The sequence below is a fragment of the Enterobacter cloacae complex sp. AR_0002 genome, assembly GCF_001922365.1.
In the GTDB taxonomy this organism is placed as follows: domain Bacteria; phylum Pseudomonadota; class Gammaproteobacteria; order Enterobacterales; family Enterobacteriaceae; genus Enterobacter; species Enterobacter hormaechei_C.
Genome location: NZ_CP018814.1, coordinates 4,245,991 through 4,474,469, shown reverse-complemented (window position 1 = coordinate 4,474,469; position 228,479 = coordinate 4,245,991). Strand labels below are relative to the sequence as shown.

Sequence of the window (228,479 nt, the reverse complement as noted above, 5' to 3'; positions counted from 1 at the left end):
GTTTCTGCAGACTCAATACGAAACCTTCATCATTCTTTTCTCTGAGTGAAACAGCATAACTCTGATTCAGCATTTGCACTGCGACTTTGAGTTGCGGTTCGGCGAGAGCCTGACACTTCTCATCCATCCGGCTATAAGAAACCAGCCAGTCTCGCATCTGAATATGTGGTGCCACTCGCTGCCATGCTTCAGCGAAACCCCACAAGGCCGTCAGTTCTTCAAGCCGTGGGATATTTATAGCACCAATCGCGTCTTTAAGAGGCGTATCAAGCAACTCGCTCCTGGCAAGCTCCACCGTGGACTGATAGTGGATGCTCATCAGAAATTCGCTCCATCTTTCTGTATCGTTATTAAAAATTCGGGATATTTGTTGATAAGTTAGCGAGAGCATCTCGTCAAAATCATCCGGAGCAATACCGGGTTCGGTCTGACTAGCTTTGGGATCGCGAAGTAATACTTTAATATCTCGCTCCCCGTATCTGACCACCAGTAAGTAGAGAGCAATAAGAATATGGCGATGATCTTCTGTTGCAGGAACGGTAAGGTTCAGAATATGAATATCATTAACAAACTTCTTCATTAATCGCGGTGTGATACGAGGATACTCAGAGGGTTTCCAGCGCTCAAGCAACACCGTTGCTTCCCGGCACGCTATCCCTGCATCCTCATTTACTGTTTCTTTCCAGTACTGCCTTAACGCTTCCTGCCATCCTGCCGAAATAAGAGGAGGAACCTGAAAACTTACAGGAATCCGCTTTGCAATAAACTCACGCCCGCTGAAACCCGCCACAGAAAGTGAGGCTGAAACCTGTCTTGCCGAATAGGGCACCACTATCCTGAAGTGTTCATGAGTGGCTCCGGCAATAAGCTCCATATCACTCCAGAGCTCTTTCACTTTGTCTGCACTGATTCGGTCCAGATTATCAATGATAAGGATGAAGCGATCTCCATGGGAAATGACCTCTTTGGAGGTAAATCCCTGCAGAGCTTCAGCCAGCTCAATAGCTCCGACCTCCTTATTAACTAGCCAAGTCTCTTCAATCCTGTCAGTACTGTTGCGTTTGAACAAATCACCAATACTCGAATACCCTTTCTTTCTGTACCATTCCATGTTCTGCAGGCATGCCAGTCCTGCGACCATAATGGCAGGAGAAAGAAACGCGGCCACCTCAACATAAAAAAGCCACCCTAATAATGACTCCTTGTGATCCTACCCACGTAATGTGGACACGGCCCTAAGCGAGGTTCTGGTTTTCAAATTGTTCGGGACTGAGTCCGCCACAGGCACTGTGTCGGCGCCACCGATTGTAATCACACTCGATATAATTAAACACCGTCATCCGCATGATTTCCCGGCTGATAAGGCGTTCCCCGTGGATACATTCCACCTTCAGCGAGTGGAAGAAGCTTTCCGCGCAGGCATTGTCGTAACAACATCCTTTGGCACTCATGCTACCGTGCAGATTATGCCGCTTCAGTAACGCCAGATAGTCTGCCGAACAGTACTGCCCGCCTCTGTCCGTATGCACGATGACATTTTCCGGGCGCTTACGTCGCCAGAGTGCCATCTGTAGCGCATCGCAGGCCAGCTGCGCTGTCATCCGCGACGACATCGACCAGCCGATGACAGCACGGGACCACAGGTCAATGACCACCGCCAGGTACAACCAGCCTTCGTCCGTGCGCAAGTACGTGATGTCACCCGCCCACTTCTGATTCGGGCCACTCGCGTAAAAATCCTGTTTCAGCAGATTTTCAGACACCGGCAGGCCATGTTCGCGGTATCGGACCGGGCTGAACTTCCGGGCCGCTTTTGCGCGAAGCCCCTGACGCCGCAGGCTGGCGGCAATGGTTTTGACGTTGTACTCAGGCAGTTCGTCAGCGAGACGAGGCGCACCATAACGCTGTTTTGCCTCAGTGAATGCCTGACGGACAGCAGTATCACAGACGAGCCGGAACTGCTGACGTGGTGTTATCTGCTGACGACGCAGACGCCACGCATACCAGCCGCTACGGGCGACCCGCAGTACCCGGCATATGGCTTTGACGCTGAACTCAGCCCGATGTTTTTCAATAAAGACATACTTCATTTCAGGCGCTTCGCGAAGTATGTCGCGGCCTTTTGGAGAATGGCCAGCTCCTCTGCCTGTTCCGCCAGTTGGCGCTTAAGACGGGCAATTTCAACGGACATTTCCTGCTCACGTTCGGAAGAGCTGCGGGCATTGTTAATCTTACTGCGCCATGCGTAGAGCTGGGATTCGTACAGGCTGAGTTCCCGGGCAGCGGCAGCAACACCGATACGTTCCGCAAGCTTCAGGGCTTCGTTGCGGAATTCAGGCGTGTACTGTTTGCGGGGCTTCTTACTGGTTGATGCTGGTTTTGTCATGAGTCACCTCTGGTTAAGAGTTTACTCACTTAGTCGTGTGTCCACTATTCGTGGGTAAGATCATTGTTAGTAAAATATTGATTAAGGTCTGTTAGCACATAACGAAGCATCTGCACGGAAAGCAATGACAGTAAAATAAAAACGACGGTCAACCAGCTTAGCCTGCTGCTGACCCTCTTGTCGTATTCAACGATGTTACCCAGAGCCAGATTTTTATACTTATCCAACACATCCCGGGAGCCCGGACATTGTAGGCTGACCCCGTGGTGGATGACATCGATAAGCGCTTTTTTAGTTGAGCCATGATGGTAACGTTCTGCATCAAAGTTAATGAACGTAAAATCATCTTTAAGCTTTTTCTGCAGGAACTTCAATATTGTTGACTTACCTGAACCCAGCTCACCTTCCAGACCAATAATATTGACATCAGGTGTCCTGATGATCTGAGCCACATTCTCTGCAACTTTTTCATGACTGCTGCCTCTAAACATATCCTGGTCAGCGGGTGATTCCGTCTGCAATCGTAGAGTCATTCAGCAATTTCCTTCGTTATAACGTAAGATTCTTTCACTATTAGACACAGTACAGAGCCCACAGCAACCAAATGACTGCAGCCGGGGCAGTTTAGTTTTAAGCATGCATAAGCCGATTTCGATGGAATCCCTTTCACACAATAATATTGAATTGAAGCAATGAAAACATTAATGTGTTTGTTGTGACTAGCTGCAGGGGCCTGGAAGAAATTCCAAAGCCTGACAAACCGGAACAGGGCTTGCTCTGCTCCGGTTTTATCCAGTTCATCTTGAAGCCCTTGTTTTTGTTACATATCCCTGCTCACTCTTTCAGCCATTGTTAAGCTTCTTGTGTGTAATCTGCGAATAATACGGATGCAAAATTGATGCAATGGATTATACATACCTACAGCGCACGTTACGCTGAGCTGAATCGAATTTCAGAGAACGTTCTTCGCTATTACCCTGCCCAGCCAGTTGAACACATTTTATCATCCGGCCCCGAGAGTGACATGTTCTCTGCCTGGTACAGCCTTCATCAGAGTCAAACTAGACGTTATTTACAGGCAAAAGAAGACAGCTACAGAGTTTAAGTCTGACATTATTCGTGGCTGTGTCTGCCTTCGGAGTTTTCAGCTTATCCCGATAACAGCGGTTTTGAAAAATTGACGTTTTTTACACCGGTACATTGCCCGAACGCAATCTCCCCCGTAGCGAAATACCGCCCCGCAGAAAATCGTCCATGCTCGGCATGCCCCTGGAACATCAGCATCTTTTCAATAAAGGTTTTACAGCCTATAGTCTGTATAACACAAAATACACCTTACCTGCTGTATTACAGGGCGGTACTCCCTACTCAGTCTGCGAGGCAGGTCACTTATGAATAATCAGTTCCCGATAAAAACGCTGAACCAGCTCAGACCTGTGCTAATCGGGTTTCGCAAAATCAAGGGCTTCACGCAAAAAGATGTGTCTGAGAGGCTTGGCGTAACGCAGCAAACCTATGCCCGCCTGGAAGCAAACCCTGCTAGCGCCAGTATTGATCGTCTGTACAAGGTATTCAGTATTCTGGGCGTAGAAATAACGCTGTCATCTATTTCCCCTTCACCCTTCATTTCCCACACAGAGATGAGGGGGGCATTTGACAGCACTCCCGCCAGACGGGAGAAATGGTGACTATTAGAAGTTTGCTAGTTTTGTCGAATGACGCCAACTACATGTCCGCATCCATCGAGTAGTGGCTTCAAGCCACGATTGTCACTGCCTCCGCTGCCTTTTTCCAGTAACTCTCTCCTTTTAATTCTAATATTTAGGGGTGTCAACGCAAAGCAGAAACGGCACCTTCTTTGCGAGACAGAAATGACCTGTGATTGCCTGGCCGATTTATGGCAGCTAAGTGCGAGAAGCGGATATAGCGAATTCGCCATTGTACGGGATTAGCAGGTTTACTGAAGCAACCTGCGATGGCGTTATGGCAATAGTCAGTCCCCTGTCCAGTCGGCATAGGTGGCCACCTCGTCACCGCCGGGGATAAACTGATTGAAGCCTCCGCGCAAAATCACTTATTCTTTTCCGTTAATAAAATGCAGGAGCAAAGTCATGACTGGCGAAATTCGTGGGCGAGGCAGGCCACGAAAAACAGAGAGTACCTATACAGATACCCGTAATGACCTGATCCGAAGCGGGCTTGAACTGCTCACGCAGAATGGTTTTCTTTCAACGGGAGTCGATGCCATTGTCAAAAATGCCAGTGTTCCTAAAGGCTCATTTTATTACTATTTCAAGAGCAAAGAAGAGTATGCCCAGACTGTTCTGAGCGCCTATGACAGTTTCTTTGTGCATAAACTCCAAAAACATCTGTATGAATCATCCTTCACACCAATGATGCGTCTGGAAAATTTCATCGACGATGCCTGCGACGGCATTAAAAAGTACAATTTCACCCGGGGCTGTCTGGTTGGCAATATGATGCAGGAGAGTCCGGGTCTTCCACTGTCCTTTATCAAACAGCTCCACGAAATACTTGAGCGCTGGCAGGCGCTTGTGGCGTGCTGTCTGTCCGACGCGTTATCTTCGGGCGAAATCCGTTCCGATATGAATAATACGCAACTGGCGGCCATTTTCTGGAGCAGTTGGGAGGGTGCCGTAATGCGTGCCAAACTTTATTGCTCAACCCAGCCTGTGTACGACTTCTGGAGCTATTTCAAAAAGTCAGTACGCTATCAGCCCTCTAAGGACACGGCTGTTGAAAAGTAAAAAAGGGGCCGCAGCCCCTGATAATAATTATCAAACCCAGGCTGAGCCTGGCTTCCACTTCATTAGCTACACTGAATTACTGCCCGGCCACGAATTCCGCCACTCAGAAGTTTTTCGGCCACATTGATGGCATCACTCAGCGGATAAACGGTGGTCAGGCTATCCAGTCTGGACTCCGGTAAATACTGTACCGCCTGCTGCCAGATCGCCGCTCTTTTTTCCTTCGCGAACATGACACTGTCAATCCCTTTCAGCGTGACGCCACGCAGGATAAACGGAGCCACATTCCCCATTAGTTCCATCCCCTGTGCCATGCCGCAGGCTGCAACAATACTGCCATAACGCACCCCGGCGCATACATTGCAGAGCGTATGGCTACCGACTGTATCAATGGCGGCAGCCCAGCGTTCTTTCTGTAACGGTTTTCCGGGACAGGAGAGCTCGGAACGGTTAATAATCTCGTCCACACCGACCGTTTTATAGAGCCAGGCAGCCTCTTCCGGGCGTCCAGTAGACGCCGTAACGCGGTACCCCATTGATGCAAGGATCATGGCCGCAATGCTCCCGACGCCGCCGCTGGCACCGGTAACAAGTACCGGACCATCTTCAGGCTTAATACCATGATTCAGAAGTGCGTCTACGCACAGCATCGCGGTAAACCCAGCTGTTCCGATTGCCATTACGTGTTTGCCGTTAGCGCCAGCCGGGAGCGGCGTCAGCCAGTCTCCATTTACCCGTGCTTTTTCGGATAGTCCGCCCCAGTGTTTTTCCCCAACACCCCAGCCGGTCAGGAGAACCTTATCTCCGGCCTGATATTCGGGATGTGAACTGGCGGACACTGTACCGGTAAAATCAATGCCGGGCACCATGGGAAAGCGTCGGACGATTGGGCCCCGGCCCGTAATGGCCAGTGCGTCTTTGTAGTTGATGGATGAATAGTCAACATTGACCTCCACATCCCCCTGCGGTAGTTCACTTTCAGCGATTTCAGCAAGTTGCGCACTATAGCGTCCATCTGTTTTGTTGATTAATAAAGATTTAAACACGTTCACCTCGTTTGTCCGGGCGTTTACCGTTCAGTCATTAAGTCGTCAATAAATAATATTGACCGATCGTCTAATAATCAACACTACTATCCCAGTGCTTTGCCAGCATTCAAGAAACATTATTCATTTCATGCACTTAAAGCTGTCTTTTTTGACCGACATCAAACTGTATTCTGGTTTATCTGGTGCAGAGGGAAAATCAGCATCCCTGAAGATACATAGCTAATGCTTCAGAACACGGCTGATGATGCGATAAAACAACCAGGCTTTAATGAGTTAGTCTGAGCGGACCTTCGGCTCAGTAAATAGGTCCGCTCCGTGCCAAGAGCAGACGCTGGTAATTCGGGTAATGGTGCCAACTTACTGATTTAGTGTATGATGGTGTTTTTGAGGTGCTCCAGTGGCTTCTGTTTCTATCAGCTGTCCCTCCTGTTCAGCTACTGAAGGCGTGGTGCGTAACGGTAAAAGTACTGCCGGACATCAGCGCTATCTCTGCTCTCACTGCCGTAAAACATGGCAGCTACAGTTCACTTACACCGTCTCTCAGCCCGGTACACACCAGAAAATTATTGATATGGCCATGAATGGCGTCGGATGTCGCGCCAGTGCACGCATTATGGGCGTTGGCCTCAACACGATTTTACGACACTTAAAAAACTCAGGCCGCAGTCGGTAAACTCACGCATACAACCGGGCAGTGACGTCATTGTTTGCGCGGAAATGGACGAACAGTGGGGTTACGTCGGCGCTAAATCACGCCAGCGCTGGTTGTTTTACGCGTATGACAGGATACGGAGGACGGTTGTGGCGCACGTATTCGGTGAACGCACGTTGGTCACGCTGGAGCGTCTTCTGGGCCTGCTGTCGGCCTTTGAGGTCGTGGTATGGATGACGGATGGCTGGCCGCTTTATGAATCACGCCTGAAGGGAGAACTGCACGTTATCAGCAAGCGATATACGCAGCGCATTGAGCGGCATAACCTGAATCTGAGGCAGCATCTGGCAAGGCTGGGCAGGAAGTCACTGTCGTTCTCAAAATCGGTGGAGCTGCATGACAAAGTCATCGGGCATTATCTGAACATAAAACACTATCAGTAAGTTGGAGTCATTACCGGTGCTCTGATATATTTATTATACTATAGTGGGGTATGTGTTGATCTTAATGTAATACTCCCCTATAGTATAAGAAATACAGAGCAGTGAGGTAAGCAATGCCCAGTACTCCTGAAGAGAAAAAAAAGGTCCTAACCCGGGTTCGCCGTATCCGGGGTCAGATTGATGCTCTGGAAAGAGCACTTGAAAGTGGCGCTGAATGCCGTTCCGTTCTCCAGCAAATCGCCGCCGTCCGGGGCGCCGCTAACGGACTGATGGCAGAGGTGCTGGAGAGCCACATACGGGAAACCTTTGACCAGAATGACAGCTACAGTCATGAAGTCAGTAAATCAGTTGACGATACGATTGAGCTGGTTCGTGCCTATCTTAAATAGGTGAGGCCATTATTACATTGAGGATATATTACGTATGAAATCACGTGCCGCTGTTGCATTTGCACCAGGGAAGCCCCTGGAGATTGTTGAAATTGATGTTGCTCCGCCTAAAAAAGGCGAGGTGCTGATTAAAAACACCCACACAGGTGTCTGCCATACCGATGCCTTTACCCTCTCAGGGAATGACCCTGAGGGCGTTTTCCCGGTGGTTCTCGGCCACGAGGGAGCCGGTATCGTCGTTGAAGTTGGTGAAGGCGTCACCAGTGTGAAGCCGGGTGACCATGTTATTCCGCTCTACACCGCTGAATGCGGGGAGTGTGAATTCTGCCAGTCCGGTAAAACGAACCTCTGTGTATCGGTTCGCGAGACTCAGGGCAAAGGACTGATGCCTGACGGGACCACTCGCTTTTCATACAACGGTCAGCCTCTTTACCACTACATGGGATGTTCCACATTCAGTGAATACACCGTTGTGGCCGAGGTTTCTCTGGCAAAAATTAACCCGGAGGCGAACCATGAACACGTCTGCCTGTTGGGTTGTGGCGTGACTACCGGTATTGGCGCCGTCCATAACACGGCTAAAGTGCAGCCGGGCGATTCAGTTGCCATTTTTGGTCTGGGGGCAATTGGTCTGGCTGCGGTACAGGGGGCCCGTCAGGCAAAAGCGGGACGTATTATCGCTATCGATACTAATCCGACAAAATTTGACCTGGCCCGTCAGTTCGGGGCCACTGACTGCATTAACCCGAATGATTATGACAAACCGATTAAAGATGTTCTGCTGGATATCAACAAGTGGGGTATTGACCATACCTTTGAATGTATCGGTAACGTTAACGTCATGCGTGCAGCGCTGGAAAGTGCTCACCGTGGGTGGGGGCAGTCCGTTGTCATTGGTGTCGCAGGGGCCGGACAGGAGATTTCCACCCGTCCTTTCCAGCTGGTCACCGGGCGCGTATGGAAAGGTTCCGCGTTTGGCGGAGTAAAAGGCCGCACTCAGCTCCCCGGTATGGTCGAGGATGCCATGAAGGGGGATATTGACCTTGAGCCATTTGTAACCCATACGATGACACTGGATGAAATCAATGACGCCTTCGAGCTTATGCATGAAGGCAAATCTATCCGGACAGTGATTCATTACTGATCCCATCAGAATTTTAATCAACTCAAACTGAAGGAAGTGGAAAATGACAACTCCGGTAATTTCTGGTGACGGCATCTTTTCTCATGTGTTCATTGGCGCAGCCGATGTCGAGAAATCCTCCGCATTTTACGATGTCGTCCTGGGCACGCTTGGTATCAATAACCTCGGCCCGTTTGGCAACGGCTGGGTACTCTATGGCCGCGAAAAGCCGGCATTTATCATTGCCCGTCCGGGCAACGGTGAAGCACCTTCCGCTAACGGGGTGACTGTCGGCTTCGCTGCTGCCACCCCGGAAGAGGTTGATGCTTTCCATGCTGCCGGCCTTGCCGCCGGTGGAGCTGATGAAGGTCAACCTGGCCCGCGTGGTCACCTTCCCGGGGCCTATGCTGCCTACCTGCGGGATCCGGCGGGTAACAAAATCACGGCGTATACGTTTATCTGACGTCCGGATTTAAAGATACTTCCCCTGGCTTCGGTCAGGGGAAATAACCATGAGATAACGGCTGATGGAACTCATTGAGCAGCATGCCAGCTCTGGCGGCTGGCAAAACGTGTACCGGCATTATTCACAATCCCTTAATTGTGAAATGAATTTCGGTGTGTATCTTCCTCCCAAAGCAGTAACAGAAAAACTGCCGGTACTATACTGGTTGTCGGGCCTGACCTGTACTGAGCAGAATTTCATCACCAAATCAGGTATGCAGCATTATGCAGCCCGGCATAACGTCATCGTTGTTGTCCCGGATACCAGTCCCCGGGGTAATAATGTCCCGGATGCCGACAGTTACGATCTTGGCCAGGGGGCCGGTTTTTATCTGAACGCGACGGAACAGCCGTGGAATGTTCATTACAGGATGTATGACTATATTCTCAGAGAGCTTCCGGATGTCGTCATGAATCATTTTCCTGCAACGGCAAGAAAATCTATATCCGGTCATTCTATGGGAGGGCTGGGTGCTCTGGTGCTGGCTCTGCGAAATCCTGGTGAATATGTGAGCGTATCAGCATTTTCCCCGATAGTATCGCCTTCTCAGGTGCCATGGGGGCAACAGGCATTTAGCGCTTACCTGGGTGAAAACAGAAAAACGTGGGAAGCCTACGATCCAGTCAGCCTCATTTTACAGGGTGAAAAATTACCAGAAATCTTCATTGATCAGGGGCTGAGTGACGCCTTTTATGAAGAGCAACTGCGCACCAAAATCCTTGAGAGAGTATGCAATGAGATGAACCTCAATGCGTCGTTCCGATATCATACTGGATACGACCACAGCTATTATTTCATTTCCAGCTTTATTGGTGAGCACATTGCTTACCATGCCAACAGGCTCAGGCTGTCAGCATGAGTTGATTTCCAGCCTCAGAAAATGTGCTTAATTTTCAGGCCTGAACAGGGCCTGAACCCTGCAGACCTGAGATGTACTGTAACTGAATCGCCACGGATAATCTAGACACTTCCGAGCCGTTGATGGACTGACCCCGCCCCGGTAGACGATCCTGCCCTATAGTTTGGACTGACCCCACGCCTGTAGACAAATCCTGTCCTCACGACGAGGCCTGTTCGAAGGCCTCCGGACTGACGTCGCCGAGGTGGCTGTGGCGCCGGGACCGGTTATAGAAGACTTCAATGTAATCGAAGATCCGCCCGGGCCAGATCCCTGGTTTTATATATGCGTTTTCTGATCCGTTCTTTTTTCAGCGAACTGAAGAACGATTCGGCCACCGCATTATCCCAGCAGTTGCCACGCCGGCTCATGCTCGGCGCCAGGTTATTGGCCCGGTAGAAGCGCTGCCAGTCGTCACTGCCGTACTGGCTGCCCTGATCGCTATGTACGATAACCTCGCTGTCTGGTTTTCGGCGCCAGACCGCCATCATCAGCGCGTCGAGCGCCAGTTCGCGTGAGAGAGTGGGTTTCATCGACCAGCCGACCACATTACGGGCGAAGAGATCGATAACCACCGCCAGATACAGCCAGCCCTGCCAGGTGCGGATATAAGTAATATCGGTGACCCAGACCTGGGTGGCCCGGACAACGGTGAACTGCCGCTGCACGAGATTAGGAGCAACGACTGAAGGCCTGCCAGCGATACGACGTGGCGCTTTATAGCCGCGCACAGCTTTAATCCGGTCCAGTTGCATGATCCGACCCACCCGGTTTCTACCACAGGTTTCCCCGATTTCGTTCAGATCGCCATGAACCCGCCGGTAACCGTATACGCCTCCGCTCAGGGAATATGAGTCGCGGATAAGCATCAGCAGGCGCTGGTTATCTTTATCACGCGCCGAGACAGGGTTATGCAGCCACGCATAGAACCCGGCCCGGGCGACATTCAGTACCCGACACATCGTCATCACACCCCATACAGTTCGGTGCTCATTGATAAAGCGGTACTTCAGTCGGGCTCCTTTGCAAAGTACCGCGCGGCCTTTTTCAGGATATCCCGTTCTTCTTCGGTGCGTTTTAGCTGCGCCCGGAGTTTCAGGATCTCGCTTTTAGCTTCCAGTAAATCCCGGGCATGCTGCTCGCTGTTATCAGGTTTGATAGCCCGTAGCCACTTGTAGAGGCGGTGTGCAGAGACGCCCAGACGCTCAGATACTTAGGCGACGGAATAACCGCGTTCCGTTATCTGACGGACGGCTTCTTCCTTAAATTCAGGTGTAAATCGTGGTGTGCCCATACGCTCCTCCTATACTCAAACTATAGGGCAGGATCGTCTACCGGGGCGGGGTCAGTCCAGGGAGCCGTTAACGACCTGATGGCGGTTGTTCTGGAAAGCTATCTTCGGGAGGAATTCCCCGATACGGGCAAACGAAATGAGTCGCAGAAGAGGTCAATCGACGACACCATTTCGATAGTCCGCTCCTATCTCCGTTAACTCTGCCAGGCAGATGTCTGATGGGGTCTAAAACTGTAATGAAAGGAAATGACATATGAAATCACGTGCATTATTCATCTGTATTTTTTAATTGGTACCCGAAACCGCCTGAGTGTCGCCATCAGCTGGGTCTGGAACCACAGCGTCGCGTACCGGGGAGCCCGCATTATCACGGGAGCCAAATCTCCGGTCCCGGGTACGCCGCCAGCCAGTTCTCATACAGAAGGCGGATCCGCAGGGTACCGCTGAAACTTCAGCGGTGTCCCACATGGTACCACCGGGCCCAGCTTCAGCAATCTGTTTCCAGTCACACAAACGCTTTTTTCGACGGGCTTTCTGATCGAGCGGTCCGGCACACCAGATACCGTCACAAGAGGTGGCCTTATTAAGAGCGGACACACCTAGCACAGGAAATTCTATGGCAAAGAAACTTTTCGGTTATCATCCCATCCTGACTGACGACAACAATTCAGTTGTGATTCGCGGTGCTCGCGAGAACAACCTTAAAGAGGTGGATGTTTCCATTCCGCGCAACGCATTGGTTGTTTTTTCGGGTGTGTCAGGCTCGGGTAAGTCTTCACTGGCCTTTGGCACCATTTATGCTGAGGCGCAACGGCGCTACTTTGAATCGGTTGCCCCCTACGCTCGTCGCCTCATTGATCAGGTCGGGGTTCCGGATGTGGATGCCATTGACGGACTGCCGCCAGCCGTTGCGCTTCAGCAACAACGCGGTGCCAGTAACGCGCGCTCCTCTGTCGGCAGCGTGACCACCTTATCCAGTCTGGTGCGAATGATGTACTCACGGGCGGGCGCTTATCCTGCCGGACAACCGATGCTGTATGCCGAGGATTTTTCTCCCAACACGCCGCAGGGGGCATGCCCTTCTTGCCATGGTCTGGGCCATATCTATGAGGTAACTGAAACACTGATGGTGCCCGATCCCTCACTTAGTATCCGTGAAAAGGCTATTGCTTCCTGGCCCCCGGCCTGGCACGGACAGAATCTGCGGGATATTCTGGTGACGCTGGGGTATGACATCGACACTCCCTGGAAAAATCTGCCAGCGGAAGACCGTCAGTGGATCCTTTTTACCGAAGACACCCCCACTGTACCGGTTTTCCCGGGACTGAGTCCGGAAGATACGCGCGAAGCCGTCAGGAAAAAAATGACGCCGGGTTATATGGGGACCTTCACCGGGGCACGTCGTTATGTGCTACATACCTTCGCCAGCACGCAAAGCGCGTTGATGAGAAAACGAGTCTCCCGTTTTATGGAAGGCAAGCTGTGTCCGGTCTGTCACGGGAAAAGACTGAAGTCAGAATCATTGTCCGTCACCTTTGCCGGTGTGGACATTGGTGAATTTATGCAGATGCCCTTAGACCAGCTGGCGGAATTGCTCCTTCCAATCTCCCGGGGGGATTTCAGTGCCCACCACGCCGGCGCAGATGCCGACAGGGATATCACCCGTCGGGATCTGACAGAGCGTGCTGCATCCGGAAAAGCGGTCCATTCCGATAACGCCGATGTCTGCCGGACATCGGCGTTATCGGAAGAGAAACGACTGGCGGCACAACGGCTGACCGGTGGTGTCATGGCCCGGTTGTATCAGTTGCAGAAGCTGGGGCTGGGTTATCTTACGCTGGACAGAGCAACCCCAACTCTATCTGCAGGAGAGCTTCAGCGACTGCGTCTTGCCACGCAACTCAGTTCGATGCTGTTTGGTGTGGTCTATGTTCTTGATGAACCGTCTGCGGGTCTGCACCCCTCAGACAGTAAAGCGCTTTACGATGCGCTTGAGAACCTTCGTGATGCCGGCAACTCGGTGTTTGTCGTTGAACATGATCTTAACCTGATGCGACGGGCGCAATGGCTTGTTGATGTGGGACCGTCGGCTGGTGAACAGGGAGGACATGTTCTCTACAGTGGTATTCCTGAAGATCTGAAAGCCGTCACCCAATCTCGTACCGCGCGTTATTTATTTGATGAAGTCCGGCCACCACAATCTTTTGCCCGTATCCCATCCGGGTGGCTGAAACTGCAGGGGATCCATCGCCACAATCTTAAGTGGATCGATGTTGATATTCCTCTGGGTGTGCTGACAGCCGTGACGGGAGTCTCTGGCTCCGGTAAATCCAGTCTGATTGCCCAGGCCTTACCGGAACTGGTGCTTTCTTCACTTGGCGGTGAGCCAGAAGACGTGCTTTCCGAAGCCAGCGACGCTGAGGGGCCATCCGTAACGGAGAAAACGTACGGTACCCTGACCGGTGATACCGGACTGGTAAAGCGTCTGGTTCAGGTTGACCAGAAACCGATAGGCAGGACCCCCCGTTCAAACCTGGCGACATATACCGGGTTGTTTGATCCTGTTCGTAAGCTCTTTGCCGGAACGACTGACGCCAAACTCCATCATTACGATGCGGGTCAATTCTCTTTCAATGTGGCAAAAGGCCGCTGTGCAACCTGTGAAGGTGAAGGATTCGTCAGCGTGGAGCTGTTGTTTATGCCGAGCGTGTATGCACCGTGCCCGACCTGCCATGGCGCGCGGTATAACCGGGATACTCTCAGGATCTGCTGGCAGGACAAAAATATCGCGGAGGTCCTGCATATGACGGTGGATGAAGCCAGTCAGTTCTTTGCGACTGAAGAACCAGTGGCTCGTCCCCTCCGTCTGCTGAGTGAAATTGGTCTGGGCTACCTGCGTCTGGGACAACCAGCAACCGAGTTATCCGGAGGGGAGGCGCAAAGGATCAAGCTGGCAACCGAACTACAACGTAGCCAACGTGGCCACACGTTGTATATCCTAGATGAACCGACAACCGGCCTGCATGCTTCAGACGCCGACCGCCTCCTTGTGCAGCTGCAGCGGCTTGTTGATGCAGAAAATACGGTGATAATGATTGAACACGATATGCGGGCGGTTACTCAGGCAGACCAGGTTATCGACATCGGTCCTGGAGCGGGACATGAGGGAGGACGCCTGGTTGCCGCAGGAACTCCCGAACAGGTATCGCAGGTCAAAGAAAGCCGTACCGCACAGTATATTGCCAGGGAACTCTCACGGAACGGTTAAAAAGGGCTGTGTCGTCATTGCGTCAATGGCGGCACATTCCCGGCGTGTTCTGTATCAGTAATCTCCCGCAGGTATAATTTCAGCGCATCCCACTGGTTCAGCGCGTACGCGAACGCCTTCGACAGCTCCGAGTGCCGTGACAGCGTTTTCTGCTTTTCACGCAGCCAGCCCTCCAGCGCGGTCAGCAGCGGTACCGCTTTTTCCTGCCGAATGGCCAGCCGTTCCGCCGCGCTTTTGCCCCGGATGCCCGCCTCGATGCCATACAGCTCGCCGATACGGCACAGCGCTTCGGTCGTGGTGTCAGAGGGCGTCCGCACGTGCACGTCCGCCTGCAACACCCCGCTGAACCCCGCAAGATGCGACTGCGGATGTGTAACGCTGGCGTGATAGAAATTTTAAGTCAGTCATCAGGTGTCCACCTAATTAGGGGTCAGTTTGGATATCGAAAATTATTGTACGTCAAGGTTATTTTTTGACCTCTCTACTTTAGCGGGCCTCAGCCGACGAAACTTATCGGAAGCCGGTACCGGCCAGTCTGACTGAAGATGGAAGCAAAATTAATGCTGTGGGCTACCATACCTTCTTTAACAGGTGATTTGTGAACTGCAACTTCTCGGAACGGGAGTTTGCGCAAGGACCGGAAGTCCGCTTTTCGCTCATAGCGGACCGTTCCTGCGCACATGTCTGCTATGTGGTAGAGGCAGACAATACTTACAGCACAGGGCGTTAATAAATACGGAACAGATCAACCGCAGATGCCTCCTCCTGAATGTATTAATTTTGCTATCTCGTCGGCAAAATCAGGGAACAAGTCTGGATATGGAAGCGCCTGGCAGCTGAAAGTATGAATAATAACGCCCTGACAGGATATTTTATTGCACCCTGTCAAAAGTCATACATTCTTTCCCGGTTTTTGCTTTCTCATACCGGATAACTCTATTTAAGGCTTAAGGATAACCTTCGTCCATCCTTCATCCCGCTCATCGAAGTGCTTATATCCGGCAGGAGCCTCTTCAAGCGAAAGACGATGAGAAATTATTTTGCCCGGACTGGCTTTATCGTGATGGATGAGGCGAGACAGCTGACGGTTATAGGCCTTAACGTTCGCCTGGCCGGTACGGATTGCCTGTCCTTTAAACCAGAAACTCCCAAAATCAAATGGCATCTTACCCTCTCTGGCAAGCTCCGATTCAGCCCCCGGATCCTGAGGAATAAAGACGCCAACCACACCAATTCCCCCGGTTGCTTTCGTCGACGCAACAAGACTGTTCATGGTAACAGAGTTATCTTCATGGCCATGTTTGTTACAGCACTGATAGCCAACACATTCGCAGCCACAATCCGTACCGCGTCCATCCGTCAGGTCGAGAATTTTTTGTACAGCTTCATCGCCAGTAGCATTGATGCCCGTCGCCCCCATTTTTTCAGCCAGAGCCAACCGGTCTGTGTGCGTATCAACCACAAACACCTGTGAAGCACCTTTAATGATCGCCGAATGAGCTGCCATCAAACCGACCGGCCCCGCGCCATAAATGGCCACGCTTTCACCAGGCTTCAATCCGGCAAGTTCTGTTGCATGCCAGCCGGTAGGAAAAATGTCAGAGAGCATCACATAATCATCTTCTTTTTCTGCCGCATCAGGGGGAAGAACAAGGCAGTTAAAGTCGGCAAATGGCACCCGAAGAAGTTCCGCCTGACCTCCCTCCCAGGGACCCATTTCAGCAAAACCATAAGCTGCGCCTGCCGTACCCGGATTGGTAGTGAGACAAAAGCCGGTCAGACCTTTTTCACAGTTTTCGCAAAAACCACATCCCACGTTAAACGGCAGACAAACATAGTCGCCCACCTTAATACGTTCAACGCCTGAGCCAATTTCGACCACTTCACCCAGGTTTTCGTGACCCAGAATCCGTCCCTGTTCAAAGCTGGTCCGGCCCTCATACATGTGCAAGTCCGACCCACAAATGTTGGTGGTGGTGATGCGGACGAGTACATCCGTGGGGCGGACAATTTTCGCATCCGGTACGTCTTTTACTTTTACATCATAAGGACCGTTGTAAATTACTGCTTTCATGATCTTCTCCTTCTTGCGTGCGGAAAGGAAATGCTGCCCCGCGGATTGGGGTATCAATCGAGTTTAGCTGCCATAACAGATCTCGCGATCGGCGAAAGGACGATTAGGATGTTTCTTAACTAAGTGCATTGAAGTCTGTAAGACAGGTACTTACCGATGAAGGCTGCCTGGAAAACGTAAAAACATCACACGTTAATCCGGTTTTTTTAAGCAGGCAAGGGATTACGGACAGCTTTGAGCGAGAAGCGGATAAAGTAAATCTATCTCATTTCTGCATTGTGCCAGAAGTAGACATAGGTGAATTAGGTAACCCTAGAGATGCACTTTGAATCAATGATATGAAATGCTGAAAAGGTAATTAACTAATTCAAAATTTGAATAATCAGTTATCTCTTCCATGCTTAATACGTAACCTTAGCTAAGGAGAAATTATGTTAGACGAATACAAAAAATGCATCGAAGCCTGTTATCTATGTGCAACGGCATGTGATAACTGTGCGGCTTCGTGTCTCGACGAAGAGAATCTGGAGATGATGCGCGAGTGCATAAAACTGGATATGCAGTGTGCAAATATCTGCCGTCTTGCAGCTCAATTCATGACACTAAATAGCGGGTCTGCCCAGGATCTTTGCCGTCTTTGCGCTGATGTTTGTCAGAAGTGCGGTGACGAGTGTGGAAAGCATGAACATGACCATTGTCAGGATTGCTCAAGCGCTTGTCATCACTGCGCCGAACAATGCAGAAAGATGGCCGCCTGAGAAAAACTCAAATTACCAAACCCGCTTCGGCGGGGTTTTATATTCCCGGTAATAAGTCGTAGAAGGATGAGATAGATGAGTTTAAGAGTACGGGCGGGAAATAGATCTACTCGAAAGTACTAGCCTCAATGACAAATTCTGGCACAGATTATTTGATTGGCTCAATGTCCGTTTTCGCTGACAGCGGACTGCACCCCGCCGGGGTGACCGCTTCGTGCCAGAATTGGACGTTTCCAAAATCTGCATGCACTAATCGGTGGAGAGCAGATCTCACTGCATAGCCATGCAGACGCGCAGAAATCATCAGGGGCGTTTGAAAGGTGCCGGAAACAGGCGGGAGGCCGCAGAAACGTGCTGAGGGCGCCTGCGGCGGTGCGCCCAAGGGTTGTTATGTTTAATATGGCAGAACTTTCCTGTCGCTATCATTTTGACGCCCGCTATTCGCTCATAGATATGCCTGTCGCGTTTGCGGCTTTACTTGTTATACCCAACCTGCCTGATTTTTATCGCCAGCATCCCGGAATTGAAATTATCCTGAGCAGCTCAGACCGCCGACGGAATATGCTGCATGATGGCCTGGACTGCATACTGAGGGTGGGGGAGCTGGACGATGGCGACTATATCGCAAAGGAGGTGGGAACCGTTAAAATGACGACCTGCGCCAGTCCTGCGTATCTTGATCAACACGGCACCCCGGAAACAATGGACGAGTTGCAGCAGCATCAGGCCGTCAACTGGATTAACAGCAGCAACAGACAAGTTATGCCCTGGACATTCGGGACGTCAGAGGGCTCCACCGAAATTGAACTTCCAGGCAGGCTTGTCGTGGATAACTCAGAAGCCTACATTGCAGCAGGCCTGGCGGGGCTGGGAATACTACAGGGCATGAATATTTTTTTGCAGCCTTATCTCGATCGCGGGCTGTTGGTAGAGGTTCTGCCAGATAATACGTCCCCGAATCGCAAACTGTAACTTCTGTATCCGCACCGCCATCTCTCCCGAAAAGTACGGGCGTTTACCGACTGGCTGGAAAGTTTATTGTAAACGCCTGGGGGCCTGCAGCCTGCTGGTACGTGCGCTGCCTTTTATCGGCCCGCCAGCTTCTGTATGGCTTCACGGACAGGAGCATCGCCAGACGTCAGCTCAATGATGACGCGGCTGACGGCAGGTTGCTCAATGAGTTCAGCCAGCGTAGCCGCCACGTCATCACGGGGCACGTTACCATACGGGATGGCCAGGCCGGCACGTACATAACCCGTACCAGTCTTATCCTGCAGCGCGCCGGGGCGCAGGATCACCCAGTCAAGCTCGCTTTGTGCTAGTTCCACATCGGCCATTTTTTTAACACGCATATAATTTTCGAATGATTCAGAAGTGGTTTCTCCCCGTGCGGACTCCGGGAATGCAGAAACGAGCAGAAAGCGAGACACACCGGCACTGAGGGCGGCAGCTACCGACTTTTTCAGCCCTTCGCCGTCGACCGCATTGGTCATCTCCTGTCCCCCCTTACCGCCGGCACCGGCAGTAAACACCACTGTATCACTACCTGCAAAGTGCATCGCCAGCGCAGCTGCATCCAGCTCTGTCAGGCTCCCACTGACGGGCTCAGCACCCAGCTCGCCTAGCAATGCCTGCTGCTCTGGCTTACGGTAGAGGGCACGAACAGCATGCCCCCTACCTGAAAGGATCCTGCACAGACGCTGGCCGATTTTGCCTGCACCACCGATAATGAAAACATGAACCACAGTTGTCTCCTTCTGGGGTTATGATGTGTCCGAAATTATAACCTGACATCAGGTCAGTTCCTTTGAGCCTGACCGATTGCACTGCATGCTGCTGCCAGCACCAGACAGCTGGTCAGATACTCAGTTGTTCTTATAGCTGAGAACAACAGCCGTACCGATTTAGCTCTCCCGTCACGATGAGAACTCCTGAACCGGTTACACGCAATGCCGGCCAATATCTTCCGTTATATTCGAAAGATCCACGCAAGTTACTGAAGTGCGAGGGACGCAATGTGTACCTTGAACGAACTGAAGTCAGCGGAACCCTGAAGGTTCGATTCCATAGCGTTCAGAAAACTGCTTGCTGAAGCTCGATAGTGAATTGTAACCCACCCGCCCCGCGACCGTTTTTACCGGCAGCGTCGATGTCATCAGCAGGCGGAGAGCCTCCGCGATACGTGCATCGGCGATAACTGAGCGTAAGCTGGTTGACTCACTGGCCAGGTGGCGCCGAAGCGTGGGGCCACTGAGTCCCGTCAGATCTTCAATTTCAGCAGCACTCCAGGGATGAGCCGGTTTGTCCGCTACCATCTGACGGATTTTCATGGCCAGACTTGGCTGCCGGGCTCGCAGCAAAGCATGGTATCCCATGCCATAAAGCCAGAGCACCACTTCAACCATGGCGTGCAGGGAAAGCGGACGCTTCCCTTCCCGCATTGCGGCTGTCCAGCGGTTAAGGGGTGAAAGAAGAGCTGATACGGAAATGGCTGCGATGCTGCCGGTGTCCTGTGGTGGTGGTGCGGCAAGTAACAGCCTGGCTGCTTCAAGCTGTTCCTCCGCGAGCACCACGCTCAGGGCAACAAACTCACCACTTTGTTCTGAAGGGGCATATTCTATATCGATGCTACGGGCATTCGGGACGACCATAATCTCGCCCGGGATCACCCGGTGCCATTTCTCATTTTCACGATACCGGAATTCTCCTTCCAGCGGGAAGGAAAGGGTCGCACCTTCCACCTCGAACTTCTTTACCTGATGCGTCTGTTCTGCGCGAAGGCAATCGCAGGGAAGTGGAAAACGGGAGCGTGCCAGGGTAAGAAGCTCAGCGAGGAGATCATCAACGGGAGAATCGGAAAAGCTGACTGTTTGCATATTCATCCGGAATTTGACTTTGACCGCTATTATACGTCGCCATATACAAAAGCATACAGCGACGCGTGCGGTTGTCTATTCCCGGATGACAAAAATCAGGCCGATTATAGTTATTGCCATACCCACAAGCATGGGCAATGTAATGGCCTCTCCAAACAGCAACCACGCTTCAGCTGCCGTGAGAATGGGAACCAGGTAAAAGTAAGTAGCGACTTTGGTTGCTTCACCGCTTCGTATCATAAAAATCAGCAACATAATCGCCAGAACCGATACGCCAATAACCAGCCAGCCCAGACCCAGCGCAAATGATAAGCTCCACTGCGTCGGAGCAGATTCGAACATCAGGCTAATTGCACCCATCGATATTGTCAAAGTGACGTACTGTAAAAACGTGTTCGCAAAGATATGTCCATCTCCCTGAGCACGGCGCTGATAAAGCGCTCCGATCGTTACGCCAAATAACCCCAGCATGACCGACCCAAAAGCCACAGGATCCAGTGCAAAACTATGCTGGCCTGGCGAGAGCACCAGGAAAACGCCCGCAAAGCCAATCGCAATACCCAGCCATTTCCGGGGATGCAGGGACTGACGGTGCATGAGTGAAACCAGTATTGCAGTCAGTACCGGCTGCAGGCCGGTGATGAGCGCCACAATGCCTGACGGCATGCCACGATGGATGGCATAAAAGCATCCGCCCAGAAAGAAGCTCTGCAGGAAAAGTCCGACAATCAGGTTGCGAACCATTCCTCTGCCGGACGGAAAACGGGCCCTGAACCCCAGTGTAAGCAGCAGAAGGACCAGACAGGAAAATGCGCCACGCAGGAATAAAAGATGAAACGGCGCGCTGTACTGCACGGTAAATTTGGCTGCGACAAACCCTGACTCCAGAGGAATACAAAAAGCCAGGGCGCAAGAGTAATGAGCCATTTTTTTGTGAGGCAGTGATATTCATAGTATTGCAGGTGGGTTCTTGTCGGGCGATATGAAAGGGGATCTTCCCGGTCACTATTGTGTGCACCGGGAAGGAAGGTGATCAGACTGCGGGTGACCACAGGTCGTAATTCAGTGCGAAGCTGTTACCTTCACGGATAACCTTACCGGTAGTAGGCAGGTTGAAGTGCATACCACTGACAGCCAGGTTATCGCTCGCTGCGCGGTCAAGCACTTTGCTACGGATGGCCGCCGCCGCCGCAGGATCGCTGTCGAACGCGATAGTAACGTCAGGCTGAGCAACCTGAATGTGCGGGAAGTGAACAATATCACCCCAGATGAGCAGCGACTCTTTTTCATCACCCAGCAGATAACCGGTATGTCCTGGTGTATGGCCGAACAGCGGTACAGTCTGAATACCTGGTAAAATCGCTTCCTCGCGGAATGGCACCAGTTTGTCGTCATAAGCGCTGAAGGCGTTCCTTGCTACTTCAAAGAACGGCTTGAATGCGTCAGGCGCGCCAGCGGAAATGGTTTCATCACGCCAGAAAGCGAGTTCTTTCTCATGCACAAACAACTGCTGAACATTGCGGAAAACGGGAGTCTGCAGGGGGCCTGCAAGCCCGCCGATATGGTCAGGATGCGCGTGAGTCAGGAGAAGGGTATCAATCTGAAGCGGGTCAATGCCTGCCGCGGCCAGGGCTACCTGAAGCCGACCGCCCCAGCCATTGATACCTCCGGCACCACTGTCAATCAGGATGGTTCGCTCAGGCGTCTGGATAACGTAGACGTTGATATTAATACGGGGTACTGCTGGCACACCGCGCTTCTGCAGTAAATCCTCGGCACGTGAGCCGTCAATACCAGACAGCAGCTCAAAAGATACGTCCAGATAGCCATCACTCAGCATGGTCACAGTCATGTCACCTACTTTTTTGCGATTGATAGCCGGGGCCTGCCAGTTCAGTTGTGAAGTCATATTGGTCTCCGTTACGATTAGAGGTCATCAGGTTTTACTTTAGCAATAGTAACGAAATTTCTGGTTCGAACTGCTCATCCTGCTACGTAAACCGCTCATTCTTAAAATCCGGAGCACAGCAGGTTATATTGCTTTTGCCTTTCTCATGTAAGGTGTCGGTATTATCTTTACCGGAGCCTGTAATGGACATTATTGGAATTATCATGTCGGCGGGAAAAGCCTCTGACCAGTCCTCAAGCACCCGACAATAGTGTCCCGCCTCAATCCCCGCCAGGGCAGAAGACTCCGGCAGGTAGGCCAGGCCGTAGCCATCTTTTACTGCCTGAAGCATTGGATAAATGCTTGAAAAAGTAAGCTGCCCGTCCACTTTTTTCACAATCTCCCCCTGCCTGACAAATTCCCAGCCATACAGCGGGCCTGTGGGTGACAGACGTATATTGATGCAGTCATGTTTTTCCAGCTGAGAGGGATGTAGCGGCAGACCTCTTTCTGCAAGATAGGTGGACGATCCAATGACGACAAACCGTATGTCCGGTGCGATTCGGACGGCCACCATATCCTTTAATATGTCATCACCAATTCGGACTCCGGCATCAAAATTGCCCTCAACAATGTCGACAAAACCGTTCTGCTGCGACATTTCCACCTTGATATCCGAATATTTTTTTAGTAACGGTGACAATCGTGGCCAGAGACATTCATGAATCATGTGATCTGATACCGTAAGTCTGACCAGCCCAGCCGGTGTATGGCGCAGTCTCTGAAGAGCTGTCACGCCCGCTTCAATGCGCGCAAGACCGGGTTCAAGCGTCAGTAATAATTGTTTACCGGCTTCGGTGACAGCCACCCGCCTGGTTGTACGCATAAGTAACGGCATGCCAACGCGCTCCTCGAGACGACGTATCGTGTGTGAAAGCGTGGATGCCGAGATCCCGAGGCGGACAGCAGCCCGTGAAAAACTGCACTCCTGTGCTACTGCCATGAATGCAACATAGTCATTAAAATCGTGACGCATACCGTTCCCGTTCAGGATCTCCGATAACATTATCAGAACCATTTAGGTTCATGATGCCGATTCTGTGAGCCATCAGGCAACCCCCCCGTTCCGCTCATCCGATCATAATTTTTATAAATCTAGATATTGGTAAATCTCAATATGTGGAATAAAGTGTCGTGGTTCTGCGGCTACATCGGCCGAACGACGACATGCCAGGTCGTAAATGCTGAGACATGGCGTTTCAGTGATATTGAAAATTCGCTATATCAGGATATGTAATGAAGACGAAAAACCTGTTCTCTCCCACCAGACTAGGTCCCTACACCCTGAAGAATCGTGTTGTACTTCCGCCTTTAACCCGCTCACGGAGCTCACAACCGGGTGATATTCCGAACGAACTGATGGCTGAATATTACGCACAGCGCAGCAGTGCCGGGTTTATGGTGACCGAAGGAACACAAATCGAACCTCGTGGGCAGGGTTATGCGTGGACCCCGGGGATCTACAGCTCACGGCAAGTGGAAGGCTGGAAGAAAGTGACGCGGGCAGTGCATGAAAAAGAAGGCATCATTTTTGCCCAGCTCTGGCATGTCGGAAGAGTATCCCATAACTCCCTGCAGCCATGTAACGCCTCGCCTGTCGCTCCGTCGGCGATACCGGCAGGGGAAAACGTTAAGGTATTCATCGAAACCGGGCCGGGAGAGGGTGCGCTGGCTACCGCTTCCTGCCCCCGCGCACTGGAAAAAGAGGAAATTAGTGAGATTGTCAGGATGTACGCCGGGGCAGCTCAGAACGCCCTTGATGCCGGTTTTGACGGTGTGGAAATTCACTGTGCAAATGGATACCTGGTTAACCAGTTCATGTCATCCCATAGCAACAAAAGAGAGGATGAATATGGTGGCTCATTACATAACCGGCTGCGGTTTCTGCGCGAAGTGACGCAGGCTGTCGCTGATGTGGTCGGTAAAGACCGTGTGGGAGTCCGTTTTGCTCCGCTCTTTCAGACCACGGATGAAGTAAGGGTCTATCTTGGCCTGGTGGAAGATGATCCCCATGAAACCTATACCGAAGCCGTTAAAATTCTTGAAGAAATCGGAATAGCCTATATTTCTCTTGCTGAAGCCGACTGGGATGATGCTCCCGAATTGCCTGAAGCATTCAGAGCTGAAGTCCGTAAGTTATTCAGCGGTGTAATTATGTATGCCGGGCGATATACGCAAGAAAAAGCCGAACGGATTATCGGTGCTGGCTGGGGAGACATTATCGGATTTGGCCGCCCGTTCATAGCTAATCCGGATTTACCGCAGCGCCTTTATCATGAATGGCCACTGAATCCGGTCGATCCAACAACCATGTATGGTGGAACGGCAAAAGGCTACACAGATTATCCCGCCTTTGGCTAACCATTCTTATGAGCATCAGCTTTTCAAAAGCTGATGCTTAACGTAGAGAAGTATCGTAACATTGCAATTCCTCAATGCGACAAGTGACAGAGTTTATGCCTGATATTGATTTGAATGACGTGATTAAGGCGCTGGGAAACCCTGTTAGAAGAAAAATTCTGCATATGCTCAAGGAACCGAAAATACACTTCCATCAGCCTTATGCTGATGCGGACGAGTTCGGTGTGTGTGTCAGTATCATTCAGGAAAAGGTCGGGCTCTCACAGTCTACCGTTTCTCTTTACCTCTCAGCTCTTCAACGGGCACAACTTGTTACTTCTCAGCGCATCGGTCCCTGGACGTACTACAAACGTGACAATGATAAAATAAGGGTTGTTCTTGAGTTGCTGAAAAATACAATCTGATACAGGACTGAGCACATTCAGTGTAACAGTACCGGGGGTTCGTACTTGCGATCCCGGCAGGCATTCCATGAAAGCGCACTAATTCCTCAATATCAGGCTGCAGACCGGTCATAAGAGGCTAATAGTTTTGCAAAATATCCACCAGTTTGGGTCAAATCACTCTGTCGGTTGGTGTGCATACTCGGTGCAAGGACCTGCAGATATTTAAGATGGCGGATAGCTTGTTACAGTGCCGCTGATGACATTCCGACCCTGTTGCCGTCCGGGTAAGATAATACCTCTGACAGCGGTCATAAAAGCCCAACATAATTGTCTTTCGAGCCATATATTAATCGCTCATCGCGCTCTCTTTTTCGAAGAGGTGTCACTTAATCATGATCGGTCAGTACAAAAAGACAGTGCTTTTCCAAATTCCGGACGGTTGTATGCGAAAACGGTGAAGCTCAACAAATGGTGTCATCGCTGTGCAATGCTCTGCGGGCTCATTCTTTCAGTTAACTGTTTGGTTACAGCTTCAATGAAGTATTTCAGTTAATTCACAGCGAGGGTTTGAGGAAACCACGCTGTGATTACCCAACGCTCATCCGGAGCATCCGGATTGAACTGTCGCTGGAGCTTGTTGGGCGACACGATACTGGCCTCGCCTTTACATGCCCTCGGGCTCCGGTATCCGACCTGAGCCTTTATCCCGACACGTTTCATCAGTCGCCAGACTCTGTTCACTCCGCACTGTTGCCCGCTGTCCCGCAGATCCAGATGGATTTTGCGATAACCATAGACGCATCCCGATTCCAGCCAGAACTGTTTAATCTGTCCTGTCAGTCTCAGGTCTGCCTGATGGCGTTGTGAATGCGGCTGCTGAAGCCAGGCGTAAAAACCACTGGGATGTTCATCCAGCACCCGACAGAGCAGGCGAACAGGCCAGCAATAGGTGTTGTCACGAATAAAGGCGTACCTCAGTCGGACAGCTTTGCGAAGTACGCCGCGGCTTTTTTTAATATGTCCCGTTCGTCGGTAACCCGCTTCAGCTCTTTCTGAAGACGGCGGATCTCGGCCTGAGCATCTGACTGTTCTTTATTAGTGGAAGAATCCGGACCGTAGTTCTTTATCCAGGCGTAAAGGCTGTGGGTGGTGATATCGAGACGCGTTGCAACGCTGGCAACAGAATAACCGCGATCAACAACCTGTTTGACTGCTTCAATTTTAAACTCTTCAGGATAACGCTTACCGCTCATGGGCACCTCTCTTTAAGTCATCTTAAATGACTCTGAGGTGTCTGTTAAACCTGTGGCGATTCACCTCGCGTCCTTCCGTTCAGTATAGCCTCAGTCCCTGACACCACCCGAGAACGGAATGACGTCCCCTTTCTCCCTCCCGGTGTTGCGTTCAAGCTCCCTGACATACTGCTGTAAAAGTATAAGGTTATGTAACAGCTCTACATTTTCAGCCATCATCTTTTTGATTTCTTCCCTCAGCTCATTTCTCTGACGGCGATACTTTTCTTTCAGCTTGATCTGCTGCTCAATGCCCTGCTCATCAACCGGCGCGGTGCCCTGGCACGTTTTTTTCAGACTGCGGATAGCCTCCCTGACCTGCCTGTACTCAGGACAGTTATAATTCAGGGTGCCGTTTGCCAGCCCCGCTCGTTTTTCCACAGCATACTGGCTGATACGCTCCCCTGATAACATCAGTTCCCTCAGGGCCTGCTCTGCTCTTGCCTGTGTTTTTTTAACCCCCGACTGTTCGTTCGTCATGCTCTATTCATCCTTTTCAAAAAAACGGACAGCATCTGCATAAAAATCTCTCTCAAGCATCAGAAAATCCCTGTCAGCCTGAGGAGCATTATTTCGCACGGCAATCTCCAGAAGGTTGTCATAATGAGCCATCCTGCGTTTCCACACGGGAACAGAATCAGCTCCGGCCAGCATGTTCTCACATCCCGGATTGCAGGACGCTGACTGAACAACCGCCTTAAACTCGCAGTCATGGCCATTCATGCAATAAAAACCGTTTCCAAGAGATACCAGTTTTTGCCCGCCTCGTTTAGCCATGCTCATCGCTTTTTTCAGTGTAGGAAACGTCATCTGATGTAAGTGCCCACCTCTCTGGGACATCAGTAACTTCCCGCCTTCGCCATAAAGCAGGCCTTCATGCTGATAAGAAACAGCCCTGGAAGCTGAGAGTTCGGTATCAACCCTCTCAATCTCGGCAGCGAATGCCTGAGGGATCGCCCGGCTAAAATGCGAAGCGTTGAGTGCACCGGACATATACCACTCCGTCATGCCTCTGATTAAGTGCTTAAACTGCCGGATAAGATCATTAGTAGAAATCAGATCAAGACGCCTGAGGTGTACAGCAAGTGAACGGCGAAACTGATGGGTTCGCAATGGCCAGAAAGCCCCCTCCCGAATCTCCATCGCAACGCGTTCATCATCACGTATGTTTGGATTTAAAAGCCTGAACTCATCAATATGGTCACGTCGGATGAACAGATGGTGTCTTTTCACAAATTTCTTTGCCCACTCAGTCTGGCGCTGCGTCCCCATAAAAGAGAGTTTTTGCTCCGAGAACCACGACCTGATATTTAAAGACAATGGAACATTGTCCAGCGTCTTCCCGTCCAGGCCTGTCATGATTTGATTAATTCTGCGTAAATGCTGAAAAGGCTTTTCCACATAGCGACAAACAACCCAGTCTTCGTGACTTCCACCTTCCGGGGCGAACTTATGCAACACCGAACGAAGTCCCAGGATATCACCATCATAAATCAGTGAACCGTGCATCACGCCAAGCACTTCGCTGTGTCTCATCCCCGACATGGCCTGTATCACATTCATGACTTTTAACGTCAGCTCAAAATGCCAGGTGTTCAGCTTTATGTGATCAACGCCAATAAAATCAGATCTCCAGCGCTTATTTTTATGTACCGAGAACCAGCCCTGCATCCCGGGGCCAAGTGTCGCGAAAAGCGCCCGAATTTCCCCGGCAACAATATTGTAGTAATACGCGGCCCGGTAATCCGGTATGCTTTTTGCTGTCCCTCTTTTACGGGCTTCCAGCATCGACGTATAGTAAGGCGAATCATAAAAACCGTTTATGATAGCGCACAGCCGGGAAAACCCGTCAAAATCGAAATCACTGATTTCAGCATCCAGTTCAGTAATCAGCCCTTCCCAGACAGACATCATAAGACTGAAAGGCATACAATATGTCTGGTTTGAATCATCCACACTGTTGTAACTGTCGAAGCTAATATCAGGAAAGTAACCGTATTTTCGAAGACGGGTATGACCTGTCAGCGAGATATCCGCCAGGTCCATAAAGTAATTACGTAATGTTCTTTCAGAACGCTTCCTGCCGTGCTCATCCTCCTCCTTCATCTTTACAATGAAAGCATTCCGGACAAGCGGAAAACGAAGCTGAAACAGACTGCGATACCCCATAGACTCAATAATACGGGCTCCCGCCACAATGTTTGCACATTTCCGGATCAGGGACTGCGTCTTCGCGGTCCTGCCGACAATCCAGAGCAGGCTGGCTGAGATGATTTTGGCTTCAAGACGCAGTTCAGGATCCCGTATGCCTGAAAAATTAACGGTTCTTAACGTTTCACCAATATGGGTTCTGACATAGCGATTGGTCCAGACATCATCCCTGAAATAAATATTCAGCGTCTCCTCATTGATAAAACGCATATCATGTTCATCTGAGCTGGCGATAACCAGGCAGTTATTCAGACGTTCAAAGCTTTTGTTTTCTAGTGCCTCACAGATGATATCCTCAGTCGGAAACTCATCCCCTGAACGAAGCGGCGTTCCGGCAGGAAACTCCGCCATTCGACTACGGCTTACCTCTTTTTTCTTCAAATCTGCCATACCGGAGCCACACCTTCTCGCTGAAGTTTAACGCGCGCTTTTTTCAGGATCGCCTCATCTACCAGCCCAAGCCGTAAATCAATCTTCAGGAGTAACGTTTCATAACGCTCCACAGCATTGACCGAACCGATGTACAACGGTTTTCCATACTCGATAGCATGCCTGAATGACAGCAGGAGCCATACAGACTCCAGCGTTTCCACAACGCAACTTTTTGAACATTCGACACAATGAGAAAAATCCGCACAAGCCTTTGGTGTCCGGCCAAATCGTTTTTGCTTTTTTATAAAGCGCAATTCAATATCTGTAGGCGGCTCCTGCGATCGACATCCCAGGCCATTCAATAAAAGATCCACACCCTCATCGCTTCCACGCAGATCGATCCCCAGCTCATCAGCAACTTTTACCCGCTCGGATAACGCACGTGTCGCAATCCCCTGATTCATAAGCGTATCAAGTGCAGCACTGAAGTTTTCCTTCGCCCCCTGTGGGTTACCTGCAGCATAATTCCGCCTGTAAGTGCCCCAGTTATGCTGTGCTTTTTCCGCCGTAATCAGACCATTCTTTAATGTTCTGTCCGTATACTGCTCAGACGTTTTGCGCAAGCCAGAAACGGTAATTGATGGAAGCGAGGGATTAAGCTGCCGCATCGTGGCCCACGCCCCCTCAGAGTTAGAAAATTTAGTCAGATGACTGGGATTAAGAGAATAAAGCTTACGGAATTTCACCTGCGGCTCACTCAGAAACAGCGCCTGTACCGGAGGGAAGTTATCTGCGGAAACCAGATAGTTAACGATGTCGTCCCTGAGCCTGATAAAAGACAGAAACCAGTAATAGCCCGCACGTTTGGTCACATACTCCGATTTACCTATCGTCAGACGTATATACTTATTCGCTCTCCCCTTATAAACATAATCAGTGCTGATACCCTTTTCATCCAGATGTATATCATCCCGCGTCAGACCCAGAACCTGAGAGGTGTTTCCCCATGTGTGGTAACAGAACAGAAAAAAAGAAGTAAGAAAGTAATTTTCCAGAACGTCCCTGATGATGATCTCTGCCCTGCTGACCCCGTTCTCTCCCGGATACCGGAAATACGCTTCATAAACAGGTGCCAGCAAAGACGGTGAGAAATGCCGCACCCCTTTTTCCGATTTAGCGATATGCTCCCGGATACATCCCGCAAGGAACTCATTCATGGATGACAACTGCCTCAGGATCTCGGAAAGTTCATTCCTGGTATAGCTATCCCTTCCCTGCTGCTGATACGTTCCTTTCGGTAAGAATTCATATTCATACCGCCTCTGAATCTGCCCGCCCGTAAGCAAAAACCGGTTGACCACGGACAAGTAGTGTCTTGCCATCCTGACTGAAATTTTTCGCCGACGAATATCGTTCATGAGATGTTTAATATACATTTCAACGCCTTCAGCCGTGCCATAGTCATACTGATTGACTGACTGCCATATAAAAAACATATTGAGATAACGGAAAATGGTTAACCTTCCGGCGGGACGGTAAGACAGAAGAAATCGTTTCAGAGAGGCAATAAAATCGCGTTTTTCAGGGCGGGCAAGATGCGAATGTTCACTAAACCATCCGGGGAGCAACACATAATCTGAAAAATGAGCCTGAAGATAAACGTCAAGTAAATAATATCGGTTCAGATCCCGCTGAGTGATGTGTCCGCTGACCGTCTCCCATGACAGCACATTTTCGGCCATCCACGTTATCTGCGTTTCACTCCGGCTCATATATGGCTCCATCGCGACCTGCAGCACCGTCAATCAATGCGTCCATGACCCCGGCGACTGCATCAGAAATCTGGTTTTGCTGAAGAAAGACGATGTATTTCATCGTCGTATTTTCGCTTTTATGGCCCATCCAGTATTTTACTGTACCCAGCGCATTTGCGGCCTGATCGGGATAGCAACTCAGTGCCGAGCGTAAAAAATGGGTCGCAAACGTTGCCCGCAAATCATGGGGTTTATGTCTGAACACATTTCCCGGAGCAGACCGGGCCAGGCGATGGCGAAAACTGTACCAGCGGGAGTAAAAGGCTTTTTCAGACATCCGTTTCCCGTTTGCCATTAAAAATAAAGGCTCGTGCCGCCCTTCCCCACCCTGTCGTGCACGCCATTTTTGGATCTTCTTTTCATACTCCTCATCCGCCAGATAATCCAGAACCTGCTCGTACAATCGTCTGGTGATGAAGAGTTCTCGCGTCATCCCAAACTTCGTATGAACTCCGCATCTCGGACCAATATGAAGCCCCCTGATGGTCAACTCAGATACAGGGACACTGGCAAGGTACTCTTCAGTAAAGAGTGACGACGGCAGGGTCAGCATTTCATCCAGCCGTAACCCACAATTTTTCATCAGCACAATCATTAAACTGAACAACCCGGACTCAGATTTCAGTGCCTCATCCAGGATATGAACCTCTGCATCATTCAGTGGGTTGATTGTCCTTTTTGTTGTGCTGGTTATCCTGATGGCAAGATCCGAACTTATCACCTTGCGTCGCCCGTCAACGACTTTTTCGACCAACGTAAAAAATGAGCTGGCAGCCAGCTCACCACACTTGCCCAGAAATACGTAAAACCGTCGGATAACGCTGATGTACACCGCCGCGGTGGATGAGGCGATGCGCCCCTGCCTTACGGCCCCCAGAAGATACTCCCTGAAGCCATATGTAGGGCTTTGGTATTTCAACGTTCCCGGGGTGAAAGGGTCAAGTCCGTTATCCTCCAGCCACCTTATCCAGCGTAAAAATGCCCGGGCTAAAGGCTTTAAATCCCTGGCCTGCAGGATAGCTTTATCCATAAGATAAAAGTGTACATATCGGCTCAGTTTTCGATTCTGGATGCCGCTAATATAAGGTATTTCAGCATACAGAAATCCGGGTTCAAATTTCAGTTTCGGCTCTGTTGCATCCAGTTTGCTGACACGCCCATAACGCGCATGAATGTTAGTGATTATCCTCACAGTCTGTCGCCCTGAAACGCCACCTCATGCCTACACTATAAATCCGGAAGAAGAAAAAACAAACAACCAGGTTGCCGGGAGTGAATATGCAAATCAGGAGGAAAGTAAAAGATGTAACGACACCATCACGATGCAATACATTGACCTCAACACGTTACCCGGACCATACGTGATAAACATCACAAATCCTTTGAGTGAAGAACTTAAGATGTGATTTTCATTTCCCGGCACAAACCGTGCCCTTAAAAAACAGGCAACGGATACATCTTAATGCCAGAAGTAAACCTTAATTGATTGAATACAGCCTGAGTCCATTGCAAAAATAACACACAGGGTAAATTCGCATATACAGAACCCAACGAAAAGCAAAAGAAACCTGTAACACATTTCGTTTACCTGTCACTTTCAATTGTAAAAGCCAGCAGAAAAAGCGCATATAACTATATTTATCCCTGCGGGGACTTTTGTTTGTGCTATATATTTTTTACAGAGAACCGCAACGCGTCCAAACACAAGAATATATTTACCTCTGGAAAATGGTCTGACTCCCTTTCACGTGGTTGTAGTGACCTGTTCTGTGATTCATGTAATGTCTTTTCTGGATGAGGAAAATATGTCATCACTGATATTTTATACAGACGAAGCACAAGCACTGATTGTAACAGATACCCTTGCCGTCACCGATAATGGGGAGCCGTTATCTTTTGTTTCCAAAGCAGGTTACATCCCCCAGCTAAGAACCATCATAGCAGGTACGGGGGCAGGTGGATTTTCTAACACCTGGTTGCTTGAAGCATCAACCAGAATGGTCGTATCAGGTATACAAAATCTCAATTATCATACATCGGCCTGTCTAAGGAGGCTGTGGAAACAATACAAGCATGACCATGCAATTCCCTCTTCTTCAACGGTGACAACCAGTGTTTATCAGTTCGCAATTTGCGAGGAAACAGGAAATATCGTTTCGTTCGCCTATCGCTCAGTCCATGATTTCGAATCAGAGCAATTACAATACGGAACAGGAGTAAAACCTGAGTGCCAAATCCTGGATGGGGATTTGTTGCAGACAATTCCTGTAATGATGAATGAACAAAGGGCTATACAGGCGACATACTCACACCCGGAACGGATCCATATTGGCGGTGAGATGATTGCGCATTATCTGACATCATCTATGTATCAATGCTTTAAGATTGGGGAATTTGAGGATTTCAGAACTCAGGGAGAGTATATATTGAGCAGGATTTAGGCAAAACGCGGTTCAGATAAAGTGCTTTTAACAGGCTTGCTGAACATTAAAAGGATATCTCTCAATTACGATGAATAGCTTGAATTCTAAAAATAGAAAAGTAGAGTTTAACTCTAAATACATAAAAACAAGAGTAAAGGAGCACCCGCCGAAGCAGCCGCGCATGATGTTGATCGAGAAACGAATCATCTCGTACGCCGGAATGCGGCTGCTGCCATATGACGGATGCGGTACACGCTTGTACGGCAGAGCAAACACGCTGTCCATCTCTTCGGTAGAGAGCGGGATCGCCGGCGGGTTAACCCAGATATAGCGCTCGCCGTGCTTTTGCATCAGCGCTCGCGCGCAGCCGGGGTTGGTTTCATGGTGTAAGATGCGCGACGCGTGGGCGTAGAGTACTTTATCGCTTTTTACTTTTTCGTAGGACGGCAGCAGCACATAGGTTTTTTCCCACGGCTTCGGACGCGGCGGCTGCACCACCACGGCTTTTGCTTCCGCTTTCTTCGGCTCAACCGGTTTGTTATCCGCGCACGGCAGATCGTCACCGTACGGATGCGGGATAGGATCGATTTTGCCCGGCATATCGATAATGCGGGAATCCACCCCGCTCCAGCCCGGCAGCGCCTCTTTCACCATGATCGCGGTGTTGCGCACGTCGCGGATCTCGCTGACCGCTTCGCCCTGCGCCAGACGGTGTGCCACCTCTACCAGCGGACGCTCACCGTTACCGAAGATCAGCATGTCGGCTTTCGAATCCACCAGCACCGAACGGCGCACGGTGTCGGACCAGTAGTCATAGTGTGCGGTACGGCGCAGGCTCGCTTCGATGCCGCCCAGGATCACCGGCACGTCTTTCCATGCTTCTTTGCATCGCTGGGTGTAGACGAGGGTTGCGCGGTCGGGACGTTTACCCGCCACGTTGTCAGCCGTATAAGCGTCGTCATGGCGCAGCTTACGGTCGGCGGTATAGCGGTTGATCATCGAGTCCATGTTGCCCGCGGTCACGCCGAAGAACAGGTTAGGCTTGCCCAGACGCATAAAGTCGTCTTTGCTGTTCCAGTCAGGTTGGGAGATGATCCCCACGCGGAAGCCCTGGGCTTCAAGCATACGGCCGCAGATCGCCATGCCAAAGCTCGGGTGATCGACATACGCATCGCCCGTCACCAGAATAATATCGCAGCTGTCCCAGCCCAGCTGGTCCATCTCTTCACGGGACATCGGCAGGAAAGGCGCCGGTCCAAAGCAGGCTGCCCAGTACTGGGGCCAGGAGAAGAGGTCGCGATCCGGCTGGATCAGGGAAATAGCGCTCATAATGCTTCCGAAGAAAAAATAGACAAAAGGAGCGGGATTATACGCTGGTTTACCGGGGGAAATGAAGGGGTATTGTGCGGGCTGTTGCCCTCACCCCAACCCTCTCCCACAGGGAGAGGGAGAAAGTGTTTTACGGTGCCGGATTCACCAGCATCTGCCCTACCGATCCCCTGTCCATCATCTCCAGGGTCTGGCTGTGGAACAGGAACGGGAAGTGCGGCCAGGAAGGCTGGCCGTAGTAGACGAGCAGTTCGACCTGGCCATCCACCCAGACGGTATCTTTCCAGCCCCTGTCTTCCGGGAACGGCATCGCCCCGTTGACGTTGCGGATCAGGAATGACACCCCTTCAATATGGAACGACTGCGGCATCTCCGAGCGGACGGTCCAGCGCTCCCAGGTTCCCTGCTGGGCGGTGATATCAATGCGGTTTACGTCCCACAGCGCGCCGTTGATGCCCGGATCGTCGCCAAGGCTGATATCGCGACTGCGTACTGCCGGGCCGGTCACAATTTCCTGCGGTAGCAGGCGCATCGGCAGGCTGTCGGTCACCAGCGGCAACAGGCCGGTCGGGCGCAGCGTCAGCACCAGCGTGGAGACCAGCACGCTCGACGGTTCAAAGAAGCCGCGAATACGGTCAACAATGCTTGCCGCTTCGCCGCAGGTCACGGACACTTCATCCCCGTTGGTCATATCCACGAGGATTTCACGACGTTCGCCTGGCGCCAGCGCCAGCTGCTTCACCGACACCGGCGCAGGTAATAATCCCTGATCGCCTGAAATCACGTGCAGCGCGCGGCCGTCGCTCATCTGCAACTGGTAGCGGCGCGAGTTAGAGGCATTCAGCAGACGCAGGCGCACCCAGCCACGAGACACTTCGACATACGGGCTTTGCGCGCCGTTAACCAGCAGCGTATCGCCCACAAAGCCACCGCTGCCCGGCTCGCTGTACTCCGGGGTACCAAAGTTATCCAGTCGCTTATCCTGAATAATGATCGGGAAATCATCGACGCCGTAGTGATTCGGGATCGGCAGCGTTTTACTGACCTCATCTTCAATCAGCCACATTCCGGCCAGGCCGTTGTAGACCTGCTGGGCGGTGCGGTTCGGGGTATTGGCGTGATACCACAATGTCGCCGCGCTCTGACGAATCGGGAGGACGGGCGCCCAGTCGGCATTCGGCGACATCATGCGTGCCGCGCCGCCAATCAGCGGCCCCGGCACCTGCAAACCACTGACGGTCATCGCGACATTTTCCGTCGTACGGTTACTGTAGATGAGCTTAACGTCATCGCCATTCCACACGCGAATGGTCGGCCCGAGGTAGCGTCCGTTAATGCCCCATACCTGCGCGCGCGTTCCCTGGGTAAAGGACCAGTGGCTACGCTGAAGCGTGAGGAATAGCGGCTGCCCGCGACGGGATTCAATCAACGGCGGAATAGGCAGCGGCTGTTGCTGCCCGGCGGCGCTGGCTGTCCGCGGTATCGCACCCGCACAAAGGGCGATACCCGAAGCCTGAATAAACTGACGCCGACTGAGTGACATATAAGCTCCATCTGAAACGACTAACAACGCGGGAATTCGTTTTCCCTTACACGACACCGGGTTAAATCTTACCGGCGGCTTCTCGCTCTGCAACTTCTTTATCGAGCTGCGCAATATGCTGAGCCATCAGCTCGCGGCAGTGCGTGGCCAGCTCGCGCACCTGGTCTTTACCGTATTTAGAGGTATCTACCGGCGGCAGCATTTCGACAATGACCAGTCCGTTATTCAGACGGTTAAGATTAATCTTATTCGATGTATTGGAAACACACACGGGAATAATTGGAACGCCAGCCGCAATTGCAGCATGAAACGCGCCGGTCTTGAACGGCAGCAGGCCGCGACCACGGCTGCGCGTCCCTTCCGGGAACATCCAGATGGAAATCCGGCGCTTTTTAAACTGATCCACCACTTCCGCAATGGTGCCATGCGCTTTGGCGCGGTTGTTGCGGTCAATCAGCAAGTTACCGGTGAGCCAGTACAGCTGGCCGAAAAAGGGGATCCACAGCAGGCTTTTTTTGCCCACGGTTACGGTCGGCGGAAGAACAATATTTGAGGCCGTCACCATATCGTAGTTGTTCTGATGGTTAGCGATATAGATGGCGTTACCGAAATTCTCCGCCCCTTCAGGCAGACGCTTTTCAACCTTCAGGCCAAACAGCGGCGCAAGACGACCAAACATGTGGCCAAACGTCGCGACATGCTTTGGGTTACGCGGGCTGAACAGGCAATAAATCGATCCGAAAATACAGACCAGAATGCAATAAATAACGGTAAGAATGAGACGAACAATGTATAGCATAGCGACCTCTGAAGCCCTGACAGCTGACAATTATACTTCACCTGTGGCCAGGTAAGGACTTTATTACGAGCGCGTATTGTTAATCGCAACGCACGAATTAACAACGTTTTTACGGGAAATTTTATGGTAATACCCCCTCCGGAAAGAGGGGGATGAAACAGGTTACTCTTCGCTGTCGTCCGCTTTGCTGCGCGCCGGCGAGTCAATCTCCACGCGGTCGATTCGCTGGAGGCCGCGCATCAGTGAGCCGCGACGTCCGCGCTCACCCACCACCTTCTGCAACTCTTCCGGACGCAGTTTGATTTTACGCTTGCCGACATGAATGGTCAGCGTGCTCTGCGGCGGCAGCAGGAAGAGATGCGCGAGGCTATCTTCGCCTTTTGCCGCTTCCGCTGACGGGATACTGATGATCTTGTTGCCCTTGCCTTTCGACAGCTCCGGCAAATCGCTGACCGGGAACATCAGCATACGTCCGGCAGCGGTGATCGCCAGCAGCATGTCGCTTTCGTTCTCGATGATCAGCGGCGGCATGACGTGTGCGTTATCCGGCAGGCTAATCAGCGCTTTACCGGCACGGTTACGCGACACCAGATCGTTGAAGGTACAGATAAAGCCGTAGCCCGCATCAGACGCCATCAGCAGTTTTTGATCGTCGGCTTCCATCAGCATATGCTCAACCGTGGCACCCGGCGGCAGCGTCAGCTTACCGGTGAGCGGTTCGCCCTGGCCGCGCGCAGACGGCAGCGTGATCGGGTCGATGGCGTAGCTGCGGCCCGTGGAGTCGATAAACGCCACCGGCTGGTTGCTCTTGCCCTTCACCGCCGCCTTGAAGCTATCACCGGATTTGTAGCTCAGACCCGGCGCGTCGATATCGTGGCCTTTGGCGCTACGCACCCAGCCGCTCTGGGAAAGCACAATGGTCACCGGCTCGGACGGCAGCATGTCGTGCTCGTTCATCGCCTTCGCCTCTTCGCGCTCGTGCAGCGGAGAACGTCGGTCGTCGCCAAAGGCGTCGGCATCGGCCTGCAACTCTTTCTTCAGCAGGGTGTTCATCTTGCGCTCGGACGCCAGAATCGCCTGAAGCTGATCGCGCTCTTTTTCCAGCTCGTTCTGCTCGCCTCGGATCTTCATCTCTTCCAGTCTGGCGAGATGGCGCAATTTCAGTTCGAGGATCGCTTCGGCCTGAGTTTCGCTGATGCCAAAGCGCGACATCAGGGCAGGCTTAGGTTCGTCCTCGGTACGAATGATCTCGATCACTTCGTCAATGTTGAGGAACGCCACCAGCAAACCTTCGAGGATATGCAGGCGCTTAAGCACTTTTTCCAGGCGATGGTTCAGACGACGGCGCACCGTATCGCGGCGGAAGGCCAGCCATTCGGTAAGGATCTCCAGCAGGTTTTTCACCGCCGGACGACCGTCCAGACCAATCATGTTCAGGTTGATGCGGTAGCTTTTTTCCAGATCGGTAGTGGCGAACAGGTGGTTCATCACCTGCTCCATGTCCACGCGGTTAGAGCGCGGCACGATCACCAGACGGGTCGGGTTTTCGTGGTCCGATTCGTCGCGCAGGTCGTCCACCATCGGCAGCTTTTTATTGCGCATCTGGGAGGCGATCTGCTCCAGCACCTTCGCACCGGACACCTGGTGCGGCAGCGCGGTGATCACCACGGCACCATCCTCTTTATTCCACACCGCGCGCATGCGCACGGAGCCGCGACCGTTCTGGTAGATTTTGCGGATTTCCGCACGCGAGGTGATGATCTCGGCTTCGGTCGGATAGTCCGGCCCCTGCACGATATCCAGCAGATCGTCCAGCGAGGTTTTTGGCTGCTCAATCAGGGTGATGGCCGCTTTTGCCACTTCACGCAGGTTGTGCGGCGGAATGTCCGTCGCCATGCCCACGGCGATACCGGTCGTGCCGTTCAGCAGGATGTTCGGCAGACGCGCAGGCAGCATTTTCGGCTCCTGCATCGTACCGTCGAAGTTTGGCACCCAGTCGACCGTGCCCTGCCCCAGCTCGCCCAACAGCACTTCGGCATATTTAGACAGGCGAGATTCGGTATAACGCATTGCCGCGAAGGATTTCGGATCGTCCGGCGCCCCCCAGTTCCCCTGGCCATCCACCAGCGGATAGCGATAAGAAAACGGCTGGGCCATCAGCACCATCGCTTCATAGCAGGCGATGTCGCCGTGCGGATGGTATTTACCCAGCACGTCGCCGACGGTACGGGCGGATTTCTTAAACTTGGCGGTAGCGTTCAGCCCCAGTTCGGACATCGCATAGACGATGCGGCGCTGAACGGGCTTCAGGCCATCCCCGATAAACGGCAACGCCCTGTCCATGATGACGTACATGGAGTAGTTCAGGTAGGCATTTTCCGTGAATTCATGTAGCGCGAGGCGCTCTGCCATATCGCTCATTACGTGTGATTCCTCAACTCAGAAACCGAAGGGTTTCAGGCAATATTGCCGCAGATACTACCCTATCTGACGAGTTGAGTCACAAAGAAAAAGGGCCGCTTATGCGGCCCTTTTCGGGTTATTTGTTCAGCTTGATAACCTGCTTCACGTCGATTTCAAACTCGTTCCAGTCTTTATCGATTTTACCCTGGAGTTCGACTTTATCCTGCGGCGTCACCGTCACGCCGTTCCAGCGCTTGTGGTCGATCTCCACCACCACCGTGCCGCTTTCATCGCGGAAGGTGTAACGGTCATCGGACAGGCGCTCGGTAATGTTCCCGCGCAGCTTCACCCAGGCATCGTCCTTCAGGTCTTTCACTTTAGCCGCGGTGGTGAGGTTGGCGTTGTTATCGACAAAGCCACCCTGCTGGGTTTGCGTCTGATTCTGTGTCGCAGATGGGCCAGAGAAGCCACCCTGTGCAGCAAAGACAGGGGCCGTGGTCATCATCATGATGGCAGCAATTGCAGCGAATTTTTTCATCTTTATCTCTCCCTTTAATGTCGTTTCACAATCCATTAAACAGGGTAAACCTTAACAACTTCTTAAGGGGAAAATTTATTTATTTTTACTGTACAGCAGGCGCTTGCAAAAGGTTTACTGACGGCATCAAGGAGGAAATATGCGCATTTTACTGGTAGAAGACGACAAGCTCATTGGCGACGGCATCAAAGCGGGCTTAAGCAAAATGGGCTTTAACGTGGACTGGTTTACCGACGGGAAAACCGGGCAGGCGGCCCTGTACACCGCGCCGTATGATGCCGTGGTGCTGGATCTAACGCTGCCGGAGATCGACGGGCTTGAGATCCTGCGCGCCTGGCGCGAAAGCGGAAAGAGCGAACCGGTGCTGATCCTGACCGCGCGGGATGCGCTGAATCAGCGCGTCGAAGGGTTACGCCTGGGGGCGGATGATTACCTGTGTAAGCCGTTCGCGCTAATTGAAGTGGCGGCCCGTCTGGAAGCGCTGGTACGCCGCAGCCACGGGCAGGCGCGCAGCGAGCTGCGTCACGGCAAGGTCACGCTCGATCCGGCAAGCCTTGTCGCCACGCTGGAGGGCGAAACGCTGGTGCTCAAACCCAAAGAGTTCGCCCTGCTGGAACTGCTGATGCGCAACGCGGGCCGCGTGCTGCCGCGCAAGGCCATCGAGGAGAAGCTCTACAACTGGGATGATGACGTCTCCAGCAACGCTGTCGAAGTCCACGTTCATCATTTACGCCGCAAGCTCGGCAGCGACTTTATCCGCACCGTGCACGGCATCGGTTATACCCTGGGTGACGCATGAAACTGACCCAACGCCTGAGCCTGAAGCTGCGCCTGACGCTCCTCTTTTTGCTGCTGTCCCTGGCGGCCTGGTTTGCCGCAAGCGTGGTGGCCTGGCACCAGACGACCGACAAGCTCGATAAGCTGTTCGATACCCAGCAGATGCTGTTTGCCAAACGGCTGCTGACGATGGACGTGGACGAACTTCGCGCCCCGGAACGCATGCGCGAGGTGCCGAAAAAAGCCAAACACGGCCATCTTGACGACGATGCGCTGGCCTTCGCAATCTTCACCGCCGACGGCAGCATGGTGCTTAACGACGGCGAAAACGGGCGCGACATACCTTACCTCTACCGCCGGGACGGGTTTGATGACGGTCGGTTGCAGGATGACAACGACGAATGGCGTTTCCTGTGGCTGACTTCTCCGGACGGGAAATACCGCGTGGTGGTTGGCCAGGAGTGGGAGTACCGACAGGATATGGCGCTGGACGTGGTCAGCTCGCAGCTGACGCCGTGGCTGGTGGCGCTGCCCATAATGCTGCTGTTGCTGATTGTTCTGCTGAGCCGGGAACTGAAACCGCTGAAAAAGCTGGCGCAGACCCTGCGCTCGCGCTCCCCGGATGCGACCGATACGCTGCCCACCCACGGCGTGCCGACGGAGGTTCGCCCCCTGCTTGATGCGCTTAACCATCTTTTCGCCCGTACGCAGGAGATGATGGCCCGCGAGCGTCGCTTCACCTCGGATGCCGCCCATGAGTTGCGCAGCCCGCTGGCCGCGCTGAAGGTGCAAACCGACGTGGCGCAGCTTTCCCTTGACGATCCCGGGGCGCAGTCTAAAGCGCTGGGGCAATTGCACGCAGGCATCGACCGCGCCTCCCGGCTGGTGGATCAGCTTCTCACCCTGTCGCGCCTGGATTCACTGGATAATCTTGATGACGTCGAACCCGTGATGATGGCCGATTTGCTGCAATCCGCGGTGCTGGATATCTGGCATCCGGCGCAGCAGGCGGGCATTGATGTTCGGCTCAACGCTAATGCGCCCGAGGTGATGCGTCACGGACAGCCGCTACTGCTGAGCCTTCTGGCGCGTAACCTGCTGGACAACGCCGTTCGTTACAGCCCGCGCGGCAGCGTGGTGGACGTGACGCTGAACACCCAAAGCTTTACCGTGCGCGACAACGGCCCGGGCATTTCAACCGATGCGCTGACGCGTCTCGGCGAGCGCTTTTATCGTCCACCGGGCCAGGACGCCACCGGCAGCGGTCTGGGGTTGTCTATCGTCAAGCGTATCGCGGCGTTGCACGGGATGCGCGTCTCGCTGGGCAATGCGCCGGAAGGGGGTTTTGCGGTGACCGTCAGCTGGTAAGATTATTGCGCTGAGCGCAAAAGACTTTGCACATTTTGCTTATTTTTCCGCTCCGTCCTCGCGCGTAGAATACCCGGCATACTCTCATCATCGAGGACAAATAATGAGCAACATTCTGATTATCAACGGCGCGAAAGAATTTGCGCACTCTAAAGGCCAGCTGAATGACACCCTGACCGAGGTCGCGGATGGTTTCCTGCGCGACGCCGGACATGATGTTAAGGTCGTGCGCGCGGACAGCGATTACGACGTGAAGGCCGAAGTGCAGAACTTCCTGTGGGCCGACGTGGTGATCTGGCAGATGCCGGGCTGGTGGATGGGCGCACCGTGGACCGTGAAAAAATACATGGACGATGTGTTTACCGAAGGTCACGGTTCGCTGTATGCCAGCGACGGCCGCACCCGTTCAGATGCGTCTAAAAAATACGGTTCCGGCGGTCTGATTCAGGGCAAAAAATATATGCTCTCCCTGACCTGGAACGCGCCGCTGGAAGCGTTCACCGAGAAAGATCAGTTCTTCGAAGGCGTGGGCGTAGACGGCGCGTATCTGCCGTTCCACAAGGCGAATCAGTTCCTGGGTATGGAGCCGCTGCCGACCTTTATCGTCAACGACGTAATTAAAATGCCGGACGTCCCGCGCTATATCGCAGAATATCGCAAGCATCTCGCGGAAATTTTTGCTTAACTGGTAGCCTGGAATTAGAAGGAGTTAATTATGCTTACCGTTATTGCTGAAATCCGTACGCGTCCTGGCCAACATCACCGCCAGGCAGTACTGGATGAGTTCGCGAAGATCATCCCGACCGTACTGAAAGAAGAAGGCTGCCACGGCTACGCGCCGATGGTAGACGCCGCCACCAGCGCAAGCTTCCAGGCGACCGCGCCAGACTCTATCATCATGGTGGAGCAGTGGGAAACCGTCGCGCACCTTGAAGCCCATTTGCAGACCGCGCATATGAAAGCGTGGAGCGACGCGGTGAAAGGGGACGTTCTGGAAACCCACATCCGTATTCTGGAGCAAGGGGTTTAAGTTCTGTGAAATTTGCCGGGTGGCACTACGTTTACCCGGCCTACAACTTTCCCCCGCAGGCCCGGTAAGCGTTAACGCCACCGGGCTTTTTTTATCACCTTACCGCTCAACTGCTATGCTTATTCTGACTTCATGTTTAACAGGAGGATGGAATGGGTCTTTTTAACTTCGTGAAAGAAGCAGGCGAAAAGCTTTGGGACAACCTGACCGATCATAAGGGTCAGAGCGACAAAATCACCGAGCACCTCAAGAAACTCAACATTCCCGGTTCCGATAAAGTTCAGGTTAACGTCACCGATGGCAAGGCCAGCGTAACGGGCGACGGGCTAACGCAGGAGCAGAAAGAAAAAATCCAGGTCGCCGTCGGCAACATCGCGGGCGTCAGCGAGGTGGAGAACAATATCACCGCGACAGACGCCAAAGATGAAGCAACCTACTATACGGTGAAATCCGGCGATACCCTGAGCGCCATCTCTAAAACCGTGTACGGCGATGCCAATCAGTACAACAAGATCTTTGAGGCGAACCGCCCGATGCTCTCCAGCCCGGATAAAATTTATCCCGGCCAGACGCTGCGTATTCCTAAGGCATAACGTCTGAGGCTATTGGTTCACGTCGCGCAGAGGAACAGCATGAAAATCGCTTGTCTTGGCTGGGGCTCGTTAATCTGGAAAAGCGGCGCGCTACCGGTAGCCGGTGAGTGGCAAACCGACGGGCCTTCTTTGCCCGTCGAGTTCTGTCGGGTCAGTGATGGCGGTGAACTGGCGACCGCCATCTGTATGAATGCCCCTGCCGTGCCGGTGCTTTGGGCATGGCTGGAGGCCACAACGTTGAGCGTGGCCTGCCGCGCTTTGCGTGAGCGCGAAGCCATTCCCGAGGATCGCTGCGATGGCATTGGCTCGTTGCTAATCACCGGACGCGACACGGGTATCCTGACAACATGGGCCAGGGAGAAAGGTATTGAAGCGATCATCTGGACCGGGCTTCCGCCGAGAAGCGCGTCGCAGGAAGGCAGGGTTCCTGCCGTGGACGAGGCCATCGCTTATCTCGACGGCCTCAGCGGACAGACCCGCAGCCATGCGCGGGACTATATTTGCCGCGTGCCTGCCCAGCTTGATACGCCCTACCGGCGCGCCATTAAAGAGGTGCTTGGGTGGTGATACCGCTGCCCGTTACCAGTACAGCTTCCAGCTCTGTGTGAAGCGCACCAGCGCCTCGACGTAGAAGTAATCGCCCCAGCTCGCGCACTCATCCACGCCTTTATTGCTCGCCAGGTGATACACAGAGTGCTTAAGCAGCCCGTTGCCCTTCTCTTCTTTACCCATCAGATAGTGCTTTGTCAGCGAGGACATAATCCCTTTCGCCCATTCGAGGTAACGTTCGCGATCCGGATCTGTGACCGGCAGATGTTTCACCAGCTCCAGCAGTCCACACACCGCAATTGCCGCCGAGGAAGAGTCACGCAGCGCGTCGGTGCCCACCAGCGCCAGATCCCAGTGGCAGACGTAGTCTTCCGGCAGGCGATTGAGGAAGTAGTTCGCCAGCCGTTTTGACAGAGCGATCATCGTCTCGTCGCCGGTATAGATATAGCTCAGCAGGAAACCGTAAATGCCCCAAGCCTGCCCGCGCGACCAGCAGGAGTCGTCGGCGTAGCCCTGCTGGGTGTTGCCGTAGCGCGGTGCGCCGGTTGCCACATCCATATAGTAGGTGTGGAAGGTGGAGGCATCGTCACGAATGAGATACGTCGCCGCCTGCATGACGTGCGCTTTTGCGGCGTCGGCAAAGCGCGGATCGCCCGTCTGCTCTGTTGCCCAGTAGAGCAGCGGCAGGTTCATGTTGCAGTCGATGATCATTCGCCCGGCCTGCTCCGGATCGGAGAGATCGCCCCACGCCTGGATGATCTTCGCCTTCTCGTGGAAGCGTTCCAGCAGGGCTTCCGCCGCCAGCAGCGAGAAGCCGCGCGCCTCGCGGTTTCCGGTCAGCCGCCACGCGGCTACGCAGGAGAGCGTGTAAAGGAAGCCTAAATCGTGGGTATTGGTGTCGTTGCGCCCGGCGATGCGCAGGCCAAACGAGCGCACGTGTTTTTCCGCCATCGCACGGAATTTTTCCTCGCCGCTCATCTCCCACGCCAGCCACAGCTGCCCGGTCCAGAAGCTGGTGGTCCACTCCACGTTGTCAGTCAGCGGATAAAAACCTTTCTGGCAGGTTTCCGCCGGGAATTTGTCGCCGAACTCCGTTAAATGACGGCTAATCAGGTCCAGAACGTGGCTGCGCGCCGAATTCAGTTCATCGCTGAATGTGCGGGAGTCAACGGGCGCAGCGATAACAGGCAGACGTTCTTCTTTGATACGACTTAACATATTTCGGTTCCTTCTTTGACGGCGTAATTTATCGTGTTGACGTTTCTGCTACATTCAGCGCACGAGCCCCGCGCCATTTGCTCTGACAGGCGGATAACGTAAAAGCAGAAATAAGGGTAAAGGTCAGCGCCGTTGCGCCCATGATGATATAGGTGTGCTCAAAGCCAATACGGTCATACATATAGCCGGCAGGGGAAGAGACCACCACGTTGCCAACGTAGAGCATCGCCTGATAGCCGAGTAAATACATGGTGGCATTGACGCGCTTGTCGAAATGCTCGGCGATATATTTAAATACCGACACCAGCAGGAGACAAATTTCCAGACCGTACAGCGGCTTAAGCACTGAAATTAACAGGTGAGAATCACACATGCCGGAAATAATCAGACGCGCCCCGACCACCAGCCCGACAATTAATAGCCCGCGTTTGGCGCCAATAAAGTTCACAAACAGCGGGATCACCATATACATGACGAACTCCATGCCCGACTGCACGGTCCCGAGATAACCGAATACCGCGTTGCCCTGGTGAATATCGTCGAAGAAGGTGACGAAATAGCGCGAGAACTGCTGCTCGGCGATAAACATCATCCACGCCACGCCCGCCACGTACAGGCAGAAGGCCCAGAATTTGCGGTTTCGCAGCAGGGCGTAAACGTCTGACGGGGCGATTTTCTCTTTCGTCAGCACCTCGCCTGCGTGAGCGGAGTTAGTGTTCACTTTCAGGCTCAGCAGGACAATCAGCATCACCACTGACGCCACGCTGCCGAGAATAAAGTTATACGCCGGTGAGAGGTTAAACAGCAGGCCGGAGAAGGACGATGCCACCGCCCAGCCGAGCGAACCCCACATGCGAATTTGCCCGAACTCCATGCCGTTTAAGCGGCTAAAGCGGTCGGAATAGGATTCACACGCCGCCACGCCCGCGTACCAGGCAAAGCTTAAATAGAGCGCGCCGATAATAATCCCGAGCAGGGTATTAGACATTAACAGCGGCTGGTAAACATAAATAAAGAATGGCGCCATCAGGGCCGACATGATCACCACAAAATAGAGCAGATATTTGCTCATGCCGATCTTATCGAGAATATAGCCGTAGATCGGTTTAAGAATTACGGAGAATATCCCGTTCACCGCAAAGACGGTTCCAATCACCGATCCGCTCAGGTTGGCTTTCTGACCGAGCCAGATCGCCAGCAGACCAATACTGGCAGACCAGGTAAAGAAATAGAGAAAGATAAAGCTGCTGATTTTGTAATATTCAGTTCTGTTGGTTGTCGATGTGCTTTTCATATCATCCTCGCCGGGGTGTAGGGCCAGATTTTTATAATGTGAACGACAGCTTACGTTCGCTTCCGGGTTCGCTAATAACGACCTGGTTATGGGTTATATTCAGTTGTGGCGTCGCCGCAGCAGGCTGTCTTCCGCCAGCCAGGACGGCGCAACAGAGCCAGCTTTCCCCTTGCGGGAGGTCAGCTTTTAACAGCGGAATGGAGGCGCACTCCGCAAACATAATGCTGCTGTTCGGCGGCGTGACGATGCTGTCTGGCTGGCGCTGAATGATCGCCGAAAGATCGACAATGACGCTGCTGCCGTTTTCAGCCAACAGATAACAACCGCGTTCGCGCACCTGGTGGGCGGTTTTCATCACCGCAAAGCCGCCCTCGACGGTTTGCAGAGTGCGCGTGCTGTTGATACGGTGCAGGCGCAGGTGCCACTCCCCGAACGGGATCTGCCAGGTCGCAATCTGCACGTCGCGCCACGGCGACCAGCGCGAGAAAATGTAATTTTCATCCACCCGAACCTCTTCGCACTCGCGACGACCGCGGAAATAGTCATCTCCGTCCGCCAGCAGCAGCATGGAATCGCAGGCGGCATGCTTCAGGCCAAAACGCCCGCGCTCAAGGGTGAATCCGAAGCGGCTGGAGTAGGCAAATTTGGTGTATTTCGCTTCGGTGTTGACGTAGTTGTTCAGTTCCAGCTGACCGGCGGTGAGCATGACGACGTGCTGCGAATCTTTCGAATGCATCAGGATCTGCTGCGCATGCGGAATCACATGTTTTTCAGCAAGCGCGGGCAGCGGTTGTTCTTCCGCCTGCCAGAACGGGTGTGCTTCCGGCAGCGCCAGGATCAGATAGGTTTTCAGCGCCCAGTACGGTGAACCGGGGGAGTTGTAATCCTCGCACATCGCCAGGTTCGGATACGCAAACCCCAGGGTGAGAATGCCGTCGCGATCGACAATCGACTGCTGCTGCCACCAGCGCAGATGCCGCAGCACAATGCCTTTCACGATGCCCGGGGTGAAGACGTCCAGCTGAGAAAAGGCCACCGCGCTCCAGAAGGCAACCATGGCAAAGCGGTAGGTCAGGCTGCGGCCAAACGGCACCGAGGCGCCATCGGCGGCGGACCAGTAGATAAAGTCTTCCGCGAAGAGGCGCGAGCGCTCGCGCAGCACATTCGCCCTCGCCTCGTCGTTACTCAGGGTGGCGTAAATCAGGCCGTAGAAATGGAAAGCCATGGAGATGTAGTAATCTTTCGGGCGGCCGGGACCGTCGGAATACCAGCCGTCGCCGAGGTAGTAGGCGTCCATCAGCGCAAAGCGGTGGTCAATGGCGTCCTGATCGTACGGCAGGCCGGCGCGCTTAAAGCCTAGCTGAACCATAATGGCAAAATAGTTCCAGTTGCTGTCCGGCATCTGCGCGTCGGTGATTTGGTTGAGCCACGCGTGCAGGTTCATCACCTCGCGACCGGTAAAGTGCGCGGTGAGTTTATCTCCCAGCAGAGCGAGCCCCAGACCGTAGGCCGCCATCTCCACCAGACGCTGATCGTACGGGCCGGTTTCACCCCAGTAACCGCTGCTTTGCGGGTCGGTACCAAGCTTAATGGCAGTAAGGTACTTCTCGCTGAACGGCGTGCTTTCGCCGGACGCCATCAGCGGAAACAGCCCCCACAGCGCGCGGGAAAGTCCCTCCATCTGCGCAATATCTGCTGTGTAATGGGCGCAGGTGTCGCCCAGCGGGAATCGTGAACGGTTCGCCGGAAATTGCGTGTCCAGCGCCTGTAAAAGTGCATTCAACGACGCCACTACCTCCTGGCGTGAAGACAACGGATTTGATTTTTCTTTGTTTGCCGCCCACATCGGTTCGCCCTCGTAATCAACTGCGGCAAAGCATAGTGAATCCGCAAGGTGCAGAAATGTTAGCCGTGTCACAGGCATGAACGATGAATAAACCTCCAGTTGAGAAAATTTAAAAAGGAGGTTTATAAAGACGATCAGACGGGAAAAAGTTGAGTTTTATTGCACTATGCACGACACGCCGACAACCGACCTTCTGGAACTGATCGCCCTGAACGATACCGTGGCCTCGTTCAGCCGCCTGTTTGCCAATACGGTGCGCTACCATCACTGGCATCAGTGTCTGGAGATCCTCTATGTGGAAGAGGGCTTTGGCGTGGCGATTGTCGATAATCGTCACTACACCATGCGCCCCGGACGACTGTTTTTCTTCCCGCCTTTTACGCTGCACAAGGTCATGGTGGACGAACAGGCGGAGGCAATTTACCGCCGCACCATTATTCATCTCGACCAGCACGCGGTGCTGAAGATCCTGCGGGATTTTCCCCAGACCCGGCAGCGCCTGGAGCAGCTGTCACGCCGTGGCGGCGAAGCGTGGGTCGCCGATTTAGCCCACTGTCACCACCATATCGACCATCTGTTTAGCTGCTATAAACCGCCGATGAACGGCGAGAGCATCGCCAGCCTGCTGATCGGCCTGTTCGCGATGCTGCCCGACGATCGCGACGGCGAGCCGGGCAACAGCCAGGGGATCGCCAGCCAGGTCATGATCTGGCTCGACGAGCATTATCAGGAGAAATTTCGTCTGGATGCGCTGGCTGCAGAGCTGGGTAAATCGCGCAGTTACGTATCGCGAAGATTCCATGCGGAAACAGGCGAAAAAATTCACGACTACCTGAACACGCTAAGGTTGCGTAAGGCGTGCGAGTGTTTACTCCACACTGATTCGAGCGTGCGTGACATTGCCGCACAGGCGGGATTTTCCGACGTGACGTGGTTTATCAGCGCGTTTAAAAAGGGGATTGGCGAGACGCCGTTGCAGTACCGGAAAAACCATTCATCGTGATGAGCTGCATTTCTTGTCCGGCGGCGCTACGCTTGCACGGGCCTACGGGTTAAGTAGGCCGGGTAAGGCGCAGCCGCCACCCGGCAAAAAGACAGCGTGTATCAGGCCTCTATATCCGCCATGTCGCCTTTCTCCTGTAGCCAGTTACGTCGATCTTCAGAACGTTTCTTGGCCAGCAGCATGTCCATCACGGCGTTAGTTTGCTGTTCATCTTCATCGCTGATGGTCAGCTGCACCAGACGGCGGGTATTCGGATCCAGCGTGGTTTCACGCAGCTGCATCGGGTTCATCTCACCCAGCCCCTTAAAGCGCTGAACGTTCGGTTTGCCCTTCTTGCGCTTAAGCTGTTCCAGCACGCCCGCTTTCTCTTCTTCCGTCAGTGCATAGTAAACTTCTTTGCCGAGGTCGATTCGGTACAGCGGCGGCAGCGCCACGTGGACGTGACCGTTTTTCACCAGCGCGCGGAAATGCTTCACAAACAGCGCACAGAGCAGCGTGGCGATGTGCAGGCCATCGGAGTCCGCATCCGCGAGAATGCAGATCTTGCCGTAGCGCAACTGGCTCAGATCGTCGCTGTCCGGATCGATACCGATCGCAACCGAGATGTCGTGTACTTCCTGCGAGGCCAGCACTTCATCAGACGAGACCTCCCAGGTGTTGAGGATCTTACCCTTGAGCGGCATGATCGCCTGATATTCACGATCCCGCGCCTGCTTGGCCGATCCGCCTGCCGAGTCTCCTTCCACCAGGAACAGCTCGGTGCGGTTGAGATCCTGCGCGGTACAGTCCGCCAGCTTGCCCGGCAGCGCGGGGCCGCTGGTCAGCTTTTTACGCACCACTTTCTTCGCCGCGCGCAGACGACGCTGGGCACTGGAGATCGCCATTTCAGCCAGCATTTCCGCGGCCTGAACGTTCTGGTTCAGCCACAGGGTAAAGGCATCTTTCACCACGCCGGAGACGAACGCCGCACACTGGCGTGACGACAGGCGCTCTTTAGTCTGACCGGCAAACTGCGGATCCTGCATTTTCACGGAAAGCACGTAGGCGCAGCGATCCCAGATATCTTCCGCCGACAGCTTCACGCCGCGCGGCAGAATGTTGCGGTATTCGCAGAACTCGCGCATCGCATCCAGCAGCCCCTGACGCAGGCCGTTGACGTGGGTCCCGCCGAGCATAGTGGGGATCAGGTTAACGTAGCTTTCGGTCAGCAGCTCGCCGCCTTCCGGCAGCCATAGCAGCGCCCAGTCCACCGCTTCAGTATCGCCTTCGAAATTCCCGACGAACGGTTTTTCCGGCAGGGTTGGCAGGCCGTTAACCGCTTCGCACAGGTAGTCGTTCAGACCATCGGCGTAGCACCAGGTTTGTTCGGTATTATTAACGTGGTCTTTAAAGGTGATTTCCACGCCCGGGCACAGCACCGCTTTGGCTTTCAGCAGGTGCGTCAGGCGGGAAACAGAAAAGCGTGGGCTGTCGAAGAAGCTTTCGTCAGGCCAGAAGTGGACGCTGGTGCCGGTGTTGCGTTTACCGCACGTCCCGACGACCTGCAAATCCTGCACTTTTTCGCCGTTTTCAAACGCGATGTTATACACCTGGCCGTCGCGACGGACGTTCACTTCCACGCGCTTTGACAGGGCGTTAACCACGGAGATCCCCACGCCGTGCAAGCCGCCGGAGAACTGGTAGTTTTTGTTGGAGAACTTACCGCCCGCGTGCAGACGACAGAGGATCAGCTCAACGGCGGGAACACCCTCTTCCGGGTGGATATCTACCGGCATGCCGCGGCCGTCGTCGATGACTTCCAGAGACTGATCGGCGTGCAGGATAACGTCCACGCGTTTGGCATGGCCTGCCAGCGCTTCGTCCACACTGTTATCAATTACTTCCTGGCCCAGGTGGTTTGGGCGCGTCGTATCGGTGTACATCCCCGGGCGGCGGCGAACCGGCTCAAGCCCGGTGAGTACCTCAATGGCATCAGCGTTATAGGTTTGCGTCATGATTTAAGCTAGCAATTCGCATTGATTGTCAGTGGCTGTGCAGTCCAAGAAAATCGACAATCTGGGTGAAATGATCTTCAAAGCCCGTGAAAGCATGGTTACCGCCCTCTTCTACAGTCTGGCGGCAGGATGCGTAATACGCCACTGCCTGGCGGTAATCCAGCACTTCATCTCCCGTCTGTTGCAGCAGCCAGATAAGATCGGGCGCTTCAAGCGGGTCGACCTGCATAACTTTGAGATCGTAAATATGGCGTGACTCTAGCACATATTGTTGGCCGGTGTAGGGGTTCTCGTTTTCGCCAAGAAAGTCCCTTAACATCTCAAATGGCCGGACCGCCGGGTTGACGACGACAGCGGGCAACATAAAGCACTGCGACAGCCAGGTGGCGTAGTAGCCGCCGAGCGACGACCCGACAACGCCAAACGATTCGCCGCCGTGTTCCAGCACTAGCGATTCCAGCATCTCTGCCGCATCCGCCGGATAAGGGGGCAACTGCGGAATAATCATCTCCACGTGGGGATGATGCGCGCTCAGCCACTGGCGAAGCTGCGTCGCTTTCGCCGAACGCGGTGAGCTGTTAAACCCATGCAGATAGAGAAGCGTCGACATCAATAGCCTTCCGAAGCGGTATCCGGGCGGAATTGTGCCCCGGCCAGACGGCAAACTTCGGTGGTCAGCGAGCCATCGGCATGCAGCTCCAGCCAGCGCCAGCCCGGTGCGATGGTATCCAGCGTAAAGTTGGCGCAGTGCGGCTTAAACTGCACGCAGGTAGAGGGCGTCGCGAGCAGACGTCGACCGTTCCAGTCGAGATCCTGTTCCTGGTGAATATGACCGCACAGCAAATTTTTTACGCGCGGGAATTTCGCCAGCACGCCGTCCAGCGCCGCAGAGTTGCGTAAGCTGTGCTGATCGAGCCAGCTACAGCCCGCCGGCAGCGGGTGATGATGCAGTAACAGCAACGTATTGCGATTCGGTTCGGCGGCCAGTTTTGTCTCCAGCCAGTCAAGCTGATAGTCGCTCAACTCACCGTGCGGAACGCCAAACACCTGACTGTCGAGGAGCAGAATTTGCCACTGGTCCCCCGCAAAGACACATTTTGCCGGTGAAATCCCCGCATCCTGAAGCGAACTGTACATCGCGGGCTGAAAATCGTGATTGCCCGGCAGCCAGACGCAAGGCACGCTAAAGCTCGCAATCCCTTCAGCAAAATGCTGATAGGCTGCGGAGGATTGATCCTGCGCCAGATCGCCCGTCGCGACGATCAGATCGCATGGCCGCTTTTCAGCATGGATCGCGTCAAGAACCGCCTGATAACTCTCCCAGGTGTTCACGCCCAGAAGCGTCTCATGCTTTTCGGCAAAAAGGTGGGTGTCGGTGATTTGTAATATCCTGACTGGCGCCCCACCAGCAACAGTCAGGTTCAACAGGCTTTCCAAATGGTGTCCTTAGGTAGGTTTATGACGCTAACAAACCGGAATCGCCATTGCTCCATGTGCTAAACAATATCTTAGCCAGTCGGCTAAAAACTGGTTAATTTGATGCTTTTCGTCGCGTTGATGCAACTTTTTATTCGGATAATCATACCGCGCTTTAAAGCGAAAGATCTGCTGGCTTGAACACACTTCAGCGACCATCGCGTCATGATAAAGACGTACCGTCATCGACGGCAGGCTCCAGTAGCTGATGCTCGGCGCCGTTTGCTCAATCTCCACCAGCGTAGTGTAGCGCGTTGATTCTGTTATCGTTAACCGATACTGCGCGTTGCTCACCTGATAGCTCACCGTTTCGCCGGGCGCGTCGTTTCGCGGCAGCAGGCGGCGCAGCTGGGCGAAATTGGTTTCGCACAGGCGCATCATTTCTGGGAAGTCAGGTGTATAACGCTTCATTTTTTCCACTCGTGTCGTAATGTCTGATAATGCAGCTGTAGCCATTGCAGAGCGATGACAGACGCTGCGTTGTCGATTTTCCCCTCTTCTACCCACTGGTAAGCCAGCTCCCGACTCACCACATGAACCCGAATATCTTCGTTTTCATCTGCCAGACCATGGATCCCTTCCGCTGTCGTGGCGTCCACTTCGCCCACCATAATAGATGAACGTTCCGTTGTCCCACCCGGGCTTGCCAGGTAGCTCAACACCGGCTTCGTCCGGCCAACCACCAGGCCCGCCTCTTCCAGCGCCTCGCGGCGAGCGACGTCTTCGACCGACTCACCTTCTTCGATCATCCCGGCCACCATCTCCAGCAACCACGGCGTTTCGCTTGTATCATAAGCCGCAATACGCACCTGCTCGACCAGCACAACTTCGTCACGCACTGGGTCATAGGGTAGCAACACAGCCGCATGCCCGCGCTCAAAAATTTCGCGTTTGATTTCACCGCTCATCTCACCGTTAAACAGACGATGCCTGAAACGGTAAAGTTCCATTGAAAAAAAACCGCTATAAAGCGTTTCTCGTGCAATAATTTCTACATCGTTTTTGGCGAAGGTGACAGGCACGTTTTCTGGTTTTTGCATCGGTCGAGTCCTGGTAGCAATGGTGATGAAATTGTGAATTTCAAGGCTGTTTGGCTGCCGTTTGTATGGCTATATGGTAGATTGGAGCAAATTACCGCCAGATGGCACGTTACGCCAACCTTTTGGTGTGGATGATTCTGTTAGAATCGGCAATTATTTTTAATTAGATCAGCGCTAATACTGCTTCACAACAAGGAATGCAAATGAAGAAATTGCTCCCCATCCTTATCGGCCTGAGCCTGACGGGCTTCAGTGCAATGAGCCAGGCAGAGAACCTGTTACAGGTCTACCAGCAGGCACGTCTGGGCAACCCTGATTTACGTAAATCAGCGGCCGATCGTGATGCTGCGTTTGAAAAGATTAACGAAGCACGTAGTCCACTGCTGCCGCAGTTAGGCTTAGGTGCAGATTATACCTACACTAACGGTTTTCGCGATAATAACGGCATCAACTCGAATGCCACCAGCGCCTCTTTACAGTTAACGCAAACCCTGTTCGACATGTCCAAATGGCGTGAGCTGAGCTTGCAGGAAAAGAGCGCCGGCATTCAGGATGTCACCTATCAGACCGATCAGCAAACGCTTATCCTGAATACCGCGACCGCCTACTTCAACGTACTGAGCGCGATTGACGCCCTCTCCTTCACCGAAGCGCAGAAACAGGCGATTTATCGTCAGTTAGATCAGACCACCCAGCGTTTTAATGTGGGTCTGGTTGCGATCACTGACGTGCAGAACGCCCGTTCACAGTACGATACCGTACTGGCTAACGAAGTGACCGCACGTAACAACCTCGACAACGCGTTGGAAGCACTGCGTCAGGTCACCGGTAACTACTATCCTGAGCTGGCCTCTCTGAACGTAGACAGCTTCAAAACAGACAAGCCGCAGGCGGTTAACGCCCTGCTGAAAGAGGCGGAAAACCGCAACCTGACCTTGCTGCAGGCACGCCTGAGCCAGGACCTGGCGCGCGAGCAGATCCGTCTTGCACAGGATGGTCACCTGCCAACCCTGAGCCTGAGCGCCTCTACCGGCGTATCGGATACCAGCTACAGCGGTTCTAAAACCAACACTGCCCAGTATGACGACAACAATATGGGCCAGAACAAAGTGGGCCTCAGCTTCTCTCTGCCGCTGTACCAGGGCGGGATGGTTAACTCTCAGGTTAAGCAGGCGCAGTACAACTTCGTAGGCGCGAGCGAGCAGCTTGAAAGCGCGCACCGCAACGTGGTCCAGACCGTGCGTTCTTCCTTCAACAACGTGAACGCGTCCATCAGCAGCATCAACGCCTATAAACAGGCCGTTGTCTCTGCGCAAAGCTCTCTGGACGCGATGGAAGCGGGTTACTCCGTCGGTACGCGTACTATCGTTGATGTGTTAGACGCAACGACCACGCTGTACAACGCGAAACAGCAGCTCTCCAGTGCGCGTTACCAGTACCTGATCAACCAGCTGAACATCAAGCAGGCGCTGGGTACGCTGAACGAGCAGGATCTGCAAATGCTGAACAGCACGCTGGGCAAACCGGTTTCCACGTCGCCTGACAGCGTCGCGCCGGAAAATCCACAGCAGGATGCCGCCGTGGATAATTTCACCGCTAACAGCAGCACCCCGGTTGCACAGCCAGCGGCAGCGCGTAGCACCTCACCTGCCAGCAGCGGCACGAATCCGTTCCGCAATTAAGCGTGTCATCAGGCCCACTGCGGCCTGATGCCCTCACCTCAGCCCTCTCCCACAGGGAGAGGGAGCACATTAATCCCCCCCCGAACGTAAGCCAACGTAAAGATCCCCCGGATTTCGCCCCTCGTCGCTTCATTTTCAACCACTCATCCTCTATCCTGAGCGTTATTACCACTGGGTCCTGGAAGACAAATATGAAACGGACAAAAACGATGAATCACGCGTCGTTCCGCAAAAGCTGGAACGCACGCCACCTGACACCTGTCGCGCTGGCGGTCACCGCCGTCTTTATGCTGGCAGGCTGTGAGCAAAACGACGAAACGGTTTCGCTGTATCAAAACGCCGACGACTGCGCGAGCGCAACCGGTAAAGCCGCTGAGTGTACGACGGCGTATAACAACGCCCTGAAAGAAGCGGAACGTACCGCGCCGAAATATGCCTCACGCGAAGACTGTGTAGCCGAATTCGGTGAAGGCCAGTGCCAGCAGGCACCTGCTCAGGCGGGTATGGCACCGGAAAACCAGGCGCAGGCACAGTCCAGCGGCAGCTTCTGGATGCCGCTGATGGCGGGTTATATGATGGGCCGTTTGATGAGCGGCGGTGCGGGCTACCAGCAGCAGCCGCTGTTTAGCTCCAAAAACCCGAACAGCCCGGCCTACGGGAAATACACCGATGCCACCGGCAAGGGTTACGGTGCTGCAACGCCTGGCCGTACGATGACCGTACCGAAAACCGCAATGGCGCCGAAACCAGCCACCACCAGCACCATTACCCGTGGCGGCTTCGGTGAGTCTGTTGCCAAACAAACCACCATGCAGCGTAGTGCGACCGGCTCCTCAACTCGCTCAATGGGCGGCTGATCATGGAACGAGTCAGTATTGCCGAGCGCCCGGACTGGCGCGAAAAAGCCACCGAATACGGTTTCAACTTTCACACCATGTACGGCGAGCCGTACTGGTGTGAAGATGCTTACTATAAGCTCACGCTTGCTCAGGTCGAAAAGCTTGAAGAAGTGACCGCAGAGCTGCACCAGATGTGCCTGAAGGTGGTTGAGAAAGTCATCGACAGCGATGAGCTGATGACCAAATTCCGCATTCCGAAGCACACCTGGAGCTTTGTTCGTCAGTCCTGGAAAACGAACCAGCCTTCGCTCTACTCTCGCCTCGATCTGGCATGGGATGGCGTGGGTGAACCGAAGCTTTTAGAAAATAACGCAGATACGCCAACCTCCCTGTACGAAGCCGCGTTCTTCCAGTGGATCTGGCTGGAAGATCAGGCGAATGCCGGAAACTTGCCGGAAGGCAGCGATCAGTTCAACAGCCTTCAGGAAAAGCTGATTGAACGTTTCGTCGAACTGCGAGAACAGCACGGTTTCAACCTGTTGCACCTCGCCTGCTGCCGCGATACCGAAGAAGACCGCGGTACGGTTCAGTATTTGCAGGACTGCGCAGCCGAAGCGGAAGTGGCGACGGAATTTCTCTATATCGAAGATATCGGTTTAGGTGAAAAAGGTCAGTTTACGGACATGCAGGATCAGGTGATCAGCAACCTGTTCAAGCTCTATCCGTGGGAATACATGCTGCGGGAAATGTTCTCTACCAAACTGGAAGACGCTGGCGTGCGCTGGCTGGAACCAGCCTGGAAGAGCATTATCTCCAATAAAGCCCTGCTGCCGATGCTGTGGGAGATGTTCCCGAATCACCCGAACCTGCTGCCTGCTTATTTTGCCGAAGATGATTTCCCACCGATGGAGAAATACGTCGTTAAGCCAATCTTCTCCCGTGAAGGGGCAAACGTCTCGATTATCGAAAACGGTAAAACGCTGGAAGCAGTTGAAGGGCCGTACGGTGAAGAAGGGATGATCGTCCAGGCGTTTTATCAACTGCCGAAGTTTGGCGACAGCTATACGCTGATCGGCAGTTGGCTTATTAACGATCAGCCTGCCGGGATTGGCATTCGCGAAGATCGCGCGCTGATTACGCAGGATCTGTCACGTTTCTACCCGCATATTTTCGTCGAGTAAGACTTGCCGGGTGGCGGCTTCACCTTACCCGGCCTACATGTCGAGCGTAGGCCCGGTAAGCGCAGCGTCACCGGGCATGTGTTTACCCCACCTGCACCGACAGCATACTCAAACTCCCCATCTCAATGCCGTCGACCGGGGTTGTAATAACCTCCTGACCGTCCCATGCGCCTAATACATACAGCAATGGCAAGAAGTGTTCCGGCGTCGGGTTAGAGAGCGAACCGCCATCGTGCTCCAGATAGTTCATCAAAGGGTGCCGTTCGACCGGCCCTTGCCAGGCCAGGTTGTCTTTTACATAGTCATTAAAGGCTGTTGCCCAGGGGTACGGCGTATTTTCACCGTGCCAGCGTACCGTACGCAGATTGTGTACCACGTTGCCACTGGCTATCAGCATGATGCCCTCATCACGAAGCGAAGCCAGCTTACGCCCCATCTCCATGTGCCAGGCAGCTGGTTTGGTGCTGTCGATACTCAGTTGTACCATCGGAATATCGGCATCCGGATACATTTTGATCAACACCCCCCATGAGCCATGGTCAAAGCCCCAGGCTTCTTTGTCCAGCGCAACCGGAACAGGGGCAAGCAGATCAACCAGCCGCTGCGCCAGCTCAGGGGAGCCCGGCGCAGGATAATGCGTGTCATACAGCGCCTGCGGAAAGCCGCCAAAATCATGAATCGTTTTTGGCGTTTCCATGGCCGTCACGCCGGTACCCCGGGTAAACCAGTGCGCAGAGACCACCACAATTGCCTTCGGACGCGGTAACGTCTCACCCAACTGACGCCAGGCGCGGGTATAGACGTTATCTTCCAGGACGTTCACTGGGCTGCCATGGCCTAAAAACAGTGCTGGCATACGAGAAGAAGACATGGTGATATCCTTAGAGGAGGTGTCAATGTGATAGGCCTACATTACGCGCATTCAGGTGAAGATGAACGCAGATAACCGTGAAGATCATCATCAGGAAATTTGAATGCCAGATATCGCTTAAGGAGAATGCATGTCAGTACCGTTGATTTTGACCATACTTGCGGGCGCCGCAACCTTTATCGGTGCGTTCCTCGGGGTACTCGGGCAAAAACCCTCTAATCGCCTGCTGGCCTTCTCGCTGGGTTTCGCCGCCGGGATCATGCTGCTTATCTCGCTGATGGAGATGCTGCCCGCCGCGCTTCACACCGAAGGGATGTCGCCTGTTCTGGGCTATGGCATGTTTATCATTGGCCTGCTGGGTTATTTTGCACTCGACCGTATTCTTCCTCACGCGCACCCGCAGGATTTAATGCAAAAAAGCGTTACCCCCATTCCGGGAAATATCAAACGCACGGCCATTCTGCTGACGCTGGGTATCAGCCTGCATAACTTTCCGGAAGGTATCGCCACCTATGTCACGGCCAGCAGCAACCTGGAAATAGGTTTTGGTGTGGCGCTGGCCGTGGCTTTGCACAATATTCCTGAAGGACTTGCCGTTGCCGGGCCCGTTTATGCCGCCACGGGTTCAAAACGTACAGCTGTCTTTTGGGCAGGTATCTCCGGCATGGCTGAAATTCTCGGCGGCGTGCTGGCGTGGCTGATCCTCGGTAGCCTCGTATCCCCGGTTGTAATGGCTGCAATTATGGCTGCCGTGGCCGGGATTATGGTCGCGCTCTCTGTCGATGAGCTGATGCCGCTGGCAAAAGAGATCGATCCCAACAATAACCCAAGCTACGGCGTGCTGTGTGGAATGTCAGTGATGGGGATGAGCCTGGTTCTGCTGCAAACGGCAGGTATTGGCTAAGAATTAATGCCTCCGTTTTTATACGGAGGCTTTATATTATTCAAAAAAACAATCCTATATATTTTACATATAATAACCCACAAAATATAAATCTATTAAAACCCCGAAAAAAGAAGCCTCTTCAGATAGCCTGAAAATATTAATTAAAACCATCTAAAAATATATTTAAGTCACGTTAATCGCGTCTCCCCGCCCCAATCCGTATACTTTGCGAGTATTCTGAAATTAATATTCACATTACGAATCAATCTGAAAAAGGATATTTTCATGTATATGGGTAAAAAATTGCTGTTAGCGGCAGCTATGGCTGCCATTGTATCGGGTTCTGCGTTTGCTGATGATCAAGGCTCAGGCAAAATCAAATTCAAAGGCGTGGTTATTGACGCACCATGCAGCATCGCTCCAGACAGCGTTGATAAAGAAGTCGACCTGGGTGAAGTGACTACGGCCGTTATCAACGCCAACAAAAAATCCACGCCGGTTCCGGTCGATATCAATCTGGAAAACTGCCAGCTTGACGATCCGGCAGACGAAACCGACACGCCAATTACTAAAGTGGAAGTGACCTTTACCAGCGCAGCGACAGATGCGACGGATACCAGCCTGATGAGCAACACCTTTGCAAACGGTGCGCAGAACGTGGGCGTCCGTCTGCTGGATAACGCGGAAGGCAACATCACACTTGGTCAGCCAAACGTGCTTGATCTGCTGGCGGGTTCAACCACCCAGACGCTGCATTTCAAAGCGGTTATGGAAGTCCCAACAGGTAAAACTGCGACGGCAGGCCAGGTTGAAGCCACGGCTAACTACGTCCTGATGTACAAATAATTCCGTTACGTCACGGTATCAGCCGACTGGCAATCCATGCCGGTCGGCACTCTTTATTTATTCGAGTAACAGGATGATGACATACAAAGTACAATGGATAATCATCATTGCGTCCCTGTTAATGACGATAGTTGCCTCTGCCACTGAATTTAATATAAACGCCATCGATAAAGATCAGCGCGGCAGCGTCGATTTATCACGTTTTAAAGATCAAATATCGGTTACGCCGGGAAGCTATTTCGTTACGGTTTCAGTTAATGATATTCCGCTGGCAAATGGCTGGCAGCTTCGCTGGCGAGAAATAAATAACGCAGTTCAGGTCTGTATTCCCCCCGAGCTGGCCGATACATTAGCATTGCAGGATGACGTTCGTCACGCTTTGCCGGAAAAAGAGGGATGCGTTGATTTCGCCACCAGACCAGACATCAAATTTATTTTTGAGCAAGGCAGCCAGACCCTGAAAGTAACGATCCCCCAGGCGTGGCTGCAATACCGTGCGGTTGACTGGATGCCGCCATCCACCTGGGACAACGGCGTGCCAGGCGTACTGCTGGATTACAATCTTTTTGCCAGCCATTATCAGCCCAATAGCAGCGGCAGCAATGACAACGCCAATACCTATGGTACCGCCGGTGCGAACATGGGCGCGTGGCGCCTGCGAAGCGATTACCAGTACACGCGAAGCGATACTGAAGCAGGCTCAGAGCAGAATGGCCGTTTTTCACGCGTGTATATGTTCCGCCCTCTGCCCTCGATCGGTGCGAAACTGACGCTGGGTGAAACGGATTTCCAGTCCTCCATTTTTGACGCCTTCACCTACACCGGCGCATCGCTAATCAGCGATGAACGTATGCTGCCATGGTCGCTGCGCGGCTATGCCCCACAGATTACCGGAATAGCACAAACCAACGCCACCGTGGCCGTAAGCCTTGCCGATCGCGTGATTTACCAGAGTAAAGTGCCACCAGGACCCTTTGTTATTCAGGATCTTAACCAGTCGGTTCAGGGCACGCTGGACGTCAAAGTCACGGAAGAAGACGGACGCGTCAACACCTTCCAGGTCTCGGCTGAATCCGTGCCGTTTTTAACGCGCAAGGGCCAGGTGCGCTATAAGCTCGCGGCGGGTAAAGCGCGCCAGGGCGCCTCCCATGATGTTGAAGATAATGCCTTCATGAGCGGCGAATTTTCCTGGGGCATGCTGTCGCACACCTCTCTGTATGGCGGCACGCTGGCCGATGGCGACCGTTATCGTTCCGTCGCTGCCGGGATCGGCCAGAATATGGCCTGGCTGGGGGCGCTCTCTTTTGACGTCACGCAGGCTACCAGCCAGCTGCCACACCAGCGCAGCCAGACGGGTTACAGCTATCGCATTAACTACAGCAAGCGTTTCGATACCACCGGCAGTCAGCTTACGCTCGCCAGCTACCGCTACTCAGACCCACAGTTTTTGAGCTACGCCCGCTACCTGGATTATGACAACGGTGACCGCCAGTCGGAAAAACAAACCCTGAGCGTGACGGCAAGCCAGTACATTTCAGCGTTATCCCTGAACCTGTACGTCAATATGCTGCGTCAGACATGGTGGAATGATTCACCCTCCACGACCGGCAGCATCACGGCGGGCTACAACTTTGATATAGGTCGCTGGAAGAACCTTGGCGTAACCCTGTCCTGGAGTAAAACGCATTACGAGGAGGAAGACGAAAATGACGATACTCAGTTTTATCTCTCGCTCAGCGTACCGCTCGATCCCGATCATCGACTTAACTATGACCTGCGTAACAGCGACACGCTGAGCCATAACGTGTCGTGGTATGACACGTCGGATCGCAATAATACCTGGGGCGTTTCCGCAGGTACGGAGAGCGGGAAGCCAGATTCCGGCGCGCAGGTCAGCGGGAATTATCAGCATTATTCTGCGTACGGCGATCTCAATCTCTCCGGCAGCTATAAAGCTAACGAATATAACTCCCTCAGCGCGAGCTGGAGCGGTTCCTTCACCTCAACGGCGAAAGGCGCCGCGCTGCACCGGCGCAGTTACGGTAATGAACCCCGCGTAATGGTCAGCACCGACGGGGTAGGCCATATCCCGCTGAACATGTCGCGCGATGAAACTAACCGTTTTGGCATCGGCGTTTTACCGTCATTCTCCAGCTATTCCCCCTCCAGCGTGCAGGTCAATATGAACAACCTTCCGGATGGCGTGGACGTGGACAACCGCGTCGTGACCTCAACCTGGACTGAGGGGGCCATTGGTTATCGTCAGATTGCCACGCGCGCAGGTCAGGACGTAACAGGCGTTTTGCGGATGTCGTCAGGAACACCACCACTCGGGGCGATTGTTCGCCTGGATGAAAGCAATTTACAGGTTGGGATGGTGGCCGATGAAGGCCGCGTCTGGCTCGGCGCCGTTGAGCCAGAACAGCAGTTTCGCGTGACATGGGGCGACAACCAACAGTGTCGCTTCTCGTTACCTTCTCACTTAGAAAACAGTATGCAGTTGATACTGCCGTGCCAGTAAGAAATCATCATGAAATTAACGCCGATTAAAAGCCTGTGCCTGATGCTGATCAGCACAACATTTACCGCCCACGCGGCCATTAACCTGGACCGCACGCGCATTGTTTTTCCAGAAAGCGACAAGGCCAGCAGCCTGAAAGTGGACAACCAGAGCAAGGCGCTGCCTTATCTGGCGCTCTCCTGGATTGAAGATGAAAAGGGGCAAAAAGAAGATGTGCACTTTATGGCGCTTCCCCCCATTCAACGTATCGAAGCGGGCGCCTCGTCGCAGGTAAGAATTGTTAAACAAGCCGCTACCCGCCAGTTGCCAAAAGACAGGGAATCGCTGTTTTATTTCAACCTGCGTGAAGTACCGCCTAAAAGCACCAGCGCCAGCGAGGAGCGCAGCGTGATGCAGGTTGCCATGCAGAGCCGAATTAAGCTCTTCTGGCGTCCGGAAGCGATTCGCAAAAAATCTGGCGAACTGACTGAAATGCGTATGGAAATTACCGCCAACGCGAAAGGGCTCACGGTCCACAACCCTACGCCGTACTACATCACGCTGGCGTGGCTGAGCAAAAATGCCAAAACCATGCTGCCGGGTTTTGACAGTCTGATGATTGCGCCTTTCGCCACGGCAACCGCCTCTACCGGCGATTACCACGGTAGTTATTACAGCATCGGCTACATCGACGATTACGGCGCACTGAAAAAAGTCGACGTACAGTGCACCGGAACGGCGCAATGTAAGCTTAACGAACGGAAAATCGATAAAGATGCGAAAGCTCACTAGTTTCCTGCTTACATTGCTGCTTACAGCGCTGCCTTTGAAAGAAGCGCTGGCGCTCAACTGCTATCTGGGTGGATCTGGCGGCCCCGTCGAGGAGACAAAAACGATCTCCCCTTTTGCCATACCCAGCAACGCTCAGGTTGGCCAAAAAATATGGGAGTCTGATGACATTAAAATTCCGGTGACGTGTGACAATAACGTCACAAGCGGTTTCAAGCCGGAAGATGTTTTTGCCTGGGTAAACCCTTATCCTGCCGCAACCGATCCCTATTATGAACTGGGCGTCACCTATGAAGGCATAGATTACGATGCCACAGGCCAGCCCAACGGCGTGGATACCCGCCAGTGCCTGGACAACGATAACATCACCATTTACACCCCGGATCAAATCCGCCAGATGGGTTGGGAGAATCGCATCTGCTCTGGCAATCCGGATGATATCCACATTACGCGCACGTTCGTCGCCCGATTACGACTTTTCGTGAGAATTAAGACTATGCCGCCACATGGCTATATCAGTTCGCTCAGCGATTACATCGTTGTGCAGTTTGACGGTAAGGGTGGCGTTAATCAGATGGCCGACGCGAAGAACCTCAAGTATCACATCAACGGACTGCAAAACATTACGGTGCTTGATTGCGGAGCGACGTTTAGCATTTTCCCTGAAAATCAGGAGATCGACTTCGGCGCCTTCAGCGCGCGCGACATTGTGAATCAGCAGACGCGTATGCGCACGTTTTCAATACGAACCACCAAAGTGCAGGATGCCCAATGCTCGGACGGATTTAAGATGGACTCGTCGTTTTACACAACCGAAACGCTTAGCGCAGACGACACGGCGGTACTGATAGGGAATGGGTTAAAGCTGCGTATTCTTAACGGAACGGAGCCTTACACCTTCAACCAGTACAAGGAGTACGCCGATTTTACGGGCGATACGATGAATGTTGAGCAAAACTACACGGCTGAACTTTCACGGGAAGAAGGGAAAGCGATTCAGTCCGGGCCGTTTGAAACCGTGGTACTGTTCAAAATTAACTACCACTAGAAACAAAAAAACCGGGTTTCCCCGGCTTTTTCACATCAGCATGTTTAGCTGGCTTTGCGCTCGTGCGCCCGGCGGTACTCAACCAGATCTTCAATCGTCACCACTGGCATATTGTGCAGTCGCGCAAAGGTGATGCACTCCGGCGCGCGCGCCATGGTGCCATCATCGTTGGTCAGTTCGCACAGCACGCCTGCGGGTTTGAAGCCAGCCAGCGTCACCAGATCGATGGTCGCTTCGGTATGACCACCACGGGTCAGCACGCCGCCCGGCTGCGCGCGCAGCGGGAAGACGTGACCAGGGCGGTGCAGATCGGATGGTTTCGCACCATCAGCAATCGCTGCACGCACGGTAGTCAGGCGGTCAGCCGCCGACACACCGGTGGTTACGCCATGCGCTGCTTCAATGGTCACGGTGAAGCCGGTACCAAAGGCGCTGGTGTTGTTTTCAACCATCATCGGCAGATCAAGCTGCTTGCGACGGTCTTCGGTGATGCACAGGCATACGATGCCGCTACCGTGACGGATGGTCAGCGCCATCTGCTCAACGGTCATGTTCTCGGCGGCAAAAATCATGTCGCCTTCGTTTTCACGGTTTTCATCGTCAAGCACCATCACACCGCGGCCTTCGCGCAGTGCATCCAGTGCATGTTCAACACGTTGAGTTGAAGTGCCAAAAGAGGAAAGTAGCGTCTGATTCATGGTAAAAAAACCTCATTAACTTTATGGTTACCAGAATCAGGGCAGTCTTAGGAGCGCCGTACTAGCGGCAAAAAAATAACGTGAGCGGGCCATGCCCGACTGGATCGTTACTCTCTCCCATCCGGACTCTAACCGTCGGCCCCGGAATTACACCGGATCTGCTGACCTTTGAGAATTCACCCAAAGCGCTCGCGGGCTTTCAGCGTTAAGCTGATTTACCGCCGGTGGGGAATTTCGCCCCGCCCTGAGAATAAGCGAGATAACTATAACGCTATTGATTACCCTGGGCAATGCATAAGCTTCAAACAATTTTGTTTAACCCACGGCATGACGCGCTACAATAGGCACTAACACCTTTTCATCAAGGGAAACGACAATGATTGACCCAAAGAAAATTGAGCAGATCGCGCGTCAGGTTCATGAGTCCATGCCGAAAGGTATTCGTGAGTTTGGTGATGACGTTGAGAAGAAAATCCGCCAGACGTTGCAGGCACAGTTGGTTCGCCTTGATTTAGTCAGCCGCGAAGAGTTTGATGTGCAGACTCAGGTGCTGCTGCGCACCCGCGAGAAGCTGGCGCTGCTGGAACAGCGTCTGAGCGAGCTGGAGAGCCGCAATGCGCCGGAAGAAGTGAAGCCAGCGCCAGCTATTCCACCGGTGGATGACCAGGCATAAGTGCGGCCTGATGCCCTCACCCCAGCCCTCTCCCACAGGGAGAGGGTGAAAAACGAACGGGCCAACTGGCCCGTTTTTTACTGACTGTCTTTCTGGATCTTCTTAATGATGTTGGTGGTTGAACACCCGTCCTCAAAGTTGAGCACCATCACTTCACCGCCATTCGCCCAGACCTCTTCGCTACCTGCGATTTGCTCTGGTTTGTAATCACCGCCCTTCACCAGCAGGTCAGGCAAAATTCCGGCAATCAGGCGCTGCGGGGTGTCTTCTTCAAATGAGACCACCCAGTCCACCGCTTCCAGCGCGCCGAGCACTATCATGCGCTGCTCCAGCGGGTTAACCGGACGCGTTTCACCCTTAAGACGTTTGGTTGAGGCATCGCTGTTGACCGCCACAATCAGGCGGTCGCCCAGCTTGCGCGCATTCGCCAGATACGACACGTGGCCCGCATGCAGGATGTCGAACACGCCGTTCGTCATCACCACTTTTTCACCGCGTTTGCGCGCGGCGGCAACGGCCACTTTCAGCTCGTCTTCGGTCATGACGCCAAAGCCGGTATCCGCACGCCCACGCACCGCGTTTTCCAGCTCAATTGGCGAAACGGTGGAGGTCCCGAGTTTACCGACGACCACGCCCGCCGCGGCGTTCGCGAAGTAGCATGCTTCTTCCAGGGAGTTACCCGCCGCCAGCGTCGCCGCCAGCACGCCAATCACCGTATCACCGGCACCGGTCACGTCGTACACTTCCTGCGCCTGGGTTGGCATATGCAGCGGCGCCTTGCCCGGTTGCAGCAGCGTCATGCCCTGCTCGGAACGGGTCACCAGCAGCGCAGACAGCTCGAAATCAGCGATGATTTTCATGCCGCGCTCAACCAGCTCTTCTTCAGTTTTGCACTTGCCCGCCACCGCTTCGAATTCAGAGAGGTTTGGCGTCAGCAGGGTTGCGCCGCGATAGCGCTCAAAATCGGTGCCTTTCGGGTCGATCAGCACCGGTACGCTGGCCTTACGCGCCAGCTGGATCATGGTCTGCACGCTCGCCAGCGCGCCTTTCGCGTAGTCGGACAGCACCAGCGCGCCAATATTGCCCAACGCCTGGTTAATGCGCTCGTGCAGCGGCTCGGGATCAACGCCTTCGAACCCTTCTTCAAAGTCGAGGCGGATTAGCTGCTGGTTACGCGACAGCACGCGAAGCTTGGTGATGGTTGGGTGGGTCGGAACAGAAACGAAGTCACACTTCACATTCACGTCCGCCAGCGACTTGCTCAGCGCACGCGCCGCATCGTCAATGCCGGTCAGGCCAACCAGACGCGAATGTGCGCCCAGAGAGGCTATGTTCATCGCCACGTTTGCCGCGCCACCGGGACGCTCTTCAATGGTGTCGACCTTTACCACCGGTACCGGTGCTTCCGGAGAGATGCGGCTGGTCGGCCCATACCAGTAGCGATCCAGCATCACATCACCGACAACCATAACTCCAGCACGTTCAAACTCTGGCAGTGTTACTTTCATTCCTGACTCCAGAAAGATTCACAATTTGCGCGCGATAATATCACACTTGTTTTGTTACGCACGGTTCCACTAGCCACTTCTGCCAGCTTGTAGTCACCTGCGCGCGTTCGTCGGCGAAACAGTCCAGCGCCACATGGCCCGGCTGTTCCTGTAATGCCAGATGGTGCAACTCATCACGCAGTGTGGTGTAGGCGCGGGTTAAGGCCTGCGCCTCCTGCTCATCCATAATGTCGTTCTGCGCCAGCAGTTCCAGTATGCGCACGTTATCCGACCAGCGGGTCAGCTTCGGTTTATCGTGCGCGTGCAGCAGCACCAGGTACTGAGTGATAAACTCAATATCGGTAATCCCGCCTTCATCGGCTTTGATATCAAAGCGATCGCGATGTTTGTTGCCAAGGTGCGCGCGCATCTTCTCCCGCATTTCCCGCACTTCGGTTTGCAGCGTACTGCCCTCGCGCGGGGTCGTCATGACCGCCTTGCGGATCGCATCGAACTGCGTTTTGAGCTGCGGATCGCCATACACCACGCGGGCGCGCACCAGCGCCTGATGCTCCCACGTCCAGGCTTCGTTCTTCTGATAGTCGGCGAAAGCCTCCGTCGAGGTGACCAGCATGCCTGCCGCGCCGGACGGGCGCAGACGCGCATCCACTTCATACAGAATGCCGGATGAGGTGCGGGTGCTGAACAGGTGCATAATGCGCTGGGCCAGACGCAGGTAGAACTGCCGTCCGTCAATCTCACGTTCGCCGTCGGTCATGACGTCTGCCGGACAGTCGTGGAGGAAAATCAGATCCAGATCGGAGCTGTAGCCCAGTTCCCAGCCGCCCAGCTTGCCGTACCCCACCACCGCAAAACCGCGGCCTTCACGGTCAGCAAGGTGCTTCGGCTGGCCGTAGCGGGCTACCATCTGCACCCACGCCTGATGGACAACCGCGTCGATGATCGCTTCCGCCAGCCAGGTTAAGTGATCGCTCACTTTCATTACCGGCAGGGTACCGGCGATATCTGCCGCCGCCACGCGCAGCATCTGTGCCTGCTTAAACTGACGCAGCGCCTCAAGCTGTTGCTCTTCGTCCTCTTCCGGCACGCGCAGCAGATACTGACGCAGCTCGTCGCGGTAGGCATCCGTCGCCGTCGGCTGATAGAGGGTATTCGGGTCGAGCAGTTCGTCCAGCAGCAGCGGATAACGCGCCAGCTTGTTCGCCACCATCGGCGAGGCGGCGCAGAGGGAAATCAGGTGCTTCAGCGCACCGGGAAACTCGCTTAACAGCTCGAGGTAAGTGGTACGCGTGACGATCCCGCTCAGCAGCGGCATCATGCGCGACAGCGGCACCGGCGCATCCTCGCGGGAGCAGACATCGCTCAGCAGATGCGGCATCAGATGATCCAGCACCTGACGACCGCGTGGGCCGATAGCGCGTTTGTTCAGTTCGAGGCGGAAATCGGCAATCAGCGCCACCACGCGATGGCGGGCATCGTCGCTTAAGTGCGCCAGCACCGGCGTGGTGTCATCTTCCTGGAGCGCGTCCTGCCACAGTTCGCGCCAGTGCTCGGAGAGCGCATCGTCCTGCGATTCAGTTTCGTCGTCGCCGATCAGATCGTTAAAGATGCGGCGCACGCCCGCCATATGCGCTTCCAGCCGTTGCGTCAGCGCCGCCCAGTCATCCACCCGCATCCCCCAGGCCAGACGCGCCCGGTTCAGCTCATCGCCCGGCAACGTCTGGGTCTGTTCGTCGTTGATACTTTGCAGCAAATTTTCCAGACGACGCAGGAAGAGATAAGAGTCACGCAGCGTTTGCGCGTCGCCTTCCGGCAGCAGATGCAGCTGATCGATAGCGCTTAGCGTCGGCAGCAGCGAGCGGGATTGCAGAGAAGGTTCACGCCCGCCGCGTATCAGCTGGAAGACCTGGACGATAAATTCGATCTCACGAATACCGCCAGCACCGAGCTTGATGTTGTCTTTCAGGCCACGGCGACGCACCTCGCGGGCAATCATCCCTTTCATATTTCGCAGGGACTGGATAACGCTGAAGTCGATGTAGCGGCGGAACACGAACGGGCGCAGCATGGCGCGCAGCTCGTTGGCGTAGGCATCGTCGCTGTCGCCCATGATCCGCGCTTTGACCATCGCGTAACGCTCCCAGTCGCGACCCTGCTCCTGGTAGTAATCTTCCAGCGCGGCAAAGCTCAGCACCAGTGGCCCGCTGTCGCCAAACGGACGCAGGCGCATGTCCACGCGGTAAACAAAACCATCCTGCGTGGGCTGATCCAGCGCCTTAATCAGCCGCTGCCCCAGACGAGTAAAGAACTGGGCATTGTCCAGCTCGCGACGGCCGCCGCGCGTGGAGCCGTTCTCGGGCCAGGCAAAAATCAGATCGATGTCTGAGGAGAAGTTCAGCTCGCAGCCGCCCAGCTTGCCCATCCCCAGGATCAACAGTGGCTGAGGAACCCCTTCCTCGCTGCACGGCGTGCCCCACTCTTTACAGCAGGCGGCGTAGAGCCAGTCCCGCGCGGCGACAATCAGCGTCTGCGCCAGCTCGCTCAACTGCTGCAAGGTGCTCTCTTCACTCACCAGCTCCAGCGCCTGCGCCCAGGCAATGCGTACCATCACCCGGCGGCGGAACTGACGCAGAACGCGCATCAGCGTGGCTTCGTCTGCCACCTCTGCCAGCGCGGTTTGCAGCCAGCCAGCATAATGCCGCCACTCGTCAGCCTGCGGCGGCGCGCTTTCCAGCTCTGCCAGCCAGTCCGGGTTAGCGCTGACGCTCTCCTGTACAAAATCACTGAACGTGAGCACGCTTTTCGCCTGCTCGCTTAACGACGACGCGGGTAACGACTCAGGCAGGCGTTCACAAACGGTCTGCCAGTGCTGCTGTAACTGCGAAGAAAGCGGCATATCAGGGGTTCCTTGCCAGAATTAACGTTTTCCGCTGTGCAGCCAGTACGGATCCTGCGAAATGGCCTCGTTGCGGAAATGCTCGATCTCAATCTGCTGACGGGTCTCGATGGCATGCTTAAGCCCCTGCCAGTTCTCCAGCCAGGCCTGCGCCTTCACGCCCTCATACGCACCCGACAGCAGCAACATGCTGTCGATGTTACGCGCCAGGCGGGGAAGCTGATCGCCATACTGGTCACCCAGCGGATGCGCAAAGGTGGTTCTCAGTTCGGCCGCGTGACGGGAGAGGTGGATATCCGCAAAACGTTTGAAGTTTTCCGCAATTTTGGCCTGCCCTTTCGCATCGAGGAAGGTGCGCCAGCCGCGCGTCACCAGAAATTCGGTCAGCGCCAGTTTCGCGCTGGCGTTTTGCGGGCTGTAGATCGCCGTTTGTGCCGACACGTCGGAAAGCATCAGCGTTTCGGTTTGAGTGAGCAAATCACGTAAGTGAGTGCTGGCTTTACGCGGTACAATGCCGCCAAAGAGCGTCAGGGTATGACGTACCAGCCCCATAGCGGCCAGCACCTGTTTTTTGGCATTTTTCACGTTACGCGCCCACAGCTCCTCGTGGTACTGCCACTGAGAGAGCGCCAGCTCCAGCGCCGCTTCCATCCCCTGCTCAACGGAGGCTTTCGGCACAACGCGCAGAATCGGGGTTTCTCGCAGCACGCGCGGCGCATTCCCGGCGGCCAGGTGATAGCCGCGTGCCGCTTTACTCAGGCTGCCCTGACGCAGTCCAGGCTGGTTCACCAGCTTGCGCGCCAGCTTCAGCACATCGCTCGCGTCGCCTTCAAGCAGTTCGAGTTCCAATTCGCAGATCGGCTCCTGCTCTTCACCAGCCTTAATTTCACCCCGATCAAACGCGATCTCAATGCGGCTCTTGCCTTCCGTCACCAGCCATTTCTCGCGCCAGAAATCGGTGCTGAACAGCGGTTGCGCCTCTGCCGACAGCGTTGCGGGCAGCATCCCTTCCGGCCACACTTCCGCCGGAAAACGATCCAGCTCAAGTTCTGGCTTACTGATGTCGATATTGTATTCCGGACGCTGGTGTAAACCGCCCACCACGCGACCGGCGATTTTCATCGTCATCTCGTAGCGCCCGTTCGCACCCCGGATGCGCAGGCCCATATCATGGTTGCGCAGCCAGTTGTCCGGCGTTTCGTAATAGATGTTGAGCAGCTGTACGGGTTCATGGTGCTCGCCGGACAGCGTATTCAGATGCTGGCGGAGCGCGTCAGCGCTGTCTTTTTCGACGATAAACTTTAATTCGATCTCTTGTGCCATAGCCTTGTACTTTTGCGTGCGTCACAGACGCGTCGATGAAGGCGAACTTCCTCGCCATTTGTTTGTCAGTACATAGTATTTTGCGCCAAATTGCCACGCAATGAGCAATTTGACGGGCGTAAAAGTTTAAAGCGGTGGAAATCATGACACAGATGATTCCGATTGATGATGAATCCTTTGCGTAGCGACACTGATACCACTACTATCGTTCCACTTTTTATGAAAATAACGACTGATATGCTTAAATTACGCCTGATTGGACTTACTTTACTCGCTTTTAGCGCCGCAACCGCGGTCCACGCTGAAGAGAAACGTTACGTTTCTGATGAACTGAATACCTGGGTACGCAGCGGCCCTGGAGACAATTATCGCCTCGTGGGTACGGTAAATGCCGGCGAGGAAGTGACTCTGCTGCAAACCAATGCAGACACCAATTACGGTCAGGTTCGTGACAGCTCTGGCCGCACCTCATGGATCCCGCTGAAAGAGCTGAGCACGGTGCCAAGCCTGCGCACCCGCGTGCCGGATCTGGAAAATCAGGTGAAAACCCTGACTGACAAGCTGAACAACATCGACGGCACCTGGAACCAGCGCACCGCAGAGATGCAGCAGAAAGTGGCACAAAGCGACAGCGTGATCGCCGGTCTGAAAGATGAAAATCAGAAGCTGAAAAATGAGCTGATCGTCGCGCAGAAGAAAGTGAACGCCGCGAATCTACAGCTGGATGACAAACAACGCACCATCATCATGCAGTGGTTTATGTATGGCGGCGGGGTGCTGGGCGTCGGTCTGGTGCTGGGTCTGGTGCTTCCTCACCTAATCCCAAGCCGTAAACGTAAAGACCGCTGGATGAACTAACTCGTCTTCTCTGCCACACTTACGTATCATCTTGCGAAAAGAGAAAACGGGAGTGTTGGCGTGAAGAGTTATCTGGTCGGTGGTGCGGTACGTGATGCGTTATTAGGTCTGCCGGTCAAAGATAAAGACTGGGTCGTGGTCGGTGCCACGCCCGAAGCGATGATTGACGCGGGCTACCAGCAGGTAGGCCGCGATTTTCCTGTGTTCCTCCATCCGAAAAGCCGGGAAGAGTACGCCCTGGCGCGAACCGAACGGAAATCCGGTTCCGGTTATACCGGCTTCACCTGCTATGCCGCGCCGGATGTGACGCTGGAGCAGGACTTACTGCGCCGCGATCTCACCATTAATGCCCTGGCGCAGGACGAAAACGGCCATATTATCGACGTCTACGGCGGCCAGAACGATCTGCGCGACCGTCTTTTACGCCATATTTCCCCCGCCTTTTCTGAAGATCCGTTACGCGTACTGCGCGTGGCGCGTTTTGCCGCCCGTTATGCCCATCTCAGCTTCCGCATCGCCGACGAGACGATGGCGCTGATGACGGCCATGACCGACGCGGGCGAGCTGGAACACCTGACGCCAGAACGCGTCTGGAAAGAGACCGAAAACGCCCTGACTACCCGTAATCCGCAGATCTTTTTCCAGGTTCTGCGCGACTGCGGGGCGCTGAAAGTGCTGTTCCCGGAAATAGATGCGCTGTTTGGCGTGCCCGCCCCGGCGAAATGGCACCCGGAAATTGATACCGGCATTCACACCCTGATGACGCTGAGCATGGCCGCTATGCTCAGTCCTGAAGTGGACGTGCGCTTTTCCACTCTCTGCCATGACCTCGGCAAAGGGTTAACGCCAAAGGAATTGTGGCCACGCCATCACGGGCACGGTCCGGCTGGCGTAAAGCTGGTTGAAGGGCTTTGCCAGCGCCTGCGCGTGCCGAATGACATTCGCGATCTGGCAAAGCTGGTCGCCGAGTTCCACGACCTGATCCACACCTTCCCGATCCTAAAACCCGCCACCATCGTCAGGCTGTTTGATAACATCGACGCCTGGCGCAAGCCGCAGCGCGTGGAGCAGATCGCGCTCACCAGCGAGGCTGACGTGCGCGGGCGTACCGGGTTTGAAGCGTCCGATTATCCGCAGGGTCGTTTGCTGCGTGAGGCGTGGGACGTAGCGAAAGCGGTGCCAACGAAAGAGGTGGTGGAGGCAGGGTTTAAAGGCCCGGAGATCCGCGAAGAGCTGACGAAGCGGCGGATTGATGCGGTTGCGGCGTGGAAGGAAAAACGTTGCCCTCAGCCGAAAGACTGAGGGCGGTCGGTCATCAGAAGAAGACCACGTACACGGCAGCCGCGACGATAAAGCGGTAGATCGCGAACGGAATAAACGAAATACGCTTAATCAGTTGCAGGAAGGTTTTGATGGCGATCAGCGCCACAATGAAGGCGGTGATAAAGCCCACGGCGAACATCGGAATGTCACCCACGGTCAGGAAGCCGATGCTTTTGTAGAGATCCAGCGCGGTGGCGCCCATCATCATCGGCACCGCCAGCAGGAACGAGAACTCAGACGCCGCGTAACGGCTCACGCCCATCAGCATCCCGCCGGAAATGGTTGCCCCTGAACGGGAGAAGCCCGGCCACAGCGCCAGACACTGGAAGCAGCCAATCATAAACGCCTGACGATACGTCATATCGTCCAGACCTTCCGCACGCGGGGTTTTTGGCTTCAGCACTTCGGCGGCAATCAGCAGGAAGCCGCCGACAACCAGCGCGTACATCACGTTAATCGGGTTGAAGAGCGATTTAATGGTGTCGTGGAACACCAGCCCCAGCACCACTGCCGGGATCATCCCGAGCAGAATATGAATCAGCGTCAGACGCCCCTTGCCCTCTCCTTCACGCTGCGGCAAACGCCCGAAGTGGATGCCGATCAGACCAAACAGACGACGCCAGAACATCACAACCACCGCCAGGATAGAGCCCAGCTGGATCACCACCTCAAACGTCTTTGCGGTATCGCCTTCAAAGCCCAACAGATGGCCAACGATAATCATATGGCCCGTACTGGACACCGGCAAAAACTCCGTCAATCCTTCGACCACACCCAGTATTGCCGCCACCAGCAGCGAGTGCATATCGCTCATCTATAAACCCCTAAAAAGATATAAAAAAACGGTCGCCACAACGGCTACCGTGAAACATACAGCTCTAAGACCGATATAACCTAAAATGGTTTAGCTATTATGACGTTAAATCTTTCCTTTCAGATTTGTGCCACGCTCGATAATCACGCCCACGTTGGCGGCGCGCGCCACCGCGCCCGGCTTGCTTAGCTTAATGCGCACCCACGGGGAGTTAAATTTGCTCAGCAGCAGGTCTGCCACCTCTTCCGCCACGCGTTCTACCAGCGCAAATCGTTGCCCTTCCACATGGCCGATGACCGTTTCACTGATGTCGGCGTAGCTCAGACAATCATTCACATCATCGCTTTTCGCTGACTTGCGGTTATCCCAGCCCATTTCGATATCGAACACCAGTTTCTGCTCGATGGTCTGTTCCCAGTCGTAAACACCAATTGTGGTGATTACCGAAAGTTGCTCTATAAATACAATATCCATCACGACCTGCCTGCTTTTTGGCTAAACCGGATACCACTTCCGGCGAATTATGCGTATTATCCACAGATGCTGAGAATACAGATACATTTTCAAAACGGAACAGCGTTATGAGTGCAATCGCGCCTGGAATGATTATCCTCGCCTACCTTTGCGGCTCAATCTCCAGCGCCATTCTGGTCTGCCGCATCGCCGGGTTGCCTGACCCGCGTGAAAGTGGTTCCGGGAATCCGGGGGCGACCAATGTACTACGAATTGGCGGCAAGGGAGCAGCCGTAGCGGTTTTGATTTTTGACGTTCTGAAAGGAATGCTTCCCGTCTGGGGCGCGTATGCGCTTGGCGTCACACCCTTCTGGCTGGGGCTGATAGCCATCGCCGCCTGCGTCGGCCACATCTGGCCTGTTTTCTTTGGTTTTAAAGGCGGTAAAGGCGTGGCCACTGCGTTTGGCGCGATTGCGCCGATCGGCTGGGATCTCACCGGCGTGATGGCGGGCACCTGGCTGCTGACCATCCTGCTGAGCGGTTATTCGTCGCTGGGCGCCATCGTCAGCGCACTGATCGCCCCGTTCTATGTCTGGTGGTTTAAACCGCAGTTTACCTTCCCGGTGTCGATGCTCTCGTGTCTGATCCTGTTGCGCCATCACGACAACATTCAACGCCTGTGGCGTCGTCAGGAAACGAAGATCTGGACGAAACTCAGACGTAAAAAGAAAGACGCTCAGTAAACCGTTCGTTATGCCTTATAACCAAATGTGATTTTTGTCACCTTCTGCCTGTGGTAACTGTTAGAGACACAACACAACCACACAAAAAGAAAATGGCAGAAATCACAGATTCAACTCCCCTTCCAGCGGCAGCAAACACTCCGGATGGCGATATCAAGTGGGTACGCAGCGCATCGGACGTTTCACGTCTCGTTAATGACGGCTCTCAGGGCCGGGCCAATGCCCGCATCGTGGTCGGTATCGCGCTCGGGGGAATTTTTCTCGATGCCTACGATCTCGGCGCGCTGGCATTCGGCATCAAAGACATCACCCGCGAATTTAACCTGACGCCCGCCGGTACCGGCATGGTGGCTTCAGCCATTACGTTTGGCGCGATTGTCGGGGCGCTGCTCGGCGGCTATCTTACGGATAAAATCGGGCGCTACCGCGTCTTTATGGCCGACATGGTATTCTTTGTCGTTGCCGCTATCGCCTGTGCGCTGGCCCCGAACGAATATGTGCTGGCGGGCGCGCGCTTTGTGATGGGTCTTGGCGTTGGGATCGACCTTCCCGTCGCGATGGCGTTTCTCAGCGAGTTCGCCAGACTGAAAGGCCCGGGGAATAAAGCCTCCAGCGTCGCGATGTGGTGTCCCACCTGGTATGCTGCCATCAGCATCTCTTATCTTCTGGTGCTCTTCTTTTACGCCGTACTGCCGGAAAGCCACAGCGACTGGCTCTGGCGTCTGATCCTTGGCTTTGGCGCGGTGCCCGCGCTGGTGATTATCGCCATCCGTAGCCGCTATATGAGCGAATCCCCGGTCTGGGCGGCGAATCAGGGCAATCTGAAGGAGGCGGCGTCTATCCTGCGGCAGTCTTACAACATTAATGCCCACGTACCGCAGGATGCGCTCGACCAGCCCGCGCCTGTTGTGAACAAGGCAAAATGGTCGAACTACCTGAACCTGTTCCGCGGTATCTATCTGCGGCGTACCACGCTCGCCACGCTGCTGTCAGTCGTCTCCTCGTTCGCCTATAACGCCGTAGCCTTTGGCCTGCCGGTGATCATCTCCAGCTTCTTTGTGCAGTCGATGCTGACCACCATTCTGATCTCGCTGGCGCTTAATCTGCTGTTCGCGTTTGTCGGCGGGCTGCTGGCGGTGCGCTATGTTCCGCGCTTCGGCGCATGGCGGATGTCACTGGCGGGTTATGCGTGCCAGCTGGCGGCGCTGCTCGGCCTGGCGCTGATTGGCCGCCCTGACGGGGCCACGGAAGGCGTGGTCGCCGTCGCGATGCTGGCGCTGTTCCTGTTTGGCCAGGGTTTTGGTCCGGGTGCGCACACCATGACGTTTGCCTCTCTGAGCTACCCGACCTCGCTGCGCGGTGTGGGTGTGGGGCTTAACCAGACGCTGATGCGCAGCAGTTCAACGCTATCACTGTTTCTGTTCCCGCTGCTGGTCGCCTCGCTGGATACCGCCGTGTTCTGGGTGATTGCGCTGGCGCCGTTTATCGGCCTGGCCTCGCTGCTGGCGATCCGCTGGGAGCCGTCGGGGTATGATGTGGATGCAGAGGATTATCGCTAGCCTTTCTTGCCGGGTGGCGCTGCGCTTACCCGGCCTACATTACTGAAACCGGCTCACATGAGCCGGTTTTTTTATCCATAAGCGACTCATATGACAGCCTTCATTTCCGCCAGGGCATACTGAAACGTATCCCGATAGTGCGGAAGTGGAAGCACCATGTTAGCAACTCAGGTCACTGATAATTCATACAAAGGCTGGCAGGCCTCGCTTGCCCTCCAGTTTTGTCATACCCCTGAGAAAACCCTCCTCCATTCCGCGCGTCACACCGGGCCACTTACCGTTCAGCGTCCGTTTTATCCCGAAGGGGAAACCTGCCACCTTTACCTGCTGCACCCGCCAGGCGGAATTGTGGGCGGGGATACGCTGGATATTTCCGTGCGGCTCGACGCCAAAAGCCATGCCCTCATCACCATGCCCGGCGCCAGCAAGTTCTATCGCAGCAGCGGCCCGCTGGCCTGCCTCAGTCAGCATTTTTACCTCGACGAAGAGGCCACGCTGGAGTGGCTGCCGCAGGACACCATTATTTTCCCCGGCGCTAACGCCGCGCTGCGTTCCGTCTTTCACCTGCACGCCACCAGCACGCTGCTGGCGTGGGAGCTGTACTGTCTGGGCCGTCCGGTGATAAACGAAACCTTCAGCCAAGGCACGCTGGAGAGCCGCCTTGAGGTGTGGGTGGATGGCGAGCCGCGTCTGATTGAGCGACTGCATCTCAGCGGTGGCGATCTGACGCCCGTCGCGGACCATCCGTGGGTCGGCACGCTGCTGTTCTATCCGGCCCGGGAAGCACATCTCGACACGGTGCGCGAGCGGCTCGCCCCGCTGGAAAACTTTGGCGGGGCGACGCTCACCGACGATCTGCTGTCGGTGCGTTTTCTCTCGCACGACAACCTGATTTGTCAGCGGGTGATGCGCGATATCTGGCAGTCGCTTCGCCCGCTTTTAACCCCCAAAACCGCCTGTTCGCCGCGCATCTGGCAGACATAAAGAGAAACGCTATGGAACTGACTCCCAGAGAAAAAGACAAGCTGTTGCTGTTCACCGCCGCGCTGGTTGCCGAACGCCGCCTCGCGCGCGGGGTAAAGCTCAACTATCCGGAATCGGTCGCGCTGATCAGCGCCTTTATTATGGAAGGCGCGCGCGATGGCGAAACCGTCGCCTCGCTGATGGAAGCCGGCCGCCACGTCCTGACGCGCGATCAGGTGATGGAGGGCGTACCGGAGATGATCCCGGATATTCAGGTGGAAGCCACCTTCCCGGACGGATCCAAGCTCGTCACCGTCCACAACCCGATCGTGTAAGGAGCGCGTGATGATCCCAGGTGAATACCGGATCCAGTCCGGCAACATTGCTCTCAACGTCGGGCGCGAAACCCGAAGTGTGATAGTGGAAAACCACGGCGACAGGCCGATCCAGGTCGGATCGCACTACCACTTTTACGAGGTCAACCCGGCGCTGAAGTTCGATCGCGAGGCCACCCGAGGCTACCGGCTGAACATCCCGGCGGGCACCGCTGTGCGCTTCGAGCCCGGCCAGAAGCGGGAAGTGACGCTGGTGCAGGTGACGGGCGCACAGCGCATTTTCGGTTTTCGCGGCGAGATCATGGGCGAGGTGAAACATGGCTGAGATTTCACGCCAGGCGTATGCCGATATGTTTGGCCCCACGACCGGGGATAAAGTGCGGCTGGCCGACAGCGAACTGTGGATCGAAGTAGAAGACGATCTCACGATCTACGGCGAAGAGGTCAAGTTCGGCGGCGGGAAGGTGATCCGCGACGGCATGGGACAGGGGCAGATGACCGCCGACGACTGCGTGGATCTGGTGCTCACCAACGCGCTGATCGTCGATCACTGGGGGATCGTGAAAGCGGATATCGGCGTAAAAAATGGGCGGATCTTCGCCGTCGGCAAAGCCGGAAACCCGGACATTCAGCCCGGCGTGACGATCCCGATTGGCGCAGCAACGGAAGTGATCGCCGCCGAAGGCAAGATTGTCACCGCTGGCGGGATCGACACCCATATCCACTGGATCTGTCCGCAGCAAGCGGAAGAGGCGCTGGTCTCTGGCGTCACCACCATGATCGGCGGCGGCACCGGGCCCGCGGCAGGTACAAACGCCACCACCTGCACGCCGGGGCCATGGTATATCGCCCGCATGTTGCAGGCTGCCGATACGCTGCCGGTGAATATTGGCCTGCTGGGCAAAGGGAACGGTTCAAACCCGGACGCGCTGCGCGAGCAGATCGCGGCAGGTGCCATCGGGCTTAAGATCCACGAAGACTGGGGTGCGACGCCTGCGGCCATCAACTGCTCGCTGGAGGTCGCTGAAGAGATGGATATCCAGGTGGCGCTGCACAGCGACACGCTGAACGAGTCCGGTTTTGTCGAAGATACGCTGGCCGCCATCGCCGGGCGCACCATCCACACCTTCCACACCGAAGGGGCGGGCGGCGGCCATGCGCCAGATATCATCACCGCCTGCGCGCACCCGAATATTCTGCCCTCCTCCACCAACCCGACGCTGCCCTACACGGTCAACACCATCGACGAGCACCTGGACATGCTGATGGTTTGCCATCACCTCGACCCGGATATCGCCGAGGACGTGGCGTTTGCCGAATCCCGCATTCGCCGGGAGACCATCGCCGCCGAAGACGTGCTGCACGATATCGGCGCGTTCTCACTCACCTCGTCAGATTCACAGGCAATGGGCCGCGTGGGGGAAGTGATTATCCGCACCTGGCAGGTCGCGCACCGCATGAAGGTTCAGCGCGGCGCGCTGCCGGAAGAGACCGGCGATAACGACAACTTCCGGGTGAAGCGCTATGTCGCCAAATACACCATTAACCCGGCGCTGACCCACGGCATCGCCCATGAAGTGGGCTCGATTGAGGCGGGCAAGCTGGCGGACCTGGTGGTCTGGTCCCCGGCGTTCTTCGGCGTCAAGCCCGCCACCATCGTCAAAGGTGGGATGATCGCCTGCGCACCGATGGGCGATATCAACGCCTCGATCCCCACGCCGCAGCCGGTGCATTACCGCCCGATGTTTGGATCGCTGGGCGCCGCGCGCCACGCCACGCGGCTGACGTTTATCTCGCAGGCCGCCAGTGCGAACGGCATCCCGCAGCAGCTCAACTTGCAGAGCGCCACGGCGGTGGTGAAAGGCTGCCGGACGGTGAAAAAGGCGGACATGATCCACAACGCTCTGCAACCGAACATCACCGTCGACTCGCAAACCTACGAGGTGCGCGTCGACGGCGAACTGATTACCAGCGAACCGGCTGACGTTCTGCCGATGGCGCAACGCTATTTCCTGTTTTGAGGAGTGATGATGATTTATCTGACCCAACGCCTGGACCACGCACACCCGACTACCGCCAGCGTCACGCTGCCGATTGACGTGCGGGTGAAAAGCCGCGCCCGCGTGGCCCTGAACGACGGTCGCGAAGCCGGGCTGATGCTGCCGCGCGGTTTGCTGCTGCGCGGCGGCGATCTGCTGACCACCGACGACGGCAGCGAGGTGATCGAAGTGATCGCGGCCCCGGAGTCGGTTTCCGTGGTGCGCTGCGCCGATCCGTTCCTGCTCGCCCGCGCCTGTTACCACCTGGGCAACCGTCACGTGCCGCTGCAAATTATGCCCGGCGAGCTGCGCTACCACCACGACCACGTTCTTGACGACATGCTGCGTCATTTCGGGCTGAAGGTGACCTTCGCCAGCCTGCCGTTTGAACCGGAAGCGGGGGCTTACACCAGCGATGCCCACAGCCATGGCCACTCCCACTCTCATTCACATTAAGGACTCATCATGCGCAAGTATTTACCGCTGTTTCTGCTGGCATTTTCCGTTCCGGCGCTTGCCCATCCGGGCCACGGGACCGACAGCTTCCAGGCCGGATTTCTCCATCCGCTGACCGGGCTGGATCACCTGCTGATGCTGACGGGGGCTGGCGTGCTGTCCGCCCTGAGCGGCCGCAAGCTGCTGCTGCCGTTAGCAACGCTCGGCATGATGCTTGCTGGCGCCGTTGCGGGCAGCCTGCTCGGCGGTTTTAGCGGCATGGAGATGCTGATTATCGCCTCGCTGGCGGTCTGCGGCGTAATGATGTTTAAGACTGAAAATCGCCTGCTGCTGGCGGTGCCAGCCCTGGCGATGTTCCACGGCTGGGCGCACGGCGTGGAGATGTCCGGCCACAGCTTCTGGCTCTTCACCAGCGGGTTTATGTTAGCCAGCGCCACGGTGCTGTGCGCCAGCTTCGCGGCAGGGCTGCTGCTGCGCCGTCACGACGGCCTGCGTAAAACCTTCGGTGGCGGGCTGATCGTCTCTGCCCTACTGGCGCTGATGAGCTGATGGAGCACGCCCGCCAGCGGCTGCGCCTGATGCAGCTCTCCAGCAGTAGCCTGCCGGTCGGATCGTTTACCTGGTCGCAGGGGCTGGAGTGGGCCGTTGAGGCCGGGTGGGTCACGGACGCTGAGGCCTTCAGGCGCTGGCAGATCCAGCAGATGGAGCAGAGCTTTTTCTGCGTCGACCTGCCGCTGTTTATCCGCCTTTATCGTGCCTGCGAGAAGCAGGACGTCGCGACAGCAAAACGCTGGACGGCATACCTGCTCGCCTGCCGGGAAACGCGCGAGCTGCGCGATGAAGAACGCAACCGTGGCGCGGCCTTTACGCGCCTGATTAAAAGCTGGGAACCCGCCTGCCCGCCAGAATGGTTGCCGCTGTTGACGCAGAGCCAGCTCTGCGGCATGGCGTGGCTCGGCGTGCGCTGGGGCATTAGCACGCGCGAGCTGGCGCTGAGCCTGGGCTACAGCTGGATTGAGAGCGCGGTGATGGCGGGCGTCAAGCTGGTGCCGTTTGGGCAGCAGGCCGCACAACAGCTGATTATCGACCTGAGCGACCATTTTGCCGCCGGGTTTGAACAGGCATTTTTACGTGGCGACGACGCGCTGGGGGCCGCTACGCCGCTGTCGGCCATCGCCTCCGCGCGCCACGAAACCCAATATTCACGACTATTCCGTTCCTGAGGAGTCAATATGGCTGATTACAAACATCCCCTGCGCGTGGGCGTGGGCGGCCCGGTAGGGTCGGGCAAAACCGCCCTGCTGGAAGCGCTCTGCAAGGCGATGCGCGATACCTATCACCTGGCGGTGGTGACTAACGATATCTACACCAAAGAGGATCAGCGCATCCTGACCGAGGCGGGTGCGCTGGAGCCAGAGCGCATCGTGGGCGTGGAAACGGGCGGCTGTCCGCATACCGCCATCCGCGAAGACGCCTCGATGAACCTGGCGGCGGTGGAAGCGCTCAGCGAGAAGTTCGGCAATCTGGATCTGATCTTCGTGGAAAGCGGCGGGGACAACCTGAGCGCGACCTTCAGCCCGGAGCTGGCGGATCTGACCATCTACGTGATTGACGTGGCCGAAGGGGAAAAAATTCCGCGCAAGGGCGGGCCGGGGATCACCAAATCCGATTTTCTGGTGATCAATAAAACCGACCTCGCGCCGTACGTGGGGGCGTCGCTGGAGGTAATGGAACGCGACACTAACCGCATGCGCGGCGAGCGTCCGTGGACCTTTACCAACCTGAAAGCGGGAGACGGTCTGGGAACGATCATTGCGTTTCTGGAAGAGAAAGGGATGCTGCGGGTGTAGTGCGGGTTATTGCCGGGTGGCGGCTTCGCCTGACCCGGCCTACGGTTTTGTAGGCCCGGTAAGCGCAGCGCCACCGGGCAAAAAAACTCACGCCTCCGGCAGCTCCGCCAGCGGCCAGCGCGGACGCACGGACACGCTCAGGTCAGCCGTTGCGCCAGCGTTCAGGCGCACCATCCCGGCGTAGGCGATCATCGCCCCGTTATCGGTACAAAATTCAGGACGCGCGTAGAACACTTCCCCACGACGCTTTTGCATCATCTCTGCAAGCTTCGCGCGCAGCGTACGGTTGGCGCTCACGCCGCCTGCCATCACCAGGCGCTTAAAGCCGGTCTGATCCAGCGCGCGTTTGCACTTGATCATCAGCGTATCCACCACCGCATCTTCGAACGCACGAGCGATGTCGGCACGCGTCTGCTCGCTGTCGTCGTTATTGCGGATGGTGTTCGCCGTGAAGGTTTTCAAACCGGAGAAGCTGAAATCCAGCCCCGGACGATCAGTCATCGGCCGTGGGAAGACAAAGCGCCCTTCCGTGCCCTGTGCGGCCATTTTCGAGAGCATCGGGCCGCCCGGGTAATCCAGCCCCAGCAGCTTGGCGGTTTTGTCGAAGGCTTCACCGGCTGCATCGTCAATTGACTCGCCCAGCAGCTCATACTTGCCAATACCCGTTACGCTGATCAGTTGGGTATGACCACCGGAAACCAGCAGCGCCACAAACGGGAACGCTGGCGGATTGTCTTCCAGCATCGGCGCCAGAAGGTGCCCTTCCATATGGTGAACCGGAATGGCCGGAACATCCCACGCGAAGGCCAGTGAACGCCCTACCGTTGCGCCGACTAGCAGCGCGCCGACCAGGCCCGGTCCTGCGGTATAGGCCACGGCATCAATATCTTTTGCACTCAACCCGGCCTCTTTCAGCGCCGCCTGGATCAGGGGAACCGTTTTACGCACGTGGTCACGAGAGGCCAGTTCAGGCACGACGCCGCCGTAGTCAGCGTGCAATTTCACCTGACTATACAGTTGGTTGGCCAGAAGCCCTTTTTCGTCGTCGTAAATCGCGATGCCGGTTTCATCGCAGGATGTTTCAATACCCAGTACACGCATGACTTGTTTTACCTCGTTTCAATACCGCGCAGTGTAGAGCCTGGGCGGATTGTTGTAAAACTTTGTTCGCCCCAGGAAGAAGCCTCGTGTATACTCCTCACCCTTATTAAAGTCCCTTTCAAAATCGCATCGGTGCTTTACAAAGCAGCAGCATTTGCAGTAAAATTCCGCACCATTTTGAAATAAGCTGGCGTTGATGCCAGCGGCAAACCGAATTTATTAAAGGTGAGAGTTACATGCCGGTAATTAAAGTACGTGAAAACGAGCCGTTCGACGTAGCACTGCGTCGCTTCAAACGTTCATGCGAGAAAGCAGGTGTTCTGGCTGAAGTTCGTCGTCGTGAGTTTTATGAAAAACCAACGACCGAACGTAAGCGCGCTAAAGCTTCCGCTGTGAAACGTCACGCGAAGAAACTGGCTCGCGAAAACGCACGCCGTACTCGTCTGTACTAATCTGTTGAGGGCCACAGCCCTCAATTGACAGACAGAGTTGTAGTCGTAAGGCCGTGCTTCCGGAAGGAATGCGCGGCTTGTTTTCGTTTATAAGTCGCTTAAATTTTTGGGGCATATGGCCGGAAGAATCCCACGCGTTTTCATCAATGACCTGCTTGCCAGAACCGACATCGTCGATCTCATCGACGCGCGGGTGAAGCTAAAAAAGCAGGGCAAGAACTACCATGCGTGCTGTCCGTTCCATAACGAAAAAACCCCCTCTTTCACCGTAAACGGTGAAAAGCAGTTCTACCATTGCTTCGGCTGTGGCGCACACGGTAATGCCGTCGATTTTTTGATGAACTACGACAAGCTCGAGTTCGTTGAAACCGTCGAAGAGCTGGCGGCGATGCATAACCTTGAAGTGCCGTATGAAGCGGGCAGTGGGCCAAGTCAGATCGAGCGCCATCAGCGGCAAACGCTGTACCAACTGATGGATGGCCTGAATTCGTTTTACCAACAGTCTCTTAAGCACTCTGCGGCTGAGCCTGCGCGTCAGTATCTGAACAAGCGCGGACTGAGTGACGATGTGATTGCGCGTTTCGCTATTGGTTACGCCCCGCCCGGCTGGGACAACGTGTTAAAGCGTTTTGGCGGCAATAGCGAAGATCGTAAATCCCTCATCGACGCAGGCATGCTGGTCACCAACGACCAGGGACGAAGCTACGACCGCTTCCGTGAACGGGTGATGTTCCCGATCCGCGACAAGCGTGGCCGGGTGATAGGTTTTGGTGGTCGCGTGCTGGGTGATGCCCTGCCGAAATACCTTAACTCCCCGGAAACCGATATTTTCCATAAGGGCCGCCAGCTTTACGGTCTTTATGAGGCACAGCAGGATAATGCGGAACCTCCGCGTCTTCTGGTCGTCGAAGGCTATATGGATGTTGTTGCGCTGGCGCAGTACGACATTAACTATGCCGTTGCGTCGCTGGGAACGTCCACCACGGCGGACCATATCCAGCTGCTGTTCCGCGTCACCAACAACGTGATTTGCTGTTACGACGGTGACCGCGCAGGACGCGACGCCGCCTGGCGAGCGCTGGAAACCGCGTTGCCGTATATGACCGACGGGCGTCAGCTACGCTTTATGTTCCTGCCCGACGGTGAAGACCCGGATACGCTGGTGCGTAAAGAGGGCAAAGCGGCGTTTGAAGCGCGGATGGAGCAGGCTCAGCCGCTCTCCACGTTTCTGTTTAACAGCCTGATGCCGCAGGTTGATTTGAGTACCCCTGACGGGCGCGCGCAGCTCAGCACGCTGGCGCTGCCGTTAATCAGCCAGGTGCCCGGCGAAACGCTGCGCATCTATCTGCGTCAGGAGTTAGGCAACAAGCTCGGCATTCTGGATGACAGCCAGCTTGAACGTTTAATGCCGAAACAGGCTGAAAACGGCACGGTACGCCCCGCGCCTCAGCTAAAACGCACAACCATGCGTATACTGATAGGGTTGCTGGTACAAAACCCCGAACTTGCTCCGCAAGTGCCGTCGCTGGCGGGTTTGAACCACGAAAAATTGCCCGGGCTTGGCTTATTTTCAGAATTGGTCAACACTTGTTTGTCTCAGCCAGGTCTGACCACCGGACAACTTTTAGAGCATTATCGCGGCACAAAAGAGGCCGCTACCCTTGAAAAACTGTCGATGTGGGACGATATAGCAGATAAGGATATCGCAGAAAAAACGTTCACCGACTCACTCAACCATATGTTTGATTCGATGCTTGAGTTGCGCCAGGAAGAGTTGATAGCTCGCGAGCGCACCCATGGCCTAAGCAGCGAAGAACGCCGGGAGCTCTGGATGATTAACCAGGAACTGGCGAAGAAATAAAAAATTTAACGGCTTAAGTGCCGAATATCGATCGGGAAGCCCCCGGCAGCCGCACTGAGAGGCAGCGGCAAAAATATAAGTACGCCCTCGCTTTAAAGGTTGGCAGCCCATCGCCGACACCAATCAAACGAATTAAGTGTGGATACCGTCTTATGGAGCAAAACCCGCAGTCACAGCTGAAACTTCTTGTCCAACGCGGTAAGGAGCAAGGCTATCTGACCTATGCCGAGGTCAATGACCATCTGCCGGAAGATATCGTCGATTCAGATCAGATCGAAGATATCATCCAAATGATCAATGACATGGGCATTCAGGTGATGGAAGAAGCACCGGATGCCGATGATCTGTTGCTGGCTGAAACCTCCAACAACACTGACGAAGATGCGGAAGAAGCTGCTGCACAGGTACTGTCCAGCGTGGAATCTGAAATCGGGCGTACCACTGACCCGGTCCGCATGTACATGCGCGAAATGGGTACCGTTGAACTGTTGACCCGCGAAGGCGAAATTGACATCGCAAAACGCATCGAAGACGGGATCAACCAGGTTCAGTGCTCTGTTGCCGAATACCCGGAAGCGATCACCTATCTGCTGGAGCAGTACGATCGCGTTGAAGCAGAAGAAGCGCGTCTGTCCGATCTGATCACTGGCTTTGTCGACCCGAACGCTGAAGAAGATATGGCGCCAACCGCCACTCACGTCGGTTCTGAGCTGTCTCAGGAAGAGATGGATGACGACGAAGACGAAGATGAAGAAGAAGACGACGACAGCAGCGATGACGACAACAGCATCGACCCTGAACTGGCGCGTGAGAAATTTGCCGAGCTGCGTACCCAGTACGAAGTGACGCGTGACACCATCAAAGCGAAAGGCCGCAGCCATGCCGCCGCTCAGGAAGAGATCCTGAAGCTGTCTGAAGTGTTCAAACAGTTCCGCCTGGTGCCAAAACAGTTCGACTACCTGGTGAACAGCATGCGCGTGATGATGGATCGCGTACGTACCCAGGAACGTATCATCATGAAGCTGTGCGTTGAACAGTGCAAAATGCCGAAGAAGAACTTCATCACCCTCTTCACCGGCAACGAAACCAGCGAAACCTGGTTCAACGCCGCTATCGCGATGAACAAGCCGTGGTCTGAAAAGCTGCACGATGTGAAAGAAGACGTACAGCGCGGCCTGCAAAAACTGCATCAGATTGAAGAAGAGACCGGCCTGACCATCGAGCAGGTGAAAGACATCAACCGTCGTATGTCCATCGGTGAAGCGAAAGCCCGCCGTGCGAAGAAAGAGATGGTTGAAGCGAACTTACGTCTGGTTATCTCTATCGCCAAGAAATACACCAACCGTGGCCTGCAATTCCTGGATCTGATTCAGGAAGGCAACATCGGTCTGATGAAAGCGGTAGATAAGTTTGAATACCGTCGTGGTTACAAGTTCTCCACCTATGCTACCTGGTGGATCCGTCAGGCGATCACCCGCTCTATCGCAGACCAGGCGCGCACCATCCGTATTCCGGTGCATATGATTGAGACCATCAACAAACTCAACCGTATCTCTCGCCAGATGTTGCAGGAGATGGGCCGCGAGCCGACGCCGGAAGAGCTGGCTGAACGCATGCTGATGCCGGAAGACAAGATCCGTAAAGTGCTGAAAATCGCTAAAGAGCCAATCTCCATGGAAACGCCAATCGGTGATGATGAAGATTCGCATCTGGGTGATTTCATCGAGGATACCACCCTCGAGCTGCCGCTGGACTCTGCCACCACTGAGAGCCTGCGTGCCGCTACGCACGACGTGCTGGCTGGCCTGACCGCCCGTGAAGCCAAAGTGCTGCGTATGCGTTTCGGTATCGACATGAACACCGACCACACGCTGGAAGAAGTGGGTAAACAGTTTGACGTGACCCGCGAACGTATCCGTCAGATCGAAGCGAAGGCGCTGCGTAAGCTGCGCCATCCGAGCCGCTCTGAAGTGCTGCGTAGCTTCCTGGACGATTAATCGGTCCTGAAATGAAAAAGCTCCCAATCGGGAGCTTTTTTTGTTTATTCCCTCTCCCTGTGGGAGAGGGTCAGGGTGAGGGCATCAGGCCGCAGAGGAGCTAAAGCCCCCTCACCACCAACGCCTCATCCAGTTCCCGATACGCCTCCACCAGCTTGTCCAGCGTCGCCCTGTTCAGCCCGCTGGGGTTCGGCAACACCCAAACCTGCGTTACGCCAATGGTAATGTTCTGCTTACCCCACTTCACACCGCGCTGGCTGAACGCCTGCTCGTAGGCCTGCTTGCCGAGGATCGCCAGCGCCGCGGGCTGATAGTCTTCAATTTTCGCGATCAGCTCACGCCCGCCAGCGCGCAGCTCATGCAGATTCACTTCGCTCGCCTGCACCGTGGGTCGCTCGACCAGCATGGTGATGCCACAGCGCGTATCCAGCAGCTGCTGCTCTTCTTCCGGCTTAAGCTGTTTGTCGGTAAATCCGGCCTGGTGGATCACCTTCCAGAAGCGATTTCCCGGATGAGCAAAGTGAAAACCGGTGTGCGCCGATGACTTGCCCGGATTAATACCGCAGAACACCACCCGCAGGCCAGGGGCCAGAATATCGTTGATCATCTCTACTCCTGTCTATGCATCTTAAGATAAGTATAAAGGATTGATTATGCGTTGTTTATAAAAACAGCAGGCAGGTGTGAATGGCTGGATTGCTGAGGGGAGTTACTTTATAATTCACCGCCACGGCCCCTTAGCTCAGTGGTTAGAGCAGGCGACTCATAATCGCTTGGTCGCTGGTTCAAGTCCAGCAGGGGCCACCAAATTTTAGCTTTAGAATCATATAATTAAGCCACTCTCGCGAGTGGCTTTTTTGTTTATGGTTTCATCGTTGGCAGCAAAATGGCAGCAGGAAATAAGCTGCCACGAATAAAAAACCCGCCGAAGCGGGTTAGTTTGTCAAAAATTCATATGTCCCTGACCGCTGTTTAAAGGGTGCGGAGGCACATGATCGACCTGTCCGGGTGTTACGATAAAGCGCACTACGGTTTCATGAGTAACAAAAGTGGTTCCACAGTTAATGTTTTGGCACTGGCAATAACGCTCTTTCGTATTATCTGATACACGAAAGCTACTGCGAGTATGTGCCGCGTGTCCGCATTTCGGACAATTCATCATATCCGTTTCTCCCCAAGTCATTACCCGCAATCCCATAATGATACACGAACATCCATTTTGTGAACATTATCATTCCATTTCTAAATCATCTATCTTTACCTCAAGCTCCAGAGACGTAGTGAAACCATTATCTGCACTGACACTATGCGTCAGGGTGGTAATGGTCCATTCGGCATCATCAATGGGCTGTTTAAAGCCGCTCACCTTCACCGGCATTTCGGTATACAGATCAGCCCTTCCCTCTGCGAGCTGCAGGGAGAATGTTGCTACCCCGCGCTGCAGGCGCTCCCACTGCATCTTTGCCGCTCGCTCTGCATTGCTGCGGTTTGCATAAGTTCTGTTGAGTACCAGCACGTTTTCATCCGTTCCAACCAGGTAATCTCCCTGTTTTGCTTCCGGCTCCTTTGCCGCAGTGGTTTTCTTTCGACGGCGCTTAACCTTTGCCGTCTCTTTTTTCTTTGGCTCACGGGTATGGAGCCAGCTGGCAATTACCCCCGTATAGGCATCGCGATCAGCCAGGGTAAAACGATGACCGTCACCGGCCTGGCGGGTGATGGTGATAACCGGCAGCGGCTTACCGCTTGCCGTTCTGCCCTGCCCCTGGCGGATAAACAACAGATTGCCGTCCTTAACTGAGGCTATCGCACCATACTGCCGCGCCAGCTTCATCAAGAAGCTGGCGTCGCTTTCATTAGTCTGGTCAAGATGATCGACAGGCTTGTCCATCAGGTCCTGGCCCAGCGCCGTCTTTAATTTATGCCTGGCGGCGATTTCCTTCACGACTTCGCCCACCGTTGTCTGGTGCCAGGACTTTTCACGCCGCGTGTTAAGGGTTTCACGGAAATCTGCGCTACGCGCGCGAATTGTGAGACGGTCAGGCGCGCCGCTGTGCTCAATCTCATCGACAGTAAAGGCCCCTTTCGGAAAAAGCGGCTGACCTTTCCACCCCAGCGCAAACTGAATATTGGCCCCCCGACGCGGCAGAACGATTTGCCCGTCCGAGTCGTCCAGTTCCAGATCAAGCTGGTCCGCTTCAAAGCCCCGGTTATCCGTCAGCGTCAGACTCATCAGGCGCGCATCCAGCACGGTAGTTACATCTTTACCTTCAATGATGATACTGAAACCGGGGGTTTTGCTGTTCAGGTTCAGGAGATCAGAGCTGAAATTCACTGCAGTAACCCCCCAACCGTATTTTTCATATTGCCTATCGCAGAGGTGGCGGAGTCCTGCAAATTACTGAGCTGATCGCTGAGGCTGCCAAACATATCAGACAGCGATTCATCTACCCGTTTCAGGCTCAGCGAAAATTCGATGCGCCGGGGCATACCGCTCTCAAAAAATTCTGTTTTTGTCTGGCTCAGACTCTCGATCACAAACATGCCGTAAATCGTCCCGCTCCCCTCAATCAAAGGCCAGGCTTTCCCCAGCTCCGCCATTTGCTCCAGCGCCAGCAAAGACAGCCTGCCGCCGGTAATCTCCGGCAGCAGGACGCCGGACAGCGTAAGCGAATCGTTATCCGGCCCAAGAAACTGCGTTGTCGGGCGCCGGTTAACCCGGCTGTTGGCAGCGTGCCGCCAGCTGCGCTGATACTGCAGCTCCTGATAGGGCACGGTGCGCAGCATGAATACGTATAACCCCAGCACCATCATCATTATTCGTACCCCCCTCGATCACTGAAATTACTGCGTGTTTTTGCCCTGGCCCTGCGCTCACGCTCATCAAGCTGCCGGGCCACCTCGCGGGCGATATCCTGCGCGCTTTGTCCTGGCTGGGCGACAATATGAATTGGCGCGCTTATCTCGTACTTAATTACCTGCGGCTGTCTTTCTGCCTTCGCCGACGGCGCCGGTTGCGTCCTGACAGGTACACTGTACGGATGAATTGGCGCGGCTTCTGCCGGGGCAGCCGCCAGGCCCATTACGCCAGCGACCACGGAAGCGAACACCTTCTGGCGCATAGCCATCGGGTCAGCCCTGTTATCCGTGATTTCCGTAACTGCCGGTGCTGGCATGACAGCCGCAGCGATATCAGCCAGCTCCGCAGCACGATCCCGACCAGGACGATTTACCGGGGCGATAACAATATCAGGCGGCAGTATTAACCTGCTTTCAGGCCGTTGCTCCGGGCTGGCTGTTACATCACGAACCGGGCTTACCGTTGCCGCCAGTTTCACCAGCTCAGCAGTACGATTGATTACCGGAAGATTTGCCGGACCGTTCACACTATCAGGCGGCAGAACTATCGCGCGTTCAGGATATTGTTTAGCGCTGGCCGGTTCCGGCCGGGAAGGATTGAGCGTTGCCGCCATCCTCGCCAGATCAGCAGTCCGTTTCCTGCCGGTGACATTGGCGGGCCCGTTAACAATCTCAGGGCCATTCTCACCCACGATGCCGAACTGGCCGCGCGGAATGGTACCGCCGCTGTCGTACATGCCAGCAAAACCCATCGGCGGGAATCCGCCAGGCGGCAGCACCACTTTACCGTCTGTGTTTACCGTGGCTGGCTGCTGCCGCGTGACCTGCTCAGGAAGCTTCGCTTTGGCCGCCTCCTTGCTGACGATGCCGAGTTTTTCAAGCAGCCAGGACACGCCCGATTTAAGCGAATCCAGCGGGTGCATGACCATGTTCAGCCCTGCCGCCAGCGCTTCCCCAAACTGCCGTCCCATCGACGCCGCGCTTTGCAGTTCTGCAGAGGTGGATTTAACCGGCGTCAGCAGATCAGTAAACCAGCCCCACAATGCCTGGACCTTGTCACCTATCCACTGGAAAACAGGCTGCAGTGGCTCAAAAGCCGCACTGATAGGCGCAGCTGCAGCTTTGAATCCTTCAACCACTCCGCCTAAAAATGCGCTTATCGGCTGCCAGTATTTCCAGACAACCAGCGCCACGCCAGCCAGCGCCGCCACAACGAGCCCTATCGGACTAAGCAGGGCGCCCAGCAATCCAGAAATCCCGTTCAGCGCAACGCGAAGGAGGGCCAGCGGGCCGGACGCCAGAAAACGCAGCACGCCACCGGCTGCGGATAATCCCCCGCGCAACGCGGCCAGCGGATTCATTACCATGGCGATAATGTTGCGAATACCAGACATTCCGCCGCGAAGGACAGCAAGCGGCGCACCGGCCAGCGCTTTCAGCGCATTGCCAGCCAGCCCGGCAGAACGGCGCAGGGAGTTAAGGGGAGACGCCAGCAATCCGGCGCTGCTGCCGGATGCAGCCAGGCCACGGCGCAACAGGGAAAGCGGCGCATTTGCCAGCCAGGACAGCGCGCCGCCGGTGCGGGTCACTGCAGACATAACGGAGGGGAGTGTTTTTACACCCAGCACGGACAGGCCAAAACGGATCACCGCCAGCGGCCCCAGCACGGCAGCCACGGCCACCGTCAGCGTGCCGAGCACAACGGTGATCGCAGCTGTGGCTGCAGCCACTTTCATCAGCGTGCCCGCCAGCTGCGGGTTAGCCTCAACCCATCGACGCAGTGCCCCGGTAACGTTTTTGACGTACCCCATGATATCCATCAGCGGCTGGCGCAGGGTTTCACCCAGGCTACTGAAAGCGTTCTGCGCGCCAGTTTTCACAAGCAACCACTGCGCGGAAAGTGAATCCTTATTGATATCGGATTCTTTCTGCATGGAGCCGTTAGCCTCATTGCCTGATGTGAGTTTCAGCTGTCGCTGCAGCTCCGGCAGGTTGTTTGCAAGCTTCGCCGCATCATCGCCAAACTCCTTGCCAAATATCATCGTCATGGCGGACAGGCGCTTGTCCTGCGGCAGTTTGTTGACCTTCTCCAGCACGCGCTGAATGGTCCCCATTGCGTCCTTTGTCATCTGCTTTTCAATCTCTTCTGGATTGAGTTTCAGCAGATCCATACCTTCCATGAACCGCTTGCTCTGCATGGTTGCAATCGACAGTTCGCGCACCATCGCATTTGATGCGCTGGCGGCAATTTCAGGCGCGGCGCCCAGAGACAGGAAGGTGGAACCCAGCGCGGCCGCCTTGCGGAAATCAAGCCGGTCAGCCACGCCGCCCATGCGCTGCAGCACATTGATGATATCGCCGCCCTTAGACATGGCGTTATCGTCCAGGTAGTTCAGGGCATCGCCAAGCTGTTCAATATTGCGGGTCGGCACTTTATAGAGCTGCGCGATTTTCCCCAGCCCCTCCGCCAGCTCATCAGCGGGCAGCTCGAATGCCGTTGCGGCCTTTGCAGCAGTGGATGCAAAGGCCAGCAGGTCACGCTTCTGGTCTTCGTAAGAATCGTTCTGGTTTGTCACACCCATGCGGGCGCCACCTTCAACCAGCGCGGCATAGTCGATGGCGCCATTCTCCATCGGCAGCTGTTCACTGGCGGCCTTGATGGCATCCTGCATGTCATAAAACTGTTTTGTGCGGTTGCCGTTGTCGTCCCGCAGCCCGTTAACCTGCTTTGCCACGCCTTTCATCGCATCTTCCATGCTGGCATAGCTTTTAACGGCAGCCATCACCGGCGCGCCCATCGCCAGCCCGGCGGCAGTAGTCGTTGCTCCGGCGCCCGCAATACGATCCCGCACCTCAAGGCGCCGCGAATACTGATCGCGGACGGCGTTCATACGGGCCTGCTGCTCGCCCAGGCGTTTAAGGGATTTCTGCTGTCGGTCCAGCGCCTGCCGGGTTTCGTCGGCATTCTGCCGCAGCTCCCGCTGCGCACTGCTCAGCTTTTTGGTGTCCAGCCCGGCCTCATTGAGCGCAAGACGCTGACGCTGCACCGACTGACGCAAGCCGTTGTATTTGCTCTGCAGCTCGTTAACGCGGTTTTTTGCCTGCTCCAGCAGACGCGCCTGCGCCGCCGTCGGCCGGTTAGTGGCCGAGAACTGCGTGGCAAGCTTCGCCGCTTCTTCGCGTGCGGCTTTAAGACTGTTGCCGGTGACGGCCAGCTGCGCGCTTGCCTTGCGGAAACCGTCAATACGGCCCGCCTGGGCGTCCAGTTCTTTTAATCTTGCGCGGCTTTGCTGAATGGCGGTAGCCAGCTCTTTAGAACTGGCCTGCGCTGATCGGAATGGGCGGGTGAGTTTATCAACCGCATTTAAAATTACCTGCAAACGCAGGTTAGTGTCACTCATCGCTGGCCCCGCTTCTCTGAATCGCTTTATGCCGCCACTCCAGCACTTCGGTCAGCGGCATAACGTCAGTGACGGACGGCGGCCAGTGAAAAATGGTGGCGATATCAGCCACCAGGTCTTCTACCGTCAGGCTGTCGGCAAACCGGCAAGCACCGATTTCTTCAACAAAAAAGTGACCACCTCAACCGACAGCGCGGTGAGATCGGCGGGGTCCATTTCAGCCATTTCCTGAGCGGTCAGCGCGGGCGTGGAGATGCGGGGAATAATCGTCATCATCGCGCCGACGTCCATATCCATGATCGCCTGCAGACGGGTGCCACGCAGCGCGCCGGACTGCGGCTTGCGCAGCACAATTTCGGCAATTTCGGTTTTACCGCGTTTGATTGGGGTGTCCAGCTGTACGGTTTTTTCAGTCAGTTGTTCGCTCATTGTCATTTCCTGTTAATAAGGTACTGGCGCGGCTGCCCGCGCCTTTAAAGTAGATCAGAGGCCCAGGGCGTTGCGGTGTTCTTCCATCAGGTCCACGCCATCAACGATTTCAATCATGTTGATCACATCAACCTCATAGAGCACCTCGCCGTTAATGGTCAGCTTCGCGTAGCTGTTGGTGCTGCTGACTTTTGTGGTGTTGCTCTCCCCGGTTTTCCATTCGCCGGAATCGACTTCTTTATGTCGCCCGCGCACAACCAGCTCAACGGCCTGCACTTCGCCAGTATCGTCACGCTGAATGGAGCCGGTGAAACGCAGCTGGATGCCGTCAACGGTGGCTTTACCCATCTGTTTGAATAACAGCAGTTCGGTGCCACCGATTGAAAATTCCGTGTCCAGCGCGCCATCATCCAGCCCCAGATCAACATCAGCCGAACCGGGCATACCGCCGCCGCGATACTTTTCAAACTTGCGGCCGAATTTAGGCAGGGTCAGGGACTCAACAATCCCCTGATAGTTATTCCCGTCGTTAAACAGGTTCAGGTGTTTTAACTTGCGTGGTAAAGCCATATTGTCCCCTTACGCGCTGACCCGGCTGGAGAAATCCAGCAGATACTGATCGGTGATGCGCTGGCGCAGCATCAGGTTTTCCAGAGGCGGTACCGGCGTATAGTCGTAATCGATAGTGAGCTTCCCGGCTTTCAGGGAATCTTTATCGTTTACGGACTCATCCAGCCAGCAGTCGGCGCCGATGATGTAGCCCTGCGTTTTCAGGTTGCGCAGTTTGGCGCGAATACCTTCGATAATGTCGCGGGCCAGCGACGGGTTAAGCACGCCATCCACCGCCCACATGTGCGCTTCTGCGATGGTGTCAGCCAATACCTGCGCGGTGCGGGTGTAGTTTTCAAAGGCAAACAGAGGATCGTCACTGAGGCAGCGGGAACCCCAGAAGCGGAAACCGTCTTTGCGGATCAGCGTGGTGACATCGTTATGGTTCAGCAGCCCCGCATCGGTTGCCGGGTCCTGCAAATCCCAGAACACATCAGCAGAAATGCCGGTGACGCCGTTCACGCCTACGTTGGACAGGGATTTGTGCCAGCCGGTCTGTTCGTCAATTTTGGCACGCAGGCCAAGCGCACGGGCTGAGGCGTAAGCCGTTGCGTCAGCGTTCAGCACGGTGTCGAAACTGATGAAATCAGGCCATATCAGCATCCCCTCGCGCTGGCTGAAATTAGCGCGGTAGGCAATGGCCTCCTCTACCGTTTTGCAGCCGTAGGCTGACAGATAGGCGAACCCGCGCAGACTCTGCGCCACGCTCAGCAGCTCAGTGGCAACCGCCTGCGTGTCATGCCCCGGCACGCCCAGAATACGAGGCTTGACGCCCAGTTGCGACTGCGCCGAAAGCAGCGCTTTCATGCCCGTTTTTTTACCGTCAGCGGTCACGCCGCCGATAATGTTGGAAGTGGTTTCCGCTTCGGTTTCGCCCTGCGCGACGCGCACAACGACTGTCACGGGTTTAGCCTGGTCTGCAATCGCATCCAGCGAACGGGCTAGCGTGCCGGACTCGCCCGCTTTACCGCTGGCGGTCAGCACGTCAGTCAGCAAGACCGGCTTATTGAGAGGAAACATGGACGCATCAGCATCATCGCCGGTGCAGACCATGCCCACGATGGCGGTGCTCACCGTGGTAATGGATCGGGTGCCCTCGTTGACTTCAACAACGCGCACCCCGTGGTGGTAATCCTGAGCCATAAGGCAGTCTCTCCGGTTTACAGGGGGTACGCCTATATTCTGGTTGATATACGCGCGGCGCACGCGCCGGGCTATGTATGGGGAATGACACAATGAAAGGGATAAAAAAATCCCCGCAAACGCGGGGCAGTTTCATTTTTCAGGGCTGCTGGGCCAGTTCACATCAGGTGCAGCAGATATATCTACCGCTCCCAGCGCATCAAGGTAATCAAGCCATTCATTAAATGACTGCTTATCTGCATCCGACAGGCGTCCTAGTGCCAGTTTCGAAGGCCACTGGTTGCTATCAATATAATTATTGGCATCGCTGATTAATGCCTGCTTCAGGATTTCAGCTTTCTGTACAAGCTCATCGTGAGTAGGTTCAGGCTCTGGTGGCGCGCTAAACTTCTCTCCGTCATAAGTCCAGCCAATACCCGCTGTTAGTCCTTCTAAATTAACCACAGTGTAATCGTCAAAAATATTTCCATTTTCATCCCAGATAACAACGTTTTCAACAACACCATTTTTGATTAACGCATAATTTTGCATCAGGCAAATTCCTCAATGATGACAATTCCGTTACTACCGTGTCCACCTGCCGTTGCTGAAGTGCCCTGTGCATACACAGTAACAGATCCGGCACCACCGGCGCCAAAGCCCCAACCATAACCGCCCTGTTGATTTCCGGTATAAGCCGAACCGCCAACTCCCAAAATTGAAGAACCGCCATGACCACCTTTAGCTGTCCCTGTGGATAAAGACATCTGACCACCGCCTCCCTCTCCCGGAATTGAAATAAAAATATCGGTTCCTGTGCATTCTTTTCCTGAATTGCTCAAATCAGATACAAGGCTGTTGTTAGCTGGTCCTGACGCCCCCATACCACCACCATTACCGCCTGGCGCTGTGATATAACTACCAAATGAGGACGAACCTCCGTCTGTTCCTGAACTTCCAGCAGAGCCAATTCCGGCACTCCCGACGATAACCGCGACAGATAATACTGAGGCGACATCAATCAATGTCGTTTCACCATAACTGCCACCTCCACCTCCACGCCCGGCTGCTAAATAGCCTGAAACGGTAGAGGCGGCAGCGCCACCACCTGCACCACCTGCGCCAACGAGCCTGACCTTAACAAACCTCGTACCTGCTGTTGGTGTGTATGTTCCACTCGAGGTGAATTTCTTAATACTGACGAGTCGACCAACCATCCCTGAAGAATTAACTAAACCAAGGTATTCGATAATCCCCGCGGCGGTCTTTCCCGACAAAGTTATCAGCGTGCTATCAAGAGGCTGTTTGCCTGCGAGGGCATTTGTCATGGTAGTTGCAAAGTTAGGATCGTTTCCTAACGCCGCCGCCAGCTCGTTCAGGGTATCAAGCGCCGCAGGTGATGAGCCAACAAGCGCAGCCAGAGCTGATTTTACGAAAGCAGTAGTGGCTATTTGCGTATTGTTGACAGTCTGCGCAGCCGTGGGGGCTGTCGGCGTTCCGGTCAGGGCCGGGCTTGCCAGTGGGGCTTTGAGCGCAAGCGCGTTATTAATGGTGGTGCTGAAATTAGGATCGTTGTTGATAGCCGCAGCAATTTCTTTCAGCGTGTCCAGTGTAGCCGGGGCACCATTCACCATGGCGATCAGAGCCGCTTGCACAAACGCAGTTGTGGCAAGCTGAGTGGTATTGTTACCTGCAGCTGCAGTCGGGGCTTTTGGGGTGCCGGTAAACGTCGGGCTGGCTTTTGGCGCATATTGCGTATGCGGATCAGCTGCAGCAAGATGCGCCGCCATCAGCTCATCTACATACACCTTCAGTTCCAGCACCTTGTCATCCACATATTTGCGGGTAGCCAGCACTACGGACGGGTCAATTTTCAGCGTAATGTTATCGGTGCTGCTGGTAATCAGTACCATGCGCACTGTTTGCGTGCGGCCGCTCCCTTCTGCCAGCTGCGGTTTGTAGCTCTCCGGGCAGTTTCCCACGGCGATCAGCGCGCCCGTTTCATCGAACAGCCCAACTTCACGAATCCACCAACCGCCCTCAGTTTCAGGAATCACCTGCTCAGCAATAATCTGGCTGCTGTTCTGCGGATCGATGTAAAGCATGTTCAGGTCAGCGCGCCGCTTTTCGGAAACCAGCTTCGTCTGTTGTGCGCTGGGAGTTGGAAGCACGCCGCCGCCATCCCCCACCGCCATCTGGGTAATTTTCAGCGGTACACCGAGCGCGGCAGCGCTTGCCAGTTTCGCCGCGCCAATATCCGTCAGCAGGGTATAAAATTTTGCGCTCATGGGTTCACTCTCATTGTGTCGATAACATGGACGGCGCCGGCCTCGTAGGCAGTGCCACCGGAAATGATGGTTTCGTTGATATACGGGTAAATCGTGATTTCTTCGCCGGTATAAGTGGCTGCTCCCACAAAATATGGCCCGCTCGTCTGCAGATTTATGGACATGCCGATCAGATGCCGACTGCAGGGTTTGGCGTCACCAATCAGGCGCTCCAGCTCCAGATAGGTTTCCTCTGTTATGCCCTGGTCCTGCACCCCAATATCCAGGCGAAACGTGCCCGGTGCCTCGCCGGTCTGCCACCATTCAATGATTCGGATCAGAAAGCCGAACGGCTCCACCACACGCCGCACCGCGCTGGTTGTGCCCTTGTGCTGATGAATATAAAACGCATCCTGTACCACACGGCGCTTCACGCTCTCCGCCCATCCTTCGTCCCAGCGATCAACCGAAAAGGCCCACGCCAGATACGGCAGAAACTTGACCGGGCATGTTGCCGGGTTCCATAAATCCCGCAGCGGCACCTGCAGATCGGAAATGCCGCTGCAGGTCTGAGCAAGTCGGCGCTCAAGCGGCGATGAGCCAGGAGGCAGCAGACTATTCATCCGTTCCCCCGTTGGTTACGCTCCATTCTGTACATGAAGCGGCTTGTGTCTTATCCAGCACCACATCAGCGAGCGGCGAGGCCAGCTCAACACGCTGCACACCTTCAACATGCAGCGCGGCATAAATAGCACTGCGGCGAATATCACGCCCCAGCCTCGTCTGGCTGGCGATATATTTCTGCAGGCTGGCTTTTGCCGCCTCCATCACCGGCTCAGCTTCTGGCCCCGGGTAAAGAAAGATCGTCGCATCCACGCTGTACGGAATGATTTCAGCGCTGCGCACCGTCAGACGGTCAGCAACCGGCCGCACGTTCTCACTGTTAAGCGCCTGTTCAACCACAGCCAGCAGATCCGCCGCAGCCGTTCCGTCGCCCTCACGGCTCAGCACGGTAAGCACCACCTCAGCCGGGGCCGGGCTGGTTGCGCTGGCGTCAGCCACTCGCCCGTCAGCGCTTTTAGCGTGAAACTCGTAAGCTCCCGTTGGGCCTGCAACTGACAGCCCTTCAAAAGCTGCAGGAACACGCTGACGCAGAGCCTCATCACTTTCCATCACGGCAGCAACCGGCGGTACCGCGTCGTTATCTGCAGGAATAACCGTCAGACGTTTTACGTTGCAGTTACCGGCCAGCTGATCGAGATCACTCCCCATGGAATAAGCCACCATGACCGCCTGCGCCGCCTCGTTAATGCGCTGACGCAGGAGGATTTCACGATACGCATTTTCCTGCAGGAGCTTGGTCACGGGTTCAGACTCCAGCTCAAGCGTGCGCCTTACCGCGTCCTGCTCGTCTGCCGGATAAAGGGCTACAAACGCGGCTTTCCGTTCGTTTAGCAGCGTTTCAAAATCCGGCACATCCACTATCTGCGGGGCGGGCAGCTGGGAAAGGTCAATGACTGCCATTGTCTGCTCCTGTTGATACCGAAAGAGAAACAGGCGCGCCGTTATCACGCTGCCCGGTAAGCTCAACCACCATCGAACCATCAAAACTGCTGTTTATGGTGATGGAATCTAGGGTAAGCCGTGGCTCCCAGCGACTCAGAGCCACATAGACCGCAGACATAACCTGCAGGCGCAGCGCCGGGTTCTGCGGCTGGTCTATCAGTTCAGACAGAAGCGAGCCGTATTCCCTCCGGGCAATGCGGCTCCCCTGCGGGGTCAGCAGAATATCCCGGACCGACTGGCACAGGTGGTCCGTGTCGGTAATGGCCTTGCCGTTGCCCTGACTCATGCCGATATACAGCGTCATACCGGACCTCCCGATGTATCACCACCGGATTTAACGCCGGTATGACCGTGTTTATCGACTACGATCCCGTTAGAACTCATGGCGCCGCCGCCCTGGGTGACGCCACCATTGATCACCACTTCGCTGTTTATGCGCGTGTTGCTTGCTTCCACCACAAATTCCCCCGTTTTCAGGGTTATGTTATCTGCAGCCTCGATCACCATGGATTTGATGCCCCGCACATGCCAGCGGCCGGTCGCTGGTTCATATTCAAACCAGCCACCGTCCGGGTATTCCGTTACGCAGCCGTCCACAGAGTCCGACGGCGGGGCGAACTGGTTGGAATAGATCGCAGGTAAGGCAAAAGCGGTTTCCAGATTGCCGCCCATACTCAGCACCACCACCTGCTCATCCGGCGACGGGCACCACCATGTACGGGCACCGCCTGCGCGCAGTGTCAGCCAGTTAATCCAGTTGGTTTCAAGCTCGCCCACTTTCACCCGGCACAGCCAGTTTTCCCGGTCCACTTCGGTTACGGTGCCGGTGCGGATCAGGTTGGTGATAAGGCGCATGATTTCGGTTAGTTGTGCGTTCATAACGAAAGGTTGCCATCAGAGGGAAAAGGGAGGCAGCGTTAGGTTTTGTGCCGTCCGTGACACAAATTTCACTCCGACAGCCAGCGCAACAGCGTGTCACGGGTGATGGTTTCCACCTCATCATTCACGCCCAAAAGACGGCGTGCCGGGTACCGGGCCTCCGGGCCGTTGCGTCTGACTCGATCACGCAGACCATAATGGTGAACACGGGCGATGCGCTGGACTTTCCCATCAAACTGCACGCTGGCAGAGTCCGCAGTGGCTGCGGTTTTCAGGTATTTAGTGGTGCGCAATTTGGCGAACATCTGGCGCTTGATGCGCCCCTTTTTACTTCTGGCCGTCACCCGGCGCGGCTCAAAGGTGGTGCCGTCTGGATTACGCTGCAGCCTGATATTTTGCTGTTGCGACCGGCGCAGCTCCTGCGCCAGTTGTCGCATCATACGGTTGCGGGCTGCCGGTTCCAGATTCGCCAGCAGGGCCGCCAGCCAGTCATCCACCCTCTGCAGGTCATCCACGTTTCACCGTCCACATTTCTTCGGGTACGTCGGGTTCCGGCACCGCTTCAACGCTCGATACGGTGCCGTCTGTGCTGACAATCACGCGCTCCGTTAGCTGCAGATTGAGGCTGATATCACACAGATCATTGCTCAGGATATCGACGTCAAAGGTAAAAAGTTTTTCGCGCAGCTCCGGGTTGTTGATAGCGTCCGGTTGATTGGTCATTAACCAGAGCAATACGGGCGCCATCACTAAATTCTGGTTGCCGCTAAAATCTTCAATCACCACGTTCAGGGTGTAGCGGTATTCCCATGACATTGAACGGGCGCCGGTTGCAACCAGCGAACCGTTATCAACAAAAAGGTGCAGTTTGTCCGGGTTGTCACGGACATACGCCACCGATTTATTCAGGGCGTTGCGTAAGGACTGCGGCTTGTTCACTGTCTTGCTCCTGACACGCTATGATCGTGTCCACTTTGTCGGCACATACCGCCCAGGCGGCCTCAGTCTCATCCAGCACCTGGTTCAAATCCCCATTACTGCGCGGCGCTGACCTGTCCAGGCGGCACTGCGTCACTTTTGGACAACCACTCACGGTAAGCTGCACCTCCGGCGAGGGCCGGGCGGTCCCGCAGCCGGATAATGTCAGCAGGCAAAGGAGTGTCAGCCCAGCGGCGTAAATCCTCGTTTTCACGTTTTAGCTCCTCGATCCGGCGCTGGCGGCTCCGCAACAGCGCGGAAGTCTCCTCCGCTGCAGCATAAAGTTGCATCTGCGCCCGGCTGTTGGTTTCAGTAAGAATGGACAGGCTGATGAGCTGGCTGTTTTTCTTCGCCAGCTCCTGCTTGTTCTTTTTAAGCGCCGCAGCCTGCGTCCCGATGGTGTGACCGGCATTGTTAAGCCGCCATGACTGCCAGCCCAGCAATGCCAGCACCAGAGCCAGGATCACCGCCAGCGCGCGCGTCATGCCCCTGCCCCTTTAAGACACCAGGCAAGCTCACGGGCGCGCCGGTTTTCCAGCCCTTTATTCCGTTGACCATTTACATAAACCCAGCGGGGGAGCTGGTTGCACGCCTGCCACCATTGCTGGCGATTGATGTAAGAAACCATTGTTGACCGGCAGATTGCCCCCGTTCCGACATTGAAACCGATACTCATCAGGGCATCGTAAACATGCTGAGGTGGCTTAACCTGCAGGCAGGCTTCAATCCTTTTTTCCGTCAGCAACACGTTATTAATCAGCCCCTGCGCGGCCTGTCGCTCCGTTATGGTTTTGCCCGGTACTACCCCGGACGTATTGCCGATCCCGTCAGTCCATACCCCGGCGCTGCACTGGTATGGCTGGAGGCGACACCCTTCGAAATCAGCAATCAGTTTCAGCCCCTCGACGGAGGTATGAAGCGACTGAAAACCCGGCAGCGTGGCGGCAATCGCCAGCACCGCGCCGACCAGGCAACGCTTAACGATTGAAGGACTCATATTCCCCCCTGGATATTCTGCCGTCCCGCAGCAGCTGGTAGGCTTTCCAGCGTAAATAACAGGTCACCGCTGCAGTAATAATCCCCAGCGCAAGACCGGTGATGGTCGACACATCTTTAAGAGACAAATCGCCGAGCCATGCCAGAAGCAGGGCAACGCAGTAAGTGATAAAGGCGCTGATTCGTTCAAGCGTCATAGTTCAGTCCCATAACTGGACAGTCTGCGCAGTGGTTGACGCCGTAATGTCCGGCAGCTCCACCTGCAGCCCGTGCGGTAAAAAGGGGCCATATTCAGCCAGCCCCGGATTCGCCTGCAGCACCTGTTCAGTGACTCCCTGCGTGCGCCCGTAATGGCGCCAGCAGAGTGCGTCCACCGTGTCATACTGATGCGCACGCACTTTCATCAAATCAGCTCCACCGTCATATGCGGCATATCGCGCAGGCGGGACTCCGCCCAGCGCACATCGCGCCACAGCTCGCCTAAGGTTGTTTCGATATCTTCAGCTTTCTTGCTTCCGTCGCCGGTTGCGTCAAAATCGCGATAGCGCTCAACCAGGTTTGCTTTTGCCCAGCAAAACACCGCACGGCGATACAGCATGAGCCGCTGGCTTTCGCCGTCGATCACATCTGCAGGGACGTCGGCCAGGCTCGCATACCCCTGCGCCCGTTGTTTCTCGCGGAACTCATAAAGATCGGCGTTAACTTCAGCAATCGCTGTCAGTAACGCCAGACGCAGGCGCGGATCGGTGACACTCCCATCCATGCGCATATCACGGCGGAACTCTGAAACCCTGACATCAGGCCAGAAACTGGTGTTTTTAATAACGTCCTGGGTACTTTCCCCGGCCTGTTCCGGCGAAACGAATTGCATATTTCTGGCACTCCCAAATAGTTGGGCGGTGGACGGGGTTTTGACGCGGCATAAAGCCTGTCGCCACCCCGTGCCGCCCCGCGCGTTGGCACGATTCGTTAAGCCGACATTGCCTGTCGCAATCGGCTTTCAAGCTTGTTGATTTCGGTTTTGACGCCAGAACTGTTATCCAGCTGCAGGGCACGCTTCAGATGGTTAAGTGCCGCCACTGCCTGATCGTTATCCCGCAGCGCGTAGCCCATCGCCTTATGAAGTCGGGCGCGGGACTGATCCGGCATATCCTGACCTTCAACGATATCGAGCACCTGGGTAAGAATGGCGGCACTGAATGATTCACCGGCAGAAAAAGCGCGCATTGCCGCGTCGGCAAACTCTTCCGCAACAGCGGTCCCGCAGGTCCGGTTGAATCGCTGCGGCAGGACCCAGCCGTGTTTAATGGCATGGCGGGCAATGTCCAGCGCGCCGGTATAGTCTCCGGCATCAATGCGCCAGATCATGACGTACATCGCCACGTCGTCCTGGCCTGACGCGTCAGCATCCAGTAAACCGGCAATCCATGAGGCATAAGCGGGAAGAAACTCACGTTTGAGCTGAGCCTTGCGCTCATTTGACTGGACGGTTTTAAGGCGCCTGCGGTGTTCTGTCAGCTGTAACAGCATCTGGTTGTAGCCCGTCAGGCTGGCATTACTGCCGCCCTGCCGGGCGGCATCCTGTGCCTGTACATACTGAGTGTGAGCACGGAACGGATTCATTTATCACGCTCCGGCGCCAGCACCGCCAGCTGCCTGCGCATCAAGCGCGCCTTTCACCGCTGCCGTGACGATTTCCTGGATGGTTTCAGTTGTCAGCGCTGGGCTGGCATTGCCACCTGCCTGCACGGGCAACAGTTCGATGTTCTCAACCAGGCAAACGCCGTCGTAATCTTCGACAACATACGCCTCGTTAACGGACTCGAAGTTCTCCACGCGGTCACGCTTCGGATTGTCGATGACCGAACGGCGGCGGGAGCCTGATTGCCAGTAAATAGACAGGTTATCCAGGCGGGTGATCAGCATGGCATTCGCCGGGAAGAACGGCGCACGAACGGCCGGGAGGTTGCCGATACGCTTCTGGCTGACTATAAGATCTGCCGCCAGCGCTTCGCTGTTTGGCTGGTCACGGTTGACGATCGGGAAATATTTATCCGCCAGCAACTGGCGCCCGACGATAACCACAAGCTCCGTATCTTCCTGATACCACGGCGCGATTTTCTCATTAACGGCGCCCATAACCAGCGCGTCCAGATTCAGGAAATCACCGCCTTTACCGACACGGATAGTCTGAGAAATAACTTCGCCTTCGGACACGATCTTATCCATCACCTGAACGGGTTTCTCCTGGCGGATTTTTTCCAGCCAGCCGATATTCACATCCTGCAGCAGTGGATAGGTCGCGCGGTCAGACGTTTTTTCACGCTTCACGCCGTTGAAGCCGATCATGATGCGGTCAAGCGCCTGGCGGGTAATGATGGCGTCACGGATGCGCGTCTGGAAGTCCTGGAATTTGGCCCATAAATCCAGCTTCGCATAGGGCAGCGCCGTATCAGAGTTGGTCTGGGTACACTTGTACCCTTCACCGTCGATGTAAGTCGGATCAACGGGTTCACGGTCTTTCTGGGTGGTATCAGTATTTCCGGCAATACTGGAACCAATACCCAGCCCCAGACGCTCGCCGGACTGCTCATCAACCGGGATAATGTTGATTTTCTGCAGGAACGAGGAAGACTCCTGGATTTTCGTTTCCAGCGTCTGCGCCACTGACGGCTCAGCCGTATATTTCGAGGCGATATCGCTCACAGATACGCCGTTGAGTTTGGCGAGCTGCGTCAGATAGCCGTTGAATTTAAAACGTGTCTCTTTTTTCATTGTGCTTTTGCTCCGTCAGCAATCGGTGGTTTGTTCTGCGCCGTTATTACCGGTCGCATTAGGGCGGCGTTCGCTGCGGCTGTCCTGAGTGGAAAGCTGCTCACGCAGGGTGGAGAGTGCGCTGGTTGTCTCATCAACAACCTTTTGCATATCGCTCAGCTTGTTACTGAAATCGGTCTGATGGGTGCTGACCTGCTCCGCCAGCGTCTGATGCTCACGCGCGATAGTTTCAACAGCCTGATTCACATCAGCAAAGCGGGCGTTATCATCGGCGCCTTTGCGGGACAGCAGCTCTTTAACGCGGGTAAACAGGCTGGTTTTTTCCGGCACGTCCACAAACTCGATCAGCGTTTCAACAGCAGCGGTAAACAGGTTGTCTTTGTCCAGCTTGCGGCGCGCCAGTGGGTTATGTTCTGCGCTGGCACTGAACTGCAGCATTTCAGTACCGAGGCTTGCCGGATCGTCAGTAATCGCCAGGCCAACCAGATAAGCGGAGCCGGTATCGGCAAAGCTGGTGTTAACTTCCATTGAGGTGAAAAGCTTCTGCCAGTTGCTAGTCATCGTGACCAGATCGTCAGTCGGGGCAATCCAGCCATACAGCGCCATTTTCCCGGATAATGCCCCTTCGGTGATTTCTTCCGCTTCCAGCTTTTCCACCATGCCAAAACGACGGAAAGGCCCATCAGGGGTGAAGCCCTTGATGTGTTCCATATTGATCAGCGCGGTGTATACCTGCGGGTTATAGCTCGCCGCCATCTGGGTGAGCCATTCACGCTCAATAACGCGCCCGTCAGTAGTGGCCCCTTCGACCCCAATACGAAAACGCTTAGATTTTTTTGCCATCGGTCCGGCTCCGGTTAGTTAGTTCGTAACACGTTCAGAGCCTTATGTTTGCGGTGATGGGCGCGTGTAAACAACGCGTTGGGCTTGTGCGAACTCCCACACAATGCGAAGCCGGGGAAAGTGCTGATTTGAGGCCGTATGTTTGTGCCATGACAACACTGACCCCCGCAGACCTCGATCCCCGTCGTCAGGCAATGCTGATGTACTTTCAGGGATACCGCGTAGCCCGCATTGCTGAAATGCTGGGCGAGAAAGTTGCAACCGTTCACAGCTGGAAAAAACGCGATAAGTGGGGCGAATATGGCCCACTGGATCAGATGCAGCTCACCACCGCCGCACGTTACTGCCAGCTCGTCATGAAGGAGCAGAAGGAAGGAAAGGATTTTAAAGAAATTGACCTGCTGGCGCGTCAGTCCGAACGACAGGCCAGAATCGGCAAATTTAACAATGGCGGGAATGAAGCAGACCTGAATCCGAACGTGGCGAACCGCAATAAAGGTCCGCGCAAGCCGCCGGAAAAAAACCTGTTTACCGACGAACAGATCGAAAAGCTGGAAGAGATTTTCCGCGCCGGTATGTTCGAGTACCAGCGCCACTGGTGGGACGCTGGCATCAAGCACCGTATCCGCAACCTCTTAAAGTCACGCCAGATCGGTGCAACCTACTATTTCGCCCGTGAAGCGTTGATAGACGCCCTGACCACGGGCCGAAATCAAATCTTTCTGTCAGCGAGTAAAGCTCAGGCACACGTTTTTAAACAGTACATCATCGACTTCGCAAAAGAGGTGGATGTTGAGCTGAAAGGCGATCCGATGGTGCTGCCTAACGGCGCCTGTCTTTACTTCCTCGGTACAAATGCCCGTACCGCGCAGAGCTATCACGGCAATCTGTATCTTGATGAGTATTTCTGGATACCGAAATTCCAGGAGCTGCGCAAGGTGGCCTCCGGTATGGCGCTGCACAAAAAATGGCGTCAGACCTATTTCTCAACACCTTCCAGCCTGACGCACAGCGCCTACCCGTTCTGGTCTGGTGTCCTGTTCAATAAAGGGCGCCCGAAAGCCGACAGGGTAGAATTTGACCTTTCTCACAGTAGCCTGGCGCACGGCGTTTTATGCCCTGATGGCCAGTACCGCCAGATAGTCACCATTGAAGATGCCGTAAACGGCGGGTGTAACCTTTTCGACCTGGACCAGCTGCGCCTGGAGTACAGCCCGGACGAATACAACAACCTGCTGATGTGTCAGTTTGTTGACGACCTGGCGTCCGTGTTCCCGCTGGCCTTGCTGCAGTCCTGCATGGTTGACAGCTGGGATGTCTGGGACGATTTCGAACCGCTTTTACTGCGTCCGTTTGCATACCACCCTGTCTGGATCGGCTATGACCCGGCAAAAGGAACTCAGAACGGTGACAGCGCCGGTTGCGTGGTCATCGCGCCTCCCGTCGTCCCCGGCGGTAAATTCCGTATCCTTGAGCGTCACCAGTGGCGCGGGATGGACTTTCGCGCCCAGGCCTCAGCGATTGAGGAAATCACCAGACGCTACAACGTGACCTATATCGGCATTGACTCGACCGGCGTTGGCGATGGCGTTTACAAAACGGTTAAGCAGTTTTTCCCTGCCGCGCGTGAGTTTGTCTACAACCCAACCGTAAAAAATGCACTGGTGCTTAAAGCCTACGACATCATCAGCGGGCGCCGTCTGGAGTTTGACGCGGGGATGCTGGATATCGCGCAGTCCTTTATGTCCATTCGCCGTTCAACCACCGCCAGCGGCAACCGGCCAACCTACGAAGCAGCCCGCACAGAGGAAGCCAGCCACGCGGATTTAGCCTGGGCAACCATGCACGCACTTTATAACGAACCACTGGCAGGAGCTTCCGCCAGTACCAGCAACATCGTGGAGATTTTTTAATGGCTAACCGCAAAAACCGCAGCAAGGCACCGCGCGGCCAGACCGCCACCGATACGGCCAACATGGTCAGTAATGCACATGCGGAGGCGTTTACATTTGGCGATCCGATCCCCGTGATGGACCGCCGGGAGTTATTTGATTACCTGGAGTGCGTGCAGGTAGACCGCTGGTACGAACCACCGATCAGCATGGATGGCCTGGCGCGAACTTACCGCGCCGCCGTGCATCACTCCAGCGCTATTCAGGTAAAACGCAATATTCTTACCAGTACCTTCATCCCTCACCGCTGGCTGTCTAAGCAAGCCTTTTCCCGGTTCGCCCAGGACTTTCTGGTATTCGGTAATGCCTACCTTGAAAAACGCATGAACAGGTTAGGGCAGATCATGGAGCTGCGCGCCTCGCTTGCCAAATATACCCGTCGTGGCATTGACCAGGACACCTACTGGTTTGCACAGTATGGCTACAACTCGCAGCCCTATCAGTTCGATGAGGGAAGCGTGTTTCATCTGATGGAACCCGACGTTAACCAGGAGCTTTACGGGATGCCGGAATACCTCTCCGCCATTCCCTCCGCCCTGCTGAATGAATCGGCCACGCTCTTTCGCCGTAAATATTACCTTAACGGTAGCCATGCTGGTTTCATCATGTACATGAGCGACCCCGCCGCCGATCAGAAAGACGTGGACAACATACGCGAAGCACTTAAAAAATCGAAAGGGCCAGGCAACTTCCGCAACCTGTTTATGTACAGCCCGAACGGCAAGAAAGACGGCATTCAGATCATCCCGCTGTCAGAAGTCGCAGCGAAAGATGAGTTTCTTAACATCAAGAATGTGAGCCGTGATGACATGCTGGCAGCTCACCGCGTGCCGCCGCAGCTGATGGGGATTATTCCAACGAATACCGGCGGGTTTGGCGATGTGGAAAAAGCGGCGCGCGTTTTCGTTCGCAACGAACTTACCCCCCTGCAGGGCCGCATCAAAGAAGTTAACGAGTGGCTGGGTGATGAGGTGATACGCTTTGACCCCTACCTGACCGATGAAGACTGACGCCTACCTGGCCAACCTTTGATATCAACCGCCCTTCCCCGGGCGGTTTTTTTATTCCCTTATGCCCTGCCTCACCATCAGAGCGCCTCAGCGCCTCGCTGAGCGGTCCTGCGCTTTCGCCATCTGGCAGCTCACGACGAAACGCAGCGTCTCACCACGGCGCAGGCGCTCACGACCAGCCCCCCATAAAATGGCCATGCCCGCCAGACATTGAGGCGCCAAAACCACGATTAACACCAAAACCGCGCGCTCGTAGCCCCGCCACGCCTGCCCGCTTTGTGTAGTGGTTTTCATGCACCTGCATGACATAAGCAAAAGCCCGCCAGTTCTGGCGGGCCTCAGCAAAAACGATCCTCAAACGATCATGCGATTTCATGCGGCATAGTCATGCACAACAGCACTAACGCCTCGCGTGGCTCGTTGTTCAACCTTGCGGACGGTAAAAACCAGTTTTATCGTCCGCAACGTTCCCTAATGTAACCAGCTGTCGTCCTCCCAGACCTGCTGCATTATTTCCATCACCCGCTTTTTGTCTTCATCCAGTTTTAACCCGCTCAGCTCAACGCCGTTGGCGCTGCCCTTACGGATACGAATTGCTGTTTTGGGATACAGAGGGCGCAAATTACGGTAAAGCTCGGATTCAAGGGCGTCCAGTGTAGCCTGGCTAATCTTCTGCTCTTTATCGATCATTATTTCAATGCGCATACAGATTCACCTCTAACTTGAAACGCCCATGGCTCGGCTGTACTCATGATTCCTGATTTTTTCCATCAGCTCATCGGTCAGTTCGGACACCCACTGGATAGCCAGCCGCTTTTCTTCGTCGCTGCACTCACTAGCCGCTACAAGCTTGATAAAAAAATCAATGCGCTGGAGCTTCAATGACTCCAAAAGATAATCCTGCATTTTCCCTCCTATCACTACCTCGGATACACAACAACTGTATATATATCCACTGTTTATAATTACAGTATAGTAGGGATTTGCGAATGTAAACCGTTTTTTATCGGTCAATTAGATCGCTCTGATGCGGATCAATAAGAGCAAGAATTGTTAAAGCTGCGGCATCAGTACCACTGACGCCATTTGTCATCTTCCTGCAGACGGTGGTTGCGGTAAAAAATACGCAGCCCGGCACCTGACGGAATACTGCCGCCGCGCAGAAGCAGGTCAATCTCTGACTCGCTACCACCGAACCCTCTGGAACTCAGTTCTGCCTCAAGCTGCAGGCGCTGCTGATCCGAAATAGTCTGTTTATATGCTTTTTTCCGCTTCGGTTTTACCAGCCTTAGCCTGGCTGTCAGCTCCCGCCGTTCCTTCTGGCCCATGTTGTGGAGATATTCCTGCAGCTCCTTCTCATTCATGGTTTTAATCTCGGGTAAACCCCCCCCTGATTTGTTCAGATTTTCAACAGGGGGACAGTTATTGCCACGAGTCCAAGGGGCGCAAGCGCCCTGGTCGGCTTCCGCCTCCTGAACGTCAACGGCCTTGCGAACCTTTTTCCACTTCACCGCGTGCGTGCAAATCTTGCCCTCTGCAATCGGGGACCAGATACCATAGATACGGATACCGTGATCGCCGTAGGCGCTCGGTTCGTCGTTAAGCTCATAAGCTGTGCGGACAAGGTGATGTTTGCGGGGAACCAGCACACCGCCCTGCTTCATGATGTAGGTGGCAAAGCAGCCCGCATCAGCTGCCGCCAGCACCGCATCCAGACGCGGGTTATCCAGTACTGGTGCGCCCGCTTTGCGTTCACCCTGCACTCTCGCCGCCTGACCAGCCAGCAAGCGCAGCTCTCGGTATGCCTGACGCCCCGGAATACCAAAGAAACGGAACTGCTGGACACGATGCAGTGACGCCCAGGCGCTGACATGCTCGGCGCTGTCACGCAGTGATCTGCCGGTTTCTTTGCTGATTTCTTTAGCCAGCCCCCGCCCGTCAATGTTCTTGCTGATGTATTTGGCAATGTAGCTGGTCGGCGTGCCCTTGCGCGGGTTGATTAGCTCGGACTTGAAGCGCGGCCCCGTATTGGTGCCCAGCTCCTCGCGGTCTTCACGGATGGCAAACTTGCGCAGCATCGCAGTGATGGAACGGCGGTCTTTTTTGCGCATGAAGCACAGAAGATGCCAGTGCACGGTGCCGTCATGGTGCGGCTCTGCCACGCGGACGCCATACCAGCGCAGCCCGGCCTTGTGCATGGCCTTGCGGAAAGCGGCGAATGTATCAACCAGATAGTCACTGCTCTGCCTGACAGTGGCACTGGTCCACTTCGGATTAGGTCTGCCGTTGTTAAGGGTTGCGTGGAAGCGTGACGGGCAGGTGATGGTATAAAACACCGCACAGTCTCCGCGCATTTCCGCGATCAGCTCCAGCCCCTTAACACAGGCCATCATTTCATTACGGCGGTGTGCCGGGTTGCTGTTGCTGGCGTTCACCACGTCTTCCATGTCCAGCGTATCGCCGTCTTCATTGATCAGCTCATGCGAGCGGAAGAACTCCAGCGATTTGCGGCGCTGCTCGCGTTTGTGGATCACGGCTTCATAGCTGACATACGGGGACGCTTTTTTGTTGACCAGGCAGACAGCGCGCAGCTGTTCTTCCCGCCATTCACACCGCATCCGCCACAGCTTGCGATACCACCAGTCCGCGCAAAGCATACGGGCAAGCGAGCCCGGAATAAGCTCGTATGGGACCGGCTTACGGCGGTGCTTTTTACGGCGCAGCTGCTCGAAAGCAGGCGGGATAATATCAAGGCGCATGGCCTCAGCGGCCACCCTTTCCCATGACCGGCGGATCTCTTCCGGCGTAACGTTTTCATCCGTAAACAGCTCACCGCAGGCAGCATCCAGACACATGCTCATGTGTGCCGCCACCAGGGTAGATAACCGCTTGACCTGCTCCTGGAACATTTCCGGCAGGACCAGCAGGCCCTCCAGCCCGTCGTGGCTTGCCATAAAACGGAACGAGGCAGAAACCTGGCTGGTACGCACGCGCTCCAGGCGTTCAAGGCACGCCCTGATAGTTTCACGCAGATAGCGGGAATATGCCTTCGGCTTGCCCAGGCCCTCGAAATATTTAATCCGTTCAAGCAGCGGCTTACTGATATGCGCCGGTTGGGCGCTCACGTCAGCAACGATGACCAGATCGGGGTTGAATTTCTGCTGCTCGCGGGCCATTTTGGCGCGGCTTATCAGCTGATCCTGCTCCATTTCTCGCTGAACAGGATCACGGGATTCATTGTAGAAATAGCGTTCCCAGACCTCATTACTCAGGGCCTCGCGGCGCAGCTGCTCCTGCTCGTTATCCGCAACATAGAGAGTAATCAGGTTTGAAAGCGCAGAAACCGGCGCTTCTTCCGCCGGGTCCATGTAGGGGTTAATCGCCTTTTTAGGTACATTCCAGGCAAAAGCAGCGGCAGAATCTTCTGCACCGCCGTGCTTTTCAACTTCGTGATGACTCACGCGCGCACCTCATGCACGACCGAGTAATCAGGGCCGCCAGCTGGATCAAAGCCAGCCCATACTTTCGGTTTGAGTACAGCAATCAGTTCGTCTGCGGTTTTCCCTTCGCCTGCAGCAATACCAATGCTGCGTTTTACGTTAATACGGTTATGAGTGAAATTGCGATACAGGGAACGAGTCAGGAAAGTGTCGCTGTTCGAAACGATGACCGGATGGCCTTCTGATGCACGGCGCTCAAGAATAGAGGCCAGATGATACTGATCGTCCTCAGTAAAACCGGCAGTGTGATAGCCACTGAAAGTACCGTCATAAGGCGGATCGCAATAAATAACATCCCCAGGCACTAATAATGCCAAAGTTTCGTCATAGCTGGCGCAAATGAACGTGGCGCGGGTAGCTTTTTCAGCAAAAGCGCGTATTTCATTTTCAGGAAAATACGGTTTTTTATAATTACCGTAAGGGACGTTAAACTCACCCTTTTTGTTATAACGGCAAAGACCACGGTAACAGTGGCGATTTAAGAATAAAAACAGCGGCGCGCGCCATTCAGGGTCTTTATCATGATTGAATGAATCCCGGCTATCATAATAACCATCTTCACTATTGAATATTTTAAACAGATGTTTGGCACGCTCAATAAAATCTGATGCGTTTGTTGCTATCTCCCGATATAGATTTATTAAATCAGGGTTAATATCCGCGACAAGATAATGAGGATAGTCTGTCGCCATCATTACAGCGCATGAACCCGCGAAAGGTTCAACCAGTCGCGGGCCAGCAGGAAGGTGCTTAATCAGTTCCGGCATGATGGCGGTTTTATTTCCCGCCCATTTCAGGATAGTGCTCATACAACACCTCCGTTGTAGTGTTTGCCTTTAAGCTCTGAAATTTCCTGACAGGTGACGCAGCACTGCACGCCCGGAATGGCGCGGCGGCGAGCTGGCGGGATCGGCGCATCGCAATCAATGCAGAGAACACGGGAAACGCCCGGCGTTTTATTTCGGGCGGTGTGGATGTGGCGCTGGCGTTCTTCTTCAACGCGCTGCTGTACAAGGCCCATTGAATCAGCCATCAGTGAATCTCCTGCGCTTCGTTCTGAATCTTCACCGCTTCCTGACGTAGCAGCTCATCCGCTTCCGTGTGGTTAAGCTGACGTGACACGATACGAGCAGCTAAAGAATCCAGACGTGCAGCCATCACATCTGCGCGTCCCCGGCGTTCTTCTTTGCGTGCCTCAGTCAGCAACAGGTTGAGTCCAGCATCATCTGGTCCGGTTTTAGTGGTACGGGTTTCGATATTTCGCATAGTTGTTTCTCCTGAATTTGGGCAATAAGAAGCCCGGCGGGTTTACGCCATTAATTTCTGTTGTGGATTAATTCGGCATGGTTAGCCGTTTGGGAAATAAGCTCACCACTGCACGAAAATGATTCATTGCTTTCACCAGTTCCCGCTTTTCGTCAGTAGTCAGATCACTAATATTGACGCCGTGACGTTCTGCCGGAATTTTTGCCATATAAAAAATGGCTGCCAGTGCCCGCTCATTCTGTTTATTATTTACGTCGCGTGGATCGCGCATATCTTTAATAAACCTTTCAAGCTCCGGCTCAAGATTCAGACCAAACACTTTAGCCCTCAATTCCGCAATATGGTTCAGTCCGTCCAGGCGTTCACCGGGGCTTAATGGAACAGTCGCCGTAGCGCCTTCAATAGCCATGATTTCCCCTGTTTGGTTGTGGACAGGTCAGCCAGCAGTTCATCCTGAGAGCGGCACGGGTGCCAGCGTTTGCCATCCTTCCCCATGATCCAGCCGTGACCGTAATGCATTGCCGGGCTTTGCTTTATGAGAAGTGACGCGAAAGATGGTTCTTTAGTCAGCATAACCACCTCAGATCAGACCGAACGAAGCGCCGAGGCCCGTCACGGTATCCACCGCGCTTGCCATCGCCGGGTTGGCCTGTAAACGCGCCTGCATCGAAACGGCAGCCAGTGCCATCAGACGAGTAACAGAGTTAATGCTGCTGATAACATCGCGGCGGCCTGCGGTGGTTTTCACATCACCCGATACGGCACCGGCAGCAACACGTCCGATTTCAGCAGTAGCGCTCATGACGTAATGCGGCAGCTTCTCTTTTGCCACTTCGTTCATCGGCACGCATGGCAGGCAGTGAATCTGGGCCAGAAAACCGTCAACCAGCGTGGAGTCCTCAGTAAGATCGGTAAGCAGCCAGATTTCCGACGGCGTGAGCTGATGCGGTTGCTCCGGGTTCAGTTTGTTACGCAGCGTCTGGACGTTCATCCCCGCACGTTCTGCAAGCTTCGCCATGTTGTGACGCAGCGCAAAAGCCCGGCAGGCTTCGTCAAAATGCGGATGTTTGGAAACACGATAATCAAACATGATGTAAATCCTTTTCTATCCCAAAATGGAACTATCAGGCTTGCATTGCGACTTCGCAGCCTTGGGCCGCTTCCATCGTCAACGCGAACATGTTGATTTCGATAAGGCTGTTAACTCCGGCTTTTTTCCTGATAGGCAGGCGGTTTTCCCGGATCATTTGACGGGCATAGCTTGGCTTATAACCAGTACGGCGACAGAACTCATCCAGTGTGATGAATGGCTCAGATACCACAAGGTTGATGCTGGGGCGCATTGAAAAATTGCTTTTCATGATGCACTATTCCTCAGTTTGTGTTTAAAAACTTCACTATTCGGAACTATTCGCAATCATTCCGAACACCACAAAACCGATGATAGGATCGCATTTTAAATATGTCAAACACAAAAGAGACCCTTTCCGCGATCTCAAAATACAACTTTCCATCTCAAAGTGGTGGAAAGGAAGCGATAACACGTATCCTCCAGGCCTATGGATTCAGTACCAGACAGGCTTTGTGCGATCACCTTGGGGTATCCCAGAGCACTATGGCAAACCGTTGGATGCGCGATACTTTTCCACATGATTGGCTCATTGCCTGCCATCTTGATACAGGTGCATCTATGCTTTGGTTAACTACAGGACAAGGCTTGCCCACAACAAAAGCAGATAGCGACAGTGGATTGCCTTTGCAATTAAAAGAAATCTCAAACGGGATTTTTTCATCCTCTGACCAAGTTCGCTACGACTCTCGCCTTTTACCTCAAGACACAACTGCCCCATTCATTGTGAAGTTTGAAAATTCGTTCTATCTAGTGGACGAGTTCAGGGGAGAGATCAACGATGGAATCTGGTTGATTGAAATAGATGGCTTTATGAGTATCAGACAGGTTTACCGTCTTCCAGGCGGACGTTTACGCGTAGAAAATGGCCCCGCATCCTTTGAGTGCACACCATCGGATATTGAAGCCAATGGCAGAGTGATCAGCAAAATAACGTTTACTGAATAAGGAATATTGGTATGACTCAATTTAGCGCTTTCAACTATACACACAATAGAGATAAAGCCATCGCTAACTTAATCAACCTAATTGAAGGGATGACCTGTGACGGGAAACTAAGTGAAAAAGAAATGATTTTCCTTGATACGTGGCTGATGGAATCAGACGTTCTTTCCCAAAATTATTTCGTAAACTGCATCAGAAATAAAATAAGTGAAATCCTTTCGGATGGTGTAGTTGAAAAAGCTGAATTAGACGAATTGAAAGACCTGCTCCATGAAATGCAACTCGGATTGATGGATACTCCTAACATAGACCTTTACTCAGCTGACTCTGACAAGCATTTGCTAGAGGGTCTATGTAAGGGGCTTGCTTCCGACTATCATTTGAGCGATGAAGAAATCAGCTATTTAAACTGGTTCTTATCTACAAATGCAGCTTTAAAAAGCAACTATCCCGGCAAACATCTTTACGAACTGGTTCAATCAATCCTGAGTGATGGGGTGATCACAGACGAAGAACGCACCAAATTATTACAAGAAATTACTGCTTTCACTGGCTCAAATATTTCTGAGGGTATTGTGGATGGATATTCCACAACATCACCTGTTGACCTAATTGATGAGTTTAACCCTACAGATAGTAAAGTCTGTCTCACTGGTAAGTTTCTATGTGGCTCCCGTAGACAATGTGAAAGTGACCTTTTAAAGCTTGGCTGCCAAATTGTTGATCGTGTTACTCAAGATTTGGACTATCTAATTATTGGTGCCCTCAGCTCTAAGGATTGGAAATTTCAAAGCTTCGGAAGAAAGATAGAACAGGCTATTGATTATCGTGACAATAAAGGAGTTCCGCTCAAAATCCTCAGTGAAGAACACTGGCAAACCTTAATGCGTGATAATAATTCTATATCTCAATAGGCCTGCAGAATGGCAGTAAGCAAATTAAGCAATGGAAAGTGGCAGGCTCAGGTCTTCCCCAACGGTAGGGATGGGCGGCGTATTCGTCGCCAATTCGCCACCAAAGGGGAAGCCATGGCCTTTGAACGCCACATTAAGGATCAAGCACAGGATAAGCCTTGGTTAGGAGAGAAAGCAGATAAGCGACGGGTTACAGACCTTGTTGAAACTTGGTTCAATGCTCATGGAGTTACACTCTCTGATGGCCTCAAGCGTAAGGGGGCGATGGAGTTTGCCTGCTTCGCCATGGGCAACCCTCTTGCAACTGAATTTAACGCCAAGCTTTTTGCAACCTACCGTGAGCAACGTTTAAGCGGGAAAATTACACGTTCTGATCGGGTAAAAGCAGTGACACCCCGCACCGTTAATCTTGAGCTGGCGTATTTCCGCGCCATGTTCAACGAACTGAAAAGGCTGGATGACTGGAGTGCGCCCAATCCGCTCGAAAACGTCCGGGAATTTAAAATTGATGAGGCAGAGCTGGCCTGGCTCACAGTCGAAGAAGTCAAGCAACTGCTGGCAGAGTGTGAGAAAAGTAAAGCGGTAGATTTAGTAACCATCGTCAAAATATGCCTTGCAACCGGCGCACGATGGGGCGAGGCGGAGTCACTAACAGGCAAGCAAATAAGCCCCGGCAAAATCACTTATATCAAAACCAAGGGCAAGAAAAACCGCGCCGTTCCAATAAGTGATGAGCTTTACGAAATACTCCCAAAAGTAAGAACATCAAAACCAGTCTTTACGGGGTGCTATTCTGCGTTTCGTGGGGCAATTAAGCGAGCGGGGATTGAGCTACCTGACGGGCAGCTGTCACACGTTCTACGGCACACATTTGCAAGCCACTTTATGATGCGCGGGGGTAACATTCTTGTACTGCAGCGTATCCTTGGACATACTGATATTAAGGTGACGATGCGCTATGCTCATTTCGCCCCAGACCATCTGACAGAAGCAGTGGAGTACAACCCCTTAAATCTGATTTGATGGCAGCAAAATGGCAGCAAACCTATTCACTATGCTTTCATATTCCCCACTATTCGACGGCGCAAGACGTTGAAATTAAAGTAACTTATTGTTTTATAAGCTTTAAGTTTGGGACTCATAATCGCTTGGTCGCTGGTTCAAGTCCAGCAGGGGCCACCAAATTTTAGCTTTAGAATCATCCAGTTAAGCCACTCGATTGAGTGGCTTTTTTGTAAGTAATCCACCACACGTAGCCCGGCCTGCCGCTTCCCCTCACAAACCCTAAAAACTAAAGAAATCCCCCATCGCGCCGATCATCATCCGTGTGTATTATTTCCTGTAGCTTTTACAACAACTAACTTTAACTCAAATACTTAAGCGCCAGAGCGAAAGGCATCATGAGCACACCGATCAAACGGCTAGAAATCATTAAAAATGCCATTGAGCTGGAAGATGACGACATCATCCGGAGCCAGCTTAAACGTCTCAAAGAGGAAGCCTTTGACGATGAACTCCTGTCCATCGTCGCGGCGCTTGAGCAGAAAAACTACACCGCAGCCCTTCGCGCTATCACCACCTGGCTGCAAAGCCAGCGCGCCGTTACCCCGTGGCGTGACCCGCAGCTGGCGGCCAGCAAGCTGGAGCTAAAAGCCCTGGAAGAGCGTCTGCGCGATCTGATTGATCGCCGTAACGCCCGGGTACAGCAGCTTGATGAGTTCAACGATCTCTATTTCTCCCGCCTCGGGCCGCTGATGCAGCAGATCCTCGCCCTGCGTAAAACGCTGGCGGAGCTTAACCTGCGTCGTCAGCAGGCGGAGACGCGTCGTCGGGAAGAGGATTACCGCCGCTGCCAGAGCTATATGGCGCAGGCCGTAGAGGTTCTGACAACGCTCACCCGGCGCTGGCGAGATCTGCCTGCGGATTCCGTTCAGGCGGCAGAGGCGCGCAAGCATCTTCAGCAGCAAAGTAATCTGATTGCCAACCTGCTGGCCGAAGCGATGGAGCTGGAGACCGGGTTAACGCGTGAAGAAGAGCCAGCACGTCAGGCGCGCGATGAGGCCAACGAAGAGTACAAGAAGTATCGCGAACAGCATCATGATGCCGAAGTTCGCCTGCGTAAAGGCAAGGATCTCTCTGAAGAGGATCGGAACGAGCTGAAGCGGCTCTGGCGTCAGGCGAGTAAGCTATGCCACCCGGATCTGGTTGCCGATGATTTAAAAGAAGAAGCCAACAGGATGATGGTGCAACTCAACCAGGCCAAACAGCGCGGCGACGTGAAGGCCATTCGCTTGCTGGTCGCCCGTCTGCAACAAGGGTTTGAACCGATGATGGCGAGCGACAGGCTGAACGACCTGGAACGTATTCGCAAAAAAATGGCGCAGGTGCGTGAGCAAATCGACACCCTGGTGAACGAGCTGGCAGAGCTGGAGAAAGAAGAGTCCTGGCTGCTCGTCTCGTCGCTCAGCAATATGGAAGCCTACTTTGCCCAGCAGGAGAAAGCGCTGAAAGAGGTATGCGCCTCGCTCGAACATCAGGTGAGCGAAGCGCAGCTGGATCCCGCTGCCTGATTATTTGGCGTGCCAGTACGCGCTGGCACGCACCAGCTGTGGGTCAATTGCGTCGGTTTCAAACTGACGGCTCAGGCGTTTTACCACTTTCCCCTCTCCGGTCAGCCAGATAAAGTAATCCTCTTCCGGCACGGCCAGCGCGGCAAGATGGTCGGCCACCGCCTGCTCGTTGTGGCCGATAACCCAGGTGATGTTGAACCCGCTCAGGTGCGCCAGATAGTCCTGGTACGTCGCATCGCCCACGGTGACGATGGCGTGGATCGCCGGGCGAACAGGCAGTTTTGCGATGCCTTCTAAACGGCGGCGCAGCGCGGGCATGCCCGACTCGTCGCACACGTACAGCTGCCAGGCGTAATCTTCCGGCACCACCAGCGAACCACGCGGACCGCCGATGGTCAGCTTGTCGCCCACCTTCGCCTCTACCGCCCAGTTGCTGGCAATGCCACCATCATGAACGAAGAAATCGAGCGCCAGCTCATGTTTTTCGTCATCGTACAGCGGGGTATAGTCACGCGCTTGCGGACGCACGCCGTCGCCCCAGTCGATGCCTTCATCAGTCACCACAGGCGGCACGAAAGTGGTGCCCGGTGCCGGGAAAAAGACTTTGGTATGGTCGTCAAAGCCGCGAGAGCTAAAGCCCTCCAGCGCCTCGCCGCCTAGCACAATGCGCTGAAATCCTGCACTGACTCGCTCAGTGCGCATCACGTTAAGCTCACGAAAACGCAGGTCATTGCGGACACGTTGAGGGTAACGGGTAGATGCCATGTTGATGCCCTTCTCAGGTGAATACGATATATCGGAATGAATTTTTAATGATAATGATTGCTATTAACTCAGAAATCAAGATTTTTTAGATTGCATCTGAATATATCTTAGATATATTTTAGATATATCAAATTGAGGAAGAAACATGCGACACGAACACGACGGCGGCGGACGCCGGCCACGATTTTTTGGTCATGGCGATCTGCGGCTGGTGATCCTGGATATCCTGACCCGCAACGCGAGCCATGGTTATGAGCTGATCAAAGAGATCGAGAACCTGACGCAGGGACATTACACGCCAAGCCCTGGCGTGATCTATCCGACGCTGGATTACTTGCAGGATCAGGCGCTTATCACCATTACCGAAGAAGAGAACGGCCGTAAGCGGATTGCGATTAACGCCGCCGGAGAACAGTGGCTGGAAGATAACCGGGAACAGCTGGAGCAGATCCAGACGCGTATCAAGGCGCGCTCCGTCGGTTTCCAGCTGCGCAAAAACCCGCAGATGAAGCGGGCGCTGGATAACTTCAAAGCGGTTCTGGATCTGAAGGTTAATCAGGGAGAGCTCAGCGACGCGCAGTTAAAACAGATTATCGGCGTGATTGACCGCGCGGCACTGGAGATCTCCCAGCTGGATTAAGCCAGCACGCCGTCGCTCACGCGGAACACGCGGACCAGCTCTTTCAGGTGCATGGCCTGTTCGTTAAGGGATGCCGCCGCCGCAACGGACTCCTCCACCAGCGCGGAGTTCTGTTGGGTGGTGGCGTCTATCAGGCCAATCGCGCTGTTGATCTGCGAGATGCCTTCCGTCTGTTCGTGGCTGGCCTGGCGAATCTCACGCAGGATGACGTCCATCTCTTCCACGTTGCCGACCATGCCGTTGATAAGCCCGCTGGCCTTCTCCACAAGGTTCATGCCGTCCTGCGTCTGGCTTGTGGAGCTTTCAATCAGCTGGCGGATCTCACTTGCGGATGTTGCACTTTTCTGCGCGAGCTGACGTACCTCGCCCGCCACCACCGCAAAGCCACGACCATGCTCACCCGCGCGCGCCGCTTCGACCGCCGCGTTCAGCGCCAGAATATTAGTCTGGAAGGCAATGGCGTCGATCAGGTCGATAATGTCGGACATCCTGTTCGATGTTTCGTTGATCAGGCGCATCTTGCTGGTGACCTGCTTCATCATCTCGCCGTTGTTTTTGACCACAGCAGCCGCATCGGCAGACAGGTTCGTCGCTTCTCCGGTGTGGGACGCGGTATTCTTCACCGTAGCGGTGATCTGCTCCATCGACGCGGCCGTCTGTTCAACGGAACTGGCCTGCTCCTCCGTGCGGGCAGCCAGATCCTGGTTGCCCGCGACAATCTGCGCGGCGGCGCTGGAGATGTTTTCCGATCCGGTTTGCACCTGCTGCACAATCTCCAGCAGGCGCGTTTTCATCTCCATCAGTGCGGTGAGTAGCAGTCCGGTTTCATCTTTACCGTGCGAGGTAATGCTGCCGGTGAGATCGCCATCGGCAATGGCCTCCGCAAAATTCACCGCGTCGTTCAGCGGGCGGGTAATGGATTGCACAATGAACCAGCCAGTCAGGCTGGCTGCCGCGACGCTAAAAAGCGTAATCAGGATCAGCAGGAGACGATTGGTGCGGAAATCACCTTCCACCTGCTCGCCCGCACTCTGCATTTCATGGTCCTGGATCGCAATCAACGCCTGCACTTTCGCTTTATAGGACTGTTGCAGGTTCAGGGTGTTGGTCATCATTTCGTTTATCGCGCCCGCACGGTCGTTATTCTGCACGGCCTGCAAAATGCGGTAGCGCGAGTCAAGATATTGCTGGCGCACGCCGTGGATATCGGCCAGCACCTGTTGGGATTTTTTATCCTTGAGAGCGTTGTCCAGCTCGCTCAGGATTGCGGCGATGCGCTCGCTGATCGCCTTCAGACGCTGCTCTGATTGCGCCGTGTACGTCCCCTGTTCGTCCAGCAGCATGAGCTGCTGCGTGCTGATAAATTCCTGGAAGTTGTCGATTAACTGGTTCGCTTTTACCGTCGTTGGATAATCGCTGGTAAGGATGGTTTGCATTCCATTGTTTGCCCGATTCAGGCTCATCAGAGACAAGTTTGCGCTGACGACCATCAGGACAATAAATAATCCAAACGCCAGAAATAATTTCGTGCCGATCTTTACGTCATGTATGAACATATTTACCCCATCGATGTGATTATTTCTCAGACGATCGCTGTTATCGACAGGAAACTCTCTAACTTTATGACTTTGATCGTTTTTTTATTTCCCACTTTCAATAAATCCGGGGCGTAGCAATTAAAAAACGGGTGCTTTTTTTAGTTACTTAATATTTCATTAACAACATAACGTATTCTGAAAAACAAAAAAGCCGTTTACCCCGGAGGAATAAACGGCTTTATCGAAGCATGCATTTCTTAATGCAGCACGGTAACCGCATCTTCAAGACGTCCGGCCCGGTGCTTAACCATCGCGGAAATCTGCGCGCTCTCTTCGACCAGGTCAGCATTTTTCTGCGTAATGCTGTCCAGCTCTGCCACGGCACGGGTCAGCTCTGTCAGGCCTGTCGCCTGCTCTGAGGTGGCGTGGCTGATCTGCGCGATAAGCTGCGTGACGTTTTTCACCTGCTCGACAATATCATCCATGGTACGTCCCGCGGCGTGGACCTGATCGGCGCCCGACTGCACTTTGCTGGCGCTGGCGTCGATCAGCTTACGAATATCGTTAGCTGCATTCGCGCTGCGGCTGGCAAGATGACGCACTTCGCCCGCCACCACCGCAAAGCTTTTCCCCTGCTCGCCCGCGCGTGCCGCCTCAACCGCGGCGTTCAGCGCCAGAATATTGGTCTGGAAGGCAATGTCATTGATAAGCGAGGTAATAGAGCCAATGCGCTGGGTACTGTCGGCTATGTCATCCATGGTTTTCACCACGGTCTGCATCACGGTGCCCCCCTGCGTGGCCGCGCTGCTGGCGGCCATCGACAGCTTGTCGACTTCGGCTGCGGTCTCAGAGTTACTCTGCACCGACGCCGCCATCTGGTTCATTGTTGCCACGGTCTGCTGCACGTTAGCCACGGTCTGGCGCGTGCGATCGTTGAGATCTTCATTGCCCTGCGCCAGCCTGTCGCTGCCGTCGCGCACGCTCACCACCTGGCTGGAGACGTCGTTGATCAGCCAGCGGCACATCAGCCCCAGCTGTCCGACGGCCCGCAGCGTCAGCCCCAGTTCATCGCTGCGGCTAAGATGCTGCACGCTGTTACGCTCTCCGGTAGCGACCCTGAGCGCCTGCCGTGCGACGTTTTCCACCGGGCGGACAATCTGTTGTTCAAACACCAGGGTGCCAAGCAGCATCACCACGGCTGCCGCCACCAGCGAAGCCCAGCCCGCAGCACTGGCAACCAGCGTTGCGGCCATCACCGCAAAAAGTACCGCCATTACGCTGCGCACGCGCCAGCGCAGCGGCATCGCCGGTAATTTGCCGAGCCAGCCTTTGCGCACCACCAGCCCTTTATGAATGCGTTTTTTGCTACGTCCTTCGTTGAGCGCCTTATAAAGCGGCTCCACTGCGGCGACCTCGTCCTCGGTGGCGCGGGTACGAATGGACATATAGCCCGTCATCTGGCCGTTACGCACCATCGGTACCGCATTGGCGCGTACCCAATAGTGATCGCCATTTTTACGTCGGTTTTTGACAATCCCGCTCCAGGGTTCGCCCTTTTGCAGCGTGTACCACATGTCGGCAAAAGCCGCTTTCGGCATATCCGGATGGCGCACAATGTTGTGCGGTTGCCCGAGCAGCTCCTGGAGCGTAAAGCCGCTCACTTGCACAAAGGTGTCGTTAGTGTGGGTCATGTAGCTGTGGAGGTCGGTGGTCGACATAAGCGTGGTGTCATCGTCCAGCGGATATTCATTCTGGGTGACATAGTCAGGAGAGGACATAGTGAGCATCCCTTGCAGGTTATTTGAATGTTAATTTTGTGGCTTATGTTTTTTTCGGCGATAAAAAATTTATCTTTAGTTGTTAAATATGATTGAGATCGCAAATCTCGGTTAAACCGCACTTTTCGTGCGTTTTTCTAATTAATTGATTTAAAATACTTTCGAGACGAAACTACCTACAAAGCATGATCCCCCGGCGCACACTTAAGGCGCATTTCCTGCCCTGGGGTAGTGCAATTGACGACACCCCATCCCCGGCTCGTTATCCCTTATCCCGTGCGGCGCGCAATGGCATGATTAAATATTGTGCAAATTTGATTTCACCTGGCGTTTATCCCGATTTTTGTTAAGGCATCTGAGGTGGCGTAATCCCTGCAATAATTAACTCAGTATCATGTGATACGCGATCCCCGGGAGCATATTTTGAACAGGTTACCTTCCAGCGCCTCGGCTCTTGCCTGTACCGCGCACGCACTGAATCTCATTGAAAAGCGAACGCTTGATCATGAGGAGATGAAACAACTTAACCGTGAGGTCATTGATTACTTTAAAGAGCATGTGAATCCTGGTTTTCTGGAGTATCGCAAATCTGTTACCGCCGGCGGGGATTACGGAGCCGTAGAGTGGCAAGCGGGCAGTCTGAATACGCTTGTCGACACCCAGGGACAGGAGTTTATCGATTGCCTGGGTGGTTTTGGTATTTTCAACGTGGGGCACCGTAATCCAGTTGTGGTTTCCGCCGTACAGAATCAACTTGCGAAACAACCTCTCCATAGCCAGGAACTGCTCGATCCGCTTCGCGCCATGCTCGCGAAAACGCTGGCAGCCTTAACGCCCGGCAAACTGAAATACAGCTTCTTCAGCAACAGCGGCACCGAATCGGTCGAAGCGGCGATTAAACTCGCCAAAGCGTACCAGTCGCCACGCGGGAAATTTACCTTTATCGCCACCAGCGGCGCGTTCCACGGGAAATCCCTGGGCGCGCTGTCGGCGACCGCTAAATCCACTTTCCGTAAACCGTTTATGCCGCTGCTGCCGGGCTTCCGCCACGTACCGTTCGGCGACATCAACGCCATGCGCACCATGCTCGGCGAATGCCGTAAAACCGGCGACGACGTGGCGGCGGTGATCCTGGAGCCGATTCAGGGTGAAGGCGGCGTGATCCTCCCGCCGCAGGGCTATCTGCCCGCCGTGCGTCAGCTGTGCGATGAGATTGGCGCGCTGCTGATCCTCGACGAAGTGCAGACCGGGATGGGGCGCACCGGCAAGATGTTCGCCTGTGAGCATGAGAACGTTCAGCCGGATATTCTGTGCCTGGCAAAAGCGCTCGGCGGCGGCGTGATGCCGATTGGCGCAACGGTCGCCACTGAAGAGGTGTTCTCGGTGCTGTTCGACAATCCATTCCTGCATACCACCACCTTTGGCGGTAACCCGCTGGCCTGCGCGGCCGCGCTGGCGACCATCAACGTGCTGCTGGAGCAAAACCTGCCTGCGCAGGCGGAGCAGAAAGGCGACATGCTGCTGGACGGCTTCCGCCAGCTGGGCCGGGAATACCCGGATCTGGTACAGGATGCGCGCGGGAAAGGGATGCTGATGGCGATTGAGTTCGTTGATAACGAAACCGGTTATAGCTTCGCAAGCGAGATGTTCCGCCAGCGGGTACTGGTGGCGGGAACGCTTAACAACTCGAAAACCATCCGCATTGAACCACCGTTGACGCTCACCATTGAGCAGTGTGAGCAGGTGCTGAAGGCGGCGCGTAAGGCGCTGGCGGCGCTGCGGGTGAGTGTGGAAGAGGCGTAAAAAAAGCCGGGTGGCGCTACGCTTTCCCGGCCTACAACATACTGCATATGCAAGCCCGGTAAGCGTAGCGCCACCGGGCTGCTTTTTATCGGTGAAACTCTGCCACCGTCATGGTGAAGCGAAGCACGGTATCGCTTTCATTGGCATAGCCGTGCGCCGCTTCCGTTTTCGCCACCGCCGACGCGCCAGCATTAACCTGTGCCACCGTCTCGTCCACCGTCAGGGTTAATACGCCTTCGTTCACATGCAGCAGCTCAAACGTTCCCGCCGGATGTCCCGGAGAAGTGAACGTTTCTCCCGGATGCATCTCCCACTGCCACAGCTCAATCATATCCGGGCCTGCGGTGCCTGCCAGCAATCTGGCGTAACCGCCCTGTGCGCCCTGCCACAGAACCGGGATCGCCTCTTCCTGAATAATGTGTATCTGCGGCTCGCTGGAGACGTTAACGATATCTGCCACCGAGACGCCAAGCGCGGCGGCCAGTTTACACAGAATGGCAATGCTGGGGTTGGCAGCCCCTTTTTCGATCTCCACCAGCATGCCTTTGCTGACGCTGGCGCGGCGAGAAAGCTCGTCCAGCGACAGTTTTTTCTCTTTCCGCCAGCTGCGGATACGGTTCGCGACGGCCAGGCTTACCTGGGCAACATCGGCACCCGCATCGGTCATTATATTGACTTTATCAGTCATTGGTCACTACCATGGTATAAAACAGTCAATACAGGATTATTTATGTCTCTTGTAACACCGTCAATAGATTCGCGACTTGTCGGGATCGCGCCCGGCTTTCGGGCGCTGAGCATTCTGGTTGAAGCTGCCCCGATTACCCAACCGGAGGTTGCGCCCGCTGCGCTGGCGCAGGCCTGCCAGCAGATGCTCAATGATGATGTGCCCTGGGCAGAAAATCATCTCGCCGCCTGGGATGAGGTGTTTAAAGCCTTTGGTGCAAAACCCAAACGTACGCCCTGCTCGGCCTCGGCCCTGCGCAAGCGCGTGATGAGAGACGGTTCGCTGCCGCCGCTCGACCCGGTGGTGGATATCTATAATGCCATCAGTATCCGCTACGCTATTCCGGTAGGGGGAGAAAATCTGGCGGCTTACTCGGGAGCGCCGCGCCTGACGCTGGCCGACGGCAGTGAGCCTTTTGATACCGTCAAAGAGGGTGAGCCGGTAGTCGAAAATCCGGAGCCAGGCGAAGTTATCTGGCGTGACGATCTTGGCATCACCTGCCGCCGCTGGAACTGGCGACAGGGGATACGCACGCGTCTGGACAGCCAGGCGCAGTCCATGTGGTTTATTCTCGAAAGCCTGCCGTCGATGCCGCTGGCGGCATTACAGGAAGCTGGCGATGAGCTGGTGAGCAATCTGCAAAAGCTGATGCCGGGCGCGACGGCGCGTATTCAGTTGCTGGAGCTGGCGTGAACAACGCCGGGTGGCGCTGCGCTTACCCGGCCTACAAAATCAACACCCCCCGTACCCGTAGGCCCGGTAAGCGCAGCGCCACCAGGCAAAACCGCTACTCCGGCAACAATCCGACAAAGCTGCGTTTTTTGCGCGGCTCCGACATCAGCTCCTCCAGCTTATCCACGCACGCGAGATAGTGCGGGGTTTGCTTATGCGCCAGTACCGCCTCTTCGTCTTTATAGGCTTCGTAGATAAAGAACCGGGTTTTCACCCGTGGGTCCTGCAATACGTCGAAGCGCAGGTTGCCCGGCTCCTTGATCGCCCCCTCGTGGTTGGCGCGAAATACCTCCAGAAACTCGTCCACCCGCTCGGGCTTGATGTTGATCTCCACCAGCGTCACGTTCATTTTGCTTCTCCCTGTTTCTCTTCCTGCCAGAACTGGAACGCCTCCCGGGCGCTCATGTTCTCGTGAACCACTTTCTTCACCGCCTTCAGCATGGCGAGCGGCGCGCTGGACTGGAAGATGTTGCGCCCCATGTCCACGCCGGACGCGCCCTGGTCTATCGCGCGCCAGCACATCTCCAGCGCCTCGTGCTCCGGCAGCTTTTTGCCCCCCGCGATAACGATCGGCACCGGGCAGCTGGCGGTCACTTTTTCAAAGCCCTCGTCCACATAGTAGGTTTTGACGAACTGCGCCCCCATTTCGGCGGCGATGCGGCTTGCCAGCGAAAAATACCGAGCGTCACGCGCCATCTCTTTCCCCACGCCCGTCACCGCCAGCGTCGGCATGCCGTAGCGCGCCCCTGCATCGACCAGCTTGATGATATTGTTGATCGACTGATGCTCAAACTCGCTTCCGATGTACACCTGCGCCGCCACCGCGCAGACGTTCAGGCGCAGCGCGTCTTCCATCGCCACCGCCACGCACTCGTTCGACAGTTCGCCCAGAATCGAGTTACCGCCGGAGGCGCGCAGCACCACCGGTTTGTTCGTCCCGGCAGGTACCTGGCTCCTGAGGATGCCGCGGGTGCACATCAGCACGTCGGTTTCGCCAAACAGCGGCGCGATGGAGAGATCGATACGCTCAAGGCCGGTGGTCGGTCCCTGAAAGTAGCCGTGGTCAAAGGCCAGCATCACCGTGCGGTTGCTCTGCGGGTTGAAAATGCGCGAAAGCCTTGACTGCATGCCCCAGTCGAGCGAGCCGCAGCCCTTCAGGGTGTACGGCACATTCTGCTGCGGCGTACCGATGCCAAAATCCTTGCCGTCTTTGATGTCGTCTAAATCAGCCATTTGCTCCCCCGTCAGAAATCGTATTTGCTGATGTTCTCTTTGGTGAACACCACGCGCTCCGGCAGCAGCACGATGCCGTTGCCCTTCGCCTCATACTGGTAGCCCTGCACGCTGTTCGGCTCGACCTTCAGCGTCCCGATATTTTTCACGTCTACGCTGTCGCCGACGTTAAGATCGCCTTTTTTCAGCAAACGATCGGCGACATTGACCGCAATTTTGCCCTGCTGCACTACGTCCCACAGGCCGAAGGCTTTCACCGTGCCGCGCTCAACGTACGGACGCATCACGTTTGGCGTGCTGAAGCCGACAATCGCCACCCCTTCCCGCTTCAGGTTTTCCGCCGCCTGTGCCGCGGCTGGCAGGGCGTTGGCGTCCGGGGCGATGATCGCATCCAGATCCGGATAGGCCTTTAAGATCCCTTCGGCGGTTTGCAACGATTTGGTGGCGTCGTTATAGCCAAACTGCGTGGTGACGACCTGCCACTGAGTATGATCTTTCTCGATTTTGGCCTTCGCCTCTTTCACCCACTGGTTCTGGTCGGTGACGGTAGGGCTGGAGTAGAAGAACGCCACTTTCGCGTTCGGTTTGGTGACCTGCTTGCCCGCCATCTCCACCAGCAGGCCGCCCAGCTGTTCCGGCGTCCCCTGATTGATGTAGATGCTGCGGCACTCCGGTTTGGTGTCGGAATCCCAGGTCAGGACCTTGACGCCGCGCTGCATCGCGCGCTTCAGCGCCGGGCAGAGACCGTCCGGTGACACGGCAGAGACGATGATGGCGTTATAGCCCTGGTTGACGAAGTTATTGATGAGCTGCACCTGACCGGAGACGCTCGGCTCGGTCGGGCCGTCGTAGGTCACGTCCACGCCAAGATCTTTCCCCGCCTCTTTCGCGCCGTTGCCGCCGCTGGTGAAGAATCCCACGCCTACCAGTTTCGGGATAAAGGCAATGCGGTCCGCCGCCTGCGCCGAAGCGAAGCTGAGGGCCATTGCCAGGACGAGCAGTTTTGTTTTCATCTTACGCTCCGGATAGTTTTCTGAAGAGAGATCGCACCCATTCGCGGTGCAGACTCAGCGAACGCCCCATCACCACCACAACCAGCAGCGCCCCCGACAGCGCGCTCGACACCTGGTTGGGGATGCCGACCATCTGTAAACCCTGTTGCAGGTACCCCACCAGCAGCGCCGCCAGCGCCGTACCGACAACAGAACCTGACCCGCCGTAGATATTGGCTCCGCCGAGCACGGCGGCGGTGAGCGCAGGCATTAATAGATCGCGCCCCAGATCCGAACGTGCGGAGCCGAAATAGGAGACCATCACCAGCGCGGCAATCGCCGAGGCCACGCCCACCAGGCCGTACAGCGCGTAGGGCATGCCGTTCACCGACAGCGCCGCATAGCGCGCCGCGCGCGGGTTCTGCCCAATCAAAAACAGGTGCCGACCAAAGCGCCCACGGTGGGTAATAAGCCAAAAGAAGACGGTGATTACCGCGAACAAGACCAATGGGATCGGCAGCCCCAGCACCGTGAGGTTAGCGAAGGCGGTAAAGCTGTCCGGGAAGCCGCCGATGCCCTCGTAGCCCGTCGCCCCCGCCATGCCGGAGAGCAGCAGCGCGCCGCCGCCGTAGAGGTAGAGCGTGCCGAGGGTAATGACTAAAGGGCTAATGCCGGTGTAGTGGATCAGCGCCGCATTCACCAGCCCACACAGCAGGCCAAGCAGCAGCGTCAGCGGAACGGCGATCGTCATGGGCCACCCCGCCTGCATCATCACCCCCAGCGCGATGGCGCACAGGCCGATGGTTGAGCCGAGGGAGATGTCGATCCCGCCGCTGATAATTACAAGCGTAAGCGGCAGCGCCACGATGCCAATGCAGATAAAGTCGCTGGTGCTGAACAGCAGCATGTTGATATCAAGCATGCGCGGGTTGATGGCGCCGAAGAGCAGGATCTCCAGCACCAGTAAAATCAGCAGCGCGCTTTCCCAGTTAAGCCTCATTTACGCCACCTCTTTTTTGCGTTTGGGAAACGGGGTAACGTGCTTTCCCCCTTTGTTACCGGGCTGGAAACGGCTGTATTTCAGCGCCCGCTGATGCCGCGCCAGTGCCTGACGCAGACGCCCGTCGAGCACCAGCACGCCCAGCAGCACCAGCCCGGCGATAAAGTCGTTCCACCACGCCGGGAGCCTGAACAGCACCAGCACGGTATCGATTTGGGTGAGGAAGAACGCGCCGAGGAACGCACCGACCAGCGTGCCGGTGCCGCCCAGCAGCGAGATGCCCCCCAGCACGCAGGCAGCGATGGCTTTCATCTCCAGCCCGCTGCCGGTCTGGTTGGGCACAAAGCCTATCTGCGCGGCAAACACAATCCCGGCGCAGGCCGCCAGCAGGCCGTTCAGGGTAAAGGCGATCATGCGGGTGCGGTTCACCGCCACGCCCAGCTGGCGCGCGGCGGTGAGGTTATCCCCCACGGCGTAAAAATCCCGCCCAAAGGCGGTGCGCGACAGCGTCCACGCGCCGGTGGCCGCGATAATCAACACCAGCATGCCGAGCGGCGAAATGCCGACGGCGGCAGGCTCAGAGAGGGATTTCAGCCCCGGCGGCAGCCCTTCTATCCACTTCCCGCCGGTCCAGAGCAGCATCGCCCCGCGATAAAGCCCCAGCGTGCCGAGGGTGGCGACAATCGCCGGAATGCGCAGGCCCACCACCAGAAAACCGTTGAACGCCCCGGCCAGCGCGCCGATCGACAGCGCGAAGAGAATGGAAACGGGCAGGCTGTAGCCGCTGTTAAGCGCCACGCCGACGGCAATGGCGGACAACCCGACCGTGGAGCCGACGGAGACGTCAATATTGCGGGTCAGCATCACCAGCGCCGCGCCGATAGCCAGCAGGATCAGGATCTGCGAGCTGGCGAAGATCATCCCCAGCGTCTGTAAGCTCAGGTAGGACGGGTTCAGCGCCACCAGCACGGCGAACAGCGTCAGAATGGCGAGAAACGCGCTCAGCTCGCGGTTTTTCAGTAAGATCTTCATGATTGCCCTCCAAACGCCAGCGCCATCATCCGGTCGAGGCTGACGGCGTGGCGCGGCAGCTCGCCGCTGAGCACGCCCTGATGCATTACCAGCACCCGATCCGCGAGGCCGGGAAACTCATCGAGATCGCTTGAGATCATCAGCACCGCCACGTTCTGCGCCGCCACGCTTTTCAGCAGCTGATAAATATCGGCGCGCGCCGAGACGTCCACGCCGCGCGTCGGTTCATCGACGATCAGCAATAACGGGTTGGCTTCCAGACAGCGTGCCAGCAGCACCTTCTGCTGGTTGCCGCCGGAGAGCGTGCGCACGGTTTGATCCGCATGGTTGAGCTTGATCCCCAGCGCCCGGTGATAGCGCTCCACCACCGCGGACTCTCTTTTCCGCTGCTGCCAGAGCGACGGCTCGTTCAGCGCCACGGTGTTCCAGCGGATCGGCGCGTCGAGGAACAGGCCGGACACCTGCCTGTCTTCCGGCAGATAGACCAGCCCTTTTTGCAGGCGTGAACTGACCGGATCGGTGGTGATCTCCTGGTTCTCCAGCCAGACGCGCCCCCCGCGCACAGGCCGCAGGCCATAGAGCGTTTCGGCAAACTCGGTGCGCCCGGAGCCTACCAACCCGGCCAGGCCGACGATCTCCCCGGCGTAAATCTCAAGGCTGAGATCGATAAACCCTTCCCCGGTAAGATCCTCCACCCGCAGCACCGGAAAGTCCTGCGGCTGGGTGCGACGGTTGCCCGGCAGCGCCAGCCACAGCTTTTGCGTATCGCTGAGGGATTTCTCGCGGCTTACCGGCGTCATGGCGGCGATCAGGGCGTTATCGTCGAACTGCGCGGTTTCACCGCTGAGCACCACCGCGCCGTCGCGCATCACCGAGACGTGGCTCGACAGCATGCGAATTTCCGGCAGCTTATGCGAGATAAACACGATCCCGACGCCGAGCGCCTGCAGGGCGCGGATCTGACGAAACAGCCGTTCGGTTTCGCCCGGCGTGAGGGAGGCCGTGGGCTCGTCGAGGATCAGGATCCTGGCGTTGCGCATTAATCCGCGCAGGATCTCTACCATCTGCTGATCCGCCACCTCGAGGGTGCTGGCGGCGGCGTCGAGGTTCAGCCGGCACTGCAGCTGCTCAAGTTTCTCCGCCAGCCGCTTTTCCAGGCCGCGCTCGCGCGGCAGGCGGAACAGGATGTTTTCCCGCACCGTCAGGTTGGGAAACAGCAGCGGCTCCTGCGGCACCAGATAAATGCCTAACCTGTGCGCCTGAGCCGGGGTAAGCCGTGTAAAAGACTCACCCGCCACCGAAAGTTCACCGCTATCCGGGGTTTCTACCCCGGCGATGATCTTCATCAGCGTCGATTTTCCCGCGCCGTTACCGCCCATCAGCGCATGCACCTGCCCCGCAAGCAGCGTGAAATCAATGCCTTTTAAGACCGGTACGCCTGAAAACTGCTTGCTGATATCACGCGCGTCGAGAAGTGGTGTCATCATCGCTCCGCTATTGAACAAATGATTTTTAGATTTAATAATGTTCAAAAGCGTAGACGGTGAACTATATTTACAACCGTGCAGGGATCACAATTTTATCGATTGAGATTTAGATAAACCGGAATCGATCGAAATGATCTATTTTGTCGCGTGGCTCACATTTTCACGTCGCGCCATCACGAACATATGATCTAAATTTTTATAAGAGTTCAATTATGAGCGATAAACGCACTGCGGAAGAAGGACGGTTTGCCGGGCTGGCACTGGCGGAAGAGGAGCTGGTGGCGCGCGTGGCCTGGTGCTACTACCACGACGGGCTGACCCAGAACGACATCGGCGAACGGCTCGGGCTGCCGCGATTAAAAATCTCCCGCCTGCTGGAGAAAGGCCGTCAGTCCGGGGTGATCCGCGTGCAGATCAACTCCCGCTACGAGGGCTGCCTGGCGCTGGAAACCGAGCTACAGCAGCGCTTTGGCCTGAAGCTGGTGCGCGTGATGCCTGCCCTGAATACCCCGCCGATGAACGTGCGGCTGGGCATTGGCGCGGCGCAGTCGCTGATGGGCGTGCTGGAGCCCGGCCAGCTGTTAGCGGTAGGCTTCGGTGAAACCACCATGAGCAGTCTGCAACACTTAAGCGGCTTTATCAGCTCGCAACAGATCCGCCTGGTGACGCTTTCCGGCGGCGTCGGGCCGTATATGACCGGTATCGGCCAGCTGGATGCGGCCTGTAGCGTCAGCATGATCCCCGCCCCGCTTCGCGTGTCATCCGCTGAAGTCGCCGGGATCTTAAAGCGCGAAACCAGCGTGCGGGACGTGATCCTCGCCGCCACCGCGGCTGACGTGGCGGTGGTCGGGATTGGCTCGGTAAACCAGCGCCGCGACGCAACGATCCTGCGCTCCGGCTATATCAGCGAAGGTGAACAGCTGATGTACGCCCGCAAAGGCGCGGTCGGCGACATTCTCGGCTATTTCCTCAATGCCGAAGGGGAATGCGTCGAGGAGCTGGAGATCCACAAAGAATTACTGGGCGTCACGCTCGATGAACTGGCGCAGCTGCCCACCATTGTCGGCGTGGCCGGAGGGGAAGAGAAAGCCGATGCGATTTATGCCGCACTGAAAGGTCGCCGTATTAATGGCCTGGTGACGGAAGAGACGACAGCCCGCGCGGTGCTGGCTCTGGCCGGATAAGAGCAGCCCTGCGCTAACAGCGAGGCAAGCTCATGAGTTACCTTTTAGCGTTAGATGCAGGGACAGGCAGCGTTCGCGCCGTGATTTTCGATTTACAGGGCAACCAGATTGCCGTTGGCCAGGCCGAGTGGAAGCACCTGAGCGTGGAGAACGTGCCGGGGTCGATGGAGTTCGATCTCGACACCAACTGGCGGCTGGCCTGCCGGTGTATTCAGCAGGCGCTGGAGCGCGCACGGCTTAGCGCGGCGGATATTCAGTCCGTCGCCTGCTGCTCGATGCGCGAAGGGATTGTGCTGTACGACCGCAACGGCGAGGCTATCTGGGCCTGCGCCAACGTCGACGCCCGCGCCAGCCGCGAGGTGGCTGAACTCAAAGAGATCCACGACTACCGGTTTGAATCCGAAGTGTATGAGGTCTCCGGCCAGACGCTGGCGCTGAGCGCCATGCCGCGCCTGCTGTGGCTGGCGCACCACCGTCCGGATATTTACCGCAAGGCTGCGACTATCACCATGATCAGCGACTGGCTGGCGGCGAAGCTCTCCGGCGAGCTGGCGGTCGACCCGTCCAATGCGGGCACCACCGGTATGCTGGATCTCTTCTCCCGCGACTGGCGTCCGGCGCTGCTCGACATGGCCGGGCTGCGCGCCGATATCCTTTCCCCGGTGAAAGAGACCGGCACCGTGCTGGGCGCGATAACCAGACAGGCCGCGCAGCAGTGCGGCCTGCGTGAAGGCACGCCGGTGGTGATGGGCGGCGGCGACGTGCAGCTGGGCTGTCTGGGGCTGGGCGTGGTCCGCGCCGGACAAACGGCGGTGCTGGGCGGCACCTTCTGGCAGCAGGTGGTTAACCTGCCGCAGGTGCGCACCGATCCTGAGATGAACATCCGCGTAAACCCGCACGTCATCCCCGGCATGGCACAGGCGGAGTCGATCAGCTTCTTTACCGGGCTAACCATGCGCTGGTTCCGCGACGCCTTTTGCGCCGAGGAAAAGCTGATTGCCGAGCGGATGGGGATGGACACCTATTCCCTGCTGGAAGAGATGGCGAGCCGCGTCCCGGCGGGCTCCCACGGCGTAATGCCAATCTTCTCCGACGCGATGCATTTTAAGCAGTGGTATCACGCCGCGCCGTCGTTTATTAACCTCTCCATCGACCCGGAAAAGTGCAACAAAGCGACGCTGTTCCGCGCCCTGGAAGAGAACGCGGCGATCGTCTCGGCCTGCAACCTGGCGCAGATTTCGCGCTTCTCCGGCGTGACGTTTGAGAGTCTGGTGTTTGCGGGCGGCGGGGCCAAAGGCGCCCTGTGGAGTCAGATTTTAAGCGACGTTACCGGCCTGCCGGTGCGCGTGCCGGAAGTTAAAGAGGCAACGGCGCTCGGCTGTGCCCTTGCCGCAGGAGCTGGCGCGGGGCTGTTTGCGGATATGGCTTCGACGGGCGAGCGGCTGGTGAAGTGGAGCCACGAGTTCACGCCAAACCCGCAGCACCGGGAACTGTACGACGGCATGATGCAGAAATGGCAGGCGGTGTACGCCGACCAGCTCGGGCTGGTGGACAGCGGGCTGACCACGTCGATGTGGCAGGCGCCGGGGCTGGTGCGGGCATCCCCCTCACCCCGGCCCTCTCCCTAAGGGAGAGGGAGATTAAGTCCCCTCTCCCTTAGGGAGAGGGCATCAGGCCACACCAATATTTGAATCCCATCACATTCACCGCATTCCCCTTTTCCCTTTTACTCCCCGCTGGCTAAATTAGTAACTCATCCGACCACATAACAATAATTTTACACTGGAAGAGACTATGAGCCGCTACCCGTCGTTATTCGCCCCTCTCGATCTGGGGTTCACCACCCTCAAAAACCGCGTGCTAATGGGCTCAATGCACACCGGGCTGGAGGAGCGTCCGGACGGGGCTGAACGTCTGGCAGCCTTCTATGCCGAACGCGCGCGCCACGGAGTGGCGCTGATTGTCACCGGCGGCGTAGCCCCTGCCCCTTCCGGGGTGACGATGGAGGGCGGCGCGGTGTTGAATGATGCGTCACAACTGTCGCACCACCGCATTGTGACCGACGCGGTCCACCGCGAGGGCGGCAAAATCGCCCTGCAAATTCTGCATACCGGGCGCTACAGCTATCAACCGAACCTGGTTGCCCCCTCGGCTATTCAGGCGCCGATTAACCGCTTTACTCCTCACGCCCTTAGCCACGACGAGATCCTGGCGCTGATCGACGATTTTGCCCGCTGCGCCGCGCTGGCAAGGGAAGCAGGCTACGACGGCGTGGAGGTGATGGGCTCTGAAGGCTATCTGATTAACGAATTTCTCGCCGCACGCACCAACCAGCGCGACGACGAATGGGGTGGCGACTATGCCCGCCGCATGCGTTTTGCCGTGGAGGTGGTGCGCGCGGTGCGTGAACGTGCGGGTGCGGATTTTATTATCATCTTCCGCCTGTCGATGCTCGACCTGGTGGAAGGCGGCGGCACCTTCGACGAAACCGTGCAGCTGGCGCAGGCAATTGAAGCCGCCGGTGCCACCATTATCAACACCGGGATTGGCTGGCACGAAGCGCGCATCCCCACCATCGCCACGCCGGTGCCGCGTGCGGCGTTCAGCTGGGTAACGCGCAAGCTGAAAGGCAAAGTCTCCGTTCCGCTGGTAACAACGAACCGCATTAACGACCCGCAGGTGGCGGACGATGTGATCTCCCGCGGCGACGCCGATATGGTCTCGATGGCGCGTCCGTTCCTCGCGGATGCCGAACTGCTCTCCAAAGCGCAAAGCGGTCGTGCGGATGAGATCAACACCTGCATCGGCTGTAACCAGGCGTGTCTGGACCAGATCTTCGTCGGCAAAGTCACCTCCTGCCTCGTTAACCCCCGCGCCTGCCATGAAACCAAAATGCCGGTGGTTACGACGGTCAATAAAAAACGCCTGGCCGTGGTGGGCGCTGGCCCGGCGGGCCTGGCGTTTGCGGTCAATGCCGCCTCGCGCGGGCACGGCGTGACGCTGTTTGATGCGCAGGGAGAGATTGGCGGGCAGTTTAATATCGCCAAACAGATCCCCGGCAAAGAGGAGTTCTACGAAACGCTGCGCTACTACCGCCGGATGATCGAGCTGACGGGCGTCGAGCTGCGGCTTAATCAGTTTGTCAGCGCGGCGGATCTGATCGGTTTCGACGAGGTGATCCTCGCGAGTGGGATCGCCCCGCGCACCCCTGCGATCGAGGGTATCGATCATCCGAAGGTATTGAGCTATCTGGACGTGCTGCGCGACAAAGCGCCGGTTGGCGAGAAGGTGGCGATTATCGGCTGCGGCGGGATCGGTTTTGATACCGCGATGTATTTAAGCCAGCCGGGCGAAGCCACCAGCCAGAACATCGCTGAGTTCTGCGTGGAATGGGGCATTGATACCAGTCTCAGTCAGTCCGGCGGTTTACGCCCGGAAGGGCCGCAGCTGCCGAAAAGCCCGCGTCAGATCGTGATGCTCCAGCGTAAGGCCAGCAAGCCGGGTGAAGGGCTGGGCAAAACCACTGGCTGGATCCACCGCGCCACCCTGCTCTCGCGCGGGGTGAAGATGATCCCGGCGGTGAGCTACCAGAAGATCGACGACGACGGGCTGCATGTGCTGATCGGTAGTGAACCGCAGCTGCTGCGCGTGGATCATGTGATTTTGTGCGCCGGACAGGAGCCAAAGCGCGATCTGGCCGATCCGCTGCGCGAAGCGGGTAAAACGGTGCATTTGATCGGCGGGTGCGACGTGGCGATGGAGCTGGATGCGCGGCGGGCGATTGCGCAGGGCACCCAGCTTGCACTGGTTATTTAGCGACGACGCCCCAGCTTCACCGATTTCAGCACCACGAATTTGTTATTGGTGGCAATGGTGACGCAGTTGCCGAAAATCTTCTTCAGCTTGTGGAAGTAGTCCAGGTGGCGGTTCGCCACGATGTACAGCTCGCCGTTGATTTTCAGGCAGCGGCGCGCGTGGTGGAACATCTCCCACGCGACGTTATCCGTCAGGGCGTGCTTCTGGTGGAACGGCGGGTTACAGAATACCGCGTTGAAGCGGAAAGGCTCTACGCCCGACAGCGCGTTATTGATCATAAACTCGCAGCGATCCAGCGCTTCAGGCAGGTTAGTTTCCACGTTCAGACGGCTGGAGGCCACCGCCATTGGCGATTCGTCGCTGAACACCACGCTGGCCTCCGGGTTCTTCGCCAGCAGCGTCAGGCCAATCACGCCATTGCCGCAGCCCAGGTCGACAATCTCACCCTCAAGATTTTCCGGCAGATGTTCCATAAAGAAACGCGCCCCGATATCCAGACCGGTACGGGAAAAGACGTTCGCGTGGTTGTGGATGGTCCAGTCGGTACCTTCCAGTTTCCAGCTCAGCGTTTCTGGCGCGTCGGCCAGCGCCGGTGCGCTGAAGGTGCAGTTGATCAGGCGTGCTTTTTTCCAGGCAAGCGTCGTGGTGGTCGGGCCGAGGACCTTCTCGAACAGCTCCAGCGTCGAGGTGTGAATATCACGCGCTTTGGCACCCGCGATAATGCGGGTTTCTGGCGTGACGACTTTACGCAGCGCGCGCAGTTGCTGCTCCAGCAGCGCCATGGTTTTTGGCACCTTAATCAGCACCACGCCCGGCGCCTGCGGGTAGTCCGCGGTGCTGTCGAGGAACTTCACGCTGGACTCTTCGATGTCGTTATGGCGCAGGTTTTCACGCGTCGCCAGTTCGCTTAAGTAAGAATCGCCGATACTGTAAGGCGCATGTTCCGCCAGCGCGCAGGCCAGCGCGCCAAACGCGTCATTCAGGATCAGAACCGGGCCGCTGATTTCAGTCTCATCCAACTGTTGCAGCAGATATTCATCCGCCGCTTCCCACGCCTGAAGCGGGTTCACGTCGTCCGTTTCCGGGAAACGTTTAAGGTTGAGTGAACGGAAACCGTTGTCTAAGTGGCTCATCGGCCCTCCTGAATGGTAAAATTTGGCGTATCCCTGAAAAGGGTGCGTGAGTATACCCGTTTTCACACTATTTTGGGGTTTTGATGAACCAGCTGACTTATCTCCAGGGCTATCCGGAGCATTTACTTTCCCAGGTTCGTGACCTGATTGCCGCGGGAAAGCTCGGTGCGGTGCTGGAAAAACGCTACCCGGGCACGCATGATTTCGCGACTGACAAAGCCCTCTGGCAGTATACGCAGGATCTGAAAAACCAGTATCTTAAGAGCGCCCCGCCGATCAACAAGGTGATGTACGACAATAAGATCCATGTGCTGAAAAACGCGCTCGGCCTGCATACCGCCATCTCCCGCGTGCAGGGCGGCAAGCTGAAGGCTAAAGCGGAGATCCGCGTCGCGACCGTCTTTCGCAATGCGCCGGAAGCCTTTCTGCGGATGATCGTGGTGCACGAGCTGGCGCACCTGAAAGAGAAAGAGCACGACAAAGCCTTCTATTCCCTGTGCTGCCACATGGAGCCACAGTACCACCAGCTGGAGTTTGATACCCGTTTGTGGCTGACGCATTTATCGTTAAAGAGTAATGCGCAGTAGCGCACGCGAAATGTCATGATGACGTGCTACAGTGGTTTTAAGTTCCCTGCTACGGAGTACGTAAACGTTTATGATACGTTTCGCAGTCATCGGTACGAACTGGATCACGCGCCAGTTCGTCGACGCCGCCCACGAAACCGGCAAATATAAGCTCACCGCAGTCTATTCCCGCAGCCTTGAGCAGGCGCAGAGTTTTGCGAATGACTACCTGGTTGAACATCTGTTCACCTCGCTCGATGAGATGGCGCAAAGCGACGCCATTGACGCGGTCTATATTGCCAGCCCGAATTCTCTGCATTTCCCGCAAACGAAGCTGTTCCTCAGCCACAAAAAACACGTGATTTGCGAGAAGCCGCTGGCCTCGAATATTGAGGAAGTGGAAGCCGCCATTGCGCTTGCCCGGGAAAACCAGGTGGTGCTGTTTGAAGCGTTCAAAACCGCCAGCCTGCCGAACTTCCTGCTGTTGCAGCAGTCCCTGCCGAAAATTGGCAAAGTGCGTAAAGCCTTTATCAACTACTGCCAGTATTCCTCGCGCTACCAGCGCTACCTGGACGGCGAAAACCCGAACACCTTTAACCCGGCCTTCTCGAATGGCTCGATTATGGATATCGGTTTTTACTGCCTGGCCTCTGCGGTCGCCCTGTGGGGTGAACCGCACGGCGTAACGGCCACCGCCAGCCTGCTGGAGAGCGGCGTGGATGCACATGGCGTTGTGGTGCTGGACTACGGTGATTTCAGCGTGACGTTGCAGCACTCGAAGGTCAGTGACTCCGTACTGCCAAGCGAAATTCAGGGCGAAGACGGCTCGCTGGTGATCGAAAAAATCTCCGAATGCCAGAAGCTAAGCATCGTTCCCCGCGGCGGCAAAGCGCAGGAGCTGACGCAACCTCAGCATATTAACACTATGCTCTATGAGGCAGAGGTCTTCGCCCGTCTGGTAGAAGACAACGAAGTGAACCACCCGGGGCTGGCAATCAGCCGCACCACGGCGAAGCTGCAAACGGAGATCCGCCGACAGACTGGCGTGATTTTCCCCGCAGACGGCGTGAATGTGGAAGCCGTCGCGTAAAGCTGTGTAATGAAATCGTGCAGACCATTGACGAAACCGATGGTCTGACATAATTTGTTACCTGCAAAGGGGAGTAACTTCTTCGCCGGTGGATCGTCATTACGATGCGTGCAAAACCGCATCCGGTCGCCGGGCAACCTTCGAGGTTGTAAGTGAGACCTTGCCGGAAGGCGAGGTCTATGCATAAAAAGCTAACGGCTATCGTCTTCTGACCATAGCCGTTTTTGTTTTTTATGTGTAAGGAAAATAGTATGCATTCTGTCGGCACTCCAATGCTGTGGGGCGGATTCGCGGTTGTCGTGCTCATCATGCTGGCGATCGACCTCTTTTTGCAGGGTCGTCGCGGCGAACACGGCATGAGCGTCAAGCAAGCCGCCGTCTGGTCGCTGGTATGGGTTACCCTCTCACTTCTTTTCTGCGCCGCCTTCTGGTGGTATCTGGCCTCAACCGAAGGCCGCGCGGTGGCCGATCCTCAGGCACTCGCCTTCCTCACCGGCTATCTGATTGAAAAAGCACTGGCGGTTGATAACGTCTTCGTCTGGCTGATGCTGTTCAGTTACTTCGCCGTGCCTGCGGCTCTGCAACGCCGCGTGCTGGTGTACGGCGTTCTGGGCGCTATTGTCCTGCGTACCATCATGATCTTCGCCGGCAGCTGGCTGATTACCCAGTTCGAATGGCTGTTGTATGTATTTGGTGCGTTCCTGCTGTTCACCGGGGTCAAAATGGCGCTGGCGAAAGAAGACGATACCGGTATCGGTGATAAGCCGCTGGTGAAGTGGTTCCGGGGTCATCTGCGCATGACGGACAAGATCGAGAGCGAGCATTTCTTCGTGCGTAAGAACGGCCTGCTATTCGCCACCCCGCTGCTGCTGGTGCTGATTCTGGTCGAGCTGAGCGACGTGATTTTCGCGGTGGACAGTATCCCGGCTATCTTCGCAGTTACCACCGACCCGTTCATCGTTCTGACCTCGAACCTGTTCGCCATCCTCGGCCTGCGTGCGATGTACTTCCTGCTGGCGGGCGCGGCAGAGCGCTTCTCAATGCTGAAGTACGGCCTGTCGGTGATTCTGGTGTTTATCGGTATCAAGATGCTGATCGTCGATTTCTACCATATCCCGATCGCCATTTCGCTCGGCGTGGTGTTTGGCATTCTGCTGGTGACGCTGATTATCAATACCTGGGTTAACCGCCAGCACGATAAGAAGCAGCAGGTTTAGTGCAACGTTCGGTGCGGGCTGATGCCCTCACCCCAACCCTCTCCCACAGGGAGAGGGGGAAATGCAATGCAGGCCGGGTAAGCGTAGCGCTACCCGGCGCTTTCGTTAACCAATAGTTAAAAAACATGACGCAACACGTAAAATCCAGCATTTTACGCTTCCCTCCTTTCACGTATTCCCTATACTCGACCAGGCAAACATTTACTTACATCCGGAAATAAATGTGACTTAGAGCACATCCAGGATGGAACGCAATTTCACTCAGGAATAACGTATGAGCACACAATCACGCGGTCTGTTCGCGCGCCTGGCGCAGGGCAGTCTTGTAAAACAAATTCTGGTCGGGTTGGTACTGGGTATTCTGCTGGCCATGGTGTCGAAACCTGCCGCGGAGGCCACGGGACTGCTCGGGACGCTGTTTGTGGGCGCCCTGAAGGCCGTCGCCCCGGTACTGGTGCTGATGCTGGTGATGGCGTCGATTGCCAACCACCAGCACGGACAAAAAACCAACATTCGCCCTATTCTGTTCCTGTATCTGCTGGGAACCTTCTCTGCTGCCTTAATGGCCGTTGTGTTTAGCTTCCTGTTCCCGTCTACGCTGCACCTGACCAGCGCGGCCGGTGATATCACCCCGCCGTCCGGGATTGTGGAAGTCCTTCGCGGCCTGCTGATGAGCATGGTCTCTAACCCCATCACCGCACTGATGAGCGGAAACTACATTGGCATCCTGGTCTGGGCGATTGGTCTGGGCTTCGCGCTGCGTCATGGCAACGAGACCACGAAAAACCTGGTCAACGATTTGTCCAATGCCGTGACTTTCATGGTGAAGCTGGTGATTCGCTTTGCACCAGTCGGTATCTTTGGTCTGGTTTCTTCGACGCTGGCCACTACCGGTTTCGACGCACTGTGGGGCTACGCGCAGCTGCTGGTCGTCCTGGTCGGCTGTATGCTGCTGGTGGCGCTGGTGATCAACCCGCTGCTGGTGTTCTGGCAGATCCGCCGCAACCCGTATCCGCTGGTGCTGACTTGCCTGCGCGAGAGCGGCGTGTATGCCTTCTTTACCCGCAGCTCGGCGGCGAACATTCCGGTCAACATGGCGCTGGCGGAGAAGCTGAACCTGGATCGCGATACCTATTCCGTGTCGATCCCGCTGGGTGCGACCGTGAACATGGCGGGTGCGGCGATCACCATCACCGTGCTGACGCTGGCGGCGGTGCATACGCTGGGTATTCCGGTGGATCTGCCAACCGCGCTGCTGCTGAGCGTCGTTGCATCACTGTGTGCCTGTGGCGCATCCGGCGTGGCGGGCGGATCGCTGCTGCTGATCCCGCTGGCCTGTAACATGTTCGGTATCCCGAACGAGATTGCCATGCAGGTTGTCGCGGTCGGCTTCATTATCGGCGTATTGCAGGATTCCTGCGAGACTGCGCTGAACTCCTCTACCGACGTGCTGTTTACCGCCGCAGCCTGTCAGGCGGAAGATGCGCGTTTAGCGAAGAACGCCCTGCGCAGTTAAAAAGAAAAGCCCGGTGGCGGCTACGCCTTACCGGGCCTACAAGGTAAATGCAAAACGGCAACATGTGTTGCCGTTTTTAGTGTTTGCACCCTATCCCTGTGGGGAGGGTTGGGGTGAGGGCACCAGCCCGCACCCAGCTTACAGCGTCACACCACTCTTAAAAATCGCCAGCTCGCGGAAGTCGTTCTTCTCGTTACAGGTCTGCCTGCCGCTGGCGAACTCTGCGATAGCGTCCACGAACTCGCTCAGCAGCTGCGGCATCGCTTTGCCGTGGATCAGCTGCCCTGCGTCGAAATCGATCCAGTGCGTTTTCTTTGCCGCCAGCTCGCTGTTGGTGGCAATTTTAACCGTCGGCACAAACCCGCCGTACGGCGTACCGCGGCCGGTACTGAACAGCACCATATGGCAGCCCGCCCCCGCCAGCGCGCTGGTGGCGACCGCATCGTTACCGGGCGCGCTCAGCAGGTTCAGGCCGTGGGTTTTCAGGCGTTCGCCGTAGCGCAGAACGTCCACCACCTGGCTGGCCCCCGCTTTCTGGGTGCAGCCGAGGGATTTCTCCTCCAGCGTGGTGATTCCGCCCGCCTTGTTCCCCGGCGACGGGTTCTCGTAAATCGGCTGATTGTGGGCAATGAAGTACTGTTTGAAGTCGTTCACCATGGTGACGGTCTTCTCAAACGTCTCTTCGTCGCGACAGTGGCTCATCAGAATGCGCTCTGCGCCGAACATCTCCGGCACTTCGGTCAGCACCGTGGTGCCGCCGTTGGCAATCACATAATCCGAGAAGCGGCCCAGCATCGGGTTAGCGGTAATGCCGGAAAGCCCGTCAGACCCGCCGCACTCCAGGCCAAACTTCAGTTCGCTCAGCTTGCCCGGCTCGCGCTTGTCGTGACGCATCACCTCGTACAGCTGGTGCAGTTGTTCGACGCCCGCTTCCACTTCGTCGTCCTGGTGCTGACACACCATAAAGTGCACGCGCTCAGGATCGAACTCGCCCAGCGTATCGCGGAAGGCGTCAACCTGATTGTTTTCACAGCCGAGGCCAATCACCAGCACCGCCCCCGCGTTCGGGTGGCGCACCATATTTTGCAGCATGGTGCGGGTATTGATGTGGTCGTCGCCCAGCTGGGAACAACCGTAGGTGTGGCTGAACAGATGCACGCCGTCGGTGCCTTCAGCATTGTTAGTCTCTTTCAGGAAACGCGTCTGAATTTGACGCGCGATCCCGTTCACGCAGCCGACGGTCGGGAGGATCCACAGTTCATTGCGGATCCCCACCTCGCCGCTGGCGCGGCGGTAGATCTGCACCTCACGATCGGCCGCCTGTCCTTCTTCTGCCTGGAAGTCAGGTTGATAGCTGTACTCGTCCAGATCGCTGAGATTGGTGCGGGTATTGTGGGAATGAATGTATTCACCCGGCGCAATATCCGCCAGCGCATGACCGATGGGCAAACCGTACTTCACCACGTTCTCCCCTTTCGCGATGGGGATCAGGGCAAACTTATGTCCACGTCCAATGGCCTGGCGTAACGTCACCGACTGGTTGTCGAAGGTCACTTCCGTCCCTTCGGCTAAATCGGCCAGCGCGACGGCAACGTTATCCAGCGAATGGATTTTGATGTATTGCATATCAACCTCAAACGGCCTTAGTTCAGTTCAATGGCGAAGTAGTCACGCGCATTGTTAAAGCAGATGTTTCTCACCATTTCGCCCAGCAGCTGGATATCCGCTGGCGCTTCGCCCGCGTGCACCCAGCGGCCAATCATCTGGCACAGAATGCGGCGGAAATATTCATGGCGGGTATAGGAGAGGAAACTGCGGCTGTCGGTCAGCATGCCAACGAAGCGGCTCAACAGGCCGAGCTGCGCCAGCTGCGTCATCTGACGCTCCATGCCGTCTTTCTGATCGTTAAACCACCAGCCGGAACCGAACTGCATCTTGCCCGGCATCCCTTCGCCCTGGAAGTTGCCGATCATGGTGCCCAGCACTTCGTTATCGCGTGGGTTCAGGCAGTAAAGGATGGTTTTTGGCAGCAGGTTTTGCTCGTTCTGTTTGCTCAGCAGTTTTGACAGCTCTTCCGCCATCGGACGGTCGTTGATGGAGTCAAAGCCCACGTCCGCGCCCAGCAGTTTGAACTGACGCTGGTTGTTATTACGCAGCGCGCCGATGTGATACTGCTGAACCCAGCCGCGGCGGGCATATTCCGCACCGAGGAATACCAGTACCGCCGTTTTAAACTGCGCCACTTCGTGCTCACTCAGGGCTTCGCCGGAGAGACGACGCGCCAGAATGCTGTCCAGCTCAGCTTCGCTGGATTCCGCGAACAGCACTACGTCCAGCGCGTGGTCAGACACTTTACAGCCGTGTGCGGCAAAGTGATCCAGACGTTTGGTCAGCGCGGTTTGCAGATCGCCAAAGCGACGGATATCGGTGTCAGACACTTCCGCCAGCTTCGCCATGTAGTCGTTAAAGGTCGGCAGCTCGATGTTGAAGGCTTTATCCGGGCGCCAGCTTGGCAGCACTTTGATGTCAAACGTGCTGTCCTTCGCGACAACCGCGTGGTGCTCCAGAGTGTCGACCGGATCGTCGGTGGTGCCCACCATCTTCACGTTCATCTGCTTCATGATGCCGCGCGCCGAGAAGCTATCCTGCGCCAGCAGGTCGTTGCACTGATCCCAGATTTCATCCGCCGTGGCGGGAGAGAGCAGCTTGCCGGTGATACCAAACGGACGACGCAGTTCAAGGTGAGTCCAGTGGTATAACGGGTTACCGATGGTGTGGGGAACAGTAGCGGCCCAGGCGTCAAACTTCTCGCGATCGGTCGCGTCGCCGGTACACAGGCGCTCGGCCACGCCGTTGGTGCGCATTGCGCGCCACTTATAGTGGTCACCCTTCAGCCAGATATCATACAGGTTTTTGAAACGGTAATTTTCGGCAACCTGCTGCGGCGGTAAATGGCAGTGGTAGTCGAAAATCGGCTGGTCTTTTGCGTAGTCGTGGTACAGGCGGCGAGCAAATTCGGTATCTAACAGAAAATCGTCGGTCATAAACGGTGTCATTATCGTCTTCCTCATTACGGGAGCGTCAGAAAGCTTATGTTCAGATGCTGCAAAGTTATCACACCAATTTCCAGAGTCCGACGTTTTTTTCGTGAGTTAGATCAATAAACGTCGACAAATAAATTACCCTCAAAGGGGTAAACCCTCTCTCAGGCCGCGCCAGTTCTGGCTTTGCGCGTGCCGCATAATGTCCCTACAAAGATTCACACTTTTGTGATGTCACTCACCTTTTAAAGTTGTATGACAAGTTATCTTTTCGCCGTCGCAAACTATAAGCCGACGGATGCATTACCGGTGTTTGATACATCGGATTTAACGGTACGGAAGCCGACTTAGCACGATTACTAATGGCAAGGTTCGGGCCGTTCCGGGACAGGTTCCCGGTTACGCCCCTCCCGTTACAGAACAGCTCCCGGCAACGGTTGAGTTGTTGCCGTGTCCCGACACGGAAATAACATAACGATGAGGTTTTACATGCGTAAAATTAAAGGGTTACGTTGGTACATGATCGCACTGGTGACGCTCGGCACCGTGCTGGGCTACCTGACACGTAACACCGTGGCAGCAGCGGCGCCAACGTTGATGGAAGAGTTACATATCTCCACGCAGCAATACTCTTACATCATTGCGGCTTACTCTGCCGCTTACACCGTAATGCAGCCTGTTGCAGGTTATGTTCTTGATATTCTGGGTACAAAAATTGGTTATGCCTTCTTCGCTGTAGCCTGGGCCGTCTTCTGTGGGGCGACCGCGCTGGCCGGCAGCTGGGGCGGACTGGCGCTGGCGCGTGGTGCGGTAGGTGCTGCCGAAGCGGCGATGATCCCCGCGGGTCTGAAAGCCAGCTCTGAATGGTTCCCGGCAAAAGAGCGTTCTATCGCTGTCGGTTACTTCAACGTGGGCTCCTCCATCGGGGCGATGATTGCTCCGCCACTGGTGGTGTGGGCGATTGTGATGCACAGCTGGCAGATGGCGTTCATCATCTCCGGTGTGCTGAGCTTTGCCTGGGCCATGGCGTGGCTGATTTTCTATAAACACCCGCGCGACCAGAAAAAGCTGTCTGACGAAGAACGTGACTACATTATTAATGGTCAGGAATCCCAGCATCAGACCGACAACGGCAAAAAGATGTCCGTCTGGCAGATCCTGGGCACCCGTCAGTTCTGGGGTATCGCCCTGCCACGCTTCCTGGCAGAACCGGCCTGGGGTACGTTTAACGCCTGGATCCCACTGTTCATGTTTAAAGTTTACGGCTTTAACCTGAAAGAGATCGCGATGTTCGCCTGGATGCCAATGCTGTTTGCAGACCTGGGCTGTATCGTCGGCGGCTACCTGCCACCGCTGTTCCAGCGCTGGTTTGGCGTGAACCTGATTGTGTCCCGTAAGATGGTGGTCACCATGGGCGCCCTGCTGATGATCGGCCCGGGTATGATCGGCCTGTTCACCAGCCCTTACGTGGCTATCGCCCTGCTGTGTATCGGGGGCTTTGCTCACCAGTCTCTGTCCGGTGCGCTGATTACGCTCTCGTCCGACGTGTTTGGTCGTAACGAAGTCGCCACCGCCAACGGCCTGACCGGGATGGCCGCCTGGACCGCAAGTACCCTGTTTGCGCTGGTGGTCGGCGCGCTGGCGGATACGATTGGTTTCAGCCCACTGTTCGCGGTACTGGCTGTCTTCGACCTGTTGGGTGCGGTGGTTATCTGGACGGTGCTGAAAAGCAAATCCGCAGATGAACTTGCGAAAGAGTCCCTCGGGGGACCGGCGACGCAGAGTTAGCGTTGTTGTGCCGGGTGGCGGCTCCGCCTTACCCGGCCTACAAAATCCAATAAAATAGTAGGTCGGGTAAGCGTAGCGCCACCCGGCAAGAACGACGCAAAAGCCGCCTCCGGGCGGCTTTTTTGATGGCGAAATCTGGAGACTGGCACGCAAAAGTGGTATAACAAATCATTCGCCGTACCCTGCCTGGAGCGCATATGGAAATCACCGAATCACGTCGTTTATATCAACAACTTGCCGCCGAGCTGAAAGATCGCATCGAGCAAGGGGTCTATCTTGTCGGTGATAAACTTCCCGCTGAGCGTTTCATTGCGGATGAAAAAAGCGTCAGCCGCACGGTGGTCCGCGAAGCCATCATCATGCTGGAAGTGGAAGGGTATGTTGAGGTACGCAAAGGTTCCGGCATTCATGTGATTTCCAGCCAGGCGAAACACTCCCCCACCCCGGACGAAAGTCTGGAGTTTGCCAGCTACGGTCCGTTTGAGCTTCTCCAGGCTCGCCAGCTGATTGAAAGCAACATTGCGGAATTTGCTGCGACGCAGGTGACCAAGCAGGACATCATGAAGCTGATGGAAATCCAGGATCACGCGCGTAAAGAAAAATGTTTCCGCGATTCTGAATGGGACCTGCAATTCCACGTCCAGGTCGCCCTTGCGACTCAGAACACGGCGCTGGCGGCAATCGTTGAAAAAATGTGGACTCAGCGCGTTCACAACCCGTACTGGAAGAAATTGCACGATCATATTGATTCCCGCACGGTAGATAACTGGTGTGACGATCACGACCAGATTCTTAAGGCCCTGATTCGTAAAGATCCGCATGCGGCGAAACTGGCAATGTGGCAGCATCTGGAGAACACCAAACAGATGCTGTTTAATGAAACAAGTGATGACTTTGAATTTAACGCTGACCGCTATCTTTTTGCCGATAATCCGGTCGTTCACCTCGATACCGCGACCAATCTCGCAAAATAACGCCCCGAACTGCTGGCAGGCGCACCGCCGCGCCTTCCGGCCAGACAGGGTAAGAAAACCTCTATAGTGTCAGCCTTTGTAAAATTTCTCGCTCCCCTCCGTGGCTTACGCCAAAATCGTGTTTCCCCTCAAATTCTGTGACGCAGAACGTCGGGCTTTGTTACAATTGGATTCACTTCGTTATTTTGTAAGTTAGTGCTTGCTAACCAGCCAATTAACAGGGAACAGTGTTGGCCACACATCAATGTGTCCGCGAGCGACCATAATGAAATCATAACAATGTCGCCGTGCTGTATTTCCCGAATTACAGGCGTGACGTTAACCGATTTCCAGGAACACTGAATGGAACTTTTGACCCAACTACTGAACGCCCTCTGGGCTCAGGATTTCGAAACGCTGGCCAACCCGTCCATGATTGGCATGCTCTACTTTGTATTATTTATGATCCTGTTCCTTGAGAACGGTCTGCTGCCTGCTGCCTTTTTACCGGGCGACAGCCTGCTGGTGCTGGTCGGGGTGCTTTGTGCAAAAGGGGCGATGGCTTTCCCGCAAACGGTCCTGCTTTTAACCATTGCCGCCAGCCTGGGCTGCTGGGTGAGTTACATTCAGGGGCGATGGCTGGGTAACACGCGAATCGTTCAGAACTGGCTTTCGCACCTTCCGGCCCATTACCACCAGCGAGCGCACCACCTTTTCCATAAGCATGGGCTTTCCGCCTTGCTGATTGGCCGCTTTATCGCATTCGTACGCACCCTACTGCCCACCATTGCGGGCCTGTCCGGCCTGAGCAGCACGCGCTTCCAGTTCTTTAACTGGATGAGCGGCTTGCTGTGGGTGCTGATCCTGACCACGCTCGGCTACGCGCTGGGTAAAACGCCGGTCTTTATGAAATACGAAGACCAACTGATGTCTTGCCTGATGCTGCTGCCCGTCGTTCTGCTGGTGTTTGGCCTGGTCGGGTCCCTGGTCGTACTGTGGAAGAAGAAATACGGGGCCAGGGGTTAACGATGGTTATCTCCCCGCTCGCGCTGCGCCGCTTCTCTTACGCCATCGTCGCGCTGATGATGTTCAGCGCTCTTATCCTGCTGTGGTCTGCGCTACAGCATCAGGAGTCGACGCTGGCTATCCGTCCTGTGAGCCAGGGAACCAGCGTGCCGGATGGTTTTTCCATCTGGCATCATCTCGACGCAAACGGGATTCGCTTTAAGAGCATCACGCCGCAAGACGATGTGCTGCTGATAAAATTTGACTCCAGTGCGCAAAGCGCCGCGGCGAAAGCCGTGCTGGACCGCACGCTGCCGCAGGGTTACATCATTGCGCAACAGGATGATGACAGCCACGTCGCCTCCTGGATGTCACGGTTACGCGACACGTCGCATCGATTTGGTTAACGACTAATATTCCGAATATTTTCACCTACTTTGGTGAAACTCCCGTTTACTTACTATGCTTAAGTACGCGGAGCACCCCTCAGATGTTCTCCGCTTAGTTCTGGAACACGGCTTACGCCGTAACACAATGGAAGGTTTCTATAATGAAATACCGCATCACCCTGGCTCTGGCCCTTTTTTCTTTAAGCACAGCTTCCTTCGCTATGTCTCTTTGTCAGGAGAAAGAACAGGATATCCAACGCGAAATCAGTTATGCCGAAAAGCATAACAATCAGCACCGGATCGACGGACTGAAAAAAGCGTTGCGCGAAGTGAAAGACAACTGTACGGACAGCAAGCTGCGTGCCGATCATCAGGAAAAAATCGCTGAACAGAAGGACGAGATAGCCGAGCGCCGTCAAGACCTGCAAGAAGCGAAAGAGAAAGGTGATGCGGAAAAAATTGCCAAGCGCGAGAGGAAGTTGCAAGAGGCGCAGGACGAACTGAAAGCGCTGGAAGCTCGCGATTATTGAGTTAACGGAAATCTCAACAGGAGAGAATCATGTCAAAAGATACAACTTCAGAAAATCTGCGCGCTGAACTGAAATCCCTGGCGGACACCCTGGAAGAGGTGCTGAACTCTTCTGCCGATAAATCGAAAGAAGAAGTCAGCAAACTGCGCAGCAAAGCGGAGCAGGCACTGAAAGAGAGCCGTTACCGTCTGGGTGAAACCGGTGATGCACTGGCGAAACAGACCCGCGAAGCGGCTGCGCGCGCAGACGAATATGTACGTGATAATCCATGGACGGGTGTGGGTATTGGCGCCGCAGTGGGTGTGGTGCTGGGTGTCCTGCTGACGCGTCGTTGATTATGGAAGATCCACGTCACGCACAAGGGCCTGCTAAAAACGTCCTCGGCATTGGCCAGCGTATTCTTACGACGCTGGTCGGGATTGCCGAAACGCGCGTCCGGCTTGCGGTAGTGGAGCTGGAAGAGGAGAAAGCCAACCTCTTCCAGATGCTGCTCATGCTTGGGCTTACGATGCTCTTTGCCGCGTTTGGTCTGATGAGCCTGATGGTGTTAATCATCTGGGCTATCGATCCACAGTATCGTCTGAACGCGATGATTGCGACTACCGTGGTTCTGCTGGTGGCGGCGCTGATAGGCGGTATCTGGACCCTGCATAAAGCGCGCACGTCGACCTTCCTGCGTCATACGCGCCAGGAGCTGGCCAACGACCGCGCCCTGCTGGAGGATGATAAGTCGTGAGCGACAAAGCCGAACGTCAAAAGCGGAAAGCGTATCTGTTGAGCCAAATCCAGCAGCAGCGACTGGATCTGTCTGCCAGCCGTCGCGACTGGGTTGAAGCCACGCATCGGTTTGACCGCGGCTGGAACACGGTCCTGAGCCTGCGTTCATGGGCGCTGGTCGGCAGCAGCGTGATGGCGATCTGGTCGGTTCGGCATCCTAACATGCTGATCCGCTGGGCACGTCGCGGCTTTGGCGCCTGGAGCGCCTGGCGTCTGGTGAAAACCACGCTGCGACAGCAGCAGTTGCGGTGAAAAAAGCAAAACGGTAACCCTGGTTACCGTTTTTTGTTTTTGCCCCCTCTCCCTGTGGGAGAGGGATGGGGTGAGGGCACCAGCCCGCACGCTCCCTTACTCAATATCTTTGAAGAAGATTAACAGTTTTCCTTGCTAACAATTGCCATCCGCCCCGTTTACACTCCTCTCCATCGACAGCAAAGACGCGGTATCTACCCGAATTTGCAAGCAAATAACGTTTAGCCGCTGATGTGGTTTCCTGGAGAGTAAAATGAAAAAATTAGAAGATGTTGGTGTACTGGTAGCGCGTATTCTGATGCCAATTCTGTTCATCACCGCAGGCTGGGGCAAAATTACCGGCTATGCGGGCACTCAGCAGTATATGGAAGCGATGGGCGTGCCGGGGTTCCTGCTGCCACTGACCATTCTGCTTGAGTTCGGCGGCGGCCTGGCAGTGCTGTTCGGTTTCCTGACACGCACCACGGCGCTGTTCACCGCAGGCTTTACCCTGCTGACCGCGTTCATCTTCCACAGCAACTTTGCGGAAGGCGTGAACTCCCTGATGTTCATGAAAAACCTGACCATCGCGGGTGGCTTCCTGCTGCTGGCTATCACGGGCCCGGGCGCCTACAGCATCGACCGTCTTCTGAATAAGAAGTGGTAAGCACGCTATACTGATTACATTCAAAGCGAGGAGACATCTCCTCGCTTTTGCTATCTGACGGAGGAGAAAAAAATGGGACAACTCGTAGACGGCGTCTGGCAGGATGTCTGGTATGACACCAAATCCACCGGTGGACGCTTTAAGCGCTCTGTTTCGGCCTTCCGTAACTGGCTGACCGCCGACGGCGCACCCGGCCCGAGCGGCGAAGGCGGCTTCGCGGCGGAGAAAGATCGTTATCATCTGTACGTTTCTCTCGCCTGTCCGTGGGCGCACCGCACGCTGATTGTGCGCAAGCTTAAAGGCCTCGAATCGTTAATTCCGGTTTCGGTGGTCAACCCGCTGATGCTGGAAAACGGCTGGACGTTCGACAGTGACTTCCCTGCCGCGACGGGTGATGAGCTTTATCATCACGATTTCCTGTATCAGCTCTATCTGCGCGCCGATCCGCACTACACCGGACGCGTAACGGTGCCGGTGCTGTGGGACAAGAAAAACCAGACGATCGTCAGCAATGAATCCGCTGAAATCATTCGCATGTTCAATACCGCGTTTGACGCGCACGGCGCCCGCGCCGGGGATTACTACCCGGTTGAGCTGCGCGAGAAAATTGACGAGCTGAACGGCTGGATCTACGACAACGTCAACAACGGCGTCTATAAAGCGGGCTTTGCCACCAGTCAGGAAGCGTACGACGAAGCGGTCGGCAACGTGTTTGGATCCCTGGAGCGCCTGGAGCAGATCCTCGGCCAGCATCGTTATTTAACGGGCGATCGCCTCACCGAAGCAGACATCCGCCTGTGGACGACGCTGATCCGCTTCGATCCGGTGTATGTCACCCACTTCAAGTGCGACAAGCATCGCATCAGCGATTATCTGAACCTGCACGGTTTCCTGCGCGACATCTATCAGATGCCGGGGATTGCGGAGACGGTCAATTTTGACCATATTCGCACCCATTATTTCCGCAGTCATAAGACCATCAACCCAACGGGCATTATCTCCATTGGCCCGTGGCAGGACCTGGATGAACCGCACGGGCGCGACGTGCGTTTCGGATAATTATTTAGGGAATCAATTGATTCCCTTTTTTAATTCACAGCATACATCTATCCTTACCTCGATCGCTTAGAAAACAAGTGATTGACTGATTAAGAGGCAAGGAAAAATGGACTGGTATTTAAAGGTACTGCGCAACTATTTTGGTTTTGGTGGCCGTGCCCGCCGTAAAGAGTACTGGATGTTCGTTCTGGTGAACTTCGTCCTGATTATGGTGCTGGGCATTGTGGACAAGATCCTCGGCTGGGAACGCGAGGGGGGTGAAGGCATTCTCACCACCATTTATGGTGTGTTAGTTCTGCTGCCTTCATGGGCCGTACTGTTTCGTCGTCTCCACGACACCGATCGTTCGGCGTGGTGGCTGCTGTTGCTGTTGATCCCGCTTATCGGCTGGATCGTGATTTTGATTTTCAACTGTCAGAGCGGAACGCCGGGCGAAAACCGCTTTGGTCCGGATCCTAAGGCAAGCGCGTAAATTCTGCCCGGTGGCGCTTACGCTTACCGGGCCTACGCTTATTTGTTGTGGTGGGCAAAGAGCTTGGGAATTTCACGCAAACACCACGATTTGGCTTCGCCCATGCTGTCGCGACGCCACGCCATAATGATATCCACTTCGCTGGTGTATTCCGGGCTGACGACGCGCAACCGCCCTTCTGCAATGTCCTTTTCGACAAACGGGTAAGGCATAGTCGCCACGCCCAGCCCCGCCAGGAGCGCCTGTCGCTTATCTTCCAGCGACGTTACCGTCAGTCGCGGCTGTTTATCCAGCAACTGTACCGTTAACACCGGGCGCTCTCGGGCGGTATCCGCGACCGCCACGCCGCGGTATTTCACGCGCGTGACCTCAGAGAGCGGCTCCGGCTCCTGATGGATAGGGTGATCCGGCGCGGCGACGTAGACGTTCATCACGCTGTAGAGCTTGCGCGAATTGATTTCTGACGATGAGCGGAAATGCATGTCTGGCGCAATCACGATATCCGCCCTGCCCGTCTCAAGACGCTCCCACGCCCCGGCCAGCACCTCGGTGATGATCGACAGCTGGGTATTGGCTTTCGCGGCCAGTCTGTCCACCAGCGGAAACAGCGCTTCGGTGGGCACCAGCGCTTCGGTCACTAACGTCAGATGGGTTTCCCAGCCGCGGGCCAGCGCTTCGGCATCGGTCGTCAGCTTATCCGCCGCTTCCAGCAATACGCGGCCGCGCTCCAGCAGCATCCGCCCAACGTTGGTGAATTTTGTTCGATGACCGGAGCGATCGAAGAGCACAACATCCAGCTCCTCTTCCAGCTTTTGCATGGTGTAGCTCAGCGCAGACGGAACGCGCCCCAGTTCATCTGCCGCCGCGGCAAAACTGCCGCGCCTGTCAATCGCGTCCATGACGCGAAGCGCCTCAAGCGTCAATGCTCTCTCTTTAGCCATCTCGTTCTCATTCAGGAAATTTGAACATACCAGGCAGAATATCTGGCTAACAATGCAGCGTCCATACCTTTACCATTGATTTAGTGTAAAGAGAGGTCAAGTTTATGATTACGACAAGAACAGCGAAACAGTGCGGACAAGCCGATTTCGGTTGGTTGCAGGCCCGCTACACCTTTTCCTTTGGACACTACTTTGACCCTAAACTCCTCGGTTACGCTTCACTGCGTGTATTGAATCAGGAAGTGCTCGCCCCGGGCGCGTCCTTCCAGCCGCGCACGTACCCGAAAGTCGATATCCTGAACCTGATCCTGGAAGGCGAGGCAGAATACCGCGATAGCGAGGGCAATCATGTCCAGGCGAAGGCTGGCGAGGCGCTGTTAATTTCTACTCAGCCAGGTATTAGCTACAGTGAGCATAACCTCAGCAAAGACAAAACGTTGACCCGCATGCAGCTGTGGCTGGATGCCTGTCCGGAGCGGGAAAATCCGCTGGTGCAAAAGATCGATCTGAAGGGCGATCAACAGCAGCTGATTGCCTCGCCGGACGGCAGCAAAGGCAGCTTGCAGTTGCGCCAGCAGGTGTGGCTGCATCATATCGAACTGAAAAAAGGTGAACAGGCGAGCTTCCAGCTTCATGGCCCGCGTGCCTATTTGCAGTCCATTCACGGAACGGTGCATGCGCTCACGCATACGGAAGAGAAAGAAGCGCTCACCTGCGGTGACGGGGCGTTTATTCGTGACGAAGCGAATATCACTCTGGTTGCCGATACGCCGCTGCGCGCGCTGTTGATTGATTTGCCGGTTTAAGATCAACATGCCCCTCGCTCGATCGGTTCCCTCTCCCTATGGGAGAGGGTTAGGGTGAGGGGTAACGGGTTGGATTAAATCACAACACCTTACTCGCCATAATCTCAATGATCTGCCGGTCCGTTGCCTGCATCGAGCGGCACGCCAGGGCGCACAGGTTAGAGATCGACTGTTCCACGTCGTGCGCCACAATCCCCTCGTTACCCGTCACCGCAGTATCATCCAGCGCCATCATCACGGCTTTCCAGGCGCTGGTGACGCTGGTCGAGACCTTCATTGCACAGCTGTTAGAAGCCCCATCGCAGATCATCCCGCTCACGTCGCCGATCATACTGCCGATCGCCATGGCAATGGTCTGGTAAGATCCGCCCATCAGCCACGCCATCCCCGCCGCTGCCCCCATTCCGGCGGTTGTCGCCGCGCACAACGCGGACAAGCGCGGAAGCTGGTAATGGATATAGATAGCCGACAAATGCGAGAGCATCAGCGCCCGCGCCAGCCGTTCGTCATCAGCCTGAACGTGCTCAGCCACCACCACTACCGGCATGGTGGCGGTGATGCCCTGATTCCCGGAACCCGAGTTGCTCATCGCTGGCAGCGTCGCGCCTCCCATGCGGGCATCCGAGGCTGCGCTGGTGCGGATAATAATGTCTGAACCCAGATCCTGCGCCATCCAGCCGCGTGCGCGCTGTTTATTGAGCGTCGCGCCAATATGCAGCCCCCAGTTGCCACGCAAACCTTCGCGGGAGAGCGCATCGTTCAGCCGCCCCGCATCGAGGATAAAGCGGATCGCGTCGAACGGCACCTGCTCCACAAACTCAAGGATCTGTGACAGCGTGGTGGTCGAGAGTACCGCCAGCGGATCGTCGTTGTTCTGGCTCTGACGATCGTCAAGCCTGAAGCACGTTTCGCCCTGACAAACTACCTCCACCACGCGAGTATGCCCGCCAGCGATGGTCACCATCGCCGAGGATTCACCGGCGTAAACGCAGGCGCGTGAATAAAGGATCTCATCGCACGGCTCCTGCAATTTTACCTGCACCAGACCCGCGTTCAGCAGTGCTTTGGCGCGCGTTAGCGCCTCTGCCGACGCGTCTTTCAACACCTCCAGCCCGGCGTGTGCATTACCGCCTGTCGCCCCCAGCGCGGCCGCGATGGGTAAACCGACCATACCGGTGCCGGGCACCGTTACGCCAAGCCCGTTTTTCATCAGGTTCGGCGATACCCACGCCTCGATACGCGTTACCTCACCGGAAAGCTGTCCGGCAGCCATCGCACACGCCAGCGCCAGCGAGACGGGTTCGGTACAGCCCAGCGCAGGCTTTACCTCTTCCTGCACGGCGCGAATAAAATGGTTCCATAAAGGATTAATTTGCTCAGACATCGTTACGACCTTATTTAACCTCATGAGAAGGCGAGGAAAGGAGAAACACAAAGCAGCAGCCCGGTAATTACGATAATTACCAGCGATACGCCTTTATATTTATGAAGTGCGGGCACTTTGTAGACCAGCCACGCCGGAATTAAGCAGCCCACCATCCCGAAAATAGGGCTACAGATGGAGGTGAAGCTCAGCACCGGCGCGTTTAATACAATCGCGCTCCAGGCCAGCAGGATGGCGAACAGCATAATTCCGCGCTGGACGGCATTTTCATTGATTTTTTCCGCCGGCATTTTGCGGCGCAGGATGTTCATCACGATGCCCTGCGTCGCCTCACGAAAGCCGAGATAGACGCCAAAGAACGCGGTCATCACAGCGAAAATGTTGAGGATCACGCTGACGATTTTGACCCAGCCCGCACCGTCACCGCTGATGAACTGTGCTGCGATTGCCAGGGCGGAAATATTCTGCTCGTAGGCTTTTACCGCCTCGTCGTGCCCCATCGCCAGCGTGAAGGAGACCGCGTAGAAAAAGACCGTCACAAACAGCACGCCAAAGGCGATATTCATTGCCCGCAGCGCTTTATGACGCGCCACCGCTACGGATTTTTCCCGTGAACGATAGGAAATCACCATCGGGCTTAAAGTCTGAATAAACAGAATGGAGGTTAAGGTGAAAGGCAGCGTAATAATGGCGTTTTTAATCAGCAGCCCCATCGGCGGCAGCATACCGACGTTGGCTAAATGCCAGAGGCCAATCATCGAAAGACCCAGCGCCGCCACTACAAATAATTTGGTCAGCACCATCAGGCTGGAGACTTTAAACAGCAGTTTTTCACCGCGCGACGAGATAGCGACCAGAATGCAGATCAGGAATAAGCCATAGAACGGATTTTCCGACAGCAAACCGTCGGTTACGCCGAAGGTGTGCAAATAGGAGGCGCTGTCGTTGGTGATAGCCGTGGAATAGACAAACATCCAGATCACCAGCATCACGAAATAAAGCGCACCCAATAAGATGCCCCAGTTTTTACCTAAATAACCGCTAATGACGCTCGGGTAATCTTTGCATTCCGGTGATTCCGCCAGCGTATTAATAAACAGGCGCTGGAACAGGTACATAGCCGGATAACCAATTATCGACGAGAGTAAAAACACCCACAGCCCCATTAACCCGACCTGCACCGGAAGAAAAACGATGCCCGCGCCGATAGCCATCCCGATACTCATGATGACCCAGCCCGTATCGGTGCTGTCAAATTTGATCGCCTCTCGCCATTCGCTTTCGCTCATTCCCGCCCGCCTTGCCGCAGGGGAATCACTCACAATCACACTGCTGTTTGTTGCCATATTCATTGGGCACTCGCTTATTTTGTAGGGTAACTGGTTGTTTTTATAAGGTTCCGATCGCCAGCGATTGCGAGTCAGAGGGTGCAGGTGTGAGTTATTGATATGGGGAGATCATATCCGGAGAGCGGGAGAAAAAAGTCACAAGTTTTATAGGGACTTCATAAGGCGCGAGGAAAATATTACTTCTGAACAGCAGAAAAGAGAGTGAGTTTTCTAAAATCGACCGAGTTCACAAAATTAAAAGCCTCCTCATTAGAGGAGGCTGAAGATGGAGCCTACATTACATCGCCTGCGTAAACGTCCTCGAAATCACATCCTGCTGCTGCTCGCGCGTCAGAGCATTAAACCGCACCGCATAGCCTGAAACGCGGATCGTCAGGTTCGGATAATTCTCCGGATGGGCGATGGCATCCAGCAGCATCTCCCTGTTCATCACGTTGACGTTCAGGTGCTGACCGCCCTCAATGGTCGCTTCGTGGTGGAAGTATCCGTCCAGCAGCCCGACAAGGTTGGTTTTGCGCACCGGCTCGTCCTTGCCCAGTGACTGCGGCACGATGGAGAAGGTGTAGGAAATCCCGTCTTTGGCATAGGTGAACGGCAGCTTGGCGACCGAGGTTAACGACGCCACCGCCCCTTTTCTGTCGCGCCCGTGCATCGGGTTGGCGCCAGGCGCAAACGGCGTGCCGCCGCGTCGTCCGTCCGGCGTGTTCCCGGTCTTCTGGCCGTAAACCACGTTGGAGGTGATGGTCAGGATCGACTGCGTCGGTACCGCGTTGCGGTACGTCGGCAGCGCCTGGATTTTCTTCATAAAGCGCTCAACCAGATCGCAGGCGATACTGTCCACACGATCCTCGTTGTTGCCGTACTGCGGATAGTCGCCTTCGATGATGAAATCGACCGCCAGACCAGTGTGGTCGCGTACCGGTTTTACCGTGGCGTATTTGATGGCCGACAGGGAATCCGCCGCCACCGACAGCCCGGCAATGCCGCAGGCCATGGTGCGGTAGACGTCCCGGTCGTGCAGCGCCATCAGCGAGGCTTCGTAGCTGTATTTATCATGCATATAGTGAATGAGATTCAGCGCGCTGATGTACTGTACCGCCAGCCAGTCCATGAAGTGATCGAGGCTCGCCATTACGGTGTCGTAATCCAGTACCTCATCCAGCAGCGGCTCGGTTTTCGGACCGACCTGGATCTTCAGCTTCTCATCCACCCCGCCGTTGATTGCGTACAGCAGCGTTTTCGCCAGGTTGGCGCGTGCGCCGAAGAACTGCATCTGCTTGCCGATCACCATCGGGCTGACGCAGCAGGCAATGGCGTAGTCGTCGCTGTTGAAGTCGGTGCGCATCAGATCGTCGTTCTCGTATTGCAGCGAGGAGGTGACGATCGACACCTGTGCGGCGTATTTCTTGAACGCGATCGGCAGTTTTTCGGACCAGAGGATCGTCAGGTTTGGCTCCGGCGCAGGCCCCATGGTGTGCAGGGTATGCAGGTAGCGGAAGCTGTTTTTAGTCACCAGCGTGCGCCCGTCCAGCCCCATGCCGCCAATCACTTCCGTGGCCCAGATCGGATCGCCGGAGAAGAGCGTGTCGAACTCCGGCGTGCGCAGGAAGCGCACCATGCGGATCTTCATGATGAAGTGGTCGATCAGCTCCTGGGCCTGCACCTCATTCAGCCGCCCAGCCTGCATGTCGCGTTCGATGTAGATATCGAGGAACGAGGCCGTGCGCCCCAGCGACATGGCTCCGCCGTTCTGGGATTTCACCGCCGCCAGGTAGGCAAAATAGAGCCACTGCACCGCTTCCTGGGCGTTCATCGCCGGACGTGATATATCAAACCCATAGTTCGCCGCCATCTGCTGGATCTGCAGCAGCGCGCGCTTGTGCTCCGCCAGCTCCTCGCGCAGGCGGATCGTCGCCTCCAGATCTTCGCCGCGCTCCAGTTTCCCCTGGAGATCGGCGAACTGAAGTTCACGCTCGCGCACCAGATAGCTGATGCCGTACAGCGCCACGCGGCGGTAGTCGCCGATGATGCGTCCGCGCCCGTAGCCGTCCGGCAGACCGGTCAGCACCCCCGATTTGCGGCAGCGCATCATCTCCGGGGAGTAAACGTCAAACACGCCCTGGTTGTGGGTTTTGCGCAGGTCGGTAAAGAGATATTCAAACTGCGGATCCATCTCGCGACCGTAGGCTTCGAACGAGCTGCGGATCATGTTGATCCCGCCGTACGGATGCAGGGCGCGCTTGAGCGGCTTGTCGGTTTGCAGGCCGACGATCGTCTCCAGCTCCTGATCAATATAGCCCGGCCCGTGCGCGGTAATGGTAGTGGCGATGTTGGTGTCGAAATCCACCGGAGCGTGGGTGGCATTCTCCTGACGAATGCCGACCATCACCTTCTGCCACAGCGCCGTCGTTGCTGGCGTCGCCTGCGCGAGGAAAGCTTCATCGCCCTCATAAGGGGTGTAGTTATGCTGAATAAAATCGCGGACGTTGACGGCGTTTTTCCATTCTTCACCGCGAAACCCGGCCCATGCGTCGCTGTAGGGCACGACGCCCGTATCGATTGTTACTTTCATCAGATTCTCGCTTTATCAGGCGTAAGCCGCAGCCGGAGTAACCTTCCCAAGACGGAGGGCGTCCAGCGCGATCATTTTTTCTTCATTGGTAGGGATCACCGCGCAGGCCGCGCGGGACGACTCGGTGGAGATCACGCGCTCGCCCGCGCTGCCCGGCAGGGCATTTTTGGACTCGTCGAGGATGATGCCAAACACCTTCAGATGCTCCGCCACCAGCGCGCGGATAAGCACGGAGTTCTCACCGATCCCGCCGGTAAACACCACGCCATCCAGACGGTGCAGGGAGGCGGCATGACCGGCGATATGCCGCGCAATCCGGTGGACAAAGGTCTTTATTGCCAGCCGCGCCCGCTCGTTGCCGTCATGCCAGGCTTTCTCCAGCGCGCGCAAATCGGAGGAGATACCGGAGATCCCCAGCAGCCCGGACTCTTTGTTGACCACGCGCTCCAGATCCTCGAACGACTGGCCGGTCTGCCGGGCAATCCACGCCATCGCGCCAAAATCCACGTCTCCGCAGCGCGTGCCCATCACCAGTCCTTCAAGCGGCGTCATCCCCATGGACGTGTCCACGCTTACGCCGTTACGCACCGCGCAGATGGACGCCCCGTTGCCGAGATGGGCGATCACCAGGCCGCTGTCATCGGGAGAGAGCCCGAAAAGCGCGTGCGCCTGCGCCGACACATAGCGGTGAGAGGTGCCATGGAAACCGTAGCGGCGCACGCCCAGCTCTTCAAAATAGCGGTACGGCAAGCCGTACAGATACGCCTGCGGCGGCATGGTCTGGTGGAAGCTGGTATCAAATACCGCCACCTGCTGCACGCCGGGGAACAGGCGCTCGGCGGCTTCCACGCCGCTCAGGTTGGCGTAGTTATGCAGCGGCGCCAGCGGGGAGACCTGGCGGATCTGCGCCATCACCTCTTCCGTGATCAGGGTCGACTCGCTGAAGAGGTCACCGCCGTGGGCAATGCGATGGCCAATCAAAGCCACGCTGCCCATCAGGTTGCGTTTCTCCAGCTCAAGGGCGATGGCGGCCAGCGCCCCTTCGTAGTCCTGGTGAGCCAGTCTGACCGGCTCACCCCCATTCACGGAAATAAAGGCTTTTTCTGTGTTGATGCCGTCCGCAATGCCCGTCATCAGGGCATCGCAGCTTGCGGCGTCCAGCACCGAGAACTTAACAGAGGACGATCCGCAGTTAATGACCAGTACTACCGGAAACTCAATCATGGTATGGCTCCGCTCTTCCTGAGCTTTGGTTTAAAACAGTTTGTACACGATGTTCAGAATGGTCAGCAGGCCGACCACGGTTACGAAGATGTTCTCGGTCCGGCCTTTGTATTTCGCCAGCGCCGGTGCCTTGCGGATGGCGTACATCGGCAGCAGGCACAGCAGAGAGGCGATAATTGGCGCGCCCATGGCTTCAATGAGGTCCAGAATGTTCGGGTTGGCGTAGGCCACAATCCAGGTGGAGCCCATGATGAAGACCATGCTGATGGTGTTCAGCTTGCCGACGGAGACGTTCTTCTTGTCGCCCTTGTAGCCGAACTTGATGATCAGGCCGTTCAGCCCCTCCAGCGTGCCCAGATAGTGGCCGAAGAAGGATTTAAAGATAGCGACCAGCGCGATGATGGACGCGCCGTACTCCAGCACGGTGGCGAACGTGGATTTACTGCCTGACATCGACGCAAAGTGGTTCGCCAGGTAAGAGAGCACCGGAATGTTCTGCGCTTTGGCGTCCGCCATGTTCTGCGGAGAGAGCGTAAACAGGCAGCTAAAGGCGAAGAACATCACCACCGCCACCATCAGCAGGCTGGCGCGACCAATGATTTTGGAACATTTCTGCTCGGTAAACTCTTTCCCGAACTCCGGTTCGTACTCTTCGCGCTTGGAGACCACAAACGAGGAGACGATAGGCGAGAAGTTGAAGGAGAAGACCATGATGGAGATCCCCAGCCACACCGTGACCAGAATGCCGTCATGACCGGTGAAGGCGATATCGCTCAGGTTAACCTGGTCGATCACCGCCGAGTTCCAGTACGGGATCAGCGAGAGAGAAATCAACACCAGGCTGGCGATGAACGGGAACACCAGGTAGCTCATCACTTTCACCATCAGGTCTTTACCGAACCAGATAACAAAGGCCATCAGCAGCAGCAGGAACAGCGCCACCACGCCGCGGTTCAGGGCGGGCATCTGGAGCTGGTTTTCCCAGAAGGTCATAAAGGTGTTGGTAATAGTGACGCCGTAAATCCACAGCAGCGGGCAAATGGCAAAGAAGTAGAGGAAGGTGATTACCACCCCGCCGGTCTTACCAAAATGCTCCTCCACCGTTTCGGTGATGTTGCCGGAGACGTTACTGCCGGACAAACACAGACGCGCCAGCGCGCGGTGGCAGTAAAAGGCAATCGGGAACGCGAGTACCAGCATCAGCAGGATGGGGATCAAGCCGCCAAAGCCTGCACGGATAGGGAAGAACAGCACGCCTGCGCCAATGGCGGTACCAAACAGGCCGAGCGTCCAGGTGGTATCAGATTTACGCCAGGAGGACGTTTTTGTCTGGCCAACGATAATGCTTTCTGTGTTGCTCATAAGTCATCCTTTATGCGTCAACGAAGCCGGTAATTTGGGAAACACGGGAGAGATCGATATTGCCGCCGGAAATAATGCAGACGGTTTTACGGCCCTGGATATAGTGGTCCAGCTTGCCGCTTAATAACGCCGCGCACGCCAGTGCGCCAGCACCTTCCGTGACCACTTTATTTCGCTGGATAAGCGCGATCATGCTGTTGCGAATCTCGTCTTCGCTGACCAGCACAATGTCATCGACTAATTCACGAACGATTTCGAAGGTTAAATTACCCGGGCGAGACACGTCGCAACCGTCTGCTAATGTGCCGGTAATGCGGTGGTTCGTTATTTCACCGGCCTGATACGATGCCGCCATTCCGTGCACGTTTTCAGACTGCACGCCGATAATATTGATAGTTGGGTTGATGGATTTAATTGCTGTCGCAATACCGGCAATTAAACCGCCGCCGCCGATGGGGACAATCACGTTATCCACGTCATATAAATCTTCGAGGATCTCCAGGCCGATGGTGCCCTGACCGGCGATCACTTTCGGATCGTCGTAAGGCGGGATAAAAATGCGCCCTTCCATCTCGACGATTTCGCTCACTTTGGCGATGGTGTCGTTAAAGTTCTCGCCGTGTAGCACCACTTCGGCAGAGTAGTCGCGCGTGGCGGCAACCTTGGATTTCGGCGCGCCCATCGGCATCACTACTTTGCCGTCGATGCCGAGCATGGCGCAAGAGAGAGAGACCCCCTGCGCGTGGTTCCCTGCGGAACAGGCCACCACGCCCTTGCGTTTTTCCGCATCGGTCAGCGAGCTTAATTTATTAAACGCCCCACGTATTTTAAACGAACCGGTACGCTGCATATTTTCAAATTTCAGGAATATCTCACCCTTACACCGTTCGCTCAGATAATTTGAGCGCGGCATACCGGTTTTATAGATCTTTCCCGCCAGTCTTTTTCTGGCGTCCTGAATATCTTCAATGGTCACCGGGAGATCGTAAGTAATGTGCATAATATCCTCGTTATAATAATTCATTGTTTTCAGGCAAAGTCAGGGTAACAGAGCGTTAAAAAGCGTCGCTCCGGGTGTTTTAAATCATCATTATTTCTATCGTCGTTTTTCGGTATTCATCGACGAATATTGTTTTGCCAGTTCAACTAATACTGACGCCGATTTTTTAATACTGTAATTTTTTGACCACACGGCGGCATAACGCGCCACGGGTAATTCATCTTCCACCGGCAGAACAATAAACTGGTCCGAGCCGAATGGCGCAATCATGTCACGGGGGATCACCGTCAGGTAATCGGCATTGAGGACAAGGTTATAGATGGTGACGACGGAATCGGTCTGGACGATGTTTTCAATGCTGATGTGGTTGTCTTGCAGGGTGGTCAGGAGTTCGTTGTAGTAGCCCATATCGGTTTGCGGCATCACCCACTGCTCGTGCGTGAGCGATGCCAGTCTGGTCGGGCCGGTGCACGTTCGTGATTTACTCGCCACCAGCACAAACTCGGATTCAAACAGTGGCTCAACGTGAAGATCCTGAAGCTGCATCCCGTCGCTCAGCGTACCGATGGCGAAATCCAGCCGGCCATCGCGAATGGCGGGCAGGAATGAAGAGAGCTGCGCTTCATACATTGAGACGCGTGCCTTCGGGAACACTTCCTTGAATTTTTTGATCATCCCGGACAGGAAGGTGAAGCCAATCAGCGACGGATAGCCGAAGGAGACGTCCATGACGGTACTGAAACTGAGGCTGTTGATCTCGCTTACCATGTTTTTCATTTCGCGGGTGATCGACTCAGCGTAGGACAGCAGCACCTGACCGGCAGCAGTGAGTTTTACGCCGGTGTTCTTACGCACCATCACTTCCACCCCAAAGTAGGATTCGATGTCGCTGATGATTTTGCTGACGGCAGGTTGCGTCAGCCCCAGTTGTCTTGCAGCAGAACCTATGGAGCCACTTTTGATGACTTCCTGAAATACCACGAGGTGCTGAGTTTTCGGTAGAATAATAGTATTCATAATATTCTGCGCTTATTTCCCTATGACGCAGCGGATTCTACCCAATATTGTTTCAGGGGGTATGTGCTGTTACTCACAATTTGCCAGGACGCTCTGTTTCCAGTCGCACCAGAAAACTATTTATATCTTTAAAAATCAAATGTTTATCACAATAAAAATACGCATTTACGCTGACATCGATCAATAAAAAACGCGGTAATAAATTTATTTTATGGCAATAACCAGCGTGAATTTTTTTGCCTTAAAAATATTAATAAAAGCTATCTTTCAGGCAATTAAAGGTTAATAAAACACCATTATTCCTTTAAAACATTTTTGTGGTTTATCAACTTTATCAGGAGTATTTATTCACTTTCCGATCAAAGAGTGGGATATATCACACATTCACCAGAAGAATGTTTTTAGATTCAATATTAAATTATCAAATGAATAACATTCGGCATCACTGACTAAACATTTACAACATCTGCTCAACACTAAATTTTTCTAATTTTATAGCGTTAAATTTTGTGATTACGATCATGCGCAGCAGATGAGAGGAACACGCAGCCGAACAAATAGTGAAACGTGCTTAGCGTCGCAAAATTGAGAATTGATGTCGTTTGGCGCTTCGCTTACCCGGCCTGCAACCTTCAGAAAGCAAAAACCCCGCCGAAGCGGGGTTTGGTAAGAAGTTGAAGCTGACCGATAAGCCGGGTTCTGTCGTGGACAGTCATTCATCTAGGCCAGCAATCGCTCACTGGCTCAAGCAGCCTACCCGGGTTCAGTACGGGCCGTACCATGTGAACCCCTATTTGGCCTTGCTCCGGGTGGAGTTTACCGTGCCACGGACTGTTACCAGCCGCGCGGTGCGCTCTTACCGCACCCTTTCACCCTTACCTGATCCCGCTTGCGCGGGCCATCGGCGGTTTGCTCTCTGTTGCACTGGTCGTGGGTTTCCCCCCCAGGCGTTACCTGGCACCCTGCCCTGTGGAGCCCGGACTTTCCTCCCCTCCGCCCGTCTCCCCCGAAAGGGACGACGACGAAGCGGCGACTGTCTGGTCAGCTTCGGCGCGCAGTATAGAGGGTTTGCGCGTCGCTGTCACCCCTGGCTACGCATGCCTACCTGCAATGTGGCCGCGATATTCCGCGAGGCGCGGTAAATGTTGTCATACGCGCCCTGGAACGCCTCTTCCAGTGAGCCGATGCGGGTCAGTACGCTGAACACCGCATCGATGCCGTACTGATGCACCACACCCACATCCTGCGTCAGACTTCCGGCAATCCCTATCACTGGCTTATGGTATTTTTTGGCGACGCTCGCCACGCCGACGGGCACTTTGCCATTTATGCTCTGGCTGTCGATGCGCCCTTCCCCCGTCAGCACCCACGTGCAGTCGTGAATATGTTCTTCAAGATTGAGCGCCTGAGTGACAATCTCAATGCCGCTTTTCAGCTCTGCGCCCAGGAAGGCCATCAGCGCCGCGCCCATGCCGCCCGCCGCTCCTGCCCCCGGAACCCGGTTGACGTCAATGCGCAGCGTTTTTTTGATCACTTCGGCATAGTGGCTAAGACTGGCGTCGAGTTCGAGGATCATCTCCTCCGTGGCGCCTTTTTGCGGTCCAAAGATACGCGACGCGCCGCTTTCACCGACCAGCGGATTCGTCACGTCACAGGCGACACGGATTGCGCACCCCTGAAGACGCGGATCGAGATCCGAAATATCAATCCGGTTAAGCGCCATCAGGCTGCCGCCGCCGTAGCCGATCTCCGTCCCGTTCGCATCCGTAAACTTCGCGCCCAGCGCCTGCATCATGCCTGCGCCCCCATCGTTGGTTGCGCTCCCGCCGATACCGATAATGATGTTGCGCGCGCCTTTATCCAGCGCGCGGAGGATCAGCTCCCCCGTCCCGCGCGACGTCGTGACCAGCGGGTTACGCTGCGCGGGAGGAACAAGCACCAGGCCGCTGGCGGCGGCCATCTCGATAAACGCGGTGGTACCGTCGCCCGAGATCCCCCAGCTGGCCTTCACCTTTTCCCCTAACGGGCCGGTGACGACAGCCTGCTGCCAGGTGCCCTGCGTAGCGGCGATCATCGCTTCAACCGTACCTTCTCCGCCGTCAGCAACGGGAACAGACACGTAATGAGCGTCGGGGAAAATTTCCCGAAATCCTTTTTCTATCGCCTGCGCCACCTCAGTGGCAGACAGGCTTTCTTTATAAGAGTCTGGCGCGATTACGATTTTCATAGTTGTATGCCTGAGCCGTAGGCCCGGTAAGCGTAACGCCACCGGGCGGGACGTCATTAGCGAGCAATTTCAACCTTCGCCAGCTTTTCGTAATAGCACGCCAACGCGCTGTGATCGGCGGTGCCCAGACCGTCCACACGCAGCGCCTGCATCATCTCCATGACGGCGGCAGTCAGCGGCAACTGCGCGCCCACGCCGTGGGAGGTATCCAGCGCATTCGCCAGATCCTTAATGTGCAGATCGATGCGGAAGCCCGGCCTGAAGTTACGATCCATCACCATCGGCGCCTTGGCATCCAGCACGGTGCTGCCCGCCAGACCACCGCGAATGGCCTGATAGACCAGATCCGGATTAACGCCCGCTTTGGTGGCCAGCGTCAGCGCTTCGGACATGGCCGCGATGTTCAACGCCACAATCACCTGGTTTGCCAGCTTGGTGACGTTGCCTGCGCCAATTTCACCGGTGTGCACCACGGAGCCAGCCATGGCTTTCATCAGGTCGTAGTATTTGTCAAACACGGCTTTATCGCCCCCCACCATCACCGACAAGGTGCCGTCGATGGCTTTCGGTTCGCCGCCGCTGACTGGCGCATCCAGCATCTCCACACCTTTCGCTTTCAGCGCCTCGCTGATTTCGCGGCTTGCCAGCGGTGCGATAGAGCTCATGTCGATCACCACCAGACCCGGCTTCGCGCCGTCGATAATGCCGTTCTCACCCAGCGCCACCTCTTTCACGTGCGGGGAGTTTGGCAGCATGGTGATAATCACGTCGCACTGCTCAGCAATCGCTTTTGCGGTTGTCGCCGTTTCTGCGCCAGCCGCAATCACCTCTGCCACCGCGTCTGAATTACGATCTAAAACCACCAGTGAGTAACCTGCTTTGATGAGGTTTTTGCTCATTGGTTTGCCCATGATACCCAGGCCAATAAAACCCACTTTCAGCGTCATAATCTGTTTCCTCAATGATGGTTATTTTTTAAAAGCGTCCGCTAATTTCTGCGTGGCGGCGCGGAATACGCCGAGATCGCTGCCCACGGCGACAAACGTTGCGCCCCACTCCAGGTAGCGGCGGGCATCGGCTTCCACTGGCGCCAGAATGCCGCACGGTTTACCGTGCGCTTTGGCACGGGCAAAAATGTGCTGAATTGCGCGCTGCACGTCCGGATGGCTGGCGTTGCCCAGATGACCAAAGGCGGCCGCCAGATCGCTCGGGCCGACGAAAATGCCGTCTACCCCCTCCGTCGCGGCAATAGCGTCGACGTTATCGACCCCCTGCTGGCTCTCGATCTGAACCAGAATGGTGATGTTCTTGTTGGACTGGGCGAAATAGTCCGGCACGGTGCCAAACATGTTGGCGCGGTGCGAGACGGACACGCCGCGGATCCCTTCCGGTGGATAGCGGGTCGCCGCCACGGCCAGCACCGCTTCTTCTTCCGTTTCAACAAACGGGATCAGGAAGTTGTAGAAGCCGATATCCAGCAGACGCTTGATGATCACCGGCTCGTTGGTGGGTACACGCACCACCGGCGCGCTGTGGCTGCCTTTCAGCGCCATCAGCTGCGGAATAAACGTGTTGATATCGTTTGGCGCATGTTCGCCGTCCAGCACCAGCCAGTCGAACCCGGCCAGGCCCAGCACTTCGGTGCTGATGGGGTTGGCCAGCGCAGACCAGCAGCCAATCTGAATCTGGTGCGCCGCGAGGGCCGCTTTAAACTTATTCGGGAAGATGTCGTTACTCATTACTTATACCTTTTTTAATTCCGCAGTTTTAGCCAGTAGCTTTTCTTATTTATTCCGACTCAGCGTCAGCGTTATATTTATTTTCCTGACTGAATTTTGGCGTTATAAAATCGTCATTCAGTATAATCGTCACCACCCGGCAATACATTGTTTCAATGCTCAATTATCCAACGGGAGTAGCACGCTATTTTGAGCATATGCCCAATGCAGTGGGCGCTGATGCACAGAATCAACGATTAGTGGTTCGGGAGCGATCGCGATCACATTCTCACCTTTCCTCTCCTGACATTCTTTATTTCCTCAATAAGAAACAATTAACCATCTGGCTATATTTAGTATCAGATATTTTGCTGGAGAAGAGTGAACAATGGCCGATATTGAAATTCGACAGGCGTCGCCGACGGCGTTCTATATAAAAGTGCACGATACCGATAACGTGGCGATTATTGTCAACGACAATGGCTTAAAAGCTGGCACCCGCTTTCCGGATGGCCTGGAGCTGATTGAGCACATTCCGCAGGGGCATAAAGTCGCACTGGTCGATATTCCGGCGCAGGGCGAAATCGTGCGCTACGGCGAAGTCATCGGCTATGCGGTGCGCGCTATCCCGCAGGGTAGCTGGATTGAGGAGTCGCTGGTTGAGCTGCCCACCGCCCCGCCGCTGGAGACGTTGCCGCTGGCTACCCGCGTCCCTGAGCCGTTGCCTCCGCTGGAGGGTTATACCTTCGAAGGTTACCGCAATGCGGATGGCAGCGTGGGAACCAAAAACCTGCTTGGCATCACCACCAGCGTGCATTGCGTGGCGGGCGTAGTGGATTACGTTGTGAAAATTATTGAGCGCGATCTGTTGCCGAAATACCCCAACGTTGACGGCGTGGTGGGTCTTAACCACCTGTACGGCTGCGGCGTGGCGATCAACGCGCCGGCAGCGGTCGTGCCGATCCGTACGATTCACAATATCGCCCTTAACCCAAACTTTGGCGGTGAGGTAATGGTGATTGGTCTCGGCTGTGAAAAATTGCAGCCAGAACGCCTGTTGCAGGGTACTGAGGATGTGAAAGCCATTCCGGTTGACGATGCCAGTGTTGTGCGTCTTCAGGATGAACACCATGTCGGCTTCAGATCGATGGTCGACGACATTTTACAGGTGGCAGAGCGCCATCTGGAGAAGTTGAACAAACGCCAGCGTGAAACCTGCCCGGCCTCTGAACTGGTCGTTGGGACACAGTGTGGCGGCAGCGATGCGTTTTCCGGCGTCACCGCTAACCCGGCGGTAGGTTATGCCTCCGATCTGTTCGTGCGCTGCGGCGCCACGGTGATGTTCTCCGAAGTCACCGAAGTACGTGATGCTATCCACCTGCTCACGCCGCGCGCCGTCAACGAAGAGGTGGGCAAACGCCTGCTGGAGGAAATGGCCTGGTACGATAACTATCTCGACATGGGCAAAACTGATCGCAGCGCCAACCCGTCTCCGGGTAACAAGAAAGGCGGCCTCGCGAACGTGGTGGAAAAGGCCCTCGGGTCGATTGCCAAATCCGGCCAGAGCGCGATTGTGGAAGTGCTCTCCCCTGGCCAGCGACCAACCAAACGCGGCCTGATTTACGCGGCAACGCCTGCCAGTGATTTCGTTTGCGGCACCCAGCAGGTGGCTTCCGGCATTACGGTACAGGTCTTTACCACCGGGCGCGGCACGCCGTACGGCCTGATGGCGGTACCGGTGATCAAAATGGCGACCCGCACCGAGCTGGCAAACCGCTGGTATGACTTAATGGATATCAACGCGGGCACCATCGCCACCGGGGAAGAGAGTATTGAAGAGGTGGGCTGGAAGCTGTTCCACTTCATTCTGGATGTGGCAAGCGGGCGGAAGAAAACCTTCTCCGATCAATGGGGATTGCATAACTCGCTGGCGGTGTTTAACCCGGCGCCGGTGACGTGATTGTCCCTCACCCTGCCCTCTCCCCACCGGGGAGAGGGTAAAAAACCGCACCGAGCAGTCCCCTCTCCCCTATGGGGCTGAGGGTTCCCCACAAAATAATGCCTGCACAGACGGCCCCCTCTCCCTTGAGGGAGAGGGCTGGGGTGAGGGGAAACATACGGCTCTGGTGGTCATTCCGTTCACTTTATGTTCCTTGCTACTCTGTCACGACATGACCGGTGAACGTGCCAGGGTGGCTCAGTCGCCACCACCCTGGCGACCCGGGCTTCCGGCGGAAAATCGCCGCTTCGCGGTGCCTTCGGCTTATTCCTTCCGGCTTATCGGGGACGGGCGGAGGTAACATCCCTGTAAAGCCCGCCCTCTCGGCGCATCCCTGCGCCTCGCCCCGGCCTACAGGAAACGCCTCAGCGATTTACAGCCGGACCGAGGCATCGCTGAAAGCCCTCAGTTATTCTGAGGCAACGTTATAGTTTTTGCTTTCAAATTACTGGGGAACCCTCTCCCCTATGGGGAGAGGGTTAGGGTGAGGGGAAAAGCCTCTTTAGACCAGCACCACATCGATCCCGCTTTTGCGTAACCCTTCCAGGCTTTCCGCAGGAATGCCTTCATCAACGATAATCATGTCGATTCGATGGGTATCAATAATTTTATGCAGGCTTGAACGATTAAACTTGCTGGAGTCCGTGACAACGATAATACGCTCCGCCACCTCGCACATTTTGCGGTTCAGACGGGCTTCATCCTCGTTATGCGTACTCACCCCCCGGTCGAGATCGATGGCATCGACGCCCAGAAACAGCAGGTCAAAATGGTAATTCTGTAAGGACTGCTCCGCCTGGTCGCCGTAGAAGGACTGTGACTGACGGCGCAAATGCCCGCCGGTCATCAGCAGCTCTACGCCTTCCGCTTCCAGCAGCGCGTTTGCCACGTTCATCCCGTTGGTCATGGCAATGACATCGGTGTGCTGGCGCAGCATGCGGGCAATTTCAAAGGTCGTGGTGCCGGAGTCCAGAATAATGCGGTGACCCGGCTTCACCAGTTCAACCGCCGCCTGCGCGATGCTGCGCTTCACTGCCGTATTAAGGGAACTTTTGTCCTCAACGGATGGCTCCACGCCGGGGGCATTGCCTTCGCAAATCAGCGCGCCGCCGTAAGCGCGAACGGCAATCCCCTGCTTTTCCAGAAAGGCCAGATCGTTACGGATCGTCACCGTCGACACGCCGAATAAAAGAGAAAGATCGTTAACCTGCACGCTTCCCTGCGCCCGCAACCGCTGAATGATCTGCTCTCGCCTTTCACTGGTGCCGGTGATGCGCTTCTCTGCGGATGAATCGGTGCTGCTCATACGAGCTCCTTAGTAAATAAACTTTCGTTTCATTTCGTTTTTCTTATTAACGCCTTTCTTTTGAGGGAATGCAAGCCCTGTATGGTAGGCGGACGCAAGCTTAATCGCCGCTGAAACCTTTCATTATGTTTCTTTTGTGAAACAGATCGGAAAACTATTATCTTTCGTTTTATTTTTACATCACCATAATGCAGTATCAAATGAAACAAAACGAAAGATGAATGCCAACACCATCCGAAATGGAGAGGAAAGTGAAACATCTGACAGAAATGGTGGAACAACATAAACGGGGGAATACAAACGGGATTTATGCCGTCTGTTCCGCACATCCACTGGTACTTGAAGCTGCAATACGTTACGCCCATTCACAACAGACGCCTCTGCTGATTGAAGCCACCTCAAACCAGGTGGATCAGTTTGGCGGCTATACCGGTATGACGCCCGCCGATTTTTATGGGTTTGTCTGCAAGCTGGCGGGATCCCTCGGTTTCCCCACCTCACAGCTGATCCTTGGCGGCGATCATTTAGGTCCAAACCGCTGGCAAAACCTGCCAGCTTTGCAGGCGATGGCGAACGCCGACGATCTGATCAGAAGCTACGTGGCGGCCGGATTTAAAAAAATTCACCTCGATTGCAGCATGTCCTGCGAAGACGACCCGGTTCCTTTAACCGATGCAATCGTTGCCGGGCGTGCCGCTCGGCTGGCTAAAATTGCCGAAACCACCTGTCTCGAGCAATTTGGCGTAGCCGATCTGGTCTACGTTATCGGCACGGAAGTTCCGGTTCCCGGTGGGGCACACGAGACGCTGACCGAGCTTGAGGTCACCACGCCAGAGGCGGCACGCGCCACGCTTGAGGCACACCGCCACGCATTCGAGAAGGAAGGGTTAAGCGACATCTGGCCGCGCATTATTGGCCTGGTCGTTCAGCCTGGCGTTGAGTTCGACCATGCGCACGTTTGTGACTATCAACCGCATAGAGCCGTCGCGCTGAGCAAGATGGTTGAAGCCTACGACACGCTGGTATTTGAAGCACACTCTACCGATTACCAGACGCCGCAGGCGCTGCGCCAGTTGGTGAAAGATCACTTCGCCATTCTGAAAGTCGGCCCTGCGCTAACCTTCGCGCTGCGCGAAGCGCTGTTCTCACTGGCAGCAATTGAAGAAGAGCTGCTGCCGGCAAAAGCCTGCTCAGGGCTGCGTCACGTCCTGGAAAACGTGATGCTCGATCGCCCGGAATACTGGCAAAGCCACTATCACGGCGACGGCAATGCCCGTCGCCTGGCCCGCGGTTACAGCTATTCCGACCGCGTGCGCTATTACTGGCCAGACAGCCAGATTGACGACGCCTTTGAGCGGCTGGTACGCAACCTGGCGGATGAACCGATCCCGCTGCCGCTGATCAGCCAGTATCTGCCGTTGCAGTACAGCAAAGTTCGCGATGGCGCTCTCAGCTCCACACCACGGGAACTCATCCTCGACCACATTCAGGACATACTCCAGCAGTACCATGCCGCCTGCGAAGGCGTAACGACTCAACACGCATAATTAAAAAGAGGAAAACGCTATGCCAAACATTGTCTTATGCCGCATTGATGAACGCCTGATCCACGGTCAGGTGGGCGTACAGTGGGTGGGGTTTGCGGGGGCGAACCTGGTGCTGGTGGCAAATGACGAGGTTGCAGACGATCCGGTTCAGCAAAACCTGATGGAGATGGTGCTTGCGGAAGGCATCGCCGTGCGTTTCTGGTCTCTGCAAAAAGTGATCGACAACATTCATCGCGCCGCCGACCGGCAGAAAATTCTGCTGGTCTGTAAAACACCGGCTGATTTTTTAACGCTGGTCGAGGGCGGCGTGCCCATCACCCGTATTAACGTCGGAAATATGCATTACGCCAGTGGCAAACAGCAAATTGCCAAAACGGTATCTGTAGACGCGAACGATATCGCCGCGTTTAACGGCCTGAAGGCGGCCGGAGTGGAATGCTTCGTTCAGGGCGTTCCAACAGAGACTGCTTTGGATCTCTTTAAACTGCTCTGAGGGATTCACAATGGAAATCAGTCTGTTGCAGGCTTTCGCGCTGGGGCTTCTCGCCTTTATAGCGGGCCTGGATATGTTTAATGGCTTAACACACATGCACCGTCCAGTGGTGCTCGGGCCACTGGTTGGCCTGATTCTGGGCGATTTGCACACCGGAATTCTGACCGGCGGTACGTTAGAACTGGTCTGGATGGGACTCGCGCCGCTGGCGGGCGCGCAGCCGCCAAACGTGATTATCGGCACCATCGTTGGCACCACATTTGCCATTACTACAGGCGTGAAGCCGGATGTCGCCGTTGGGGTCGCCGTGCCGTTTGCCGTGGCGGTTCAGATGGGGATCACCTTCCTCTTCTCGGTGATGTCCGGCGTGATGTCCCGCTGCGATCGCATGGCGGCTAACGCAGACACCCGTGGTATTGAACGGGTCAACTATCTGGCACTGCTGGCGCTCGGCGTCTTCTACTTCCTGTGCGCATTTCTGCCCATCTACTTCGGGGCTGAACATGCGAAAACCGCCATTGACGTGCTGCCGGAACGTCTGATCGACGGTCTCGGCGTCGCGGGCGGCATCATGCCAGCGATCGGCTTCGCCGTGCTACTGAAGATCATGATGAAAAACGTTTACATCCCTTACTTCATTATCGGCTTTGTCGCCGCGGCCTGGCTGAAACTCCCGGTGCTGGCGATTGCCGCGGCTGCACTGGCGATGGCGCTGATCGACCTGCTGCGCAAATCGCCTGAACCCACGGCGCCTGCGGCCCAGAAAGAGGAATTTGAAGATGGCATCTAATCACACCACCCTGCCGGGCGTGTCTGAAAGTGAAGAGACACTGCTGACCGGCGTGAATGAAAACGTCTACGAAGATCAGAGTATTGGCGCTGAGCTAACGAAAAAGGATATTAACCGTGTCGCCTGGCGTTCCATGCTGCTACAGGCCTCGTTTAACTACGAGCGTATGCAGGCCTCCGGCTGGCTGTATGGGCTACTGCCCGCGCTGAAAAAGATCCACACCAATAAGCGGGACCTGGCGCGCGCCATGAAAGGCCATATGGGCTTCTTTAACACCCACCCGTTCCTGGTGACCTTCGTCATCGGCATTATTCTGGCAATGGAGCGTTCCAAGCAGGATGTGAACAGCATCCAGAGCACTAAAATTGCCGTCGGCGCACCGCTCGGTGGCATTGGTGACGCCATGTTCTGGCTGACCCTGCTGCCCATCTGCGGGGGGATTGGCGCCAGCCTGGCGCTACAGGGATCCATTCTTGGCGCGGTGGTCTTTATCGTTCTGTTTAACGTGGTGCATCTCGGCCTGCGTTTTGGTCTGGCGCACTATGCCTACCGAATGGGTGTCGCCGCGATCCCGCTGATCAAGGCCAACACCAAAAAGGTTGGTCATGCTGCGTCCATTGTCGGAATGACAGTGATTGGCGCGCTGGTGGCAACCTATGTGCGCCTGAATACCACACTCGAGATTAAAGCCGGGGATGCGGTCGTCAAACTGCAAACCGATGTGATCGACAAACTGATGCCCGCCTTTCTGCCGCTGGTCTACACCCTGATTATGTTCTGGCTGGTACGCCGTGGCTGGAGCCCACTGCGCCTGATTGGTATCACCGTGGTGCTGGGCGTTGTCGGTAAATTCTGTCACTTCCTGTAAAAAGCAAAGAGGTTGCGATGTTAGGCATTATTTTGACGGGTCACGGCGGTTTTGCCAGCGGGCTGCAACAGGCGATGAAGCAAATCCTCGGCGAACAGCCGCAGTTTATCGCCATCGATTTTCCGGAAAGCTCCACCACTGCGCGGCTGACCGCGCAGCTTGAGCAGGCAGTGAATGAACTGGATGCAGAGCACGATATCGTGTTTCTCACCGATCTTCTCGGCGGTACGCCGTTTCGTGTGGCCTCTACCCTCGCGATGCAGCGCCCCGGCAGCGAAGTGATCACCGGCACCAATCTCCAGCTTTTGCTGGAGATGGTTCTGGAGCGCGACGGATTAAGCAGTGAAGCCTTTCGTTTGCAGGCGCTGGAGTGCGGCCATCGCGGCCTGACCAGCCTGGTGGATGAACTTGCACGCTGTCGCGAGGAAGCGCCCGCCGAGGAAGGGATATGAGCCAGCTGCTGCGCGCGCGTCGTCTGCTTACCGGGCAAGGCTGGCTGGATGACCATCAGCTGCGTATGGATAGAGGCGTCATCACCGCCATCGAGCCGATTCCGGCAGGGGTTAACACCCGCGAGGCAGACCTGCTTTGCCCGGCATACATTGATATCCACGTCCACGGCGGCGCGGGTGTGGATGTGATGGATGATGCCCCCGACGTGCTGGACCGGTTAGCCATACATAAAGCGCGTGAAGGCGTAGGGGCGTTTCTGCCTACCACCGTCACCGCTCCGCTGGAGGCGATCCATGGCGCGTTACGGCGCATTGCCCGGCGCTGTCATGCCGGTGGCCCCGGCGCGCAGCTCCTGGGCAGCTATCTGGAAGGCCCGTACTTTACACCGCAGAACAAAGGGGCGCACCCGCCAGAACTGTTTCGCGAGCTGGATCTCGCGGAACTTGATGAGCTGATTGCGGTTTCGCAGAACACGCTGCGGGTGGTGGCGCTTGCTCCGGAAAAAGTGGATGCCCTGAAGGCGATCCATCACCTCAAGCAAAAAGGGATACGCGTCATGCTGGGCCACAGCGCCGCTACATACGCGCAAACCCTGGCCGCATTTGATGCAGGCGCAGACGGGCTGGTGCACTGCTACAACGGCATGACGGGATTACACCACCGGGAGCCGGGCATGGTTGGCGCCGGGCTTACGGACCCACGCGCGTGGCTGGAGCTTATTGCCGACGGGCATCACGTTCATCCTGGAGCCATGCGGCTATGTTGTTGCTGCGCGAAGGATCGTACGGTGCTGATTACCGATGCCATGCAGGCGGCGGGTATGCCTGATGGGCGCTATACGTTGTGTGGTGAAAATGTCGAGATGCAGGGCGGCGTTGTTCGCACGGCCTCGGGCGGGCTGGCGGGCAGCACGCTCGCGCTGGATGCCGCCGTGCGGAATATGGTGGAGCATACGGGGGTCGCCCCAGAAAACGCTATCCATATGGCCTCGCTGCATCCCGCCCGTCTGCTCGGTATGGATCACTTGCTGGGATCGTTAGCACCAGGCAAACGCGCCAATATTATTGCGCTCGATGCGGGTTTACACCTCCGGCAGATCTGGATCCAGGGTCAGGCTCTTTCCCTGTAGCCCCTTCACAGTGTGCTCTGTTGGCCTTACGGAAGACGATCGTAAGGCCTTTCTTTTCCTTTCCTTGATCTTCGCCTTTCCTTTCGCGATCACACTTTTCGTTTTATTTCTTTTTCGCCATTGAACTTTCGATTTCTTTTCTATAGATTTTCTTTAACTGCTAAAGTAAACAAGTGAAACGAAACGAAAGATAGCGACACATTTGCCAGCGTCTGATGTGGAATTCACACGACTAAGGACTGAGTTATGCCACAAACCACTACCACCACCGGCACCTGGACCGAAAAAGAGATCCGCCAGCAGCCAGCCAGCTGGCTTCGCTCGCTCAACAATATTGATAATCTGCGCGCGTCGATCGACAGTTTTCTGACGCCACTGTTGCGCAAGCCCGATCTGCGGATCGTTCTGACCGGCGCGGGTACGTCTGCTTTTATCGGCGACATCATTGCGCCATGGCTTGCCAGCCACACGAGAAAAAATATCACCGCGATACCTACGACCGATCTGGTCACCAACCCGATGGATTACTTCAGCCCTGCGCACCCGCTGCTGCTGGTCTCTTTCGCCCGTTCTGGCAATAGCCCGGAGAGCGTCGCTGCCGTTGAGCTGGCGAATCAGTTTGTTCCGGAGTGCTACCACCTGTCGATCACCTGTAATGAAGCGGGCAGCCTGTATCAGAATGCCGTCGACAGCGATAACGCCTGCGCTCTGCTCATGCCAGCCGAAACGCACGATCGCGGGTTCGCGATGACAAGCAGCATCACCACCATGATGGCGAGCTGCCTGGCGGTATTCGCACCGGAAACGATCAACAGCAAAACGTTCCGCGACGTGTCCGATCGCTGTCAGGCGATCCTCACGTCGCTTGGCGATTTCAGCCCCGGCGTCTTTGGTAACGAACCGTGGAAACGCATTGTTTATCTGGGCAGCGGTGGATTACAGGGCGCCGCACGGGAGTCAGCGTTGAAGGTGCTGGAGCTGACCGCCGGCAAGCTGGCGGCATTCTACGATTCGCCAACGGGTTTCCGTCACGGGCCTAAGTCGCTGGTGGACAACGAAACGCTGGTCGTCGTGTTTGTCTCCAGCCATCCGTACACGCGTCAGTACGATCTGGATCTGCTCGCCGAGCTGCGACGCGATCGTCAGGCTATGCGCGTGGTAGCCATTGCAGCCGAAACGGATCCGGTCATTGAAGCTGGCCCGCATATCCTGCTGCCGCCTTCCCGTTCATTTAACGATATGGAGCAGGCGTTCTGCTTCCTGATGTACGCCCAGGTCTTCGCACTGACCCAGTCTCTGCACGTTGGCAATACGCCGGATACGCCATCCGCCAGCGGTACGGTTAACCGTGTGGTCCAGGGCGTCGTTATTCATCCGTGGCAGGCTTAAGAGGACAGGCTCATGAGTATTATTTCTACCAAATATCTTTTGCAGGACGCACAGGCGAAGGGCTTTGCCGTTCCGGCCTTTAACATCCATAACGCCGAGACGATCCAGGCGATCCTCGAAGTCTGTAGCGAAATGCGATCGCCGGTGATCCTCGCGGGTACGCCAGGGACGTTTAAACATATTGCGCTGGAAGAGATTTACGCCTTGTGCAGCGCGTATTCCCTTACTTATCACATGCCGCTGGCGCTACACCTCGATCACCACGAATCGCTGGACGACATTCGCCGCAAAGTCCATGCCGGCGTACGTAGCGCAATGATCGACGGTAGCCATTACCCCTTCGAACAAAACGTCAAGCTGGTGAAATCGGTCGTCGATTTCTGCCACCTCAACGACTGTAGCGTCGAGGCCGAACTGGGCCGACTGGGTGGGGTGGAAGATGACATGAGCGTCGACGCCGAAAGCGCGTTCCTGACCGACCCGCAGGAAGCAAAACGCTTTGTCGAACTGACAGGCGTGGACAGCCTCGCCGTCGCCATCGGTACCGCGCACGGTCTCTATACCAAACGCCCAAAAATCGACTTCCAGCGGCTGGCCGAGATCCGCGAGGTAGTGACAGTGCCGCTGGTGCTGCATGGTGCAAGCGATGTGCCGGATGAGGATGTGCGCCGCACCATTGAGCTGGGCGTCTGCAAAGTTAACGTCGCAACAGAGCTGAAAATCGCCTTCTCTGACGCAGTCAAAGCCTGGTTTGCCGAGAACCCACAGGGCAACGATCCGCGCTTCTACATGCGCGTCGGCATGGATGCCATGAAAGAGGTGGTCAGAAGCAAAATCACCGTTTGCGGCTCGGCGAACCGGCTGCTGCTTCCGGCTGAAGCCTGAACCCATCGCGCATAACGTTAGTACCTAAAAAAATAACTATAAGCCTCGCAAATATGAAGGCGCGTCCTTAAGCCGGACAGCGCCTTCCATTATCCTAAAAATACGAGGAGTCCCTACATGACACAGGAAAAGTCGTTTAAATCGAAAGCGTGGGAGTTTTTCCAGAGCCTGGGAAAGACGTTTATGTTCCCAGTCTCGCTGTTGGCCTTTATGGGGTTGTTGTTAGGTATCGGTAGTTCTGTCACCAGCCCTTCCACCATCAAAAGTTTTCCCTTTCTGGGCGGCGAGTTAACGCAGCTCACCTTTGGTTTTATCGCCATGGTCGGCGGCTTTGCTTTTACCTATCTGCCGCTGATGTTTGCCATGGCGATCCCGATGGGCCTTGCCAGACGTAATAAAGCGGTGGGCGCTTTTGCCGGATTCGTTGGCTACATGCTGATGAACATGAGCATCAACTACTACCTGACCGCCACCCACCAGCTTGCGGATGCCGCCACCATGAGACCGGTGGGACAATCCATCGTGCTTGGTATTCAAACGCTGGAGATGGGCGTGCTCGGCGGCATTGTGGTAGGGGTGATCACCTACTTCCTGCACGAACGCTTCCAGGACACGGTGCTGCACGACGCGTTTGCCTTCTTTAGCGGCATTCGTTTTGTACCGATTGTTACCGCCCTCACCCTGTCGCTGGTCGGCTTGTTTATCCCCCTGCTGTGGGAATATGTGGCAATGGGCATTGCCGGGATTGGTCATATCATCCAGAGCACCAGCGTCTTTGGGCCGTTCCTGTATGGCGTGGGCGTGCTGCTACTCAAACCTTTTGGCCTGCACCACATCCTGCTGGCGATGGTGCGCTTCACCCCGGCGGGCGGCATTGAGATGGTTAACGGCCAGGAAGTGGCCGGTGCGCTGAACATTTTCTACGCCGAGCTGAAAGCCGGCCTGCCGTTTAGCCCGCACGTTACGGCATTTTTATCGCAAGGGTTTATGCCGACCTTTATCTTCGGCCTGCCTGCCGTGGCTTACGCTATCTACCGCACCGCGCGTCCGGAAAACCGTCCGGTGATTAAAGGGCTGCTGCTTTCTGGCGTGCTGGTTTCAGTTGTCACGGGTATTTCAGAGCCGATTGAGTTCCTGTTCCTGTTTATTGCCCCTGTGCTTTACGCGTTTCATATCGTTATGTCTGGCCTGGCGCTGATGGTGATGGCGCTTCTCGGCGTCACTATCGGCAACACCGACGGCGGTATTCTGGATCTGCTGATCTTCGGCGTCATGCAGGGGATGTCGACCAAATGGTATCTGCTGTTCCCGGTGGGTATGGCCTGGTTTGCTATCTACTTCTTCGTCTTCCGCTGGTACATCCTCAGGCACGATATTAAAACGCCGGGCCGTGAGGTTGACGCGCAGGGTGCGCTCCAGGCGGTGGAAGCCAATACCCGGGCACGTGGAAAATCAAAATACGATCATGGGCTTATTCTTCGCGCGCTTGGCGGTAAAGAGAATATTGAGTCGCTCGACAACTGCATCACCCGCTTACGTCTGGTGGTGAAAGATATGGGGCTTATCGACCAGCAGGCGCTGAAGGCCGCGGGCGCCTTGTCAGTCGTGGTGCTTGATGCCCACAGCGTTCAGGTGATCATCGGCCCGCAGGTGCAGAGCGTCAAATCCGGCATTGAAGCCTTAATTTAACAGGGGGACGTTGTGTTTGATTTCGACAGAATCATTGAGCGTAAAAGCGATAAATGCCGTAAATGGGATCATGCGTTTGTGTGCTCGCGTTTCGGTGATGTCCCGGAGGGATTTATCCCGCTGTGGATAGCAGACATGGATTTCACCTCGCCACCCGCCGTGATTGAAGGCTTCCAGCGCATCGTGGAGCATGGCACCTTCGGTTACACCTGGTGCTTCGACGAATTCTACGATGCGGTCATCGCCTTCCAGCGCACCCGACATCAGGTTGAGGTGCATAAGTCATGGATCACCCTGACCTACGGCACCGTTTCCACGCTGCACTATACGGTTCAGGCGTTCTGCAAACCCGGCGACTGCGTGATGATGAACACCCCGGTGTATGACCCGTTTGCGATGGCGACACAGCGACAGGGCGTGCGGGTGCTTGCAAATCCGCTGAGCGTGAAGGAAAACCGCTATCACCTGGATTTTAATCTGATTGAAGTTCAGCTCAAAACTCACCGTCCAAAACTGTGGTTCTTCTGCTCGCCGCATAACCCTTCGGGCCGAATCTGGCGCGCGGATGAGATACGCCAGGTGTCCGATCTCTGTAAGCGCTACGGCACGATTCTGGTGGTTGATGAGGTTCACGCCGAGCACATTCTGGACGGTACATTCGTCAGCTGTCTGACTTCGGGCTGTGCCGCCCAGGACAACCTGATTGTGCTGACCTCCCCCAATAAAGCGTTCAACCTTGGCGGGCTAAAAACATCCTACTCGATAATTCCAGACGATTCGCTGCGCCAGCGTTTCCGCCAGCAGCTGGAGAAGAACTCCATTACCTCGCCCAATATCTTCGGCGTGTGGGGAATTATTCTGGCCTATCAGCAGGGTCTGCCATGGCTCGACGCGCTGAATGGTTATCTGCGCGGCAATGCCCGCTACCTTGCGGATGCTATCCAGACCCACTTCCCTGCATGGAAGATGATGAACCCGGAGTCGTCGTATCTCGCCTGGATAGACGTCAGTGCGGACGATCGCAGTGCGACGGCGCTAACCCAACATTTCGCCAAACAGGCTGGCGTGGTCATCGAAGATGGCAGCCACTACGTACAAAACGGCGAAAACTACCTGCGTATTAACTTCGGCACCCAGCGCTACTGGCTGGAACAGTCCATCAACCGAATGCTGAAGCATTACTGATAAGGATCTTACCCCGATGAAAAAAATGCTCACTCTCTCGCTGCTGGCTCTCTGCGTTTCTCATGGCGCGGCGGCAGCAAACTACGCGCTCAGTAACGACAATATTGCCCTTTCGTTTGATGATGCAAATGCAACGGTAGTAGTAACGGACAGCAAAGCTAACCATCCGCTCACGCCCCAGGAGCTGTTCTTTCTGACGCTGCCGGATGAAACAAAAATCCACACCGCTGATTTCAAAATCAAGCACGTCGAAAAGCAGGACAATGCGATAGTCATCGACTTTACGCATCCGGATTTTAACGTAACGGTGAAACTGAACCTGGTGAAGGGAAAATACGCCAGCATCGGCTACACCATCGCCGCCGTCGGGCAGCCGCGGGACGTAGCGAAAATTACCTTCTTCCCGACGAAGAAGCAGTCTCAGGCACCTTACGTTGACGGGGCGATTAACAGCTCGCCAATCGTGGCCGACTCGTTCTTCATCCTGCCAGACAAACCGATTGTGAATACTTACGCTTATGAAGCCACCACGAACCTCAACGTGGAGCTGAAAACGCCAATTCTGCCTGAGACACCGGTTAGTTTTACCACCTGGTTCGGCACTTTCCCGGAAACTAATCAGCTGCGCCGCAGCGTAAACCAGTTTATCGATGCCGTGCGTCCGCGGCCTTATAAGCCTTATCTGCACTACAACAGCTGGATGGACATCGGTTTCTTTACCCCTTACTCCGAGCAGGATGTCATTGGGCGGATGGACGAATGGAATAAAGAATTTATTGCCGGACGCGGGGTGGCGCTGGACGCGTTCCTGCTGGACGATGGCTGGGACGATCGCACCGGACGCTGGCTTTTTGGCCCGGCATTCAGCAACGGTTTTGGCAAAGTCAGGGAAAAAGCCGACAGCCTGCACAGCTCGGTTGGGCTGTGGCTTTCTCCGTGGGGCGGATACAACAAGCCGCGCGATATTCGCGTCTCGCATGCAAAAGAATATGGTTTCGAAACCGTAGACGGCAAGCTGGCGCTGTCAGGGCCGAACTATTTTAAAAACTTTAACGATCAGATCATTAAGCTGATCAAAAACGAGCACATTACCTCGTTCAAGCTCGACGGAATGGGTAACGCCAATTCGCATATCAAGGGCAGCCCATTTGCATCGGATTTTGACGCGTCCATTGCCCTGCTGCACAACATGCGCAGCGCAAACCCGAACCTGTTTATCAACCTGACCACCGGCACCGACGCCAGCCCGTCCTGGCTGTTCTATGCTGATTCAATCTGGCGTCAGGGCGATGATATCAACCTGTACGGCCCCGGCACGCCAGTGCAGCAGTGGATGACCTACCGCGATGCCGAAACCTGGCGATCCATCGTGCGCAAAGGTCCTCTGTTCCCGCTGAACTCACTGATGTACCACGGGATCGTCAGCGCAGAGAACGCTTACTATGGACTCGAGAAAGTGCAAACAGACAGCGATTTTGCCGATCAGGTCTGGAGCTACTTCGCAACCGGAACTCAGCTTCAGGAGCTGTACATCACGCCGTCCATGCTGAATAAGGCGAAGTGGGATACCCTGGCGCAGGCGGCGAAATGGTCGCGTGAGAATGCCAGCGTGCTGGTGGATACTCACTGGATTGGCGGTGACCCAACTTCGCTTCAGGTTTACGGCTGGGCCTCATGGAGTAAAGACAAAGCGATTTTTGGCCTACGCAACCCGTCGGATAAGCCGCAACGTTACTACCTGGATTTAACCAAAGATTTTGAGATCCCGGCAGGAGAGCGTTCGCAGTTTACCCTGAAAGCCGTGTACGGCAGTAATTCGACCGTACCAGAGGAGTATAAAAACGCTGTGGTAATTACGCTGCAACCGCTGGAAACGCTGGTATTTGAGGCGATGCCGGGGAAATAGTGAGGCTCTGACACGGTGTAGGCCGGGTAAGGCGAAGCCGCCACCCGGCAAAACAGGCGGCAGGGGCTTATTCCCCCTGCTGCTCCAGCGCATATTTATACAGTGCATTTTTCTTCACGCCGTGGATCTCCGCCGCCAGCGCCGCCGCTTTTTTCAGGGGGAGTTCAGCCTGTAGCAGAGCCAGCGTACGCAGCGCATCGGCAGGCAGAGCGTCTTCCTGCGCTTTGTGCCCTTCAACAATCAGCACCATTTCGCCCTTGCGGCGGTTTTCATCCTCTTTCACCCACGCCAGCAGTTCGCCAACCGGCGCACCGTGAATGGTTTCCCACGTTTTGGTCAACTCGCGCGCCAGCACCACGTAGCGCCCTTCGCCCCAGACGGTCACCATATCTTCCAGGCTTTCCAGCAGACGGTGAGTTGATTCGAAGAAGATCAACGTACGCGGTTCAGCTTCCAGATCCTTTAACACATCGCGACGGCCTTTGGATTTAGCAGGCAGGAAGCCTTCGTAGCAGAAACGATCGGACGGCAGGCCCGCAGCGCTTAACGCCGCAATCGCCGCGCACGGCCCGGGCAGCGGCACAACGCGGATGCCTGCTTCACGGCAGGTGCGTACCAGATGGTAGCCCGGATCGTTGATCAGCGGCGTTCCCGCATCGGAGACCAGCGCGATGTTCTGCCCTTCTTTAAGCTTCGCCACCAGCGATTCGGCTTTTTGTTGCTCATTGTGATCGTGCAGGGCAAACAAACGGGCGTTAATGGCAAAGTGTTGTAGCAGTAAACCGGTATGACGGGTGTCTTCAGCAGCAATTAAATCAACAGCTTGCAATACGGTGAGCGCACGTTGGGTAATATCAGACAAATTCCCGATAGGAGTAGGTACAATATAAAGCTGGCCTTGAGAATTATCTGCCGTTTCGTGTTGTTTCATTGTTTCGTCCGTATTGCCGATTTAATATTGAGCATTGCGTAAAAAAATCACTGGATACAGTATGGTACCGTTAACGTTTCTTCGAAAAAAAGCCGCGCACAGCGTGCCCCTCCTGCTGGCAGCCCTGATCTTTACCGGCTGCGGCACCCAGGCACCTGACCAGAGCACTGCTCATATGCAGGGATCCGCTCAGGCTGATTCTGGCTTTTATCTGCAACAAATGTCGCAGAGTACAAATGATACCAGGATCAACTGGCAATTACTCGCCATTCGTGCACTGCTGAAAGAAGGGAAAACCCAGCAGGCCGCCGAGCTGTTCAGCCAGCTGCCGCAGGATCTTAACGACACTCAGCGTCATGAGCAGACGCTGCTGTCAGCAGAACTGAAGGTCGCGCAAAAAGATTACGACGGCGCGAAGAAGATCCTCGGCACCATCGATCTCAGCACGCTGGATAAAAACCAGCAGGCCCGTTTCTGGCAGGCCGGTATCACCGCTGAGCAGGGCCGCCCTTCCCTGACGCTACTCCGCGCGCTGATTGCCCAGGAGCCTCTGCTCGCGGGTGCGGACAAGCAGAAAAATATTGATGCAACCTGGCAGGCGCTCGCCTCCATGACCCAGGATCAGGCCAAAGCGCTGGTAATCAACGCCGATGAAAATGTTCTGCAAGGCTGGCTGGATCTGCAACAGATGTGGTTCAACAACCGCAGCGATCCGAACATGTTGAAAGCTGGCATTACCGACTGGCAAAAGCGTTACCCGCAAAACCCGGGAGCGAAAATGCTGCCAACGCAGCTGGTGAACGTGCAAAACTTTAAGCCCGCCTCCACCAGCAAAATCGCCCTACTGCTGCCGTTAAACGGTCAGGCAGCGGTGTTTGGTCGCGCCATTCAGCAAGGTTTTGAAGCCGCGAAAAACGGCACTACCGCCGTCAGCGGTAGCGCGGTTCCGACCCAGGCAGCACAGGCGGCGAATGTGAATGACGTTGTCAGCCCGTCCGCCGCCGAAACCAGCGACCTGACCACCGCGCAAACCCCTGCGCAGGGCACCATGCAGAATCCGGTTACCGCCCCAACGACGCAGCCCGCTCCCCCTGCGCCTGCGACAACACAGGCCCCGGCTGAAACACCGGCGCCCGCGACGGCAGAACAACCTCAGCCGCAAACCGCGCAGCCGGAACAGCAGCCAGCAACCCAGCCGCAGGCTGTGGCCACCACCAGCGCTAACCCTGGTGCAGAGTTGAAAATCTACGACACCAGCGCCCAGCCGCTTGACCAGGTGCTGGCGCAGGTTCAGCAGGACGGGGCCAGCATCGTTGTCGGCCCGCTGTTGAAAAACAACGTGGAAGCGCTGATGAAGAGCAACACCACGCTGAACGTGCTGGCGCTTAACCAGCCTGAGCAGGTTCAGAACCGCGCCAATATCTGTTACTTCGCCCTCTCTCCGGAGGATGAAGCCCGCGATGCGGCCCGTCATATTCACGAGCAGGGCAAGCAGGCGCCGCTGCTGTTGATCCCACGCAGCACGCTGGGCGATCGCGTTGCCAACGCGTTTGCGCAAGAGTGGCAGACCCTTGGCGGTGGCGTGGTGTTGCAGCAGAAATTTGGCTCAGCTGCCGAACTGAGAGCGGGCGTGAACGGCGGGGCAGGTATTGCCCTCAACGGTAGCCCGGTATCCGCCAGCCTGCCGCAGCAGCAGAGCGTCACCATCGGCGGTCTGACGATCCCAGCGCCCCCTACCGACGCGCAAATCAGCGGCGGCGGTAAAGTGGATTCGGCGTACATCGTCGCTACGCCGGAAGAGATCGCCTTTATCAAACCGATGATCGCCATGCGTAACGGCAGCCAGAGCGGCGCAACGCTCTACGCCAGCTCACGCAGCGCACAGGGTACCGCAGGCCCGGATTTCCGTCTGGAAATGGAAGGACTGCAATACAGCGAGATCCCGATGCTGGCAGGCAGCAACCCGCAGTTGATGCAGCAGGCGCTGGGCGCGGTGCGCAATGACTATTCCCTGGCGCGTCTGTACGCGATGGGCGTCGATGCCTGGGCGCTGGCAAACCACTTCACCCAGATGCGCCAGGTACCGGGCTTCGAGCTTAACGGGAATACCGGCGATCTGACCGCCGATCAGGATTGTGTGATTAACAGGAAGTTATCATGGCTCAAATACCAGCAGGGGCAGATTGTCCCGGCCAGTTAAGCCGTAAACAGACCGGCGACGCGTGGGAGTTAAAGGCGCGTCGCTGGCTTGAAGGCAAAGGACTGCGCTTTGTCGCCGCCAACGTTCGCGGGCGCGGCGGCGAGATTGACCTGATCATGAAAGACGGTCAGACCATCGTGTTTGTTGAAGTTCGCTACCGACAGTCGTCCCGTTTTGGCGGTGCTGCCGCCAGCGTGACGCTCGCCAAACAACAAAAATTATTACAGACTGCCCACTTGTGGCTTGCCCGCCATAATGGGAGTTTTGATACTGTGGATTGCCGTTTCGATGTGGTAGCCTTCACCGGAAATGCGATCGACTGGCTTAAAAACGCGTTTGGCGAAGACGCATAAATAAGATTTTAAAGGGATACCGTGCTCGAACGAATTAAAGTGTGCTTCACAGAAAGCATTCAAACGCAGATTGCCGCGGCGGAAGCCCTTCCGGACGCGATCTCGCGTGCAGCGATGACACTGGTTCAGTCGCTGCTCAACGGCAACAAAATCCTCTGTTGTGGCAATGGCACGTCCGCCGCCAACGCACAGCATTTTGCTGCCAGCATGATCAATCGCTTCGAAACCGAGCGCCCAAGCTTACCTGCCATTGCACTAAACACCGATAACGTGGTCTTAACTGCGATTGCCAACGATCGTCTGCATGACGAAATCTACGCCAAGCAGGTGCGCGCCTTAGGCCATGCCGGAGACGTGCTGCTGGCGATCTCCACGCGCGGTAACAGCCGGGATATCGTTAAAGCGGTTGAAGCGGCAGTGACCCGGGATATGACGATTGTCGCCCTGACCGGTTACGACGGCGGTGAGCTGGCTGGCCTGCTGGGGCCGCAGGATGTGGAGATCCGCATTCCTTCGCACCGTAGCGCCCGCATCCAGGAGATGCATATGCTCACGGTGAACTGCTTATGCGATCTGATCGATAACACGCTTTTCCCTCACCAGGATGATTAAGGAGTTCTCATGAAGGTTTTATCGGCCCTTGCAGTCGTGATGTCTGCATTACTGCTTCAGGGATGCATCGCTGCCGCTGTAGTCGGTACCGCAGCGGTCGGCACCAAAGCAGCGACCGATCCGCGTACCGTTGGGACGCAGGTGGATGACGGTACGCTTGAGCTGCGCGTAAACAGTGCACTGTCGAAAGACGAGCAGATCAAGAAGGAAGCACGCATCAACGTGACGGCTTATCAGGGCAAAGTGCTGCTGGCAGGCCAGGCGCCAAATCCTGAACTCGCCTCGCGCGCCAAACAGATCGCGATGGGTGTGGAAGGCACGGCGGAAGTGTATAACGAGATCCGCCAGGGCCAGCCGATTGGTCTCGGCACCGCGTCATCTGATACCTGGATCACCACCAAAGTGCGTTCCCAGCTGCTGGGTACCGACCAGGTGAAATCCTCAAACGTGAAAGTGACCACGGAGAACGGCGAAGTGTTCCTGCTGGGTCTGGTGACGGAACGTGAAGGGAAAGCGGCAGCGGATATCGCCAGCCGGGTGAGCGGCGTGAAGCACGTCACCACCGCGTTTACTTATATTAAGTAATTCACACCTGACTGTAAGCCCGGTAAGCGCAAGCGCCACCGGGCTTTCTTTCACACAAGCGCCATACTCCCCACAATCACTCCACTCAACGCCACCAGCCCCGCAGTCAGCCACAGCGCTTTCGCCGGGAATGACTTACGCAGCATGATAAGCGACGGCAGGCTCACCGCCGGCAGCGTGATGAGCAGCGCCAGCGCTGGTGCGGTCCCCATACCGGCCATCATCATGGTCTGAATAATCGGGATCTCCGCCGCGGTTGGGATCACGAACAGGCAACCGGCCACCGCCATCGCAATCACCCACATCAGCGTGTTGTCGATAGCGCCATCCGCATGCGGGAACAGCCAGACGCGCGCGGCCCCCAGCACCAGTACGGCCAGGATATAGACCGGAATGGTGCTCCAGAAAAGCTGCCACAGCGCTTTGCCCCAGCGAGCAAAGAAACTGCCCTGCGGCTCGCTGACGTCCAGCTCAACGGAAGCAGACCCGGCCTCGTTGTCTTTCACCAGGTGCTGCACCAGCGTAGCGACAAGCACCACCGTCAGCAGGCCAGCCGCCAGACGGATAAACGTGAAATGCCAGCCGAGAACGAAGCCCATAAACACCAGCGTTGCCGGGTTCAGCAGTGGGTTACCCATCCAGAAGGCAAGCGCGCCGCCCATCGACACGCACTGTCGGCGCATACCCGCCGCCACCGGTGCGGCGCAGCAGGAACACATCATGCCCGGCAGGGAGAAAATCGTCCCCAGCAGCGTGCCCTGCAAGCGCGGCTGTCCCAGGGTTTTCACCAGCCAGTTACGCGGGATAAGTACCTGAATCAGCGAGCCCAGCAATACGCCCAATACTGCCGCTTTCCAGACGGCAAGAAAATAAACCATTGCGTAATCCCACGCCGCGCGTAGCGGGCTGGAATCGGCCTGCGCGAGAATCGATTTACCGATGCTGTGGGTGTCGGCGGCGGTGAAGGCTTTACCGTAGTACGGCTGCCATTTCACATACCAGAGGCCAATGATGACCACGAGAAAGAAGAGTGCGGGCTTCCACCACTGAACAGGTGTTGCCGCCTGAGATGAAGACTGACCAGTCATACCATTCCCCGGAAGGTGTTATTTAATAAGCTGGGGAAGTTTACGCCTCGCCCTGCGCGATTTCACGCAGTTTTGCCGAAGGGATAATATTAACCCCCTCCTGCGACGGAGCCAGCGCCTCTTTTAGCATCGCCAGCGCGACATCCCGCGCCTCGATGGACTTCCAGTTACCCGGCAGAATGCGAAACAGCGGAGCGAAAAAAGACTCGTTAAAACGACGTTCGTCACGGTGCCCCATCAGCATGGAAGGCCGCGCGATGGTCAGGCGCTCCCATTTCTGCGCGATTAACGCCTCTTCCATTTTGCCCTTCACCTGGTTGTAAAAAAACGGCGAGCCTGCGTTCGCGCCGTGCGCGCTGACCACCAGGAAATGTTTTGCGCCCAGCTTTTTCGCCGTCAGGGCGGTATCCACCACCAGCGTGTAATCCGCATGGACAAAAGCTTCTTTACTGCCCGCTTCCCGTCGGGTGGTGCCAAGGCAGCAAAAGGCGATATCAATGGGATCCTGCACCTGCGCCAGCGCGTCGGTGAGCTGTGGATCGTGCGGGTTATAGACGCCGGTGATATCCAACAGCGGGCGACGCGTCGGGGCGGCGATATAATTGATATGCCGATCCTGGATCAGCAGCCGCAGCAGATGTCCACCCACCAGCCCGGTTGCGCCGGTAATCAGTACCTGACTCATCTTATCCCCTTTACAGAATTGTCCGTTTGCGTTCTGGGCCTGCTCTACCACACTTAAAAGTCTGTTACCGGTAAGTATTTACCACAAACGGGAAAAAAACAGTCTGAAGCGAAAACAACGGAGGAAGCATGGGTAAAAAAATCGCAGTCTTGATTACCGACGAGTTTGAAGATTCAGAATTTACGTCGCCAGCAGAGGCATTCCGCAAGGCGGGCCACGAGGTGGTCACCATTGAGAAAGAAGCGGGTAAAACCGTGAAGGGCCACAAGGGTGAAGCCAGCGTGACCATTGACGAATCCATTGATAACGTCAGCCCGTCGGATTTCGACGCCCTGCTGTTACCGGGCGGCCATTCACCGGATTCCCTGCGCGGGGACGAGCGTTTCGTCACCTTTACCCGTGACTTCGTCGGCACCGGTAAACCGGTGTTTGCCATTTGCCACGGTCCGCAGCTGCTGATCAGCGCCGAGGTGGTACGCGGGCGTAAGCTCACCGCGGTGAAACCGATCGTTATCGATCTGAAAAACGCGGGAGCCGAGTTCTACGATCAGGAAGTGGTGAACGATAACGATCAGCTGATCACCAGCCGTACACCGGACGATCTGCCGGCGTTTAACCGTGAAGCGCTACGCCTGCTCGGCGCGTAACCAGTGCAGCTTTTTACCAAAGCCCAGGGTGTTGTCGGTAAATTTCAGCTCATCAAGGCGGATTTCCCACACCGGGGCTTTTAGCGCCGCAGCCACCGGGAAGCGGCGCGTATAGCGTTTACGTTGCGCGTCGCTCTCCTCCCCTTCCAGGCGACGAATTTCACCTTTGAACTGGACCCCGCGGATCAGCGCAACAGTTTTAGGCTGACCGTTTACCGTACCTGCCACTTTTGCCTGCTGGCCCGTCATCTGCGCATGCCGCGTTTTGTCTTCGCTCATTACGTAAAAGGCCACGCGCTCGGGATCGTAGTAATAAAAGGCATTTGCGCACCACATCTCCTCGTCTTTACAGACGCACCAGGTCACGACATGCTGCTTTGCCAGCCAGCGGTTAATGGCGGCCAGTGTTTCCATTTTAGCTCTCTCTCATGCTATGGTGCGTTCACCTTAACATACTGAATCTGTTTACTGTGTGCTGGTTTCTCTATCTTGTCCGAACCGCTGATAACGCACTCTACACCGGGATCACTACCGATGTGGCACGGCGTTTTTTACAACATCAAACGGGGAAAGGGGCGAAAGCACTACGGGGGAAAGGTGAACTTCAGTTAGCGTTTTCAGCCGCCGTGGGCGACAGATCCCTGGCGCTCAGGCTGGAATACCGCATCAAGCAGTTGACAAAGCGCCAGAAAGAGCGTCTCGTCAACGGGGACGGCTCTTTCGAGGCGCTACTCGAAAGCCTGCTTAAAAACGATTGAAATGATCGTGGTACTCCACCAGACCGGTAACGCCGTCGAGCGCATCATCTGCCAGAGGATGCACCTGGAAAGATGTTTCCGTGCCCGGCCAGTGGCAGCGCAGATCGTATCTGGACGCTGGCTCAAAACCTAAACGTTCGTAGAACGCCGGATCGCCCAGAACGACGACAGCGGCATAGCCAAATTCATTCAGTGAATCCAGTCCTTCATAGACCAGCTGGCGCGCCAGGCCCTGGCCACGGTAGTTTTCATCCACCGCCAACGGCGCCATGCCGACCCACTGCAACTCTTCACCCTGCACAATCACCGGGCTGAAGGCCACGTAGCCGACCACCTGCCCTTCATCGTCAGTGGCAACCAGGCCCAGCGTAATCAGGCCATCTTCGCGAAGATCGTGAACCAGTTGGGCTTCGGCGTCGCCTGCAAAAGAGCGGCGTAACAACGCATCGATACCCGGCGCATCAATCCCAATTTCGACTCGAATCAGCATGGTTCACCTACTGAAGTGTGTTTACTGTCCGGCGGGGTTTTTAGCCCGGCCTCAACGAAATCTGCCATTTGCATCAACATCATACGCAGCGCTTTCGGCATCTGCTCCAGCTCAATGGCATCCATTAAATTTTTGACGTACAGACCGAGCTCCGTGTCGCCTTCAATCACCAGACGACGCTGGAAGAAGAGGGTGTCCGGATCCTGTTTGCGCGCGGCGATCATCAGCAGATCGCTGGCATCCGCGCTAAAGCTGACATCAGCCTCGGCGGTTTCACGGACGATAAGCCGATCGTTCTCAACGGAAGTAAACCAGCGCAACCCGATATCGCGCACTTCAATCTTTAACCAGCGGCCTTCCAGAAACTCCAGCTCACCGTCCTGTAGCGCCTGGCGGAACTGCCAGCTCAGTACCTGCTCCAGCACCTGGCGTTTAAGCGCGAACGGCGCCAGTTTTACCGGCACGCTCAGCATTGATGGACCAAATTGTACGAGACGTGAACGCAGTTTATCCAGCACGAGCTTTACTCCCTGATAGCTATAGTCCTGCTATTTTGCCATATCCCGACAAGAAGATAGCGGCGTAAATCAACAAACCGTTGTCCGGTGTACCTCATTATTGGTGCCATCAATACGCCATTAGCTGCCTTAAATCAAAAATTGTCGCGTATGGGTTAATTAAAATCCCAGCTCGTTAACATTTTTTACGATCCCTGCGATCGACAACATCGGGATAAATTATGGAGCTGCTCTGCCCTGCCGGAAACCTTCCGGCGCTTAAGGCGGCCATCGAAAATGGGGCCGATGCGGTCTATATCGGGCTGAAAGATGATACCAACGCCCGCCATTTTGCGGGTCTTAACTTTACGGAGAAAAAGCTTCAGGAAGCCGTTAACTTCGTCCACCAGCACCGGCGCAAACTGCACATCGCCATCAATACCTTTGCCCATCCTGATGGCTATGCCCGCTGGCAGCGCGCCGTGGATATGGCGGCCCAGCTGGGCGCCGATGCGCTGATCCTGGCCGACCTCGCCATGCTTGAGTATGCGGCAGAACGTTATCCGCATATTGAGCGCCATGTCTCTGTTCAGGCATCGGCCACCAATGAAGAGGCCGTCCGTTTTTATCATCGACACTTTGACGTGGCTCGCGTAGTGCTGCCGCGCGTACTCTCTATTCATCAGGTTAAGCAACTGGCGCGCGTCACGCCAGTGCCGCTGGAGGTTTTTGCCTTCGGCAGCCTGTGCATCATGGCCGAAGGCCGCTGCTATCTTTCCTCGTATTTGACCGGCGAATCGCCAAATACCGTCGGCGCCTGCTCGCCTGCCCGCTTCGTTCGCTGGCAGCAAACGCCGCAGGGACTGGAGTCACGCCTGAATGATGTGTTAATTGACCGCTATCAGGACGGTGAAAACGCGGGCTACCCGACGCTGTGCAAAGGCCGATATCTGGTGGACGGTGAGCGCTACCACGCGCTGGAGGAGCCCACCAGCCTCAACACGCTGGAACTGCTGCCAGAGCTGCTGGCCGCCAATATTGCCTCGGTGAAAATCGAAGGCCGCCAGCGCAGCCCGGCCTACGTGAGCCAGGTGGCAAAGGTGTGGCGTCAGGCCATCGACCGCTGCATGGCGGACCCGCAATACTACGCTCCGCAGGCGGCATGGATGGAGACGCTCGGCGCGATGTCCGAAGGCACCCAAACCACGCTCGGCGCGTATCACCGTAAATGGCAGTGAGATAATCATGAAATATTCATTAGGGCCGGTGCTTTACTACTGGCCAAAAGAGACGCTGGAAGATTTTTACCAGCAGGCGGCTAACAGCAGCGCCGATGTGATTTACCTCGGCGAAGCGGTGTGCAGCAAGCGCCGCGCCACCAAAGTGGGCGACTGGCTGGATATGGCGAAAAGCCTGGCCGGCAGCGGCAAGCAGGTGGTGCTCTCGACGCTGGCGCTGGTGCAGGCGTCCTCTGAACTGGGCGAGCTGAAGCGCTACGTCGAAAACGGTGAGTTCCTGCTGGAGGCGAGCGACCTGGGCGTGGTGAACATGTGCGCCGAACGTAAGCTGCCGTTTGTCGCCGGACATGCCCTGAACTGCTATAACGCCGTGACCCTGCGCCTGCTGCTCAAACAGGGGATGACCCGCTGGTGCATGCCGGTTGAACTCTCCCGCGACTGGCTGGCCAACCTGCTTACACAGTGCGAAGAGCTGGTCATTCGCAACAAGTTTGAAGTGGAAGTTCTGAGCTATGGGCATCTGCCGCTGGCCTACTCTGCCCGCTGCTTCACCGCACGTTCCGAAGATCGTCCGAAAGACGAGTGCGAAACCTGCTGCATTAAGTACCCGAACGGACGCAGCATGCTGTCGCAGGAGAATCAGCAGGTGTTTGTTCTTAACGGCATTCAGACCATGAGCGGTTACGTCTATAACCTCGGCAACGAACTGGCGTCAATGCACGGGCTGGTGGATATGGTGCGTCTTTCGCCGCTTGATACCGGCGTATTCGCCATGCTGGACGCCTTCCGCGCCAACGAAAATGGCGCTGCTCCGCTGCCTCTGACGGCAAACAGCGACTGCAACGGTTACTGGCGACGTCTCGCCGGGCTGGAATTGCAGGCATAAAAAAGGCTCACTTTGTTAACAACGGTTATCATTTTTTAATGCAGTATTAAAGATTGACCGTCGACAAAGTGAGCTGTTATGACTGACAAAACCATTCCGTTTTCGGTGTTGGATCTGGCGCCGATCCCACAAGGCTCCTCGGCCAGAGAAGCCTTCACGCACTCTCTCGATCTTGCTCAGCTTGCCGAAAAGCGCGGCTATCACCGCTACTGGCTGGCGGAACACCACAATATGGTGGGCATCGCCAGCGCCGCCACCTCGGTGCTGATTGGCTATCTGGCGGCGAATACCACCACACTGCACCTGGGCTCCGGCGGCGTGATGCTGCCAAACCACGCCCCGCTGGTGATTGCTGAGCAGTTCGGGACGCTGAATACCCTCTATCCGGGCCGTATTGATTTAGGGCTTGGCCGCGCGCCGGGCAGCGACCAGCCGACCATGCGCGCCCTGCGTCGCCATATGAGCGGCGATATCGATAACTTCCCGCGCGATGTGGCGGAGCTGGTGGACTGGTTTGACGCGCGGGATCCGAACCCGCACGTGCGTCCTGTGCCGGGGTACGGGGAAAAGATCCCGGTATGGCTGTTAGGCTCAAGTCTGTACAGCGCGCAGCTCGCCGCCCAGTTGGGGCTGCCGTTTGCGTTTGCCTCGCATTTCGCACCGGATATGCTGCATCAGGCGCTGCATCTCTACCGCACGCACTTCAAACCGTCCGAGCGTCTGGAGAAACCGTACGCGATGGTCTGTATCAATATCATTGCCGCCGACAGCAACCGCGACGCGGAATTCCTGTTCACCTCCATGCAGCAGGCGTTTGTGAAGCTGCGTCGCGGTGAGACGGGCCAGCTGCCGCCGCCGGTAGAGAATATGCATCAGCTGTGGTCGGCCTCCGAGCAGTATGGCGTGCAGCAGGCTCTGAGTATGTCGCTGGTAGGTGATAAGGCGAAAGTGCGTCACGGGCTGGAGGCGGTGCTGCGTGAAACCCAGGCGGATGAGATTATGGTTAACGGCCAGATTTTCGATCACCAGGCGCGTCTGCATTCGTTTGATTTGGCAATGCAGGTGAAAGAGGAGTTGGTGGGGTAGTTTTTTTGCTTTGCCCGGTGGCGCTTCGCTTACCGGGCCTACATTCTTTTCTCCCTCTCCCTGCGGCAGAGGGCCGGGGTGAGGGGTTCAGACCGCACGTTTTACTGATACACAGGCAACAGATTAAAACTCGACAGCACGTGCACCACCACGTTACCGATACCAAATACCAGGATCAGCGCAATCATCGGTTTTCCGCCCCAGACGCGGAATTTCGGGCTGCCGAAGCGCTTACGTGATTTGCGCGCCAGCAGCGCCGGTACAATCGCCGCCCAGATGGTGGCCGCCAGTCCTGCATAGCCGATGGCGTAGAGGAAACCGTTCGGCCACAGCAGGCCGCCCACAATCGGCGGCAGGAAGGTCAACAGCGCCGTTTTGAAGCGCCCCGTCGCAGAGTCATCAAAACCAAACAGATCCGCCAGGTAGTCAAACAGGCCCAGCGTCACGCCGAGGAATGAACTCGCCACCGCAAAGTTCGAGAAGACCACCAGAAGCAGATCCAGGCTGCGGCTGTTCAGCACGCCGCTCAGCGCCTGTACCAGCACATCAATGTTACCGCCCTTCTGCGCAATGCCGATAAATTCCGGACGCGGGATGTTACCCATCGTCCCCAGCAGCCAGATCACATACAGCGCCAGCGCCAGCAGCGTGCCGTAAACCAGGCATTTCACGATGGTGCGCGGATCCTTGCCGTAGTACTTCATCAGGCTCGGTACGTTACCGTGGTAGCCAAACGACGCCAGACAGAACGGCAGGGTCATCAGCAGGTACGGCGTATAAGAGGTGTTCGTTTCGGCAACGTTAAACAGCGTGGCCGGCGTGACGTGCCCCAGCAGGCTGCCGAAGGTAAGAAAGAAGGTGATGACCTTTGCGCCCAGCACGATTGCCGTCATGCGGCTGACCGCTTTGGTGCTCATCCAGACGATAAACGCCACGCCCAGCGCGAAGCAGAGACCCGCCAGACGCGCCGGAACGTTCAGCGACATCTCTGAGAAGGTGTGATGCAGAATCGACCCGCTCGCTGAAATGTACGCGTAGGTCAGGATATAGAGTACAAACGCGATGGACAGCCCGTTCACCAGGTTCCAGCCTTTGCCCAACAGATCCCGGGTGAGGGTGTCGAAGCTGGAGCCAATGCGATAGTTCAGGTTTGCTTCAAGGATCATCAGCCCGGAATGGAGCATGCAGAACCAGGTGAAAACCAGCGCCGCCAGCGACCAGAAGAACCACGCACCGGACATGACCACAGGCAGGGAAAACATCCCGGCACCAATGATGGTTCCGCCGATGATCACCACGCCGCCAAGCAGCGAAGGTGACGTTTGGGTGGTGGTTAGTGTTGCCATGCGGCCTTATCTCCAGTGAAAAATGTGGTTCTGCATTTTAATGTGCTGCACTGTACCAGTACAAGAGTACAAAAGGAATAAAAAAAGCCCCGATAGCGACTATCGGGGCTGTATATTTTACTTTACGTCAGAAGCGAAAGGCTTACGCGTCACCGAAACGACGACGGCTGGCACCTTCTTCACGGCGTGGACCACGGTTTTCGCGGCGCTCGCCGGAGAAACGACGGCCTTCACCACCGCGACCTTCGCTGCGACCGCCTTCACGACGCTCGCCACCGAAACCGCGACCACCGCCACGACGTTCGCCGCCACGGTCAGGACGTGGCTGTGCATCGCCCAGCAGCTGCATGTTCATCGGCTTGTTCAGGATGCGGGTGCGAGTAAAGTGTTGCAGTACTTCGCCCGGCATGCCTTTTGGCAGCTCGATGGTGGAGTGGGAACCGAACAGCTTGATGTTACCAATGTAACGGCTGCTGATGTCGCCTTCGTTAGCGATCGCGCCAACGATGTGACGAACTTCAACACCATCATCACGGCCCACTTCAATGCGATACAGTTCCATTTCGCCAGCGTCACGACGCTCGCGACGTGGACGGTCTTCACCACCACGCTCTGGACGGTCACCGCGTGGACCACGGTCGTTACGGTCGCCACGACGTTCGAAACGATCGTCACGGTCACGGAACTCACGCTTAGGACGCATCGGCGCATCAGGTGGCACGATCAGGCTACGTTCGCCCTGCGCCATTTTCAGCAGTGCTGCGGCCAGGGTTTCCATGTCCAGCTCTTCGCCTTCAGCGACAGGCTGGATCTGGGACAGCAGCGCACGGTACTGATCCAGATCGCTGCTTTCCAGCTGCTGCTGTACTTTCGCGGCGAATTTTTCCAGACGGCGTTTGCCCAGCAGTTCTGCGTTTGGCAGCTCAGCTTCTGGAATGGTCAGCTTCATGGTGCGTTCAATATTACGCAGCAGACGACGCTCGCGGTTCTCAACGAACAGCAGCGCACGGCCTGCACGACCCGCACGACCGGTACGGCCGATACGGTGAACGTAAGACTCGGAGTCCATTGGGATATCGTAGTTTACAACCAGGCTGATACGCTCAACGTCCAGACCACGTGCTGCCACGTCGGTTGCAATCAGAATATCCAGACGACCGTCTTTCAGACGCTCCAGGGTCTGCTCGCGCAGGGCCTGGTTCATGTCGCCGTTCAGCGCTGCGCTGTTGTAGCCGCTACGCTCCAGGGCTTCAGCCACTTCCAGGGTCGCGTTTTTGGTACGAACGAAGATAATCGCCGCATCAAAATCTTCCGCTTCCAGGAAACGCACCAGCGCTTCGTTTTTGCGCATGCCGTATACAGACCAGTAGCTCTGGCTGATGTCCGGGCGAGTGGTCACGCTGGACTGAATGCGCACTTCCTGCGGCTCTTTCATGAAGCGGCGGGTAATGCGACGGATCGCTTCTGGCATGGTTGCAGAGAACAGAGCGGTCTGATGACCTTCCGGGATCTGCGCCATGATGGTTTCTACGTCTTCGATGAAGCCCATACGCAGCATTTCATCGGCTTCGTCCAGTACCAGACCGCTCAGTTTAGAGAGGTCCAGGGTACCGCGCTTCAGGTGATCCAGCAGACGGCCCGGCGTACCGACAACAATCTGTGGACCCTGGCGCAGGGCGCGTAACTGCACGTCATAACGCTGGCCGCCGTACAGGGCTACCACGTTTACGCCGCGCATATGTTTAGAGAATTCCGTCATGGCTTCAGCAACCTGAACAGCCAGTTCACGGGTTGGAGCCAGGACGAGGATCTGCGGCGCGCGCAGGTCCGGATCAATGTTGTTCAGCAGCGGCAGCGAGAATGCTGCGGTTTTACCGCTACCAGTCTGGGCCATGCCCAGCACGTCACGACCAGAAAGCAGGTGTGGGATACACTCAGCCTGGATCGGAGATGGTTTTTCGTAACCCAGATCGTTAAGGGCTTCAAGGATAGGAGCCTTCAGGCCCAGATCTGCAAAAGTGGTTTCGAATTCAGCCATGTAGTACAAGTGCCTCGATATTAATGGCGGCCAGTCTACTTAGCTCATCGTGAAAATGATTAGCAATTTTCATTGAAAAGTGTGAACCGGCTCAAATTAGGTGTATTGACGAACAACAACGCCCTCACCAGTGAAGGTGATGGCAATCAAAAGATTACGGGCTGATGTTTATGTCGTCAGCTATTGCTGGTCCGATTCTGCCAGGTCGTCTTGCTCCTGGCCCAAGAGCGATAATTCCAACAATGCATAACGGTGCTCAACGAAGTTATGTACGTTGTTAGCAACCGCTAATTTGAACAGTGCCGTAGCGCTGTCCATATCCCCCAGACTTAGGTAGTACTTACCTAAATAGAAGTTGGTTTCACTGAGATGCTCAGCGAGCGAGGTGTTATCCGTTGCGTCCGCCTTGAGGCGTTCCATCAGCGTTGCTTCGCTAATGTTGCCCAGGTAGAACTCGACAATGTTCCATCCCCACTGTTCCTTGTCCGATTTCTCGAAGCGCTGTTTCAGTGCTTCTTTGGCCTGCTTCTCATCAAGCTTCTGCTCAACGATGTAAAGCCACAGGCTGCGGAAAGGATCATTAGGATCGTCTTGATAAAACGCCAGCAGATCATCTTGCGCTAACTTATCACGTCCGCCGTAATACAATGCGATACCGCGATTCAAGTGCGCGTAGTTGTAAGTTGGATCAAGCTCAAGTACAGAATCAAACGCTTCATAGGCAGCATCAAAATTGCCTGCCTGCGTTAAATAAATGCCTAAGTAATTGAATACTTCAGGCATATCAGGTCGAATCGCCAGCGCTTGTGAAAAATCATTTCGCGCCAGTGCCCTCAGACCGAGACTATCATACAACACTCCGCGCTCATATAAAAGCTGTGCGCGTTCGTCATCGGTTAAAGCCCGACTGGCAAGTATTTGTTCCATGCGTGCCAGAATGACTTCCTGCTGCAAAGTCGGTTGCAATGGCACTGCGAGGACTTCGCTCTTACGCCAGGCAGAGTTGCTGCATCCTGCCAGCGTTAAAGCTGTCGCAACGAAACACCAGCGCAAAAAAGGCTTCATTTCCCACTCCCGAAGACAACTATTGGATGAACGTCCTGTCCCCCGGCGGCTTAACAAGGCGTCCTGCCTGATAATAAGCCCTCCGCCTGCGCGGAGGGCAAATGGCAACCTTACTCGCCTTGCTGTTCAGCAGCCGGAGCTTCCGGCGCCGCAGCAGGCTGAGACTGCTCGGTTGCTTCTTTAATGCTCAGACGGATACGGCCCTGGCGGTCAACTTCCAGAACTTTCACCGGTACTTCCTGACCCATTTGCAGGTAATCGGTCACTTTCTCAACGCGCTTGTCAGCGATCTGAGAGATGTGTACCAGACCTTCTTTACCGCCACCGATGGCAACGAATGCGCCAAAGTCAACGATACGGGTCACTTTACCATTGTAGATACGGCCCACTTCGATTTCTGCCGTGATCTCTTCGATACGACGGATAGCGTATTTCGCTTTCTCGCCGTCGGTTGCTGCGATCTTCACAGTACCGTCATCTTCGATTTCGATGGTGGTGCCCGTCTCTTCGGTCAGTGCACGGATAACGGAACCGCCCTTACCGATAACATCTTTGATCTTGTCTGGATTGATCTTGATGGTGTGAATACGCGGAGCGAATTCAGAGATATCACCGCGTGGCGCGTTGATAGCCTGTTCCATCACGCCCAGGATGTGCAGACGCGCACCTTTAGCCTGGTTCAGAGCAACCTGCATGATCTCTTTGGTGATACCTTCAATTTTGATATCCATCTGCAAGGCAGAGATACCGTCGCGGGAACCCGCCACTTTGAAGTCCATATCGCCCAGGTGGTCTTCATCACCCAGAATGTCAGACAGAACAACGTAGTTGTCGCCTTCTTTCACCAGACCCATTGCGATACCCGCAACGGCGGCTTTAATTGGCACGCCTGCATCCATCAGCGCCAGAGAAGCACCACACACGGAAGCCATGGAAGAAGAACCGTTGGATTCAGTGATTTCAGACACCACACGTACGGTGTACGGGAATTTGTCTGCTTCTGGCATCACTGCCAGCACGCCGCGCTTCGCCAGACGACCGTGACCAATTTCACGACGCTTCGGTGAGCCAACCATACCGGTTTCGCCCACAGAGTACGGAGGGAAGTTGTAGTGGAACAGGAAGCTGTCAGTGCGCTCGCCCATCAGTTCGTCGATGATCTGTGCGTCACGTGCAGTACCCAGGGTCGCGGTTACCAGCGCCTGCGTTTCACCACGGGTGAACAGCGCAGAACCGTGAGTACGTGGCAGTACGCCAGTACGCACGTCCAGACCACGGATCATGTCTTTTTCACGGCCATCGATACGCGGCTCGCCTGCCAGTACGCGGCTACGAACAACGTTTTTCTCGATGGCATGCAGGATTTCGCCAATTTCGTTAGCGTCCAGCGTTTCGTCTTCGGCAACCAGGGTCGCGGTCACTTCAGATTTGATCACATCAACCTGAGCATAGCGCTCCTGTTTGTCGGTGATGCGGTATGCGTCGCTCAGACGAGATTCTGCCAGTGCAGCAACGCGTGCGTTCAGCGCGTCGTTTGCCGCTTCTGGCTGCCAGTCCCAGCGTGGTTTACCGGCTTCTTTCACCAGGTCGTTGATGTTCTGGATAACAACCTGCTGCTGGTCGTGGCCGAAGACCACAGCGCCCAGCATCTGGTCTTCGCTCAGCAGTTCAGCTTCGGATTCAACCATCAGCACCGCGGCTTCAGTACCGGCGACAACCAGGTCCAGCTTACTCTCTTTCAGCTCTTCCTGAGTTGGGTTCAGCACGTACTGATCATTGATGTAACCCACGCGCGCAGCACCGATTGGACCATTGAATGGAATACCAGACAGTGACAGGGCAGCAGACGCACCGATCATCGCAACGATGTCCGGGTTAACCTGCGGGTTAACGGAAACAACGGTTGCGATAACCTGCACTTCGTTCACGAAGCCTTCCGGGAACAGCGGACGAACCGGGCGGTCAATCAGACGCGCGATCAGGGTTTCGCCTTCGCTTGGACGGCCTTCACGACGGAAGAAGCCACCTGGGATTTTACCGGCAGCGTAGGTACGCTCCTGGTAGTTAACGGTCAGCGGGAAGAAGTCCTGACCTGGTTTAGCTTTTTTCTGGCCAACTACGGTAACGAATACAGCAGTGTCATCCATGCTTACCATAACGGCAGCAGTAGCCTGACGCGCCATCATGCCGGTTTCCAGCGTGACGGTATGCTGACCATACTGGAATTTACGAACGATCGGATTCAGCAAAGTTCTGTCCTTTCTTAAATGTTTGAAAGCACACCTCAGGTGTGCTGACGATTTAACCCGACCTTCTTCGCATCCTCGCGACTAATGACAACCGACACCCCCATGGGTGAAGCCTCTCATTAGCCGCGCGAACCTCTGCAATGAAGATCATTTATAGCAACAATACAATAGTTTCCATTGAATTGCTGCCGTCTGGTTGAAAAAAGGGGCCATCAGGCCCCCTTTTCTGAAACTCGCAAGAATTAGCGACGCAGACCCAGACGCTCGATCAGCGCGGTGTAGCGTGCAACATCTTTACGCTTCAGGTAGTCGAGCAGTTTACGACGCTGAGAAACCATACGCAGCAGACCACGACGGCTGTGGTGATCTTTTTTGTGCTCTGCAAAGTGACCTTGCAGGTGGTTAATCTGTGCAGTCAGCAGTGCAACCTGAACTTCGGTAGAACCGCTGTCGTTAGTACCACGACCAAACTCAGAAACGATTTTAGCTTTAGCTTCAACGCTTAGAGACATTTTCAAACTCCAAAGTATAAAGAATGTAAGGATGCCGATCTCTAATTCAGCTATCCCATGTACGCCCCGCAGATTGTTAAACAATTTACCAGGCGTTAAGCGGCGATATTCTACTCGTCTCCCCTGCTTATCGCAAGGTAAGGCGTTATCACCGTCACGCTTCGACCGGATATTCGACGACCAGACGACGCGGCGCCACACGCCCTTCGCCGTCCATTTCGCCCATACCGATGAATTTCCCTTCGTCACCTTCCGTCACGCGTACCAGGCCCTCAAGCGGTGCCCCCGTTGTGCGAACCGGGTTTCCGTTCTTAAAGTAAACGGACGATGTTAAAGGAAGATTAACAACCGGGAAGTCCACTGCCGGACTGTCCATTGGCATCAGCAGCGGGTCCAGCAGATCGGCCGGCGCAACGCCCTGCGCTTGCGCCTGCTCAATCAGGGCGTGCAGATGCTCAAGCGTCACCATGCGTTCGACCGGATATTTGCTGACCGCCAGACGACGCAGATAAATCACATGCGCGCCGCAGCCCAGCTTTTCACCGAGGTCATCAATGATGGTGCGGATATAGGTCCCTTTCGAACAGTGTACTTCCAGCTCGAGTTCATCACCTTCGTGACGAATGAACAGCAGCTCATACACGGTAATCGGACGAGCTTCGCGCGGAACCTCAATGCCCTGACGTGCATATTCGTAGAGCTTTTTGCCCTGATATTTCAGCGCCGAATACATCGACGGCACCTGTAGAGTATCACCACGGAAGCTGTCCAGCGCCGCATCAAGTTGCTCTGCGCTGAAGGTCACCGGGCGCTCTTCCACCACCTGGCCATCTGCATCGGAGGTATCCGTGCGCTGGCCCAGTTTGGCAATCACGCGGTAGCGCTTATCGGAATCCAGCAGGTACTGGGAAAACTTTGTCGCTTCCCCCAGGCAGATCGGCAGCATGCCGGTTGCCAGCGGATCCAGCGCGCCAGTGTGCCCTGCTCGGTTGGCGTTATAAATACGCTTCACTTTTTGCAGCACGTCGTTGCTGGATGCGCCCTGTGGTTTATCCAGCAAGAGCACGCCATGCACGTCACGACCGCGACGACGAGGACGACTCATCAGTCCTCCTTGCTGTCGTCCGCCGGGTTAACACGACGCTCATCGTCATGTTTCACCACGCTGGTCACCAGGTTGGACATACGCATACCTTCAACCAGCGAGTTGTCGTAGAAGAAGGTCAGCTCTGGCACGATACGCAGGCGCATCGCTTTGCCAAGCAGAGAGCGAATGAAACCAGAGGCTTCCTGCAACGCTTTAATGCCGTTCTTCACAGCGTCTTCATCCTGGTCATTCAGGAAAGTTACAAACACTTTGGCGTACGCCAGGTCGCGGGACATTTCCACGCCAGACACGGTGGTCATCATACCCACGCGTGGATCTTTGATTTCACGTTGCAGAATGAGAGCGATCTCTTTCTGCATCTCCTGCGCGACGCGCTGTGGGCGACCAAATTCTTTCGCCATAATAAATTCTCCAGACAAAAAAGGGGCTTAAGCCCCTTTTTAAAATTACTGCCGGGTGGCGCTTCGCTTACCCGGCCTACGCTAATTAATCTTCAGTTGACGAAGATTACGCGATGGTACGCTGAATTTCGATGATCTCGAACACTTCGATCATATCGCCAACGCGAACGTCGTTGTAGTTCTTCACGCCGATACCACATTCCATGCCGTTACGAACTTCGTTAACGTCATCTTTGAAGCGGCGCAGGGATTCCAGCTCACCTTCGTAGATAACCACGTTGTCGCGCAGTACGCGGATTGGGTTGTGACGCTTAATGGTCCCTTCGGTAACCATACAGCCCGCGATCGCACCGAATTTCGGTGATTTGAACACGTCACGTACTTCAGCCAGACCGATGATCTGCTGTTTCAGTTCAGGAGACAGCATGCCGCTCATCGCTGCTTTCACTTCGTCAATCAGGTTATAGATGACGGAGTAGTAACGCAGATCCAGGCTTTCAGCATCAATCACTTTACGCGCAGATGCGTCAGCACGAACGTTGAAGCCAACCAGGATCGCGTTGGACGCTGCTGCCAGAGTTGCGTCGGTTTCGGTGATACCACCTACGCCAGAACCGATGATCTTCACTTTCACTTCGTCGGTAGACAGTTTCAGCAAGGAGTCGGAGATCGCTTCCACAGAACCCTGAACGTCCGCTTTCAGAACAACGTTCACTTCGTGAACTTCGCCTTCGGTCATGTTGGCGAACATATTCTCGAGTTTAGATTTCTGCTGACGAGCCAGCTTCACTTCACGGAATTTACCCTGACGATACAGAGCGACTTCACGCGCTTTCTTCTCGTCACGTACGACGGTTACTTCGTCACCGGCAGCCGGAACACCGGACAGCCCCAGGATTTCCACTGGAATGGACGGACCCGCTTCCAGCACTTCCTGACCCAGTTCGTTACGCATCGCACGAACGCGACCGTATTCGAAACCACACAGAACGATGTCGCCCTTGTGCAGAGTACCTTCGCGAACCAGAACGGTTGCAACCGGACCACGACCTTTATCCAGGAAGGATTCGATTACCGCGCCGCTCGCCATACCTTTACGAACCGCTTTCAGCTCCAGAACTTCAGCCTGAAGCAGGATAGCGTTCAGCAGGTCGTCGATACCGGTACCTGCTTTTGCAGATACAGGGATGAACTGCGCTTCACCGCCCCACTCTTCCGGCATAACGCCGTACTGGGACAGTTCGTTCTTCACGCGATCCATATCAGCTTCTGGCTTATCGATTTTGTTGACTGCAACAACCAGAGGCACCTGCGCCGCTTTCGCGTGCTGGATAGCTTCAATGGTCTGCGGCATCACGCCATCGTCGGCAGCAACAACCAGAACAACGATATCCGTTGCCTGAGCACCACGAGCACGCATTGAGGTAAACGCTGCGTGGCCTGGGGTATCCAGGAAGGTGATCATGCCGTTTTCGGTTTCTACGTGGTAAGCACCGATGTGCTGGGTAATACCACCCGCTTCGCCGGAGGCAACCTTAGTAGAACGAATGTAGTCAAGCAGAGAGGTTTTACCGTGGTCAACGTGGCCCATGATGGTCACAACCGGTGCGCGCGGTTCAGCCGCTGCGCCCGTATCACGGTCGCTCATGACTGCTTCTTCCAGCTCGTTTTCACGACGCAGGATAACTTTGTGGCCCATCTCTTCGGCAACCAGCTGTGCGGTTTCCTGGTCGATGACCTGGTTGATGGTGGCCATTGCGCCCAGTTTCATCATCGCTTTGATGACCTGAGAGCCTTTCACCGCCATCTTGTTAGCCAGTTCGCCAACGGTGATGGTTTCGCCGATCACAACGTCACGGTTAACGGCCTGAGCAGGCTTCTGGAAGCCCTGCTGGAGAGCGGAACCTTTACGCTTACCACCTTTACCGCCGCGAACCGCTGCACGCGCTTCTTCACGGTCAGCTTTTGATTCAGCGTGTTTGTTACCTTTTTTCGCAGGACGCGCAGCTTTTGCACTGCGAGTACGACCACGACCACCTTCTACTTCGCGGTCGTTGTCGTCTTCTGCCTGACGCGCATGCTGAGACGTGGTGACGTGATAATCGCTGGTATCTTCAGTTGGTTCAGCGGTATTCACACCATTCTTCTCGTTTTCTTCTGCCATGCGACGCGCTTCTTCGGCGACGCGGCGAGCTTCTTCTTCAAGCTTGCGGCGGGCTTCTTCTTCCGCTTTACGCTTCAGCTCGGCAGCTTCATTTTCACGGCGGGCTTTTTCAGCCTGGGCAGTTTTGGTCATTTCGTCGGTCTGTTGATTGCTCACTTTGTCTTTTTCCGCAGCGTCACGCTTCGCTTTTTCACCGGCGTCGCGTTTCGCTTTTTCTGCGGCCTCACGTTCAGCTTTTAATTCTGCTTCACGTTTGGCAGTGGCTTCTGCCTCACGCTGAGCTTGTTCTTCCGCTTCACGCTGTGCCTGCTCTTCCGCGGCAAGGCGTTCTGCCTCTTGCGGATCACGTTTTACAAAGGTGCGCGTCTTGCGGACTTCAATTTGTACCGACTTGCTTTTGCCACCGGTACCAGGGATGTTCAACGTGCTACGCGTTTTACGCTGTAGCGTTAACTTGTCAGGCGTAGAGCCGTGTTCACGGTTCAGGTGCGCTAACAAGGTTTGTTTTTCTTGCGCGGTCACCGAGTCATCAGCGGACTTCGGGATCCCTGCATCAGCAAATTGCTGTACCAGGCGGTCCACGGAGGTCTGAATCTCAGCAGCCAGCGATTTTACAGTTACATCAGTCATGCTGTTCCTTCCTGCTACAGTTTATTACGCTTCGTCGCCGAACCAGCAAATATTACGTGCGGCCATGATGAGTTCGCCGGCTTTCTCGTCGGTTAAACCTTCGATATCGGCCAGGTCATCAACGCCTTGCTCAGCGAGATCTTCCAGCGTACAAACACCACGGGCAGCCAGCTTGAACGCAATCGCACGATCAAGACCTTCCAGATTCAGCAGGTCATCAGCCGGCTTCTTATCGCCAAGGCTTTCTTCCTGAGCCAGCGCCAGGGTGGTCAGTGCGTTTTTAGCGCGTTCACGCAGGGCTTCAACGGTTGGTTCATCCAGACCGTCAATTTCCAGCAGCTCTTTCATTGGCACGTAGGCCAGTTCTTCCAGCGTAGAGAAACCTTCTTCAACCAGCACAGTGGCGAAGTCTTCGTCAATGTCCAGGTATTTGGTGAAGGTATCGATCGCCGCGTGGGCTTCAGCCTGATGCTTGGCCTGAAGGTCATCAACGGTCATCACGTTGAGTTCCCAGCCGCTCAGCTGTGACGCCAGACGTACGTTCTGACCGTTACGGCCAATCGCCTGCGCCAGGTTGCCCGCTTCTACAGCGATATCCATGGTGTGTTTGTCTTCGTCAACAACGATAGACGCCACATCAGCCGGTGCCATTGCGTTGATCACGAACTGCGCCGGGTTGTCGTCCCACAGAACGATATCAATGCGCTCGCCGCCCAGTTCGGTAGAAACCGCCTGAACACGTGCGCCACGCATACCGACGCAAGCACCGACCGGGTCGATACGCTTGTCGTTGGTTTTCACCGCAATTTTCGCACGGGAGCCCGGATCGCGGGCCGCCGCTTTGATTTCGATAACTTCTTCGCCGATTTCCGGCACTTCGATACGGAACAGTTCAACCAGCATTTCTGGTTTAGAACGCGTCACGAACAGCTGTGCACCACGCGCTTCAGGACGTACGGCATACAGCACACCACGAATACGATCGCCTGGGCGGAAGTTTTCACGCGGCAGCATGTCTTCGCGCAGGATGACGGCTTCAGCGTTACCCGGCAGTCCTTCGGATTTGATCTCCAGAGAGATGTTGTCGCGGTTCACTTTCTTCACCACGCCAGTGATGATTTCGCCTTCCTGATCGCGGAACTGATCGACAACCAGCGCGCGCTCGGCTTCGCGAACTTTCTGCACGATAACCTGCTTCGCGGTCTGGGTGGTGATACGGTCGAAGGTAACAGATTCAATCTGATCTTCAACGTAGTCACCCACGTTCAGACTTTCGTCTTCAAAACGTGCCGCTTCCAGGGTGATCTCTTTGGTCGGTTGGGTCACTTCTTCAACGATTACCCAACGACGGAATGTATCGAAGTCACCGCTTTTACGATCGATTTCTACGCGAACATCGATCTCTTGTTCGTATTTTTTCTTGGTTGCTGTAGCCAGTGCACTTTCCAGCGCTTCGAAAATCTTCTCACGCGGCAGTGATTTCTCGTTGGAGACGGCTTCAACAACAGCCAAAATTTCTTTGTTCATCGCGGGCTTTTCACCTCAATCCAGACTGTTAAAAGTGGGGAACCAGGTTCGCCTTCTGGATATTACTCAGCGCGAACACTTCATCTTTGCCTTCGACTGTCACCGTGATCATTTCACCATCAACGGCTTTGATAATTCCCTGCCATTTACGGCGATTCTGTACGGCCATACGCAGAACGAGAGCCACTTCTTCACCGGTAAAGCGCACGTAGTGCTCGGCCGTGAACATCGGACGATCGAGGCCAGGTGAGGAAACTTCCAGGTTGTACGCAACGGTAATCGGATCTTCAACATCAAGAACCGCACTCACCTGGTGGCTGACATCAGCACAATCATCAACATTGATGCCATCTTCACTATCAATATAGATGCGCAGTGTGGATGTACGGCCGCGAACGAATTCGATGCCGACCAGTTCGTAGCCCAGTGCTTCGACCGGCGCAGTAATCATCTCTGTTAATTTTTGCTCTAATGTGGACAAGCCCACCCCCAAGACATAAAAAAAGGGCGTAAAGCCCAGTTATTCTGTAGTCAGATAACAAAAAACCCCGATAAATCGGGGCTTTAGATAACTGAACCCTATAGCCACAACTGTGGCCTGGAGCACTCTCCGAAAGCATTTTTTCAAATCCAGCTACGAAGGCTCTAAGTCTTCACAGTATATTTGAAAAAGAACTTTATGGGAAAGTGGTTGCGGGGGCCGGATTTGAACCGACGACCTTCGGGTTATGAGCCCGACGAGCTACCAGGCTGCTCCACCCCGCGCCTGAAACGTGGCAAATTCTACGCGTTTTGGACAGAATTTGCAAATAATGCTGGGATTTGGTACCGAAGACGGGACGTAAAATCGGCATTCAGTATATTGATAGTTGCCCCCACCTGTCAACCCAACTTCGGCCAGGGCAATAAAAGGGAAATTTTTACAAAAAACGCACACGTCTCTTTCGGTCGTCGATAAAAGATGATTAAATGAATACTCACTTATTTTGCATAAAAATGCATCGAGAGCGAAAGCGGTCTCTAATCAGTCAATCAAGCAGGGTTTTATTATATGACGACGATTCTCAAGCATCTCCCGGTAGGACAACGTATTGGCATCGCTTTTTCTGGCGGCCTGGATACCAGCGCTGCACTGCTGTGGATGCGCCAGAAGGGAGCGGTTCCTTATGCATATACTGCGAACCTGGGTCAGCCGGACGAGGAAGATTATGACGCGATCCCTCGTCGTGCCATGGAATATGGCGCAGAGAACGCACGTCTGATCGACTGCCGTAAGCAGCTGGTCGCCGAAGGGATTGCCGCGGTCCAGTGCGGTGCTTTCCATAACACTACCGGCGGCCTGACCTATTTCAATACCACCCCGCTGGGTCGTGCCGTCACCGGCACTATGCTGGTCGCCGCCATGAAAGAAGATGGCGTGAACATCTGGGGGGACGGTAGCACCTATAAAGGCAACGATATTGAACGTTTCTATCGTTATGGCCTGCTGACCAACGCCGAGTTGCAGATCTACAAACCGTGGCTGGATACCGACTTCATCGACGAGCTGGGTGGCCGTCATGAAATGTCTGAGTTTATGATTGCCTGCGGCTTTGACTACAAGATGTCGGTTGAGAAAGCCTACTCAACCGACTCCAACATGCTGGGTGCGACGCATGAAGCGAAAGACCTGGAATTCCTGAACTCCAGCGTAAAAATTGTTAACCCGATCATGGGCGTGAAGTTCTGGGATGAGAACGTTAAGATCCCGGCGGAAGAAGTGACCGTGCGTTTCGAACGCGGTCATCCGGTTGCCCTGAACGGTAAAACCTTCTCCGACGATGTTGAACTGATGCTGGAAGCAAACCGCATCGGCGGTCGTCACGGGCTGGGTATGAGCGATCAGATCGAAAACCGTATCATCGAAGCAAAAAGCCGCGGCATTTACGAAGCTCCAGGGATGGCGCTGCTGCACATCGCTTATGAGCGTCTGCTGACCGGTATTCACAACGAAGACACCATTGAGCAGTATCACGCTCATGGCCGTCAGCTGGGCAAACTGCTGTATCAGGGTCGCTGGTTTGATCCACAGGCGCTGATGCTGCGTGACGCCCTGCAACGTTGGGTGGCAAGCGCCATCACCGGCGAAGTGACCCTGGAACTGCGTCGCGGTAACGACTACTCCATCCTGAACACCGTGTCTGACAACCTGACCTATAAAGCAGAGCGTCTGACCATGGAGAAAGGTGAGTCAGTATTCTCTCCGGACGATCGTATTGGCCAGCTGACCATGCGTAACCTGGACATCACCGATACCCGTGAGAAGCTGTTCAACTATGTTGAGAATGGCCTGCTCTCCGCGAATTCCGGTAATGGTCTGCCGCAGGTTGAGAACCTGGAACACAGCGATAAGAAGTAATCGACAGCAAGACATGCAAAAGGCGCCCAATGGGCGCCTTTTTTGTGGTCTTCGTAGGCCCGGTAAGCGCAGCGCCACCGGGCAAAACGGCGGGTGGCGCTGCGCTTACCCGCCCTACAATAGATCGGAAACACAGAATATAGAGACGAAAAAAAGACGTCTTGCGACGTCTTTCTTCTGGAATATTGGTACCGAGGATGGGACTCGAACCCACAAGCCCGTTAGGGCACTACCACCTCAAGGTAGCGTGTCTACCAATTCCACCACCTCGGTACGGAATACTTACTGCGGGATATCGCTGGTTGGCTTAGCCGGTGCAGCTGGCTGAGTTTGCTCAGTTTTTGCTGGCGCGCTCAGATTTTCCCACTCGCTTCCTTTACTGGTCTTGTTGCTGTTGATATTGCCCAGCACCAGACTGATAATGAAGAACAGCGTAGCCAGAATCGCCGTCGTGCGGGTCATGAAGTTCGCAGAACCACTTGAACCGAACAGCGTACCAGAAGCGCCTGCTCCGAAGGAGGCTCCCATATCAGCGCCTTTACCTTGCTGTAGCATAATCAGCGCTACGAGAGCGATGGCTACAATAAGGAAAATAACTAAAAGAGCTTCGTACATAATCAACCTGTTCCTTGCGGATTTGCCGCATACCAATGCTTCGACCAATTAGCAGGATTTTGTTTCCCACTGAAGCGGGTGTGAATACTAACCAAAGCGAATCACCTTCGCAAGGGCATTTTCGAGGCATTGTATCAACTGCGGAAAAAAACAGCAAAAAGCCATTAATTGTTTAAAACAAAGGCGGCAAACGCCGCCTTTTTAAACACTTATTCTGAAAGATTATGCAGCTTTGACTGCATCCGCAATGCGGTGCGCAAATTCAGTCACCTGCGCTTCGTCTTCGCCTTCCACCATCACGCGGATCAGCGGCTCGGTACCCGACTTACGCAGCAGGACGCGCCCACGGCTGCCAAGCGTCGCTTCCACCTCTGCCATCACCGCTTTCACGTTATCATTTTCCAGCGGGTCACCTTTACCCGCGGTGAAACGCACGTTGACCAGGATCTGCGGGAACATTTTCATGCCGCTGCACAGATCGTGCAGGCTCATATGGTTACGCGCCATCGCGGCAACAACCTGAAGCGCCGCCACAATGCCGTCACCGGTGGTGGTTTTATCGAGCAGGATCACGTGGCCGGAGTTTTCCGCGCCAATACGCCAGCCTTTCTCCTGGAGTTTTTCCAGCACGTAGCGGTCACCCACTTTCGCACGAACAAACGGGATGCCCAGCTGTTTCAGCGCCAGTTCCAGTCCCATATTGCTCATCAAAGTGCCCACCGCGCCACCGCGCAGTTGCCCCTGACGCAGGCCTTCACGCGCAATGATGTAGAGGATCTGATCGCCATCGACCTTGTTACCTTCGTGATCAACCATGATCACACGGTCACCATCGCCATCCAGGGCAATACCCAGATCGGCCTTTTCAGCCAGGACACGCGCTTGCAAGGCACGCACGTCTGTCGCGCCAACTTCTTCGTTGATGTTCAGACCGTCCGGCTCGCAGCCGATAGTGATCACTTTCGCACCCAGCTCGCGGAACACATTCGGCGCAATGTGGTAAGTCGCACCGTTTGCACAGTCCACCACAATTTTGAGGTGTGCCAGGCTCAGTTCATTCGGGAAAGTGCCTTTGCAGAATTCAATGTAGCGGCCTGCGGCATCGACAATACGGTTGGCTTTACCCAGCTCAGCGGAGTCAACACAGGTGATCTCTTTTTCCATTTCCGCTTCAATCGCCTCTTCCACGTCATCCGGCAGTTTAGTGCCGTCGATGGAGAAGAATTTGATACCGTTGTCATAGAACGGGTTATGGGAAGCGGAAATGACGATGCCCGCTTCCGCACGGAAGGTGCGGGTCAGATAGGCAACAGCAGGAGTCGGCATTGGCCCCGTAAAGGAAGCTGAAAGCCCCGCCGCCGCCAGCCCGGCTTCCAGCGCGGATTCCAGCATATAACCCGAAATACGGGTATCTTTACCAATAATGATCTTACGGGAGCCATGACGCGCAAGCACTTTCCCCGCTGCCCAGCCCAGCTTCAGGACAAAGTCAGGGGTAATTGGCGCATCGCCTACGCGCCCACGGATGCCATCGGTACCAAAATATTTACGATTACTCATAGCGTTTGTTTTCCTTCGCTGCCAGTGTGGCTTCCACCACACGCATGGCTTCTACTGTTTCTTTTACGTCATGGACGCGAATGATGTGTGCACCTTGCATCGCGGCAATCACCGCGCAGGCCAGACTGCCGCTCAGACGTTCGCTCGGCCCGACATTCAACAACTGACCAATCATCGATTTTCTCGACATTCCCACCAGCAGTGGCAGGCCGAACTGATGAAACTCTGATAAGCGCGCAAGCAACGCGTAATTGTGTGAGAGATTTTTACCGAAACCGAAGCCCGGGTCGAGCAGCAATTTCTCTTTTGCGATACCCGCACGTTCACAGCGTTCGATATGCTCAATAAAGAAGCGGGTGACGTCGGCAAACACGTCTTCATATTTTGGCGCCTCCTGCATTGTCTTAGGCTGGCCCTGCATATGCATCAGACACACCGGTAGCCCGGTTTCTGCGGCGGCTTCAATCGCGCCCGGCTCGGTCAGCGAGCGGATATCATTGATAATGTGAGCGCCCACTCTCGCCACTTCACGGATCACTTCGGGTTTGGAGGTATCAACAGAGATCCACACTTCAAAGCGCCGGGCGATAGCCTCCACCACCGGCACCACGCGCGCCAGCTCTTCTTCCACCGAGACCTCCGCCGCGCCAGGCCGCGTTGACTCCCCTCCAACGTCAATGATGGTGGCACCCGCGTTAATCATTAAATTCGCGTGTTTAACCGCGTCGATAAGCGAATTATGCGTGCCGCCGTCAGAGAAGGAATCAGGCGTGACATTCAGGATCCCCATCACATGGGGATGTGAAAGGTCGAGATGCGAGTCCTGGGCGAATAGTTTCATGGTGAAGTCCCTGGGATTAATGTGGTTAAACAGATAAGAAAAACCCCGGAGCAAGCTCCAGGGTTTGAGATACAGACAAACGCTTCAACAGCAGTGACTTACTTGTCGCCTAACTGCTCTGACATGGTGTTGCCCGGGTTTGGCGTACGCGGTTCATCGACCGGACGCGGCGCACGCGGGGTGCCATTGTTGTCAGAATTGTTAGACGCGCCTGGGTCTTCCCAGCCTGCCGGCGGACGCACTTCGCGGCGCGCCATCAGGTCGTCAATCTGTGGTGCATCGATGGTCTCATATTTCATGAGCGCATCTTTCATCGAATGCAGGATGTCCATATTGTCGTTCAGGATCTGACGGGCGCGAGCGTAGTTACGTTCAATCAGCGCTTTCACTTCCTGGTCGATGATACGTGCCGTTTCATCGGACATATGTTTCGCTTTTGCCACGGAACGGCCCAGGAACACCTCGCCCTCTTCCTCTGCATACAGCAGCGGACCGAGTTTGTCGGAGAAGCCCCACTGGGTCACCATGTTACGCGCCAGGTTTGTCGCCACTTTAATATCGTTCGACGCACCGGTGGAAACATGTTCCGCACCGTAGATGATCTCTTCTGCCAGACGACCGCCGTACAGGGTTGAAATCTGGCTTTCCAGCTTCTGACGGCTGGCGCTGATCGCGTCGCCTTCAGGCAGGAAGAAGGTCACCCCCAGCGCACGACCGCGTGGAATGATCGTCACCTTGTGTACCGGATCGTGTTCCGGCACCAGACGACCGATAATCGCGTGGCCCGCTTCGTGATATGCCGTGGACTCTTTCTGCGCTTCCGTCATCACCATGGAGCGACGTTCCGCACCCATCATGATTTTGTCTTTCGCTTTCTCAAATTCCACCATGGACACCACGCGCTTGTTACCGCGAGCGGCAAACAGGGCTGCTTCGTTGACCAGGTTAGCCAGATCCGCACCGGAGAAGCCTGGAGTACCACGCGCGATGATTGCCGCGTCGATATCTGGCGCCAGCGGTACGCGACGCATATGCACTTTCAGAATCTGTTCACGACCGCGAACATCCGGCAGACCGACCACAACCTGGCGGTCGAAACGGCCTGGACGCAGCAGCGCAGGGTCAAGTACGTCCGGACGGTTAGTTGCCGCGATAACGATGATACCTTCGTTACCTTCGAAGCCGTCCATCTCAACCAGCATCTGGTTCAGCGTCTGCTCACGTTCATCGTGACCACCACCCAGGCCTGCGCCACGCTGGCGGCCTACGGCGTCGATTTCATCGATGAAGATGATGCACGGTGCTGCCTTCTTAGCCTGCTCGAACATGTCACGCACACGAGATGCACCGACACCCACGAACATTTCAACGAAGTCAGAACCTGAAATAGTAAAGAACGGCACCTTCGCTTCACCCGCGATGGCTTTTGCCAGCAGGGTTTTACCGGTACCCGGAGGGCCGACCATCAGGACGCCTTTCGGGATCTTACCGCCCAGTTTCTGGAAACGGCTCGGCTCGCGTAGGTATTCAACCAGTTCACCCACCTCTTCTTTTGCTTCGTCACAACCTGCTACGTCAGCAAACGTGGTCTTGATCTGGTCTTCCGTCAGCATACGCGCCTTGCTCTTACCGAACGACATGGCACCTTTGCCACCACCGCCCTGCATCTGGCGCATAAAGAAGATCCAGACGCCGATAAGAAGCAGCATCGGGAACCAGGAAATGAAGATAGAAGCCAGCAGGCTTGGTTCTTCCGGCGGCTCGCCTACCACTTTGACGTTTTTGGTCAGAAGGTTATCAAGCAGCTTAGGATCGTTCACCGGGATGTAAGTCGTGTAACGGTTACTATCTTTCTTGGTAACGTTGATCTCACGTCCGTTGATACGCGCTTCGCGAACCTGGTCCTGATTGACCTCTTGCAGGAAGGTAGAATAATCCACCTTGCGGCCATTCGACTCGCTGGGCCCAAAGCTCTGGAATACTGACATCAGCACAACGGCAATGACCAGCCAGAGTATTAGGTTTTTCGCCATGTCACTCAAGGGATTAACCTCATATTACAACTGTGTTAAAAACAGCGTCAGGATACTCTATATCCAGTTTCATTCAAACTTTCGTCTGAAATCTCCCGGTTATCATTTTCGCCCGGTCGCTACAATATACACTTCACGGGAACGGGCCCGGGAAGAGTCCGGCTTACGAACTTTGACCTTCGCAAACAGGGAGCGAATTTCCTTAAGATACTCCTCGAAACCTTCGCCCTGAAACACCTTCACAACAAAACTACCACCAGGCGCTAGTACATCACGACACATTTCTAACGCTAGTTCCACCAGATACATGGCGCGGGGGATATCCACCGCCGGTGTTCCACACATATTTGGCGCCATATCCGACATGACAACCTGGACCTTACTGTCACCTACACGATCAAGTAATGCTTTAAGCACTAATTCATCACGAAAGTCGCCCTGAAGGAAGTCGACACCGACGATGGGATCCATTGGTAAAAGATCGCATGCGATGATTCGGCCCGTTCCGCCGATCTGCGTAACCGCATACTGGGACCATCCGCCAGGTGCCGCACCGAGGTCGACCACCGTCATTCCCGGTTTAAAAAGTTTGTCACTTTGCTGTATTTCATCAAGTTTAAACCAGGCGCGGGAACGCAACCCCTTTTTCTGCGCCTGTTGAACATATTTATCGCTAAAGTGTTCCTGAAGCCAGCGGCTGGAGCTGGCAGAACGCTTTTTACCTGTCATTTAACATTTCCGTCCTGGTTCATCGTTGCTTGCCTGTGACGTAAATTTCTACGCAGCTATTTGGCGATATTAGGGAGATGGCGGTAGAATGAACCGTTTTCAATCCCAACGTAAGCAAAAATATACGATGAATCTGAGTACTAAACAAAAACAGCACCTTAAAGGTCTGGCACATCCGCTCAAGCCTGTAGTGATGCTTGGCAACAATGGTTTGACCGAAGGGGTGCTTGCCGAGATTGAACAAGCGCTGGAACACCACGAGCTGATCAAGGTGAAAATCGCCTCTGAAGACAGAGACACTAAAAACCTGATCGTGGAAGCCATCGTGCGCGAAACCGGCGCCTGTAATGTACAGGTCATCGGTAAAACGCTGGTGCTCTATCGCCCATCTAAAGAGCGCAAAATCTCGCTGCCACGTTAAGGATATCCTGAATCGAACACATTTTCTGTGTGAAACGAGGGATTTCTTTCAGCAGGCGAGCAAAATGCCATGCTCCGTGAGTTGATAAAAGGCCGCTATGCGGCCTTTTTCTTTTCTTTACAATGTATCAACATCTTAGTAGAGAAGCGAATTACAGATATTCAACCTTAATAATTTCGTATTCCACTTCACCACCAGGGGTGCGGATGGTGACCACATCGTCCTGCTCTTTGCCAATCAGGCCACGAGCAATTGGCGAGTTCACCGAAATCAGGTTCTGTTTGAAGTCAGCTTCATCATCACCCACGATGCGATAGGTCTGCTCTTCGTCGTTGTCCAGGTTCAGCACGGTAACGGTTGAACCAAAAATCACACGGCCATTATTCGGCATTTTGGTGATATCGATAACCTGGGCATTGGACAATTTTGCTTCGATATCTTTAATACGCCCTTCACAGAAACCCTGCTGCTCACGCGCCGCGTGGTATTCAGCATTCTCTTTCAGGTCGCCATGCTCACGCGCTTCCGCGATAGCGGCGATGATTTCAGGGCGACGCACGGATTTCAGAAAATCCAGCTCTTCGCGCAGTTTTTCGGCACCACGTAAGGTCATCGGAATAGCTTGCATTTGTTATACCTCTTAAACATTCCTGTTGGGAGCAGTGTTCCCTGCTCCAGCCCACCTGAACAGGCCAGAAGCAAAAAGAAAACCGACCCGGGAGCAACGCCCCAGGTCAGCAGCAATTTTTCAATTTGATACGCATTTTACCGCGAAGTTCACTATGGGTCATCGTTTACTTTACAGTGCCATGCACCGTAGTATGACGGTTTGTTTTCGGGTTGTTAGCGCGAGATTATGCGATTTTCCAGTTTTATCATCGGATTGACTACCAGTATAACGTTCACCGTTCAGGCCGCGAATGTTGATGAGTACATTAATCAACTGCCCGCCGGCGCGAACCTTGCCCTGATGGTGCAGAAGGTTGGCGCGCAGGCTCCCGAGATTGACTATCACAGTCAACAGATGGCGCTGCCTGCCAGTACCCAAAAGGTGATCACCGCCCTCGCCGCTCTGCTCCAGCTCGGGCCTGACTTCCGTTTTACTACCACCCTTGAAACCAGAGGTAACGTTGAGGGTGGCGAACTGAAAGGCGATCTTATCGCCCGTTTTGGTGGCGATCCCACCTTTAAGCGCCAGGATGTCCGCAACATGGTGGCGGTACTGAAAAAATCCGGCGTAACAAAAATTGATGGCAACGTGCTGATCGACACCTCCATTTTCGCCAGCCACGATAAAGCGCCTGGCTGGCCATGGAACGACATGACGCAGTGTTTTAGCGCCCCGCCAGCCGCCGCCATCGTTGACCGTAACTGCTTCTCCGTATCGCTTTACAGCGCGCCAAAACCAAATGACTTAGCGTTTATCCGCGTGGCGTCTTACTACCCGGTCACGATGTTCAGCCAGGTGCGGACGCTGGCGAAAGGCTCCCCGGAGGCACAGTATTGCGAGCTGGACGTGGTACCGGGCGATCTCAACCGCTATACGCTCACCGGCTGCCTGACCCAGCGGGCCGATCCACTCCCGCTGGCCTTTGCCATTCAGGATGGCGCAGGTTATGCCGGTGCCATTTTTAAAGATGAACTGAAGCAGGCGGGCATAACCTACACCGGAACGCTGCTGCGCCAGACGCAGGTGAATGAGCCAGGCACGGTGATTGCCAGCAAACAGTCCGCGCCACTGCATGATTTGCTTAAGATTATGCTGAAAAAGTCGGATAACATGATTGCCGACACGGTATTCCGCATGATCGGGCACGCGCGCTTTGGTGTGCCGGGCACCTGGCGGGCCGGTTCTGATGCCGTACGTCAGATCCTGCGCCAGCAGGCGGGTATCGATCTGGGCAATACGATCGCCGTTGATGGTTCCGGTTTATCGCGTCATAACCTGATCTCGCCGGCCACCATGATGCAGGTGTTGCAGTACATTGCTCAGCATGACGCTGAGCTAAACTTTATTACGATGCTGCCGCTTGCCGGACACGACGGCTCTCTTCAGTACCGCGCGGGCCTTCACGCTGCGGGCGTGGATGGCAAAGTGTCAGCCAAAACGGGTTCCCTGCAAGGCGTTTACAACCTTGCCGGTTTCATCACGACCGCCAGCGGACAACGCATGGCATTTGTGCAGTATCTTTCCGGCTATGCCGTCGAACCGGCTGACCAGCGCAATCGCCGTATTCCACTGGTACGTTTCGAAAGCAGGCTCTATAAGGACATCTACCAGAATAACTAGCGATGAAACTACTGATAGTTGAAGACGATCTGTTATTGCAGGAAGGGTTAGCGCTGGCGCTGGGCAATGAGGGCTACGCCCTGGATTGTGCCGCCACGGCCGCTGAAGCAGATGCCCTGATCCAGAGCGGTGAATACAGCCTGGTGATCCTGGATTTGGGACTGCCGGATAAAGACGGCGCGACGCTGCTCTGCCAGTGGCGTCGTCGCGGAGTGGAGAATCCCGTATTGATTCTCACCGCCCGCGATGCCATTGAAGACAGAATTAACGGGCTTGATTCTGGCGCTGACGATTATCTGGTAAAACCCTTCGCCCTTGCCGAGCTACAGGCTCGCGTACGGGCGTTGATCCGCCGCTATCAGGGCCACAGCGACAACCTGCTGACGGACGGGGATATTACCCTCAATCTGCAAACTCAGCAGGTGCTGCGCCAGTCTCAGCCTGTGGAAGTGACCCCAAAAGAGTTCGCTCTGCTGACGCGCCTGATCATGCGCAGCGGGCAGACCGTGCACCGTGAAACGCTGCAACAGGACATCTACTCCTGGCAGGACGATCCAGGATCAAACACGCTTGAAGTTCATATTCATAATCTGCGCCGCAAGCTCGGTAAAGATCGCATCAAAACCGTACGCGGCGTGGGTTACCGTCTGGAGAGCCAGAAATGAACAGTATGCGCCGGCGATTAATGGTGTTGCTGGCGGTTATTCTGCTATTTTTTCAACTCATTAGCGTAGTCTGGCTGTGGCATGAGAGCCGCGAGCAGATCGGTTTTCTGGTGAATGAAACGCTGTCCGCTAAAACACGCAACAACCATGTCGAAAAAGAGATCCGCGAAGCCATTGCCTCCCTGCTGGTTCCTTCACTGGTGATGGTCGGTTTTACCCTGCTCTTCTCATTCTGGGCAGTCACATGGATCACCCGACCACTCAACAAACTTCGCGCCAGCCTTGCGAACCGTTCGGCGGATAATCTGACTCCCCTGCCGATGTATTCTGATATGGAAGAGATAGGCGCAGTAACCACGTCCCTCAACCAACTCCTCGCCCGGCTGGACCACACTATTCAACAGGAACGCCTGTTTACCGCCGATGCGGCACACGAGTTACGTACGCCGCTGGCGGGGATTAGGCTCCATCTGGAACTGATGGCTCAGTCCGGTTCCCCGCAGGCCACGCCACTGATAAACCGGATCGATCAGCTGATGCACACGGTGGAACAGCTGCTGATGCTGGCGCGTGCCGGACAGGCGATGGCCAGCGGCCATTACGATACCGTGAACTGGACTGAGTCGATCATTGCTCCGCTTAGCCTGGAGCATGAAGCCAAAGAGCATACGGTAATATGGCCGGCCCACAGCACGCTGACGGTACAGGGGGACGCCGTCCTGTTACGTCTGATGCTAAGGAACCTTCTGGAGAATGCCGCCCGTTACAGCCCGGCAGGCACAACCATTGAAGTGGCATTAACAGCGACGGAGGGGGGTACCCGGGTGAGCGTTACCGATCAGGGGCCGGGTATTGATGAGGCGCACCGCCAGTCGATCACCGAACCTTTCCGACGTCTCGACCAGCGCTACGGCGGCAGCGGCCTTGGGCTGAGCATCGTACAGCGTATCGTACAGCTCCATCATGGTCATTTAACGCTGGAGAACGGCGCTGAGGGCGGCCTCATCGCCAGCTGTTGGTTACCGACGAAAATAGGATAAAAAAAAGCCCCGTTAAGGGGCTTTATACAGGGGTTAGTGCTTGTAGATGAACTCGACGCCTTCTTCGTCGTCTTCATCCCAGTCATCGTCCCAGTCTTCATCATCTTCTTCCGCTTCCAGCTCTTCGAGCTGCTGGCGGTGGTAGTCATCCCACATGAATTCGACTTTTTCAGGCTGTTTCGCCTCTTCTGCCTGAACAACCGGATTCTCGATGATAAAGGTCATCACATCCCAGCAGAGATCTTTCACGCCAACCTGGCTGGCGGCAGAGATCAGATAGTACTTATCTTCCCAACCCATCGCTTCGGCAATCGCTTTAGCTTTCGCTTCAGCTTCCGCTTTGTCCATCAGGTCGATCTTGTTGAATACCAGCCAGCGCGGTTTTTGCGCCAGTTTTTCACTGTATTTCTCCAGCTCGCCAATAATGATACGGGCGTTTTCAACCGGATCGGAACCGTCGATTGGATCGATGTCGATGAGGTGCAACAGTACGCGGCAACGCTCAAGGTGCTTCAGGAAGCGAATACCCAGACCGGCGCCTTCTGCTGCCCCTTCAATCAGACCCGGGATGTCAGCGACCACGAAGCTCTTCTCGTTATCCATACGGACAACGCCCAGGCTCGGTACCAGCGTCGTAAACGGATAATCTGCCACTTTTGGTTTCGCCGCAGAGACCGCACGGATAAACGTCGATTTACCGGCGTTTGGCATGCCCAGCATCCCCACATCCGCCAGCAGCATCAGTTCCAGTTGCAGGTCGCGCTTATCACCCGGGGTACCCATGGTTTTCTGACGCGGGGTACGGTTAACGGAAGATTTGAAACGGCTGTTACCCAGACCGTGCCAGCCGCCTTTCGCCACCATCAGGCGCTGACCGTGTTTGGTCATATCACCCATGGTTTCGCCCGTACCCTGATCGATGACACGCGTACCCACCGGCACTTTGATCGTCACGTCTTTACCGCGTTTACCGGTACAGTCGCGGCTCTGGCCGTTCTGGCCACGCTCGGCGCGGAAAGATTTTTCGAAACGGTAGTCGATCAGCGTGTTGAGGTTTTCATCCGCCTCCAGCCACACGTCGCCACCGTCCCCACCGTCACCGCCATCAGGACCGCCACGAGGAATATATTTTTCACGGCGGAAGCTTACACAACCGTTACCGCCATCACCTGCCACGACCAGAATCGTCGCTTCATCAACAAACTTCATTTTACTCTCCGTAACTCATTCGCCTGAGCGGGGGACTATTACAACCGCTTCATTTTTGCGCCAACGCCCCCAGAGACGATGACCAATGGCGGAATACATCGCGCCCGCAACCACGACAAACGCACCGAGATAACCCAACAGGTTGAGCATCGGCTTGACGAAGACATCGGGCCAGGCCATTGATAATAAATCTGAAAATAACAGCGTAAACAGCGGGGTAAGCGTGATTAAGGCGCTCACCTGTGCTGCCTGCCAGCGCGCCATGGCTTCAGCCAGCGCGCCATAACCGACCAGCGTATTCAGCCCACAAAAAATGAGGCACGCCAGTTGCCAGTCGCTGAGCTGGGTAATTACACCCGGCTTCGCTAAAGGCAATAATGCCAGTGTACACAAAGTGTACAGCAAAAAGAGGATCTGCTGTGAGGCAAGACGGCGCAATAACACCTTTTGCGCGACGCCATAACTCACCCAGACCGTTGCTGCGCCCACCCCAAAAATGACACCCCAGGTGTAATCCGTCAGGCGGGTAAAAATCTCAATCAGGCTGGTGTTAAAGAACATCACCAGCCCGCAAAGCAGCATACTTGCCCCAATGATCTGCGTGCCGCGCATCTTCTCCTTGAGGATGAATACGCTGGCGACCATCATGCCGACCGGTGAAAGCTGACCAATCACCTGCGACGCTGTAGGGCTAAGATATTGCAGGGAAGAGCTGAACAGAATGAAGTTACCGAACAGACCGCCCGTCGCGATAGCCAGTAACACCAGCCAACGCGGTTTTCGAAAGATGCGCAGCGGTGGCAGCTTACCTTTGACGGCCAGAATGGCACCCAGGCCTATGCTTGCCATCAGGAAGCGATAAAACACCACCGTCGGTGGCTCCATGACTTCCAGTACCTGCTTCATTGCAATTGGCAGCGCACCCCAGCACATTGCGGTAGTGAGCGCCAAAAGAATACCAATGCCGGCCTGCTGCTTCATGCCCGTTTTCCCTACAGAAAATTTTCCGGGTTTCCAATGTAAAAAGCCCCGCAACACGTTGCGGGGCTTTAATCCGTTACCGGACCGAGAAAACCTTACTCAGCAACGATGCTGATGTATTTACGGTTGTTCGGGCCTTTAACTTCAAATTTCACTTTACCGTCTGCTTTAGCAAACAGAGTGTGGTCACGACCGCAACCTACGTTGGTACCCGCGTGGAACTTGGTGCCACGCTGACGAACGATGATGCTACCCGCCAGAACGGATTCGCCACCGAAACGCTTAACGCCCAGGCGTTTAGCTTCTGAATCGCGACCGTTACGTGTGGAGCCGCCAGCCTTTTTATGTGCCATTTAAATCTCTCCTCAGGTCTTAGGCGCTGATGCCAGTAATTTTCACATCAGTGAACCACTGACGGTGGCCCTGCTGCTTACGATAGTGTTTACGACGACGAAACTTAACGATTTTAACTTTCTCGCCACGACCGTGAGCAACAACTTCAGCTTTGATAACGCCGCCATCAACGAAAGGAACGCCGATTTTGACTTCTTCACCGTTTGCGATCATCAGAACTTCAGCGAACTCAACAGATTCGCCAGTTGCGATGTCCAGCTTTTCCAGGCGAACGGTCTGACCTTCGCTTACTCGGTGTTGTTTACCACCACTTTGGAAAACCGCGTACATATAAACTCCGCTTCCGCGCACATCCTCGTATGATTCAGAGTGCGCTATAAATATTCACAATAGGGCGCGAATATTACGCAAAACGCGAGCCTTTGACAAGTGCTACCATCAATACATGAAGAAAAAAAACACAACACGTACGGTAACGTTTATCTGAGCCGTTTTTTCAGTACAATCAGCAATACTATTTATAAACCGAAACCCTTTGTGTGCCCATCTCGTGTGGGATAAACAGGATAAAAAGCCCGGCTTTTGCGATGAATTTAGAAAAAATCAATGAGTTAACCGCGCAAGATATGGCGGGTGTGAATGCAGCAATCCTGGAGCAACTCAACTCTGACGTTCAGCTGATCAATCAGTTGGGCTATTACATCGTCAGCGGCGGCGGTAAACGTATTCGTCCGATGATTGCCATTCTGGCCGCACGCGCGGTTGGCTATCAGGGAAATGCCCATGTCACGATCGCGGCGCTGATCGAATTTATCCACACCGCCACCCTTCTTCACGACGATGTTGTGGATGAATCAGACATGCGTCGTGGCAAAGCCACCGCCAACGCCGCGTTTGGTAATGCGGCAAGCGTTCTGGTAGGCGATTTTATCTATACCCGAGCCTTCCAGATGATGACCAGCCTTGGCTCGCTGAAGGTGCTGGAAGTGATGTCAGAAGCCGTGAACGTTATCGCTGAAGGTGAAGTCCTACAGCTGATGAACGTCAACGACCCGGACATCACCGAAGAAAACTATATGCGGGTGATTTACAGCAAGACCGCACGTCTGTTCGAAGCCGCCGCGCAGTGCTCTGGCATTCTGGCTGGCTGTAGCGAAGCGGAGGAAAAAGGCCTTCAGGACTATGGCCGTTACCTCGGCACCGCGT

Annotated in this window: 221 protein-coding genes, 3 tRNA genes, 1 other RNA gene, 5 pseudogenes and 1 riboswitch (2 of these 231 only partly in view); of the genes and pseudogenes, 100 read left to right on the top strand and 130 right to left on the bottom strand. The window is 55.3% G+C overall.

The window, feature by feature from the left end:
- The 3 genes from AM329_RS22240 to AM329_RS22225 form a co-directional block, all read right to left on the bottom strand.
- On the bottom strand, positions 1–1,111 hold the 5' end (the start) of the coding sequence (locus AM329_RS22240; RefSeq protein ID WP_157843391.1) for a P-loop NTPase fold protein. The gene continues 1,604 nt to the left of window position 1, outside the view; only the first 1,111 of its 2,715 coding nucleotides appear in the window; it begins with the start codon at positions 1,109–1,111; the stop codon falls past the left edge of the window.
- 124 nt (positions 1,112–1,235) lie between these two features.
- Positions 1,236–2,386 (bottom strand): IS3 family transposase gene (locus AM329_RS22235; RefSeq protein WP_087855188.1). Its coding sequence is split into 2 segments (ribosomal slippage): positions 1,236–2,128 and positions 2,128–2,386, totalling 1,152 coding nucleotides; the frame shifts between segments, so codons are not numbered across the junction.
- A 44-nt stretch (positions 2,387–2,430) separates the two neighbouring features.
- A complete protein-coding gene (locus AM329_RS22225) occupies positions 2,431–2,919 on the bottom strand; it encodes a P-loop NTPase fold protein (RefSeq protein WP_023280967.1) in 489 nt (162 codons plus the stop codon).
- A gap of 858 nt (positions 2,920–3,777) precedes the next feature.
- On the opposite strand from AM329_RS22225, the gene AM329_RS22220 reads away from it, so the two are divergent.
- A complete protein-coding gene (locus AM329_RS22220; protein WP_017384073.1) occupies positions 3,778–4,074 on the top strand; it encodes a helix-turn-helix transcriptional regulator in 297 nt (98 codons plus the stop codon).
- 423 nt (positions 4,075–4,497) lie between these two features.
- Positions 4,498–5,154, top strand: coding sequence for a TetR/AcrR family transcriptional regulator (locus AM329_RS22215; protein WP_023280966.1), 657 nt, complete (start codon positions 4,498–4,500; stop codon positions 5,152–5,154).
- A gap of 62 nt (positions 5,155–5,216) precedes the next feature.
- On the opposite strand, the gene AM329_RS22210 is transcribed toward AM329_RS22215, so the two are convergent.
- On the bottom strand, positions 5,217–6,200 hold the full coding sequence (locus AM329_RS22210; RefSeq protein ID WP_023280857.1) for an MDR family oxidoreductase: 984 nt from the start codon (positions 6,198–6,200) through the stop codon (positions 5,217–5,219).
- A 400-nt stretch (positions 6,201–6,600) separates the two neighbouring features.
- Here AM329_RS22210 and AM329_RS22195 point away from each other — a divergent pair.
- The 5 genes from AM329_RS22195 to fghA all read left to right on the top strand — a co-directional run bounded on the left by AM329_RS22195 (position 6,601) and on the right by fghA (position 10,174).
- Positions 6,601–7,298 (top strand): IS1 family transposase gene (locus tag AM329_RS22195; RefSeq protein ID WP_223195083.1). Its coding sequence is split into 2 segments (ribosomal slippage): positions 6,601–6,850 and positions 6,850–7,298, totalling 699 coding nucleotides; the frame shifts between segments, so codons are not numbered across the junction.
- A 113-nt stretch (positions 7,299–7,411) separates the two neighbouring features.
- Entirely contained in the window at positions 7,412–7,687 is a 276-nt protein-coding gene (gene frmR, locus AM329_RS22185; RefSeq protein ID WP_017384071.1) for a formaldehyde-responsive transcriptional repressor FrmR, read from the top strand.
- A gap of 34 nt (positions 7,688–7,721) precedes the next feature.
- Positions 7,722–8,831, top strand: a complete 1,110-nt coding sequence (frmA, locus tag AM329_RS22180) for an S-(hydroxymethyl)glutathione dehydrogenase (RefSeq protein ID WP_017384070.1) — start codon at positions 7,722–7,724, stop codon at positions 8,829–8,831.
- Positions 8,832–8,874: 43 nt separating this feature from the next.
- Entirely contained in the window at positions 8,875–9,273 is a 399-nt protein-coding gene (locus tag AM329_RS22175) for a VOC family protein (protein ID WP_012561111.1), read from the top strand.
- Between the two features lie 64 nt (positions 9,274–9,337).
- Positions 9,338–10,174, top strand: coding sequence for an S-formylglutathione hydrolase (fghA, locus tag AM329_RS22170; RefSeq protein ID WP_012561110.1), 837 nt, complete (start codon positions 9,338–9,340; stop codon positions 10,172–10,174).
- Positions 10,175–10,373: 199 nt separating this feature from the next.
- Here the strand turns inward: fghA and AM329_RS22165 are convergent.
- Positions 10,374–11,507 (bottom strand): annotated as a pseudogene (locus AM329_RS22165) (IS3 family transposase).
- Between the two features lie 616 nt (positions 11,508–12,123).
- On the opposite strand from AM329_RS22165, the gene AM329_RS22145 reads away from it, so the two are divergent.
- Positions 12,124–14,775, top strand: a complete 2,652-nt coding sequence (locus tag AM329_RS22145; RefSeq protein ID WP_012561117.1) for an excinuclease ABC subunit UvrA — start codon at positions 12,124–12,126, stop codon at positions 14,773–14,775.
- Between the two features lie 71 nt (positions 14,776–14,846).
- Here the strand turns inward: AM329_RS22145 and AM329_RS22140 are convergent.
- A pseudogene (locus AM329_RS22140) lies at positions 14,847–15,146 on the bottom strand (transposase); the annotation flags it as partial.
- A gap of 569 nt (positions 15,147–15,715) precedes the next feature.
- Positions 15,716–16,849: a glutathione-independent formaldehyde dehydrogenase gene (locus tag AM329_RS22135; protein ID WP_022651297.1), complete on the bottom strand. Its 1,134-nt coding sequence runs from the start codon at positions 16,847–16,849 to the stop codon at positions 15,716–15,718.
- Between the two features lie 431 nt (positions 16,850–17,280).
- Here AM329_RS22135 and AM329_RS22130 point away from each other — a divergent pair, with 431 nt between their 5' ends.
- Together AM329_RS22130 and AM329_RS22120 are read left to right on the top strand one after the other, a co-directional pair.
- On the top strand, positions 17,281–17,607 hold the full coding sequence (locus tag AM329_RS22130; RefSeq protein ID WP_022649401.1) for a four-helix bundle copper-binding protein: 327 nt from the start codon (positions 17,281–17,283) through the stop codon (positions 17,605–17,607).
- Positions 17,608–18,054: 447 nt separating this feature from the next.
- Positions 18,055–18,651: pseudogene (locus tag AM329_RS22120) on the top strand (LysR substrate-binding domain-containing protein); the annotation flags it as partial.
- Positions 18,652–18,692: 41 nt separating this feature from the next.
- On the opposite strand, the gene AM329_RS22115 reads toward AM329_RS22120, so the two are convergent.
- From AM329_RS22115 to AM329_RS22095, 5 genes are all read right to left on the bottom strand, one after another.
- A complete protein-coding gene (locus tag AM329_RS22115; RefSeq protein WP_007897903.1) occupies positions 18,693–19,352 on the bottom strand; it encodes an SDR family oxidoreductase in 660 nt (219 codons plus the stop codon).
- Positions 19,353–19,646: 294 nt separating this feature from the next.
- Positions 19,647–20,483 carry a helix-turn-helix transcriptional regulator gene (locus AM329_RS22110; RefSeq protein WP_023279881.1) on the bottom strand — a complete coding sequence of 279 codons (837 nt, stop codon included), beginning with the start codon at positions 20,481–20,483 and terminating at the stop codon, positions 19,647–19,649.
- A gap of 75 nt (positions 20,484–20,558) precedes the next feature.
- Positions 20,559–21,410 carry a DMT family transporter gene (locus tag AM329_RS22105; protein ID WP_023279882.1) on the bottom strand — a complete coding sequence of 284 codons (852 nt, stop codon included), beginning with the start codon at positions 21,408–21,410 and terminating at the stop codon, positions 20,559–20,561.
- A 106-nt stretch (positions 21,411–21,516) separates the two neighbouring features.
- A complete protein-coding gene (locus AM329_RS22100; protein ID WP_017384065.1) occupies positions 21,517–22,392 on the bottom strand; it encodes an MBL fold metallo-hydrolase in 876 nt (291 codons plus the stop codon).
- Positions 22,393–22,474: 82 nt separating this feature from the next.
- Positions 22,475–23,407 carry a LysR family transcriptional regulator gene (locus AM329_RS22095; protein ID WP_158002126.1) on the bottom strand — a complete coding sequence of 311 codons (933 nt, stop codon included), beginning with the start codon at positions 23,405–23,407 and terminating at the stop codon, positions 22,475–22,477.
- Positions 23,408–23,667: 260 nt separating this feature from the next.
- On the opposite strand from AM329_RS22095, the gene AM329_RS22090 reads away from it, so the two are divergent.
- On the top strand, positions 23,668–24,792 hold the full coding sequence (locus tag AM329_RS22090; RefSeq protein WP_023279877.1) for an alkene reductase: 1,125 nt from the start codon (positions 23,668–23,670) through the stop codon (positions 24,790–24,792).
- 95 nt (positions 24,793–24,887) lie between these two features.
- The gene (locus AM329_RS22085; protein WP_032415288.1) at positions 24,888–25,196 is read left to right on the top strand and encodes a helix-turn-helix transcriptional regulator; all 309 of its coding nucleotides are present in this window, start codon (positions 24,888–24,890) and stop codon (positions 25,194–25,196) included.
- A 546-nt stretch (positions 25,197–25,742) separates the two neighbouring features.
- Here AM329_RS22085 and AM329_RS25280 read toward each other — a convergent pair.
- From AM329_RS25280 to AM329_RS22050, 5 genes and pseudogenes are all read right to left on the bottom strand, one after another.
- Positions 25,743–26,431 (bottom strand): annotated as a pseudogene (locus AM329_RS25280) (IS3 family transposase); the annotation flags it as partial.
- A gap of 90 nt (positions 26,432–26,521) precedes the next feature.
- Entirely contained in the window at positions 26,522–26,950 is a 429-nt protein-coding gene (locus AM329_RS22065) for a hypothetical protein (protein WP_017384060.1), read from the bottom strand.
- A gap of 3 nt (positions 26,951–26,953) precedes the next feature.
- Positions 26,954–29,071, bottom strand: coding sequence for a hypothetical protein (locus AM329_RS22060; RefSeq protein ID WP_017384059.1), 2,118 nt, complete (start codon positions 29,069–29,071; stop codon positions 26,954–26,956).
- Positions 29,059–30,825, bottom strand: a complete 1,767-nt coding sequence (locus AM329_RS22055) for a hypothetical protein (protein WP_032607906.1) — start codon at positions 30,823–30,825, stop codon at positions 29,059–29,061. Before AM329_RS22055 ends, AM329_RS22060 begins: the two co-directional genes overlap by 13 nt.
- Positions 30,812–32,059 (bottom strand): site-specific integrase, encoded by a 1,248-nt coding sequence (locus AM329_RS22050; RefSeq protein ID WP_007897923.1) that lies wholly within the window; start codon positions 32,057–32,059, stop codon positions 30,812–30,814. The genes AM329_RS22055 and AM329_RS22050 overlap by 14 nt, the downstream gene beginning before the upstream one ends.
- Positions 32,060–32,672: 613 nt before the next feature.
- Between AM329_RS22050 and AM329_RS22045 the strand changes: the two genes are divergently transcribed.
- A complete protein-coding gene (locus AM329_RS22045; RefSeq protein WP_023279901.1) occupies positions 32,673–33,308 on the top strand; it encodes a hypothetical protein in 636 nt (211 codons plus the stop codon).
- Between the two features lie 135 nt (positions 33,309–33,443).
- Here the strand turns inward: AM329_RS22045 and AM329_RS22040 are convergent.
- The 5 genes and pseudogenes from AM329_RS22040 to AM329_RS22020 all read right to left on the bottom strand — a co-directional run.
- Positions 33,444–34,619, bottom strand: a pseudogene (locus tag AM329_RS22040) (YgiQ family radical SAM protein); the annotation flags it as partial.
- Between the two features lie 130 nt (positions 34,620–34,749).
- Positions 34,750–36,162, bottom strand: a complete 1,413-nt coding sequence (gene ftsP, locus AM329_RS22035; protein ID WP_003862496.1) for a cell division protein FtsP — start codon at positions 36,160–36,162, stop codon at positions 34,750–34,752.
- A 61-nt stretch (positions 36,163–36,223) separates the two neighbouring features.
- On the bottom strand, positions 36,224–36,961 hold the full coding sequence (gene plsC, locus AM329_RS22030; RefSeq protein WP_003862497.1) for a 1-acylglycerol-3-phosphate O-acyltransferase: 738 nt from the start codon (positions 36,959–36,961) through the stop codon (positions 36,224–36,226).
- A 162-nt stretch (positions 36,962–37,123) separates the two neighbouring features.
- Positions 37,124–39,382 carry a DNA topoisomerase IV subunit A gene (parC, locus tag AM329_RS22025; protein WP_022651867.1) on the bottom strand — a complete coding sequence of 753 codons (2,259 nt, stop codon included), beginning with the start codon at positions 39,380–39,382 and terminating at the stop codon, positions 37,124–37,126.
- 118 nt (positions 39,383–39,500) lie between these two features.
- Entirely contained in the window at positions 39,501–39,902 is a 402-nt protein-coding gene (locus tag AM329_RS22020) for a YgiW/YdeI family stress tolerance OB fold protein (protein ID WP_003862501.1), read from the bottom strand.
- 139 nt (positions 39,903–40,041) lie between these two features.
- Here AM329_RS22020 and qseB point away from each other — a divergent pair, with 139 nt between their 5' ends.
- The 6 genes from qseB to AM329_RS21990 all read left to right on the top strand — a co-directional run bounded on the left by qseB (position 40,042) and on the right by AM329_RS21990 (position 44,237).
- Positions 40,042–40,701, top strand: a complete 660-nt coding sequence (qseB, locus tag AM329_RS22015; protein WP_023323747.1) for a quorum sensing response regulator transcription factor QseB — start codon at positions 40,042–40,044, stop codon at positions 40,699–40,701.
- Complete coding sequence (gene qseC / locus AM329_RS22010) at positions 40,698–42,047, top strand: quorum sensing histidine kinase QseC (protein WP_032607910.1); 1,350 nt, start codon at positions 40,698–40,700, stop codon at positions 42,045–42,047. The genes qseB and qseC overlap by 4 nt, the downstream gene beginning before the upstream one ends.
- Before the next feature lie 103 nt (positions 42,048–42,150).
- Positions 42,151–42,732 (top strand): NAD(P)H-dependent oxidoreductase, encoded by a 582-nt coding sequence (locus AM329_RS22005; RefSeq protein ID WP_032607911.1) that lies wholly within the window; start codon positions 42,151–42,153, stop codon positions 42,730–42,732.
- Between the two features lie 30 nt (positions 42,733–42,762).
- The gene (locus AM329_RS22000) at positions 42,763–43,077 is read left to right on the top strand and encodes a putative quinol monooxygenase (RefSeq protein WP_003862506.1); all 315 of its coding nucleotides are present in this window, start codon (positions 42,763–42,765) and stop codon (positions 43,075–43,077) included.
- 152 nt (positions 43,078–43,229) lie between these two features.
- Positions 43,230–43,670 (top strand): peptidoglycan-binding protein LysM, encoded by a 441-nt coding sequence (gene lysM / locus AM329_RS21995; RefSeq protein ID WP_003862507.1) that lies wholly within the window; start codon positions 43,230–43,232, stop codon positions 43,668–43,670.
- A 39-nt stretch (positions 43,671–43,709) separates the two neighbouring features.
- Complete coding sequence (locus AM329_RS21990; RefSeq protein ID WP_032607912.1) at positions 43,710–44,237, top strand: hypothetical protein; 528 nt, start codon at positions 43,710–43,712, stop codon at positions 44,235–44,237.
- Positions 44,238–44,249: 12 nt separating this feature from the next.
- Here the strand turns inward: AM329_RS21990 and AM329_RS21985 are convergent, their stop codons facing one another.
- Genes AM329_RS21985 through AM329_RS21975 form a run of 3 tightly spaced genes read right to left on the bottom strand, consistent with a single transcriptional unit; the run spans position 44,250 to position 48,577 of the window.
- The gene (locus AM329_RS21985; protein WP_032607914.1) at positions 44,250–45,437 is read right to left on the bottom strand and encodes a glycoside hydrolase family 88 protein; all 1,188 of its coding nucleotides are present in this window, start codon (positions 45,435–45,437) and stop codon (positions 44,250–44,252) included.
- Positions 45,438–45,465: 28 nt separating this feature from the next.
- Positions 45,466–46,731, bottom strand: a complete 1,266-nt coding sequence (locus AM329_RS21980) for an oligosaccharide MFS transporter (RefSeq protein ID WP_003862510.1) — start codon at positions 46,729–46,731, stop codon at positions 45,466–45,468.
- 31 nt (positions 46,732–46,762) lie between these two features.
- Positions 46,763–48,577 carry a DUF2264 domain-containing protein gene (locus AM329_RS21975; RefSeq protein ID WP_032607915.1) on the bottom strand — a complete coding sequence of 605 codons (1,815 nt, stop codon included), beginning with the start codon at positions 48,575–48,577 and terminating at the stop codon, positions 46,763–46,765.
- Between the two features lie 166 nt (positions 48,578–48,743).
- Between AM329_RS21975 and AM329_RS21970 the strand changes: the two genes are divergently transcribed.
- A complete protein-coding gene (locus AM329_RS21970; RefSeq protein WP_032607916.1) occupies positions 48,744–49,580 on the top strand; it encodes an AraC family transcriptional regulator in 837 nt (278 codons plus the stop codon).
- A gap of 101 nt (positions 49,581–49,681) precedes the next feature.
- Here AM329_RS21970 and parE read toward each other — a convergent pair whose 3' ends face one another.
- From parE to nudF, 5 genes are read right to left on the bottom strand one after another with little or no spacing between them, the layout of a single operon-like run.
- Positions 49,682–51,574: a DNA topoisomerase IV subunit B gene (gene parE, locus AM329_RS21965; RefSeq protein ID WP_003862513.1), complete on the bottom strand. Its 1,893-nt coding sequence runs from the start codon at positions 51,572–51,574 to the stop codon at positions 49,682–49,684.
- A gap of 28 nt (positions 51,575–51,602) precedes the next feature.
- Positions 51,603–52,184, bottom strand: coding sequence for an esterase YqiA (yqiA, locus tag AM329_RS21960; protein WP_032607917.1), 582 nt, complete (start codon positions 52,182–52,184; stop codon positions 51,603–51,605).
- Entirely contained in the window at positions 52,184–53,011 is an 828-nt protein-coding gene (gene cpdA, locus AM329_RS21955) for a 3',5'-cyclic-AMP phosphodiesterase (RefSeq protein WP_023314864.1), read from the bottom strand. The genes yqiA and cpdA overlap by 1 nt, the downstream gene beginning before the upstream one ends.
- Before the next feature lie 27 nt (positions 53,012–53,038).
- Entirely contained in the window at positions 53,039–53,461 is a 423-nt protein-coding gene (locus tag AM329_RS21950; RefSeq protein ID WP_003862516.1) for a DUF1249 family protein, read from the bottom strand.
- Positions 53,458–54,090, bottom strand: a complete 633-nt coding sequence (nudF, locus tag AM329_RS21945; protein ID WP_003862517.1) for an ADP-ribose diphosphatase — start codon at positions 54,088–54,090, stop codon at positions 53,458–53,460. The genes AM329_RS21950 and nudF overlap by 4 nt, the downstream gene beginning before the upstream one ends.
- Before the next feature lie 203 nt (positions 54,091–54,293).
- On the opposite strand from nudF, the gene tolC reads away from it, so the two are divergent.
- The 3 genes from tolC to AM329_RS21925 all read left to right on the top strand — a co-directional run bounded on the left by tolC (position 54,294) and on the right by AM329_RS21925 (position 57,792).
- Complete coding sequence (tolC, locus tag AM329_RS21940; RefSeq protein ID WP_032607919.1) at positions 54,294–55,772, top strand: outer membrane channel protein TolC; 1,479 nt, start codon at positions 54,294–54,296, stop codon at positions 55,770–55,772.
- Positions 55,773–55,963: 191 nt separating this feature from the next.
- Complete coding sequence (locus AM329_RS21930) at positions 55,964–56,629, top strand: DUF1190 family protein (RefSeq protein ID WP_003862522.1); 666 nt, start codon at positions 55,964–55,966, stop codon at positions 56,627–56,629.
- A gap of 2 nt (positions 56,630–56,631) precedes the next feature.
- On the top strand, positions 56,632–57,792 hold the full coding sequence (locus AM329_RS21925; RefSeq protein ID WP_023314866.1) for a glutathionylspermidine synthase family protein: 1,161 nt from the start codon (positions 56,632–56,634) through the stop codon (positions 57,790–57,792).
- Positions 57,793–57,874: 82 nt separating this feature from the next.
- Here the strand turns inward: AM329_RS21925 and ygiD are convergent, their stop codons facing one another.
- Complete coding sequence (ygiD, locus tag AM329_RS21920; protein ID WP_032607920.1) at positions 57,875–58,663, bottom strand: 4,5-DOPA dioxygenase extradiol; 789 nt, start codon at positions 58,661–58,663, stop codon at positions 57,875–57,877.
- A 130-nt stretch (positions 58,664–58,793) separates the two neighbouring features.
- Between ygiD and zupT the strand changes: the two genes are divergently transcribed.
- From zupT to AM329_RS21895, 5 genes are all read left to right on the top strand, one after another.
- Positions 58,794–59,567 (top strand): zinc transporter ZupT, encoded by a 774-nt coding sequence (zupT, locus tag AM329_RS21915; protein WP_023314868.1) that lies wholly within the window; start codon positions 58,794–58,796, stop codon positions 59,565–59,567.
- A 267-nt stretch (positions 59,568–59,834) separates the two neighbouring features.
- On the top strand, positions 59,835–60,395 hold the full coding sequence (locus AM329_RS21910; RefSeq protein WP_003862529.1) for a fimbrial protein: 561 nt from the start codon (positions 59,835–59,837) through the stop codon (positions 60,393–60,395).
- Between the two features lie 76 nt (positions 60,396–60,471).
- Positions 60,472–62,916, top strand: a complete 2,445-nt coding sequence (locus AM329_RS21905) for a fimbria/pilus outer membrane usher protein (RefSeq protein WP_032607921.1) — start codon at positions 60,472–60,474, stop codon at positions 62,914–62,916.
- A 9-nt stretch (positions 62,917–62,925) separates the two neighbouring features.
- A complete protein-coding gene (locus AM329_RS21900; RefSeq protein WP_023323755.1) occupies positions 62,926–63,687 on the top strand; it encodes a molecular chaperone in 762 nt (253 codons plus the stop codon).
- Entirely contained in the window at positions 63,671–64,732 is a 1,062-nt protein-coding gene (locus AM329_RS21895; RefSeq protein ID WP_032607922.1) for a fimbrial protein, read from the top strand. Before AM329_RS21900 ends, AM329_RS21895 begins: the two co-directional genes overlap by 17 nt.
- Positions 64,733–64,776: 44 nt before the next feature.
- Here the strand turns inward: AM329_RS21895 and ribB are convergent, their stop codons facing one another.
- A complete protein-coding gene (ribB, locus tag AM329_RS21890; RefSeq protein WP_015571897.1) occupies positions 64,777–65,430 on the bottom strand; it encodes a 3,4-dihydroxy-2-butanone-4-phosphate synthase in 654 nt (217 codons plus the stop codon).
- 105 nt (positions 65,431–65,535) lie between these two features.
- Positions 65,536–65,686: riboswitch (FMN riboswitch) on the bottom strand.
- 120 nt (positions 65,687–65,806) lie between these two features.
- Between ribB and ubiK the strand changes: the two genes are divergently transcribed.
- Positions 65,807–66,103, top strand: coding sequence for a ubiquinone biosynthesis accessory factor UbiK (gene ubiK / locus AM329_RS21885; RefSeq protein WP_000566823.1), 297 nt, complete (start codon positions 65,807–65,809; stop codon positions 66,101–66,103).
- A 77-nt stretch (positions 66,104–66,180) separates the two neighbouring features.
- On the opposite strand, the gene hldE is transcribed toward ubiK, so the two are convergent.
- Genes hldE through AM329_RS21870 form a run of 3 tightly spaced genes read right to left on the bottom strand, consistent with a single transcriptional unit; the run spans position 66,181 to position 71,830 of the window.
- Positions 66,181–67,611: a bifunctional D-glycero-beta-D-manno-heptose-7-phosphate kinase/D-glycero-beta-D-manno-heptose 1-phosphate adenylyltransferase HldE gene (gene hldE / locus AM329_RS21880; RefSeq protein ID WP_003862540.1), complete on the bottom strand. Its 1,431-nt coding sequence runs from the start codon at positions 67,609–67,611 to the stop codon at positions 66,181–66,183.
- A 40-nt stretch (positions 67,612–67,651) separates the two neighbouring features.
- Positions 67,652–70,507 (bottom strand): bifunctional [glutamate--ammonia ligase]-adenylyl-L-tyrosine phosphorylase/[glutamate--ammonia-ligase] adenylyltransferase, encoded by a 2,856-nt coding sequence (gene glnE / locus AM329_RS21875; protein WP_032607925.1) that lies wholly within the window; start codon positions 70,505–70,507, stop codon positions 67,652–67,654.
- 21 nt (positions 70,508–70,528) lie between these two features.
- Positions 70,529–71,830: an inorganic triphosphatase gene (locus tag AM329_RS21870; protein WP_032607927.1), complete on the bottom strand. Its 1,302-nt coding sequence runs from the start codon at positions 71,828–71,830 to the stop codon at positions 70,529–70,531.
- A 237-nt stretch (positions 71,831–72,067) separates the two neighbouring features.
- Between AM329_RS21870 and AM329_RS21865 the strand changes: the two genes are divergently transcribed.
- On the top strand, positions 72,068–72,688 hold the full coding sequence (locus AM329_RS21865; RefSeq protein WP_001303390.1) for a TIGR04211 family SH3 domain-containing protein: 621 nt from the start codon (positions 72,068–72,070) through the stop codon (positions 72,686–72,688).
- A 60-nt stretch (positions 72,689–72,748) separates the two neighbouring features.
- The gene (locus tag AM329_RS21860; protein WP_003862543.1) at positions 72,749–73,990 is read left to right on the top strand and encodes a multifunctional CCA addition/repair protein; all 1,242 of its coding nucleotides are present in this window, start codon (positions 72,749–72,751) and stop codon (positions 73,988–73,990) included.
- Between the two features lie 13 nt (positions 73,991–74,003).
- On the opposite strand, the gene bacA is transcribed toward AM329_RS21860, so the two are convergent.
- Positions 74,004–74,825, bottom strand: coding sequence for an undecaprenyl-diphosphate phosphatase (gene bacA / locus AM329_RS21855; protein WP_003862545.1), 822 nt, complete (start codon positions 74,823–74,825; stop codon positions 74,004–74,006).
- Between the two features lie 105 nt (positions 74,826–74,930).
- Complete coding sequence (gene folB, locus AM329_RS21850) at positions 74,931–75,299, bottom strand: bifunctional dihydroneopterin aldolase/7,8-dihydroneopterin epimerase (protein ID WP_003862547.1); 369 nt, start codon at positions 75,297–75,299, stop codon at positions 74,931–74,933.
- A 107-nt stretch (positions 75,300–75,406) separates the two neighbouring features.
- Between folB and plsY the strand changes: the two genes are divergently transcribed.
- From plsY to ureG, 10 genes are all read left to right on the top strand, one after another.
- Positions 75,407–76,021 carry a glycerol-3-phosphate 1-O-acyltransferase PlsY gene (gene plsY, locus AM329_RS21845; protein WP_003862548.1) on the top strand — a complete coding sequence of 205 codons (615 nt, stop codon included), beginning with the start codon at positions 75,407–75,409 and terminating at the stop codon, positions 76,019–76,021.
- A gap of 92 nt (positions 76,022–76,113) precedes the next feature.
- On the top strand, positions 76,114–77,580 hold the full coding sequence (locus AM329_RS21840; protein WP_032607929.1) for an MFS transporter: 1,467 nt from the start codon (positions 76,114–76,116) through the stop codon (positions 77,578–77,580).
- A 156-nt stretch (positions 77,581–77,736) separates the two neighbouring features.
- Entirely contained in the window at positions 77,737–78,564 is an 828-nt protein-coding gene (locus AM329_RS21835; RefSeq protein WP_003862554.1) for an urease accessory protein UreD, read from the top strand.
- Positions 78,565–78,575: 11 nt separating this feature from the next.
- The gene (locus tag AM329_RS21830) at positions 78,576–78,878 is read left to right on the top strand and encodes an urease subunit gamma (RefSeq protein ID WP_003862556.1); all 303 of its coding nucleotides are present in this window, start codon (positions 78,576–78,578) and stop codon (positions 78,876–78,878) included.
- Between the two features lie 10 nt (positions 78,879–78,888).
- Positions 78,889–79,203, top strand: coding sequence for an urease subunit beta (locus AM329_RS21825; protein WP_003862557.1), 315 nt, complete (start codon positions 78,889–78,891; stop codon positions 79,201–79,203).
- Positions 79,196–80,899 carry an urease subunit alpha gene (gene ureC / locus AM329_RS21820; RefSeq protein WP_003862558.1) on the top strand — a complete coding sequence of 568 codons (1,704 nt, stop codon included), beginning with the start codon at positions 79,196–79,198 and terminating at the stop codon, positions 80,897–80,899. Before AM329_RS21825 ends, ureC begins: the two co-directional genes overlap by 8 nt.
- A gap of 9 nt (positions 80,900–80,908) precedes the next feature.
- Complete coding sequence (gene ureE, locus AM329_RS21815) at positions 80,909–81,373, top strand: urease accessory protein UreE (RefSeq protein WP_032607932.1); 465 nt, start codon at positions 80,909–80,911, stop codon at positions 81,371–81,373.
- 9 nt (positions 81,374–81,382) lie between these two features.
- Complete coding sequence (locus tag AM329_RS21810) at positions 81,383–81,922, top strand: HupE/UreJ family protein (RefSeq protein ID WP_003862561.1); 540 nt, start codon at positions 81,383–81,385, stop codon at positions 81,920–81,922.
- Positions 81,922–82,596 (top strand): urease accessory protein UreF, encoded by a 675-nt coding sequence (locus AM329_RS21805; protein ID WP_032607933.1) that lies wholly within the window; start codon positions 81,922–81,924, stop codon positions 82,594–82,596. Before AM329_RS21810 ends, AM329_RS21805 begins: the two co-directional genes overlap by 1 nt.
- 9 nt (positions 82,597–82,605) lie before the next feature.
- Positions 82,606–83,223 carry an urease accessory protein UreG gene (ureG, locus tag AM329_RS21800; RefSeq protein WP_022651876.1) on the top strand — a complete coding sequence of 206 codons (618 nt, stop codon included), beginning with the start codon at positions 82,606–82,608 and terminating at the stop codon, positions 83,221–83,223.
- An 87-nt stretch (positions 83,224–83,310) separates the two neighbouring features.
- Here ureG and tsaD read toward each other — a convergent pair whose 3' ends face one another.
- Positions 83,311–84,324 carry a tRNA (adenosine(37)-N6)-threonylcarbamoyltransferase complex transferase subunit TsaD gene (tsaD, locus tag AM329_RS21795; RefSeq protein WP_032607934.1) on the bottom strand — a complete coding sequence of 338 codons (1,014 nt, stop codon included), beginning with the start codon at positions 84,322–84,324 and terminating at the stop codon, positions 83,311–83,313.
- Between the two features lie 236 nt (positions 84,325–84,560).
- Between tsaD and rpsU the strand changes: the two genes are divergently transcribed.
- The 3 genes from rpsU to rpoD all read left to right on the top strand — a co-directional run bounded on the left by rpsU (position 84,561) and on the right by rpoD (position 88,634).
- Positions 84,561–84,776 (top strand): 30S ribosomal protein S21, encoded by a 216-nt coding sequence (gene rpsU, locus AM329_RS21790; RefSeq protein WP_001144069.1) that lies wholly within the window; start codon positions 84,561–84,563, stop codon positions 84,774–84,776.
- Positions 84,777–84,891: 115 nt separating this feature from the next.
- Positions 84,892–86,637, top strand: a complete 1,746-nt coding sequence (gene dnaG, locus AM329_RS21785) for a DNA primase (RefSeq protein WP_003862574.1) — start codon at positions 84,892–84,894, stop codon at positions 86,635–86,637.
- Positions 86,638–86,789: 152 nt separating this feature from the next.
- A complete protein-coding gene (gene rpoD / locus AM329_RS21780; protein WP_006812010.1) occupies positions 86,790–88,634 on the top strand; it encodes an RNA polymerase sigma factor RpoD in 1,845 nt (614 codons plus the stop codon).
- A gap of 100 nt (positions 88,635–88,734) precedes the next feature.
- Here the strand turns inward: rpoD and mug are convergent, their stop codons facing one another.
- The gene (gene mug, locus AM329_RS21775) at positions 88,735–89,241 is read right to left on the bottom strand and encodes a G/U mismatch-specific DNA glycosylase (RefSeq protein ID WP_032607936.1); all 507 of its coding nucleotides are present in this window, start codon (positions 89,239–89,241) and stop codon (positions 88,735–88,737) included.
- A 124-nt stretch (positions 89,242–89,365) separates the two neighbouring features.
- On the opposite strand from mug, the gene AM329_RS21770 reads away from it, so the two are divergent.
- Positions 89,366–89,441 (top strand) — tRNA-Ile (locus AM329_RS21770).
- 136 nt (positions 89,442–89,577) lie between these two features.
- On the opposite strand, the gene AM329_RS21765 is transcribed toward AM329_RS21770, so the two are convergent.
- The 25 genes from AM329_RS21765 to AM329_RS21645 all read right to left on the bottom strand — a co-directional run bounded on the left by AM329_RS21765 (position 89,578) and on the right by AM329_RS21645 (position 107,355).
- Positions 89,578–89,796, bottom strand: a complete 219-nt coding sequence (locus AM329_RS21765; protein ID WP_015386379.1) for a DNA-binding transcriptional regulator — start codon at positions 89,794–89,796, stop codon at positions 89,578–89,580.
- A gap of 69 nt (positions 89,797–89,865) precedes the next feature.
- Positions 89,866–90,966 carry a phage late control D family protein gene (locus tag AM329_RS21760; protein ID WP_032610578.1) on the bottom strand — a complete coding sequence of 367 codons (1,101 nt, stop codon included), beginning with the start codon at positions 90,964–90,966 and terminating at the stop codon, positions 89,866–89,868.
- Positions 90,963–91,448: a phage tail protein gene (locus tag AM329_RS21755; RefSeq protein WP_032610580.1), complete on the bottom strand. Its 486-nt coding sequence runs from the start codon at positions 91,446–91,448 to the stop codon at positions 90,963–90,965. Before AM329_RS21755 ends, AM329_RS21760 begins: the two co-directional genes overlap by 4 nt.
- Positions 91,448–94,891 (bottom strand): phage tail tape measure protein, encoded by a 3,444-nt coding sequence (locus AM329_RS21750; RefSeq protein WP_032610582.1) that lies wholly within the window; start codon positions 94,889–94,891, stop codon positions 91,448–91,450. Before AM329_RS21750 ends, AM329_RS21755 begins: the two co-directional genes overlap by 1 nt.
- Complete coding sequence (locus tag AM329_RS21745; protein WP_007848878.1) at positions 94,884–95,003, bottom strand: GpE family phage tail protein; 120 nt, start codon at positions 95,001–95,003, stop codon at positions 94,884–94,886. Before AM329_RS21745 ends, AM329_RS21750 begins: the two co-directional genes overlap by 8 nt.
- A gap of 14 nt (positions 95,004–95,017) precedes the next feature.
- On the bottom strand, positions 95,018–95,320 hold the full coding sequence (locus AM329_RS21740; protein WP_007848877.1) for a phage tail assembly protein: 303 nt from the start codon (positions 95,318–95,320) through the stop codon (positions 95,018–95,020).
- 54 nt (positions 95,321–95,374) lie between these two features.
- Positions 95,375–95,890: a phage major tail tube protein gene (locus tag AM329_RS21735; RefSeq protein ID WP_007848874.1), complete on the bottom strand. Its 516-nt coding sequence runs from the start codon at positions 95,888–95,890 to the stop codon at positions 95,375–95,377.
- Positions 95,891–95,899: 9 nt separating this feature from the next.
- Positions 95,900–97,072 (bottom strand): phage tail sheath protein, encoded by a 1,173-nt coding sequence (locus AM329_RS21730; protein ID WP_032610584.1) that lies wholly within the window; start codon positions 97,070–97,072, stop codon positions 95,900–95,902.
- A gap of 132 nt (positions 97,073–97,204) precedes the next feature.
- On the bottom strand, positions 97,205–97,603 hold the full coding sequence (locus AM329_RS21725; protein WP_032610585.1) for a tail fiber assembly protein: 399 nt from the start codon (positions 97,601–97,603) through the stop codon (positions 97,205–97,207).
- On the bottom strand, positions 97,603–99,339 hold the full coding sequence (locus AM329_RS21720) for a phage tail protein (RefSeq protein ID WP_032610586.1): 1,737 nt from the start codon (positions 99,337–99,339) through the stop codon (positions 97,603–97,605). The genes AM329_RS21725 and AM329_RS21720 overlap by 1 nt, the downstream gene beginning before the upstream one ends.
- Complete coding sequence (locus AM329_RS21715; protein ID WP_032610588.1) at positions 99,336–99,941, bottom strand: phage tail protein I; 606 nt, start codon at positions 99,939–99,941, stop codon at positions 99,336–99,338. The genes AM329_RS21720 and AM329_RS21715 overlap by 4 nt, the downstream gene beginning before the upstream one ends.
- Entirely contained in the window at positions 99,934–100,842 is a 909-nt protein-coding gene (locus tag AM329_RS21710; RefSeq protein ID WP_032610589.1) for a baseplate assembly protein, read from the bottom strand. The genes AM329_RS21715 and AM329_RS21710 overlap by 8 nt, the downstream gene beginning before the upstream one ends.
- Positions 100,829–101,188: a GPW/gp25 family protein gene (locus AM329_RS21705; protein WP_039264785.1), complete on the bottom strand. Its 360-nt coding sequence runs from the start codon at positions 101,186–101,188 to the stop codon at positions 100,829–100,831. The genes AM329_RS21710 and AM329_RS21705 overlap by 14 nt, the downstream gene beginning before the upstream one ends.
- The gene (locus AM329_RS21700) at positions 101,185–101,763 is read right to left on the bottom strand and encodes a phage baseplate assembly protein V (protein ID WP_014884896.1); all 579 of its coding nucleotides are present in this window, start codon (positions 101,761–101,763) and stop codon (positions 101,185–101,187) included. Before AM329_RS21700 ends, AM329_RS21705 begins: the two co-directional genes overlap by 4 nt.
- A 68-nt stretch (positions 101,764–101,831) precedes the next feature.
- On the bottom strand, positions 101,832–102,278 hold the full coding sequence (locus AM329_RS21695) for a phage virion morphogenesis protein (protein ID WP_014884897.1): 447 nt from the start codon (positions 102,276–102,278) through the stop codon (positions 101,832–101,834).
- On the bottom strand, positions 102,271–102,702 hold the full coding sequence (locus tag AM329_RS21690; protein WP_014884898.1) for a phage tail protein: 432 nt from the start codon (positions 102,700–102,702) through the stop codon (positions 102,271–102,273). Before AM329_RS21690 ends, AM329_RS21695 begins: the two co-directional genes overlap by 8 nt.
- Positions 102,665–102,913, bottom strand: coding sequence for an Rz1-like lysis system protein LysC (lysC, locus tag AM329_RS26155; protein ID WP_226866662.1), 249 nt, complete (start codon positions 102,911–102,913; stop codon positions 102,665–102,667). The genes AM329_RS21690 and lysC overlap by 38 nt, the downstream gene beginning before the upstream one ends.
- Complete coding sequence (gene lysB / locus AM329_RS21680) at positions 102,798–103,226, bottom strand: Rz-like lysis system protein LysB (RefSeq protein WP_032610557.1); 429 nt, start codon at positions 103,224–103,226, stop codon at positions 102,798–102,800. The genes lysC and lysB overlap by 116 nt, the downstream gene beginning before the upstream one ends.
- Positions 103,223–103,738, bottom strand: coding sequence for a lysozyme (locus AM329_RS21675; RefSeq protein WP_032610558.1), 516 nt, complete (start codon positions 103,736–103,738; stop codon positions 103,223–103,225). Before AM329_RS21675 ends, lysB begins: the two co-directional genes overlap by 4 nt.
- Positions 103,719–103,934: a hypothetical protein gene (locus AM329_RS21670; protein ID WP_014884902.1), complete on the bottom strand. Its 216-nt coding sequence runs from the start codon at positions 103,932–103,934 to the stop codon at positions 103,719–103,721. The genes AM329_RS21675 and AM329_RS21670 overlap by 20 nt, the downstream gene beginning before the upstream one ends.
- A 3-nt stretch (positions 103,935–103,937) precedes the next feature.
- Positions 103,938–104,141 (bottom strand): tail protein X, encoded by a 204-nt coding sequence (locus tag AM329_RS21665; RefSeq protein ID WP_000868184.1) that lies wholly within the window; start codon positions 104,139–104,141, stop codon positions 103,938–103,940.
- Positions 104,141–104,608 (bottom strand): head completion/stabilization protein, encoded by a 468-nt coding sequence (locus AM329_RS21660; RefSeq protein WP_014884903.1) that lies wholly within the window; start codon positions 104,606–104,608, stop codon positions 104,141–104,143. Before AM329_RS21660 ends, AM329_RS21665 begins: the two co-directional genes overlap by 1 nt.
- Positions 104,609–104,706: 98 nt before the next feature.
- Positions 104,707–105,360 carry a phage terminase small subunit gene (gene gpM, locus AM329_RS21655; protein WP_006777754.1) on the bottom strand — a complete coding sequence of 218 codons (654 nt, stop codon included), beginning with the start codon at positions 105,358–105,360 and terminating at the stop codon, positions 104,707–104,709.
- A 3-nt stretch (positions 105,361–105,363) separates the two neighbouring features.
- Positions 105,364–106,512 carry a phage major capsid protein, P2 family gene (locus AM329_RS21650; RefSeq protein WP_014884904.1) on the bottom strand — a complete coding sequence of 383 codons (1,149 nt, stop codon included), beginning with the start codon at positions 106,510–106,512 and terminating at the stop codon, positions 105,364–105,366.
- Positions 106,513–106,527: 15 nt separating this feature from the next.
- Positions 106,528–107,355: a GPO family capsid scaffolding protein gene (locus tag AM329_RS21645; RefSeq protein ID WP_032610559.1), complete on the bottom strand. Its 828-nt coding sequence runs from the start codon at positions 107,353–107,355 to the stop codon at positions 106,528–106,530.
- A 149-nt stretch (positions 107,356–107,504) separates the two neighbouring features.
- Between AM329_RS21645 and AM329_RS21640 the strand changes: the two genes are divergently transcribed.
- Together AM329_RS21640 and AM329_RS21635 are read left to right on the top strand one after the other, a co-directional pair.
- Positions 107,505–109,268, top strand: a complete 1,764-nt coding sequence (locus AM329_RS21640) for a terminase ATPase subunit family protein (RefSeq protein WP_032610561.1) — start codon at positions 107,505–107,507, stop codon at positions 109,266–109,268.
- On the top strand, positions 109,268–110,317 hold the full coding sequence (locus AM329_RS21635) for a phage portal protein (protein WP_032610563.1): 1,050 nt from the start codon (positions 109,268–109,270) through the stop codon (positions 110,315–110,317). The genes AM329_RS21640 and AM329_RS21635 overlap by 1 nt, the downstream gene beginning before the upstream one ends.
- Positions 110,318–110,404: 87 nt before the next feature.
- On the opposite strand, the gene AM329_RS25910 is transcribed toward AM329_RS21635, so the two are convergent.
- The 11 genes from AM329_RS25910 to AM329_RS21580 form a co-directional block, all read right to left on the bottom strand.
- Positions 110,405–110,611 (bottom strand): hypothetical protein, encoded by a 207-nt coding sequence (locus AM329_RS25910; protein WP_057979947.1) that lies wholly within the window; start codon positions 110,609–110,611, stop codon positions 110,405–110,407.
- Positions 110,612–110,788: 177 nt separating this feature from the next.
- Positions 110,789–111,022, bottom strand: coding sequence for a DinI family protein (locus AM329_RS21625; RefSeq protein WP_001217561.1), 234 nt, complete (start codon positions 111,020–111,022; stop codon positions 110,789–110,791).
- Positions 111,023–111,034: 12 nt separating this feature from the next.
- On the bottom strand, positions 111,035–111,223 hold the full coding sequence (locus AM329_RS21620; protein ID WP_032610566.1) for a hypothetical protein: 189 nt from the start codon (positions 111,221–111,223) through the stop codon (positions 111,035–111,037).
- Between the two features lie 161 nt (positions 111,224–111,384).
- Positions 111,385–113,778 carry a replication endonuclease gene (locus tag AM329_RS21615; RefSeq protein ID WP_032610567.1) on the bottom strand — a complete coding sequence of 798 codons (2,394 nt, stop codon included), beginning with the start codon at positions 113,776–113,778 and terminating at the stop codon, positions 111,385–111,387.
- Positions 113,775–114,626, bottom strand: coding sequence for a DNA adenine methylase (locus AM329_RS21610; protein ID WP_032610569.1), 852 nt, complete (start codon positions 114,624–114,626; stop codon positions 113,775–113,777). Before AM329_RS21610 ends, AM329_RS21615 begins: the two co-directional genes overlap by 4 nt.
- The gene (locus tag AM329_RS21605; RefSeq protein WP_032610570.1) at positions 114,623–114,850 is read right to left on the bottom strand and encodes a TraR/DksA family transcriptional regulator; all 228 of its coding nucleotides are present in this window, start codon (positions 114,848–114,850) and stop codon (positions 114,623–114,625) included. The genes AM329_RS21610 and AM329_RS21605 overlap by 4 nt, the downstream gene beginning before the upstream one ends.
- Positions 114,850–115,083: a DUF2732 family protein gene (locus AM329_RS21600; protein WP_032610571.1), complete on the bottom strand. Its 234-nt coding sequence runs from the start codon at positions 115,081–115,083 to the stop codon at positions 114,850–114,852. The genes AM329_RS21605 and AM329_RS21600 overlap by 1 nt, the downstream gene beginning before the upstream one ends.
- Before the next feature lie 67 nt (positions 115,084–115,150).
- On the bottom strand, positions 115,151–115,492 hold the full coding sequence (locus tag AM329_RS21595; RefSeq protein ID WP_032610572.1) for a DUF5347 domain-containing protein: 342 nt from the start codon (positions 115,490–115,492) through the stop codon (positions 115,151–115,153).
- A complete protein-coding gene (locus AM329_RS21590) occupies positions 115,456–115,656 on the bottom strand; it encodes a phage filamentation protein Fil family protein (protein ID WP_015386352.1) in 201 nt (66 codons plus the stop codon). The genes AM329_RS21595 and AM329_RS21590 overlap by 37 nt, the downstream gene beginning before the upstream one ends.
- Positions 115,657–115,663: 7 nt before the next feature.
- Positions 115,664–116,173 (bottom strand): phage regulatory CII family protein, encoded by a 510-nt coding sequence (locus AM329_RS21585; protein ID WP_015386351.1) that lies wholly within the window; start codon positions 116,171–116,173, stop codon positions 115,664–115,666.
- 34 nt (positions 116,174–116,207) lie between these two features.
- Positions 116,208–116,444, bottom strand: coding sequence for a hypothetical protein (locus tag AM329_RS21580; protein ID WP_015386350.1), 237 nt, complete (start codon positions 116,442–116,444; stop codon positions 116,208–116,210).
- A gap of 101 nt (positions 116,445–116,545) precedes the next feature.
- Between AM329_RS21580 and AM329_RS21575 the strand changes: the two genes are divergently transcribed.
- From AM329_RS21575 to AM329_RS21560, 4 genes are all read left to right on the top strand, one after another.
- Complete coding sequence (locus AM329_RS21575; protein WP_032610574.1) at positions 116,546–117,160, top strand: phage repressor protein CI; 615 nt, start codon at positions 116,546–116,548, stop codon at positions 117,158–117,160.
- 11 nt (positions 117,161–117,171) lie between these two features.
- Positions 117,172–118,071 (top strand): NAD-dependent DNA ligase, encoded by a 900-nt coding sequence (locus AM329_RS21570; RefSeq protein WP_075155270.1) that lies wholly within the window; start codon positions 117,172–117,174, stop codon positions 118,069–118,071.
- Positions 118,072–118,080: 9 nt separating this feature from the next.
- Positions 118,081–119,094, top strand: a complete 1,014-nt coding sequence (locus AM329_RS21565; RefSeq protein ID WP_032610576.1) for a tyrosine-type recombinase/integrase — start codon at positions 118,081–118,083, stop codon at positions 119,092–119,094.
- Between the two features lie 377 nt (positions 119,095–119,471).
- Positions 119,472–120,641: a DNA repair ATPase gene (locus AM329_RS21560; RefSeq protein WP_003862593.1), complete on the top strand. Its 1,170-nt coding sequence runs from the start codon at positions 119,472–119,474 to the stop codon at positions 120,639–120,641.
- On the opposite strand, the gene AM329_RS21555 is transcribed toward AM329_RS21560, so the two are convergent.
- Positions 120,642–121,406: a siderophore-interacting protein gene (locus tag AM329_RS21555; RefSeq protein WP_032607938.1), complete on the bottom strand. Its 765-nt coding sequence runs from the start codon at positions 121,404–121,406 to the stop codon at positions 120,642–120,644.
- Positions 121,407–121,551: 145 nt separating this feature from the next.
- On the opposite strand from AM329_RS21555, the gene AM329_RS21550 reads away from it, so the two are divergent.
- The gene (locus tag AM329_RS21550; RefSeq protein WP_003862595.1) at positions 121,552–122,046 is read left to right on the top strand and encodes a PadR family transcriptional regulator; all 495 of its coding nucleotides are present in this window, start codon (positions 121,552–121,554) and stop codon (positions 122,044–122,046) included.
- Here AM329_RS21550 and AM329_RS21545 read toward each other — a convergent pair.
- Both AM329_RS21545 and AM329_RS21540 read right to left on the bottom strand, forming a co-directional pair.
- Positions 122,043–123,602 (bottom strand): methyl-accepting chemotaxis protein, encoded by a 1,560-nt coding sequence (locus tag AM329_RS21545; protein ID WP_032607942.1) that lies wholly within the window; start codon positions 123,600–123,602, stop codon positions 122,043–122,045. The two genes, AM329_RS21550 and AM329_RS21545, sit on opposite strands and share 4 nt — an antisense overlap.
- A gap of 239 nt (positions 123,603–123,841) precedes the next feature.
- The gene (locus AM329_RS21540; RefSeq protein ID WP_032607945.1) at positions 123,842–125,362 is read right to left on the bottom strand and encodes a PAS domain-containing methyl-accepting chemotaxis protein; all 1,521 of its coding nucleotides are present in this window, start codon (positions 125,360–125,362) and stop codon (positions 123,842–123,844) included.
- 423 nt (positions 125,363–125,785) lie between these two features.
- Between AM329_RS21540 and ygjG the strand changes: the two genes are divergently transcribed.
- Positions 125,786–127,165: a putrescine aminotransferase gene (gene ygjG / locus AM329_RS21530; protein ID WP_032607946.1), complete on the top strand. Its 1,380-nt coding sequence runs from the start codon at positions 125,786–125,788 to the stop codon at positions 127,163–127,165.
- 85 nt (positions 127,166–127,250) lie between these two features.
- On the opposite strand, the gene AM329_RS21525 is transcribed toward ygjG, so the two are convergent.
- Positions 127,251–127,853, bottom strand: coding sequence for a helix-turn-helix transcriptional regulator (locus tag AM329_RS21525; protein ID WP_003862602.1), 603 nt, complete (start codon positions 127,851–127,853; stop codon positions 127,251–127,253).
- A 42-nt stretch (positions 127,854–127,895) separates the two neighbouring features.
- Here AM329_RS21525 and AM329_RS21520 point away from each other — a divergent pair, with 42 nt between their 5' ends.
- Complete coding sequence (locus tag AM329_RS21520) at positions 127,896–128,585, top strand: B3/4 domain-containing protein (RefSeq protein ID WP_003862604.1); 690 nt, start codon at positions 127,896–127,898, stop codon at positions 128,583–128,585.
- Between the two features lie 94 nt (positions 128,586–128,679).
- On the opposite strand, the gene lsrG is transcribed toward AM329_RS21520, so the two are convergent.
- From lsrG to lsrA, 6 genes are read right to left on the bottom strand one after another with little or no spacing between them, the layout of a single operon-like run.
- Positions 128,680–128,973: a (4S)-4-hydroxy-5-phosphonooxypentane-2,3-dione isomerase gene (lsrG, locus tag AM329_RS21515; RefSeq protein ID WP_003862606.1), complete on the bottom strand. Its 294-nt coding sequence runs from the start codon at positions 128,971–128,973 to the stop codon at positions 128,680–128,682.
- Positions 128,970–129,857: a 3-hydroxy-5-phosphonooxypentane-2,4-dione thiolase gene (gene lsrF, locus AM329_RS21510; protein WP_032607947.1), complete on the bottom strand. Its 888-nt coding sequence runs from the start codon at positions 129,855–129,857 to the stop codon at positions 128,970–128,972. Before lsrF ends, lsrG begins: the two co-directional genes overlap by 4 nt.
- Positions 129,858–129,868: 11 nt before the next feature.
- Entirely contained in the window at positions 129,869–130,870 is a 1,002-nt protein-coding gene (gene lsrB, locus AM329_RS21505) for an autoinducer 2 ABC transporter substrate-binding protein LsrB (RefSeq protein ID WP_032607948.1), read from the bottom strand.
- A 1-nt stretch (position 130,871) separates the two neighbouring features.
- Positions 130,872–131,849 carry an autoinducer 2 ABC transporter permease LsrD gene (gene lsrD / locus AM329_RS21500; protein ID WP_032607950.1) on the bottom strand — a complete coding sequence of 326 codons (978 nt, stop codon included), beginning with the start codon at positions 131,847–131,849 and terminating at the stop codon, positions 130,872–130,874.
- Positions 131,850–132,881, bottom strand: a complete 1,032-nt coding sequence (gene lsrC, locus AM329_RS21495) for an autoinducer 2 ABC transporter permease LsrC (RefSeq protein WP_032607952.1) — start codon at positions 132,879–132,881, stop codon at positions 131,850–131,852.
- Complete coding sequence (lsrA, locus tag AM329_RS21490) at positions 132,878–134,365, bottom strand: autoinducer 2 ABC transporter ATP-binding protein LsrA (RefSeq protein ID WP_032607955.1); 1,488 nt, start codon at positions 134,363–134,365, stop codon at positions 132,878–132,880. Before lsrA ends, lsrC begins: the two co-directional genes overlap by 4 nt.
- Positions 134,366–134,580: 215 nt before the next feature.
- Here lsrA and lsrR point away from each other — a divergent pair, with 215 nt between their 5' ends.
- The 3 genes from lsrR to AM329_RS21475 all read left to right on the top strand — a co-directional run bounded on the left by lsrR (position 134,581) and on the right by AM329_RS21475 (position 139,368).
- Complete coding sequence (gene lsrR / locus AM329_RS21485) at positions 134,581–135,552, top strand: transcriptional regulator LsrR (RefSeq protein ID WP_023295481.1); 972 nt, start codon at positions 134,581–134,583, stop codon at positions 135,550–135,552.
- 32 nt (positions 135,553–135,584) lie between these two features.
- Positions 135,585–137,180, top strand: coding sequence for an autoinducer-2 kinase (gene lsrK, locus AM329_RS21480; protein ID WP_032607957.1), 1,596 nt, complete (start codon positions 135,585–135,587; stop codon positions 137,178–137,180).
- Positions 137,181–137,346: 166 nt separating this feature from the next.
- The gene (locus AM329_RS21475) at positions 137,347–139,368 is read left to right on the top strand and encodes an NADPH-dependent 2,4-dienoyl-CoA reductase (RefSeq protein WP_023323771.1); all 2,022 of its coding nucleotides are present in this window, start codon (positions 137,347–137,349) and stop codon (positions 139,366–139,368) included.
- Here the strand turns inward: AM329_RS21475 and rlmG are convergent.
- Positions 139,365–140,501 carry a 23S rRNA (guanine(1835)-N(2))-methyltransferase RlmG gene (rlmG, locus tag AM329_RS21470; RefSeq protein WP_003862620.1) on the bottom strand — a complete coding sequence of 379 codons (1,137 nt, stop codon included), beginning with the start codon at positions 140,499–140,501 and terminating at the stop codon, positions 139,365–139,367. The two genes, AM329_RS21475 and rlmG, sit on opposite strands and share 4 nt — an antisense overlap.
- An 83-nt stretch (positions 140,502–140,584) precedes the next feature.
- Here rlmG and AM329_RS21465 point away from each other — a divergent pair, with 83 nt between their 5' ends.
- The 4 genes from AM329_RS21465 (at position 140,585) to sstT (ending at position 144,890) form a co-directional block, all read left to right on the top strand.
- On the top strand, positions 140,585–141,088 hold the full coding sequence (locus tag AM329_RS21465) for a YgjP-like metallopeptidase domain-containing protein (protein WP_003862622.1): 504 nt from the start codon (positions 140,585–140,587) through the stop codon (positions 141,086–141,088).
- 70 nt (positions 141,089–141,158) lie between these two features.
- Positions 141,159–142,157, top strand: a complete 999-nt coding sequence (locus AM329_RS21460) for a Gfo/Idh/MocA family protein (RefSeq protein WP_003862623.1) — start codon at positions 141,159–141,161, stop codon at positions 142,155–142,157.
- Positions 142,158–142,408: 251 nt separating this feature from the next.
- The gene (locus tag AM329_RS21455) at positions 142,409–143,374 is read left to right on the top strand and encodes a TerC family protein (RefSeq protein WP_003862625.1); all 966 of its coding nucleotides are present in this window, start codon (positions 142,409–142,411) and stop codon (positions 143,372–143,374) included.
- 274 nt (positions 143,375–143,648) lie between these two features.
- On the top strand, positions 143,649–144,890 hold the full coding sequence (gene sstT / locus AM329_RS21450; protein ID WP_032607958.1) for a serine/threonine transporter SstT: 1,242 nt from the start codon (positions 143,649–143,651) through the stop codon (positions 144,888–144,890).
- 138 nt (positions 144,891–145,028) lie between these two features.
- Here sstT and AM329_RS21445 read toward each other — a convergent pair whose 3' ends face one another.
- Both AM329_RS21445 and uxaC read right to left on the bottom strand, forming a co-directional pair.
- Positions 145,029–146,516: a UxaA family hydrolase gene (locus AM329_RS21445; protein WP_032607960.1), complete on the bottom strand. Its 1,488-nt coding sequence runs from the start codon at positions 146,514–146,516 to the stop codon at positions 145,029–145,031.
- Between the two features lie 17 nt (positions 146,517–146,533).
- Positions 146,534–147,946, bottom strand: a complete 1,413-nt coding sequence (gene uxaC, locus AM329_RS21440; RefSeq protein ID WP_003862632.1) for a glucuronate isomerase — start codon at positions 147,944–147,946, stop codon at positions 146,534–146,536.
- 474 nt (positions 147,947–148,420) lie between these two features.
- On the opposite strand from uxaC, the gene AM329_RS21435 reads away from it, so the two are divergent.
- The 11 genes from AM329_RS21435 to AM329_RS21385 all read left to right on the top strand — a co-directional run bounded on the left by AM329_RS21435 (position 148,421) and on the right by AM329_RS21385 (position 155,802).
- Positions 148,421–149,719 carry an MFS transporter gene (locus AM329_RS21435; protein ID WP_003862634.1) on the top strand — a complete coding sequence of 433 codons (1,299 nt, stop codon included), beginning with the start codon at positions 148,421–148,423 and terminating at the stop codon, positions 149,717–149,719.
- Positions 149,720–149,916: 197 nt separating this feature from the next.
- Complete coding sequence (gene exuR, locus AM329_RS21430) at positions 149,917–150,693, top strand: transcriptional regulator ExuR (protein ID WP_003862635.1); 777 nt, start codon at positions 149,917–149,919, stop codon at positions 150,691–150,693.
- 342 nt (positions 150,694–151,035) lie between these two features.
- Positions 151,036–151,698, top strand: coding sequence for a DedA family general envelope maintenance protein YqjA (gene yqjA / locus AM329_RS21425; RefSeq protein WP_003862638.1), 663 nt, complete (start codon positions 151,036–151,038; stop codon positions 151,696–151,698).
- A gap of 2 nt (positions 151,699–151,700) precedes the next feature.
- Entirely contained in the window at positions 151,701–152,084 is a 384-nt protein-coding gene (gene mzrA / locus AM329_RS21420; protein ID WP_003862640.1) for an EnvZ/OmpR regulon moderator MzrA, read from the top strand.
- Between the two features lie 143 nt (positions 152,085–152,227).
- Entirely contained in the window at positions 152,228–152,596 is a 369-nt protein-coding gene (locus AM329_RS21415) for a DUF1090 domain-containing protein (RefSeq protein WP_003862642.1), read from the top strand.
- Positions 152,597–152,625: 29 nt separating this feature from the next.
- The gene (locus AM329_RS21410; protein ID WP_003862645.1) at positions 152,626–152,931 is read left to right on the top strand and encodes a YqjD family protein; all 306 of its coding nucleotides are present in this window, start codon (positions 152,626–152,628) and stop codon (positions 152,929–152,931) included.
- A gap of 2 nt (positions 152,932–152,933) precedes the next feature.
- Positions 152,934–153,332, top strand: coding sequence for a phage holin family protein (locus tag AM329_RS21405; protein ID WP_003862647.1), 399 nt, complete (start codon positions 152,934–152,936; stop codon positions 153,330–153,332).
- On the top strand, positions 153,329–153,625 hold the full coding sequence (locus AM329_RS21400; protein WP_003862649.1) for a YqjK-like family protein: 297 nt from the start codon (positions 153,329–153,331) through the stop codon (positions 153,623–153,625). Before AM329_RS21405 ends, AM329_RS21400 begins: the two co-directional genes overlap by 4 nt.
- 253 nt (positions 153,626–153,878) lie before the next feature.
- Complete coding sequence (locus AM329_RS21395; protein WP_003862651.1) at positions 153,879–154,271, top strand: DoxX family protein; 393 nt, start codon at positions 153,879–153,881, stop codon at positions 154,269–154,271.
- A gap of 72 nt (positions 154,272–154,343) precedes the next feature.
- Positions 154,344–155,330 carry a glutathione S-transferase family protein gene (locus AM329_RS21390; protein ID WP_003862653.1) on the top strand — a complete coding sequence of 329 codons (987 nt, stop codon included), beginning with the start codon at positions 154,344–154,346 and terminating at the stop codon, positions 155,328–155,330.
- Positions 155,331–155,436: 106 nt separating this feature from the next.
- Positions 155,437–155,802 (top strand): DUF805 domain-containing protein, encoded by a 366-nt coding sequence (locus AM329_RS21385; protein WP_000384149.1) that lies wholly within the window; start codon positions 155,437–155,439, stop codon positions 155,800–155,802.
- A 38-nt stretch (positions 155,803–155,840) separates the two neighbouring features.
- Here the strand turns inward: AM329_RS21385 and yhaJ are convergent, their stop codons facing one another.
- Entirely contained in the window at positions 155,841–156,743 is a 903-nt protein-coding gene (gene yhaJ, locus AM329_RS21380) for a DNA-binding transcriptional regulator YhaJ (RefSeq protein ID WP_003862655.1), read from the bottom strand.
- Positions 156,744–156,847: 104 nt separating this feature from the next.
- Here yhaJ and AM329_RS21375 point away from each other — a divergent pair, with 104 nt between their 5' ends.
- Entirely contained in the window at positions 156,848–157,549 is a 702-nt protein-coding gene (locus tag AM329_RS21375; RefSeq protein WP_032607964.1) for a pirin family protein, read from the top strand.
- A 79-nt stretch (positions 157,550–157,628) separates the two neighbouring features.
- On the opposite strand, the gene AM329_RS21370 is transcribed toward AM329_RS21375, so the two are convergent.
- The 11 genes from AM329_RS21370 to garL all read right to left on the bottom strand — a co-directional run bounded on the left by AM329_RS21370 (position 157,629) and on the right by garL (position 171,423).
- Complete coding sequence (locus AM329_RS21370) at positions 157,629–158,933, bottom strand: serine dehydratase subunit alpha family protein (RefSeq protein WP_022651889.1); 1,305 nt, start codon at positions 158,931–158,933, stop codon at positions 157,629–157,631.
- Between the two features lie 20 nt (positions 158,934–158,953).
- Positions 158,954–160,285 carry an amino acid permease gene (locus AM329_RS21365; RefSeq protein ID WP_032607965.1) on the bottom strand — a complete coding sequence of 444 codons (1,332 nt, stop codon included), beginning with the start codon at positions 160,283–160,285 and terminating at the stop codon, positions 158,954–158,956.
- Between the two features lie 274 nt (positions 160,286–160,559).
- On the bottom strand, positions 160,560–162,854 hold the full coding sequence (pflB, locus tag AM329_RS21360; RefSeq protein ID WP_032607966.1) for a formate C-acetyltransferase: 2,295 nt from the start codon (positions 162,852–162,854) through the stop codon (positions 160,560–160,562).
- A 15-nt stretch (positions 162,855–162,869) separates the two neighbouring features.
- Positions 162,870–164,078: a propionate kinase gene (gene tdcD, locus AM329_RS21355; RefSeq protein ID WP_022651900.1), complete on the bottom strand. Its 1,209-nt coding sequence runs from the start codon at positions 164,076–164,078 to the stop codon at positions 162,870–162,872.
- Positions 164,079–164,108: 30 nt separating this feature from the next.
- Positions 164,109–165,440, bottom strand: coding sequence for a threonine/serine transporter TdcC (gene tdcC / locus AM329_RS21350; protein ID WP_003862666.1), 1,332 nt, complete (start codon positions 165,438–165,440; stop codon positions 164,109–164,111).
- Between the two features lie 10 nt (positions 165,441–165,450).
- Positions 165,451–166,440, bottom strand: a complete 990-nt coding sequence (gene tdcB / locus AM329_RS21345) for a bifunctional threonine ammonia-lyase/L-serine ammonia-lyase TdcB (protein WP_022651901.1) — start codon at positions 166,438–166,440, stop codon at positions 165,451–165,453.
- Positions 166,441–166,536: 96 nt separating this feature from the next.
- On the bottom strand, positions 166,537–167,457 hold the full coding sequence (gene tdcA, locus AM329_RS21340) for a transcriptional regulator TdcA (protein ID WP_003862670.1): 921 nt from the start codon (positions 167,455–167,457) through the stop codon (positions 166,537–166,539).
- 672 nt (positions 167,458–168,129) lie between these two features.
- An RNA gene (gene rnpB, locus AM329_RS21335) (RNase P RNA component class A) lies at positions 168,130–168,506 on the bottom strand.
- Between the two features lie 32 nt (positions 168,507–168,538).
- Complete coding sequence (gene garK, locus AM329_RS21330; protein WP_003862672.1) at positions 168,539–169,684, bottom strand: glycerate 2-kinase; 1,146 nt, start codon at positions 169,682–169,684, stop codon at positions 168,539–168,541.
- Between the two features lie 56 nt (positions 169,685–169,740).
- Positions 169,741–170,631 (bottom strand): 2-hydroxy-3-oxopropionate reductase, encoded by an 891-nt coding sequence (gene garR / locus AM329_RS21325; RefSeq protein ID WP_003862674.1) that lies wholly within the window; start codon positions 170,629–170,631, stop codon positions 169,741–169,743.
- A gap of 21 nt (positions 170,632–170,652) precedes the next feature.
- Positions 170,653–171,423 carry a 2-dehydro-3-deoxyglucarate aldolase gene (gene garL / locus AM329_RS21320; RefSeq protein ID WP_003862676.1) on the bottom strand — a complete coding sequence of 257 codons (771 nt, stop codon included), beginning with the start codon at positions 171,421–171,423 and terminating at the stop codon, positions 170,653–170,655.
- Positions 171,424–171,790: 367 nt separating this feature from the next.
- Between garL and garD the strand changes: the two genes are divergently transcribed.
- Positions 171,791–173,362, top strand: a complete 1,572-nt coding sequence (garD, locus tag AM329_RS21315) for a galactarate dehydratase (RefSeq protein WP_023314892.1) — start codon at positions 171,791–171,793, stop codon at positions 173,360–173,362.
- Positions 173,363–173,903: 541 nt separating this feature from the next.
- On the opposite strand, the gene AM329_RS21310 is transcribed toward garD, so the two are convergent.
- A complete protein-coding gene (locus tag AM329_RS21310; protein ID WP_032607968.1) occupies positions 173,904–174,707 on the bottom strand; it encodes a DeoR family transcriptional regulator in 804 nt (267 codons plus the stop codon).
- Positions 174,708–174,946: 239 nt separating this feature from the next.
- Here AM329_RS21310 and kbaZ point away from each other — a divergent pair, with 239 nt between their 5' ends.
- The 11 genes from kbaZ (at position 174,947) to AM329_RS21255 (ending at position 187,041) form a co-directional block, all read left to right on the top strand.
- On the top strand, positions 174,947–176,254 hold the full coding sequence (kbaZ, locus tag AM329_RS21305; RefSeq protein ID WP_032607970.1) for a tagatose-bisphosphate aldolase subunit KbaZ: 1,308 nt from the start codon (positions 174,947–174,949) through the stop codon (positions 176,252–176,254).
- Positions 176,255–176,273: 19 nt separating this feature from the next.
- On the top strand, positions 176,274–176,747 hold the full coding sequence (gene agaV, locus AM329_RS21300; protein ID WP_003861728.1) for a PTS N-acetylgalactosamine transporter subunit IIB: 474 nt from the start codon (positions 176,274–176,276) through the stop codon (positions 176,745–176,747).
- 10 nt (positions 176,748–176,757) lie between these two features.
- On the top strand, positions 176,758–177,537 hold the full coding sequence (agaW, locus tag AM329_RS21295; RefSeq protein WP_003861730.1) for a PTS N-acetylgalactosamine transporter subunit IIC: 780 nt from the start codon (positions 176,758–176,760) through the stop codon (positions 177,535–177,537).
- Complete coding sequence (gene agaE, locus AM329_RS21290) at positions 177,527–178,405, top strand: PTS N-acetylgalactosamine transporter subunit IID (RefSeq protein WP_022651905.1); 879 nt, start codon at positions 177,527–177,529, stop codon at positions 178,403–178,405. Before agaW ends, agaE begins: the two co-directional genes overlap by 11 nt.
- 17 nt (positions 178,406–178,422) lie before the next feature.
- Entirely contained in the window at positions 178,423–178,857 is a 435-nt protein-coding gene (gene agaF / locus AM329_RS21285; protein ID WP_003861734.1) for a PTS galactosamine/N-acetylgalactosamine transporter subunit IIA, read from the top strand.
- Complete coding sequence (gene nagA / locus AM329_RS21280; protein WP_032607972.1) at positions 178,854–179,987, top strand: N-acetylglucosamine-6-phosphate deacetylase; 1,134 nt, start codon at positions 178,854–178,856, stop codon at positions 179,985–179,987. The genes agaF and nagA overlap by 4 nt, the downstream gene beginning before the upstream one ends.
- Positions 179,988–180,233: 246 nt before the next feature.
- Positions 180,234–181,376 carry an SIS domain-containing protein gene (locus AM329_RS21275; protein ID WP_003861737.1) on the top strand — a complete coding sequence of 381 codons (1,143 nt, stop codon included), beginning with the start codon at positions 180,234–180,236 and terminating at the stop codon, positions 181,374–181,376.
- A 12-nt stretch (positions 181,377–181,388) separates the two neighbouring features.
- Positions 181,389–182,261: a tagatose-bisphosphate aldolase subunit KbaY gene (gene kbaY / locus AM329_RS21270; RefSeq protein WP_032607973.1), complete on the top strand. Its 873-nt coding sequence runs from the start codon at positions 181,389–181,391 to the stop codon at positions 182,259–182,261.
- A gap of 117 nt (positions 182,262–182,378) precedes the next feature.
- Entirely contained in the window at positions 182,379–183,950 is a 1,572-nt protein-coding gene (gene malX / locus AM329_RS21265) for a maltose/glucose-specific PTS transporter subunit IIBC (RefSeq protein WP_032607974.1), read from the top strand.
- Positions 183,951–183,962: 12 nt separating this feature from the next.
- Positions 183,963–185,135: a MalY/PatB family protein gene (locus tag AM329_RS21260; protein WP_023314897.1), complete on the top strand. Its 1,173-nt coding sequence runs from the start codon at positions 183,963–183,965 to the stop codon at positions 185,133–185,135.
- 16 nt (positions 185,136–185,151) lie between these two features.
- The gene (locus AM329_RS21255; protein ID WP_023314898.1) at positions 185,152–187,041 is read left to right on the top strand and encodes an enterotoxin; all 1,890 of its coding nucleotides are present in this window, start codon (positions 185,152–185,154) and stop codon (positions 187,039–187,041) included.
- Positions 187,042–187,108: 67 nt separating this feature from the next.
- Here AM329_RS21255 and rsmI read toward each other — a convergent pair whose 3' ends face one another.
- Entirely contained in the window at positions 187,109–187,972 is an 864-nt protein-coding gene (gene rsmI, locus AM329_RS21250; RefSeq protein WP_032607975.1) for a 16S rRNA (cytidine(1402)-2'-O)-methyltransferase, read from the bottom strand.
- A gap of 61 nt (positions 187,973–188,033) precedes the next feature.
- Here rsmI and AM329_RS21240 point away from each other — a divergent pair, with 61 nt between their 5' ends.
- The 4 genes from AM329_RS21240 to dolP are packed head-to-tail and all read left to right on the top strand — an operon-like array spanning position 188,034 to position 191,722.
- A complete protein-coding gene (locus AM329_RS21240; protein ID WP_032607976.1) occupies positions 188,034–190,172 on the top strand; it encodes a penicillin-binding protein activator in 2,139 nt (712 codons plus the stop codon).
- Entirely contained in the window at positions 190,130–190,525 is a 396-nt protein-coding gene (locus tag AM329_RS25680; protein WP_003861751.1) for a YraN family protein, read from the top strand. Before AM329_RS21240 ends, AM329_RS25680 begins: the two co-directional genes overlap by 43 nt.
- 21 nt (positions 190,526–190,546) lie before the next feature.
- Positions 190,547–191,137, top strand: coding sequence for a DnaA initiator-associating protein DiaA (gene diaA, locus AM329_RS25675; RefSeq protein ID WP_003861754.1), 591 nt, complete (start codon positions 190,547–190,549; stop codon positions 191,135–191,137).
- Positions 191,138–191,146: 9 nt separating this feature from the next.
- Positions 191,147–191,722, top strand: coding sequence for a division/outer membrane stress-associated lipid-binding lipoprotein (gene dolP, locus AM329_RS21230; RefSeq protein ID WP_003861756.1), 576 nt, complete (start codon positions 191,147–191,149; stop codon positions 191,720–191,722).
- Between the two features lie 50 nt (positions 191,723–191,772).
- On the opposite strand, the gene AM329_RS21225 is transcribed toward dolP, so the two are convergent.
- Both AM329_RS21225 and AM329_RS21220 read right to left on the bottom strand, forming a co-directional pair.
- On the bottom strand, positions 191,773–192,810 hold the full coding sequence (locus AM329_RS21225) for a permease (RefSeq protein ID WP_032607977.1): 1,038 nt from the start codon (positions 192,808–192,810) through the stop codon (positions 191,773–191,775).
- Between the two features lie 40 nt (positions 192,811–192,850).
- Positions 192,851–193,495: an NAD(P)H-binding protein gene (locus AM329_RS21220; RefSeq protein ID WP_023304489.1), complete on the bottom strand. Its 645-nt coding sequence runs from the start codon at positions 193,493–193,495 to the stop codon at positions 192,851–192,853.
- A gap of 128 nt (positions 193,496–193,623) precedes the next feature.
- Here AM329_RS21220 and AM329_RS21215 point away from each other — a divergent pair, with 128 nt between their 5' ends.
- Positions 193,624–194,142, top strand: coding sequence for a type 1 glutamine amidotransferase domain-containing protein (locus AM329_RS21215; RefSeq protein ID WP_015571965.1), 519 nt, complete (start codon positions 193,624–193,626; stop codon positions 194,140–194,142).
- Here AM329_RS21215 and AM329_RS21210 read toward each other — a convergent pair.
- Positions 194,122–194,556 (bottom strand): YhbP family protein, encoded by a 435-nt coding sequence (locus AM329_RS21210; protein ID WP_003861766.1) that lies wholly within the window; start codon positions 194,554–194,556, stop codon positions 194,122–194,124. The two genes, AM329_RS21215 and AM329_RS21210, sit on opposite strands and share 21 nt — an antisense overlap.
- A 14-nt stretch (positions 194,557–194,570) precedes the next feature.
- Here AM329_RS21210 and AM329_RS21205 point away from each other — a divergent pair, with 14 nt between their 5' ends.
- Positions 194,571–194,900 carry a GIY-YIG nuclease family protein gene (locus AM329_RS21205; protein ID WP_044596280.1) on the top strand — a complete coding sequence of 110 codons (330 nt, stop codon included), beginning with the start codon at positions 194,571–194,573 and terminating at the stop codon, positions 194,898–194,900.
- On the opposite strand, the gene AM329_RS21200 is transcribed toward AM329_RS21205, so the two are convergent.
- On the bottom strand, positions 194,887–195,390 hold the full coding sequence (locus AM329_RS21200; RefSeq protein ID WP_003861769.1) for a GNAT family N-acetyltransferase: 504 nt from the start codon (positions 195,388–195,390) through the stop codon (positions 194,887–194,889). The two genes, AM329_RS21205 and AM329_RS21200, sit on opposite strands and share 14 nt — an antisense overlap.
- A complete protein-coding gene (locus tag AM329_RS21195; RefSeq protein WP_003861771.1) occupies positions 195,384–195,908 on the bottom strand; it encodes an SCP2 domain-containing protein in 525 nt (174 codons plus the stop codon). Before AM329_RS21195 ends, AM329_RS21200 begins: the two co-directional genes overlap by 7 nt.
- A 221-nt stretch (positions 195,909–196,129) precedes the next feature.
- On the opposite strand from AM329_RS21195, the gene AM329_RS21190 reads away from it, so the two are divergent.
- The 3 genes from AM329_RS21190 to AM329_RS21180 all read left to right on the top strand — a co-directional run bounded on the left by AM329_RS21190 (position 196,130) and on the right by AM329_RS21180 (position 199,097).
- Positions 196,130–197,125, top strand: a complete 996-nt coding sequence (locus AM329_RS21190; RefSeq protein ID WP_032607978.1) for a peptidase U32 family protein — start codon at positions 196,130–196,132, stop codon at positions 197,123–197,125.
- 7 nt (positions 197,126–197,132) lie between these two features.
- A complete protein-coding gene (locus AM329_RS21185) occupies positions 197,133–198,011 on the top strand; it encodes a U32 family peptidase (protein ID WP_032607979.1) in 879 nt (292 codons plus the stop codon).
- Between the two features lie 78 nt (positions 198,012–198,089).
- Positions 198,090–199,097: an LLM class flavin-dependent oxidoreductase gene (locus AM329_RS21180; protein ID WP_006812112.1), complete on the top strand. Its 1,008-nt coding sequence runs from the start codon at positions 198,090–198,092 to the stop codon at positions 199,095–199,097.
- A gap of 101 nt (positions 199,098–199,198) precedes the next feature.
- Here AM329_RS21180 and mtr read toward each other — a convergent pair whose 3' ends face one another.
- From mtr to AM329_RS21125, 12 genes are all read right to left on the bottom strand, one after another.
- Complete coding sequence (gene mtr / locus AM329_RS21175) at positions 199,199–200,443, bottom strand: tryptophan permease (protein ID WP_032607982.1); 1,245 nt, start codon at positions 200,441–200,443, stop codon at positions 199,199–199,201.
- Positions 200,444–200,585: 142 nt separating this feature from the next.
- Positions 200,586–202,481 carry a DEAD/DEAH family ATP-dependent RNA helicase gene (locus tag AM329_RS21170; protein WP_003861780.1) on the bottom strand — a complete coding sequence of 632 codons (1,896 nt, stop codon included), beginning with the start codon at positions 202,479–202,481 and terminating at the stop codon, positions 200,586–200,588.
- Positions 202,474–202,554: a protein YrbN gene (gene yrbN / locus AM329_RS25670; protein ID WP_097397692.1), complete on the bottom strand. Its 81-nt coding sequence runs from the start codon at positions 202,552–202,554 to the stop codon at positions 202,474–202,476. Before yrbN ends, AM329_RS21170 begins: the two co-directional genes overlap by 8 nt.
- A gap of 107 nt (positions 202,555–202,661) precedes the next feature.
- Positions 202,662–203,546, bottom strand: a complete 885-nt coding sequence (nlpI, locus tag AM329_RS21165; protein ID WP_003861782.1) for a lipoprotein NlpI — start codon at positions 203,544–203,546, stop codon at positions 202,662–202,664.
- A 110-nt stretch (positions 203,547–203,656) separates the two neighbouring features.
- Entirely contained in the window at positions 203,657–205,795 is a 2,139-nt protein-coding gene (gene pnp, locus AM329_RS21160) for a polyribonucleotide nucleotidyltransferase (RefSeq protein WP_003861786.1), read from the bottom strand.
- A gap of 242 nt (positions 205,796–206,037) precedes the next feature.
- Positions 206,038–206,307 carry a 30S ribosomal protein S15 gene (gene rpsO / locus AM329_RS21155; protein WP_003861789.1) on the bottom strand — a complete coding sequence of 90 codons (270 nt, stop codon included), beginning with the start codon at positions 206,305–206,307 and terminating at the stop codon, positions 206,038–206,040.
- A gap of 154 nt (positions 206,308–206,461) precedes the next feature.
- Positions 206,462–207,412 carry a tRNA pseudouridine(55) synthase TruB gene (gene truB / locus AM329_RS21150; protein ID WP_003861791.1) on the bottom strand — a complete coding sequence of 317 codons (951 nt, stop codon included), beginning with the start codon at positions 207,410–207,412 and terminating at the stop codon, positions 206,462–206,464.
- On the bottom strand, positions 207,412–207,816 hold the full coding sequence (rbfA, locus tag AM329_RS21145; RefSeq protein ID WP_003861793.1) for a 30S ribosome-binding factor RbfA: 405 nt from the start codon (positions 207,814–207,816) through the stop codon (positions 207,412–207,414). Before rbfA ends, truB begins: the two co-directional genes overlap by 1 nt.
- Before the next feature lie 106 nt (positions 207,817–207,922).
- Complete coding sequence (infB, locus tag AM329_RS21140) at positions 207,923–210,610, bottom strand: translation initiation factor IF-2 (protein WP_003861796.1); 2,688 nt, start codon at positions 210,608–210,610, stop codon at positions 207,923–207,925.
- Between the two features lie 24 nt (positions 210,611–210,634).
- Complete coding sequence (gene nusA / locus AM329_RS21135) at positions 210,635–212,137, bottom strand: transcription termination factor NusA (protein ID WP_003861798.1); 1,503 nt, start codon at positions 212,135–212,137, stop codon at positions 210,635–210,637.
- Between the two features lie 28 nt (positions 212,138–212,165).
- Entirely contained in the window at positions 212,166–212,618 is a 453-nt protein-coding gene (rimP, locus tag AM329_RS21130; RefSeq protein ID WP_014833432.1) for a ribosome maturation factor RimP, read from the bottom strand.
- 207 nt (positions 212,619–212,825) lie between these two features.
- Positions 212,826–212,902: transfer RNA gene (locus AM329_RS21125), tRNA-Met, on the bottom strand.
- Positions 212,903–213,188: 286 nt separating this feature from the next.
- Here AM329_RS21125 and argG point away from each other — a divergent pair.
- Entirely contained in the window at positions 213,189–214,535 is a 1,347-nt protein-coding gene (gene argG, locus AM329_RS21120) for an argininosuccinate synthase (RefSeq protein WP_032607984.1), read from the top strand.
- Positions 214,536–214,721: 186 nt separating this feature from the next.
- Here argG and AM329_RS21115 read toward each other — a convergent pair.
- From AM329_RS21115 to rlmE, 6 genes are all read right to left on the bottom strand, one after another.
- Positions 214,722–214,808 (bottom strand) — tRNA-Leu (locus tag AM329_RS21115).
- A 9-nt stretch (positions 214,809–214,817) separates the two neighbouring features.
- Positions 214,818–215,150: a preprotein translocase subunit SecG gene (secG, locus tag AM329_RS21110; RefSeq protein WP_003861803.1), complete on the bottom strand. Its 333-nt coding sequence runs from the start codon at positions 215,148–215,150 to the stop codon at positions 214,818–214,820.
- 222 nt (positions 215,151–215,372) lie between these two features.
- Positions 215,373–216,710, bottom strand: coding sequence for a phosphoglucosamine mutase (gene glmM / locus AM329_RS21105; protein ID WP_003861804.1), 1,338 nt, complete (start codon positions 216,708–216,710; stop codon positions 215,373–215,375).
- Entirely contained in the window at positions 216,703–217,551 is an 849-nt protein-coding gene (gene folP / locus AM329_RS21100) for a dihydropteroate synthase (RefSeq protein WP_003861807.1), read from the bottom strand. The genes glmM and folP overlap by 8 nt, the downstream gene beginning before the upstream one ends.
- Before the next feature lie 98 nt (positions 217,552–217,649).
- The gene (gene ftsH, locus AM329_RS21095) at positions 217,650–219,584 is read right to left on the bottom strand and encodes an ATP-dependent zinc metalloprotease FtsH (RefSeq protein WP_003861810.1); all 1,935 of its coding nucleotides are present in this window, start codon (positions 219,582–219,584) and stop codon (positions 217,650–217,652) included.
- 102 nt (positions 219,585–219,686) lie between these two features.
- Entirely contained in the window at positions 219,687–220,313 is a 627-nt protein-coding gene (rlmE, locus tag AM329_RS21090; protein WP_003861812.1) for a 23S rRNA (uridine(2552)-2'-O)-methyltransferase RlmE, read from the bottom strand.
- Between the two features lie 127 nt (positions 220,314–220,440).
- On the opposite strand from rlmE, the gene yhbY reads away from it, so the two are divergent.
- Positions 220,441–220,734 (top strand): ribosome assembly RNA-binding protein YhbY, encoded by a 294-nt coding sequence (gene yhbY, locus AM329_RS21085; RefSeq protein ID WP_003861814.1) that lies wholly within the window; start codon positions 220,441–220,443, stop codon positions 220,732–220,734.
- A 151-nt stretch (positions 220,735–220,885) separates the two neighbouring features.
- Here yhbY and greA read toward each other — a convergent pair whose 3' ends face one another.
- Positions 220,886–221,362 carry a transcription elongation factor GreA gene (greA, locus tag AM329_RS21080; RefSeq protein WP_003861815.1) on the bottom strand — a complete coding sequence of 159 codons (477 nt, stop codon included), beginning with the start codon at positions 221,360–221,362 and terminating at the stop codon, positions 220,886–220,888.
- A 228-nt stretch (positions 221,363–221,590) separates the two neighbouring features.
- Between greA and dacB the strand changes: the two genes are divergently transcribed.
- Genes dacB through pmrB form a run of 3 tightly spaced genes read left to right on the top strand, consistent with a single transcriptional unit; the run spans position 221,591 to position 224,729 of the window.
- Positions 221,591–223,024 (top strand): serine-type D-Ala-D-Ala carboxypeptidase, encoded by a 1,434-nt coding sequence (gene dacB, locus AM329_RS21075; protein WP_003861817.1) that lies wholly within the window; start codon positions 221,591–221,593, stop codon positions 223,022–223,024.
- A 2-nt stretch (positions 223,025–223,026) separates the two neighbouring features.
- Positions 223,027–223,689 (top strand): two-component system response regulator PmrA, encoded by a 663-nt coding sequence (gene pmrA, locus AM329_RS21070; RefSeq protein WP_003861819.1) that lies wholly within the window; start codon positions 223,027–223,029, stop codon positions 223,687–223,689.
- The gene (pmrB, locus tag AM329_RS21065; RefSeq protein WP_032607987.1) at positions 223,686–224,729 is read left to right on the top strand and encodes a two-component system sensor histidine kinase PmrB; all 1,044 of its coding nucleotides are present in this window, start codon (positions 223,686–223,688) and stop codon (positions 224,727–224,729) included. Before pmrA ends, pmrB begins: the two co-directional genes overlap by 4 nt.
- A gap of 33 nt (positions 224,730–224,762) precedes the next feature.
- Here the strand turns inward: pmrB and cgtA are convergent, their stop codons facing one another.
- From cgtA to rplU, 4 genes are all read right to left on the bottom strand, one after another.
- The gene (gene cgtA, locus AM329_RS21060; protein ID WP_003861823.1) at positions 224,763–225,938 is read right to left on the bottom strand and encodes an Obg family GTPase CgtA; all 1,176 of its coding nucleotides are present in this window, start codon (positions 225,936–225,938) and stop codon (positions 224,763–224,765) included.
- 15 nt (positions 225,939–225,953) lie between these two features.
- A complete protein-coding gene (locus AM329_RS21055; RefSeq protein WP_003861826.1) occupies positions 225,954–226,919 on the bottom strand; it encodes a DMT family transporter in 966 nt (321 codons plus the stop codon).
- Between the two features lie 95 nt (positions 226,920–227,014).
- Positions 227,015–227,272 (bottom strand): 50S ribosomal protein L27, encoded by a 258-nt coding sequence (rpmA, locus tag AM329_RS21050; RefSeq protein WP_003861831.1) that lies wholly within the window; start codon positions 227,270–227,272, stop codon positions 227,015–227,017.
- A gap of 19 nt (positions 227,273–227,291) precedes the next feature.
- Positions 227,292–227,603, bottom strand: coding sequence for a 50S ribosomal protein L21 (rplU, locus tag AM329_RS21045; RefSeq protein ID WP_003025032.1), 312 nt, complete (start codon positions 227,601–227,603; stop codon positions 227,292–227,294).
- A gap of 257 nt (positions 227,604–227,860) precedes the next feature.
- Here rplU and ispB point away from each other — a divergent pair, with 257 nt between their 5' ends.
- Positions 227,861–228,479: the 5' portion of an octaprenyl diphosphate synthase gene (gene ispB, locus AM329_RS21040; RefSeq protein WP_003861833.1), read on the top strand. 353 nt of this gene lie beyond the right edge of the window; only the first 619 of its 972 coding nucleotides appear in the window; it begins with the start codon at positions 227,861–227,863; its stop codon lies off the right edge, out of view.

Excerpts from the sequence above, each read along its gene's own strand:
- AM329_RS22225 (WP_023280967.1), bottom strand. The coding sequence starts at position 2,919 with ATGACTCTACGATTGCAGACGGAATCACCCGCTGACCAGGATATGTTT.
- AM329_RS22220 (WP_017384073.1), top strand. The coding sequence starts at position 3,778 with ATGAATAATCAGTTCCCGATAAAAACGCTGAACCAGCTCAGACCTGTG.
- AM329_RS22215 (WP_023280966.1), top strand. The coding sequence starts at position 4,498 with ATGACTGGCGAAATTCGTGGGCGAGGCAGGCCACGAAAAACAGAGAGT.
- frmR (WP_017384071.1), top strand. The coding sequence starts at position 7,412 with ATGCCCAGTACTCCTGAAGAGAAAAAAAAGGTCCTAACCCGGGTTCGC.
- frmA (WP_017384070.1), top strand. The coding sequence starts at position 7,722 with ATGAAATCACGTGCCGCTGTTGCATTTGCACCAGGGAAGCCCCTGGAG.
- AM329_RS22175 (WP_012561111.1), top strand. The coding sequence starts at position 8,875 with ATGACAACTCCGGTAATTTCTGGTGACGGCATCTTTTCTCATGTGTTC.
- fghA (WP_012561110.1), top strand. The coding sequence starts at position 9,338 with ATGGAACTCATTGAGCAGCATGCCAGCTCTGGCGGCTGGCAAAACGTG.
- AM329_RS22145 (WP_012561117.1), top strand. The coding sequence starts at position 12,124 with ATGGCAAAGAAACTTTTCGGTTATCATCCCATCCTGACTGACGACAAC.
- AM329_RS22135 (WP_022651297.1), bottom strand. The coding sequence starts at position 16,849 with ATGAAAGCAGTAATTTACAACGGTCCTTATGATGTAAAAGTAAAAGAC.
- AM329_RS22130 (WP_022649401.1), top strand. The coding sequence starts at position 17,281 with ATGTTAGACGAATACAAAAAATGCATCGAAGCCTGTTATCTATGTGCA.
- AM329_RS22110 (WP_023279881.1), bottom strand. The coding sequence starts at position 20,483 with ATGCAAACAGTCAGCTTTTCCGATTCTCCCGTTGATGATCTCCTCGCT.
- AM329_RS22105 (WP_023279882.1), bottom strand. The coding sequence starts at position 21,410 with ATGGCTCATTACTCTTGCGCCCTGGCTTTTTGTATTCCTCTGGAGTCA.
- AM329_RS22100 (WP_017384065.1), bottom strand. The coding sequence starts at position 22,392 with ATGACTTCACAACTGAACTGGCAGGCCCCGGCTATCAATCGCAAAAAA.
- AM329_RS22095 (WP_158002126.1), bottom strand. The coding sequence starts at position 23,407 with ATGCGTCACGATTTTAATGACTATGTTGCATTCATGGCAGTAGCACAG.
- AM329_RS22090 (WP_023279877.1), top strand. The coding sequence starts at position 23,668 with ATGAAGACGAAAAACCTGTTCTCTCCCACCAGACTAGGTCCCTACACC.
- AM329_RS22085 (WP_032415288.1), top strand. The coding sequence starts at position 24,888 with ATGCCTGATATTGATTTGAATGACGTGATTAAGGCGCTGGGAAACCCT.
- AM329_RS22065 (WP_017384060.1), bottom strand. The coding sequence starts at position 26,950 with ATGACGAACGAACAGTCGGGGGTTAAAAAAACACAGGCAAGAGCAGAG.
- AM329_RS22060 (WP_017384059.1), bottom strand. The coding sequence starts at position 29,071 with ATGGCAGATTTGAAGAAAAAAGAGGTAAGCCGTAGTCGAATGGCGGAG.
- AM329_RS22055 (WP_032607906.1), bottom strand. The coding sequence starts at position 30,825 with ATGAGCCGGAGTGAAACGCAGATAACGTGGATGGCCGAAAATGTGCTG.
- AM329_RS22045 (WP_023279901.1), top strand. The coding sequence starts at position 32,673 with ATGTCATCACTGATATTTTATACAGACGAAGCACAAGCACTGATTGTA.
- ftsP (WP_003862496.1), bottom strand. The coding sequence starts at position 36,162 with ATGTCACTCAGTCGGCGTCAGTTTATTCAGGCTTCGGGTATCGCCCTT.
- plsC (WP_003862497.1), bottom strand. The coding sequence starts at position 36,961 with ATGCTATACATTGTTCGTCTCATTCTTACCGTTATTTATTGCATTCTG.
- parC (WP_022651867.1), bottom strand. The coding sequence starts at position 39,382 with ATGAGCGATATGGCAGAGCGCCTCGCGCTACATGAATTCACGGAAAAT.
- AM329_RS22020 (WP_003862501.1), bottom strand. The coding sequence starts at position 39,902 with ATGAAAAAATTCGCTGCAATTGCTGCCATCATGATGATGACCACGGCC.
- qseB (WP_023323747.1), top strand. The coding sequence starts at position 40,042 with ATGCGCATTTTACTGGTAGAAGACGACAAGCTCATTGGCGACGGCATC.
- qseC (WP_032607910.1), top strand. The coding sequence starts at position 40,698 with ATGAAACTGACCCAACGCCTGAGCCTGAAGCTGCGCCTGACGCTCCTC.
- AM329_RS22005 (WP_032607911.1), top strand. The coding sequence starts at position 42,151 with ATGAGCAACATTCTGATTATCAACGGCGCGAAAGAATTTGCGCACTCT.
- AM329_RS22000 (WP_003862506.1), top strand. The coding sequence starts at position 42,763 with ATGCTTACCGTTATTGCTGAAATCCGTACGCGTCCTGGCCAACATCAC.
- lysM (WP_003862507.1), top strand. The coding sequence starts at position 43,230 with ATGGGTCTTTTTAACTTCGTGAAAGAAGCAGGCGAAAAGCTTTGGGAC.
- AM329_RS21990 (WP_032607912.1), top strand. The coding sequence starts at position 43,710 with ATGAAAATCGCTTGTCTTGGCTGGGGCTCGTTAATCTGGAAAAGCGGC.
- AM329_RS21985 (WP_032607914.1), bottom strand. The coding sequence starts at position 45,437 with ATGTTAAGTCGTATCAAAGAAGAACGTCTGCCTGTTATCGCTGCGCCC.
- AM329_RS21980 (WP_003862510.1), bottom strand. The coding sequence starts at position 46,731 with ATGAAAAGCACATCGACAACCAACAGAACTGAATATTACAAAATCAGC.
- AM329_RS21975 (WP_032607915.1), bottom strand. The coding sequence starts at position 48,577 with ATGTGGGCGGCAAACAAAGAAAAATCAAATCCGTTGTCTTCACGCCAG.
- AM329_RS21970 (WP_032607916.1), top strand. The coding sequence starts at position 48,744 with ATGCACGACACGCCGACAACCGACCTTCTGGAACTGATCGCCCTGAAC.
- parE (WP_003862513.1), bottom strand. The coding sequence starts at position 51,574 with ATGACGCAAACCTATAACGCTGATGCCATTGAGGTACTCACCGGGCTT.
- yqiA (WP_032607917.1), bottom strand. The coding sequence starts at position 52,184 with ATGTCGACGCTTCTCTATCTGCATGGGTTTAACAGCTCACCGCGTTCG.
- AM329_RS21950 (WP_003862516.1), bottom strand. The coding sequence starts at position 53,461 with ATGAAGCGTTATACACCTGACTTCCCAGAAATGATGCGCCTGTGCGAA.
- nudF (WP_003862517.1), bottom strand. The coding sequence starts at position 54,090 with ATGCAAAAACCAGAAAACGTGCCTGTCACCTTCGCCAAAAACGATGTA.
- tolC (WP_032607919.1), top strand. The coding sequence starts at position 54,294 with ATGAAGAAATTGCTCCCCATCCTTATCGGCCTGAGCCTGACGGGCTTC.
- AM329_RS21930 (WP_003862522.1), top strand. The coding sequence starts at position 55,964 with ATGAAACGGACAAAAACGATGAATCACGCGTCGTTCCGCAAAAGCTGG.
- AM329_RS21925 (WP_023314866.1), top strand. The coding sequence starts at position 56,632 with ATGGAACGAGTCAGTATTGCCGAGCGCCCGGACTGGCGCGAAAAAGCC.
- ygiD (WP_032607920.1), bottom strand. The coding sequence starts at position 58,663 with ATGTCTTCTTCTCGTATGCCAGCACTGTTTTTAGGCCATGGCAGCCCA.
- zupT (WP_023314868.1), top strand. The coding sequence starts at position 58,794 with ATGTCAGTACCGTTGATTTTGACCATACTTGCGGGCGCCGCAACCTTT.
- AM329_RS21910 (WP_003862529.1), top strand. The coding sequence starts at position 59,835 with ATGTATATGGGTAAAAAATTGCTGTTAGCGGCAGCTATGGCTGCCATT.
- AM329_RS21905 (WP_032607921.1), top strand. The coding sequence starts at position 60,472 with ATGACATACAAAGTACAATGGATAATCATCATTGCGTCCCTGTTAATG.
- AM329_RS21900 (WP_023323755.1), top strand. The coding sequence starts at position 62,926 with ATGAAATTAACGCCGATTAAAAGCCTGTGCCTGATGCTGATCAGCACA.
- AM329_RS21895 (WP_032607922.1), top strand. The coding sequence starts at position 63,671 with ATGCGAAAGCTCACTAGTTTCCTGCTTACATTGCTGCTTACAGCGCTG.
- ribB (WP_015571897.1), bottom strand. The coding sequence starts at position 65,430 with ATGAATCAGACGCTACTTTCCTCTTTTGGCACTTCAACTCAACGTGTT.
- ubiK (WP_000566823.1), top strand. The coding sequence starts at position 65,807 with ATGATTGACCCAAAGAAAATTGAGCAGATCGCGCGTCAGGTTCATGAG.
- hldE (WP_003862540.1), bottom strand. The coding sequence starts at position 67,611 with ATGAAAGTAACACTGCCAGAGTTTGAACGTGCTGGAGTTATGGTTGTC.
- glnE (WP_032607925.1), bottom strand. The coding sequence starts at position 70,507 with ATGCCGCTTTCTTCGCAGTTACAGCAGCACTGGCAGACCGTTTGTGAA.
- AM329_RS21870 (WP_032607927.1), bottom strand. The coding sequence starts at position 71,830 with ATGGCACAAGAGATCGAATTAAAGTTTATCGTCGAAAAAGACAGCGCT.
- AM329_RS21865 (WP_001303390.1), top strand. The coding sequence starts at position 72,068 with ATGCTTAAATTACGCCTGATTGGACTTACTTTACTCGCTTTTAGCGCC.
- bacA (WP_003862545.1), bottom strand. The coding sequence starts at position 74,825 with ATGAGCGATATGCACTCGCTGCTGGTGGCGGCAATACTGGGTGTGGTC.
- folB (WP_003862547.1), bottom strand. The coding sequence starts at position 75,299 with ATGGATATTGTATTTATAGAGCAACTTTCGGTAATCACCACAATTGGT.
- plsY (WP_003862548.1), top strand. The coding sequence starts at position 75,407 with ATGAGTGCAATCGCGCCTGGAATGATTATCCTCGCCTACCTTTGCGGC.
- AM329_RS21840 (WP_032607929.1), top strand. The coding sequence starts at position 76,114 with ATGGCAGAAATCACAGATTCAACTCCCCTTCCAGCGGCAGCAAACACT.
- AM329_RS21835 (WP_003862554.1), top strand. The coding sequence starts at position 77,737 with ATGTTAGCAACTCAGGTCACTGATAATTCATACAAAGGCTGGCAGGCC.
- AM329_RS21830 (WP_003862556.1), top strand. The coding sequence starts at position 78,576 with ATGGAACTGACTCCCAGAGAAAAAGACAAGCTGTTGCTGTTCACCGCC.
- AM329_RS21825 (WP_003862557.1), top strand. The coding sequence starts at position 78,889 with ATGATCCCAGGTGAATACCGGATCCAGTCCGGCAACATTGCTCTCAAC.
- ureC (WP_003862558.1), top strand. The coding sequence starts at position 79,196 with ATGGCTGAGATTTCACGCCAGGCGTATGCCGATATGTTTGGCCCCACG.
- ureE (WP_032607932.1), top strand. The coding sequence starts at position 80,909 with ATGATTTATCTGACCCAACGCCTGGACCACGCACACCCGACTACCGCC.
- AM329_RS21810 (WP_003862561.1), top strand. The coding sequence starts at position 81,383 with ATGCGCAAGTATTTACCGCTGTTTCTGCTGGCATTTTCCGTTCCGGCG.
- AM329_RS21805 (WP_032607933.1), top strand. The coding sequence starts at position 81,922 with ATGGAGCACGCCCGCCAGCGGCTGCGCCTGATGCAGCTCTCCAGCAGT.
- ureG (WP_022651876.1), top strand. The coding sequence starts at position 82,606 with ATGGCTGATTACAAACATCCCCTGCGCGTGGGCGTGGGCGGCCCGGTA.
- tsaD (WP_032607934.1), bottom strand. The coding sequence starts at position 84,324 with ATGCGTGTACTGGGTATTGAAACATCCTGCGATGAAACCGGCATCGCG.
- rpsU (WP_001144069.1), top strand. The coding sequence starts at position 84,561 with ATGCCGGTAATTAAAGTACGTGAAAACGAGCCGTTCGACGTAGCACTG.
- dnaG (WP_003862574.1), top strand. The coding sequence starts at position 84,892 with ATGGCCGGAAGAATCCCACGCGTTTTCATCAATGACCTGCTTGCCAGA.
- rpoD (WP_006812010.1), top strand. The coding sequence starts at position 86,790 with ATGGAGCAAAACCCGCAGTCACAGCTGAAACTTCTTGTCCAACGCGGT.
- mug (WP_032607936.1), bottom strand. The coding sequence starts at position 89,241 with ATGATCAACGATATTCTGGCCCCTGGCCTGCGGGTGGTGTTCTGCGGT.
- AM329_RS21765 (WP_015386379.1), bottom strand. The coding sequence starts at position 89,796 with ATGATGAATTGTCCGAAATGCGGACACGCGGCACATACTCGCAGTAGC.
- AM329_RS21755 (WP_032610580.1), bottom strand. The coding sequence starts at position 91,448 with ATGATGATGGTGCTGGGGTTATACGTATTCATGCTGCGCACCGTGCCC.
- AM329_RS21750 (WP_032610582.1), bottom strand. The coding sequence starts at position 94,891 with ATGAGTGACACTAACCTGCGTTTGCAGGTAATTTTAAATGCGGTTGAT.
- AM329_RS21740 (WP_007848877.1), bottom strand. The coding sequence starts at position 95,320 with ATGAGCGAACAACTGACTGAAAAAACCGTACAGCTGGACACCCCAATC.
- AM329_RS21735 (WP_007848874.1), bottom strand. The coding sequence starts at position 95,890 with ATGGCTTTACCACGCAAGTTAAAACACCTGAACCTGTTTAACGACGGG.
- AM329_RS21730 (WP_032610584.1), bottom strand. The coding sequence starts at position 97,072 with ATGGCTCAGGATTACCACCACGGGGTGCGCGTTGTTGAAGTCAACGAG.
- AM329_RS21725 (WP_032610585.1), bottom strand. The coding sequence starts at position 97,603 with ATGCAAAATTATGCGTTAATCAAAAATGGTGTTGTTGAAAACGTTGTT.
- AM329_RS21720 (WP_032610586.1), bottom strand. The coding sequence starts at position 99,339 with ATGAGCGCAAAATTTTATACCCTGCTGACGGATATTGGCGCGGCGAAA.
- AM329_RS21715 (WP_032610588.1), bottom strand. The coding sequence starts at position 99,941 with ATGAATAGTCTGCTGCCTCCTGGCTCATCGCCGCTTGAGCGCCGACTT.
- AM329_RS21710 (WP_032610589.1), bottom strand. The coding sequence starts at position 100,842 with ATGGCAGTCATTGACCTTTCCCAGCTGCCCGCCCCGCAGATAGTGGAT.
- AM329_RS21705 (WP_039264785.1), bottom strand. The coding sequence starts at position 101,188 with ATGACGCTGTATATCGGCATGAGTCAGGGCAACGGCAAGGCCATTACC.
- AM329_RS21700 (WP_014884896.1), bottom strand. The coding sequence starts at position 101,763 with ATGAACGCACAACTAACCGAAATCATGCGCCTTATCACCAACCTGATC.
- lysB (WP_032610557.1), bottom strand. The coding sequence starts at position 103,226 with ATGACGCGCGCGCTGGCGGTGATCCTGGCTCTGGTGCTGGCATTGCTG.
- AM329_RS21675 (WP_032610558.1), bottom strand. The coding sequence starts at position 103,738 with ATGAGTCCTTCAATCGTTAAGCGTTGCCTGGTCGGCGCGGTGCTGGCG.
- AM329_RS21670 (WP_014884902.1), bottom strand. The coding sequence starts at position 103,934 with ATGACGCTTGAACGAATCAGCGCCTTTATCACTTACTGCGTTGCCCTG.
- AM329_RS21665 (WP_000868184.1), bottom strand. The coding sequence starts at position 104,141 with ATGAAAGTGCGTGCGCATCAGTATGACACGGTGGACGCACTCTGCTGG.
- AM329_RS21660 (WP_014884903.1), bottom strand. The coding sequence starts at position 104,608 with ATGCAATTCGTTTCGCCGGAACAGGCCGGGGAAAGTACCCAGGACGTT.
- gpM (WP_006777754.1), bottom strand. The coding sequence starts at position 105,360 with ATGAATCCGTTCCGTGCTCACACTCAGTATGTACAGGCACAGGATGCC.
- AM329_RS21650 (WP_014884904.1), bottom strand. The coding sequence starts at position 106,512 with ATGAAAAAAGAGACACGTTTTAAATTCAACGGCTATCTGACGCAGCTC.
- AM329_RS21645 (WP_032610559.1), bottom strand. The coding sequence starts at position 107,355 with ATGGCAAAAAAATCTAAGCGTTTTCGTATTGGGGTCGAAGGGGCCACT.
- AM329_RS21640 (WP_032610561.1), top strand. The coding sequence starts at position 107,505 with ATGACAACACTGACCCCCGCAGACCTCGATCCCCGTCGTCAGGCAATG.
- AM329_RS21635 (WP_032610563.1), top strand. The coding sequence starts at position 109,268 with ATGGCTAACCGCAAAAACCGCAGCAAGGCACCGCGCGGCCAGACCGCC.
- AM329_RS25910 (WP_057979947.1), bottom strand. The coding sequence starts at position 110,611 with ATGAAAACCACTACACAAAGCGGGCAGGCGTGGCGGGGCTACGAGCGC.
- AM329_RS21625 (WP_001217561.1), bottom strand. The coding sequence starts at position 111,022 with ATGCGCATTGAAATAATGATCGATAAAGAGCAGAAGATTAGCCAGGCT.
- AM329_RS21620 (WP_032610566.1), bottom strand. The coding sequence starts at position 111,223 with ATGCAGGATTATCTTTTGGAGTCATTGAAGCTCCAGCGCATTGATTTT.
- AM329_RS21610 (WP_032610569.1), bottom strand. The coding sequence starts at position 114,626 with ATGAGCACTATCCTGAAATGGGCGGGAAATAAAACCGCCATCATGCCG.
- AM329_RS21605 (WP_032610570.1), bottom strand. The coding sequence starts at position 114,850 with ATGGCTGATTCAATGGGCCTTGTACAGCAGCGCGTTGAAGAAGAACGC.
- AM329_RS21600 (WP_032610571.1), bottom strand. The coding sequence starts at position 115,083 with ATGCGAAATATCGAAACCCGTACCACTAAAACCGGACCAGATGATGCT.
- AM329_RS21595 (WP_032610572.1), bottom strand. The coding sequence starts at position 115,492 with ATGGCTATTGAAGGCGCTACGGCGACTGTTCCATTAAGCCCCGGTGAA.
- AM329_RS21590 (WP_015386352.1), bottom strand. The coding sequence starts at position 115,656 with ATGCTGACTAAAGAACCATCTTTCGCGTCACTTCTCATAAAGCAAAGC.
- AM329_RS21585 (WP_015386351.1), bottom strand. The coding sequence starts at position 116,173 with ATGTTTGATTATCGTGTTTCCAAACATCCGCATTTTGACGAAGCCTGC.
- AM329_RS21580 (WP_015386350.1), bottom strand. The coding sequence starts at position 116,444 with ATGAAAAGCAATTTTTCAATGCGCCCCAGCATCAACCTTGTGGTATCT.
- AM329_RS21575 (WP_032610574.1), top strand. The coding sequence starts at position 116,546 with ATGTCAAACACAAAAGAGACCCTTTCCGCGATCTCAAAATACAACTTT.
- AM329_RS21570 (WP_075155270.1), top strand. The coding sequence starts at position 117,172 with ATGACTCAATTTAGCGCTTTCAACTATACACACAATAGAGATAAAGCC.
- AM329_RS21565 (WP_032610576.1), top strand. The coding sequence starts at position 118,081 with ATGGCAGTAAGCAAATTAAGCAATGGAAAGTGGCAGGCTCAGGTCTTC.
- AM329_RS21560 (WP_003862593.1), top strand. The coding sequence starts at position 119,472 with ATGAGCACACCGATCAAACGGCTAGAAATCATTAAAAATGCCATTGAG.
- AM329_RS21555 (WP_032607938.1), bottom strand. The coding sequence starts at position 121,406 with ATGGCATCTACCCGTTACCCTCAACGTGTCCGCAATGACCTGCGTTTT.
- AM329_RS21550 (WP_003862595.1), top strand. The coding sequence starts at position 121,552 with ATGCGACACGAACACGACGGCGGCGGACGCCGGCCACGATTTTTTGGT.
- AM329_RS21545 (WP_032607942.1), bottom strand. The coding sequence starts at position 123,602 with ATGTTCATACATGACGTAAAGATCGGCACGAAATTATTTCTGGCGTTT.
- AM329_RS21540 (WP_032607945.1), bottom strand. The coding sequence starts at position 125,362 with ATGTCCTCTCCTGACTATGTCACCCAGAATGAATATCCGCTGGACGAT.
- AM329_RS21525 (WP_003862602.1), bottom strand. The coding sequence starts at position 127,853 with ATGACTGATAAAGTCAATATAATGACCGATGCGGGTGCCGATGTTGCC.
- AM329_RS21520 (WP_003862604.1), top strand. The coding sequence starts at position 127,896 with ATGTCTCTTGTAACACCGTCAATAGATTCGCGACTTGTCGGGATCGCG.
- lsrG (WP_003862606.1), bottom strand. The coding sequence starts at position 128,973 with ATGAACGTGACGCTGGTGGAGATCAACATCAAGCCCGAGCGGGTGGAC.
- lsrF (WP_032607947.1), bottom strand. The coding sequence starts at position 129,857 with ATGGCTGATTTAGACGACATCAAAGACGGCAAGGATTTTGGCATCGGT.
- lsrB (WP_032607948.1), bottom strand. The coding sequence starts at position 130,870 with ATGAAAACAAAACTGCTCGTCCTGGCAATGGCCCTCAGCTTCGCTTCG.
- lsrD (WP_032607950.1), bottom strand. The coding sequence starts at position 131,849 with ATGAGGCTTAACTGGGAAAGCGCGCTGCTGATTTTACTGGTGCTGGAG.
- lsrC (WP_032607952.1), bottom strand. The coding sequence starts at position 132,881 with ATGAAGATCTTACTGAAAAACCGCGAGCTGAGCGCGTTTCTCGCCATT.
- lsrA (WP_032607955.1), bottom strand. The coding sequence starts at position 134,365 with ATGACACCACTTCTCGACGCGCGTGATATCAGCAAGCAGTTTTCAGGC.
- lsrR (WP_023295481.1), top strand. The coding sequence starts at position 134,581 with ATGAGCGATAAACGCACTGCGGAAGAAGGACGGTTTGCCGGGCTGGCA.
- lsrK (WP_032607957.1), top strand. The coding sequence starts at position 135,585 with ATGAGTTACCTTTTAGCGTTAGATGCAGGGACAGGCAGCGTTCGCGCC.
- AM329_RS21475 (WP_023323771.1), top strand. The coding sequence starts at position 137,347 with ATGAGCCGCTACCCGTCGTTATTCGCCCCTCTCGATCTGGGGTTCACC.
- rlmG (WP_003862620.1), bottom strand. The coding sequence starts at position 140,501 with ATGAGCCACTTAGACAACGGTTTCCGTTCACTCAACCTTAAACGTTTC.
- AM329_RS21465 (WP_003862622.1), top strand. The coding sequence starts at position 140,585 with ATGAACCAGCTGACTTATCTCCAGGGCTATCCGGAGCATTTACTTTCC.
- AM329_RS21460 (WP_003862623.1), top strand. The coding sequence starts at position 141,159 with ATGATACGTTTCGCAGTCATCGGTACGAACTGGATCACGCGCCAGTTC.
- AM329_RS21455 (WP_003862625.1), top strand. The coding sequence starts at position 142,409 with ATGCATTCTGTCGGCACTCCAATGCTGTGGGGCGGATTCGCGGTTGTC.
- sstT (WP_032607958.1), top strand. The coding sequence starts at position 143,649 with ATGAGCACACAATCACGCGGTCTGTTCGCGCGCCTGGCGCAGGGCAGT.
- AM329_RS21445 (WP_032607960.1), bottom strand. The coding sequence starts at position 146,516 with ATGCAATACATCAAAATCCATTCGCTGGATAACGTTGCCGTCGCGCTG.
- uxaC (WP_003862632.1), bottom strand. The coding sequence starts at position 147,946 with ATGACACCGTTTATGACCGACGATTTTCTGTTAGATACCGAATTTGCT.
- AM329_RS21435 (WP_003862634.1), top strand. The coding sequence starts at position 148,421 with ATGCGTAAAATTAAAGGGTTACGTTGGTACATGATCGCACTGGTGACG.
- exuR (WP_003862635.1), top strand. The coding sequence starts at position 149,917 with ATGGAAATCACCGAATCACGTCGTTTATATCAACAACTTGCCGCCGAG.
- yqjA (WP_003862638.1), top strand. The coding sequence starts at position 151,036 with ATGGAACTTTTGACCCAACTACTGAACGCCCTCTGGGCTCAGGATTTC.
- mzrA (WP_003862640.1), top strand. The coding sequence starts at position 151,701 with ATGGTTATCTCCCCGCTCGCGCTGCGCCGCTTCTCTTACGCCATCGTC.
- AM329_RS21415 (WP_003862642.1), top strand. The coding sequence starts at position 152,228 with ATGAAATACCGCATCACCCTGGCTCTGGCCCTTTTTTCTTTAAGCACA.
- AM329_RS21410 (WP_003862645.1), top strand. The coding sequence starts at position 152,626 with ATGTCAAAAGATACAACTTCAGAAAATCTGCGCGCTGAACTGAAATCC.
- AM329_RS21405 (WP_003862647.1), top strand. The coding sequence starts at position 152,934 with ATGGAAGATCCACGTCACGCACAAGGGCCTGCTAAAAACGTCCTCGGC.
- AM329_RS21395 (WP_003862651.1), top strand. The coding sequence starts at position 153,879 with ATGAAAAAATTAGAAGATGTTGGTGTACTGGTAGCGCGTATTCTGATG.
- AM329_RS21390 (WP_003862653.1), top strand. The coding sequence starts at position 154,344 with ATGGGACAACTCGTAGACGGCGTCTGGCAGGATGTCTGGTATGACACC.
- AM329_RS21385 (WP_000384149.1), top strand. The coding sequence starts at position 155,437 with ATGGACTGGTATTTAAAGGTACTGCGCAACTATTTTGGTTTTGGTGGC.
- yhaJ (WP_003862655.1), bottom strand. The coding sequence starts at position 156,743 with ATGGCTAAAGAGAGAGCATTGACGCTTGAGGCGCTTCGCGTCATGGAC.
- AM329_RS21375 (WP_032607964.1), top strand. The coding sequence starts at position 156,848 with ATGATTACGACAAGAACAGCGAAACAGTGCGGACAAGCCGATTTCGGT.
- AM329_RS21370 (WP_022651889.1), bottom strand. The coding sequence starts at position 158,933 with ATGTCTGAGCAAATTAATCCTTTATGGAACCATTTTATTCGCGCCGTG.
- AM329_RS21365 (WP_032607965.1), bottom strand. The coding sequence starts at position 160,285 with ATGAATATGGCAACAAACAGCAGTGTGATTGTGAGTGATTCCCCTGCG.
- pflB (WP_032607966.1), bottom strand. The coding sequence starts at position 162,854 with ATGAAAGTAACAATCGATACGGGCGTCGTGCCCTACAGCGACGCATGG.
- tdcD (WP_022651900.1), bottom strand. The coding sequence starts at position 164,078 with ATGATTGAGTTTCCGGTAGTACTGGTCATTAACTGCGGATCGTCCTCT.
- tdcC (WP_003862666.1), bottom strand. The coding sequence starts at position 165,440 with ATGAGCAACACAGAAAGCATTATCGTTGGCCAGACAAAAACGTCCTCC.
- tdcB (WP_022651901.1), bottom strand. The coding sequence starts at position 166,440 with ATGCACATTACTTACGATCTCCCGGTGACCATTGAAGATATTCAGGAC.
- tdcA (WP_003862670.1), bottom strand. The coding sequence starts at position 167,457 with ATGAATACTATTATTCTACCGAAAACTCAGCACCTCGTGGTATTTCAG.
- garK (WP_003862672.1), bottom strand. The coding sequence starts at position 169,684 with ATGAAAATCGTAATCGCGCCAGACTCTTATAAAGAAAGCCTGTCTGCC.
- garR (WP_003862674.1), bottom strand. The coding sequence starts at position 170,631 with ATGACGCTGAAAGTGGGTTTTATTGGCCTGGGTATCATGGGCAAACCA.
- garL (WP_003862676.1), bottom strand. The coding sequence starts at position 171,423 with ATGAGTAACGACATCTTCCCGAATAAGTTTAAAGCGGCCCTCGCGGCG.
- garD (WP_023314892.1), top strand. The coding sequence starts at position 171,791 with ATGGCCGATATTGAAATTCGACAGGCGTCGCCGACGGCGTTCTATATA.
- AM329_RS21310 (WP_032607968.1), bottom strand. The coding sequence starts at position 174,707 with ATGAGCAGCACCGATTCATCCGCAGAGAAGCGCATCACCGGCACCAGT.
- kbaZ (WP_032607970.1), top strand. The coding sequence starts at position 174,947 with ATGGAGAGGAAAGTGAAACATCTGACAGAAATGGTGGAACAACATAAA.
- agaV (WP_003861728.1), top strand. The coding sequence starts at position 176,274 with ATGCCAAACATTGTCTTATGCCGCATTGATGAACGCCTGATCCACGGT.
- agaW (WP_003861730.1), top strand. The coding sequence starts at position 176,758 with ATGGAAATCAGTCTGTTGCAGGCTTTCGCGCTGGGGCTTCTCGCCTTT.
- agaE (WP_022651905.1), top strand. The coding sequence starts at position 177,527 with ATGGCATCTAATCACACCACCCTGCCGGGCGTGTCTGAAAGTGAAGAG.
- agaF (WP_003861734.1), top strand. The coding sequence starts at position 178,423 with ATGTTAGGCATTATTTTGACGGGTCACGGCGGTTTTGCCAGCGGGCTG.
- nagA (WP_032607972.1), top strand. The coding sequence starts at position 178,854 with ATGAGCCAGCTGCTGCGCGCGCGTCGTCTGCTTACCGGGCAAGGCTGG.
- AM329_RS21275 (WP_003861737.1), top strand. The coding sequence starts at position 180,234 with ATGCCACAAACCACTACCACCACCGGCACCTGGACCGAAAAAGAGATC.
- kbaY (WP_032607973.1), top strand. The coding sequence starts at position 181,389 with ATGAGTATTATTTCTACCAAATATCTTTTGCAGGACGCACAGGCGAAG.
- malX (WP_032607974.1), top strand. The coding sequence starts at position 182,379 with ATGACACAGGAAAAGTCGTTTAAATCGAAAGCGTGGGAGTTTTTCCAG.
- AM329_RS21255 (WP_023314898.1), top strand. The coding sequence starts at position 185,152 with ATGAAAAAAATGCTCACTCTCTCGCTGCTGGCTCTCTGCGTTTCTCAT.
- rsmI (WP_032607975.1), bottom strand. The coding sequence starts at position 187,972 with ATGAAACAACACGAAACGGCAGATAATTCTCAAGGCCAGCTTTATATT.
- AM329_RS21240 (WP_032607976.1), top strand. The coding sequence starts at position 188,034 with ATGGTACCGTTAACGTTTCTTCGAAAAAAAGCCGCGCACAGCGTGCCC.
- AM329_RS25680 (WP_003861751.1), top strand. The coding sequence starts at position 190,130 with ATGGCTCAAATACCAGCAGGGGCAGATTGTCCCGGCCAGTTAAGCCGT.
- dolP (WP_003861756.1), top strand. The coding sequence starts at position 191,147 with ATGAAGGTTTTATCGGCCCTTGCAGTCGTGATGTCTGCATTACTGCTT.
- AM329_RS21225 (WP_032607977.1), bottom strand. The coding sequence starts at position 192,810 with ATGACTGGTCAGTCTTCATCTCAGGCGGCAACACCTGTTCAGTGGTGG.
- AM329_RS21220 (WP_023304489.1), bottom strand. The coding sequence starts at position 193,495 with ATGAGTCAGGTACTGATTACCGGCGCAACCGGGCTGGTGGGTGGACAT.
- AM329_RS21215 (WP_015571965.1), top strand. The coding sequence starts at position 193,624 with ATGGGTAAAAAAATCGCAGTCTTGATTACCGACGAGTTTGAAGATTCA.
- AM329_RS21210 (WP_003861766.1), bottom strand. The coding sequence starts at position 194,556 with ATGGAAACACTGGCCGCCATTAACCGCTGGCTGGCAAAGCAGCATGTC.
- AM329_RS21205 (WP_044596280.1), top strand. The coding sequence starts at position 194,571 with ATGCTATGGTGCGTTCACCTTAACATACTGAATCTGTTTACTGTGTGC.
- AM329_RS21200 (WP_003861769.1), bottom strand. The coding sequence starts at position 195,390 with ATGCTGATTCGAGTCGAAATTGGGATTGATGCGCCGGGTATCGATGCG.
- AM329_RS21190 (WP_032607978.1), top strand. The coding sequence starts at position 196,130 with ATGGAGCTGCTCTGCCCTGCCGGAAACCTTCCGGCGCTTAAGGCGGCC.
- AM329_RS21185 (WP_032607979.1), top strand. The coding sequence starts at position 197,133 with ATGAAATATTCATTAGGGCCGGTGCTTTACTACTGGCCAAAAGAGACG.
- AM329_RS21180 (WP_006812112.1), top strand. The coding sequence starts at position 198,090 with ATGACTGACAAAACCATTCCGTTTTCGGTGTTGGATCTGGCGCCGATC.
- mtr (WP_032607982.1), bottom strand. The coding sequence starts at position 200,443 with ATGGCAACACTAACCACCACCCAAACGTCACCTTCGCTGCTTGGCGGC.
- AM329_RS21170 (WP_003861780.1), bottom strand. The coding sequence starts at position 202,481 with ATGGCTGAATTCGAAACCACTTTTGCAGATCTGGGCCTGAAGGCTCCT.
- yrbN (WP_097397692.1), bottom strand. The coding sequence starts at position 202,554 with ATGAAAATTGCTAATCATTTTCACGATGAGCTAAGTAGACTGGCCGCC.
- nlpI (WP_003861782.1), bottom strand. The coding sequence starts at position 203,546 with ATGAAGCCTTTTTTGCGCTGGTGTTTCGTTGCGACAGCTTTAACGCTG.
- rpsO (WP_003861789.1), bottom strand. The coding sequence starts at position 206,307 with ATGTCTCTAAGCGTTGAAGCTAAAGCTAAAATCGTTTCTGAGTTTGGT.
- truB (WP_003861791.1), bottom strand. The coding sequence starts at position 207,412 with ATGAGTCGTCCTCGTCGTCGCGGTCGTGACGTGCATGGCGTGCTCTTG.
- rbfA (WP_003861793.1), bottom strand. The coding sequence starts at position 207,816 with ATGGCGAAAGAATTTGGTCGCCCACAGCGCGTCGCGCAGGAGATGCAG.
- infB (WP_003861796.1), bottom strand. The coding sequence starts at position 210,610 with ATGACTGATGTAACTGTAAAATCGCTGGCTGCTGAGATTCAGACCTCC.
- nusA (WP_003861798.1), bottom strand. The coding sequence starts at position 212,137 with ATGAACAAAGAAATTTTGGCTGTTGTTGAAGCCGTCTCCAACGAGAAA.
- argG (WP_032607984.1), top strand. The coding sequence starts at position 213,189 with ATGACGACGATTCTCAAGCATCTCCCGGTAGGACAACGTATTGGCATC.
- secG (WP_003861803.1), bottom strand. The coding sequence starts at position 215,150 with ATGTACGAAGCTCTTTTAGTTATTTTCCTTATTGTAGCCATCGCTCTC.
- glmM (WP_003861804.1), bottom strand. The coding sequence starts at position 216,710 with ATGAGTAATCGTAAATATTTTGGTACCGATGGCATCCGTGGGCGCGTA.
- folP (WP_003861807.1), bottom strand. The coding sequence starts at position 217,551 with ATGAAACTATTCGCCCAGGACTCGCATCTCGACCTTTCACATCCCCAT.
- ftsH (WP_003861810.1), bottom strand. The coding sequence starts at position 219,584 with ATGGCGAAAAACCTAATACTCTGGCTGGTCATTGCCGTTGTGCTGATG.
- rlmE (WP_003861812.1), bottom strand. The coding sequence starts at position 220,313 with ATGACAGGTAAAAAGCGTTCTGCCAGCTCCAGCCGCTGGCTTCAGGAA.
- yhbY (WP_003861814.1), top strand. The coding sequence starts at position 220,441 with ATGAATCTGAGTACTAAACAAAAACAGCACCTTAAAGGTCTGGCACAT.
- greA (WP_003861815.1), bottom strand. The coding sequence starts at position 221,362 with ATGCAAGCTATTCCGATGACCTTACGTGGTGCCGAAAAACTGCGCGAA.
- dacB (WP_003861817.1), top strand. The coding sequence starts at position 221,591 with ATGCGATTTTCCAGTTTTATCATCGGATTGACTACCAGTATAACGTTC.
- pmrA (WP_003861819.1), top strand. The coding sequence starts at position 223,027 with ATGAAACTACTGATAGTTGAAGACGATCTGTTATTGCAGGAAGGGTTA.
- pmrB (WP_032607987.1), top strand. The coding sequence starts at position 223,686 with ATGAACAGTATGCGCCGGCGATTAATGGTGTTGCTGGCGGTTATTCTG.
- cgtA (WP_003861823.1), bottom strand. The coding sequence starts at position 225,938 with ATGAAGTTTGTTGATGAAGCGACGATTCTGGTCGTGGCAGGTGATGGC.
- AM329_RS21055 (WP_003861826.1), bottom strand. The coding sequence starts at position 226,919 with ATGAAGCAGCAGGCCGGCATTGGTATTCTTTTGGCGCTCACTACCGCA.
- rpmA (WP_003861831.1), bottom strand. The coding sequence starts at position 227,272 with ATGGCACATAAAAAGGCTGGCGGCTCCACACGTAACGGTCGCGATTCA.
- rplU (WP_003025032.1), bottom strand. The coding sequence starts at position 227,603 with ATGTACGCGGTTTTCCAAAGTGGTGGTAAACAACACCGAGTAAGCGAA.